This is a genomic window from Bacillus sp. LH1, from assembly GCF_057924895.1.
On record NZ_CM175007.1, the window covers coordinates 2,186,417 to 2,417,102 of the forward strand.

At 33.6% G+C, this 230,686-nt stretch carries 227 protein-coding genes, 6 pseudogenes, 1 riboswitch and 2 other annotated features (2 of these 236 cut by a window edge); of the genes and pseudogenes, 182 read left to right on the plus strand and 51 right to left on the minus strand.

The genetic code is table 11. The features are described 5' to 3' along the window. Window positions 1–466, plus strand: partial view of an FMN-dependent NADH-azoreductase gene (locus ACX9TM_RS11490; RefSeq protein ID WP_000170025.1) — the 3' portion only. Its footprint begins 170 nt before the window's first position; only the last 466 of its 636 coding nucleotides appear in the window; its start codon lies beyond the left edge, outside the window; the stop codon is at window positions 464–466. 110 nt (window positions 467–576) lie between these two features. Continuing rightward, a complete protein-coding gene (locus ACX9TM_RS11495) occupies window positions 577–1,296 on the plus strand; it encodes a lysophospholipid acyltransferase family protein (RefSeq protein WP_000616577.1) in 720 nt (239 codons plus the stop codon). A 41-nt stretch (window positions 1,297–1,337) separates the two neighbouring features. On the opposite strand, the gene trhA is transcribed toward ACX9TM_RS11495, so the two are convergent. After that, window positions 1,338–1,994 (minus strand): PAQR family membrane homeostasis protein TrhA, encoded by a 657-nt coding sequence (trhA, locus tag ACX9TM_RS11500; protein WP_000136889.1) that lies wholly within the window; start codon window positions 1,992–1,994, stop codon window positions 1,338–1,340. A 213-nt stretch (window positions 1,995–2,207) separates the two neighbouring features. On the opposite strand from trhA, the gene ACX9TM_RS11505 reads away from it, so the two are divergent. From ACX9TM_RS11505 to ACX9TM_RS11520, 4 genes are all read left to right on the plus strand, one after another. Then, entirely contained in the window at window positions 2,208–2,393 is a 186-nt protein-coding gene (locus ACX9TM_RS11505) for a twin-arginine translocase TatA/TatE family subunit (protein WP_000492443.1), read from the plus strand. A gap of 42 nt (window positions 2,394–2,435) precedes the next feature. Beyond that, entirely contained in the window at window positions 2,436–3,176 is a 741-nt protein-coding gene (gene tatC, locus ACX9TM_RS11510; protein WP_000431523.1) for a twin-arginine translocase subunit TatC, read from the plus strand. Window positions 3,177–3,505: 329 nt separating this feature from the next. Continuing rightward, the gene (locus tag ACX9TM_RS11515) at window positions 3,506–3,757 is read left to right on the plus strand and encodes a DUF2535 family protein (protein ID WP_000629012.1); all 252 of its coding nucleotides are present in this window, start codon (window positions 3,506–3,508) and stop codon (window positions 3,755–3,757) included. 154 nt (window positions 3,758–3,911) lie between these two features. Further along, the gene (locus tag ACX9TM_RS11520) at window positions 3,912–4,754 is read left to right on the plus strand and encodes a DegV family protein (protein ID WP_001169470.1); all 843 of its coding nucleotides are present in this window, start codon (window positions 3,912–3,914) and stop codon (window positions 4,752–4,754) included. 329 nt (window positions 4,755–5,083) lie between these two features. On the opposite strand, the gene ACX9TM_RS11525 is transcribed toward ACX9TM_RS11520, so the two are convergent. Next, window positions 5,084–6,058 carry an MBL fold metallo-hydrolase gene (locus ACX9TM_RS11525; protein WP_001129632.1) on the minus strand — a complete coding sequence of 325 codons (975 nt, stop codon included), beginning with the start codon at window positions 6,056–6,058 and terminating at the stop codon, window positions 5,084–5,086. A gap of 335 nt (window positions 6,059–6,393) precedes the next feature. Here ACX9TM_RS11525 and ACX9TM_RS11530 point away from each other — a divergent pair, with 335 nt between their 5' ends. Beyond that, complete coding sequence (locus tag ACX9TM_RS11530; RefSeq protein WP_000833331.1) at window positions 6,394–6,981, plus strand: SCO family protein; 588 nt, start codon at window positions 6,394–6,396, stop codon at window positions 6,979–6,981. Window positions 6,982–7,015: 34 nt separating this feature from the next. Here ACX9TM_RS11530 and ACX9TM_RS11535 read toward each other — a convergent pair whose 3' ends face one another. Continuing rightward, the gene (locus ACX9TM_RS11535) at window positions 7,016–7,480 is read right to left on the minus strand and encodes an Hsp20/alpha crystallin family protein (protein WP_001288085.1); all 465 of its coding nucleotides are present in this window, start codon (window positions 7,478–7,480) and stop codon (window positions 7,016–7,018) included. A 217-nt stretch (window positions 7,481–7,697) separates the two neighbouring features. On the opposite strand from ACX9TM_RS11535, the gene asnB reads away from it, so the two are divergent. The 17 genes from asnB to adhP all read left to right on the plus strand — a co-directional run bounded on the left by asnB (window position 7,698) and on the right by adhP (window position 23,520). Beyond that, window positions 7,698–9,599, plus strand: a complete 1,902-nt coding sequence (asnB, locus tag ACX9TM_RS11540) for an asparagine synthase (glutamine-hydrolyzing) (RefSeq protein ID WP_000333816.1) — start codon at window positions 7,698–7,700, stop codon at window positions 9,597–9,599. A gap of 93 nt (window positions 9,600–9,692) precedes the next feature. Beyond that, window positions 9,693–10,052 (plus strand): GNAT family N-acetyltransferase, encoded by a 360-nt coding sequence (locus ACX9TM_RS11545; RefSeq protein WP_000627520.1) that lies wholly within the window; start codon window positions 9,693–9,695, stop codon window positions 10,050–10,052. Between the two features lie 51 nt (window positions 10,053–10,103). Then, a complete protein-coding gene (locus ACX9TM_RS11550; protein WP_000200456.1) occupies window positions 10,104–10,433 on the plus strand; it encodes a hypothetical protein in 330 nt (109 codons plus the stop codon). A gap of 102 nt (window positions 10,434–10,535) precedes the next feature. Continuing rightward, entirely contained in the window at window positions 10,536–11,522 is a 987-nt protein-coding gene (locus ACX9TM_RS11555; RefSeq protein ID WP_000779891.1) for an N-acetylmuramoyl-L-alanine amidase, read from the plus strand. A gap of 238 nt (window positions 11,523–11,760) precedes the next feature. Further along, window positions 11,761–12,723 carry an ABC transporter substrate-binding protein gene (locus ACX9TM_RS11560; protein ID WP_000581989.1) on the plus strand — a complete coding sequence of 321 codons (963 nt, stop codon included), beginning with the start codon at window positions 11,761–11,763 and terminating at the stop codon, window positions 12,721–12,723. 126 nt (window positions 12,724–12,849) lie between these two features. Continuing rightward, entirely contained in the window at window positions 12,850–13,725 is an 876-nt protein-coding gene (gene dat / locus ACX9TM_RS11565) for a D-amino-acid transaminase (protein ID WP_000648386.1), read from the plus strand. A gap of 98 nt (window positions 13,726–13,823) precedes the next feature. Continuing rightward, window positions 13,824–14,471: a nitroreductase family protein gene (locus ACX9TM_RS11570; protein WP_001105288.1), complete on the plus strand. Its 648-nt coding sequence runs from the start codon at window positions 13,824–13,826 to the stop codon at window positions 14,469–14,471. Between the two features lie 258 nt (window positions 14,472–14,729). After that, window positions 14,730–15,218 carry a putative periplasmic lipoprotein gene (locus ACX9TM_RS11575; protein WP_000713496.1) on the plus strand — a complete coding sequence of 163 codons (489 nt, stop codon included), beginning with the start codon at window positions 14,730–14,732 and terminating at the stop codon, window positions 15,216–15,218. 125 nt (window positions 15,219–15,343) lie between these two features. Then, window positions 15,344–15,538, plus strand: coding sequence for a hypothetical protein (locus ACX9TM_RS11580; RefSeq protein ID WP_011110070.1), 195 nt, complete (start codon window positions 15,344–15,346; stop codon window positions 15,536–15,538). A gap of 114 nt (window positions 15,539–15,652) precedes the next feature. Next, the gene (locus tag ACX9TM_RS11585; RefSeq protein WP_000816763.1) at window positions 15,653–16,201 is read left to right on the plus strand and encodes a cysteine hydrolase family protein; all 549 of its coding nucleotides are present in this window, start codon (window positions 15,653–15,655) and stop codon (window positions 16,199–16,201) included. A gap of 336 nt (window positions 16,202–16,537) precedes the next feature. Further along, window positions 16,538–16,975 (plus strand): Hsp20/alpha crystallin family protein, encoded by a 438-nt coding sequence (locus tag ACX9TM_RS11590; RefSeq protein WP_001245055.1) that lies wholly within the window; start codon window positions 16,538–16,540, stop codon window positions 16,973–16,975. A 300-nt stretch (window positions 16,976–17,275) separates the two neighbouring features. Beyond that, window positions 17,276–18,169, plus strand: a complete 894-nt coding sequence (locus ACX9TM_RS11595) for a mechanosensitive ion channel family protein (RefSeq protein ID WP_000055427.1) — start codon at window positions 17,276–17,278, stop codon at window positions 18,167–18,169. 158 nt (window positions 18,170–18,327) lie between these two features. After that, window positions 18,328–19,446, plus strand: a complete 1,119-nt coding sequence (casK, locus tag ACX9TM_RS11600) for a two-component system sensor histidine kinase CasK (RefSeq protein ID WP_001008464.1) — start codon at window positions 18,328–18,330, stop codon at window positions 19,444–19,446. 14 nt (window positions 19,447–19,460) lie between these two features. Continuing rightward, a complete protein-coding gene (casR, locus tag ACX9TM_RS11605) occupies window positions 19,461–20,102 on the plus strand; it encodes a two-component system response regulator CasR (RefSeq protein ID WP_000694623.1) in 642 nt (213 codons plus the stop codon). A 204-nt stretch (window positions 20,103–20,306) separates the two neighbouring features. After that, on the plus strand, window positions 20,307–21,161 hold the full coding sequence (locus ACX9TM_RS11610; protein ID WP_001119646.1) for a MurR/RpiR family transcriptional regulator: 855 nt from the start codon (window positions 20,307–20,309) through the stop codon (window positions 21,159–21,161). 164 nt (window positions 21,162–21,325) lie between these two features. After that, the gene (locus tag ACX9TM_RS11615) at window positions 21,326–22,189 is read left to right on the plus strand and encodes a PhzF family phenazine biosynthesis protein (protein ID WP_000704350.1); all 864 of its coding nucleotides are present in this window, start codon (window positions 21,326–21,328) and stop codon (window positions 22,187–22,189) included. Window positions 22,190–22,482: 293 nt separating this feature from the next. Next, the gene (adhP, locus tag ACX9TM_RS11620) at window positions 22,483–23,520 is read left to right on the plus strand and encodes an alcohol dehydrogenase AdhP (RefSeq protein ID WP_000649120.1); all 1,038 of its coding nucleotides are present in this window, start codon (window positions 22,483–22,485) and stop codon (window positions 23,518–23,520) included. A 150-nt stretch (window positions 23,521–23,670) separates the two neighbouring features. On the opposite strand, the gene ACX9TM_RS11625 is transcribed toward adhP, so the two are convergent. Together ACX9TM_RS11625 and ACX9TM_RS11630 are read right to left on the minus strand one after the other, a co-directional pair. Then, window positions 23,671–24,690 carry an ABC transporter permease gene (locus ACX9TM_RS11625; RefSeq protein WP_000836565.1) on the minus strand — a complete coding sequence of 340 codons (1,020 nt, stop codon included), beginning with the start codon at window positions 24,688–24,690 and terminating at the stop codon, window positions 23,671–23,673. Further along, window positions 24,687–25,589, minus strand: a complete 903-nt coding sequence (locus ACX9TM_RS11630) for an ABC transporter permease subunit (protein ID WP_000932683.1) — start codon at window positions 25,587–25,589, stop codon at window positions 24,687–24,689. Before ACX9TM_RS11630 ends, ACX9TM_RS11625 begins: the two co-directional genes overlap by 4 nt. Before the next feature lie 560 nt (window positions 25,590–26,149). On the opposite strand from ACX9TM_RS11630, the gene gntK reads away from it, so the two are divergent. Genes gntK through gnd form a run of 3 tightly spaced genes read left to right on the plus strand, consistent with a single transcriptional unit; the run spans window position 26,150 to window position 29,967 of the window. Continuing rightward, a complete protein-coding gene (gene gntK, locus ACX9TM_RS11635) occupies window positions 26,150–27,688 on the plus strand; it encodes a gluconokinase (RefSeq protein WP_000450003.1) in 1,539 nt (512 codons plus the stop codon). A gap of 14 nt (window positions 27,689–27,702) precedes the next feature. Then, window positions 27,703–29,052, plus strand: coding sequence for a GntP family permease (locus ACX9TM_RS11640; RefSeq protein WP_000260208.1), 1,350 nt, complete (start codon window positions 27,703–27,705; stop codon window positions 29,050–29,052). 18 nt (window positions 29,053–29,070) lie between these two features. Then, window positions 29,071–29,967: a phosphogluconate dehydrogenase (NAD(+)-dependent, decarboxylating) gene (gene gnd / locus ACX9TM_RS11645; protein WP_000765995.1), complete on the plus strand. Its 897-nt coding sequence runs from the start codon at window positions 29,071–29,073 to the stop codon at window positions 29,965–29,967. A gap of 68 nt (window positions 29,968–30,035) precedes the next feature. On the opposite strand, the gene ACX9TM_RS11650 is transcribed toward gnd, so the two are convergent. Then, the gene (locus ACX9TM_RS11650) at window positions 30,036–30,713 is read right to left on the minus strand and encodes a DUF2711 domain-containing protein (RefSeq protein WP_000888158.1); all 678 of its coding nucleotides are present in this window, start codon (window positions 30,711–30,713) and stop codon (window positions 30,036–30,038) included. A 225-nt stretch (window positions 30,714–30,938) separates the two neighbouring features. On the opposite strand from ACX9TM_RS11650, the gene ACX9TM_RS11655 reads away from it, so the two are divergent. The 12 genes from ACX9TM_RS11655 to ACX9TM_RS11710 all read left to right on the plus strand — a co-directional run bounded on the left by ACX9TM_RS11655 (window position 30,939) and on the right by ACX9TM_RS11710 (window position 45,061). Beyond that, window positions 30,939–32,159 carry a glycosyltransferase gene (locus ACX9TM_RS11655; RefSeq protein ID WP_000526219.1) on the plus strand — a complete coding sequence of 407 codons (1,221 nt, stop codon included), beginning with the start codon at window positions 30,939–30,941 and terminating at the stop codon, window positions 32,157–32,159. 34 nt (window positions 32,160–32,193) lie between these two features. Then, the gene (locus ACX9TM_RS11660; RefSeq protein ID WP_000420428.1) at window positions 32,194–33,348 is read left to right on the plus strand and encodes a CgeB family protein; all 1,155 of its coding nucleotides are present in this window, start codon (window positions 32,194–32,196) and stop codon (window positions 33,346–33,348) included. A 144-nt stretch (window positions 33,349–33,492) separates the two neighbouring features. Continuing rightward, entirely contained in the window at window positions 33,493–34,029 is a 537-nt protein-coding gene (locus ACX9TM_RS11665; RefSeq protein WP_000780355.1) for an NADPH-dependent FMN reductase, read from the plus strand. A 1-nt stretch (window position 34,030) separates the two neighbouring features. Continuing rightward, window positions 34,031–35,260 (plus strand): MFS transporter, encoded by a 1,230-nt coding sequence (locus ACX9TM_RS11670; RefSeq protein ID WP_000097166.1) that lies wholly within the window; start codon window positions 34,031–34,033, stop codon window positions 35,258–35,260. 63 nt (window positions 35,261–35,323) lie between these two features. Further along, entirely contained in the window at window positions 35,324–35,881 is a 558-nt protein-coding gene (locus ACX9TM_RS11675; RefSeq protein WP_001045715.1) for a YdcF family protein, read from the plus strand. A 100-nt stretch (window positions 35,882–35,981) separates the two neighbouring features. Then, complete coding sequence (locus tag ACX9TM_RS11680; protein WP_000614089.1) at window positions 35,982–36,929, plus strand: ABC transporter ATP-binding protein; 948 nt, start codon at window positions 35,982–35,984, stop codon at window positions 36,927–36,929. 3 nt (window positions 36,930–36,932) lie between these two features. Continuing rightward, on the plus strand, window positions 36,933–38,444 hold the full coding sequence (locus ACX9TM_RS11685; RefSeq protein ID WP_000181014.1) for an ABC transporter permease/substrate-binding protein: 1,512 nt from the start codon (window positions 36,933–36,935) through the stop codon (window positions 38,442–38,444). Window positions 38,445–38,657: 213 nt separating this feature from the next. Beyond that, entirely contained in the window at window positions 38,658–40,085 is a 1,428-nt protein-coding gene (locus ACX9TM_RS11690; protein WP_000129444.1) for a basic amino acid/polyamine antiporter, read from the plus strand. A 77-nt stretch (window positions 40,086–40,162) separates the two neighbouring features. Then, window positions 40,163–40,423 (plus strand): hypothetical protein, encoded by a 261-nt coding sequence (locus ACX9TM_RS11695; protein ID WP_000391445.1) that lies wholly within the window; start codon window positions 40,163–40,165, stop codon window positions 40,421–40,423. A 105-nt stretch (window positions 40,424–40,528) separates the two neighbouring features. Beyond that, window positions 40,529–42,346, plus strand: coding sequence for a DUF8727 domain-containing protein (locus ACX9TM_RS11700; RefSeq protein ID WP_000766187.1), 1,818 nt, complete (start codon window positions 40,529–40,531; stop codon window positions 42,344–42,346). Then, complete coding sequence (locus tag ACX9TM_RS11705) at window positions 42,336–44,186, plus strand: hypothetical protein (RefSeq protein ID WP_001178729.1); 1,851 nt, start codon at window positions 42,336–42,338, stop codon at window positions 44,184–44,186. Before ACX9TM_RS11700 ends, ACX9TM_RS11705 begins: the two co-directional genes overlap by 11 nt. 278 nt (window positions 44,187–44,464) lie before the next feature. After that, complete coding sequence (locus ACX9TM_RS11710) at window positions 44,465–45,061, plus strand: hypothetical protein (protein WP_000487796.1); 597 nt, start codon at window positions 44,465–44,467, stop codon at window positions 45,059–45,061. A gap of 96 nt (window positions 45,062–45,157) precedes the next feature. Here the strand turns inward: ACX9TM_RS11710 and racA are convergent, their stop codons facing one another. Next, window positions 45,158–45,700: a chromosome-anchoring protein RacA gene (gene racA / locus ACX9TM_RS11715; RefSeq protein ID WP_000456023.1), complete on the minus strand. Its 543-nt coding sequence runs from the start codon at window positions 45,698–45,700 to the stop codon at window positions 45,158–45,160. 354 nt (window positions 45,701–46,054) lie between these two features. On the opposite strand from racA, the gene ACX9TM_RS11720 reads away from it, so the two are divergent. Together ACX9TM_RS11720 and ACX9TM_RS11725 are read left to right on the plus strand one after the other, a co-directional pair. After that, the gene (locus ACX9TM_RS11720; protein ID WP_000356252.1) at window positions 46,055–47,410 is read left to right on the plus strand and encodes a hemolysin family protein; all 1,356 of its coding nucleotides are present in this window, start codon (window positions 46,055–46,057) and stop codon (window positions 47,408–47,410) included. 132 nt (window positions 47,411–47,542) lie between these two features. Beyond that, a complete protein-coding gene (locus tag ACX9TM_RS11725) occupies window positions 47,543–48,967 on the plus strand; it encodes an aldehyde dehydrogenase family protein (protein WP_065382285.1) in 1,425 nt (474 codons plus the stop codon). A gap of 102 nt (window positions 48,968–49,069) precedes the next feature. On the opposite strand, the gene ACX9TM_RS11730 is transcribed toward ACX9TM_RS11725, so the two are convergent. Next, window positions 49,070–49,462 (minus strand): YueI family protein, encoded by a 393-nt coding sequence (locus tag ACX9TM_RS11730; RefSeq protein WP_000247558.1) that lies wholly within the window; start codon window positions 49,460–49,462, stop codon window positions 49,070–49,072. Window positions 49,463–49,698: 236 nt separating this feature from the next. On the opposite strand from ACX9TM_RS11730, the gene ACX9TM_RS11735 reads away from it, so the two are divergent. Next, window positions 49,699–50,832, plus strand: a complete 1,134-nt coding sequence (locus tag ACX9TM_RS11735; RefSeq protein WP_000425086.1) for a BA2291 family sporulation histidine kinase — start codon at window positions 49,699–49,701, stop codon at window positions 50,830–50,832. 33 nt (window positions 50,833–50,865) lie between these two features. On the opposite strand, the gene ACX9TM_RS11740 is transcribed toward ACX9TM_RS11735, so the two are convergent. Continuing rightward, complete coding sequence (locus tag ACX9TM_RS11740; protein WP_065382284.1) at window positions 50,866–51,615, minus strand: DUF4397 domain-containing protein; 750 nt, start codon at window positions 51,613–51,615, stop codon at window positions 50,866–50,868. Window positions 51,616–52,564: 949 nt separating this feature from the next. On the opposite strand from ACX9TM_RS11740, the gene ACX9TM_RS11745 reads away from it, so the two are divergent. The 10 genes from ACX9TM_RS11745 to ACX9TM_RS11790 all read left to right on the plus strand — a co-directional run bounded on the left by ACX9TM_RS11745 (window position 52,565) and on the right by ACX9TM_RS11790 (window position 62,049). Continuing rightward, the gene (locus tag ACX9TM_RS11745; RefSeq protein ID WP_001205882.1) at window positions 52,565–53,875 is read left to right on the plus strand and encodes an aspartate aminotransferase family protein; all 1,311 of its coding nucleotides are present in this window, start codon (window positions 52,565–52,567) and stop codon (window positions 53,873–53,875) included. After that, window positions 53,872–54,570: an acetate CoA-transferase subunit alpha gene (gene atoD / locus ACX9TM_RS11750; protein ID WP_000208102.1), complete on the plus strand. Its 699-nt coding sequence runs from the start codon at window positions 53,872–53,874 to the stop codon at window positions 54,568–54,570. The genes ACX9TM_RS11745 and atoD overlap by 4 nt, the downstream gene beginning before the upstream one ends. Further along, window positions 54,555–55,217: a CoA transferase subunit B gene (locus ACX9TM_RS11755; protein WP_000525293.1), complete on the plus strand. Its 663-nt coding sequence runs from the start codon at window positions 54,555–54,557 to the stop codon at window positions 55,215–55,217. The genes atoD and ACX9TM_RS11755 overlap by 16 nt, the downstream gene beginning before the upstream one ends. A gap of 15 nt (window positions 55,218–55,232) precedes the next feature. Further along, window positions 55,233–56,501 (plus strand): peptidase, encoded by a 1,269-nt coding sequence (locus ACX9TM_RS11760; protein WP_000436698.1) that lies wholly within the window; start codon window positions 55,233–55,235, stop codon window positions 56,499–56,501. Beyond that, complete coding sequence (gene ablB / locus ACX9TM_RS11765) at window positions 56,498–57,397, plus strand: putative beta-lysine N-acetyltransferase (protein WP_000878594.1); 900 nt, start codon at window positions 56,498–56,500, stop codon at window positions 57,395–57,397. Before ACX9TM_RS11760 ends, ablB begins: the two co-directional genes overlap by 4 nt. Before the next feature lie 164 nt (window positions 57,398–57,561). Continuing rightward, on the plus strand, window positions 57,562–58,947 hold the full coding sequence (rocR, locus tag ACX9TM_RS11770; protein ID WP_011110073.1) for an arginine utilization transcriptional regulator RocR: 1,386 nt from the start codon (window positions 57,562–57,564) through the stop codon (window positions 58,945–58,947). A gap of 210 nt (window positions 58,948–59,157) precedes the next feature. Then, window positions 59,158–60,579, plus strand: a complete 1,422-nt coding sequence (gene kamA / locus ACX9TM_RS11775) for a lysine 2,3-aminomutase (RefSeq protein ID WP_000902142.1) — start codon at window positions 59,158–59,160, stop codon at window positions 60,577–60,579. Then, window positions 60,576–60,848 (plus strand): YokU family protein, encoded by a 273-nt coding sequence (locus tag ACX9TM_RS11780; RefSeq protein ID WP_000995763.1) that lies wholly within the window; start codon window positions 60,576–60,578, stop codon window positions 60,846–60,848. Before kamA ends, ACX9TM_RS11780 begins: the two co-directional genes overlap by 4 nt. Before the next feature lie 72 nt (window positions 60,849–60,920). Next, the gene (locus ACX9TM_RS11785; protein ID WP_000750717.1) at window positions 60,921–61,136 is read left to right on the plus strand and encodes a YozE family protein; all 216 of its coding nucleotides are present in this window, start codon (window positions 60,921–60,923) and stop codon (window positions 61,134–61,136) included. A gap of 250 nt (window positions 61,137–61,386) precedes the next feature. Then, window positions 61,387–62,049 (plus strand): hypothetical protein, encoded by a 663-nt coding sequence (locus tag ACX9TM_RS11790; RefSeq protein WP_000101499.1) that lies wholly within the window; start codon window positions 61,387–61,389, stop codon window positions 62,047–62,049. Between the two features lie 4 nt (window positions 62,050–62,053). On the opposite strand, the gene ACX9TM_RS11795 is transcribed toward ACX9TM_RS11790, so the two are convergent. Beyond that, on the minus strand, window positions 62,054–62,209 hold the full coding sequence (locus ACX9TM_RS11795; protein WP_000431486.1) for a DUF3930 family protein: 156 nt from the start codon (window positions 62,207–62,209) through the stop codon (window positions 62,054–62,056). A 149-nt stretch (window positions 62,210–62,358) separates the two neighbouring features. Between ACX9TM_RS11795 and ACX9TM_RS11800 the strand changes: the two genes are divergently transcribed. From ACX9TM_RS11800 to ACX9TM_RS11820, 5 genes are all read left to right on the plus strand, one after another. Further along, complete coding sequence (locus ACX9TM_RS11800) at window positions 62,359–62,538, plus strand: YozD family protein (protein WP_000658451.1); 180 nt, start codon at window positions 62,359–62,361, stop codon at window positions 62,536–62,538. A 110-nt stretch (window positions 62,539–62,648) separates the two neighbouring features. Next, window positions 62,649–62,831 (plus strand): hypothetical protein, encoded by a 183-nt coding sequence (locus ACX9TM_RS11805; protein WP_000473371.1) that lies wholly within the window; start codon window positions 62,649–62,651, stop codon window positions 62,829–62,831. Further along, the gene (locus ACX9TM_RS11810; RefSeq protein WP_000872063.1) at window positions 62,831–63,652 is read left to right on the plus strand and encodes a serine/threonine protein kinase; all 822 of its coding nucleotides are present in this window, start codon (window positions 62,831–62,833) and stop codon (window positions 63,650–63,652) included. The genes ACX9TM_RS11805 and ACX9TM_RS11810 overlap by 1 nt, the downstream gene beginning before the upstream one ends. Then, a complete protein-coding gene (locus tag ACX9TM_RS11815; protein ID WP_000486625.1) occupies window positions 63,634–64,389 on the plus strand; it encodes a sporulation protein in 756 nt (251 codons plus the stop codon). Before ACX9TM_RS11810 ends, ACX9TM_RS11815 begins: the two co-directional genes overlap by 19 nt. Before the next feature lie 77 nt (window positions 64,390–64,466). After that, window positions 64,467–65,102 carry a phosphatase PAP2 family protein gene (locus tag ACX9TM_RS11820; protein ID WP_000833370.1) on the plus strand — a complete coding sequence of 212 codons (636 nt, stop codon included), beginning with the start codon at window positions 64,467–64,469 and terminating at the stop codon, window positions 65,100–65,102. On the opposite strand, the gene ACX9TM_RS11825 is transcribed toward ACX9TM_RS11820, so the two are convergent. The 3 genes from ACX9TM_RS11825 to ACX9TM_RS11835 form a co-directional block, all read right to left on the minus strand. Next, a complete protein-coding gene (locus ACX9TM_RS11825; RefSeq protein WP_000380385.1) occupies window positions 65,092–65,973 on the minus strand; it encodes a cation diffusion facilitator family transporter in 882 nt (293 codons plus the stop codon). The genes ACX9TM_RS11820 and ACX9TM_RS11825 overlap by 11 nt on opposite strands. Before the next feature lie 353 nt (window positions 65,974–66,326). Continuing rightward, complete coding sequence (locus tag ACX9TM_RS11830; protein WP_000658787.1) at window positions 66,327–66,641, minus strand: thioredoxin family protein; 315 nt, start codon at window positions 66,639–66,641, stop codon at window positions 66,327–66,329. Between the two features lie 265 nt (window positions 66,642–66,906). Further along, a complete protein-coding gene (locus tag ACX9TM_RS11835; RefSeq protein ID WP_000627261.1) occupies window positions 66,907–67,437 on the minus strand; it encodes a GNAT family N-acetyltransferase in 531 nt (176 codons plus the stop codon). Window positions 67,438–67,640: 203 nt separating this feature from the next. On the opposite strand from ACX9TM_RS11835, the pseudogene ACX9TM_RS11840 reads away from it, so the two are divergent. The 5 genes and pseudogenes from ACX9TM_RS11840 to ACX9TM_RS11860 all read left to right on the plus strand — a co-directional run. After that, window positions 67,641–67,751: pseudogene (locus ACX9TM_RS11840) on the plus strand (2TM domain-containing protein); the annotation flags it as partial. A 324-nt stretch (window positions 67,752–68,075) separates the two neighbouring features. Then, window positions 68,076–68,351 (plus strand): hypothetical protein, encoded by a 276-nt coding sequence (locus ACX9TM_RS11845; protein ID WP_000355695.1) that lies wholly within the window; start codon window positions 68,076–68,078, stop codon window positions 68,349–68,351. A gap of 144 nt (window positions 68,352–68,495) precedes the next feature. Beyond that, entirely contained in the window at window positions 68,496–68,747 is a 252-nt protein-coding gene (locus ACX9TM_RS11850) for a DUF3947 family protein (protein WP_000500098.1), read from the plus strand. A gap of 137 nt (window positions 68,748–68,884) precedes the next feature. Continuing rightward, on the plus strand, window positions 68,885–69,421 hold the full coding sequence (locus tag ACX9TM_RS11855; protein ID WP_002182716.1) for a C1q-like domain-containing protein: 537 nt from the start codon (window positions 68,885–68,887) through the stop codon (window positions 69,419–69,421). A gap of 153 nt (window positions 69,422–69,574) precedes the next feature. Then, on the plus strand, window positions 69,575–70,150 hold the full coding sequence (locus ACX9TM_RS11860) for a complement C1q domain-containing protein (RefSeq protein ID WP_000122943.1): 576 nt from the start codon (window positions 69,575–69,577) through the stop codon (window positions 70,148–70,150). Window positions 70,151–70,837: 687 nt separating this feature from the next. Here ACX9TM_RS11860 and ACX9TM_RS11865 read toward each other — a convergent pair. Beyond that, a complete protein-coding gene (locus ACX9TM_RS11865; protein WP_000412555.1) occupies window positions 70,838–71,032 on the minus strand; it encodes a hypothetical protein in 195 nt (64 codons plus the stop codon). Between the two features lie 265 nt (window positions 71,033–71,297). Between ACX9TM_RS11865 and ACX9TM_RS11870 the strand changes: the two genes are divergently transcribed. The 6 genes and pseudogenes from ACX9TM_RS11870 (at window position 71,298) to ACX9TM_RS11895 (ending at window position 76,352) form a co-directional block, all read left to right on the plus strand. Then, a complete protein-coding gene (locus ACX9TM_RS11870; RefSeq protein ID WP_000392281.1) occupies window positions 71,298–71,888 on the plus strand; it encodes a hypothetical protein in 591 nt (196 codons plus the stop codon). A gap of 478 nt (window positions 71,889–72,366) precedes the next feature. Then, window positions 72,367–73,365, plus strand: a pseudogene (locus ACX9TM_RS11875) (glycoside hydrolase family 25 protein). A 202-nt stretch (window positions 73,366–73,567) separates the two neighbouring features. Continuing rightward, a complete protein-coding gene (locus ACX9TM_RS11880; RefSeq protein ID WP_000727348.1) occupies window positions 73,568–74,419 on the plus strand; it encodes a peptidylprolyl isomerase PrsA in 852 nt (283 codons plus the stop codon). Between the two features lie 402 nt (window positions 74,420–74,821). After that, complete coding sequence (locus tag ACX9TM_RS11885; protein WP_000864275.1) at window positions 74,822–75,040, plus strand: hypothetical protein; 219 nt, start codon at window positions 74,822–74,824, stop codon at window positions 75,038–75,040. A gap of 249 nt (window positions 75,041–75,289) precedes the next feature. Continuing rightward, window positions 75,290–75,520, plus strand: a complete 231-nt coding sequence (locus ACX9TM_RS11890; protein ID WP_000050504.1) for a KH domain-containing protein — start codon at window positions 75,290–75,292, stop codon at window positions 75,518–75,520. 496 nt (window positions 75,521–76,016) lie between these two features. Next, window positions 76,017–76,352 carry a YolD-like family protein gene (locus ACX9TM_RS11895; RefSeq protein ID WP_002024004.1) on the plus strand — a complete coding sequence of 112 codons (336 nt, stop codon included), beginning with the start codon at window positions 76,017–76,019 and terminating at the stop codon, window positions 76,350–76,352. Window positions 76,353–76,561: 209 nt separating this feature from the next. Here ACX9TM_RS11895 and gerPF read toward each other — a convergent pair whose 3' ends face one another. After that, window positions 76,562–76,777, minus strand: coding sequence for a spore germination protein GerPF (gerPF, locus tag ACX9TM_RS11900; RefSeq protein WP_001141569.1), 216 nt, complete (start codon window positions 76,775–76,777; stop codon window positions 76,562–76,564). Window positions 76,778–76,983: 206 nt separating this feature from the next. Between gerPF and ACX9TM_RS11905 the strand changes: the two genes are divergently transcribed. The 5 genes from ACX9TM_RS11905 to ACX9TM_RS11925 all read left to right on the plus strand — a co-directional run bounded on the left by ACX9TM_RS11905 (window position 76,984) and on the right by ACX9TM_RS11925 (window position 79,554). Further along, window positions 76,984–77,319 (plus strand): hypothetical protein, encoded by a 336-nt coding sequence (locus ACX9TM_RS11905; protein WP_000651907.1) that lies wholly within the window; start codon window positions 76,984–76,986, stop codon window positions 77,317–77,319. A 44-nt stretch (window positions 77,320–77,363) separates the two neighbouring features. Then, window positions 77,364–77,564, plus strand: a complete 201-nt coding sequence (locus ACX9TM_RS11910) for a hypothetical protein (RefSeq protein WP_000915143.1) — start codon at window positions 77,364–77,366, stop codon at window positions 77,562–77,564. A gap of 142 nt (window positions 77,565–77,706) precedes the next feature. Continuing rightward, on the plus strand, window positions 77,707–78,414 hold the full coding sequence (locus tag ACX9TM_RS11915) for an SDR family oxidoreductase (RefSeq protein ID WP_000823061.1): 708 nt from the start codon (window positions 77,707–77,709) through the stop codon (window positions 78,412–78,414). 138 nt (window positions 78,415–78,552) lie between these two features. Next, window positions 78,553–79,227 (plus strand): DUF6944 family repetitive protein, encoded by a 675-nt coding sequence (locus ACX9TM_RS11920; protein ID WP_001070035.1) that lies wholly within the window; start codon window positions 78,553–78,555, stop codon window positions 79,225–79,227. Window positions 79,228–79,341: 114 nt separating this feature from the next. After that, window positions 79,342–79,554 (plus strand): YqaE/Pmp3 family membrane protein, encoded by a 213-nt coding sequence (locus ACX9TM_RS11925; RefSeq protein ID WP_000990233.1) that lies wholly within the window; start codon window positions 79,342–79,344, stop codon window positions 79,552–79,554. 67 nt (window positions 79,555–79,621) lie between these two features. Here the strand turns inward: ACX9TM_RS11925 and ACX9TM_RS11930 are convergent, their stop codons facing one another. Next, complete coding sequence (locus ACX9TM_RS11930; RefSeq protein WP_000977081.1) at window positions 79,622–79,831, minus strand: KTSC domain-containing protein; 210 nt, start codon at window positions 79,829–79,831, stop codon at window positions 79,622–79,624. 466 nt (window positions 79,832–80,297) lie between these two features. On the opposite strand from ACX9TM_RS11930, the gene ACX9TM_RS11935 reads away from it, so the two are divergent. Further along, window positions 80,298–82,790, plus strand: coding sequence for a PBP1A family penicillin-binding protein (locus ACX9TM_RS11935; protein WP_001293963.1), 2,493 nt, complete (start codon window positions 80,298–80,300; stop codon window positions 82,788–82,790). A 101-nt stretch (window positions 82,791–82,891) separates the two neighbouring features. Here the strand turns inward: ACX9TM_RS11935 and ACX9TM_RS11940 are convergent, their stop codons facing one another. Then, window positions 82,892–83,176 carry a hypothetical protein gene (locus ACX9TM_RS11940; protein ID WP_000270101.1) on the minus strand — a complete coding sequence of 95 codons (285 nt, stop codon included), beginning with the start codon at window positions 83,174–83,176 and terminating at the stop codon, window positions 82,892–82,894. Between the two features lie 235 nt (window positions 83,177–83,411). Here ACX9TM_RS11940 and ACX9TM_RS11945 point away from each other — a divergent pair, with 235 nt between their 5' ends. The 8 genes from ACX9TM_RS11945 to ACX9TM_RS11980 all read left to right on the plus strand — a co-directional run bounded on the left by ACX9TM_RS11945 (window position 83,412) and on the right by ACX9TM_RS11980 (window position 93,095). Next, window positions 83,412–84,557: an MFS transporter gene (locus tag ACX9TM_RS11945; protein ID WP_000440662.1), complete on the plus strand. Its 1,146-nt coding sequence runs from the start codon at window positions 83,412–83,414 to the stop codon at window positions 84,555–84,557. A gap of 15 nt (window positions 84,558–84,572) precedes the next feature. Next, window positions 84,573–84,863, plus strand: coding sequence for a HesB/YadR/YfhF family protein (locus ACX9TM_RS11950; RefSeq protein ID WP_001222842.1), 291 nt, complete (start codon window positions 84,573–84,575; stop codon window positions 84,861–84,863). Between the two features lie 395 nt (window positions 84,864–85,258). Next, window positions 85,259–86,380, plus strand: coding sequence for a citrate synthase (gene mmgD / locus ACX9TM_RS11955; protein WP_002041090.1), 1,122 nt, complete (start codon window positions 85,259–85,261; stop codon window positions 86,378–86,380). 98 nt (window positions 86,381–86,478) lie between these two features. After that, complete coding sequence (prpD, locus tag ACX9TM_RS11960) at window positions 86,479–87,915, plus strand: 2-methylcitrate dehydratase (RefSeq protein WP_072770356.1); 1,437 nt, start codon at window positions 86,479–86,481, stop codon at window positions 87,913–87,915. A 19-nt stretch (window positions 87,916–87,934) separates the two neighbouring features. After that, entirely contained in the window at window positions 87,935–88,843 is a 909-nt protein-coding gene (gene prpB / locus ACX9TM_RS11965; RefSeq protein ID WP_000312639.1) for a methylisocitrate lyase, read from the plus strand. Between the two features lie 152 nt (window positions 88,844–88,995). Next, entirely contained in the window at window positions 88,996–90,705 is a 1,710-nt protein-coding gene (locus tag ACX9TM_RS11970) for an acyl-CoA dehydrogenase FadE (protein ID WP_025687878.1), read from the plus strand. 16 nt (window positions 90,706–90,721) lie between these two features. Beyond that, window positions 90,722–91,612 carry an NAD(P)-dependent oxidoreductase gene (locus tag ACX9TM_RS11975; RefSeq protein WP_000719409.1) on the plus strand — a complete coding sequence of 297 codons (891 nt, stop codon included), beginning with the start codon at window positions 90,722–90,724 and terminating at the stop codon, window positions 91,610–91,612. A gap of 22 nt (window positions 91,613–91,634) precedes the next feature. Continuing rightward, window positions 91,635–93,095, plus strand: a complete 1,461-nt coding sequence (locus tag ACX9TM_RS11980) for a CoA-acylating methylmalonate-semialdehyde dehydrogenase (RefSeq protein ID WP_000633344.1) — start codon at window positions 91,635–91,637, stop codon at window positions 93,093–93,095. A 70-nt stretch (window positions 93,096–93,165) separates the two neighbouring features. On the opposite strand, the gene ACX9TM_RS11985 is transcribed toward ACX9TM_RS11980, so the two are convergent. Both ACX9TM_RS11985 and ACX9TM_RS11990 read right to left on the minus strand, forming a co-directional pair. Beyond that, window positions 93,166–93,798: a LysE family translocator gene (locus ACX9TM_RS11985; protein ID WP_000572360.1), complete on the minus strand. Its 633-nt coding sequence runs from the start codon at window positions 93,796–93,798 to the stop codon at window positions 93,166–93,168. Window positions 93,799–94,050: 252 nt separating this feature from the next. Beyond that, complete coding sequence (locus ACX9TM_RS11990; protein ID WP_000139777.1) at window positions 94,051–95,106, minus strand: enoyl-CoA hydratase/isomerase family protein; 1,056 nt, start codon at window positions 95,104–95,106, stop codon at window positions 94,051–94,053. Window positions 95,107–95,435: 329 nt separating this feature from the next. Between ACX9TM_RS11990 and ACX9TM_RS11995 the strand changes: the two genes are divergently transcribed. The 4 genes from ACX9TM_RS11995 to ACX9TM_RS12010 all read left to right on the plus strand — a co-directional run bounded on the left by ACX9TM_RS11995 (window position 95,436) and on the right by ACX9TM_RS12010 (window position 100,376). Continuing rightward, a complete protein-coding gene (locus tag ACX9TM_RS11995) occupies window positions 95,436–95,693 on the plus strand; it encodes a hypothetical protein (protein ID WP_001119404.1) in 258 nt (85 codons plus the stop codon). 184 nt (window positions 95,694–95,877) lie between these two features. Continuing rightward, complete coding sequence (locus ACX9TM_RS12000) at window positions 95,878–96,117, plus strand: DUF2584 family protein (protein WP_000667344.1); 240 nt, start codon at window positions 95,878–95,880, stop codon at window positions 96,115–96,117. A gap of 15 nt (window positions 96,118–96,132) precedes the next feature. After that, window positions 96,133–97,290, plus strand: a complete 1,158-nt coding sequence (locus tag ACX9TM_RS12005) for an exonuclease SbcCD subunit D (protein WP_000765153.1) — start codon at window positions 96,133–96,135, stop codon at window positions 97,288–97,290. After that, window positions 97,287–100,376, plus strand: a complete 3,090-nt coding sequence (locus ACX9TM_RS12010) for an AAA family ATPase (protein WP_001247465.1) — start codon at window positions 97,287–97,289, stop codon at window positions 100,374–100,376. The genes ACX9TM_RS12005 and ACX9TM_RS12010 overlap by 4 nt, the downstream gene beginning before the upstream one ends. 107 nt (window positions 100,377–100,483) lie before the next feature. Here ACX9TM_RS12010 and ACX9TM_RS12015 read toward each other — a convergent pair whose 3' ends face one another. Further along, a complete protein-coding gene (locus ACX9TM_RS12015) occupies window positions 100,484–100,657 on the minus strand; it encodes a hypothetical protein (protein ID WP_001141668.1) in 174 nt (57 codons plus the stop codon). Window positions 100,658–101,146: 489 nt separating this feature from the next. Here ACX9TM_RS12015 and ACX9TM_RS12020 point away from each other — a divergent pair, with 489 nt between their 5' ends. After that, window positions 101,147–101,446 carry an ArsR/SmtB family transcription factor gene (locus tag ACX9TM_RS12020; RefSeq protein WP_000214801.1) on the plus strand — a complete coding sequence of 100 codons (300 nt, stop codon included), beginning with the start codon at window positions 101,147–101,149 and terminating at the stop codon, window positions 101,444–101,446. Between the two features lie 58 nt (window positions 101,447–101,504). Here the strand turns inward: ACX9TM_RS12020 and ACX9TM_RS12025 are convergent, their stop codons facing one another. Then, window positions 101,505–101,690 (minus strand): YkvS family protein, encoded by a 186-nt coding sequence (locus ACX9TM_RS12025; RefSeq protein ID WP_000646793.1) that lies wholly within the window; start codon window positions 101,688–101,690, stop codon window positions 101,505–101,507. Between the two features lie 687 nt (window positions 101,691–102,377). Here ACX9TM_RS12025 and ACX9TM_RS12030 point away from each other — a divergent pair. The 11 genes from ACX9TM_RS12030 (at window position 102,378) to ACX9TM_RS12080 (ending at window position 119,650) form a co-directional block, all read left to right on the plus strand. Further along, complete coding sequence (locus ACX9TM_RS12030) at window positions 102,378–102,695, plus strand: hypothetical protein (protein ID WP_000627304.1); 318 nt, start codon at window positions 102,378–102,380, stop codon at window positions 102,693–102,695. Between the two features lie 350 nt (window positions 102,696–103,045). Further along, on the plus strand, window positions 103,046–104,248 hold the full coding sequence (locus ACX9TM_RS12035) for an L-lactate MFS transporter (RefSeq protein WP_065382448.1): 1,203 nt from the start codon (window positions 103,046–103,048) through the stop codon (window positions 104,246–104,248). Window positions 104,249–104,875: 627 nt separating this feature from the next. Next, the gene (dhbA, locus tag ACX9TM_RS12040) at window positions 104,876–105,661 is read left to right on the plus strand and encodes a 2,3-dihydro-2,3-dihydroxybenzoate dehydrogenase (protein ID WP_001048437.1); all 786 of its coding nucleotides are present in this window, start codon (window positions 104,876–104,878) and stop codon (window positions 105,659–105,661) included. 25 nt (window positions 105,662–105,686) lie between these two features. Next, on the plus strand, window positions 105,687–106,886 hold the full coding sequence (dhbC, locus tag ACX9TM_RS12045) for an isochorismate synthase DhbC (protein ID WP_001002067.1): 1,200 nt from the start codon (window positions 105,687–105,689) through the stop codon (window positions 106,884–106,886). Window positions 106,887–106,898: 12 nt separating this feature from the next. Next, window positions 106,899–108,515: a (2,3-dihydroxybenzoyl)adenylate synthase gene (locus ACX9TM_RS12050; protein WP_000960113.1), complete on the plus strand. Its 1,617-nt coding sequence runs from the start codon at window positions 106,899–106,901 to the stop codon at window positions 108,513–108,515. 24 nt (window positions 108,516–108,539) lie between these two features. Further along, complete coding sequence (locus tag ACX9TM_RS12055) at window positions 108,540–109,433, plus strand: isochorismatase family protein (RefSeq protein WP_001007255.1); 894 nt, start codon at window positions 108,540–108,542, stop codon at window positions 109,431–109,433. Between the two features lie 33 nt (window positions 109,434–109,466). Then, entirely contained in the window at window positions 109,467–116,624 is a 7,158-nt protein-coding gene (locus ACX9TM_RS12060; RefSeq protein ID WP_072770062.1) for an amino acid adenylation domain-containing protein, read from the plus strand. Beyond that, a complete protein-coding gene (locus ACX9TM_RS12065; RefSeq protein ID WP_000184055.1) occupies window positions 116,621–116,845 on the plus strand; it encodes an MbtH family protein in 225 nt (74 codons plus the stop codon). The genes ACX9TM_RS12060 and ACX9TM_RS12065 overlap by 4 nt, the downstream gene beginning before the upstream one ends. Next, window positions 116,845–118,275 (plus strand): MDR family MFS transporter, encoded by a 1,431-nt coding sequence (locus ACX9TM_RS12070; RefSeq protein WP_072770063.1) that lies wholly within the window; start codon window positions 116,845–116,847, stop codon window positions 118,273–118,275. Before ACX9TM_RS12065 ends, ACX9TM_RS12070 begins: the two co-directional genes overlap by 1 nt. Window positions 118,276–118,332: 57 nt before the next feature. Next, the gene (gene sfp, locus ACX9TM_RS12075; protein ID WP_000573004.1) at window positions 118,333–119,082 is read left to right on the plus strand and encodes a 4'-phosphopantetheinyl transferase Sfp; all 750 of its coding nucleotides are present in this window, start codon (window positions 118,333–118,335) and stop codon (window positions 119,080–119,082) included. 25 nt (window positions 119,083–119,107) lie between these two features. After that, entirely contained in the window at window positions 119,108–119,650 is a 543-nt protein-coding gene (locus tag ACX9TM_RS12080) for a hypothetical protein (protein ID WP_000959125.1), read from the plus strand. Window positions 119,651–119,688: 38 nt separating this feature from the next. On the opposite strand, the gene ACX9TM_RS12085 is transcribed toward ACX9TM_RS12080, so the two are convergent. Then, window positions 119,689–119,961, minus strand: a complete 273-nt coding sequence (locus ACX9TM_RS12085; RefSeq protein WP_001043905.1) for an HU family DNA-binding protein — start codon at window positions 119,959–119,961, stop codon at window positions 119,689–119,691. 204 nt (window positions 119,962–120,165) lie between these two features. On the opposite strand from ACX9TM_RS12085, the gene ACX9TM_RS12090 reads away from it, so the two are divergent. After that, on the plus strand, window positions 120,166–120,933 hold the full coding sequence (locus tag ACX9TM_RS12090) for a DUF3891 family protein (RefSeq protein WP_063219981.1): 768 nt from the start codon (window positions 120,166–120,168) through the stop codon (window positions 120,931–120,933). Window positions 120,934–120,947: 14 nt separating this feature from the next. Beyond that, a complete protein-coding gene (locus tag ACX9TM_RS12095; RefSeq protein WP_000656267.1) occupies window positions 120,948–121,472 on the plus strand; it encodes a DinB family protein in 525 nt (174 codons plus the stop codon). A 91-nt stretch (window positions 121,473–121,563) separates the two neighbouring features. Here ACX9TM_RS12095 and ACX9TM_RS12100 read toward each other — a convergent pair whose 3' ends face one another. From ACX9TM_RS12100 to ACX9TM_RS12110, 3 genes are all read right to left on the minus strand, one after another. After that, window positions 121,564–122,757 (minus strand): S8 family peptidase, encoded by a 1,194-nt coding sequence (locus tag ACX9TM_RS12100; protein WP_000790938.1) that lies wholly within the window; start codon window positions 122,755–122,757, stop codon window positions 121,564–121,566. A 232-nt stretch (window positions 122,758–122,989) separates the two neighbouring features. After that, on the minus strand, window positions 122,990–124,357 hold the full coding sequence (locus ACX9TM_RS12105) for an alanine/glycine:cation symporter family protein (RefSeq protein ID WP_000451037.1): 1,368 nt from the start codon (window positions 124,355–124,357) through the stop codon (window positions 122,990–122,992). Window positions 124,358–124,463: 106 nt separating this feature from the next. Then, window positions 124,464–124,584: riboswitch (glycine riboswitch) on the minus strand. A 208-nt stretch (window positions 124,585–124,792) separates the two neighbouring features. After that, entirely contained in the window at window positions 124,793–125,368 is a 576-nt protein-coding gene (locus ACX9TM_RS12110; RefSeq protein ID WP_001170889.1) for a hypothetical protein, read from the minus strand. 132 nt (window positions 125,369–125,500) lie between these two features. Between ACX9TM_RS12110 and ACX9TM_RS12115 the strand changes: the two genes are divergently transcribed. The 6 genes from ACX9TM_RS12115 (at window position 125,501) to ACX9TM_RS12140 (ending at window position 133,229) form a co-directional block, all read left to right on the plus strand. Further along, window positions 125,501–125,845, plus strand: coding sequence for a hypothetical protein (locus ACX9TM_RS12115; protein ID WP_139245339.1), 345 nt, complete (start codon window positions 125,501–125,503; stop codon window positions 125,843–125,845). Between the two features lie 391 nt (window positions 125,846–126,236). Continuing rightward, window positions 126,237–126,857, plus strand: a complete 621-nt coding sequence (locus ACX9TM_RS12120) for a YdbC family protein (protein ID WP_000925180.1) — start codon at window positions 126,237–126,239, stop codon at window positions 126,855–126,857. Window positions 126,858–127,042: 185 nt separating this feature from the next. Next, a complete protein-coding gene (gene rluF / locus ACX9TM_RS12125) occupies window positions 127,043–127,750 on the plus strand; it encodes a 23S rRNA pseudouridine(2604) synthase RluF (RefSeq protein WP_001222171.1) in 708 nt (235 codons plus the stop codon). Between the two features lie 121 nt (window positions 127,751–127,871). Continuing rightward, window positions 127,872–128,095 (plus strand) — a binding site (T-box leader). 36 nt (window positions 128,096–128,131) lie between these two features. Continuing rightward, window positions 128,132–128,353 (plus strand) — a binding site (T-box leader). Between the two features lie 44 nt (window positions 128,354–128,397). Beyond that, on the plus strand, window positions 128,398–130,320 hold the full coding sequence (gene thrS / locus ACX9TM_RS12130) for a threonine--tRNA ligase (RefSeq protein ID WP_072770353.1): 1,923 nt from the start codon (window positions 128,398–128,400) through the stop codon (window positions 130,318–130,320). 249 nt (window positions 130,321–130,569) lie between these two features. Further along, window positions 130,570–131,337, plus strand: a complete 768-nt coding sequence (locus tag ACX9TM_RS12135; protein WP_000106426.1) for an ABC transporter ATP-binding protein — start codon at window positions 130,570–130,572, stop codon at window positions 131,335–131,337. Window positions 131,338–131,348: 11 nt separating this feature from the next. Beyond that, complete coding sequence (locus ACX9TM_RS12140) at window positions 131,349–133,229, plus strand: FtsX-like permease family protein (protein ID WP_072770352.1); 1,881 nt, start codon at window positions 131,349–131,351, stop codon at window positions 133,227–133,229. Window positions 133,230–133,619: 390 nt separating this feature from the next. Here the strand turns inward: ACX9TM_RS12140 and ACX9TM_RS12145 are convergent, their stop codons facing one another. Beyond that, window positions 133,620–134,357, minus strand: a complete 738-nt coding sequence (locus ACX9TM_RS12145; protein WP_065382123.1) for a ZIP family metal transporter — start codon at window positions 134,355–134,357, stop codon at window positions 133,620–133,622. A gap of 154 nt (window positions 134,358–134,511) precedes the next feature. Here ACX9TM_RS12145 and ACX9TM_RS12150 point away from each other — a divergent pair, with 154 nt between their 5' ends. Further along, complete coding sequence (locus ACX9TM_RS12150) at window positions 134,512–135,378, plus strand: MBL fold metallo-hydrolase (RefSeq protein ID WP_065382124.1); 867 nt, start codon at window positions 134,512–134,514, stop codon at window positions 135,376–135,378. Between the two features lie 164 nt (window positions 135,379–135,542). Here the strand turns inward: ACX9TM_RS12150 and ACX9TM_RS12155 are convergent, their stop codons facing one another. Then, window positions 135,543–136,496: a nucleoside hydrolase gene (locus ACX9TM_RS12155; protein ID WP_139245340.1), complete on the minus strand. Its 954-nt coding sequence runs from the start codon at window positions 136,494–136,496 to the stop codon at window positions 135,543–135,545. Window positions 136,497–136,517: 21 nt separating this feature from the next. Beyond that, a complete protein-coding gene (locus tag ACX9TM_RS12160; protein WP_001005241.1) occupies window positions 136,518–137,120 on the minus strand; it encodes a DUF2441 domain-containing protein in 603 nt (200 codons plus the stop codon). Between the two features lie 203 nt (window positions 137,121–137,323). Between ACX9TM_RS12160 and ACX9TM_RS12165 the strand changes: the two genes are divergently transcribed. The 7 genes from ACX9TM_RS12165 (at window position 137,324) to ACX9TM_RS12195 (ending at window position 142,382) form a co-directional block, all read left to right on the plus strand. Beyond that, window positions 137,324–137,809 (plus strand): DUF2798 domain-containing protein, encoded by a 486-nt coding sequence (locus tag ACX9TM_RS12165; protein WP_001143427.1) that lies wholly within the window; start codon window positions 137,324–137,326, stop codon window positions 137,807–137,809. A gap of 180 nt (window positions 137,810–137,989) precedes the next feature. Then, window positions 137,990–138,415, plus strand: coding sequence for a DMT family transporter (locus ACX9TM_RS12170; RefSeq protein ID WP_000676261.1), 426 nt, complete (start codon window positions 137,990–137,992; stop codon window positions 138,413–138,415). 19 nt (window positions 138,416–138,434) lie between these two features. Beyond that, complete coding sequence (locus tag ACX9TM_RS12175; RefSeq protein WP_000431609.1) at window positions 138,435–139,130, plus strand: Crp/Fnr family transcriptional regulator; 696 nt, start codon at window positions 138,435–138,437, stop codon at window positions 139,128–139,130. 16 nt (window positions 139,131–139,146) lie between these two features. Next, on the plus strand, window positions 139,147–139,617 hold the full coding sequence (locus ACX9TM_RS12180) for a DMT family transporter (protein WP_000579028.1): 471 nt from the start codon (window positions 139,147–139,149) through the stop codon (window positions 139,615–139,617). 81 nt (window positions 139,618–139,698) lie between these two features. Continuing rightward, the gene (locus tag ACX9TM_RS12185; protein ID WP_065382125.1) at window positions 139,699–140,619 is read left to right on the plus strand and encodes an alpha/beta fold hydrolase; all 921 of its coding nucleotides are present in this window, start codon (window positions 139,699–139,701) and stop codon (window positions 140,617–140,619) included. Window positions 140,620–141,203: 584 nt separating this feature from the next. After that, complete coding sequence (locus tag ACX9TM_RS12190; protein ID WP_000431735.1) at window positions 141,204–141,611, plus strand: GNAT family N-acetyltransferase; 408 nt, start codon at window positions 141,204–141,206, stop codon at window positions 141,609–141,611. A gap of 117 nt (window positions 141,612–141,728) precedes the next feature. After that, window positions 141,729–142,382 (plus strand): MBL fold metallo-hydrolase, encoded by a 654-nt coding sequence (locus ACX9TM_RS12195; protein WP_000401480.1) that lies wholly within the window; start codon window positions 141,729–141,731, stop codon window positions 142,380–142,382. Between the two features lie 97 nt (window positions 142,383–142,479). Here the strand turns inward: ACX9TM_RS12195 and ACX9TM_RS12200 are convergent, their stop codons facing one another. Next, a complete protein-coding gene (locus ACX9TM_RS12200; protein WP_000436013.1) occupies window positions 142,480–143,103 on the minus strand; it encodes a TetR/AcrR family transcriptional regulator in 624 nt (207 codons plus the stop codon). 121 nt (window positions 143,104–143,224) lie between these two features. Between ACX9TM_RS12200 and ACX9TM_RS12205 the strand changes: the two genes are divergently transcribed. After that, a complete protein-coding gene (locus ACX9TM_RS12205; protein WP_065382126.1) occupies window positions 143,225–145,456 on the plus strand; it encodes an MMPL family transporter in 2,232 nt (743 codons plus the stop codon). Window positions 145,457–145,503: 47 nt separating this feature from the next. Here ACX9TM_RS12205 and ACX9TM_RS12210 read toward each other — a convergent pair whose 3' ends face one another. Beyond that, window positions 145,504–145,686 carry a DUF4021 domain-containing protein gene (locus tag ACX9TM_RS12210; protein ID WP_001060657.1) on the minus strand — a complete coding sequence of 61 codons (183 nt, stop codon included), beginning with the start codon at window positions 145,684–145,686 and terminating at the stop codon, window positions 145,504–145,506. 74 nt (window positions 145,687–145,760) lie between these two features. Between ACX9TM_RS12210 and ACX9TM_RS12215 the strand changes: the two are divergent. The 3 genes and pseudogenes from ACX9TM_RS12215 to ACX9TM_RS12225 all read left to right on the plus strand — a co-directional run. Beyond that, window positions 145,761–145,949: pseudogene (locus ACX9TM_RS12215) on the plus strand (GNAT family N-acetyltransferase); the annotation flags it as partial. Between the two features lie 37 nt (window positions 145,950–145,986). Next, window positions 145,987–146,931: a GNAT family N-acetyltransferase gene (locus ACX9TM_RS12220; protein WP_065382127.1), complete on the plus strand. Its 945-nt coding sequence runs from the start codon at window positions 145,987–145,989 to the stop codon at window positions 146,929–146,931. A 160-nt stretch (window positions 146,932–147,091) separates the two neighbouring features. Beyond that, on the plus strand, window positions 147,092–147,604 hold the full coding sequence (locus ACX9TM_RS12225; RefSeq protein ID WP_000512619.1) for a GNAT family N-acetyltransferase: 513 nt from the start codon (window positions 147,092–147,094) through the stop codon (window positions 147,602–147,604). Window positions 147,605–147,626: 22 nt separating this feature from the next. Here the strand turns inward: ACX9TM_RS12225 and ACX9TM_RS12230 are convergent, their stop codons facing one another. Beyond that, window positions 147,627–148,514, minus strand: a complete 888-nt coding sequence (locus ACX9TM_RS12230) for a DMT family transporter (protein ID WP_000841810.1) — start codon at window positions 148,512–148,514, stop codon at window positions 147,627–147,629. A 170-nt stretch (window positions 148,515–148,684) separates the two neighbouring features. Here ACX9TM_RS12230 and ACX9TM_RS12235 point away from each other — a divergent pair, with 170 nt between their 5' ends. The 4 genes from ACX9TM_RS12235 (at window position 148,685) to ACX9TM_RS12250 (ending at window position 152,112) form a co-directional block, all read left to right on the plus strand. Next, a complete protein-coding gene (locus tag ACX9TM_RS12235) occupies window positions 148,685–149,245 on the plus strand; it encodes a helix-turn-helix domain-containing protein (RefSeq protein ID WP_000581031.1) in 561 nt (186 codons plus the stop codon). A gap of 33 nt (window positions 149,246–149,278) precedes the next feature. Beyond that, window positions 149,279–150,223 (plus strand): hypothetical protein, encoded by a 945-nt coding sequence (locus ACX9TM_RS12240; RefSeq protein ID WP_000415694.1) that lies wholly within the window; start codon window positions 149,279–149,281, stop codon window positions 150,221–150,223. A 170-nt stretch (window positions 150,224–150,393) separates the two neighbouring features. Further along, window positions 150,394–150,543 carry an aspartyl-phosphate phosphatase Spo0E family protein gene (locus ACX9TM_RS12245; RefSeq protein WP_000417698.1) on the plus strand — a complete coding sequence of 50 codons (150 nt, stop codon included), beginning with the start codon at window positions 150,394–150,396 and terminating at the stop codon, window positions 150,541–150,543. 177 nt (window positions 150,544–150,720) lie between these two features. After that, window positions 150,721–152,112 carry a protoporphyrinogen oxidase gene (locus ACX9TM_RS12250; RefSeq protein WP_000860352.1) on the plus strand — a complete coding sequence of 464 codons (1,392 nt, stop codon included), beginning with the start codon at window positions 150,721–150,723 and terminating at the stop codon, window positions 152,110–152,112. 55 nt (window positions 152,113–152,167) lie between these two features. Here ACX9TM_RS12250 and ACX9TM_RS12255 read toward each other — a convergent pair whose 3' ends face one another. Beyond that, complete coding sequence (locus ACX9TM_RS12255) at window positions 152,168–152,716, minus strand: hypothetical protein (protein ID WP_072770359.1); 549 nt, start codon at window positions 152,714–152,716, stop codon at window positions 152,168–152,170. A 308-nt stretch (window positions 152,717–153,024) separates the two neighbouring features. On the opposite strand from ACX9TM_RS12255, the gene ACX9TM_RS12260 reads away from it, so the two are divergent. Next, on the plus strand, window positions 153,025–153,576 hold the full coding sequence (locus ACX9TM_RS12260; RefSeq protein WP_000885397.1) for a GNAT family N-acetyltransferase: 552 nt from the start codon (window positions 153,025–153,027) through the stop codon (window positions 153,574–153,576). Window positions 153,577–153,619: 43 nt separating this feature from the next. Here the strand turns inward: ACX9TM_RS12260 and ACX9TM_RS12265 are convergent, their stop codons facing one another. Continuing rightward, window positions 153,620–153,805 carry a cold-shock protein gene (locus ACX9TM_RS12265; RefSeq protein ID WP_000286203.1) on the minus strand — a complete coding sequence of 62 codons (186 nt, stop codon included), beginning with the start codon at window positions 153,803–153,805 and terminating at the stop codon, window positions 153,620–153,622. Between the two features lie 86 nt (window positions 153,806–153,891). After that, window positions 153,892–154,095: a cold-shock protein CspD gene (cspD, locus tag ACX9TM_RS12270; RefSeq protein WP_000176366.1), complete on the minus strand. Its 204-nt coding sequence runs from the start codon at window positions 154,093–154,095 to the stop codon at window positions 153,892–153,894. A gap of 383 nt (window positions 154,096–154,478) precedes the next feature. On the opposite strand from cspD, the gene ACX9TM_RS12275 reads away from it, so the two are divergent. From ACX9TM_RS12275 to ACX9TM_RS12285, 3 genes are all read left to right on the plus strand, one after another. Then, window positions 154,479–155,375, plus strand: a complete 897-nt coding sequence (locus ACX9TM_RS12275; protein ID WP_065382412.1) for a CPBP family intramembrane glutamic endopeptidase — start codon at window positions 154,479–154,481, stop codon at window positions 155,373–155,375. Further along, window positions 155,375–156,034 (plus strand): chloramphenicol acetyltransferase, encoded by a 660-nt coding sequence (locus ACX9TM_RS12280; RefSeq protein WP_139256980.1) that lies wholly within the window; start codon window positions 155,375–155,377, stop codon window positions 156,032–156,034. The genes ACX9TM_RS12275 and ACX9TM_RS12280 overlap by 1 nt, the downstream gene beginning before the upstream one ends. A gap of 258 nt (window positions 156,035–156,292) precedes the next feature. Continuing rightward, window positions 156,293–156,898: a PRK06770 family protein gene (locus ACX9TM_RS12285; RefSeq protein WP_000846982.1), complete on the plus strand. Its 606-nt coding sequence runs from the start codon at window positions 156,293–156,295 to the stop codon at window positions 156,896–156,898. A gap of 70 nt (window positions 156,899–156,968) precedes the next feature. Here the strand turns inward: ACX9TM_RS12285 and ACX9TM_RS12290 are convergent, their stop codons facing one another. Continuing rightward, window positions 156,969–157,835 carry a LysR family transcriptional regulator gene (locus ACX9TM_RS12290; protein ID WP_000425899.1) on the minus strand — a complete coding sequence of 289 codons (867 nt, stop codon included), beginning with the start codon at window positions 157,833–157,835 and terminating at the stop codon, window positions 156,969–156,971. Window positions 157,836–157,964: 129 nt separating this feature from the next. Here ACX9TM_RS12290 and ACX9TM_RS12295 point away from each other — a divergent pair, with 129 nt between their 5' ends. Continuing rightward, on the plus strand, window positions 157,965–159,008 hold the full coding sequence (locus tag ACX9TM_RS12295; RefSeq protein ID WP_063220084.1) for an aspartate-semialdehyde dehydrogenase: 1,044 nt from the start codon (window positions 157,965–157,967) through the stop codon (window positions 159,006–159,008). A 78-nt stretch (window positions 159,009–159,086) separates the two neighbouring features. Here ACX9TM_RS12295 and ACX9TM_RS12300 read toward each other — a convergent pair whose 3' ends face one another. Further along, window positions 159,087–159,518 (minus strand): hypothetical protein, encoded by a 432-nt coding sequence (locus ACX9TM_RS12300; RefSeq protein WP_063220083.1) that lies wholly within the window; start codon window positions 159,516–159,518, stop codon window positions 159,087–159,089. Window positions 159,519–159,804: 286 nt separating this feature from the next. Here ACX9TM_RS12300 and ACX9TM_RS12305 point away from each other — a divergent pair, with 286 nt between their 5' ends. Both ACX9TM_RS12305 and ACX9TM_RS12310 read left to right on the plus strand, forming a co-directional pair. After that, window positions 159,805–160,929 carry a C45 family autoproteolytic acyltransferase/hydrolase gene (locus tag ACX9TM_RS12305; RefSeq protein ID WP_000285233.1) on the plus strand — a complete coding sequence of 375 codons (1,125 nt, stop codon included), beginning with the start codon at window positions 159,805–159,807 and terminating at the stop codon, window positions 160,927–160,929. Window positions 160,930–160,980: 51 nt separating this feature from the next. Further along, a pseudogene (locus ACX9TM_RS12310) lies at window positions 160,981–161,243 on the plus strand (hypothetical protein). A gap of 96 nt (window positions 161,244–161,339) precedes the next feature. Here ACX9TM_RS12310 and ACX9TM_RS12315 read toward each other — a convergent pair. After that, window positions 161,340–162,242: a LysR family transcriptional regulator gene (locus ACX9TM_RS12315; RefSeq protein ID WP_000612238.1), complete on the minus strand. Its 903-nt coding sequence runs from the start codon at window positions 162,240–162,242 to the stop codon at window positions 161,340–161,342. A 156-nt stretch (window positions 162,243–162,398) separates the two neighbouring features. On the opposite strand from ACX9TM_RS12315, the gene ACX9TM_RS12320 reads away from it, so the two are divergent. The 5 genes from ACX9TM_RS12320 (at window position 162,399) to ACX9TM_RS12340 (ending at window position 168,629) form a co-directional block, all read left to right on the plus strand. Beyond that, a complete protein-coding gene (locus ACX9TM_RS12320) occupies window positions 162,399–163,088 on the plus strand; it encodes an MOSC domain-containing protein (RefSeq protein WP_001262990.1) in 690 nt (229 codons plus the stop codon). A 258-nt stretch (window positions 163,089–163,346) separates the two neighbouring features. After that, window positions 163,347–164,234: a GNAT family N-acetyltransferase gene (locus ACX9TM_RS12325; RefSeq protein ID WP_000528673.1), complete on the plus strand. Its 888-nt coding sequence runs from the start codon at window positions 163,347–163,349 to the stop codon at window positions 164,232–164,234. A gap of 33 nt (window positions 164,235–164,267) precedes the next feature. After that, window positions 164,268–164,864, plus strand: coding sequence for a DUF1349 domain-containing protein (locus tag ACX9TM_RS12330; RefSeq protein WP_063220082.1), 597 nt, complete (start codon window positions 164,268–164,270; stop codon window positions 164,862–164,864). A gap of 221 nt (window positions 164,865–165,085) precedes the next feature. Next, entirely contained in the window at window positions 165,086–166,840 is a 1,755-nt protein-coding gene (locus ACX9TM_RS12335) for an ABC transporter ATP-binding protein (RefSeq protein WP_063220081.1), read from the plus strand. Next, window positions 166,833–168,629 carry an ABC transporter ATP-binding protein gene (locus ACX9TM_RS12340; RefSeq protein WP_063220080.1) on the plus strand — a complete coding sequence of 599 codons (1,797 nt, stop codon included), beginning with the start codon at window positions 166,833–166,835 and terminating at the stop codon, window positions 168,627–168,629. Before ACX9TM_RS12335 ends, ACX9TM_RS12340 begins: the two co-directional genes overlap by 8 nt. A 667-nt stretch (window positions 168,630–169,296) precedes the next feature. On the opposite strand, the gene exsF is transcribed toward ACX9TM_RS12340, so the two are convergent. From exsF to ACX9TM_RS12360, 4 genes are all read right to left on the minus strand, one after another. Continuing rightward, a complete protein-coding gene (gene exsF, locus ACX9TM_RS12345; RefSeq protein WP_001257871.1) occupies window positions 169,297–169,800 on the minus strand; it encodes an exosporium protein ExsF in 504 nt (167 codons plus the stop codon). 393 nt (window positions 169,801–170,193) lie between these two features. Further along, a complete protein-coding gene (locus ACX9TM_RS12350) occupies window positions 170,194–170,478 on the minus strand; it encodes a DUF4183 domain-containing protein (RefSeq protein WP_001123247.1) in 285 nt (94 codons plus the stop codon). 242 nt (window positions 170,479–170,720) lie between these two features. Further along, the gene (locus tag ACX9TM_RS12355; protein WP_000774114.1) at window positions 170,721–170,993 is read right to left on the minus strand and encodes a hypothetical protein; all 273 of its coding nucleotides are present in this window, start codon (window positions 170,991–170,993) and stop codon (window positions 170,721–170,723) included. Window positions 170,994–171,331: 338 nt separating this feature from the next. Then, on the minus strand, window positions 171,332–171,916 hold the full coding sequence (locus ACX9TM_RS12360; protein ID WP_065382539.1) for a LysE family transporter: 585 nt from the start codon (window positions 171,914–171,916) through the stop codon (window positions 171,332–171,334). A gap of 55 nt (window positions 171,917–171,971) precedes the next feature. Between ACX9TM_RS12360 and ACX9TM_RS12365 the strand changes: the two genes are divergently transcribed. Beyond that, window positions 171,972–172,586 (plus strand): helix-turn-helix domain-containing protein, encoded by a 615-nt coding sequence (locus ACX9TM_RS12365; protein ID WP_113732221.1) that lies wholly within the window; start codon window positions 171,972–171,974, stop codon window positions 172,584–172,586. Window positions 172,587–172,944: 358 nt separating this feature from the next. On the opposite strand, the gene ACX9TM_RS12370 is transcribed toward ACX9TM_RS12365, so the two are convergent. Continuing rightward, window positions 172,945–173,523 (minus strand): BclA C-terminal domain-containing protein, encoded by a 579-nt coding sequence (locus ACX9TM_RS12370; protein WP_069461625.1) that lies wholly within the window; start codon window positions 173,521–173,523, stop codon window positions 172,945–172,947. Between the two features lie 216 nt (window positions 173,524–173,739). Here ACX9TM_RS12370 and ACX9TM_RS12375 point away from each other — a divergent pair, with 216 nt between their 5' ends. Together ACX9TM_RS12375 and ACX9TM_RS12380 are read left to right on the plus strand one after the other, a co-directional pair. Further along, the gene (locus ACX9TM_RS12375; RefSeq protein WP_050279558.1) at window positions 173,740–174,759 is read left to right on the plus strand and encodes a DUF4183 domain-containing protein; all 1,020 of its coding nucleotides are present in this window, start codon (window positions 173,740–173,742) and stop codon (window positions 174,757–174,759) included. Between the two features lie 557 nt (window positions 174,760–175,316). Beyond that, window positions 175,317–176,621, plus strand: a complete 1,305-nt coding sequence (locus ACX9TM_RS12380) for an exosporium glycoprotein BclB-related protein (RefSeq protein ID WP_072770276.1) — start codon at window positions 175,317–175,319, stop codon at window positions 176,619–176,621. Window positions 176,622–177,183: 562 nt separating this feature from the next. Here the strand turns inward: ACX9TM_RS12380 and ACX9TM_RS12385 are convergent. Beyond that, entirely contained in the window at window positions 177,184–177,816 is a 633-nt protein-coding gene (locus ACX9TM_RS12385) for a cupin domain-containing protein (RefSeq protein WP_061457194.1), read from the minus strand. A 229-nt stretch (window positions 177,817–178,045) separates the two neighbouring features. On the opposite strand from ACX9TM_RS12385, the gene ACX9TM_RS12390 reads away from it, so the two are divergent. The 3 genes from ACX9TM_RS12390 to ACX9TM_RS12400 all read left to right on the plus strand — a co-directional run bounded on the left by ACX9TM_RS12390 (window position 178,046) and on the right by ACX9TM_RS12400 (window position 180,603). After that, window positions 178,046–178,351, plus strand: a complete 306-nt coding sequence (locus ACX9TM_RS12390; protein WP_063219921.1) for a luciferase domain-containing protein — start codon at window positions 178,046–178,048, stop codon at window positions 178,349–178,351. A gap of 94 nt (window positions 178,352–178,445) precedes the next feature. Continuing rightward, complete coding sequence (locus ACX9TM_RS12395) at window positions 178,446–179,756, plus strand: phytoene desaturase family protein (protein WP_063219922.1); 1,311 nt, start codon at window positions 178,446–178,448, stop codon at window positions 179,754–179,756. Continuing rightward, the gene (locus tag ACX9TM_RS12400; protein ID WP_000447162.1) at window positions 179,734–180,603 is read left to right on the plus strand and encodes a sigma-70 family RNA polymerase sigma factor; all 870 of its coding nucleotides are present in this window, start codon (window positions 179,734–179,736) and stop codon (window positions 180,601–180,603) included. Before ACX9TM_RS12395 ends, ACX9TM_RS12400 begins: the two co-directional genes overlap by 23 nt. Window positions 180,604–180,635: 32 nt before the next feature. Here the strand turns inward: ACX9TM_RS12400 and ACX9TM_RS12405 are convergent, their stop codons facing one another. Further along, window positions 180,636–180,794, minus strand: coding sequence for a hypothetical protein (locus tag ACX9TM_RS12405; protein WP_001100984.1), 159 nt, complete (start codon window positions 180,792–180,794; stop codon window positions 180,636–180,638). A 304-nt stretch (window positions 180,795–181,098) separates the two neighbouring features. Between ACX9TM_RS12405 and ACX9TM_RS12410 the strand changes: the two genes are divergently transcribed. The 4 genes from ACX9TM_RS12410 (at window position 181,099) to ACX9TM_RS12425 (ending at window position 185,296) form a co-directional block, all read left to right on the plus strand. After that, window positions 181,099–181,692, plus strand: coding sequence for an O-methyltransferase (locus ACX9TM_RS12410; RefSeq protein WP_002164547.1), 594 nt, complete (start codon window positions 181,099–181,101; stop codon window positions 181,690–181,692). A 314-nt stretch (window positions 181,693–182,006) separates the two neighbouring features. Then, window positions 182,007–183,119, plus strand: a complete 1,113-nt coding sequence (locus ACX9TM_RS12415) for a toxic anion resistance protein (protein ID WP_000137407.1) — start codon at window positions 182,007–182,009, stop codon at window positions 183,117–183,119. A gap of 24 nt (window positions 183,120–183,143) precedes the next feature. Next, entirely contained in the window at window positions 183,144–183,977 is an 834-nt protein-coding gene (locus ACX9TM_RS12420; protein ID WP_000008371.1) for a DUF3974 domain-containing protein, read from the plus strand. Between the two features lie 167 nt (window positions 183,978–184,144). Further along, window positions 184,145–185,296: a DUF6688 domain-containing protein gene (locus ACX9TM_RS12425; protein WP_000895914.1), complete on the plus strand. Its 1,152-nt coding sequence runs from the start codon at window positions 184,145–184,147 to the stop codon at window positions 185,294–185,296. A gap of 40 nt (window positions 185,297–185,336) precedes the next feature. Here the strand turns inward: ACX9TM_RS12425 and ACX9TM_RS12430 are convergent, their stop codons facing one another. Beyond that, entirely contained in the window at window positions 185,337–186,896 is a 1,560-nt protein-coding gene (locus tag ACX9TM_RS12430; protein ID WP_065212743.1) for a glycoside hydrolase family 10-like protein, read from the minus strand. 227 nt (window positions 186,897–187,123) lie between these two features. Between ACX9TM_RS12430 and ACX9TM_RS12435 the strand changes: the two genes are divergently transcribed. The 10 genes from ACX9TM_RS12435 to ACX9TM_RS12480 all read left to right on the plus strand — a co-directional run bounded on the left by ACX9TM_RS12435 (window position 187,124) and on the right by ACX9TM_RS12480 (window position 196,712). Continuing rightward, window positions 187,124–187,429: a PTS sugar transporter subunit IIB gene (locus ACX9TM_RS12435; RefSeq protein WP_000865907.1), complete on the plus strand. Its 306-nt coding sequence runs from the start codon at window positions 187,124–187,126 to the stop codon at window positions 187,427–187,429. An 11-nt stretch (window positions 187,430–187,440) separates the two neighbouring features. Further along, window positions 187,441–188,724, plus strand: coding sequence for a PTS sugar transporter subunit IIC (locus ACX9TM_RS12440; protein ID WP_001032277.1), 1,284 nt, complete (start codon window positions 187,441–187,443; stop codon window positions 188,722–188,724). A gap of 78 nt (window positions 188,725–188,802) precedes the next feature. Next, on the plus strand, window positions 188,803–189,069 hold the full coding sequence (locus ACX9TM_RS12445; protein ID WP_063219924.1) for a hypothetical protein: 267 nt from the start codon (window positions 188,803–188,805) through the stop codon (window positions 189,067–189,069). A gap of 22 nt (window positions 189,070–189,091) precedes the next feature. Next, the gene (gene anmK, locus ACX9TM_RS12450) at window positions 189,092–190,264 is read left to right on the plus strand and encodes an anhydro-N-acetylmuramic acid kinase AnmK (protein WP_063219925.1); all 1,173 of its coding nucleotides are present in this window, start codon (window positions 189,092–189,094) and stop codon (window positions 190,262–190,264) included. Next, window positions 190,261–191,154: a BadF/BadG/BcrA/BcrD ATPase family protein gene (locus tag ACX9TM_RS12455; RefSeq protein ID WP_000876588.1), complete on the plus strand. Its 894-nt coding sequence runs from the start codon at window positions 190,261–190,263 to the stop codon at window positions 191,152–191,154. The genes anmK and ACX9TM_RS12455 overlap by 4 nt, the downstream gene beginning before the upstream one ends. Window positions 191,155–191,291: 137 nt before the next feature. After that, the gene (plsY, locus tag ACX9TM_RS12460; protein WP_000610870.1) at window positions 191,292–191,840 is read left to right on the plus strand and encodes a glycerol-3-phosphate 1-O-acyltransferase PlsY; all 549 of its coding nucleotides are present in this window, start codon (window positions 191,292–191,294) and stop codon (window positions 191,838–191,840) included. Window positions 191,841–191,910: 70 nt separating this feature from the next. Then, complete coding sequence (locus ACX9TM_RS12465) at window positions 191,911–193,494, plus strand: aminotransferase class V-fold PLP-dependent enzyme (protein ID WP_063219927.1); 1,584 nt, start codon at window positions 191,911–191,913, stop codon at window positions 193,492–193,494. Between the two features lie 74 nt (window positions 193,495–193,568). Next, window positions 193,569–194,570 (plus strand): bifunctional threonine ammonia-lyase/L-serine ammonia-lyase TdcB, encoded by a 1,002-nt coding sequence (tdcB, locus tag ACX9TM_RS12470; RefSeq protein ID WP_000632959.1) that lies wholly within the window; start codon window positions 193,569–193,571, stop codon window positions 194,568–194,570. A 231-nt stretch (window positions 194,571–194,801) separates the two neighbouring features. Then, entirely contained in the window at window positions 194,802–195,272 is a 471-nt protein-coding gene (locus ACX9TM_RS12475; RefSeq protein WP_001030904.1) for a MarR family transcriptional regulator, read from the plus strand. Between the two features lie 204 nt (window positions 195,273–195,476). Continuing rightward, window positions 195,477–196,712 carry an MFS transporter gene (locus tag ACX9TM_RS12480; RefSeq protein WP_063219928.1) on the plus strand — a complete coding sequence of 412 codons (1,236 nt, stop codon included), beginning with the start codon at window positions 195,477–195,479 and terminating at the stop codon, window positions 196,710–196,712. Between the two features lie 221 nt (window positions 196,713–196,933). Here the strand turns inward: ACX9TM_RS12480 and ACX9TM_RS12485 are convergent, their stop codons facing one another. After that, window positions 196,934–197,263, minus strand: coding sequence for a YkvA family protein (locus tag ACX9TM_RS12485; protein ID WP_025688168.1), 330 nt, complete (start codon window positions 197,261–197,263; stop codon window positions 196,934–196,936). A 604-nt stretch (window positions 197,264–197,867) separates the two neighbouring features. Between ACX9TM_RS12485 and ACX9TM_RS12490 the strand changes: the two genes are divergently transcribed. The 4 genes from ACX9TM_RS12490 to ACX9TM_RS12505 all read left to right on the plus strand — a co-directional run bounded on the left by ACX9TM_RS12490 (window position 197,868) and on the right by ACX9TM_RS12505 (window position 200,866). Continuing rightward, window positions 197,868–198,128, plus strand: a complete 261-nt coding sequence (locus tag ACX9TM_RS12490; protein WP_000513517.1) for a hypothetical protein — start codon at window positions 197,868–197,870, stop codon at window positions 198,126–198,128. 172 nt (window positions 198,129–198,300) lie between these two features. Continuing rightward, on the plus strand, window positions 198,301–198,987 hold the full coding sequence (locus ACX9TM_RS12495) for an MBL fold metallo-hydrolase (protein ID WP_065382183.1): 687 nt from the start codon (window positions 198,301–198,303) through the stop codon (window positions 198,985–198,987). 159 nt (window positions 198,988–199,146) lie between these two features. Further along, window positions 199,147–199,416 (plus strand): hypothetical protein, encoded by a 270-nt coding sequence (locus ACX9TM_RS12500; RefSeq protein WP_000535037.1) that lies wholly within the window; start codon window positions 199,147–199,149, stop codon window positions 199,414–199,416. Window positions 199,417–199,489: 73 nt separating this feature from the next. Next, entirely contained in the window at window positions 199,490–200,866 is a 1,377-nt protein-coding gene (locus ACX9TM_RS12505) for a DEAD/DEAH box helicase (RefSeq protein WP_065212736.1), read from the plus strand. A gap of 1,309 nt (window positions 200,867–202,175) precedes the next feature. On the opposite strand, the gene ACX9TM_RS12510 is transcribed toward ACX9TM_RS12505, so the two are convergent. Next, complete coding sequence (locus ACX9TM_RS12510) at window positions 202,176–202,388, minus strand: hypothetical protein (protein ID WP_000033157.1); 213 nt, start codon at window positions 202,386–202,388, stop codon at window positions 202,176–202,178. Window positions 202,389–202,729: 341 nt separating this feature from the next. Here ACX9TM_RS12510 and ACX9TM_RS12515 point away from each other — a divergent pair, with 341 nt between their 5' ends. Next, the gene (locus tag ACX9TM_RS12515) at window positions 202,730–203,365 is read left to right on the plus strand and encodes a TetR/AcrR family transcriptional regulator (protein ID WP_001223581.1); all 636 of its coding nucleotides are present in this window, start codon (window positions 202,730–202,732) and stop codon (window positions 203,363–203,365) included. Window positions 203,366–203,429: 64 nt separating this feature from the next. Next, the gene (locus tag ACX9TM_RS12520; protein ID WP_001111720.1) at window positions 203,430–204,674 is read left to right on the plus strand and encodes an MFS transporter; all 1,245 of its coding nucleotides are present in this window, start codon (window positions 203,430–203,432) and stop codon (window positions 204,672–204,674) included. Window positions 204,675–204,692: 18 nt separating this feature from the next. Here the strand turns inward: ACX9TM_RS12520 and ACX9TM_RS12525 are convergent, their stop codons facing one another. Beyond that, entirely contained in the window at window positions 204,693–205,166 is a 474-nt protein-coding gene (locus tag ACX9TM_RS12525; RefSeq protein WP_000342724.1) for a CDI toxin immunity protein, read from the minus strand. Window positions 205,167–205,657: 491 nt separating this feature from the next. Here ACX9TM_RS12525 and ACX9TM_RS12530 point away from each other — a divergent pair. The 4 genes and pseudogenes from ACX9TM_RS12530 to ACX9TM_RS12545 all read left to right on the plus strand — a co-directional run. After that, window positions 205,658–205,798, plus strand: a pseudogene (locus ACX9TM_RS12530) (ABC transporter ATP-binding protein); the annotation flags it as partial. A 99-nt stretch (window positions 205,799–205,897) separates the two neighbouring features. Next, entirely contained in the window at window positions 205,898–206,608 is a 711-nt protein-coding gene (locus ACX9TM_RS12535) for a class I SAM-dependent methyltransferase (RefSeq protein ID WP_025688183.1), read from the plus strand. A gap of 117 nt (window positions 206,609–206,725) precedes the next feature. Then, window positions 206,726–207,133, plus strand: coding sequence for a VOC family protein (locus ACX9TM_RS12540; protein ID WP_000072495.1), 408 nt, complete (start codon window positions 206,726–206,728; stop codon window positions 207,131–207,133). A 420-nt stretch (window positions 207,134–207,553) separates the two neighbouring features. After that, entirely contained in the window at window positions 207,554–208,249 is a 696-nt protein-coding gene (locus ACX9TM_RS12545) for a class I SAM-dependent methyltransferase (protein ID WP_224742171.1), read from the plus strand. Between the two features lie 157 nt (window positions 208,250–208,406). Here ACX9TM_RS12545 and ACX9TM_RS12550 read toward each other — a convergent pair whose 3' ends face one another. After that, complete coding sequence (locus tag ACX9TM_RS12550; RefSeq protein WP_139256968.1) at window positions 208,407–210,083, minus strand: alpha-keto acid decarboxylase family protein; 1,677 nt, start codon at window positions 210,081–210,083, stop codon at window positions 208,407–208,409. A gap of 116 nt (window positions 210,084–210,199) precedes the next feature. Between ACX9TM_RS12550 and ACX9TM_RS12555 the strand changes: the two genes are divergently transcribed. The 5 genes from ACX9TM_RS12555 to spoIISB all read left to right on the plus strand — a co-directional run bounded on the left by ACX9TM_RS12555 (window position 210,200) and on the right by spoIISB (window position 213,052). Continuing rightward, window positions 210,200–210,682 carry a MarR family winged helix-turn-helix transcriptional regulator gene (locus ACX9TM_RS12555; RefSeq protein WP_072770281.1) on the plus strand — a complete coding sequence of 161 codons (483 nt, stop codon included), beginning with the start codon at window positions 210,200–210,202 and terminating at the stop codon, window positions 210,680–210,682. A 166-nt stretch (window positions 210,683–210,848) separates the two neighbouring features. Next, window positions 210,849–211,586 (plus strand): 2,3-diphosphoglycerate-dependent phosphoglycerate mutase, encoded by a 738-nt coding sequence (gene gpmA, locus ACX9TM_RS12560; protein WP_000594152.1) that lies wholly within the window; start codon window positions 210,849–210,851, stop codon window positions 211,584–211,586. A gap of 238 nt (window positions 211,587–211,824) precedes the next feature. After that, on the plus strand, window positions 211,825–212,562 hold the full coding sequence (locus ACX9TM_RS12565; RefSeq protein WP_000624975.1) for a type II toxin-antitoxin system SpoIISA family toxin: 738 nt from the start codon (window positions 211,825–211,827) through the stop codon (window positions 212,560–212,562). A gap of 112 nt (window positions 212,563–212,674) precedes the next feature. After that, window positions 212,675–212,803, plus strand: a complete 129-nt coding sequence (locus ACX9TM_RS12570) for a hypothetical protein (protein WP_000237818.1) — start codon at window positions 212,675–212,677, stop codon at window positions 212,801–212,803. Window positions 212,804–212,875: 72 nt separating this feature from the next. Then, window positions 212,876–213,052: a stage II sporulation protein SB gene (gene spoIISB, locus ACX9TM_RS12575; RefSeq protein ID WP_065382523.1), complete on the plus strand. Its 177-nt coding sequence runs from the start codon at window positions 212,876–212,878 to the stop codon at window positions 213,050–213,052. Between the two features lie 19 nt (window positions 213,053–213,071). On the opposite strand, the gene ACX9TM_RS12580 is transcribed toward spoIISB, so the two are convergent. Further along, window positions 213,072–213,461, minus strand: a complete 390-nt coding sequence (locus tag ACX9TM_RS12580) for a YxeA family protein (RefSeq protein ID WP_000713862.1) — start codon at window positions 213,459–213,461, stop codon at window positions 213,072–213,074. A gap of 211 nt (window positions 213,462–213,672) precedes the next feature. Between ACX9TM_RS12580 and pepD the strand changes: the two genes are divergently transcribed. From pepD to ACX9TM_RS12595, 3 genes are all read left to right on the plus strand, one after another. Beyond that, a complete protein-coding gene (gene pepD, locus ACX9TM_RS12585; protein WP_065382524.1) occupies window positions 213,673–215,142 on the plus strand; it encodes a beta-Ala-His dipeptidase in 1,470 nt (489 codons plus the stop codon). A gap of 245 nt (window positions 215,143–215,387) precedes the next feature. Beyond that, window positions 215,388–216,197 (plus strand): C39 family peptidase, encoded by an 810-nt coding sequence (locus ACX9TM_RS12590; protein ID WP_065382626.1) that lies wholly within the window; start codon window positions 215,388–215,390, stop codon window positions 216,195–216,197. A 25-nt stretch (window positions 216,198–216,222) separates the two neighbouring features. Next, window positions 216,223–216,825, plus strand: a complete 603-nt coding sequence (locus ACX9TM_RS12595; protein WP_065382625.1) for a hypothetical protein — start codon at window positions 216,223–216,225, stop codon at window positions 216,823–216,825. A 242-nt stretch (window positions 216,826–217,067) separates the two neighbouring features. Here the strand turns inward: ACX9TM_RS12595 and ACX9TM_RS12600 are convergent, their stop codons facing one another. Continuing rightward, window positions 217,068–217,319, minus strand: a complete 252-nt coding sequence (locus ACX9TM_RS12600; RefSeq protein ID WP_000827560.1) for a response regulator transcription factor — start codon at window positions 217,317–217,319, stop codon at window positions 217,068–217,070. A gap of 374 nt (window positions 217,320–217,693) precedes the next feature. Between ACX9TM_RS12600 and ACX9TM_RS12605 the strand changes: the two genes are divergently transcribed. The 10 genes and pseudogenes from ACX9TM_RS12605 to ACX9TM_RS12650 form a co-directional block, all read left to right on the plus strand. Further along, the gene (locus tag ACX9TM_RS12605) at window positions 217,694–218,572 is read left to right on the plus strand and encodes a helix-turn-helix domain-containing protein (RefSeq protein WP_000397979.1); all 879 of its coding nucleotides are present in this window, start codon (window positions 217,694–217,696) and stop codon (window positions 218,570–218,572) included. 139 nt (window positions 218,573–218,711) lie between these two features. After that, complete coding sequence (locus tag ACX9TM_RS12610; RefSeq protein ID WP_000842216.1) at window positions 218,712–218,990, plus strand: AbrB/MazE/SpoVT family DNA-binding domain-containing protein; 279 nt, start codon at window positions 218,712–218,714, stop codon at window positions 218,988–218,990. Between the two features lie 615 nt (window positions 218,991–219,605). Further along, a complete protein-coding gene (locus ACX9TM_RS12615) occupies window positions 219,606–220,856 on the plus strand; it encodes a hypothetical protein (protein WP_001032376.1) in 1,251 nt (416 codons plus the stop codon). A gap of 67 nt (window positions 220,857–220,923) precedes the next feature. Continuing rightward, window positions 220,924–221,682, plus strand: coding sequence for a TSUP family transporter (locus ACX9TM_RS12620; RefSeq protein WP_000347993.1), 759 nt, complete (start codon window positions 220,924–220,926; stop codon window positions 221,680–221,682). Window positions 221,683–221,935: 253 nt separating this feature from the next. Beyond that, window positions 221,936–222,595, plus strand: a complete 660-nt coding sequence (locus tag ACX9TM_RS12625) for a CatB-related O-acetyltransferase (protein ID WP_000876937.1) — start codon at window positions 221,936–221,938, stop codon at window positions 222,593–222,595. A gap of 329 nt (window positions 222,596–222,924) precedes the next feature. Beyond that, window positions 222,925–224,238, plus strand: coding sequence for a D-alanyl-D-alanine carboxypeptidase family protein (locus ACX9TM_RS12630; protein ID WP_065382283.1), 1,314 nt, complete (start codon window positions 222,925–222,927; stop codon window positions 224,236–224,238). A gap of 92 nt (window positions 224,239–224,330) precedes the next feature. Next, window positions 224,331–224,456: pseudogene (locus ACX9TM_RS12635) on the plus strand (acyltransferase family protein); the annotation flags it as partial. 167 nt (window positions 224,457–224,623) lie between these two features. Beyond that, window positions 224,624–225,214, plus strand: coding sequence for an SGNH/GDSL hydrolase family protein (locus tag ACX9TM_RS12640; protein ID WP_065382282.1), 591 nt, complete (start codon window positions 224,624–224,626; stop codon window positions 225,212–225,214). A 1,058-nt stretch (window positions 225,215–226,272) separates the two neighbouring features. After that, the gene (locus tag ACX9TM_RS12645; RefSeq protein WP_000858621.1) at window positions 226,273–227,526 is read left to right on the plus strand and encodes an MFS transporter; all 1,254 of its coding nucleotides are present in this window, start codon (window positions 226,273–226,275) and stop codon (window positions 227,524–227,526) included. Between the two features lie 13 nt (window positions 227,527–227,539). Next, window positions 227,540–230,686 carry the 5' portion of a non-ribosomal peptide synthetase gene (locus tag ACX9TM_RS12650; protein ID WP_072770283.1) on the plus strand. Its footprint extends 1,410 nt past the window's final position, so the window shows 3,147 of its 4,557 coding nt (coding positions 1–3,147); the start codon lies at window positions 227,540–227,542; its stop codon lies beyond the right edge, outside the window.

Consider the following 230,686-nt stretch of genomic DNA (forward strand, 5'->3'; position numbering starts at 1 on the left):
TGCTGCTTGGGGTAAATTTGCAGCAGGTGAAGGCTTTGAAGCTTTAACTGAAGTTCAACAACAAAAAGTAGCAGCAATGAACACAAACTTAGAAACATTTATGAATGCAGATCGTTATGTATTCGTAACTCCAATGTGGAACTTTAGCTATCCACCAGTAGTAAAAGCATACTTAGATAACGTAGCAATCGCAGGTAAAACATTCAAATATACTGAAAATGGTCCAGTCGGCTTATTAGAAGGTAAAAAAGCGCTTCACATTCAAGCAACAGGTGGCGTATATTCTGAAGGAGCATACGCAGCTGTAGACTTCGGTCGCAATCACTTAAAGACTGTATTAGGATTTGTCGGTGTAAATGATACTGAATATATTGCAGTTGAAGGTATGAATGCAAACCCTGAAAAAGCACAAGAAATTAAAGAAGCAGCAATTGCTAATGCTCGTGAATTAGCAAAACGTTTCTAATATAGAATGCTTAAAAAGTCCGAACACTTGCTGTTTGGACTTTTTTTCTTCTTTTTCCTTCGTTTGTCTAGTATAATGAAGGTCGGAATGATAATAGGTGGGGGTTCTGTATGATTCAAACGTTTTTTAAAATCTTTTATTTAATTTTAATCGTAATTGCGATTACACCGAGAATGTGGCGTCTTAAAAGACAAGTAAATACGATGGCGCCAAAAGAAAAAGACAATGCTGTGTATAAAACGACAAATTGGTTTGGTAAGAAAATGGTACGTGTAGCTGGAGGGGCAGTAGAAGTGAAAGGACTTGAAAATGTTCCGAAAGACAAGCCAGTACTAGTTGTAAGTAATCACCAAAGTAATATGGATATCCCTGTTTTACTAGGTTACTTAAATAAACCAATTGGATTCGTTTCAAAAGCAGAGATTAAAAAGTTCCCAGTTGTACCAACTTGGATGGAACTGATGAATTGTGTATTTATGGATCGTAGCGATCGTCGTCAATCTCTTCAAGCGATTAAAGATGGAATTGAACTATTAAAGAATGGACATTCTATCGTAATTTTCCCTGAAGGAACGAGAAGTAAGGGTGGCGAAGTTGGAGAGTTTAAGGCTGGTAGTTTTCATCTGGCAGTAAAGTCAGGTGTAGCAATTTTACCTGTAACATTAGATGGTACATATAAGATGTTTGAAGCGAATGGAAATCGTATGAAGCCAGCTCATGCAACAGTAACAATTTCTAAGCCGATTACACCTGAAGATTATGCGAATATGGATATTAAAGAATTAACGAAGCATACACAGGAAGTTATTGCCTCACAATTACATAAGTAATAAAAAAGGATTCAGCTTATCGTAAGCTGAATCCTTTTTTATTATGCTGTAGGTAAGACATAAAAGAGTACACAGAAGAACATCATCGCACTACCACCTAAAACGAACAGGTGCCATATGGCATGGTTGAAAGGTAGCTTTTCCCAAAGGAAGAATATAGCTCCAACAGAATATAAAATTCCACCTGCTAAAAGTAGTGAAAAACCATGTCCAGTTAGATTTTCATAAAGTGGTTTAATAGCAACGATTATGAGCCATCCCATAATGATGTAACATAAAGTTGAAGCCTTTATAAAGCGACGTACAAAGAAAATTTTGAAGACGATACCTCCGATTGCTAGTGTCCATATTATAGCAAGCAACGTCCATCCTAATGGGCCACGAAGTGTAATAAGTAGAAAAGGAGTATACGTGCCAGCAATCAATAAGTAAATGGCTGAATGATCTAAAATAGTAAATATTTTTTCTACTTTAGGATGATGAATGCTATGTAGCAATGTTGAAAACAAGTACAGTAAGAACATACTTACACCATAAACAGTAAATGCAACTACGGCTGATGCGGTACCGTGCTTAGAAGCATGAATAATCAATATGATTAAGGCAGGGATGCTTAAAATGGCACCGATACCATGTGTAATTGCATTTGCAATTTCTTCTTTTACAAATTGGGTCATTCGTGTCATTTTTTCAGTCATAATGCAAATCCTTTCTACTATCATAAAATAATATGTCATTTCCCTTACCATATCATACACAAGAGCAATAGAAAATGAAATTTGTATAATTGATTATATTTTTGAATTTTTTTGACAAAAGACAATGGATTTGTTGACGTTTTCAAACTTTTTTGACAAAATAAAATTATGTAATAGTAGGACAAGGAAACTACTAATAAAGGGGATGGGGAAATGTTTTCAAATATTGGCTTTCCAGGGTTAATTTTAATTTTAGTAGCAGTACTCATTTTATTTGGACCTAAAAAATTGCCGGAAATCGGGAAGGCTTTAGGGGAAACGTTAAAAGAGTTTAAAAAATCAACGAAAGAATTGACAGATGACGCATTTCAAGAAAAGGAAAAGAAAGAAAAAATGTAGTGTATTTTCCTTGTAATGGATAAATAAAGTGTGGTGAACGAGATGGAAAATCGGGAAATGAGCGTAGTAGAACATATTGTTGAGCTTCGAAAAAGAGTAATATATACGGTGTTATCCTTTGTACTATTTTTAATTATTGGATTTACTTTTACAAAGGATATTTATTTTTGGCTTGTAAAAGATTTACCAATGAAATTAACTGTTCTCGGTCCAAGTGATGTATTGTGGATTTTTTTCTCGATTGCTACAGTATTTGCTATCGTTTGTACAATTCCTTTTGCTGCTATACAAATTTGGTTATTTGTAAAACCGGGTTTACATCCAAATGAACAAAAGATGACAATAATGTATATACCGGTATTGTCTATATTATTTATTGCAGGTTTATGTTTTGGATATTTCATTGTAATGCCGTTTCTATTTCACTTTTTAACTACGATAGGTAATGAAATGTTTAATACGATGTTTACGACAGAAAAGTATTTTCATTTTGTACTTAATTTAACAGTTCCATTTGCTGTGATTTTTGAATTGCCAGTCGTTGTAATGTTTTTAACTAGTATTGGAATACTTACGGCGGAATTTTTAATAAAAATAAGAAGGTATGCTTACGTAGCATTAATTATCATTGCATCTTGTATATCACCGCCAGACTTTTTATCTCATAGTTTAGTTGCAGTGCCGCTTATTTGTATTTATGAAGTAAGTATTGCGTTATCAAAGGTTGTTAGTAAGAGGAAAAAGAAAAGAGAAGAAATGCAGTCGAAAAGTGCCTCGTTATAAAGGCACTTTTTTATTTATTTGTTATACTATAGCTATAAACGTATACAATATATAGAAGAAAAAAATTATAGAATCTCCAAAATTTAGACAAACTTTGCGCTTTTATAAGCTTATACTAAATGTATTAAACAATTGATGGATAATGAGATTCCCGTCTCAGAGATATTTAGGGCGGGAAGGTGAATTAGGTGGAGATGAATAGAGTATAAATCTTCTAGCCATAAGGACTACAGAAATCATATAAGTCTGATTTTACTCCACTTTAAACAACGTGTTACAGCGCAAAGTAGAGGAAGTTCAAAAATCCAATGAAAAAGAGGATTGATATTGTGATTACGAAAAGTTTTTATTTCACTCATTCAACAGGGGATTGCATTAAAATATTCGAAATCCCTGTCCTACAGGCACAGCATCCATTATCGTTTCTAATTCAGTCTCGTCTTCAATTATTTATTGCAAAAATTCAAAAACAAAAACACCCAAGATTTTCGTATTCTTTCCGTGAATATTTACAAAATTGTTTGAAGTGGAATGATTATTTAAATGTATATAAAACAAATACCCTTGAAAAAAATGCATGATACGAAGTACGGACAGGGTTAGTAAACTCTGTCTTTTTCATTTTAGATATGAAAATATAATTAATTTGATGAAATTTCGTTCCAAATTGTTGAAAGCAATGGGAATACTAGTATAATAACAAGGAGAGCGTATTGGAAAGGGAAGAAGTATAGTATGCAAAAAATTAAAATTGTAACAGATTCAACGGCAGATTTATCACAAGACGTAATCGAAAAGTATGACATTCATGTTTTACCATTATCAATCTCTGTAAATGGACAAACATATTTAGATCGCGTTGATTTACAACCTGACGAATTTATTGAAGAAATGATTAAATCAGAGGAATTACCAAAAACATCACAACCAGCTATGGGTACATTTGTAGAAATGTATGACAAGCTAGGGGAAGATGGAAGCGAAGTCCTTTCTATCCATATGACAAGTGGAATGAGCGGTACTGTAGCAACTGCAAATAGCGCTGCATCAATGACTGATACAAAAGTAACAGTTGTTGATTCTCAATTTATTACACATGCTTTAGCATATCAAGTAATTGAAGCTGCAAAAATGGCAAATGACGGACGCTCACTAGAAGAAATTTTAAAACGTGTAGATGAAGTAAGAAAGAATACTCGTTTATATGTAGTAGTGGATACATTAGAAAACTTAGTGAAGGGTGGACGTATCGGTAAAGGAAAAGCGTTTATCGGTTCTCTACTTAATATAAAGCCAATTGCTAGTCTTGAAGACGGTGTTTATAATCCTGTAACGAAAGTTCGTAGCCAAGGCCAAATTGTAAAAACATTAGCTAAGTTATTTGAGCAAGATACGGCTGGAAAAGTCGTAAAAGCTGTTGCAATTCCGCATGCGAAAGCAATTCCTTTAGCTGAAAGTATGAAAGCGGCGGTTGAAAAAGTAAGTGGATTTGCTCAATCAGAAATTTTCTATACAACGCCTATTATTAGTACTCATACAGGTCCGGGCGCAATCGGATTTATGTATTTAGCAGAGTAATAAAAAAGCTACTTGAAAATATATTTCAAGTAGCTTTTTTATGTAAATAGAAAGTAAGAAATAAGAAGAGCTACACAGGCACTACCGCTAATGATATAGCGAGTCTGTAAATATTCATTCATAGAAAACACCCTTTATCCCGCTATTTGTGGACAGTAAAACTCTCTACCTCAAATTTAGCTGGAGCAAAGAGGTTAGGTAGCGGGCTGCCCGTAAAAGCTTGATTGGTGAAGGCAAATAATCAGTGGGGATGAAGAAAACCCACTAATTAAAGTTTCACTATAGGATTTTCTATATTATATGTTGGATATAGAAAATCAGTCATTACGTTACACATGTAAAGTTTCAATTTTTTCTTTTATTTGCTTATTATTTGTTGCGTTACTATAAATAAAAGTTTGACCTAAAAAGAGTACATGCAGTTGTTCCCACGGTAACATGCGCAAATTCCAATTATTTCGAAGTCTAGTTATTGCTTCACGAGGTGTTTCATCGGCGAGTGCAAAAGCTCCGTAATGCATTGGTATAAAATGCGTAGCGTTTAAATCTAAATAAGCTTGCACGGCCTCTTCAGGTGAAACATGAGATACTTTCATAAACCATTCTGGTTCATAAGCGCCAATGGGCATAAGAGCAATATCAATTAAAAAGCGTTCACCAATTTCTTTGAAACCTTGGAAATAGCCACTGTCACCACAAAAATATATGGTTTCCATAGTCGTTTCATTATCAATAATCCATCCACCCCAGTGAGACGTATTCATATCAAATAAGAATCTTCTCGTCCAGTGCTGAGAGGGTACGAAGTGAAAAGAAACTTCGTTAATTATCGTACTTTCCCACCATTTATACTCTTCTACATGTTTAAATTTCTTACGAGTAAATAATTTTTTTAATCCAATAGGTACAAGATATAGAACATCATCATTCAACTGACGAAGAGTTGAAAAATCTAAATGATCATAATGACCATGTGAAATAAGGACAATATCAATTTTAGGTAGTGCTTCTATAGAGAGTCCAGGTTCTGTAAGTCTTGGAACTAGCTTTAATTTATTAGCCCATACTGGATCTGTTAATATATTAAGTCCATTCGTTTGGATAAGAAAAGTGGAATGCCCAATCCATGTGATAGTCGTTTTTTCAACATTACTTTGCAAAAATGCACTTTGTTTAACGGGTGATTGTTCTACTAAGAAAGAAAAATCTTTTTTGTTTTGCTTTCGTTCTTTACGCCAGCGTAAAAAAGAGCGAATTGATTTTTTTGTACTAACATTATCCATATTTTCATAGCGCTTTGCCATGAACATCACCTCATTTAAAATCGTTGTATTTGTATTGTACCGAAATGTTGTTAAGGAATACAGTGTAAAACATGGATTAATGTTTAAGGAATTGTTAAAAAATAGGGAGAGGTATTTACAAAAGTAACAATAAAATTAGTTTTATCACTTTTATTTAGAGAAATAATAGTAAAAAAATATATTTTGTCTAGTAATTCGCTTGAAATAAAAAAGTAACATACGTAAATTCGTACGATTTCGTGAACAAATGTAGTAAACAATTTTCTCGTAGTGTTAACTTTTGTTATTATAAACATAACCTATTTAAATTTAGGATAGAGAAAAGAGGTTTATAAATGAAGCGTTATCAAAAAATAATTGGTCTTATGGTTGTATTTTGTCTCTTTGTACTTGCTGGATGTAGTGAATCAGGTTCAAAGCTTCGTAAACCATTAAATTGGGATTTAGAAACCTTCCAATTTACAAATCAAGATGGAAAGAAATTTGGTACAAAAGATTTAAAAGGGAAAGTTTGGGTTGCAGATTTTATGTTCACAAATTGTCAGACAGTTTGTCCACCAATGACTGCAAATATGGCCAAGCTTCAAAAGATGGCAAAAGAAGAGAAATTAGACGTTCAGTTTGTTTCATTTAGTGTAGATCCAGACCTTGATAAGCCAGAAAATCTGAAAGCTTTTATTCAAAAGTTTACAGAGGATACTAGTAACTGGAATTTATTAACGGGGTATTCGTTAGAAGATATTACAAAGTTTTCAAAAGATAATTTCCAATCACTTGTAGATAAGCCGGAGAACGGTCAGGTCATGCATGGTACATCATTTTATTTAATTGATCAAAACGGAAAAGTAATGAAAAAGTATAGTGGCATTAGTAATACGCCATACGAAGACATTATACGTGATATGAAGCGATTAGTGGGTTAAAAATAAGGGTGCATAGCACCCTTATTTTTTTGCATTAGTCTATCGATAAAATGTCATGTTGCTGGGGAAGTTTCGGCGCCCGAATTTCTAATACGCCGTTTTGATAAGAAGCTTTTGCCGCTTTTTTATTAATTGAATACGGCAATTTAATCAATCTTGATGCTTCTGAAATGGAACGTTCTCGGCGATAATAGTTATGGGATGTTTGTTCTTCTTCCTCTTCAAGTATCTCTTCTTTTACAGAGACTTTTAAGTATTCACTTTGTATTTCAATTTGGATTTGTTCTTTTTGTATACCTGGTAGTTCAGCTGTAACAACGAGTTCTTCACCAACTTCATATAAATCTACAGGGAATGTTAATAAACGGTTTCCTTTTTGGAAAAAATGATTTAAATCAGCGATTACATTGCGAAGAGGTGTTTGCTCGAAGAAATCATCAATTTGCTTTAAGTAATTACGAACCGGTGGGCGAGAAGAATCTTTTTTTTCTTCACTCATGGTATTCCCTCCTAGAAATCAATTTGCAATATCATATGACAAAAGCGGAGAAAGGTGAGTGCCTAGTTTTCATGTTTTCATAAAAAATTGTTAAAAATGTGAAATGGAGTGATTTTTTTATAGTTTTTGGTCGCCATATTCAGTTGATTATGCTAGTATAAATAGGGTTGATATAGTAGTATAGAGACAGAATGAAAACTGAAAGAGGGTAAGAAGTATGTGTGGTTTTGTAGGATGTTTATGTGAAAACCCTAGAGAGTTTTCAGAAACAGAAAAACATCAATTTGAAAATATGAACACGATGATTTTCCACCGTGGTCCAGATGACGAAGGATATTTTCGTGATGAACATGTACAATTTGGCTTCCGCCGTTTAAGCATCATTGACTTAGAGGCAGGACATCAGCCGCTAACTTATGAAAATGATCGATATGTAATTATTTTTAATGGTGAAATTTACAACTATGTAGAATTACGTGAAATGTTACTTGAAAAAGGTGCAACGTTTGCAACGCAATCTGATACAGAAGTTATCATTGCATTGTATGCACATATGAAAGAAAAATGTGTAGATTACCTTCGTGGTATGTTTGCATTTATGATTTGGGATCGTGAAGAAAAGAAACTTTTCGGTGCACGTGATCACTTCGGTATTAAACCTTTATACATCGCACAACAAGGTGATACTACATTCTTCGCATCTGAGAAGAAAAGTATTATGCATGTGATGGAAGATAAAGGCGTTAATCCAACGTCACTACAACATTACTTTACGTACCAATATGGTCCAGAGCCAGAAACTTTAACAATTGATGTTAATAAAATCGAGCCTGGTCATTATTTCGTAAAAGAAATCGGTAAAGAGATGGAAATCCATCGCTACTGGAAACCTTATTTCAACGCTTCAAGTGCAACGAAAGAGGAGCATATCCAAGCAATTCGTGATGTGTTATATGATTCAGTAAAAGTGCATATGCGTAGTGATGTACCAGTAGGTTCATTCTTATCTGGTGGTATCGATTCATCTATCATCGCTTCTATCGCAAGAGAAATGAATCCAAATCTTTTAACATTCTCTGTTGGTTTTGAGCAACGTGGTTTCAGTGAAGTTGATGTTGCGAAAGAAACTGCTGAGAAATTAGGCGTTAAAAACCATAACGTATTCATTTCAGCGAAAGAATTTATGGATGAGTTCCCAAAAATCATTTGGCATATGGATGATCCTTTAGCTGATCCAGCAGCTGTACCATTGTACTTCGTTGCGAAAGAAGCACGTAAACATGTAACAGTTGTTCTTTCTGGTGAAGGCGCAGACGAGCTATTTGGTGGTTATAACATTTACCGTGAGCCAAACTCACTAAAAATGTTCTCTTACATCCCTAGTCCAGGTAAGAGCGTTCTAAAAGCATTAAGTGGTGCTCTTAAAGAAGGATTTAAAGGTAAGAGCTTCCTAGAGCGTGGATGTACACCAATTGAAGAGCGTTACTATGGAAATGCTAAAATCTTCCGTGAAGAAGAAAAAGCTGAATTAATGAAGTATTACAATGAAAGTGTTAACTATATGGATATCACGAAACCATTGTATAACGAGATTAAAGATTATGATGATGTAAGTAAAATGCAGTACATTGACATGTTCACATGGTTACGCGGTGACATTTTATTAAAAGCTGATAAAATGACAATGGCAAACTCATTAGAACTTCGTGTACCGTTCTTAGATAAAGAAGTATTCGATGTTGCATCTAAAATTCCAACTGAATTTAAGATTGCTAACGGAACTACGAAAGCCATTTTACGTGAAGCAGCACGCGGAATCGTTCCAGATCACGTATTAGATCGTAAAAAACTTGGATTCCCAGTACCAATTCGTCACTGGTTAAAAGACGAAATGCATGATTGGGCTATAAATATTATAAACGAAAGTAAGACAGAGCATTTAATCGACAAACAGTATGTATTAAACTTACTGGAAGCACATTGTGCAGATAAAGGCGATTATAGCCGTAAAATTTGGACTGTACTTGCGTTTATGGTATGGCACCAAATTTATGTTGAGCATAAATACGATACGAATAAGTTCCATGAAGAAACAAAACGTGCGTATAGCTTAGTTTAATTAGAAAAACCTTAAGATCGCATACGGTCTTAAGGTTTTTTTCATAAATAGGAAGTATTATTGATACAATAATAGTAAAAGGATGGACAACATATGATTACGTTTGAGAAAGTTACTGTAGAAAATGAAAGCGTTGTTAAAGAAATGTTTAAATCGCATAGTTTAGGTGAGAAAAAGGTACAGTACTGTGTGAAAGTTGATGATACATATATTGGTGTAATAGATTATAGTGTACAAGAGGAACGGGCTGTTTTATCACAGCTAATTATTCATTTTGATTACCAAGGTTACGGTTATGGTACAAATACGTATTTTACATTTGAAGAAATGATGAAACAAAGAAATGTGAAAGAAATAAAAGTGTTAAAAGAGAAATTAACAGAAAAGGCGAAGTCTTTCATAGAGAGTTTTGGTTTTACTTCAGAAGATGAAGAGTACGTAAAGAAAATATAACGATGATTATTTATGCGATACAATAAATATAAGGCAGGTGGATGTATGACGATGACTTCTGGTCTTGTATTAATTGGAGGGTGCTTTATAGTAGCAGAATTATGTCATATAATCATTCGGAAAAGAATGATTAAGAAAAAAAAGCCGTATGAATTACAATACGTCCCTGTCTTTTTCATTATGTTTTGTATGCTTAGTACATTACAAAATCTAATAAACTTTCCACCACTTGTAAATGTTTTTTTAAAGTTCGGTTTACTTTATAGTGGTGTTGGAATAGTACTTTTATTTATTTTATTTTGCATACGTTATGTTCACTATCAATCGTATATATTTATTTTAAATTGGTTAAAGCAAGATGATAGAAACCGCCTTACATAAGGCGGTTTTTTTATTTGCAATTGTAACAGAATTTGTACATTTCACATAAAATAGGACGAGTAGAAATGCAAACATATTACAAGAAAGGGGCGGGGCAATAAAATGAAACTTGTTATAGACGCAGGGCACGGTGGATATGATTCTGGTGCTGTTGGTAATGGTTTAGTAGAAAAAAACTTAACACTTCAAATTGCTAGACGCGTTCGAGACATTTTAACGGTAAATTACCCAATTACAATTAAAATGACACGTGATAGTGATGTGTTTATTTCTTTATCTGAACGTGCTAATATTGCTAATGCTTTCAGTGCGGATTATTTTATTTCATTTCATATTAATAGCGGCGGGGGTACAGGTTTTGAAAGTTATATTTATAATGCGTTATCCAATAGCAGCACTGCATATGCAAAGCAACAAAAAATGCATACAGCTGTCAATCCTGTATTAACAAAATATGGTCTTCGTGATCGAGGAGCAAAAAAAGAAAATTATGCGGTATTAAGAGAAACCGCAATGGATGCAATTTTAACTGAGACTGCTTTTATTGATACAGCTTTTGATGCAAATTTATTAAAAAATCCACAATTTATTGAAGATCTAAGTCAAGCGTATGCAAATGGAATAGCAGCTATTTTTGGAGTAGCTCCAAATCCACAACCTCCTAACCCACAACCGGTACCTCAAACGAAGGGAATCGCTTATGTTCTTGGGAAAAATGTAAATTTAAGAAATGGTCCATCAACTTCTTCCTCAGTTATTCGTCAATTAAATTCTCCAGAATCTTACGTTGTATATCAAGAAAGTAACGGATGGCTAGATTTGGGGAATGGACAATGGGTGTATAATGATTCTTCTTACATTAATTTTGTAAAGACAAGCAATAGTGATGGAAGCCCGATTGGGGTTGCATATATACAAGGGATGAATGTAAATTTAAGAAGTGGTCCATCAACTACATCTGCAGTTATCCGCCAATTAAATTCTCCAGAATCTTATTTAGTATATATAAATGAAAATGGTTGGTTAAACCTTGGTGGAAATCAGTGGGTATATAATGACCCAGCGTATATTAAGTATACTCAATATTAGGAATTGAAATGATAGTGCAATATGGATGCGTATCCTTGTTATGTATAACAAGGATACGCATTTTAATAACAACATTTTTTTCATACTTATGCACTATGTTTTAAAAAGAAACATTAGCAAAGCGGATAGAATCTAAATAGTATATATTAAAAAAGTTTTCTGATATACATTGACAATGTATGTAAGATACATTAATCTTTAAATGTTAATGATAATCGATTTCATCTAGGGAGGACATATGATACATACTAAAAAACTAATTATGTTCTGCATTATGATACTCATGGTTGTAATTGCAGGATGTAGTAAAGAAGAGAAAAAAGAAAATAATATATCAGCGAAAGCAAAAGATTCATATACGGTAAAGCATGCAATGGGTGAAACGACAGTAAATGGTACACCTAAAAAAGTTGTTGTTTTAACAAATGAAGGCGCAGAGGCTCTCCTAGCTGTGGGCGTAACGCCAGTGGGGACTACGAAACCACGTGCTGGTGATGAATGGTATCCTCATTTAGCGAAAGAGTTAAAAAACACGGAAGTTGTAGGAACTGAACGTGATATTAATTTAGAGGCTGTAATGAAGCTTAAGCCAGATTTAATTATCGGAAATAAAATGCGTCATGAAAAAATATATGATCAGCTAAAAGAAATCGCACCAACTGTTTATGCAGAAACATTACGCGGTGATTGGAAAGAAAACTTTACACTTTATACAAAAGCTGTAAATAAAGAAAAAGAAGGGCAAAAAGCTCTTGATGATTATAAAAAACGCATTGAAGGAATGAAAGAGAAGTTAGGCGATAAATTGAATTCTAAAGTTTCTATTATTCGTTTCGTGCCAGGTGATGTTCGTATTTATCAAAAAAACTCATTCTCGGGCGTTGTTTTAAATGATATTGGATTTAAACGACCACCATTACAAGATAAAGATGATTTTGCGATAAAAGGAATTACAAAAGAGCAGATTCCAAATATGGACGGAGACTACTTATTCTATTTCACTTCTGATAAAGATGCAGATAAGAATAATGAAGGAAATTCGTTAGCGAAGGAATGGACAGAAGATCCACTCTTTAAGCAACTACAGGCTTCTAAAAATAATAAAGTATTCCAAGTGGATGAGGTAATCTGGAATACAGCAGGCGGTATTAAAGCTGCGAACCTTATGTTAGATGATATTGAAAAATATTTCCTTAAATAAATGATAAAATACATCACTTTTACGAAGTGATGTATTTTTAGTTTGTGAAAATACAGAAAATTCCTTCTTTAAGGGTGTCATAAGTTGTACAATAAAATCAATCATGTGATAAAGGAGTGGGGAAGAATGAAAGCTACTCATAAAGATTGGATCTTGTTTAATGGGAGAATGATTAATACGAAAGAAGAACAGCCGATGGTAGCATTAGAAGAGAGAGGCTTCCAATTTGGTGATGGGATTTATGAAGTATTTAGACTATACGATGGCAAGCCTCATTTATTAGATTTACATTTGGAACGATTCTTTAACTCTATGGCAGAAATAAAACTAATTCCACCATTTACGAAGGAAGAATTAGTAGAAGAGTTATATCAAATGATTGAAAAAAATCAATTTCAAGAAGATGGGAATGTATATTTACAAATATCAAGAGGTGCACAACAGCGCAATCATGTATATGAATCAGATTTACAACCGACATATTTTGCAAATCTTGTTTCGTTCCCAAGACCAGTTGCTTCAATGGAGGCAGGGATTAAGGTGACAGTAGAAGAGGACATCAGGTGGAAGTTTTGCCATATAAAATCTTTAAATTTGCTTCCTAATATCATGATCAAAAACAAAATAAATGAACAAGGGTATCAAGAAGCAATATTAGTACGAGATGGTATTGTGACTGAAGGGTGTCATTCCAATTTCTTTATCGTGAAGAATAATAAGTTGATTACACATCCAGCGGATCATTTCATTTTACATGGTATTACACGTCACTATGTAATTACATTAGCGAAAGAGTTACATATCGATGTAGAGGAACGAGAGTTTTCATTACAAGAAGTATATGACGCTGAGGAGTGCTTCTTTACAGCGACGCCACTTGAAATATTCCCAGTCGTTCAAATTGGTGATGAACAGTTCGGGGCTGGTGAAAGAGGACCAATTACGAAAAAACTACAAGCTGCATACGAAGAGAGTATTCGTTTGTTTAAAGTGACAAATTAATCATGAAGAAAAAAGCTGGTATTCTTCCGGCTTTTTTTCATGATATAATTCAAGCATAGGACAAGTTTTGAAAACGCTGTAAAAAGGGGATTTAATATATGAATTATGAAGATTTTAAAGAAGTAATTCACGGAAGACGAAGTGTTAGAAAGTTTACAGATCAAGAAGTATCTACTAATGATATAAAAGAAATAATTGATTGTGCTCGTTACGCACCAAGTGATACGAATTCACAAACGTGGGAATTCTTAGTTATCATGAATCGAGAGAAGATTAAAGAAATTGAACAAATGACGTGGGATGCATTACATAAACTTGCGGCAAAAGCAGCAGAAAATGGAGAAGAGAAAGCAGGGAAATTACTTACACGTTCTTTCGGACCATATGCAACAGCTTTCTCGGAGGCACCAGTATTAATCGTATGTTTGGCAACACCATATGAATCAAAGTTCCGTGAAAAGATATTTGATCCAATTGCTTTTGTTCCAAATTCAGTTTGGGAGGAAGAAGGCATTAAGAGTAGCTGTTTAGCGGCACAAAACTTAATGTTAGCTGCACATGCAAAGGGACTTGGTACTTGTCCAATGACAGGGCCAGTATTGCTAGCTCAAGATGAACTGCGCCAATATTTACAAGTTGAGCCTGAAAAACAAATAAATATGGTTATTTCACTCGGATTTCCGAAAGATAAACCGAAGAAACTTCCAAGAAAAGAAGTAGATGAGATTACAACGTTTGTTTTTTAATTGCTGTATAGAAAAGACATTGAATTAAAAATGTCTTTTTATTTTTGAGGGTATGTAATTCATATGTTGGGCTAAAATGATAGATAAGAGGAAATTACTATTTATTTCATAAAAAAAATTAATGTTCTATTAAGGAAAGTATGATACATTAATCGTGAGCAAGATTCTATTTGTTCATGAAAGTGTTGAAAGTAGGCTCAAAATTTAAAAGTTATTTTTGTATAATAAATTATAATGAAGTTACAGGGGGGATGAATTTTGAAAAAATTCATAATCACTGGATTGTCTGTATTGTTATTAGTTGGTTGCGGTGCTCCACAGGAAAAAGAGGACGCGCAATCAAAACAGGAAGAACAAGTTGTAAACGCAAGTGATGAGAATATGGTTGTATTTCCTGAAGGAGCAATGTCAATTGGAGAAGGGAAAGTAAAAGTTATTACTCCAGATGGTACTTCTGAAAACGGCAATATACCGACTGTATTCATCAAAAAGGATACATTAATTCAGCAAGTTGAATTAGAACTTTCTAATTTTCAAAGTGATAAAGAAACATTCGTATTTGTAGATCAAATGTATACAGATAAACATCAAGTAACTAGTACAACGCAGACAACAGTGCAGTTAAAAGAAAAAACGCTGGAAACAGGTAGTCATACAATTACTGCAGTTCAGTATGAAAACAATGACCCGAAAGGAAAGGTTATTAGTTTTAATCAAGCAACATTTGAGACAAAACCTGCGTCTTAATAAGAATAAAAAGTACATTACTCAAAAAGTAGTGTGCTTTTTTGTTTGGACTAAAGTGGGCAAGAGTGAATAACTTATTTCATTTTCTAATACGATTAAATAGGAAGTAATCACTTGTTACTACTATGACAGAGAAAGAGGTTGAATACGTGAATCGGTGTATTCGTATCATTTTGATTAGCCTAATGATGGCAATAATTTGGTTTACGATACAAGAGTTTATGCAAATAACGCTCAATTATCAAATTCATGACTTGTTAATAGGAGCTATTTGTTTTACCATTGTTTATCTATTATATGATAAACTCGGACTAAGGTAAGTTTCAGAAGAAAAATGTAGGTATTTCATTTGAAATGTCGAATAGTACATACGATGTCGTAATAACAAATTTTCTATTGTTTACTGTGAAACAGAAGAAGGAGAGATAGTGGTTATGAAACGAGCTCTTATTAATATTGATTATACATATGATTTTGTAGCGGAAAAGGGTGCTTTAACTTGCGGGAAACCAGGACAGGAAATTGAGAAGGAAATTGTACATATAACGAAGCAATATATTGAAAATGGAGATTACGTTGTCTTTGCTATTGATAAACATGAAGAAAATGATGTATATCATCCAGAATCAAAGTTATTCCCACCTCATAATATAGCTGGTACAAGTGGAAGAGATTTGTTTGGTGAATTACAAGATGTGTACGAAACATATAAAAATGCAGAGAATGTATATTATATGGACAAAACGCGATACAGTGCGTTTGCTGGAACGGATTTAGAGATGAAGCTAAGAGAAAGAGGAATAGAAGAAGTTCATCTTGTAGGTGTTTGTACTGATATTTGTGTTCTTCATACAGCAGTAGATGCTTATAATAAAGGGTTTAAAATTGTTGTTTATGAAAAGGCGGTTGCATCTTTTAATGCACAAGGGCATGAATATGCACTTGGACATTTTAAGTCATGCTTACATGCAGAAGTGAAGTGAAAAAAGAGGCCTTTAAAAAAGGTCTCTTTTATTTGTCCATGTTCATTGAAAACAGCTACAGCAGAGTGGTCTTGATCCGACAACTTTTCTAAGTTCTTCAATATATCCCATTGTATGTAACCTCCGTAAGAAAAAATAAGAGCAAATAAACTATTCGTTATTATGTAAATATATTCCTCTTTATAAGGGGAGAGATGACATATAACTTATTTGTTTTATTTGGTAAAATATACATCAAAAAAGGTCAAACAAAAACTTTGACCTTTTTTGACCAAATGTTATAATAAAGGCAGAAAGAGATAATCTTTCATTCATAAATAATAAGGAGGAAAAAATATGCGTAATTTATTTCCAGAGATAACAAAACGTCAAAATGGCATTTTTGATTTTGGGCCTTCTTTATTAGAAGGGATGACAGATGCTTTCTTTAAGCCACTGAACATGGATACTTTTAAAGTAGATGTTCATGAGCAATCTGGTAAATATACTGTGAAAGCAGATTTACCAGGTTTTCAAAAAGAAAACATTCAAGTTGATTTTGAACAAGATATATTAACGATCCAAGCAACGAATCATAATGAAGTAGACGAAAAAAATGAGAATGGCACATATATTCGTAAAGAACGTTCTATAGGTTCTGTAACTCGACGCTTTAATTTTAAACAAGTTGAGGAAGAAAATGTTAAAGCAAATTATAAAGATGGCGTACTGACAATTGAATTGCCAAAATTGAAAGAAGAAAAAAGTAGTAAGACAACAATTAATATTGAATAAAAGAGCTGATAAATTCAGCTCTTTTTTTACGTAGTTAATGAATAAATGAGTTGAAATCGTAATGAGATGAATAAAGTTTTAACGTATAAAAAATTTTCACGATTCGCTCCCCCTTAGGTTATTAAAAAGGGTATATTTAAAGGGAAAGGAAAAAGAACACCTAGACATACTGTTTAAGGTGAATTAGTAATAGAGTCAAAATACATAGTAAGGATAGTGGCATTTTAGATTAGGATAATAGATTTTTCTGGAACAAACTTAGGCGATTATGAATTTTTTAATTAGTAAGGAAGTGGTTAAATGAGCTTATTAACGTATACTGAAGAATTTTTTAATTATGTAAGAGAGTTTTTACTTTTAAGATTTTTACTATTTGCTTTAGTTTTAATCATTATTTCTTTTGTAATAAACCGTATTATTGATTGGTTTTTTAGGAAATCAAGCTTTTTTGATGAAGAGGTAGAGCAGACGATTCAAAGTGTAATTCGATCTATTTTTAGATATATCATTATCATCAGTCTTATCATATATTTAATTAGCCAATTTGTAGATATAAAAAGTATTATTGCAGGTGCAGGGATAGCTGGAGTTGTCATCGGTTTTGCTGCACAACAGATGCTAAAAGATGTTATATTAGGCTTTGCAAGATTAGCGGACAAAGAGTTTCGGGTTGGTGATTTTGTAACTTTTAACGGAACAAATTCAGGAACTATTGAAGAGATTAGTATTCGTTTTATGCAAATTCGTGAATGGTCAGGAAAACTACTTACCATCCCGCACGGAGAGATTAGAACGATACAAAATTTTAATAAAGGATGGATGCGTGTAATTGAACGCATCACGGTAAGTTATCAGGAAGATCCAACAAGAGTGAAGGAATTGTTAGAAGAAGTATGTGTTATATGCAATGAAGAATTGAATCAAACTCTTTATAGAGTAGAGGATGAGGCTGTTGAACCATTTAAATACGTCGGTGTTACAGACTTAAATCCTAACTTGAAATATGTTGGCTATGAATTTTGTATTACAGGTTTAATAAAGCCAGAAGATTATTTTGAAACTTCTAGACAAGTAAGATTTGAATTAATGTCTATGTTCCATAAGAATCAAGTGCAAATGCCAGCAGCGAATATGGTTGTTACTACTGAAGGTTTACAGCATATCCATGGTGGACAATCTTTATCGGACAGCTAAAGTAGAATCGTTTGTTAACAAAAATTCTGCTTCCAACATTGGATAGAATAACAATAATAAAATGATTGATATAAAGAAAGGGCTGAAGGAATTCGGTTCTTTTTTTATTTATAGAATTTAGAAATTTCTTAATGTTATAATTGTAGTTGGTGATGAGAATGAACTTTGAAGAAAAAGAGATGCGTCGTTTAGAAGCATTAAAAGAAATTGCTGAATTATTAAATGAAGCAACAAACTTACAGGATATGTTAGAAAAAGTGTTGCATACATTGTTACAAGTAATGAATTTACAAACAGGGTGGATATTCTTTATTGATGAAAGTGGAAAGCACAGCATGCTTGTAGACGAAAATTTACCAGAGGCTCTTACGTGGCAAAAGAAGAAGCCGATGTGTGAAGGAAACTGTTGGTGTGTAGAACGTTTTGTGAATGGGAGATTGGAAAAAGCGACTAATATTATTGAATGTAAGCGAATAGAAGATGCAATTGAATGTAATTGGGGAGAGACAGAAGATGTTACACATCATGCGACAATTCCGCTTAGGTCTGGATCAGAAAAATTTGGTCTACTAAATGTGGCTGCACCTCATAAGACTCATTTTTCTGAGGAAGAGTTAGCGTTATTAGAATCAATTGCATTTCAAATTGGAACGACAATACAACGTATTCAATTAGTTGAGAAAGAACGTAAATATGTAGTGGTAGCGGAAAGAAATCGACTTGCACGTGATTTACATGATTCAGTAAAACAATTGTTATTTTCTATTATGCTAACAGCGAAAGGTACTCTGAATATGACGCAAGATAGAGAATTGCAAGAGATGTTAAGTTATATTGGGGAATTATCACAAGAAGCATTACAAGAGATGAGGCTATTAATTTGGCAATTAAGACCTGAAGGATTGGAGAAAGGATTAGCAGAAGCAATTCAAAATTACGGGAAGTTATTAGGAGTTCAAGTGGAAGTTCGAATTGATGGGATGGTTTCAATTGGGGATGAAATAGAAGAAGTTTTATGGCGTATTAGCCAAGAGGCGCTACATAATTGTAAAAAGCATGCTTCGTGTGAAAAGGTACATATTCTTTTGAAAATAGAAAATAACCAGTTACATTTTTACATAGAAGACAATGGAATAGGATTTATACAAGAACAAGTAAGGGAATCAGCACTTGGCCTGAAAAGTATGAAGGAACGTATTCAGTTAATGAAGGGGTCGTTTCAAATTATAACAGAGTTGAAAAAGGGTACAAAAATAGAAATTCAATTGCCGATTTGAAGGGGAGAATAAGGTTGAAGATTAAACTGCTACTAGTTGAGGACCATCATATCGTTCGAAGAGGACTTGTATTCTTTTTGAAAACGAGAGAAGAATTTGAAATTATTGGGGAAGCGGAAAATGGCGAAGAGGCATTACATTTCATGCAAAAAGAAAGACCAGATGTCGTACTAATGGATGTATCGATGCCGAAAATGGATGGAATTGAGGCAACAAAACGTCTAAAGCAATATGATGAGACAATAAAGGTACTTATATTAAGTAGTTTTTCAGAGCAAGATTATGTTATACCAGCACTTGAAGCTGGAGCAGATGGTTATCAATTAAAAGAAGTACAACCTGAGCAACTTGTCGCTTCTATTATTGCAGTACATCAAGGAAATGCGAATTTTCACCCGAAAGTAACACCTGCATTAATGGGGCGTTCTGCAGTAAAGAAGGAAGTAGAAAATCCTTTTTCAATGTTAACGAAAAGAGAGCAAGAGGTACTTCGCGAAATTGCGAAAGGAAGAAGCAACAAGGAGATTGCAGCAGAACTTCATATTACAGAACAAACTGTGAAAACACACGTTTCAAACGTTTTAGCTAAATTGGAAGTGGATGATCGTACGCAAGCCGCATTATACGCAGTGAAACATGGAGAGAATTATTCATAAGCATGAATAATTCTGTTATATCGTATGACAGAATACATAGGAGCAATTAAAATTTATAGTAATCCCTAATATAGGTTTTTCTTCTTTCGATAATTAGGTACAATAAAGTGAAACTCTAATCAGTGGGGGACCATCCCCACTGATGATTAGTTTAACTAATCGGTTTTTACAGGATAAAGCTACGATGGAAGGGGAGGATATGCTATGCCTGGTACAAGAAGTGGGATTGGAAAGATTCAGGCTTCGTTAAATGGTTTATCACCGAAATTGCGAAGTATTGCCGAACATATTTTGAAACATCCACAAGATGTTGTACATAAATCTATTACAGAATTAGCTGAAGTTACGAATAGTTCCGAAGCTACGATATTCCGCTTATGTAAAAACCTTGGTTTGCAAGGTTTTCAAGATTTAAAGATTACATTAGCTCGTGAAATTGTACATACACCGATGCAAAATATTCATGAAGAGGTATCAGCAGAAGATAGTATGGTAACTGTTGCTAAAAAAGTTTTTCATTCGCATATTACAGGACTGCAAGATACTTTACATTTGCTTAATGAAACGGCACTTGAGCAGGCTGTACGAGCCTTACAAGAAGCAAGTCGAATTGAGTTTTATGGAAATGGTGGCTCTGGTATTATTGCAATGGATGCGTATCATAAGTTTATGAGAACGGGTATTTCTTGTATCGCTCATACTGATTCGCATTTTCAAATTATGGGAGCAGGTTTACTCTCAGAAAATTCAGTTGTTATTGGTATTTCTCATTCTGGTAGCAATAAAGGATTACTTGAAGCGTTAGAAGTAGCGAAAGCAAGAGGAGCCAAAATTATTGCGATTACGAGCTATAAGAAATCAGCATTAAGTCAACTTGCTGATATAACGTTATATACATCAACACGTGAGACTGAATTCCGCACAGAAGCAAGTTCATCACGATTAGCACAGTTAAGCTTATTAGATACTTTGTATGTAGGGTTGTCGTTGCAGCGACAAGAGGAAACTCTAAAAAATTTACAAAGTATACGTGAAACGATTTCGATGAAGCGAATATAAAAAAAGCTCTTCAAATGAAGAGCTTTCAGACTGTAGACAAACTATTTTTGGAGAGTTCAAATGCTAAAAATAGTTTGTTTCTTATTTTAGGGATAATTTATCCAATGGAATTTATATGTAGTGCTTTCTATACTATAATTTACTATAAGTGAGGAAGATGTCTTATGAAAATATCTGTTTATGTTGCAAGTGCATTTAGCAAGGAGCATAAAGGCGGAAATAAAGCAGGAGTGGTATTTATTGAGAATACAAATACATTGACCACTACTCAAAAAATCGAAATAGCCAAACAACTGGGTTATGCGGAAACCGCATTTATATCAGAATCTGAAATTGCTGATTATAAATTTGAGTATTTTACTCCAAAAGAAGAAGTTGATTTATGTGGTCATGCCACAATTGGCTCTTTCGCGATACTGATGTATTTAAATAAACTTTTCAGGAATCGCTATACGATTGAAACGAACAGCGGTGTTCTTACTATCACTATAAAAGATGACATCATATTCATGGAACAAAATAAACCGAGATTCTATGATGTTGTATCTCCAAACGAGTTCATCGACTGTTTTGATAGTAAAGATATAGACAATAAATACCCAATTCAAATTGTCTCCACTGGCTTAAAAGATATTTTAATTCCTATAAAAAGCGAAATACAATTACATGCACTGCAACCTAATTTTGAAAAAATTAAAGAAATCAGCAAGTATTATAATGTTGTCGGGATGCATTTATATACTTTTAATGACAATCGAATTATATGCAGAAATTTTGCTCCACTATACGACATTAATGAAGAAGCAGCGACTGGAACTTCAAACGGTGCATTAGCTTGCTATCTTTATGAACAGCACTATTTGCAAAAAGAAGTCTATGTATTTGAACAAGGTTATTCTTTACACTCGCCTTCCGAAATATTAGTTAAATTAGCAACCAATAGCAAGAATAAAATAGAAAAAGTTTATGTTGGTGGCAAAGGCTATTACTGTGAAACTAAGTGTTTAAATATAGAAAATATTGAGTGAAGAGCTTTTTTATCGATGAGAAGTTTGTTACTTTATTTTCTTTTAGAAATGTATGACTTACTTATAGTCAGTGATAAACTCTCATTTTTAAAAATTTAAAATAAAGACCGATTTATGTAATAATTCAAATATTGTTCATAATTTCACAAATTGTTTATGAAGTGTCATGTTATGATGAAGATGTAATGATGATTGAACACTTAAATTTGGTACAATAACTAGCCAAAGTAGTGAAGAAAGTAGTTGTGAGATAAACTCATTAAAATGCTAAAACACTAAAGGGGAGATCACATATGAAAGCAGTAGTGGTTAATAAAAACAGCAAAGCAAACATCGAAGTGATTGAAAAAGAATTACGTCCGTTACACTCAGGTGAAGCGTTAGTAGATGTAGAGTATTGTGGAGTTTGCCACACTGATTTACACGTTGCGAATCATGATTTTGGTAACACTGATGGCCGTATTCTTGGTCATGAGGGTGTAGGTATTGTTACGAAAATAGCTGATGATGTTACTTCACTAAAGATAGGTGACCGTGTAAGTATTGCATGGATGTTCCAATCTTGTGGACGTTGTGAATATTGCGTAACTGGTAGAGAAACATTTTGCCGTGAAGTTAAAAACGCTGGTTATTCAGTGGATGGTGGTATGGCTGAACAATGTATCGTTACAGCTGATTATGCGGTAAAAGTACCAGAAGGATTAGATCCTGCTCAAGCATCATCAATTACTTGTGCTGGTGTAACTACATATAAAGCTATTAAAGTATCAGATATTAAACCTAGTCAACCTATTGTAATCTATGGCTGCGGTGGATTAGGTAACTTAGCTATCCAATATGCTAAAAATGTATTTGGTGCAAAGGTAATCGCAGTAGACATTAATGACGATAAATTAGCCTTAGCGAAAGAAGTTGGTGCTGATATGACTATCAATCCAATTTCTCAAGGTCCTGCTGATAAAATTGTGCAAGAGAAGTTTGGTGGCGCTTATGCTGCGGTAGTAACAGCAGTCTCTAAAGTAGCCTTTAACTCAGCAGTTGATGCAGTACGTGCTTGCGGTAAAGTAGTTGCAGTAGGGCTACCAGTAGAAACAATGGACTTAAACATCCCACGACTTGTACTGGATGGAATTGAAGTAGTTGGTTCTCTAGTTGGTACTCGTAAAGATTTGGAAGAGGCGTTTATGTTTGGGGCAGAAGGAAAAGTAGTGCCGGTTGTTCAAACTTGTTCGCTAGATAAAGTACAAAATGTATTCGAAGAAATGGAACAAGGTAGAATTCAAGGGCGTATGGTAATTGATTTTAAAAAACATAATTGTGATTGCAAATAATTCACTTTAAATATAAAAAACATGAGTCTAGCAAAGGACATGTAAAAAAGTTAGACAGCATAAGAAGATGATCCCTGTATTTAATAGGGATCATCTTCTTTATTTTCTACTAATATCGATGCCAATTAATACTTCATTAATGAGAAATGATTAAAGGTTTACTTTATTTGCAAACGAAAAGGAATCTTTATGTTTAACAAATTTTTTATGATCTGGAACGTTTTGAATTGCTACAATTTGCGAATCTCTTGCTTTCAGTGCATCTTGAATCCCGATGGTCATAAGCTTAATAAATAGAATCGTAATAAAGAATGAAGCGAGAGTATAAAAAATAATCCACCATGAAAGATTCATTTCATTACGATTTAATCCAATAAGACCTGCCCAATCATTAGATAGAGAAACAGGTTTGAGCACTCCGTCATAGAGTTCACGCATTTGTATGCCGCCAATTACAATGTTAAGCAACGCTAAATGGATAACGAGTATGAGTGTTTGGACGATATGTTCCATAAATAATACAAATAAGCGGTCAAGTAATAAGACTCGTAAGTGTTTTTTTATAATATGAAAACGACTAGCCCCCAGTAATTGTGAACTTAAGATGTAATCTTGTTTCATAAATTCATCAACCTCTGAGGATATGTATAAAGAAAGTGTAGGCAGAGCGACGAAAATAAGTACGAGTACTTGATAAAACGTAAATGAAATATTTGGATCTACCCCATCAGCATTTGATGTGATTATAATATTAACGGGCGTGATGAGTATGAATGCGATAAATAGAGTTGGAATGTAATAAAAAACTTCTGAGCATGACTGGAAAAATCTCTTGAGTTTTGGAGCAAATAAACTTAAGAGGATTCCTATACATGTTCCGCATAAAATTCGAAAGAAGCTAATTGCCATGGCTAATAAAATAGTGAATTTTGCTCCTTCTACAATTTGTAAGAAAACAGACTCTCCAAAACGATCAGATCCAAAAGGTGGAATTAACGATGGCGGAAAGGGGGCCTTTCCAAGTAATTCGTTATTGTCATTGTAAAGTAACTGAGGAGGTTTTGGGATGTTATCTTTAAAGAACCAACTATAAATAAAACTAGCTGAAATAAGTATGAATAGATAAGTAAAGCCGATTAAAAAGCGTTTTGATTTCCAAATAGATTTCATAATGATACTCCTTTCAATTGCTTTTTCCATCTATTCATCATGAATGAGACTATTTGGAAAATAGCATAAAATGGTAAAATAATCATAACAAGTATGATAAATGCAGCTGGAGGTGAAACAAACGCCTTATTAAATAAAAATTGAATAATGCCTTCCATATTAAAAACAAATTCTAAAATGAATAAATTAGAAAGTAAGAAAACAAAAATCGTTTTTAAATGGTGGAAGAAGTGGATAGATATATTTTTGAATAAATGAATGCATAGTATATAACTTGATGAAAGGCCTTTTCCATATGCAACCTCTACGTAATGTTTTCCTTGCTCTTCTTTTATGTATAACACCATCATCCGAAACATTTGTAATGTAGGTAAGACAGCTAATGATAAAATAGGGAGTAAATAAGCTCGATTTTCATTAAAGGAAATAATAGTGACAGGAGATTCCCCAAATTTCTGAAGTACCCATATGAAAAATATTTGCAAACAGATCATCATCATCATATCAGGGACAGCTTCTAATATGAACACAATTCGGTTTATCCATTTTTTTATATAATCTTTTGCTAAAAAATAAAAAAATGCCATGCTAGATGATAAAAAGAGAGCAAGAAAAAAGGCTAAAAATAATATAGTAAATGAATATAGGTAAGGTTCTAAAACAGTTGGAAATAATGGTGTTTTTTTGAAATGGCCAAACTTCGGGTCTGATCCTATAATCACTAATGATTCAGGGGAAAAAACTTGTTTTAACATAGTAACGGTCTGATTAAAAAAATAAATTGGTTGAAAGGTAAATCCTTGTTGAGTGATAAATAAATAAGGTAAATTTAATAATAGTAAGAGTGATAAAAGAATTGATGAAAGCTTAATTGTGAATTGAGATATTTTATTTAACATTAAATCCCTCCGACATCTTTTTACAACATTATACAATAAATTTCGTGTTATTGTTTTTATTTTTCTGAAAAATAAAAATACTTTTCGGTTTTATAGTATGCAAGATATATTTACAAGATAAAAAAGTGATAGTAGGGGGCCACGCTCTATGTTTATCAAGATAAAAGACTAGTGAACCTAAAACAATAAATATGAGTAAAATGCACAGAATTCTCATTCTGCGGTTAGTTACTTTTCTTGGCTTGATGGTGATGTTACGTGACCGCTAAAAATGAATATTGCTTTTCAACTTTTTCTTCAAGCAAATAAGTAGAACGTATGGAGGATTATGTATGTGTTGTTAATGAGAGGAAAGAGTGTATTGCGTAACGAATATAACGTAATTTTACCGCATGGAAAAGCTAAATTTAGTATATAAGTGAAATGGAATGAGGGGATTTATTTTTGGTATGAAAAAAATTTTCTTTTTATAACTTGATAAATGAAAAAATATTTTATATACTAATTCATGTAAACGGTTTACTAAATCGTATTTTGCTAGTAATGAAGGGAAGATTCGCATGGAAACAAGGGGGAGAGTAATCGGGATTGATATCGGTACCACAAGTACAAAAACGGTTGTGTTCACAGAAAAAGGAAAAGTCATTGCATCACATGCAATCGATTACCCAATTATTCAACCGAATGTAGGATGGGCTGAGCAAGATCCTGATGTAATATGTGCCGCTGTATACAAAAGTGTAAGCGTTGCCATTGAAAAAGGTAATGTATTACCAGAAGATATTTCTTCAATCGGTATTAGTACAGCTATGCACGCATTAATTGCAGTAGATGAAAATGGTGCGCCATTAACGCGTTCTATCATTTGGGCAGATAATCGAAGTACGAAGCAATCAGAAAAATTATTACAACAAATGAATGGGCATGAAATTTATAGACGTACAGGTACACCGATTCATCCGATGTCACCACTTTCTAAATTGTTATGGATGAAAGAAGAGGAACCAGAGTTATATACAAGTGCCTATAAATTCATTTCCATTAAAGAGTATGTGATTTACCAATTATTTTCACGCTACGTAGTTGATTATTCGATTGCTTCTGCTACAGGGTTATTTAATTTAGAAACATTAAACTGGGATGAAGATGTTTTAACTATGTTACATATGTCATCAGAAAAATTATCAACCCCTGTACCAACTACATATATTTTATCAGGTATGAAGCCAGAGTTAGCACAGAAGATGGGGATAAGTGCAGAAACACCAATTGTCATCGGAGCAAGTGATGGGGTTCTTGCAAATGTAGGAGTTGGTGCGATATCACCGGGTGCGGCTGCAATTACGATTGGAACGAGTGGTGCGGTTCGAACAATCTCATCAAATATAAATACAGATGAGAAAGGGAGAACGTTTTGTTACGCATTAACAGATGAGCACTGGGTAATCGGTGGTCCAACGAATAACGGCGGAATATTACTGAGATGGTTACGTGATGAATTTGGTAGTCCAGAGCAAGAAGTAGCAAGAAAGCTCGGCATTGATCCTTATGATTTATTAATTAAATATGCAGAAAGCGTACCAGCTGGAGCGGATGGGCTATTGTTCTTACCTTTCTTATCTGGAGAACGCGCACCTTACTGGAATGCAAATGCTCGTGGTACATTCTTTGGAATCAATCTTCAACATAAGCGAGAACATTTTATACGTGCAGTGATGGAAGGTGTTTGTATGAGTGTATATTCAGTAGCACTCGCAATCAGGGATTGTACAGGGCCACTTACTGAAATACGAGTTTCAGGAGGGTTTGCAAAATCTGCATTTTGGAGACAAATGTTGTCCGATATGATGGGAAAAGAATTGCTTGTACCTGAAAGTCATGAAGCATCTGCGCTTGGGGCAGCGGCAGTTGCTTTATATGCTGTAGGAAAAATTGATTCTCTTGAAGAGGTAAAGGATTGGATTGATATTGTCCATCACCATGTACCGAATAAAGAAAATACGGCTATATATTTAGAAATGTTTTATATGTATGAACGACTTTACAATCGCTTGAAAGAAGAATTTGATTGTATAGCTGCTTTCCAACGTAAACAATAGGGGGATTGGGAGAAATGGTAGTTGGGATCGTACTAGCGGCAGTTGTCATACTACTTTTACTTATTACGGTAGTAAAATGGCATCCATTTGTCGCATTAATTTTAACAGCAATTGGTGTAGGATTAGCAATGGGAATGCCTTTAATTGGAACTTCACCAAAAGATCCAGGGATTATTGATTCTATTAAACTAGGGCTTGGTAATACATTAGGGTTTTTAGCAATAGTTTTAGCACTAGGAACGATGCTTGGAAAAATGATGGCCGAATCTGGTGGTGCTGAACGTATCGCTAACACATTAATTAATCGTTTTGGGAAGAAACGAGTTCACTGGGCGATGATGTTCGTTGCATTTTTAGTAGGGATTCCGGTATTTTTCCAAGTTGGATTTGTACTATTAATTCCGTTAGTATTTACAATTGCGTTAGAAACTGGGGTATCACTTATTACAATTGGTATTCCGCTAGTAGCAGGACTGTCAGTCGTACACGGACTTGTTCCACCGCATCCAGCGGCAATGGCGGCAGTTGGTATTTTTAAAGCAGATGTGGGGAAGACAATTTTATATGCGTTAATTGTCGGACTTCCAACTGCAATTATTTCAGGTCCACTTTACGGGAAATGGATTGGTGCTCGTATACATAAGGAAGTACCATTAGATATAGCGGAGCAATTTGTTGAAAAAGATAATAAAAAAGAGCTTCCTAGCTTTTGGAATACATTGTTTACAATTTTACTTCCAGTATTTCTTATGCTTGGTGCATCAATAGCAGAAGTTGCATTAAATAAAACGAGTCAACTAGCACAAGTATTACACTTTATTGGAGATCCGATTGTGGCTTTATTAATTGCAACCATTTACTCTTTCTTTAGTCTTGGATATGCAAAAGGTTTCTCAAAAGATAAAGTGTTACAATTTACAAATGATTGCCTTGGACCTATTGCAAACATATTGTTAGTGATTGGTGCAGGCGGCGCATTTAATAAAGTATTATTAGATTCTGGAATTGGAACGACAATTGCAGATATGGCGAAAGAATCACATATTTCACCGATATTATTAGGGTGGGGAATTGCGGCACTAATCCGAATTGCAACTGGATCGGCAACTGTTTCTATGATGACAGCAGCTGGTATTGTTGCGCCGATTGCAGCAAGCACACCAGGTGTAAATGTTGAATTATTAGCACTTGCAACTGGTGCAGGGTCATTAATTTTATCACACGTGAATGATTCAGGATTTTGGATGATTAAAGAGTATTTCGGAATGACTGTGAAAGAAACATTATTAACATGGACTGCAATGGAGACTATATTATCTGTAGTAGCACTTGGGCTAATTTCGATATTAAATATATTTGTATAGAATAGGAGATTGATTAATATGAAACTAGGTTTAATTGGATTAGGAAAAATGGGATTTCCATTAGCTGAACACTTATATGAAGACAAGCATGAAGTAGTTGTATACGATGTAAATAAAGAGCTTGTTGAAAAGGCAGGAAAACTAGGAATTACTGCACGTCATACATTAAAAGAAATGATTGCTGAACTAGAAGCTCCTCGTACAATTTGGGTAATGGTGCCTGCAGGAGAAGTTGTAGAGTCAGTACTAAAAGATGTATATCCATTATTAGATGAAGGTGATATCGTTATTGAAGGCGGAAATTCATTCTATAAAGATACGTTACGCCGTGCTGAAGAAGCAAAAAGCTTCGGATTACATTATGTAGATATCGGTACATCAGGCGGTGTAGAAGGAGCTAGATACGGTGCTTGCTTAATGGTTGGTGGAGAAAAAGAAATTTACGACCAATTAGAACCTTTATTTAAAGATTTAGCAGTAGAAAATGGCTATTCTTATGCTGGCCGTGTTGGTAGTGGTCATTTCTTGAAAATGGTTCATAACGGTATTGAGTACGGCATGATGCAAGCAATCGCTGAAGGATTTGAAGTACTAGATAAGAGTGACTTTGATTTCAATTATGAAGATGTTGCAAAAGTATGGGCTAACGGATCAGTTATCCGTGGTTGGTTAATGGACTTAACTGAAAAAGCATTTGCAGAAGATCCGAAACTAGATGGCATTAAAGGTGTAATGAACTCTTCAGGAGAAGGAAAATGGACTGTTGAAACTGCACTTGAACTTCAAGCTGCAGCACCAGTTATCGCTATGTCATTATTTATGCGCTATCGTTCTCAGGAAGATGATACATTCCATGGAAAAGTAGTTTCAGCATTACGTAATCAGTTCGGTGGACATGAAGTTGTGAAAAAATAAGGATGTTTTTAAAAAGAAACTTGTGTATAAGCGCAAGTTTCTTTTTTATAGTTTAAGAAATTACTAATTTAAAAATACCAATCAATCATCGTTTTTTTGTCACAAATGATAGCTTCGACGTTCATTGAATGAACAATATATTCTATATTTTCTTCTTTAGCTAATAATAAGGTTGTAAAGGAATCGTATATACTCATAAACGCATACTCATTATCTTCGCCAGTAATAATTAACTCATTATTGCTAATGTCCCAAATATCTAATGGAGTAGTATTATTTACCTGTAATAATCCGTTTGTATCAAGAATTGGTTCAGAGAAATATAGATTTTTTGCACCTTTAGAACCGAGGAGTTTAAGTAATTTGTGTAATAAAAATATAGACGTATAATCTTCTGTTGGATAATAAAGATCTTTTTTTAAGTTTGAATGTAGCTTTTCAGCTAAATCCTCTCTTTTATATTCTTCTGAAAGGGCACTAATGGAAGTCAACATGGCCATTGCTAGGTCTGCGTATGAATGTAATCCACTACAAGACATCATTTCCTTCCAAGAAACGGATTTCCCATTATAAATGATTTCTTCAGCGCTAGGATAGATGTGCTCATATGGTCTTTTTCTCACAGACTTTTCCCATTCTAAAGGCATTTGGATAAAAGGATATAGCAATATAGCTGCAGATTTAAAGTTTCTTGGTAGTTGTTCTAAAATTGGTGATTTGTCATCTAGCCAAATGTAATCCAACAAAATATAACCTCCTCTTAGACTTTGAAATGTACGGATTCCCGTATTATGTTTTTTGTATTGATTGTATCAAATATAAAGCGAAGCATGAAATATGTCCCAACATAAAAGTAAGAATAAATAAAATGAAGTTTTCATAAATAGTAAAAGGGTGCTTATGTCATCAGTATAGCTAAGAAATGTTGTTACATATGAGAAGAGCGTGTTAATAAAATATGAGGTGGTTAAATGGGAAATGAGCAAGTGAAGTCTGTAAAGGAAGAAAAAAAGTTATGTCTTTGTATGATCGTTAAAAATGAGTCTAGAATTATGGAAAGATGTTTAAATGCAACAAAATCAATTGTAGACTTTGTTTCTATTTGTGATACTGGATCGACGGATAATACGCCTGAAATTATTGAAAATTGGTGTAAGGAAAATGAGATACCTGGGACGGTTCATCATGAGCCGTTTAAAAACTTTGGTTATAACAGAAGCTTAGCTGTTTCGTTAGCGCAAAAAACATACCCAGAAGCAGATTATTTATTAATATTAGATGCGGATATGATTTTAGAGGTTGATCCGAATTTCGATAAAACGAGCTTAACGGAAGATCATTATCTTACATTACAATATGATGTTCATATTAAATATTGGCTTACACGTCTTTTAAAAGCTTCTTTACCATGGAAATCTGTCGGTGTTACTCATGAGTATTGGGATATAGATCGTTCAAAAGTTGGAGCGAATTACAATACGAGGGTAGCTCGGTTAGAGACTCTTGTCGTGAATGATCCCGGAGATGGCGGGAGCAAAGCTGATAAATTTGAAAGAGATGAGAGGTTGTTGTTACAGGGAATAAACGACCCAGAAACAACGCCAGATTTGCATATAAGATATTTATTTTATTTAGCTCAGACTTATTTTCATTTAAGTCAATTTGAGAATTCAATTAAATGGTATAAAAAACGTGTGGAAGCAGGAGGATGGGTTGAAGAGGTATTCTATTCGTTATTGCGAATAGGATTTTGTTATGAGCAGTTAGCAAATCGTTCAGCAAATAAACAAAATGAAGTGACAGATGCTGATGAAAAAGAAACTGTTAAAGGGCAAGAAGAGCAATATTTAGCGTTAGCTGTTTTTTATTTTCAAAAAGCTTGGGAATATAGACCAACCCGGGCTGAACCATTATACCAACTTGCAAGGTTGTATCGATTACGATCTCAAAACAATATTGCTTTGATGTATGCTCTGCAAGGGAAGGAAATTCCTTTTCCAAAGGATGATCTACTATTTGTAGATTATCATGTGTATGATTACTTATTTGACTATGAAATTTCTATTAGTGCTTTCTATATACCTCATAAAAAACATTTAGGGGCGGTGTCGCAAAAGTATTTGGAATCGATAAAAGAAAAGATTCCATTTCATATAGCAAATATAGTAGAGAATAATGCGAAATTTTATTAAATACATTTTCGATTAAAGGAGTAGTGGAGTAATCATGGAATTAATACGATGGGCGATTGAACTAGGAGAATCGGTGCATGGAAATACGTATGAAGAATTGATGCCACTACTAGACTATTATTATGATCGTGATCATTTAAAAGCGTATTGTATCGCAAATCTTCTTTTAAACATGGATGTATTAGATGAGGACCGGGAAAGAATCGAATTAAGAAGATGCATCGCTGCTTATTATGCTGGATTATATAAAGTAGCAAGAAAACATGCAAATGAGTTGGTACTTAAACATCCGGATGTAGATCTATATAAAAATAATTTAAGATTAATGGAAGTTTATTTGAATAAAGAATATGATTATTGTCTTTTTATATGCCCAAAGACATACGGTAGTTTCATAGATATTGCGCGAGCTTTAAAGTGGAGGTTGGAGCAGGAGGGAAATACAGTAATTATATCAGAAACAATACTGGAAAATGTAAAGAATACAGTTGTTTTTGGAGCACATACATATGCATATAACCCGAACCTTCTTCCGAAAGATGCAATTGTTTATAATTTAGAACAGCTATACGAAGGAAGTCCATATGCGCACCCCCTTTATTTAATATTATTAAAAGATAGAGTGATTTGGGATTATAGTAAACAAAATATAGAATGGCTTAAACAAAAAGGGGTAGGAAAAGAAATAAAACATGTAGAAATGAACTATGCTCCAACTTTGGAAATAAAAAAAGATGCGTTTGAAGATGAAATTATTGAAGATATTGATATTCTGTTTATAGGTGCTCTTAATCCGAGGCGACAAGCTATTTTTGATCATCTAAAAGCGATTGCCCCGAATTTAAATATAGTTTTTAAAAATAATGCGTGGGGAATTGTTAGAAATGAATTGATTGCTAGAGCTAAAATTATATTAAATATTCATTTTTATTTATCAGGAATTCTTGAAACACCTCGCGTGTCTTATGCAGTCGCAAATAAGAAATTTATTATTTCCGAAAATAGTAATCCAGAAGATGAGGTAGAGTGGCCAGGAATTGTGTTTACTCCGTACGAAAAAATAATTGAAAACGTAATGAAATATATAGAATTACCAGAAGAACGGAAAAGATTAGCGGAAAAAGCATATAATCATTTTGAAGCAAATGAAAGTTTAGGTACATTGAGCATGAGAGATGAAACAAAGTAATTGTACAAAACTCATACGAAAGTATGAGTTCTTTTTTGTTTATCATACTATTTTATGAAACAAGTTAACTCTTTATATTGTGTTTTGTATAGAAATTTCTGATAATATATAAGTAGAACTTGAAAACAAAGGGGAGAAATAATCATGAAACTAGTCGTTATTAACGGTACACCAAGAAAATTTGGTCGAACTCGTGTGGTGGCAAAATATATTGCGGATCAATTTGAAGGGGAATTATATGATTTAGCAATTGAGGAGTTACCTTTATACAATGGAGAAGAGTCACAACGTGATTTAGAGGCAGTAAAAAAATTAAAAACGTTAGTGAAAGCTGCGGATGGGGTTGTATTATGTACACCAGAATATCATAATGCGATGAGCGGTGCGCTGAAAAACTCTTTAGATTACTTAAGTAGTAGTGAATTTATTCATAAACCAGTTGCATTGTTAGCGGTTGCTGGTGGCGGTAAAGGTGGAATAAATGCATTAAACAGCATGCGAACGGTCGCTAGAGGTGTTTATGCAAATGCAATTCCAAAACAAGTTGTGCTTGATGGATTACATGTGCAAGATGGTGAACTTGGAGAAGATGCAAAACCATTAATTCATGATGTAGTTAAAGAATTAAAAGCATATATGAGCGTATATAAAGAGGTGAAAAAACAACTAGGAGTGGAATGATATGTCCTCACTTTATCATGATTCTCGCTTGTATTACATTCTAGGAGCCAATAGTCTATCTGCTATTGGTTCCGGAATTGTTATGATAACGATTCCTTGGCTGTTAATTAAAGAGAGTGGAGGAGAGACAACATTTGGTTATGTTTCTATCATTGCAACCCTCATTATGTTTTTATTAACACCATTCATTGGGCAAAGTATTGATCGTTTTTCAAGAAAATCTTTATTGCTATGTAACGAAGGAATCGGAATAGCCGTAATCGGAATAATGGTTATATGGGGATTTGCTGGGCAACCTTATCATTCTATTCACTATATTCTTATTTATATAGCCGGATCATTCTACTATTTATTGTTTTATCCTACAATATTTGCGTTCAACCAAGAGATATTTCAAGCAGAACATTATAAAAGTTTAAGTGGAACGATGGAAATACAAGGACAGTTAACACAAGTTATTTCTGGAGCGGCTGCGAGCTTCTTAATTGAAATTGTATCTTTGAAGTGGATTTTGTTAGTAGACATGTTAACTTTTGCTGGAGCATTTTTTCTTTTCTTATGTATACCGTACGTAAAGAAAAAAGAAGTGAAAAGAAAAATAACATTTAAGAAGCAATTGTTTGAAGGAATTCACTTTATGAAAAAACGTCCTAAGCTCTTTTGGTTCTTACTGGCCACTTATATGCCGTTTATAGGTGTTATGATGGCAAATTATTTAATACCAGTTTATATTTCGGATATACTTAAAGCCAATGCCTCTGTATACGCAATAGAGGGCACGATGTACGGTGTCGGAGCGGTTGTTGCAGGAATCTGTATTCCACTCATAATGAAATATGTAAAAACAGAAGTTTCAATCGTTATGACGATGTTCATTTATGTAATTTCAATTACCGCAATGATTATTGAACCTTCCGTAATTTTCTTATATGGACTTGCAGTTTTTCATGCAGTTGGAAATGCGGGTACAAGAGTGGCGAGAAATGTATTGATGATGGAGGAAATTCCAAACGAAGTAATGGGACGTGTAGACAGCTTATTTCGCCTAATTGGTACTGGAATACGAATTGTATTATTAATGCTGTTTACAGCGGGTGTATCTAAAGCCGGAGTAATGCTTCCGTTTTACGTATTAAGCTGCATATTGATCTTCTCATTAGGAATCGCTATTTATTATGTACTATCACAACGTAAAGTAGCGGCGAATGTTTCTAATAAATCAATCGTTTAAAAAACACTTCTGCCGCCCTTTCTTTTTCTGTATAATAAAAAGAAAGGGAGTGCAAACTTATTTATGAACAAATGGATCTTTCTTATCATTTTATTATTACCGCCACTATACATCATTTATATGACGTTTAGAATGAACAAAGTTGCTCGTGAAAAGTTGAGCTATCACTCTCCGTACGTTCTTATACTGGGTGCAAAGTTATTTGGAGATAGACCGTCTTTATCTCTTCAAAATCGTTTGGATGTAGCGGTGGAGTATTTATTTTCCCATCCTGAAGCGAAAGTAATTGTTTCAGGTGGTCAAGGAGAAGATGAAGATATACCGGAAGCTCACAGCATGAGAAACTATTTAATGGTACACGGTATAGATGAGAGTCGTATTTTAATAGAAGATCAATCTACAAATACGTATGAAAACTTAAAGTTTAGTATGGATTTATATAATGTGAAACATGCAGTAGTTGTAAGTAATACGTATCATTTATATCGAACGAAAATAATTGCAAAGCGTTTAGGCATGAAGATGGAGGCACTAGCTGCTGAAACACCAATTCGTTCTAAGAGAAAAATGTATGTTCGCGAATATGCTGCTATTATGAAAACAATATTGTTCGACCGTTAGAGCTCAAATGTGAGCTCTTTTTTAATTTAAAAGCGTATCATTTGAAATGAATGCCATATTCCATCAAAATAAAGGAAACAACATTAAAGGAGTTGTATTTGTGATTCAATTTAATCATGTGTCAAAATCGTATGAAGATGGCACGAAAGCAGTGGATTCATTGCATTTAGAAATTAAAAAGGGAGAATTTTTTGTTCTCATCGGTCCGAGTGGATGCGGTAAAACAACGACAATGAAGATGATTAATCGTTTAATCGAAACGACTGAAGGATCGCTTTTAATCGATGGAAAAGATATTCAACAATATAATATAAATGAATTACGTTGGGATATAGGATACGTGTTGCAACAGATTGCTTTGTTTCCTCATATGACAATTGCTGAAAATATTGCAATTGTTCCTGAAATGAGGCAATGGAGCAAAAAAGAAATTAAAGCACGCGTCGATGAATTGTTACATATGGTTGGATTAGATCCGGGTATTTATCGAAATCGTATGCCTCATGAATTGTCAGGAGGACAAAAACAACGTGTCGGTGTCGTGCGAGCATTAGCTGCAAACCCGAAAATCGTTCTTATGGATGAACCATTTAGTGCGTTAGATCCATTAAGTAGGGAACAGCTTCAGAAGGATATTGTACAGTTGCAAAAAAAGATTCAAAAAACAATCGTATTTGTAACACATGATATGCAAGAAGCATTATCACTTGGAGATCGCATTTGTATTATGAAAGAAGGAAAAGTTGTTCAACTAGATACACCAGAAGGAATTATACATAATCCGAAAAATGAATTTGTAGAGGAGTTTATTGGAAATCGCGGACGAACTTGGTATCAGGGGAAAAGTATAGCAGATGTATTGCCGCTTGATCAAAGTGTGCAATTAGAAGGGCAGGCGCTATCATTACATTCTTCTTTACAAGAAGCGTTAGTTCGTGTGCGTGATGAGGAGGTCGTTCCAGTTGAAAAAAACGGTCAATATATTGGAGCGTTAACAAGTCGTCATATTGTCAATTACATTGTTGAACAAATGAAGGAAAGAGGCTAAACAGTGACTAATTTTATACAAACGTTCCAAGAACGAAAAATAGAATTACTAACTGCATTAAGTGAGCATTTACAAATATCGCTTATTTCATTATTTTTTGCAGTAATTATAGCGGTGCCACTTGGCATCTTATTAACAAGAAAAGAACGAATGGCTGAATTTATAATAGGAACTTCTGCAGTAATGCAGACAGTGCCATCACTTGCATTACTCGGACTATTAATTCCATTAGTAGGAATCGGAAAACTTCCAGCGATTATCGCATTAGTTGTGTATGCACTATTACCTATTTTACGAAATACATATACAGGAATAAGGGAATTAGATGAATCTCTAATAGAAGCCGCGAAAGCTATGGGGATGAATAGTTGGAGAAGATTGTGGAAGGTAGAACTTCCTCTTGCATTGCCTATCATTATGGCCGGTATTCGTACAGCGATGGTATTAATTGTTGGAACGGCTACATTAGCAGCTCTCATTGGTGCTGGTGGGCTCGGTAAGCTTATACTATTAGGTATAGATCGAAATGATCATGCACTTATCATTTTAGGGGCCGTACCAGCCGCGTTACTCGCTTTATTCTTTGATATAGTACTTCGCATACTTGAACGACCGAAACGCTCTTCTAAGCGTGTTATATTGACGATATGTATTGTTTGTATAATGATTGCTTCTCCATTTCTTTGGAGTACAGAAAAGAAAGATATTGTTATTGCGGGCAAACTTGGATCAGAACCTGAAATTTTAATTCAAATGTATAAGCAGCTTATTGAACAAGATACAGATTTACACGTACAATTAAAACCAGGTCTTGGAAAAACAGCATTTGTATTTGAAGCGTTGAAATCAGGGGAAGTAGATATATATCCAGAATTTTCAGGAACAGCTTTATCTACTTTCGTGAAAGAAGAACCAAAGAGTACAAATCGTGATGAAGTATATGAGCAGGCTCGCATTGGAATGGAAAAGAAATATAATATGATTATGTTGAAGCCAATGGAGTATAACAATACATATGCACTAGCTATGCCGAAAAAAATAGCAGATCAAAAGAATATAAATACAATTTCTGATTTAGGGAATGTTGCACAGGAAGCCAAAGTAGGATTTACATTGGAATTTGCTGATCGTGAAGATGGTTATAAAGGAATGCAAAAATTATATAACTATAAGTTCTCGAATGTTAAAACGATGGAGCCGAAGCTGCGTTATAGCGCAATTGAATCTGGAGATGTTAACGTAATTGATGCATATTCAACAGATAGTGAATTGGAGCAATACGGACTGAAAGTGCTGAAAGATGATAAAGGGTTATTCCCACCTTATCAAGGAGCACCATTATTAAGAAAAGAAACGTTACAGAAATATCCCGAACTTGAAAAGGTATTAAATAAATTATCTGGAAAGATTACAGATGAAGAAATGCGAAAAATGAATTATGAAGTTAACGTAAATGGTAAAAGTAGTGAAGAAGTCGCAAAACAATTTTTACAAAAAGAGAAGTTACTTCGTTAAATTTACAAGAAATATACAAATTTATATGTTTGAAATGACCGTTCATTACAAAATGAGCGGTTTTTTTGTGCATACTTATACATTTTTTCAAAAAAGTATTCCATTTTTGCTCATTTTCTTTTAGAATAAGTAATGTTTTCCTGAAAAAATATAAGAGAAACGTCTATTAGAGAAAAAGGTGACTTTAATAGTTGAACGAACATAACACCTAGAATGACAGATGGGGTGGTACAAATAGAAAAGAAGTTAGGATTTTTTCCATTAATCGCATTAGTAGTTGGAACAATGGTTGGTGGCGGTGTTTTTAGTTTACCGCATGATTTAGCAGTAGGAGCAAACAGTGGTGCAATAATAATTGGCTGGTGTATTACAGCGATGGGAATGATTCCACTTGCGCTCGTATATCAAACGTTAGCAAGACAAAAACCGGAACTTGAAGGTGGAATTTATAGTTATGCACGTGCTGGTTTCGGTGAATATATTGGATTTAATAGTGCTTGGGGATATTGGCTAGCAGGAATCTTAGGTAATGTCGCAACAATTATGTTACTGTTTAGTACATTAGGTTATTTCTTTCCAATTTTCAAAGGAGGAAATAATGTTGCGTCTATCGTTGGGGCATCACTTTTATTATGGACACTTCATTTTTTAATTTTATTTGGAATCCGTGAAGCTTCTATTATGAATGTGATCGCAACAATAGGGAAGTTAGTTCCAATCGTTTTATTTATTGTTGTAATGGTAACAGCCTTTCGCTGGGACACATTTACACATGATTTTTGGGGAGAAGGAACGATCTCACTTTCCGCTATACTTGGTCAAGTGAAAAATACAATGCTTGTAACACTTTGGGTTTTCATTGGAGTTGAAGGAGCGGTTGTATTATCTGGAAGAGCGAAGAATAGTCGAGATGTTGGTAAGGCAACAGTATTGGGACTTATTTTAGTAATGTCCATTTATATTTTAATTTCTGTCCTGTCAATGGGAGCTATGACAAGAGGCGAACTTTCTGTGTTAGAAACTCCGTCCATGGGACATGTATTAGAGCACGTTGTTGGTCCATGGGGTGCAGTTGCGATTAACATCGGATTAGTTGCTTCACTTGTCGGTACATTAATTGGCTGGTTTTTACTTGTTTCTGAAATTTCTCATGTAGCAGGAAAAGATGGCGTATTTCCGAAAGTCTTTACGAAAACAAATAAGAAGCAAACACCGCACATGGCATTATGGATTTCAAATGGTGTTGCCCAAATTATATTTATCATCGTTTTGTTTTCGGAATCAACATATCAAATTATGTATTTCATTGCATCAACATCAATTTTATTACCATATTTATTATCAGCGTTATTCCAATTTAAATTAGTCATTACAAACGAACTAAAAGACGCTAAATTAAAAAATGGAGCGTTAGCTTTAATTGCTTCTATTTACTCTGTATGGCTTCTTTATGCAGCTGGTTTAAAGAATTTACTACTCGTTTCAATTGTGTATGGAATTGGAATTATTGTTTACACGTTTGCAAGAAAAGAACAAGGGAACCGTTGCTTTGTAGGTGCAGAGAAGTATGTGATGTGGGCAATTATTGTTGCGGCTATCACATCAATATATATGTTATTAACTGGAAATATAAAAATGTAAAAAGTCCTTTTCATTTAAAGGGCTTTTTTCTTTGTTTAGAGAATATTTACTACATAAGATATTCAGGAGGGATGAGAATGGAAGAAAAAGAACAGTTGTCTAGAATAATTGATTTAGCTAGTGAGTTAAGGAAAGTATTAGTGCAAGAATCTTTTTTTAATCATCATCCTGAACTAAGAGGAGTCATTGAAAATTTAGCAAGTTCTGTTGAAAATTTGGCGGAATTACAAATAAGTAAAGATGAAAACGCTGAAGATCGATTACGTTACGTACTTGCGAAAATGAAAATTGCTCATAATGCAATTTTACAAGAGAAAAAAGCATTTCCTTCTCATTAATATAAGTTTTTATTTTGAACCTGGCGGATAACGTCAGGTTTTTTATTTCTAGTTTTTCGTTTCTTTCATACACTAAGAATAGTATGAAAAAAGAAGGTGACTAAGGTGAAATTACATAAAGCTCTTCAGCCAAGTTTTATAAAACGAATGTACTATATGAGATTTTTAGGGAAATTTACAAAAGCTGAGAAAGAGAAGAGTGGAGAGAATTTCTTTGTACACTGCTTATCGCCAATACCATTCACTTTACAGGAACAATTTACAAATGAACCATATGTATTTGAAGGGTTATGTAGCAATAAAAAGAATGAAAAAATCTTTTCGGAATTAAAGAAGAGGAAATTAGAAAAGCAATTAGTAATGTTTCGTCTTTATTATGAAAGAGGAAATGTATACGTGGAGTTAATATGTACAGAAGAACCGAAAGAAATAGCAAGCAGCTATAAAATGATTCCGGCACCTAAAGTTACAAATCATAAAAAAAGAGAATCTTTAGAGCGAAAACTTAGCAACGGTTATTTATCATTTCTTATGCCAAAATTTCCGAAAGACTTTGAGCCTCCCGAATTATTGTGGCACGATGGAAGACTGTACGGAAACATATCCCTAAAGTCATCAATTAGCTCAATCGCCTATTTTGAACAGAAACGTGAATGTAAATATATAAACTGCAGTGACTGGACGAAGTATGTAGAAATAGCGGTAGAAGATCAATTATATTTTGTAAGTGATTATGTATATGAGCAATTAAAAAAACGAATGCATGAAGAAGGTAAGCTAGTTGAAGTAGAGGATATAAAAATACAAAAAGATGAATGGGAATGGGATGAGCGTGAATCGTCCTTTTTACAGTATGTACAAAGTATGGTGCATAATAAAGGGTTATATTTGGATGAAACGGATATTTATAATTTCCATATAAGTGTAAAAACAAATATGTTAACGATTCTTGGTGGTATACCGGGCGTTGGGAAATCACGTTTTGTGCAAACTTATGCAGAAGCATTAGGGTTACAGTATGGGGAAGAGTTGGTTTGGATTCCAATTTCGCCATCGTATCAAGAACCACATGATTTACTTGGTTACCTTCATCCAAATGGTACTTTTATTGAATCTGAAGCGAAGTTAGTTAGGACGTTAATGAAGGCGAAAGAAAATCCAAATCAACTGTATATAATCGTTTTTGATGAAATGAACATGTCTCATATTGAGCATTGGTTTACTCCGTTTCTATCTGTTCTTGAACTTGAAACAAAAAATCGTATTTTAAACTTGTATGAGGGTGTACAGGACATAGAGAATTCAATTCCATCAACAATTGAAATTGGAGAAAATATTATATTTGTAGGTACTGTAAATTTTGATGAAACAACGAAAGAGCTCTCTGATCGATTATTAGACCGAACGAACCTAATAACGTTACAGAAAATTCCGTTTTGTGAGATGGGCATGGAACAGGGGAAAGTCGTATTACATCCACCTTTGAAAGTAACGGCTGGAGAATTTCGGATAAATTGGATGAGAAATAAAGCGATGATTGAAGTGTTTTCTGAAGAAGAATTAGAGCTATTAGATAAGTTGCATGTCGTATTGTCATCACATGACGCGTCTAAGGGAATTTCTTTCCGATGTGCAAATGCAATTGCGACTTATTTGCAAAACATACCGTTTCAAAATAACCATACCTATATGATTAGTAGAGAAGAGGGGTTTGATTTACAAATAAAGCAGCGTGTATTGACGAAAATCAGAGGGACCGAAATGATGGTTGGGCCTTTACTTTCTGAAGAAGCAAAAAGGGGGGCGACCTTAGTACCTCTTTTGCAATCTACACTTGCAAACAGAGTATCTACATTTGAACACTCTTTAGCATATATACGAGAAAAACGTAGAGAACTGGAGTTGTATGGATATGCAAAATGAAGGGCGTTATGAAACAAAAATCGTTGATACGAATGAAACGCTCCCTTTTGTATTAAAGTTAATCATTGGAAATGAGGGGAAAGGAGATTATATTTTATTAAATCGTCTTTGTACATCTACTACAGCATTAGTTCAATGTATTTATAAAGTACAAGAATTAAAACCAATAAGATTGCAGTACAATTATGAAATCCCAATGAATATTACTTTTATATGGAATAAAGTATATGAGGGACAGAAAAATATAAAAGAGGCTCAATATGAAATAAATGAAAAAAAACAAAGAGTATTAATATATGAACACGGGAAAACAGAATTCTTTTATCCATGGCGCTGTGGTCTATACCATTTTGAAGTGCGTATAGAAGATACAACGTATTATGGCGCATTTCAAATCGTACCGAAAAACTTTTTTGATGATCAATTTGAAATGATTCAAGACTATGTGAAGTCAATTTTAAATGAGTTGATTTTGGATAGAGGTTACTATAAAAAAACCTTCTCTGCACTTAGCGATATTGAGGATTCTTCTTATTTAGTGTTACTTAGAAAGTTACCGCAAAAAATGAAAATGATAAAGCAAATCTTTAAGAAAATAGAATCAAGCTCAAAATTTATAAATGAATATAAATGGGAAGGAAAAGAGCGAAAGCCAACAAGAAAAGGAACTATAGTGGCAGAACGAAAACCTTATGCCAAACATTATAATCGTAAGTTTATGGAACAAAAAAATAGTAAGGAAAATGCATTTCTTAAATATAAAGCGATGCAATTTTATCATTATTTAATTGAAGCTAAAAGTTTTTTACGTCAAACAATTGAAATATTAGAAAGAGAAAAAAAGAAAAAATCAGAAGAGTTTCAAGCTGTAAAAACGATTATACAAACAATTGAGCGTAATGGATCAGTAACCGATAGAGAGAAGCAAAAATATAAAAATATACATTTACTAAAAGAAGCCGATTTACGAAAGAGCTCAATGAAAATACAAGAATATAAAATATTGGCGCATATTGTGCATGAAAATGTACAATACTTTCAAATGTTAATGCACTCTTCATTTTGGAGGGAAGTTACTGAAACAAGTAACATGAACTTACATGATTTACCGATACCACATCAACAATTACTACATCATTTAGAAGTACTCCCGCAATATACGGATCAATCTCCATCATTATTATTTGTTTATAAGCCAACGTTTTTAGTGTATGAATATTACGCTTTTTTTATCGTTATTTCACTTTTAGAGCAAATTGGTTTTGAGGCTAGAAACTCCATCCGTGAACAAATACAAGAACATTTTTATGTAGATGGATTACAAGATGGAACGACAGTAGTTTTAGAACGAGATGATATAAAGGTGCATGTCGCATTTAATGACTTAATTGAAACACATCCTCTTATTGCATTAAGTAAAGGTAGTAATTTTTACAATGGTGAGGATACGAAGAAGCCAGATATTCGCTTAGACTGTTATGTAAAAGAAGATGGGAAATACGTATATAAATCTTCTATTATTATTGAAGTGAAGTATAGTCCAATGTACAATATTTTTCAGCACGTCGGAAATACGAAAGCAACTGAGCAAATGTATAAGTACTGGTCTATAAAGTATGTAGAAGAACAGGATGGAAAGCGAGTCTATTATCGAAGGTCAATTTATGAAGTCATTTGTGTATATCCAGGAAGCCATATGCATAGTAAAAAAATTGAGTCTGGATGCGGTGTTTTCTTGCAGTTATATCCATATAAGACGAAACAAGGGGAAGAGAAATTAGCTGGAAAACATGGGATGGTACAAATTTTTGAAAAATGGCTAAAAAGCATTAAGAAGTAAAAGAAATCCTTTTTCATAAAGGATTTCTTTAGATTAAGAAGAATTATATGCTGTATGGAAAGAAACGTAGTGTAATTTAGATTTGAAAAGTGCTACAAATGTGTTATTAAAAGGAATGTGAGCGCGGGATAAAAGTCGATTAAATTGGAATCTAATTCATTTTGCAGAATATAATAAGTCATAAATATTTTTAGTTGCATACGAAGATTTGTTCTTATATGATAGATAGTGAAAGCGTTATCAAAAAAACAGAGCGGCGATGGGAAAGGCGGTTAAATATGTTCCAGCGTGTTCAAACAAAGGAAGAACATTTTGGGTTCGAGCAACTATGGGGAGATTTTTGTGAAGAAAGAAACTTAATGTTCGTAGAACGTAATTTAAATCCATCACGATTTTTATTAATAGAAGATGAACATCCTATTGGTACAGTAGAATGTATTAAGTATACGGTACCTGAACAATCGAATTCTGAGTTTTTCTATCCGTTTTCTAAAAATGATTTAGTAAAAGATTTGAAGAATGTATATGAAATAGGCAAGTTAAGTATTTCGAAAACGTCTCGTGGAAGAGGACATTTCAAAAGGCTAACAGCTATTTTATTTATACATGCGTTAGAAACAAAAGCTGAATGGTACATTGCAGCAGTAACAAAAAGAATGTATATGTATTTACTTACACTTGGTTTTCCAATTGAACCAATAGATAATCCTTTTCAGTTTCATGATACTTTACAAGGTGTACCAGTAAGAATTCATGCTCGAAAAGGGGTTACGCATTTGTATTCTTTAAAAGAATTTCGTGATGTGATTCAAGGGAATGCTCATGCACAGGCATTAATTACAGAATACAGTAAAAATATTATGTTAACGAAATAAAGCGAAGTGAATATGTATAATAAAGAGAATAATATTTGTATAGGATATAACTCTTCATTAAAAAAGACCCTTATTATTTTAATAAGGGTCTAAAAATTATAATCCAAATATACTAAAAATCATTTTGCGGCGCTTCGGTTTCTTTTCTCGTTCATATGTTGGTTTTGAATCCGGAGTAATATAAATGGGTTCTTCTTTCGTTAGGGCAGCTTCTAACTTTTGAATTCGCTCTAACATTTCCTCCATTTCACGACGGTGTTGTAAAAGTTGGTACGTGACGACATCATTTGCCTTATCTTGCATTTGTTCTTCCATTCGATCAAGTCTTCTCGTAATAGTGTTTAATTGATTAGCTAATTGCTCAAAATCATTCGATGATATGTTTTGAACAATTGTATTAACTTGAGTTTTTAATTCCTCAACTTCATTTGAGGAAGCCTTTTGAGTAGATTGAGAATTTTGAGATTGCTCTATTTGAAATCGATGGTGTTCTAACATTTGATCGACATCCTCTTGTGTGAAAATAAAGTGGCCATATTTGTTTTTCTCTATCGTAAGATTTAATTGTTGCGCGATCCGGACAACAGCCTTTGGGCTAACACCTAATTTCTTTGCGATAAATGGTGTTTTATATTCCAAAATAATCCCCCCTATATATATCCTGTTGAATGATTTCGAGCTATGAAGTAAGTTCCCTTCTAGTGCGACAAAAGAAGTGTGGAATCGGCAAAGAAAGTGTTTTTTCACGAAATTGAGTTGAGGAGAATAGTTCTTTTAAATAAAAATGTCTTATCGTAACATTTAGAATAATTTGACGAGTGTAAATGAATTAGATTATCATAATGATAAATATCTTTTTTATGTATGCATATAATATATAAAAAGGTGGTTGCTAATGTAGAATTTTGTTAGAGTATTAGAATGCTTACTTCACTTGAATAAAATTAAGTAGGAGGTGGCTTCCTTGCTTACAAAGTAAGTAAGGAAAAGTATTTGGACATATATAGTATAAGTATAGTGATTGTTTTAATTGCCTTAACGGCATTTTTCGTTGCAGCAGAATTTGCAATTGTTAAAGTGAGAAGTTCACGAATTGACTATTTAATTGCAGAAGGAAATAATCGTGCAACATCGGTCAAAACAGTCATTACAAACTTAGACGAATATTTATCTGCTTGTCAGTTAGGAATTACTGTTACAGCTTTAGGAATTGGGTGGTTTGGTAAACCTGCGTTAAAGCAAATGTTTGACACGCTTTTTGCAAATTGGAATATCTCTACTCAACTAGCAGACATTTTTGCTGTAACTTTAGTATTTTTGTTAATTACTTTTTTACATGTTGTAATAGGGGAATTGGCCCCAAAAACATTTGCAATTCAAAAATCTGAACAAGTGAGTTTGCTTGTTTCTAAGCCGTTAATTTTCTTTTATCGTATTGCATTCCCGTTCATTTGGCTATTAAATGGTTCAGCTCGAATCATTACGAAGCTGCTAGGGCTGAAACCGCCGAAGGGGCATGATGAGGTTCATTCAGAAGAAGAATTACGGTTGTTAGTTTCAGAAAGTTATAAAAATGGTGAGATTAATCAATCTGAATATAAATATGTGAATAAAATTTTTGAATTTGATGATCGGATTGCAAAAGAAATAATGGTACCTCGAACTGAAATGAATATTATAAGTAAAGAGATGCCTGCTGAAGAAGCTTTGCAAAAAATGTCTCGCGAAAAATATACAAGGTATCCAGTTGTTGATGGCGACAAAGACCACGTAATAGGTTTTGTGAATTTTAAAGATATTTTTACTGAATTTGTACAACATAAAGCTGTTAATAAGAAGACAGTAGAGCAATATATGAGACCAATTATTTTAGTTATCGATTCTATTCCCATTCATGATTTGTTTTTAAAAATGCAAAAAGAAAGAACACATATTGCTATATTGATAGATGAATATGGTGGGACATCTGGACTTGTTACTGTTGAAGATATTTTGGAAGAAATTGTTGGAGATATTCAGGATGAGTTTGATACGGATGAGCAGCCAGAAATTCAAAAGGTTAGTGAAACGAAGACGATACTAGAGGGAAAAGTACTTGTTAGTGAAGTGAATACGTTATTTGGTTTAGGGATTGATGATGATGGTGTTGATACAATCGGTGGTTGGATTTTAACGAAGAATATAGAGATTGCTGAAGAGGATTCCATTGAAATTGAAAATTATAAGTTTTGTGTGAAAGAATTAGATGGACATTATATAAAAAGATTAGAAGTTACAAAGATAGTAGAATCGATTGTTATTTTAGAAGATGAAAAACAAATTTCGTTACAAGAGCAAATTAGCTCGTAAACTCTGCTATATAGCAGAGTTTTTTTGAGCATAATGTTTTTTGAGGGATAGGGGCTATGATACAATGACATAAGTTGAACCTTTCACTAGGTGAAGTATTGTTGTATACATATATTTGGAAGGAGAAGAAGTATGAAAAAGCATTTATATATAAACGGAAGTTGGAAATCTGTAAACACGTATAAACCATTATACGCACCATATTCTGAAGAAACATTAGCGGAAATTGCACAAGGAACGGAAGAAGATGTAAAAGAGGCTGTTACTGCTGCAAAAAATGCAATGACAAAAATGAATAAATTATCTGCATATGATCGTGCGACTATTTTAGAGAAAGTTGCACAAAAAATGGATGAAAGAAGAGAAGAATTTGCAGAGATTATTGCAAAAGAAGCTGCAAAACCAATACGTGCTGCAAGGGGAGAAGTAGATCGTACTGTTCAAACGTACAAATTTGCAGCTGAAGAAGCGAAGCGTATATATGGTGAGACATTGCCATTAGACGCCGCACCTGGTGCAGATGGGCGTATTGCATATACAATCCGAAAGCCGATTGGGGTTATAGGGGCTATTACACCATTTAATTTCCCATTAAATTTAGTAGCGCATAAAGTTGGACCAGCAATCGCTGCCGGAAATACAGTTGTATTAAAGCCAGCTGATCAAACGCCATTATCATCTTATGCATTAGTTGAGTTATTTGAAGAGGCAGGATTGCCAAATGGAGCTTTAAATATCATTTCTGGCCCTGGCCCCACGGTTGGTGAGGCAATCGTCAAAAATGATTACGTTGCTTCTATTACTTTTACCGGAAGTCCAAAAGTTGGAATCGGAATAAAACAAAAGGCTGGGCTAAAACGAGTTACGTTAGAACTAGGCTCAAATGCTGCTGTTATTATTGATGAAGATGTAGAGTTAACAGATGAAATAATTGAACGTGTAAAATGGGGAGCATTTGTTAATAATGGGCAAGTTTGTATTTCAGTACAACGTGTTTTTGTACATGAAACGAAAATACATGAATTTCTCTCAAAGCTAAAGAAAGCGATGGAATCAGTTGTTGTTGGTGATCCATTGCTTGAGGAAACGGATGTATCAGCTTTAATTTCAAAAAAAGATGTAGAGCGAATTGATATGTGGGTTCAAGAAGCAATTAAGGAAGGAGCAACTGTTTTATGTGGTGGTAAGAAGCAGGATGCAAGAATTTTTGAACCGACTGTATTAACAAATGTTCCAGATCATGTATCTGTGCAGTGCCAAGAAGTATTCGGTCCACTCATGACAGTAAATACATTTAAAGAATTTGATGAAGCGATTGAGCAAGTAAATAATTCGCGTTACGGCTTACAGGCAGGAGTATTTACAAATAATTTATTTAAAGCAATGCGTGCAATTGATGAGTTAGAGGTTGGTGGTGTCATGATTAATGATATTCCAACGTTCAGAGTAGATCATATGCCTTATGGTGGTGTGAAAGAAAGTGGCACGGGACGCGAAGGAATTAAATATGCAATAGAAGAAATGACAGAAATGAAATTAGTATGTATTAAAAAATAAAGTGGAAAAACTTAAAACTTGCACTAAAAAACGAGTAGGAAATGTTTACGATTCCATACTCGTTTTTTACGCTTCTAGTAACTATTTAATTAAGTGTAACTTTTACTTCATTTCTTGTTTGAAAATAGTATCTTCTACATAAATTTGTTCTTTATCTATAGCAGTAGCATGAGTTAATACTAAACCGATTGGTGTTTTTGTATCTTTATTTTGAACAATTGTAAAAGGAACATTTTTTTCGTTTGCTAATTTAATGTATTTTGATAAATGTGGGTAAGCAATGCCACCATTTAGGAGGAGTTGTAATGATTGAGAAGAGCGCATGCTACCCGCCACTTCAGAGTATACATTACTTTGCATTACTTGACCGATTGTTAAAGCGATTTCCACACGCTCACGTAATGTAGTTAAATACATATTACGTTCTTCTGGTTTGTTTTGCTTTTGGCCGTAAATGCCTTCTTGGAGATAATCTTCCACATTTTTATTTACCATATTTTTCACACCTTTCATTTTCTATTGTACGCAAGAATTAAAAATGATGCAAAAAAAAGTCGTTTTGACTACGGAAATAATGAAAATATGTGAAGGAAAAAGGGGATTTGTATACAATTAGTTAAATAAGAAAGAAAAAATAATTTTATCAACAGAAATTAACAAAATGTGACAAAAATCTATTAACGAATCGTATTTTTTGTGTTAATATTCAAAATATAAAGGGTATTCGTCGTATGGAAATGGAGGGAATGGAGGTTTTTCCAATCGATAAGGATATTAAAGAAATATTTTGTTCACACTTGAAAAACAATAGGCACCAATTCGTAGAGAACTGGAAAAACAAAATGATAATTTCCGAAAAAGATCCATTTAAACTAGAAGTAGTTCAAAATGGAGAGGATTTACTAGAGTTAATTATCGAACTTACTATGGAAGATAAAGATATAAATTATCTTCAACCGTTATGTGAGAAAATTGCTATTGAACGTGCTGGAGCAGATGCGAATATTGGAGATTTTGTTTATAACGCAAACGTGGGAAGAAATGAACTTTTCGAAGCGATGTGTGAATTAGATGTTAGCGCTCGTGAATTGAAACCAATTATGGCAAAAATACATACTTGTTTTGACAAATTAATTTATTATACCGTTTTAAAATACTCGGAAATTATATCGAAGAATTTAGAGGAAAAACAGCAATATATTAACGAAACACATAAAGAAAGGCTGACGATTTTAGGGCAAATGTCAGCTAGTTTTGTACATGAATTTCGTAATCCGCTTACTTCCATTATGGGGTTTGTTAAATTATTAAAGGCGGATCATCCGAGTTTATCGTATTTAGATATTATTTCGCATGAATTAGATCAATTAAATTTTCGTATTTCGCAATTTTTACTCGTATCGAAAAAAGAAATGTGGAATGAATCGGAACGGTTTTGGCTTAATGACTTGTTTCAAGACATTATACAATTCTTATATCCGAGTTTGGTCAATGCGAATGTTTTGATTGAAAAGAATTTACCGTATCCAATTCCGCTTGTTGGTTATCGGAGTGAAGTGAGACAAGTATTTTTAAACATATTAATGAATTCAATTGATGCTCTTGAATCAATGAAAGAAGAACGAAAAATTATCATTGATGTATTTGAAGAAGATCAAGCTATTCGAATTGTGATAAAAAATAATGGACCAATGATTCCAGCTGAAAATGTAGAAACGATTTTTGAACCATTTGTAACTACTAAAAAGTTAGGAACTGGTATTGGATTATTTGTATGTAAACAAATTGTGGAAAAACATAATGGATCCATTATGTGTCGATCAGATAACGATTGGACAGAATTTCAAATTGCATTTCAAAAATAAACAGTCTACACCAAATGAATGGTGTAGACTGTTTTAATTTGTGAGTATAACGGCTTCTAATTTAGGATCTTTAGTTGAATAACCTACTATTGAAATTGTATAAATAACATTTGGTTCAACATTGAATTTTGGCATAGTCAATAAAACGTTTTTATTATCTGCGAGTGAAATTTCAATATCTGCTGTACCAGGGCTAACTTGCAAAAAATCTGTTATTTGTTTAAAGAGTACATTTTCAAATAAATGATCCCCATCTTTTAAATCTACGTTTACAACAGGGGTATCTGGAGAGAAATGTGCAAACCGTATTTTGGCTTGACCAGCTGGTAAATGTGTATTATCAAGTATAGGCTGTAATTGTAGGTGATTATCACTATTTATTGCAGCAAGAGTATAAGTATGATTTCCCATTATTGGTACCAACGCTGAAAAGATTGGAGTTTCATTTCCGACAGGAACAATATCTATACGGTATTTACCTTGCACTAATGATAAATAAGGGCTGAATTGCTTAAATGAAATATTTTTAATAACCTTTTGTCCGTTTACTAAAATGTCAACCGCTGGTATATTTGGATTGGCATGAAAAATTCTTATATGTGACGGTAAAGCAGCTTCTTGTGAGTCTCTTGTTTCATACGCCTGTACAAGTTTTGATAGTGCATCGTAATATTTCATATATAATTCTATATATTTTTTAGGATTACGAAACTGATAGTAACGTGCGAGTTGTTCGTATTGTGTAACTTCTTGTCCATATTTTTCGATTTCAGATTGAGACATGAACATTCCTCCTTTGTCATCATTAAAACTATATGCGAAGCAAGAAAGCGGTTATGCAAAAAAAATGATTTTATAAAGGGAAAATTAAAAATTGACAACAAATATGTTTTCATAAAGAGGTGCTGGTGCTTACGAGAATTTCGCAGAGTAAAGCAGTACATATGACTGTACGAAAGTAAAATAAATGCCAAATTGAAAGTGCATTTCAATTAACATATTGAATACATGTCCAAAAATCGCTAGAAAACTAGGGATTTTTTTAATTATAGGCAAATACACATACAAAGTGATAATTGTCCTACATAAATTATAAAGGAAAGATACTTTGAATCTGAGGAAAGGAGTGCCACTTCGGGATAGGGATATCCCGATAGTAATTGTGAATGAAGTTATGAAAAGGTTTTGTGTTATAGGCTGTAGGATGAATTTGTAAACTTCATTTTTCTATTTATTTTAGCAATTGACAGTATTAACCCATAAGAGAGCGTCATGACGAACTGATTAGTGTGGTTAATCGGTTCTTTTTTTATAGTTTAAAACTGAAAAGTTTACATAATGAATAGGAATCTGAATTGATTAGTAAGGTGGGTGTCGAAATTTGTTTTAAAATATGCAATTTAAAGTAGGATAATAGGAAGGAGTTTAACGGGAGTTCCGTCGAAGTGTACAGAATGTCGGCATTTAAGGACAGTTGGCATTATGCTATAAAAACATTTGGTGATGTAGTCATTTCATATAAAAAGGAGGGTTATTTGGGCGTATAGAAAAGGGTTGGTCTTCGGTTTTTTAGTTCTGAATTTTCTGTTTTATAAAAATTTTTAAGCACTCATTTGTATATTTTATAATAGTTTTTTGATAAATTCACTGCTTTTGCAGAGGATTCTTTTTTATGAAAGAAACGTCAATTTTCTTCATATATATATACAAATTGGAGAAATGGGGGAGCGCTATGCGCGATTACTTAATTAAACCACTTGTTGGTCAGCCGTATCCAATGATTTCACATGGAAAAGGTGTTTATTTGTATGATCAAAATGGCAATAAATATTTTGATGGTTCGTCAGGAGCAATTACGGCAGGTATTGGGCATGGCGTAAAGGAGATTGCAGACGTTATTAAAAAGCAAGCTGAGGAGATTGCTTTCGTTTATAGATCACAGTTTACGAGTGAACCAGCTGAAAAATTAGCGAAGAAGTTAAGTGATTTAAGTGTAGGAGATTTGAACTGGAGTTTTTTTGTAAATAGTGGCACGGAAGCGAATGAAACAGCTATGAAAATTGCAATTCAGCATTTTCAAGAGCGAGGTATTCAAGGGAAACATAAAATTTTATCAAGATGGATGAGTTATCACGGTATTACGATGGGTGCTTTATCGATGTCTGGGCATCCACTACGTAGACAACGTTTCGTATCTATTTTGGAAGATTATCCGACTATACCAGCTCCATATTGTTTCAGATGTCCTGTTCAAAAAGTATATCCAACTTGTCAGCTGGCATGTGCGACTGAACTAGAAAGATCAATTGAAAGAATTGGTGCAGAGCATATTGCTGCTTTTATTGCTGAGCCGATTATCGGAGCAGCTGGAGGCGCGGTTGTTCCGCCGAAAGACTATTATAAAGTCATTAAAGAGATTTGCGACCATTACGATATTTTATTTATTGCGGATGAAGTAATGACTGGGCTTGGTCGTACTGGAGCATGGTTTGCGATGGAGCATTGGGGCGTAGAGCCGGATATTATGACACTTGGTAAAGGGTTAGGAGCGGGATATACACCGATGGCAGCGACAGTTGTAAGTGATCGTGTTATGGAACCAATATTACGTGGATCACGTTCAGTAATGAGCGGTCATACGTTAAGTGCAAATCCATTGTCTGCAGCAACGGCTTTAGCTGTTATTGAATATATGGAGAAACATAATCTTCCTGAAAAAACAGCAGAAAAGGGAGAGTATTTAATAAAAGGCTTACAGAAAGTTCAGCAACAATCGACAATCATTGCTGATGTGCGCGGAAAAGGGTTGCTAATCGGGGTAGAATTGCAACCGTTTACAAAAGCGTCAGAGCTTATTTCAGTTGCAGCTAAAAATGGTCTGCTGTTATACCAAGCAGTTTCAGGGCAAGCAGGAAAAGAAGATAGTGCACTGCTTGTAGCACCGCCAATGACAACTACATATTCCGAGTTAGATGAATTACTTTCAATTTTCTCTAAAAGTGTGGAAGAGATGATGCAAAAAGGAGGGCATAGTATCGCATGACAACTATTACAAATACATTCGGTAAATTAAAAGAAATTGAGGAAGTAATTTCTTTGTTCCATGATGATATGACATTGATGTTTGGGGGATTTGGAGGGATTGGATCCCCTCCATCTTTAATACAGGCAATTTTAGAAAAAGGCGTTACAAATTTAAATTTAATTGGAAATGACACTGGATTTCCTGATGTAGGTATCGGTCGTCTTGTTACAAATGAAAGAGTTAAATCAATAATTACTTCTCACATTGGCTCCAATCCAAATGCAGGAAGGCAATTAAACGAGGGAAGGTTACAAATTGAGTTTTCTCCGCAGGGAACATTAGCAGAGCGTATTCGCGCTGGTGGCGTTGGTCTTGGTGGTGTTTTAGTTGATGTTGGTGTTGATACGATTGTGGAAGAGGGAAAACGAACAGTTGAAATGAATGGTAAGACCTACTTAGTTGAAACAGCATTAACTGCTGAAGTTTCAATTGTATATGCGAAAAAGGCAGATCCGTTTGGTAACCTTGTATTTGACAAAAGTGCACGAAATATGAATCCCCATGTAGCTATGGCTGGGGATATAACAATTGTAGAAGCAGAAGAAATAGTCCCGCTTGGAAGTTTAGATCCAGAGGAAATTGTCGTTCCAGGTGTTTTCGTAAATTATATTGTACCGTCGGAAGGAGTGAACTGGAAATGGGTATGGGCGTAGAAGTGAGGGATAAGATTGCTAGGCGTGCGGCGAAAGAAATACAAAATGGTATGATTGTAAATTTAGGTATTGGCATACCATCGCTTGTACCAAATCATTTGCCTGAAGATATAAATGTTATGTTTCATGCGGAAAATGGAATCGTCGGCATGGGACCAACGCCAAGTAAAGGGAATGAAGATGAAAATTTGTGTAATGCAGCAGGTTTACCAACTTCTCTTATAACAGGAGCGAGTTATTTCGATAGCTGCACAGCGTTTGGGATGATTCGAAAAGGTTTGCTAGACATAACGATTCTTGGTTCATTACAAGTAAGTGAAAATGGTGATTTAGCAAACTGGATTGTACCTGGAAAACGTGTTCCAGGTATTGGTGGAGCAATGGATTTAGCACAAAAAGCGAAGCGGGTCGTTGTTGTGATGAATCATGTTGATAAGTACGGAAATGCAAAAATTGTTTCAGAGTGTACATTGCCATTAACTTCAAAGAAATGTGTAGATTTAATTATTACTGATATGGCAGTCATGGAGGTAACTCCGAGTGGACTTATATTACAAGAATTAATGAGCCCATACACAGTAGAAGATGTAAAACGACATACAGAAGCTGATTTTCAAATTAGTTCTAACTTACTAGTAATTGAATGAAGGGAGATGTAATATATGGAGCAATTAAAAAAGCAAGTTTGTGATTATATTGAGAGCCATGAAGAGGAAAGTGTGAAATTTTTAAAACGATTAATTCAAGAAAAGAGCGTATCTGGTGATGAAAGCGGTGCGCAGGCAATTGTGATTGAAAAATTACGTGAATTAGGTTTAGAGCTCGATATATGGGAGCCTTCTTTTTCTAAAATGAAAGATCATCCTTATTTTGTATCACCCCGTACAAGTTTTTCAGATAGCCCAAATATTGTAGCAACTTTAAAAGGAAGTGGCGACGGGAAATCTATGATATTGAATGGGCATATTGATGTAGTTCCAGAAGGGGATGTGAATCAGTGGGAACATCATCCTTATAGCGGTGAGAAAATCGGAAATCGTATATATGGCCGTGGAACGACGGATATGAAGGGCGGAAATGTCGCACTTATGCTTGCGATGGAAGCGATTATTGAATCTAACATTGAATTAAAAGGAGACATCTATTTTCAAAGTGTAATAGAAGAGGAAAGTGGCGGAGCAGGGACATTAGCAACTATATTACGAGGATATAAGGCAGATGGTGTCATTATTCCGGAGCCTACTAATATGAAGTTTTTCCCGAAACAACAAGGTTCCATGTGGTTTCGTCTACGTGTAAAAGGGAAAGCTGCACACGGTGGAACGCGCTATGAAGGGGTTAGTGCAATTGAAAAAAGTATGTTTGTTATAGAACATGTAAGAAAGCTAGAGGAGAAAAGAAATAGTCGAATTACAGATCCGTTATTTAAAGAAATTCCGATTCCAATTCCAATTAACATTGGGAAAATTGAAGGAGGGAGTTGGCCAAGTTCTGTTCCCGATGAATTAATTTTAGAAGGAAGATGCGGTGTTGCGCCGAATGAGACTATAGAGGCGGCAAAAGAAGAGTTTGAGAATTGGATTGCTGAATTAAATGATGTGGACAATTGGTTTGTTGAAAATCCAGTAGAAGTAGAATGGTTTGGAGCGAGATGGGTTCCTGGTGAACTAGAAGAGAATCATGAACTCATTACGACACTTCATCACAACTTTGTTGAAATCGAAGGGAACGAACCAATTATTGAAGCATCTCCGTGGGGGACTGATGGAGGTTTATTTACACAAATTGCAAACGTACCAACAATAGTATTTGGTCCAGGAGAGACGAAAGTAGCACACTATCCAAACGAATATATAGAAGTTGATAAAATGATAGCTGCCGCAAAAATTATTGCATGTACATTACTAGATTGGTGTGAGGTGAAAAAATGAAATACTATGAATCTTTTAGAGAACAGACGAATTGTTATACAGTAGAAGGTGTTTTAGATTATTTTAATAAGCGTATTCGGGTAGATCACTATACAGGAAATGTTGAAAGTATTATACAGACAATTGACGAACTAGCAGAGAAACATTCTTTCACTAAATGTATTATTAAAGGAAAGGGAGAGCATGTTTCAACATGGCTCTCTTTCGGTTTTTTGTTGGAAGCAACGATACCTCATTATTTTCAAGGACACGATGCATACTTTTTTGTGAAATATAATAATGATGAAAGACGAAATAGTATGCATTGGATTGAGGAAGATACTATATTAAGCGGTGTAAAAGGAAAAGAAATAAAAGAAAAAGTAGTTCCAGAGAAATTTTTGCTGAGAAAAGCGACTGAAGAAGATGCAGAAGAATTAGCAACTGTATTCGGAAAAGTATTTGAAGTGTATCCGACACCTTTAAATGAAGCGAGTTATGTATTACAGACGATGAAAGAAGACGATACAATTTACTACGTGTATGAATTTGAGGGGAAAATTATTAGTACAGCATCTGCAGAAATGAACATAAAGGAAGGGAATGCAGAATTAACGAATTGTGCTACTTTACCTGAATACCGTAAACATGGATTTATGAAAAGTTTACTAATTAAATTAGAGGAAGAACTTCAAGAAAGATCTATTTTCTGCTCCTATACAATTGCTCGATCGCTTTCTTTCGGAATGAATGCTGCCTTTCATCAATTAGGCTATACGTATACAGGAAGACTGGCGAATAATTGCTACATTTTCGATAAGTTGGAAGATATGAATATATGGGTGAAAGATCTTTCTAGCTATTCGAAAGCAGTAAAACTTCCGCCTCAAAATTTGGCTGTAAAGCAAAACAGTTAGGTGGAGCTGGGTGTTTGAAAAAGCCGTACTAATTAGAGTTTCGAGTTATCTAATGAAAATATAAAATTGATTAAAATTATAGAACGGAATCGTCATGCTTACAATCGCACATAGGTGTGCCGAAAATTCGGCATGTAATTGCTGGATTTTCGGCAAAAGGGGGGATGACATTGCTAGCAGTTTCGACACAAGAAGTCATTGAAGCGATTTTGGGCAGTATTGATGAGGCTATACACGCTGTAGATGAAAATGGAATTACAATATTTTATAATTCTGTAGCTGCAAAACACGATGGATCGAAGATTGAAAAAGTGTTAGGGAAACATCTGTTAGAAGCGTTCCCGTCTTTATCAAGGGAAACGAGTACATTGATGAAAGTACTAGATACAAAAAAACCTATCGTACATCAGGTACAACATTATCAAAATTTAAATGGTGAAGATGTTTGTACAGTAAATACGACGTTACCTATTTTTATAGATGGGAATATTGCTGGGGCTGTTGAAATTGCAAAGGATTACTCTACAATTCAAAAGCTTACTGACACAATTGTTGACTTACAGTCGAAAATAAAGCGATCATCTAGAAAAAAAGTGATTAAAAAGCACGCTGCATTTGAGACGATAGTGACAAATGATACGCGGTTTAAACAGACGAAAGAGTTAGCACAAAAAGTAGCACCAACAGACGCGAATGTTTTAATATATGGTGAAACAGGAACAGGAAAAGAACTGTTCGTACAAGCAATTCATGAAGCTTCTAAAAGAAAAAACAAGCCATTTATTGCACAAAACTGTGCAGCTTTACCAGAGTCGCTATTAGAAAGTTTATTGTTTGGAACGACAAAAGGAAGCTATACGGGAGCGATTGAAAGAGCTGGGCTATTTGAACTTGTTGATGGTGGGACATTATTTTTAGATGAACTAAATTCAATGCCTCTTGATTTGCAGGCAAAAATGTTACGAGTGTTAGAAGATGGAGTCATTAGAAGAATTGGTGATAATAAGACGAGAAAAGTAGATGTTCGTGTTATTACCGCGATGAACCAGCCTCCAGAAATATGTTTACGAGAGAATAAAATTCGCACTGATTTATATTATCGCTTAAACGTATTTTCATTATATATCCCACCGCTTCGTGAAAGAACTGAGGATGTACTATTATTAGCATCTTATTTTTTGAAAGAATATAATAAAAGTTATAAAAAAGGTGTACTTCAAATTGATGAGGAAGCGAAAGATAGACTGCAAGCTTATCAGTGGCCTGGAAATGTACGGGAGTTAAAACATACGATTGAACATGCTGTTATTATTGCAGAAGGGAATACATTAACAGCCAATTGTTTACCACGTACATTTCGGAAAGAGAAGTTTTCGAAGAAGAAGGGTATAATGCCACTTAGAGAAGCACTTCATCAAACAGAAAAAGAATTAATAGATCAAGCGTTGATTGAAACGGAAGGGAATATATTACAAGCCGCAAAAATGTTGGGTATCCCTCGTCAAACGCTTCAATATAAACTGAGCAAGTACGACAAAACCGCCGAATAATCGGCGGTTTTTGTGTGTTTGCACGAATAAAAGAGCGTTTACATATATAAAAAGTAATGAATATGATGTTAAGTATTGATTTCATACAACGCTTAAAAATATTTTTTCGCTTATGTAATAGGGTTCTCCGCACATTTACTTATCAACAATGTAAAGTTGGCATAACTATTGCTTATATAAAGGATGAGCGTATAAAAAGGGGGAATAGCAATGTTACATGATGTATACAAACCAAATCGTCACTGGAAGGATATCGAATTATGGAAAGATGTTACTGAAGAGCAATGGAATGATTGGGTTTGGCAATTAACGAATACGATCAAAACGTTAGATGACTTAAGAAAAGTGATTAACTTAACACCTGAAGAAGAAGAGGGCGTTAAAATTTCAACGAAAACGATCCCGTTAAATATTACACCGTACTATGCTTGGCTAATGAATCCTGATGATCCACGCTGTCCGATTCGGATGCAATCAGTACCGATTTCGGAAGAGTTATATAAAACAAAATATGATTTAGAAGACCCACTTCACGAAGACGAAGATTCACCAGTTCCAGGGCTAACACATCGCTATCCAGACCGTGTACTATTCTTAGTAACAAATCAATGTTCTATGTATTGTCGTTACTGTACACGTCGTCGTTTTAGTGGACAAATTGGAATGGGTGTACCGAAGAAACAATTAGATGATGCAATTGCTTATATTCGTGAAACGCCACAAGTACGAGATGTATTAATCTCCGGTGGTGACGGACTTCTAATTAACGATAAAATTTTAGAATATGTATTAAAAAATTTACGAGAGATTCCGCATGTTGAGATTATTCGTATCGGAACGAGAGCACCAGTAGTATTCCCACAACGTATTACAGAAAACTTATGTAACATTATTAAAAAATACCATCCAGTATGGTTAAATACACATTTCAATACATCTATTGAAATTACTGAAGAATCGAAAAAGGCATGTGAAATGTTAGCGAATGCTGGTGTTCCAGTCGGAAACCAAGCAGTAATTTTAGCTGGTATTAACGACAGCGTTCCAATTATGAAAAAACTTATGCATGACTTAGTAAAAATCCGTGTACGTCCATACTACATTTATCAATGTGACTTATCTGAAGGTATCGGTCACTTCCGTGCACCAGTATCTAAAGGTCTTGAAATTATTGAAGGTTTACGTGGACACACATCTGGTTATGCTGTTCCGACATTCGTTGTTGATGCGCCAGGTGGAGGCGGTAAAATTGCACTTCAGCCAAACTATTTAATCTCACAAAGTGCAGATAAAGTTGTACTTCGTAACTTTGAAGGTGTTATTACGACGTATCCAGAGCCAGAGAGCTATATTCCAGGAAGAGCGGAAGGATACTTTAAAGAGATTTATCCGAACTACGAAGAAAAACGTTCAGATGTTGGTATCGCAGGTCTTATGAGCGATAAGAAATTTAACCTCGTTCCAGACGACTTACAGCGTATGAACCGTCGTAAAGACTACGAAGATAATGATACTCATGCATCTTTAAAAGATAAACGTGATAAGCGCGATCAATTAAAAGATAAAAAATATCAAGCACAAATGGCTAAGTTAGAAGAAAACGACAAAAAAACTGAGGGTGATGCAGTATGAATTGTATGTGGTGTGACAGTACAGAAGCGAAAGAAAGCTTGAATACTGTATATTGGGAATTACCAGATGGTACGAAAGCCATTGAAATCCAAGAGACACCATGTATTTCTTGTTCCTCGTGCGGGATGGACTATCAATCAGACCATACAGTAAAAGAAATTGAAGATCAATTATTCTTAATTTACACGAAAGATTTACCAAAACAACTAACATATGAAGAATTAATGGGAAGACCGCGTCTATTAAAAAGAAATTATTTCGACTTTTAACCAGCTTTTATGCTGGTTTTTTTCTTTTTTGCCTTGTATAATGTACCCAAGTTAGAAAGGTAGGGAATATTTTTGAAAAAGACATTTTACCATTATATGATGAAGCATCGTGCAGCTTTATTTAGAAATGAAATTTCAGATTTAGCAGAGGCGATGTATGATGATTTAAGTTTTCCGAAGCAATCTGAAGACTATGATGAAATTAGTTCATACTTAGAGTTGAGCGGAATGCTAGAAAGTATGTCTATATTTGATGAAGCCTGGGATTTATACATACAAGATAGATAAAAACTATTTGAAAACATACAGAATACATTACTTTATTTAAAGTGAAGTATTCTGTATGTTTTTTTATTATGAAATTTGTTGATTTAAAGCTAGTCTAGTTACTAGCTTTTGTTTGAGTGTAATGTAAATTTTATAAGATTATATTTTTTATTGAAAAAATTTATGAATATAAGCTTCTGTGATAAGCGTTTTTATGTAGGTTGCATATACTGATATCAAAATCACGACGTCAAAAAAAGGAGAGATAGAGATGGCAAGAAAAAAACAACCTAAATACAACGTAGGGGACATAGTCGTGATTACGCTATATGGAACCGTTGGGAAAATCACAAATATGAAGGTTTTAGATGGAGTTTATGTATACGAAGTCAATAATCACGATGGATTTTACGTAGAGCAAACATTGCAGCACGTTACAGAGCAAGATATGAAAAAGGGCGATACGGAGTGGATTGAATTAAATTATAATTTCACGTTTGGTGATCTTGTGCAAGTAACTGGATATGATAAAGATGTTTTCCGTATTGTTGGTTTTCGTACAGAAGTATGGAGATATAAGAATGACGCATGGGAAGATACAATTTATGAATTGTCACGGATTACGGATGGTGAATGGTTAGAAGCGGATGAATCAGATTTAACGTTACTCGCCAATGCTCAAACGGCAAATGCAATTTTGAAGAAAATGAAACAAGATAAAGCAGGTATGAATAAATTAGATTTAGGAAAGTTAAAGTCAATTAACAACTCGAAAAAAGTGAGTGTTAAGACGAATCGTCAAGAAATCATTGATGGATTACTTGATATTTATAACGATTATCAATTATTGTTCGATACATTTAAAGATGAAGAATATAAAATTGTAATGGATGTTGTTCATAATTATTTAGTTAAATTGACAGAGAAAAAATAGTTAACTAGAAAGAGAGAATAAATTGAACAACAACATATGCAGTATAAGGTATGCCTACAACTATTAAAAAAATAAAAAGCCACTTTATAAGAGAGTCTGCCCATTGATCTTCATGCATGAACTCTTCTTTTGTTTGTCCTACTTCATATTGATTTTCCATTATTATTTCCCCCTTTGAATAGCTTGTACTACAATCGTATGCATCTCGTCCAAAGCTTATGACCTATAAAAAAATAAAATCTATTTTTCTAATCTCATATACATAATTTTGAGATTTTTTCATAAAACAGAAATAAAGGAGTGATGCTCATGAAGGAAATTGAAGTCGTGATTGATACGGAAGAGATTGCGGAGTTTTTTTATGAGCAACTAATTGAAAGAGGGTACGTCCCAAAACGAGAAGAAATTGAAGATCTCGCAGATATTACATTTGAGTATTTATTAGAGAAATGCATGATTGATGAAGTTTTTGATGAAGAGGATGAATGAAAGTAACGACGGGCATAACTCGTCGTTTTTTACTCTTTACAAACCTGTCACAAATATAGTCAATAATTATTGGTATAATGAGAAGGAAATTTTACTCAAGAGGTGAAGGAATGTTCAAAAAAATTATTGATTCTTTATTAGGAAAGAAAAAATATCGTTCGTATTCAAGTAGTGATTATCGTCGTAGAGGGCGCTCGTATTCAAGTAGCGATTATAAACGACGTTCATCTGGTTATGGACATCAACATTATAAAAGAAAACGTAAAAGCCGTAGCTTCTTTTCAAGTAGCTGATGAAATGGCGTCGTGTACTAGCATTATTTGATAGACCACTGCGAAAAAATACAATTGTTGCAGAGCGTTATAAAATTGAATCAGTAATTGGAATGGGCAGTTATGGGGTTACATATGTCGTTAATGATTTACAAATAAATAGATATAAAGTCTTAAAACAATTAAGACAAAGTAAACAAAGATATGAGTCTGGTAGAAAATCATTTGAACAAGAGAAAATGATTTTACAAACATTAAATCATCATGCAATTCCTAGTCTATATGATCATTTCCTATGGGAGAAAAAGAGCTTCTTTGTGATGGAGTACATGCCTGGTAAAAATTTTGAAGATTATATTTTCATAGATGGGTATGTATATACAGAACGCGAAGTTTTTGAGATTTTATATGAAATATTAGAAATTGTATCGGTGTTTCATAGTGAAGGCATTATTCATCGAGATTTACGCATTCCAAACATACTAATGAAAGAAAATCAAATTAGTATTATCGATTTTGGATTAGCTAAATGGAAAGGTGAAGATGATGAGCGAGCTACAACTTACGAAGGTGAACAAGCTTTGATGCGAGAAGTTCACTTTCGTAGCGACTTTTATGCGCTCGGTCATTTCTCATTATTTTTATTATATGCAGGATATGAATCTAATGAAAAACAGGAAAAACCATGGTACGAAGAATTAACTTTGGAACATTATAATCGTGAAATGCTTATGCGAATGTTACAAATAAAAACGCCGTACTATGAGAATGTACAAGATTTAAAACAAGATGTAGCTTCTGCTTTAGAAAGGATGGAGACTCCATGTTTCAAAAGTTTTTAGCAAGCGTTGGTATTGGAAGTGCAAAGGTAGATACTGTTCTTGAAAAAGATGAGTATATTGTTGGGGAAGAAATAGTTGGAAAGGTTCATATAACTGGAGGTTCAGTTAGCCAACAAATTGAAAGCATTTACTTAACATTATCGACGTCGTATGTACGAGAAGTGGATGATAAAAAAGTAACAGCAACATATGATTTAGAGCGAGTACGCTTAACAGAACCGTTTTCTGTAGAACCGAATGAAAAAGTTGAAATTCCATTTTCTTTTCCAATGCCAATTGAAGCACCACTTACACTTGGTATGAAAACGGTTTGGATTCATACAGGTCTTGATATTAAACGTAGTATAGACCCAAGTGACCGCGACTATGTTCAAGTGTTACCTAATGCATTATTAAGTAGTGTTTTAGATAGTGTAAATGAATTAGGGTTTAAAGCACGTCATATAGAATGTGAAGAATTACCGCATCGATTACGTAAGCAAGTTCCATTCGCACAAGAATTTGAGTTTATTCCGGTTTCTGGAGAGCATTATGGGAAATTAGATGAATTAGAATTATTAATCTTGCCACGTGCATACGACCGACTAGAAATTATTATGGAAGTAGATAGAAAATCACGTGGATTAGCTGGTTTATTCGCTGAGGCGCTTGATCTTGATGAGAAGGTGATTCGTTTTACCGTAACAAGAGAAGATATCCCTGAGATGAAGCAAAAAATTAATAATTATATTTTTTAATAAACTATGCATAAAAAAGAAATGGAGAGGAAAACTAAAACAACCGCTCCATTTTTTTGCATAGTGAGGTTATGTATGTGAAACGATATCGACATTTATACTTGCTAAGTTTTACGTTACTCATTTGTTTTGTCGTATTATCACTTTCGTATCATACCGCTTGTATTGAGAACTTTGACAATATAGTCGCACATTTTATTCAAAGCTTTCGAAACGATTATTTGACGACCTATTTTACTTGGGTGTCTTTTATCGGTTCCAAAAGAATATATTTTCCATTACTCATTATTCTTGTAATGTATTTTCTCGTTAGAAAAAAGTTGCTTAGTGCGTTACTTCTAACAATTAATTACTACGGATCTCGTTATTTAAACAGTATGCTTAAACTATGGTACGAACGAGCAAGACCTGATGTTACGCAGCTTGTTACTGCAACTGGATATAGTTTTCCGAGCGGTCATACGATGAATGCTACTGCTTTTTTAGGATTTATTGCATACGTCACAATTACTGAAGAGCGTATTTCGTTGCATAAAAAATTGTTAATTATTCTTATAGCAAGCTTTGTTGTATTATCTATTTCAGTTAGCCGAATATATCTTGGCGTGCACTATCCATCTGACATATTAGCAGGATGGGCAGCTGGCGGTAGCTGGCTCGTTTTATGTGTTATATTCCATAAAACGTTCATAAAAAAAGAACCTATGTCATAATAGGTTCTTTTTTCATTGGCTCAACATGAATGTGTGCATGGTAAATTCCAAATTTTTTGCGCAGCATAGCTTCGATGTTGTCGGTAATACAGTGACTTTCTCCAACATCCATGCGAGCATCTACTTCAATTGTAATATCAACGTACGTTTGATTCCCATACATACGTGCTCGAATATCTACAATGTTTTCCACACCGCCAATATGCTCAATAGCATCAGCGTATTCTTCCATTTTATCAGGATCAATTCCATCTGTTAGCATATGAGAAGATTCTACGAAAATCTCCCATGCAGTTTTACAAATAATAAGACCGACAATTAAAGCGGCAATAGGGTCTAAAATAGGCATTTGGAACTGAGAACCGACAATACCTACTACGGTACCAATACTTACGAGTGCATCTGATAAATTATCCTTTGCAGCGGCTTCTAATGATTTACTTTTTGTTCGTGCTGCAATTTTTTTCGTATACAAATACACGCAGTACATAACGACAGCAGAAAATAAAGCAACCCATGCAGCGAGTACATTAGGCGCTGCTTGTTTCGGATTTAAGAAAGATTGAATGGCACTAATAACAACTTCTAATCCGACTGTTGCCATAATGAAGGACGCAACAAGTGATGCGATTTGTTCGGCACGCGAATGCCCATACGGATGATCTGGGTCACGAGGTTTACGAGATATTTTTAGACCAATTAATATCGCTAAAGAAGCACCGATATCCGTTAAGTTATTTAAACCGTCAGCGCGTAATGCGCTAGAGAGGGTAATATAACTGATGATGATTTTCATAGAGGATAAAAATATGTAGGCCATAATGCTGACAATAGCACCTTTATCAGCTTCTTTATGAGAAAGAGTATCCATTTTAATCACTCACCTTTCTTTAAAGGAATTTCTTTCTATAAATAGAGTATCAAACGAAAGTCGTGTGGGTCTATACAAACATTGTTGACGTTTTATAGCTTTTTAAGAAGGGGATAACAAAGTTTCGTAAAGGAAAAATATGTTGAAAAGTACAAAGTCAAGGTGTGAACCTAATTGGAGTTTATTTACTAAAGAGATAGGAGGGTAGATGGATGAGGAAACGAATACTTTTCTTACTACGTATTATTCTTATCATGACAAGGTGTAATTCATTAAACGATGAAAAACTTCAAAAGATAATTGTGAAAATAGATGAAAACCCTCTGAAAAATATTTTCCAGAGGGCTTTCATTTTAGTATGCTTCTAAAAACTCAGTAACTTGCTCTTCTGTTTTTGCATTAGCACTATGTAAGTGGCCTAGCTTCTCACCGTTTTGGTATACAAGTAAACTTGGAATACCCATTACTTGATACTCTTCAGCGATACTTGGAAACTCATCTTTATTGATAGAGTACCATTCAAATTTATTGAACTCTTCCATTACATCTCCGATAAAGTTGTCCATACGTACGCAATCTGGGCACCATGTAGTAAAGAACTTAACAACTACAGGCTCCTCGCTTGCGATGATGTCTTTGAATTCTTGTTCTGTTTTAATTTCTTTCATAAGTAAAACTCCTTTCAATATCACACGAATTTATATGCAAAATTCGTATTTGCAAACATGTTGCAAACTTATTATTTGTTTTTTAGTTTTGTAGTTCGTTCACACTTATAAAATTATATGTAACATGACTGCGCTACTAAGTGTGAAAATAATGGAACCTCACTTTTCTTTATAAGCTTTTTCCAGGATTGTGTCAAACTTTTGAATTTTATACAGAAATTAAAGAAGCCCACACTTTGATTGAGTATGGGCAGAGTGACTAAAATTAATCGCTTATTAATTTCGAATAGATATTTAAATCGATAAGCTTTCCAGCTGATTTTTCGCTCTTTCTCAGAGTACCTTCAAAAGTAAAGTTTAATTTTTCTAATACTTTTATAGAATTTACATTTGCAGGTTCAACTTTTGCTTCAACACGATTTAGTTTTAGATGTGTAAAAGCATAATCTAATAAAGAGGATATTGCTTCAGGTGCATATCCTTTACCCCAAAATGTTTTTGAAATATCATAGCCAATCTCAGTCTTTGAGTTTTCAAAATCTAAGGAATTATAGCCACATGAACCGATAATATGATTAGATTCTTTTTCAATAATAGTAAAACGTATAGCTTTATTATTTTGAGCGAGTTCGTTAAGGAATTGAATCATATCTTTTGCCTGGTTCTCATCAGTGAAATTACTTATATTCATGAATTTAGTAACATCAGGATCAGACCATATTTTAAACATACTTAGTGAATCAGATGCTTTCATTTTCCTTAAATATAATCTCTGTGAGTGTAGTTCTGTAATCAATACTTTTACCTCCGTTATGTTGTAATGATAGGTAGATTAAAAATATTGATATCTGCGCATAAGTCAGTCCCTTCTAGATTAATTAACTTTTATTATACAAGAAAATTACTACATTGAACAAAGGCGTTAATTGGAGCTAACGAAATGACAAACTCATCAATTGAATATTGCGTTCAGTGTGATTAAGAAAGTGGTGTATAAAGATGGGACGAGATGAGAGTTACTTCCAAACTAAAAAAAGAGTAGATAATTTAAAAACATTTTACATTCATTTAACCATCTACATACTAGTCAATCTGATGCTTTTTTTACTTTTTAAGTAGTGAATTAGCTATTTTTTATTTTAATTACAAAAATTGAATAAGGTTAGAAATTATATGGTTGTAATGGGAATTGAGGGATATGAATAAAAAAATTTTATCCCGCTATTTGTCGGGCAGTAAATACCCCCACCTCAAAGTTCAGCGGAAGCAAAGAAGTTAGGTGGGGTCGGGCTGCCAGTAAAAGCCCGATTGGTGAGAGCTGATTAAAGTTTCACTTTATTAGGGATTCGCCTTAAACATTTATTACAGTCAAGAATATTTATAATAATATGAACTAAAAAAGGTCCAATTTTTGTAATGTTGGAGGGGATTATTGTGGACATAACTCAAAGCGTATCAAGAATAGTGGTTAATGGGAAAGACCTTTCTTTCACTTCAGTTCAAACCTCTGCATGGAATCATGGACCTGTAAATGATTTAATCGTTACGACGAATCAGAGAGTGAATGAGCTTTATCAATTCATGTGGTCGCAAGTACCGGTTACGATTTCGGTATATTTCCTTCAAGGAGCGGATTTACTTAGGTTCGTTAGGGTTGCGGGAATTAATGAGCGTGTAACAGGAGAATATGTATATCATTTCATTTGGTGATAAGAAGGAGTCAAAGTAGTCTAGCAGCTACTTTTTTATTTTGTCATTTGAATATAAGCGAGCGGACTAGCTTTATAGTACCCACTGAAATAAAGAATCATAATATAATTTGTAATAAATTATACGGGAAGGGAGCTGAAAATCATGTTTTATTCATATTTTAATTCTGAAACTGGTATGCGACCAGCGTATGGTACATCTATAACGTATAGTGGAGCACAAAGTACAGTCCAAGCTATTCAACAAGCATTGCAAATGCAACAACAATTGCAAATGCAGCAGCAAGGTGTACAACCGTATTATTCATCCGTAGAGTATTTTTACCCAGTACATCAAGTTACACCGTACGGAAGTTCTTTTCTGACTATTCCATATGGGACTGTATACAACTTATAACTAGTAAGGAATGAAGTGGTGTATATAAATAAGGGTGCAGGTTAATAGCGCCCTTATGAATAATAAAAATAGCTAGTCCAAACCTTATAAATCAATCTTACATAATATATAGTAATAAGTTTGAAAGGGGAATCAGTATGTCTTGTTATTACTACTGTAAGTATTGTAAGGAGTATAAAAATAAGCATCATGATTGTTGTAAGAACACTAGTAAGTGTCATGATAACAAGGACAATCTTGTTAGAGCATCGGCATTTAGAGCTAGAAATACTGTGAATCAAAATGTTCCTGCTAATACTTTTGTGAAAGTGTTATTTCAAAATGAACAATTTGATTTAGCGAATGAGTATAATCCAGCAACATCTATTTTTATGCCGAAGACTAAAGGTGTATATTCTATTATTGGAACGATTGGTTTCTTTCCAAACGATCCAACTTTAAATTATAGAGCGCGTGTAGAAATTCGTGTGAATGGAAACGCAGCGATAGCTATAGATAATGACTTTTTTGGTCCAATAAGTTTTGGAAATGTCGTAAGTGTTTCGACGATTGTTCAATTGAATGCAGGGGATGAAGTTGAGATTTATGCACAAAGTAGTATAGATGGAGTTTTAAGTCCTTTAGAAGATGGTGCACATTTTGAAGCAGCAAGATTTCCTTCTCCAATTAAATAAAGTCATTAAACAATGAGTTTGCAGAAGCTTAAAGGTAAACCCTCACCGAAATGGTGAGGGTTTTTTAATCTATTAAAAATAGTAACAGGTCGTCCAAGCTATTCTAATCTATATAGCATACTATGTAAAAATAAGTGTAAAGGGGGACTCACTATGTCTTATTATTACTGTAAGTATTGTAAAGATTACAAAAAGGAAAGTCATGATTGTTATAGGAAAAGTAGTAAATGTGATAGGAAGTATGTAAAGGTGAAGTGTTGTGATGATAAGAAAGAGGAGCTTGTAAGGGCATCGGCATTTAGAGCTGTGAATACAGTTAATCAACCTGTTCTAGCAAATACTCCTGTTAAAGTATTATTTCAAAATGAACAATTTGATCTAGCGAATGAATATAATCCAGTAACGTCGATTTTTACTCCGAAAACTAGAGGGGTATATAGTGTATTAGGAAATATAACATTTTCTCCAAATGATTTTAATGTAAATTACAGAGCTAGAGTAGAAATTCGTGTAAATGGCAATCCGGCAATAGCGATAGATAATGATTTCTTTGGAACAGGAGTATTTTTTAATAATGATGTTTCCGTAACTACTATTCTTCAATTAGAAGCAGGAGATTTAGTTGAAGTTTTTGCAGAAAGTAGTATTGCTGGCGTAATTGTACAAAATGTTAATGGTGTAAATACGGTTCACTTTGAAGCGGCAAGATTTCCTTCTCCAACTAAATAAAACTGATTATTAAATGTTTTTTAGTAGGTTTAGTTAATCCCCTTACCAAATGGTGGGGGATTATTATTGTTTTTCTAAAATATATAAGTAAATAGGTAAAGCGTAGTTTAATTTGTAGGGGCTTCAACCTTCTTCAGATAATAAACAGAATAATAAGTAACATGTTTGTAAAAACGCATTGTTAGTAAGTTTACTAGTTTTCTTATAGAACAAGAAAGACGGAATACATAAAAGATCGTATCATTATGTTTTTTCTTTACCATATAGAAATTATATATTGAACATAGATTTGTGTAGGGAATGCTAATACACTGAAAAGAATAGCATAAAGGCGATTACACTATATAAAAACAAAATCAATCCTAAGATGAGTAGTATTGGATGCAACTTGAACATATTTGACCTCCTTGAGTATATAAAGAATTTTAATATATTGTTGGTCAATTTAGAAGGGGGACGGTTACATAAAAAAAGAGCATACATAAAAAGTACGCTCCAAAGAAAGATAGGTTTTATGAGTGGATAATCTCCATACGATAATATATGTTCTTTTCATAAAAACGTGTAAAAAATCAATGAATTATCAATGGAATATCATAACATGAGTAATTTTAGTCTAGGAATGCAGTTATTTTCTTTCTCGGTTATTTTAGGTAATAAAGTTGTGAAAATCGTGCATTATGCGGACTAACAACGGGATAGCGATCGTACTTCCGTTACATATTTCTTAAAGTCTGGGTATTGCGTGATAGTTTGACATTTAGGGGTGCATAGTTGATTAATTATAGACACATTTGTAATTACTTCGTTACAAGGACCGAAAAATGTAATTTTTAGCTTTGAATTTGGTGGGATTTTGAACACGATAGGTTTTTTTTCCATGAAATCAGCTCCTAATATTGAGTATTATAATTTAATGGATATAGAGTCGTATTAGTATAATATGAAATTTCAGTGGATTTGCTTATAATAAAGAATTTTATAGTAGTAAAAGTGCTTAAAGATGTAAAGGGGAAATTGAGAATGGAAAATAAAATGTTTAATTAATATAATCAATAAATACGCAAATGGTTAATATAACTAATGCATTTTTTTGTTTGTTACATATTATGTTAGTAAGAATGGTATAAGGGGGTAGTATAAAATAGTGGAAGAAAATGTACAAGCTCAGCTTTCGCCACCGTGGATCACATATTTTAATGAATTAAAAAATTCAATAGGTGCTGATCCAACTGTTACAGTTGGGCCGCTTATTCCTGTTGGTGGTAATTATATTATTTTAGTGCATGCGTTAAGCAACGAAAAAGCGAGAGCATTAGCAACGCTTTTAAAATCTTTTGTACAATTTGGGAATGTAAGTGTGACAGTTATTGTAACGAATAATGAGAATGAAATTGTAAATCCATTTCCTTGTCCACTAGATGCATTTGAAATAGCTCATTTATTTCAAGTAGCACTAGAAAATAATCCTTATTTTGAACAAGTTGTGGTACAGCCTCAGTTCCCTGGCGGACCGAATGTTGTTTTTCCGGTTTTCGCTGCGGAAGTCATTCAGTTTTTCAATGACGATATTTCTAACTTATGTCAAACGTTTACAGGTGTTGCTGCCAATGTGTTTCGTGATGTAATGAATGATGAGGTTTGTGGTATCCCAATTCTATTTTCCACAAGTTGTGTTATGAGCAGTGAAAACTCACAATTACAAAATACAGATTTAGCACCAAAGTTGTTTTATTAAACTGTAAAAAGACATTTTCAGTAATAGAAAATGTCTTTTTTATGCACCAATAGTGTTCAGGTTGGAAAATTGCAATTTAATAGGAGTAAACTTCAATTAATTAAAATTTTTCTAAATCTCAAATTTCATGTAGAGGTAGTAATTTTGACTTAAGAATATATAGAAAATGAGGGATGAAATTTTTTAGTTGAAAGGAAATCGATACTGAAAGTTATAATTTAATAATACAGGAGATTTTTTTTAATATCTGTAAAAATGATTGATAGGACGAGATTACATAATAAATGAATAGTAGGGTATATTTCGAATGTTTTATGTGGCATACATGTTAAAGTTGATAGAAATATTTCTGAAAGAGAATATATTTTGAAAAACAGTAAAGATTCTTTTTATTTATATTATAGATAGCTAGTTTTAGAGAGAGGAGGCTTACAATAAAACAAGCTATGAATAAGACATTCAAAAGGAGCTGGAATGTATGGGGTATATTGTAGATATTTCAAAATGGAATGGAACTATTAATTGGGATATTGCAGCATCTCAGCTAGATTTAGTGATTGCTAGAGTTCAAGATGGCTCTAATACGGTGGATTTTATGTATCAAAATTATGTTAGTGAAATGAAAAAGCATAGTATCCCATTCGGTAATTATGCTTTTTGCCGTTTTATATCTATTGCTGATGCAAAGAAAGAGGCACAAGATTTTTGGAATCGTGGTGATCAATCAGCTAAGTTTTGGGTGGCGGACGTAGAAGTTCAAACGATGGCAGATATGCAAGGCGGGACACAGGCATTTATTGATGAATTACGCCGTTTAGGTGCGGAAAAAGTAGGATTATACGTAGGGCATCACACGTATTTATCATTTGGAGCATGTAATATTGAAGCTGATTTTGTATGGATCCCTCGTTATGGAGGGAATAAGCCAGCATATCCATGCGATATGTGGCAATATACGGATTCAGGGAATGTTCCTGGGATTGGGAAATGTGATCTGAATCGATTAGTAGGAAATAAGTCACTTTCTTGGTTTATAGATTCCAACAAAGCAAATCAATCTAACATAGTGTATACACAGCAACCGAATGGCATTGGTATTGCAGTTTCGAAATATCCTGATGGATACGGAATAAATTTATATGAAACTCCCATGACCCCTCAATTTACAGGTGCACTCACTTAGAAAATTCCATATTTAATCTTAACAGGTTATTGGGGAGGCGGTGAGCAAGATATGATTTGTTTAGAGAACGATAAGCAGTGGGCATATTTAAAACATTTTAATGTGAAATGGTTTTATGCAACTTCGAAATATCCTGTCGGTTACGGAGTAAATTATTATGAAGAGCCTGAATGTATGAATTATAAAGGGAATATAGATGGATCGACATCTTTTCGAGTGTGGGGTAGAGTGGGAAATGCGGTAGATATCGGGCAGAATAGTTGGATACCTGAAAAACATGTAATTATTAAGTAACTATAGCGGCAGTATTGTTTTTAAGGAGTATGTAAAGAGTCTTCTTACTATACATAATAGTAAGAAGACTCTTTACGTTTAAAAATGAAAATACATGATACATAGTCTACTCATATGAAATGAATTACATGTAGAAAACACACTGTTTTCACAATGACTGTGTATAGTTAATTTGCATAATGATAAAAGTGAGGTATTTGAATTGAAAAAGAAAAAAATATTTATTGGAACAATTATTTCATGCGTGATGCTAGCATTATCTGCATGTGGTTCCTCAGACAACGTAGTAACATCAAAAGTAGGGAATGTTACAGAGAAAGAATTAAGTAAAGAATTACGACAACAATATGGAGAAAGTACTTTATATCAAATGATGTTAAGTAAGGCATTGTTAGATAAATATAAAGTTTCAGATGAGGAAGCAAAAAAGAAAGTAGAAGAAGCAAAAGATAAAATGGGTGAGAACTTTAAATCGACTTTAGAACAACTTGGATTGAAAAACGAAGATGAATTAAAAGAAAAAATGAAGCCAGAAATTGCATTTGAGAAAGCGATTAAAGCAACAGTTACAGATAAAGATGTGAAAAATAACTATAAACCAGAAATGAAAGTAAGTCACATTTTAGTGAAAGATGAAAAAACGGCTAAAGAAATAAAGGAGAAAGTAAATAATGGTGAAGATTTTGCTGCCTTAGCAAAACAGTATTCAGAGGATACTGGTTCAAAGGAACAGGGCGGGGAAATATCTGGTTTTGCTCCTGGGCAAACAGTGAAAGAATTTGAGGAAGCTGCGTATAAATTAGATGCAGGCCAAGTAAGTGATCCGGTTAAAACAACTTACGGTTACCATATTATTAAAGTGACGGATAAAAAAGAATTGAAGCCATTTGATGAAGTAAAGGATAAAATTCGTAAAGATATAGAACAACAAAGACTACAAGATACGACAGGTAAATGGAAACAACAAGTAGTCAATGATTTATTGAAAGATGCTGATATTAAAGTGAATAATAAAGAATTTAAAGATACATTTAAATTTCTAGAAAAGAAATAATGACTGTAATCATAATTAGAAAAGGGAACTCATATAGAGTTCCCTTTTCTAATTAGTGTGTGAGTTATAAATAGATAGTAAGACAATACAATATTACATTTAAATATTAAGAATTACAATGGGAAATTATGGTTTATAATTATTTCAACGAAAGTGGATATTCTACGGTTTTCATTATGCAAGTTTATTACATATATTTACTCTTTAATAATGAATATCGAACATAATTTAAAAAATAATACATATAATGTTTTTGAATAAATATTTAACATGGATAATTAGTAAAAAGCTGAGCATTCGATTGGAAAGGATGTTCTTTTTGTTGTGAAAATTTTAGGATAAAGAATGAATCGTTTTAAACGCATCATTTACCACATCAATAAATTAAGGTGGGGAGAATATATGAAAGTAATCTTTCAAGGAGAGGGCGGAGCGAAAATTTTTGAGTCATATGATGAAAATATAAGTGATTTATTAGTTATATTAAAAGAAACGAAAGGGATTAAAATTGGGATGGTTGAGTATAAAGTGTTAAAGTACGAACTTAATTATTTTCGTCATCCGAAAAAAGCGGATACAGAGAGAGAGTTACATATAATAGTACAACCTAAGTATATGTAATAAAATATAATAATAAAAATCACTGATTCAGTTTTGTAAAGTTCCATAGAGTATGTAAGAAAAGAGAGTGTTGTAAATGCTCTCTTTTCTTATGCTTTGTGAGTTCGTTCATCATAGTATATGTTTTCAGTTATAGATGGTTAATAAACGATAAAAATTTAAAACTTTTTCGTTTAGGCAGGGATTTTATATTTGAGTAAATAAATATACTATGAAGTATTTTTTATACGAATATTGGAGGAGTATAAAATGAGTTTAGCAAGTTACATAGGCTGTAATGTAGAAATTCCGTTAACGGATCCAGATTCTAATGATGTAATTGTTTTTGGACCGTGTTTTTCAGATGAAAGTATGCTTGAAATTGTACAAGATTATCAATTCCAAACAAATTACACATATGAGGTTTCAACTAATTGGGGAATTGAACTTGTCGAGTGGCAAAATGTAAAGGAAAAAAAGAAGCGAAAGAAAAACTTTTAACTTTATGCAAGATTATGGAAAGTTATTTGGAAGATGGAGACTATTTCGAATTATTTAGTTGTTGGGTTGGTGATGAAGATAAGGAACGAGTAGGGGAATTGAACTTAAAAATAAATCATTTTAATATAGATGAATTATGTATTCCAGAAAGAACATTAGTTAGGATAGAAAAATAAGCTTTGAATATTTTTTAGAAAAAGGCGATTTCACTTTGTGTGAGGTCGCCTTTTAGTTTTTATATGCATTTTATATAAGAAATGAAAAGTTTATTTGATAAAGGAAAAAATATGGAGATAAATAAAATTATGTTTTTTGTTAAGAAATAATAAGTATAGCTCTTCTCAAAGGAACGTAAGTTCGTGTATAATAAGAACGAATGTTCTTTTGAGAGGTAACCTAATTATAGTTTAGAAGTAAATTCGAGTTTAGTAAGTATTAAAAATAACTAAGGGATAGCATGAATAAATAAATGTATAAATGATCAAGGAGATAAAAAATGAACGATGTAAAGATACAAAAAGAAGAAAGAGAGTGGGTTCCGTTTACAGTAATGTCCGAACAACTTTTAAATATGAGAAAGATTATTGGAGAGAAATTAAAAGTACAAAAACCGCTTTTAACAAATGAAGCAAAAGAGAGGATTTCTGATAAATTATTAACGTCATTACTGTCTGAGAAAGAAATATTGGTAACATATTTTGAAGATGGTTACATATTAACAAGCTACATGACTGTTGTACATATCAATCCGGTAAAACAAATTGTAATTTGTACAGACGCCTTTTATAAAACTTACGTATTTAACGCTATGGATATTATTGAAATAATGTAAAAGAAGCTGAATATTTAAATGGCAGCTTTTTTTATTTCTGATTTATGAGACAAATAATATAAGAAAAAGCAGCTAGCTTTGTGCTAGCTGCTGAGCCCCAGGGAAAGGGAGAAAAAGATAGGGTACTCCAAAATCGATAAGAGCTGTCAAACAGCCTGATTATAGTATAGACAAATTAAAATTTTCTATACAAAAAGTTGAACATAAGATTAGGCTGTACCCACTTGGTTTTGATCTGCAAGGTCAGAATCAAATGTATTGGTCGCGCTAACACCGCTAAAAGTATTAACAACAAAACCAACGTTTGATGCGCCGGAACCATTATAAGCTTTCGTATTTTCTTTCGGAGAAACGTTGTAGAAATCACCTAAGTTAAATGATCCATTACTATTTTGTACAACTAAATTTCCTACAACTGATGGCATAATTTTCACCTGCTTTATAAAAAGTTGTTAACATTACTATATGGAGTTATAGTCCAGATGGTTCATATAATAAAAATTGTGGAATAGTAAAACGTTTGGAGCATGGATTTCAATAAAAGTGTGTTAAAATTAATATAATAAAGTTGAGTAATTTTTTTAAAAATTTGTATAATTGATATATATGAAAATAAAGGAGGCAAAATGTAATGAAAGATATTATGAAAAAAGTTGATTTAACAGATGCCAAATCAAGTAATCTTGTTGCACTAATTTATAGTAATGAAGTTATATTAGTTGAAGACGCATTTTGTCCAAATGAAATAAAATTAAAGTTTAATGAAATTGCAATTTTATCTGCAATTAAAACAGCTCATATTGCGAAAGTGTCTATTAGGAAAGAACTTGAAGCGCTTTTTCATGATACGGGTGTTATATTAGTGAAACAAAATGTTGATTATGGTAGTAGCCAATCTATTACCATGCATTTTGAGCAATTTAAAAAGTTGCAAGATGAGATTGAACATTTAAATAAAAGTATGTAATAAAGCAGCTAAATAAAGGTTCTATCATAAAGGTGGAATGTGTTGTGTTGAAAAAGTGGTTTAAAAATTATTTGGGTGAATCGCATTGTAAACATAAATATATTTTTATTAAGATGCAGGATAATGAGGATTTTAAAAAAGGTACATTAGGTGTAGTTTATATTTACCAGTGTGAGAAATGTGGAAAAGAGAAGTTGAAATATAAAAACAATAATGAAATAAACAATGAATTTTTAGATATATAGCAAAAAGTAACCATGATGGTTACTTTTTTTGTTTATGTATACAATATCAAAACCATTACTAAAGTATGAGTTGAGTTAATACTATAGTAAATCGCTGAATAAAAATGAAGAGAGTAAGATATAGGGAAGGAGGATGAGAGAAATGAAGCGAAAAGAAATTAGTAAATCTGTAATTATTACAGGCGTGACACAAGGGTTAGGGCGTGCGATGGTTGATCGATTTCATGAATTAGGGTGGAACATATATGGTTGTGGACGTTCAAAAGATAAAATTGAAGAACTAAAAAAACAGTACAGTAAAATACATGATTTCCAAGTAATTGATGTTTCAGATTCTCAGCAAGTTAACAATTGGGCAAATTATATACTTAATACACATACAGCTCCCGATATGATAATAAATAATGCATCGATTGTAAATCAAAATGCACAACTTTGGAAAATTACGGCTCAAGAATTCGAAAATGTAATGAATGTAAACGTGAATGGTGTAGTAAATGTAATAAGAGCATTTGTTCCAGCGATGGTAGCTAGGAAAGAAGGAATTATCATTAATATGAGTTCTAGTTGGGGGAGAGAAGGTGAGGCTGAGCTTGCGCCATATTGTGCCTCGAAATTTGCTATTGAAGGTATCACTAAATCTATGGCCCTGGAATTACCCCATGGCATGGCTGTACTTGCTTTAGATCCTGGAGGGAGTATTAGTACTCCAATGCTGAAGTCATGTGCGCCACAATATATAAATGAATCGCCTACACCTGAAACTTGGTCACATAAAGCAATTGAATATATATTGAATATAACAATAGATAAAAATGGAGATTCATTGACATGCCCAGCATGCATATAAAAAGCACCTTTAAGGTGCTTTTATATTAGTAGCACATTATATCATTCACAAAATTACATCTAAAAAATAAAATAAAAGATTAAGGGTGAGATTTGTTTGTTTTGAAAGCTTTAGAAAATATTTAAATAGGTGATAAAAATGAATCCAAGCAGTTTAAAAGTGACAGGGGCATGGTTTCAAGTGGGAGGGAACCTTACAGCTGCTATTGGAACGACAAGAGGATTTATTGGAGAAGAGAAAGTTGAATCGGATCTTGTTATTGTAGGAAGCTCATTACAAGCCCTCGGATATATATTACAAATCATTGCGAGCAATTATGATGATGGGGAAGAAAAAAGAGAAAATCAAAATATAGACTTAGAGAATCAAAGTAAATTACTTGATCAAATAGGAATTGAGTTATTAGCATTAGGCAATATATCAAATGTAATAGGAACATATTTTAATATAAATGAACATTTGAAAGAAAATGATTATCTTATCATTACAGGGAACAGTTTACAATCAATCGGTGCTTTTTTAGGAGTAGAAGCAGCTTTGTTGGATATAAATGTATTACAGAAAATTATTATACTGGGTAACTCCATGCAAAGTTTAGGGGCTGGATTACAAGCGTATCAAGGTGTTTCAAATGTATTGAAAGATGAGAGAGAAAATGAAGATAGTATTTTTGATAAGAAGGATGAGAGAATCATTGCACTCATTGGTATTTGGATACAAGCGATAGGAACGTTAATTTCTGCAATTGGAGTAACTGCAATAGAGGAAGAAAATAGGCTAGAAAACAATAAAAAGTCTGAAATACTTATTTAAATAGAAGGAGATACATTGATTTTAGAGGTAGGTTAAGATTAAAATGGTAGTAGGTTTTTTTGCGTATATTTTGAAAAGTGATATATAAAATACAAAATAAGGAGTTTTCAAGGGATGATGTATTTATTAGCAATTCTTCTTCCACCTGTTGCTGTATTATTTTGTGGAAAACCAATTCAGGCAATCATAAATTTCATATTAACATTAATATTTTGGGTTCCAGGAGTTATACATGCAATTCTTGTAGTGCATGATAAAAAAGCTGATCGGCGTTTGAAAAAACAAATTCAAGCATATGATGAAATTAATAAGAGGAATCGAAGATAATTCATCTGCAAAATGTTTTTAAAAGAAAGGAGGATTAACCTCCTTTCTTTTTTAGTGGGTGTTAAGTTTAGATTTTTGTGTGGCGGAAAGAATTTTTAATGTAAGTATTATGATAATAACTTTTAGATTGTGCATGTAATAGGCCAGTATAAATACTTTCTGGTACATTAAAGAAATCGTACATACCATTCTTTAATTGGATTCGCAAAATCATAGAAAAAGGATTATAACCAACAGCAACTATATTTTTTGAAATTACGGGAGATAGCTTCATCATTACGCAACTCCTCACTTTTTATTTTTAATACTTTTTTGTAGATGTTGAGGTTGTGATGTTGAAATCCTTATAATTTAAGAGGTATTATACTTATATGCAATATATTAAATGTTTGTTATACGTAATTATAAGGAAGTTCACACGAAGTACATATCGTTGTGCTATTTTTATTTCACCTTTGATTTATAAATAAGAAAATATTGACCATTTGAAAAAAAGGTATATTATTTATACGAGGTATTAAAAATTCACTTTTTACATTCTATGCTTCAAGGGGCAGCGTTATTAGGAAAAATAGAAGTGAAAATAGTTTGTATAAGAAGTATTCTAAAATTTATAATCTGTGAATTGGGAAAATATTGAATGCTCCAGGTCAATATACTTTCTTAATCAAATTTATTTTAGAAAGTGACCTCAATATTTTTAAGTAAATCAACGGGAGAATTGAAAGGCAGGAGAAAGTAACATGTCAGAAAATTATCGTTCTCGAGAGGAACGACGACAAGTTAAAAAGAAAAAACAACCAGCTTCTAAAACACAAAAGCCAAAAGGTAAAACATCATTCTTTCGCAAGTTTTTAATTACTTGTTTATTACTTGGTATTGTTGGTTTAGTGGCAGGGGTTGCTACCTTTTTCGTAATGATTAAGGATGCACCAAAACTTGAGAAAGCAAAACTTGTTAATCCGTTATCCTCAAAAATTTATGATAAAAACGGGGATTTGGTATATGAATATGGAAAAGAAAAAAGGACGAATGTTACGTATGAGCAAATACCTAAATTAGTAGAAAATGCATTTTTAGCGACAGAAGATTCACGTTTTTATGAGCATAGCGGAGTAGATTTTAAAGGTACTGCCCGTGCTGTTCTAGTAAGTCTTAAAGGGGATTATGGTTCTCAAGGTGGAAGTACGATAACACAGCAAGTTATAAAAAACTACTTCTTATCAATGGACAAAACACCAAAGCGTAAGGCGCAAGAAATATATTTAGCTTATAAGCTAGAACAACAGTATTCAAAACATGAAATATTAGAGATGTACTTAAATAAAATTAACTTAGGAAACCGTTCATATGGGATCGCAACAGCAGCACAAAACTACTATGGTAAAGAATTGAAGGACTTAACATTACCAGAAGTTGCGATGCTTGCAGGTTTACCGAAAGCACCGAATAACTATGATCCAACGAAAAAAGAAAATGTTCAAAAAGCAACAGAAAGAAGAAATGTTGTTCTAAGTTTAATGAACCGACATGGATATATAACAAAACAGGAAATGGAAGAAGCATCAAAAGTTGACGTAGAAAAGGGGCTTAAGCCTGCAGCTCAACTACAAACAATGCCATACCCTGCATTTATGGATGCAGTTGTGAAAGAAGTAGAAAAAGAATTACCAGATGCTAATATCGGTTCTGACGGTTTAGAAATTTATACAACGTTAGATCCGAAAGCACAGAAACTTGCAGATAATATTTTAAATAATAATATCATTGATTATCCGAACGATAAATTCCAAGGTGCATTCACATTTATGGATACGAAAACAGGAGAAGTTCGTGCTATAGGTAGTGGCCGTGGAGAAAATAAAGCTGTATTTAAAGGGCATAATATGGCAATTGAATTAGATCGTGCAGCTGGTTCAACGATGAAGCCGATTTTCGACTACGCTCCTGCAATTGAATATTTAAAATGGGCTACGTACCATCAAATTGATGACTCTCCATTTAAGTATTCAACGGGACAAGAAGTACGAAATGCAGATAGAAGTCATATGGGTCCAATTACAATGCGTGAAGCATTAAAAATGTCGCGTAATATTCCTGCAATTAAAACTGCAAAAGAAGTAGGGATTAGTAAATCGAAAGAATTCTCTGAGAAACTAGGTATTACATTTAATACAGCACCGACAGAATCGACAGCGATTGGTACAAATGAAGTATCGCCAACTGAAATAGCGGGTGCTTATGCGGCATTTGGTAATGAAGGTAAATATACGAAACCGCATTTTGTTAAGAAAGTCGTTTATCCAGACGGTAAGTCACAAAGTTTTGGACAAAAACCAAAACAAGTTATGACAGATTCTACAGCATACATGATTACTGATATGCTTCGTTCTGTAGTTACATCAGGTACTGGTACATCGGCAAATGTAGGCTCTTTAGATGTAGCTGGTAAAACGGGTACGACAAACTATTCATCAAAGCAATTAGCTCAATATAAAATTCCAGAAAGTGCAACTCGTGATAGTTGGTTCGCTGGATATACACCGCAATATACGATGGCAGTATGGACTGGGTATATGAAAGATGGTAAAGACGAGTATATTAGTAGTAAAAATACGAAAATTGCACAGTTGATCTTTAAAGAAATGATGAGCGAAATGGCTACAGATAAATCACGCTTTAAAATGCCAAGTAGTGTTATTCAAGAAGGTAGTGAGCTACGTATAAAAGGTGAAAAACGTGATTCATCGCCAAATACTAGCGTACCGGATACAACGGAGCAACCAAAACAAGATCAACAGCAAAAAACTGAAGAAGAGAAAAAGCAAGAAGAATTAAAGAAACAAGAAGAACTGAAAAAACAAGAAGAACAAAAGAAACAAGAGGAACTTAAGAAGCAAGAAGAACAAAAGAAACTAGAAGAGCAAAAGAAACAAGAAGAACAAAATAATGGAAATGGCCAAGGAACGACACCTCCAGCAAATAACGGAGGAGGTCAAGGAAATACGACACCTCCAGCAAATAACGGAGGAGGTCAAGGAAATACGACACCTCCAGCAAATAATGGAGGAGGTCAAGGAAATACGACACCTCCAGCAAATAATGGAGGAGGTCAAGGAAATACGACACCTCCAGCAAATAACGGAGGAGGTCAAGGAAATACAACTCCACCAGCGACCACACAACCAGAGACTGGCGGTAATGCAGGAGAGACCCCTGCTAATAATGGGCAATAAGAAAAATTTATAAAAAATATTAAAAAGCACTTAAGATTTGTGAAAATTACAATCTTAAGTGCTTTTTTCGTTTAAATGTAGTCGCTATGAAATGATGTGTTTTAAATGTTAAACGTACCATAAAAATTTTGAAAATAAATTGATGGGAAATGATAAAAGACTTGAGCCTGAGGTAGTGGAGCGTGGCTAGGATGATAAAAGGTAGTGCTACTTGGATGGGCACCATGATGCCAAAATGAAGGGGTAGCTTGACCTGGTGATTGGTATTGTTGCCAAATTGCTGGAAGTTCAATGCCGACATCGGAACTTGCTGTATGAACGGCGGGGGCATGTATTTCGGGTATCGAAGGAACCGCGACAGTTACTCTTGATGATAATACCCACATAAAATAATCACTCCTAAGTTGTGATAATAAATTAGTATATTCTTTTCACACGTATAAAGGTACATATATAGGACTTTCGTTTAAAATATGCGTACAAAGTCTTAAGACTAATGTAAGCTGATGGTGGACTATTTAATATGAAAAGATACGTCTATTTGCGGAGGGAAAAGAGATAAAAAAAATATACAATGAGGGTGTTAATCGTAATATTTTACGAGTGTATGGAGGTATTTTTATGGAACGATTATGGACGAAATCATTTATTCAAATGACTTTCGCAATGTTATTTTTATTTACAGGATTTTATTTACTTGTTCCAACGCTCCCGCTCTTTATTAAAGAGATAGGTGGCAATGAATCGCAAGTTGGACTTATGATGGGGATGTTTACAATAGCTGCTGTTGTAATACGACCGATTATTGGAGGAATGTTAGATCAATATGGTAGAAGATCCTTTATTATTTTCGGACTCATCTTTTTTGGCTTAACGATGTATTCCTATAATATAGCATCGACTATTGTCCTTTTAGCTGTTTTACGTGTTATTCACGGAGTAACATGGGCTGTTTCTACAACAGCTGTTGGAACAGCAATAACGGATATTATTCCAGATTCACGCCGCGGTGAAGGTATGGGTTGGTACGGGATGGCGATGACAATTGCAATGGCGATCGGACCTATGATTGGATTATGGGTTGTGCAAAATTATTCATTTGATGGTCTATTTTTATTAGCGACGTTGTTATCTTTTATGGCAGTCGTATTATCATTAATAACGAAGATCCCATTTACGCCACAAAAAGAAAAAGGGAAAATTCAGCTATTTGAGAAATCCGTATTAACAATCACGATTGTAGTATTCTTTTTATCGTTTGCATATGGAGGAATAACAACCTTTTTACCGTTATTTGCATCATCAATTCATGTAAACCCGGGAACTTTCTTTCTTGTATATGCAATTGCATTAACAATTGTAAGACCAATTTCAGGGAAACTATTAGATAAGTATGGAGAAGTATTCATTATACTTCCAGCATTATGTATTACTATTTTAGCTATAGTTGTTTTAACTATTTCAAATGGTTTGATAGGTGTAATTATCGCAGCAACATTATACGGTATTGGATTTGGTTCAGCGCAGCCAGCTTTGCAAGCGGCAATGCTTACAATTGTCGATCCGAGTAAAAGAGGAGTTGCAAATGCTTCATTTTTTACAGCGTTTGATTTAGGAATCGGGTTAGGTGCTATTTTACTTGGAGTTGTTTCACAAATGTTTGGTTATCGTATTTTATTTTCAGGGAGTGCAATTTCAGCATTGATAGCCTTAATTATTTTCGTCTTCTTTGTAAAACAACGATTAGGAAAAAAAGAGTTTGCGTAAACTGGAGGAATAAAGATGAGAATTTCAATTGATCGTAAAGCTCTGCAATGGTTCCAGGAAGAATTACGTATAAAGCACGGTGAATCTGTACGTTTTACTGTAAGGTACGGAGGGGATAGTTCAATTCAGCCCGGATATTCTTTAGGGGTTGTTGCTGAGAAACCCGATGGCGAAATAGTGTCAGTTGAGAAGGAAGGTATTATATTTTTTGTAGATTCTGATGATCTTTGGTATTTTCAAAACTATGATTTATTTGTAAGTTATCATGAGGAAATGGAAGAAATTCAATTTAATTATGTAAAATAATAACTTTATTAAAAATGAATAAGTTTTATATAAAAATTATATTTAAGAGATAGTGAAATAAATATCATATAGTAACGAGCTGTATTTATGTACAGCTCGTTTTTTCTATTTCTCAAATAAAATTAGAATAATTGTATATTTGGCGGTGTTATATGAAAAATCTTTATATCTTGTTTTTGAAAATACGCAAAGAAGTCTATCCTTTCTTTATAAAATATAAGAATTATTTTCAAAAAATTGTATTGTTACAGTAAGAAAAGTGTAGGAAACTTATCATTATAAAATAAATTGAAATCTTCTAAAAACTCTGATACATTGAAATAGAAATGTAGTTTCACAATATTGTAAAGGCTTACAGTTATGTGCACGAAGATCTATTAGGATTGGAGGAAATAATGATGAAAGCTGAAGAGAAATTTTCCCCGGGATTAGATGGTATAGTGGCAGCGGAGACGAAAATCTCGTTTCTTGACACAGTAAAAGGTGAAATTGTAATTCAAGGGTATGACTTAATCGAACTCTCAAAAACAAAAGAGTATTTAGACATTGTGCACCTTTTATTGGAGGAACACCTACCGAATGAAGATGAAAAAGTAACACTTGAAAAGAAATTAAAAGAAGAATATGCAGTACCAGAAGGTGTATTCAACGTACTAAAGGCATTGCCTAAAGAGACGCATCCCATGGATGGATTACGTACAGGTGTGTCAGCGTTAGCTGGTTACGATAATGATATCGAAAACCGCTCGTTAGAAGTGAATAAAAGCCGAGGGTACAAGCTGTTAAGTAAAGTGCCAAACATTGTAGCGAATAGCTATCATATTTTAAATAATGAGGAGCCAATTGAACCTCTTAAAGAATTATCTTATAGTGCGAATTTCTTCTATATGTTAACTGGTAAAAAACCAACTGAACTTGAGGAAAAGATCTTTGATCGTTCCCTTGTTTTATATAGTGAGCATGAAATGCCAAACTCTACATTTACAGCTCGCGTTATTGCATCAACACAATCAGATTTATACGGTGCTTTAACAGGTGCAGTTGCATCTTTAAAAGGAAGTTTACATGGCGGTGCAAATGAAGCGGTTATGTACATGCTTTTAGAAGCTGGTAATGTTGAGAAATTTGAAGAGTTATTACAGAAGAAACTATATAACAAAGAAAAAATTATGGGCTTTGGACACCGTGTTTATATGAAGAAGATGGATCCAAGAGCACTTATGATGAAGGAAGCTTTAAAACAGTTATGTGATGTAAAAGGTGATTATACACTATATGAAATGTGTGAAGCTGGAGAAAAGATTATGGAAAAAGAAAAAGGAATTTATCCAAATCTTGATTATTATGCAGCTCCAGTATATTGGATGCTAGGTATTCCAATTCAACTTTACACACCAATCTTCTTTAGCTCTAGAACAGTGGGGTTATGTGCGCACGTTATTGAGCAACATGCAAATAATCGTTTGTTCCGTCCACGTGTAAATTATATTGGCGAGCGACATGTACTTAGTAAATAAGAACAACTGGGGAGTTGTTAGCGCCGCCCGCCAGATGGGTGTTTGACCGACACCCATCATTAATAATAACGAATTTTCGACAGAAAGGGAAGAATAGCATGATTAAAACAAATGAAATTAAGCAAAAAGATGCATTATTAGAAGAGATTACCGATTATGTATTAAATAAAGAGGTTACTAGTGCAGAAGCATTCAGTACAGCTCGTTACGTATTACTTGATACACTTGGATGTGGAATTTTAGCACTGCAATATCCAGAATGTACGAAATTACTAGGACCAGTTGTGCCAGGAACAATCGTGCCAAATGGTACACGTGTACCAGGTACGTCTTATGTACTAGATCCAGTAAAAGGTGCATTTAATATCGGATGTATGATCCGTTGGTTAGACTATAACGATACTTGGCTTGCAGCAGAGTGGGGACATCCATCTGATAACCTAGGCGGAATTTTAGCAGTTGCAGATTATATTAGCCGTGTTCGTATTTCAGAAGGAAAAGAAGCTTTAAAAGTACGTGAAGTATTAGAAATGATGATTAAAGCACATGAAATTCAAGGCGTGCTTGCTTTAGAAAACAGCTTAAACAGAGTTGGTCTTGACCATGTATTATATGTAAAAGTAGCAACAACTGCAGTAGTTGCGAAAATGCTTGGCGGAACACGTGAAGAAATCTTTAATGCATTATCACATGCGTGGATTGATAATTCTAGTCTTCGTACATATCGTCATGCTCCAAATACGGGCTCACGTAAATCATGGGCTGCAGGTGACGCAACGAGCCGCGGTGTTCATCTTGCAATGACTGCTCTAAAAGGTGAAATGGGTTATCCAACAGCATTATCTGCGCCAGGATGGGGATTCCAAGATGTATTATTCAATAAACAAGAATTAAAATTAGCAAGACCACTAGAGTCATATGTAATGGAAAATGTATTATTTAAAGTGTCATATCCAGCAGAATTCCATGCACAAACGGCTGCAGAATGTGCAGTGAAGTTGCATCCGGAAATTAAAGAGAGATTAGATGAAATTGACCGTATTACAATTACAACTCATGAATCAGCAATTCGTATTATTGATAAAGAAGGTCCATTAAATAACCCAGCTGATCGTGATCATTGCTTACAATACATTACGGCAATTGGTTTATTAAAAGGAGATATCGTTGCAGACGATTATGAAGATGCAGTAGCAAACGATCCACGTGTAGATGAATTACGTAATAAGATGGTTGTTGTTGAAAACAAACAGTACAGTTTAGATTACCTTGACCCGAACAAGCGCTCAATCGCCAACGCTGTTCAAGTTCACTTTAAAGATGGCACAGTAACAGAAAATGTGGAATGTGAATATCCGCTTGGTCACCGCTTCCGTAGAGACGAAGCAATTCCAAAAGTTGTTCAAAAATTCACTGCAAATATGTCAGGTCATTATTCTAGTAAGCAACAAGAACAAATTCATGAAGTTTGTTTAAATGAAGAAAAACTAGAAAATATGAATGTAAACGAATTTGTAGATCTATTCTTAATTTAATAATAGGGGGGAATTTAGAATGGCTTGGGTTGTGAAAAAACAGTCAACACAAGAGGAGCTTGCGAATCGATTCCGAGCTTTAGTAGAAGCAAATGAAATTTTGCAAATTCCAGGTGCTCATGATGCAATGGCAGCTCTTGTTGCGAAAAATACAGGTTTTTCAGCTCTTTATTTATCAGGAGCTGCTTATACTGCAAGTAAAGGTTTACCAGATTTAGGTATCGTGACGTCTACTGAAGTGGCTGAGAGAGCAAGAGATTTAGTAAGAGCTACAGACTTACCTGTTCTTGTTGACATTGATACAGGATTTGGTGGTGTACTAAATGTGGCGAGAACAGCTGTAGAAATGGTGGAAGCGAAAGTAGCAGCTGTCCAAATTGAAGATCAGCAATTACCAAAAAAATGTGGACATTTAAATGGTAAGAAACTTGTTACTACAGAAGAATTGGTTCAAAAAATTAAAGCGATTAAAGAAGTTGCACCGAGCTTATACATTGTAGCACGTACTGATGCTCGTGGCGTTGAAGGATTAGATGAAGCAATTGAAAGAGCAAATGCATATGTAAAAGCAGGTGCAGACGCAATTTTCCCTGAAGCGCTTCAATCAGAGGAAGAATTCCGTCTATTTAATAGTAAGGTAAATGCACCTTTGCTTGCGAATATGACTGAATTCGGAAAAACTCCATATTATAGTGCAGAGGAATTTGCGAATATGGGTTTCCAAATGGTTATTTATCCTGTAACTTCACTTCGCGTTGCAGCGAAAGCGTATGAAAATGTGTTTGCTTTAATTAAAGAAACAGGTTCTCAAAAAGATGCACTTTCTAATATGCAAACGAGAAGTGAATTATACGAAACAATTTCATATCATGACTTTGAAGAGTTAGATACTGGTATTGCAAAAACAGTATTATCAGAAGATCAATAGATAAAGCAGCGAAGGCGATGAAAATACATCTTTGGCAAAATAAAATGCTTGATGTGAAAAATCATCGCCTTCTATTTTCAAAAAAGATATTCCACTCATCGTAGACGAGCATAAGCAAAAAGCTATGAAAGCCGAATGATAGGGGGATACATATGGAGAAAACGAAGTTACCATGGGATGAATTCTTTTCACTTAATAAAGATATAAATCATACTTACTTTACACCAGAAGATTTTTCAGGTGATGAAGATTTAATCGCAAAAACGACAGAACAATTCGTTAAACAAGAAATTGTTCCACAAATGGAGAATATTGAACAACATAACTATAAAGTTTCTCGTCAATTATTTGAGAAAGCTGGGGAACTTGGATTATTAGGCATTGAGGTACCAGAAGATTATGGCGGGTTCGAGTTAGGAAAGGCTGTCTCAGGTCTTGTAGCAGAGAAAATGGGTTACGCTGGTGCGTTTAGCGTTTCTTTTAATATACATGCTGGTGTTGGTACATTGCCTTACATATATTATGGAACGAAAGAGCAAAAAGAAAAATATTTACCGAAAATCGCATCGGGAGAATGGATTGGGGCTTATGCTTTAACAGAGCCAAATGCTGGTTCGGATGCATTAAGTGCAAAAACAAGCGCCGTATTGAATGAAGAGGGAACAGCTTGGAAGTTAAATGGTGAGAAGCAATGGATTACAAATGCTCATATGGCAGATGTATACGTTGTTTTTGCGAAGACAAATAAAGGAATGACAGCGTTTATTGTCGAAAGAACATGTGAAGGTGTATCTATTGGATTAGAAGAAAAGAAAATGGGGATTAAAGGTTCTTCAACAGCGACTCTTATTTTAGAAGATGTTGTCATCCCTGCTGAAAATGTTTTAGGGGAAGTTGGGAAAGGGCATCACGTAGCCCTTAATATTCTTAACTTTGCTAGACTTAAACTTGCTTTTGGAAATATTGGAACAGCAAAACAAGCAATTGGTTTGTCGGTTCAATATGGAAAAGAGCGAAAACAGTTCCAAACGGAATTAGTAGACTTTACGATGATTCAAGAGAAAATTGCAAATATGATCATTGCTACATATGGAGCCGAAAGTGCAGCTTATCGTACGGCAGGTGTAATCGATGAAGCAATTCATGAGAGCGATGAAGATCTTATGAAGAAAATGTCCCAATTTGCAATTGAATGTGCACTGAATAAAGTAAATGCTTCTGAAACACTTGCTTATATCGTAGATGAAGCTGTACAAATTCATGGTGGTTACGGTTATATGCAAGAGTATGAGGTAGAACGATTATATCGTGATGCTAGAATTAGTCGTATTTTTGAAGGAACGAACGAAATTAATAGATTAACAGTTGCCAAAATGTTAATGAAGCAAATCGAACAATTAGAAGATACTGAAGTAGAAAGTGATGTAGCAAATGTAGAAAGAAACCATCGTTACATTTTATTAGCGAAAAAATTGTTGAAACAATCTTTGAAAACGCTCTCTAAAACTCCAGGTCTAAAAATTGACCAAGAACAAGAATATTCACGTGTAATTTCAAATATGTTGACGGACGTGTACGTCATGGAATCAGCGTTTTTACGTACGAGAAAAGCGGTAAGTAAAAATGGTGAGGAAAAAGAATGTACGAAGCAATTAATAACGGATGTTATTTGTGAAGAAGGATACCGTAAAGTAGAAGAAGCGGCGATTTCTGTACTTTCAGCGGCTGTCACAGAAGAACAAGATAGACATGTGATTTTAGCTGAAATCCGTCAATTATTAGTGCCTTTATACACGAACGTATTTACGAAGAAGAGAGAAATTGCGAAAGCTATTATAAATCGCGGGAAATATATTGTGTAAATAGGAGGAAAGCGATATGAAAAAGATTGGTTTTATCGGTTTAGGTAACATGGGCCTTCCAATGTCAAAAAATCTAGTTAAATCAGGTTACACAGTATATGGCGTGGACTTAAATAAAGAGGCGGAAGCGTCCTTTGAAAAAGAAGGCGGAATTATCGGTCTATCAATCTCAAAACTAGCAGAAACATGTGATGTAGTTTTTACAAGTTTACCTTCACCTCGCGCTGTTGAAGCGGTATATTTTGGAGCAGAAGGATTATTTGAAAATGGTCACTCGAATGTAGTTTTCATTGATACAAGTACGGTATCGCCGCAGTTAAACAAACAGTTAGAGGAAGCTGCAAAGGAAAAGAAAGTAGACTTTTTAGCAGCACCTGTGAGCGGTGGTGTAATAGGAGCCGAAAACCGTACATTAACGTTTATGGTTGGTGGATCAAAAGACGTATATGAGAAAACGGAATCTATCATGGGCGTACTAGGTGCGAACATTTTCCACGTTAGTGAGCAGATTGATAGTGGTACAACTGTTAAGTTAATTAATAACTTATTAATTGGTTTTTATACAGCTGGTGTGAGTGAAGCTTTAACATTAGCGAAAAAGAATAATATGGATTTAGATAAAATGTTTGATATTTTAAATGTAAGTTACGGTCAAAGTAGAATTTATGAACGTAATTATAAAAGTTTTATAGCACCTGAAAACTACGAGCCAGGATTTACTGTGAACTTGTTGAAGAAAGATTTAGGATTTGCAGTTGACTTAGCTAAGGAAAGCGAACTCCATTTACCGGTAAGCGAAATGTTATTAAACGTATATGACGAAGCGAGTCAAGCTGGATATGGTGAAAACGATATGGCTGCTTTATATAAGAAAGTTAGCGAGCAATTAATTTCTAATCAAAAATAAATTATACAAAGGAGAGAATACAATGATTACAACTGAAATTAAACGAGTAAAAAATCACATTAACGGTGAGTGGGTTGAATCGACAGGTACGGAAGTAGAAGCAGTTCCAAATCCAGCGACTGGAAAAATTATCGCTTACGTTCCACTATCTCCAAAAGAAGATGTTGAAAAAGCTGTTGAAGCGGCAAAAGCAGCATTCGAAACATGGTCTAAAGTACCAGTTCCAAATCGTTCAAGAAATTTATATAAATATTTACAGCTATTACAAGAAAACAAAGATGAGCTTGCAAAAATCATTACGCTAGAAAATGGTAAGACGCTAACGGATGCAACAGGTGAAGTACAGCGTGGTATTGAAGCGGTAGAACTTGCAACATCTACGCCAAATTTAATGATGGGTCAAGCACTTCCGAATATCGCTAGCGGAATTGATGGATCGATTTGGCGCTACCCAATCGGAGTTGTTGCTGGTATTACACCGTTTAACTTCCCGATGATGATTCCGTTATGGATGTTCCCACTTGCAATTGCTTGCGGTAATACATTCGTATTAAAAACATCTGAAAGAACGCCACTTTTAGCGGAGCGACTTGTAGAATTATTCTATGAAGCAGGTTTCCCAAAAGGCGTATTAAATTTAGTGCAAGGCGGAAAAGATGTTGTAAATAGCATTTTAGAAAATAAAGATATTCAGGCTGTTTCGTTCGTTGGCTCTGAGCCGGTAGCTCGTTACGTATATGAAACAGGTACGAAACACGGAAAACGTGTACAAGCATTAGCAGGTGCGAAAAACCATGCGATTGTAATGCCAGATTGCAATCTTGAGAAAACAGTACAAGGTGTAATTGGATCTGCATTTGCAAGTAGTGGAGAGCGCTGCATGGCATGCTCAGTAGTAGCAGTAGTGGATGAAATTGCTGATGAATTTATTGATGTATTAGTAGCAGAAACGAAAAAATTAAAAGTAGGCGATGGCTTTAACGAAGATAACTATGTTGGACCATTAATCCGTGAATCTCATAAAGAGCGCGTTTTAGGCTATATTAATAGCGGTGTAGCAGATGGGGCAACTTTATTAGTAGATGGCCGTAAAATTAATGAAGAAGTTGGAGAAGGTTACTTTGTAGGTGCGACAATCTTTGATGGCGTGAATCAAGAAATGAAAATTTGGCAAGATGAAATTTTTGCTCCAGTATTAAGTATTGTACGTGTTAAAGATTTAGAAGAAGGTATTAAACTAACAAATCAATCTAAATTTGCAAATGGTGCGGTTATTTATACGTCAAATGGTAAACATGCACAAACATTCCGTGATAATATCGATGCTGGTATGATTGGTGTAAACGTAAACGTTCCAGCACCAATGGCATTCTTCGCATTTGCAGGAAATAAAGCTTCATTCTTTGGTGATTTAGGTACAAATGGTACAGATGGCGTTCAATTCTATACACGTAAAAAAGTTGTAACTGAGCGCTGGTTTTAATATAGAGTAAACAACCAAATCAGTTATTAGATGAAAACCATCACTATTAATAGTGGTGGTTTTCGTCTTGTTAATTATTTTTTTCAAAAGCTAGTTTAATACCAAATCCAATTAGGACGACTCCTGTTAGCCCTTGAATATAACGTTGCGTCTTCGGTTTTTTCATAAAAGCACTAATTTTATCAATTAAAAATATATAAAATGCAAACCAAATGACTGTTAAAACGAGGTAAGTAAGACCCATTACAAGAAGTTGAATAAATGTATTATGATTTGGATTTAAAAATTGTGGTAAAAAAGTTAAAAAGAAGACTGCTACTTTAGGATTTAATAAATTTGTAAGAAATCCTTGGCGAAAGCAAGAAGTATGTTCGTTTTCATTATTCAAAGATAGATCATTTGTATCTAAGTTTTCTTTGTTTCTTACTGCTAAAAGGGCTTTAATACCGATATATATTAAATAGAGAGCCCCAACGTACTTGAAAATAGAAAATAAAAGAGCTGACTTTACAATAAGTGCAGAAAGACCAATTACAGCAGCTAAAGTATGAATTAATAGTGCAATACATGTACCAAACACTGTTTTCACTCCACCGACTTTACCAGCAACCAATGTATTTTTCGTAGCCATTGCTGTATCTGGACCAGGTAAAATGATAAGGCAAATAGACATAATGATGAAAAGAAGATAATTTTCTATCATAGCCGCCCCTCCTTTTTATTTTTAGAATATTTGATTAAAATCAGTGTAGCACAAAAATGGATTTAATAAAATTAAATTTTATTAAAAATAATTAAATAAAAAAGGCTATATAGTAGCTGTAATTACACTACTATATAGCCTCGATTTTATACCGCTATTTGCGGGTAGTAAGATTTTCACCGCACAAGATTTAGCTGAAGCAAAGAAGTTAGGTGGGGGATGAACAAAATATCCCCTCATGACAATTTCATTTTATGCATTAAGTAAGTTAAAGAAACGATTCACATCTTCTTCTGAAACGTCACTTAACTGTTTATATTTATAATTCGGATTTTGATCTTTATCAACGACAACGGAGCGTACTCCTTCGAAGAAATCTTCATGTCTCATGAAGTTTTTAGCAAGTATAAGGTCCGTAGCGAAACATTCTTCAACGGATTTATCTTGTCCATCAATAAACTGTTTTAATGTTACTTTTAGTGAAATAGGGGATTTTGATAACAGTGTTTCTTTCGTTTTTAGAGCAAAGGAACTTTCATCTTTCTCCAATGAATGGATGATTTCTTCAATTGTATCGAAAGCAAAATGTGAATTGATTACTTCTAATGAAGGAGCGAGCTCGCTTTCTAAGTTTGGAGCAGTTGCAAATGTACGAATAACTTCTTTTAAATTAGTATGTACATCATCTTCTTTATGCCAATTTACACTTTCAAGTTCAGTAAGAAACTCTGGTAATGAATCAGATGTCATAAAGTAATCTGCAGCATTAATAAATAATACGTCAGAAGCTTTTAAAATAGATGCTGTTAAAGCAACGAATCGTCCTGTATATCCAGGCGCTTTATTTAAGAAATATGCAGCTCCGACGTCTGGGAAGAAGCCGATATTCATCTCTGGCATTGCCCATTTCGTACGCTCAGTTACAATGCGATACTTCGCACCATTTGTAAGACCGACACCACCGCCCATTACAATTCCATCTAAACAAGCAATAATCGGTTTTGTATATTGATAAATATATGTATCAATTTCATACTCTTCTTCAAAAAAACGTTCTGCATGTTGCAATGCCACTTCATTGGAACGCGCTTCATAAAGAGTTTTAATGTCGCCACCTGCACAAAAACCTTTTGTGCCAGCTCCTTTTAACACGATAAGTGCAATACGCTCATCGTGTTCCCACTCTTTAAGTTTTTGTCCGATAGGTTGTAACATGTCATAAGATAAAGAATTAAGTGCTTTTGGACGGTTTAAAGTAATTGTCGCAACGCCGTTTTCACTAACAGAAAATAAAACTTGTTCAGTCATAATGCATCCTCCCTTACATATCTTCTTATTCTTAATTCTTGATATGTACTGAAATGTCCTTTATAAATTTTGTCAAAAGTTGACGGTAAATATTAATTTGGTCACTGCATATTTTGACGAGTTATCTTTGCAGGATTTCAGAGACTGAGGGGGAATATTACAACATTACTGTAAGTGTAATTATTTGAAGTTATAATGATAAAAGCGCTATTATATAGGTGTGAAATGTTCATTATCAATTCTAAAAGTGTGTTTGAAGAAAAAATAAATCGTACAATTGTAATAAAAAATTTTACATTGAATTAGAAATAGAGAAAGGAGAAATCGGAATGCCAGGACCTTTACTATTGTCGGTTATTATTTTGTCTTTTTTAATGATAGGAATAACGCAGTATTTTCATCATACAGATACGACAGAAGAAGTGAAGGATAAAGTACGTCTCGTATTTCCGATTTTTATAATATCTATTTCATTCTGTATTTTATTAAATAAAGATGGCTACATTGTCGCAGTGTTCTCATTTTTCGTCGCAATCGTCTTAATTACCGTTTTATATTATGTAATGAAAGACTTTATACAAAAATAAAGATGTCACAATAGGCATTTTTATTTTGGGGGAAATGTAAAATTTCACATACCGTATTTTATATAAAATACATAAAGCATATAACAATAGAAAAGTGTGTACTTTGCTGTGTATGTACTTGTCAATCTTGCATAGCCACTATACTATTAAAATGTAGAGATTATAAAAAGGGGTTGTATCTATCATGAAATTTGAGATGCACACAAAAATTATTTCAAATGAAAAAGAAGTAAGATTACATATTGAAGAAAATATATTTCAATTAATATTGGATGGTTATCACTTATTTACAATTCAAGAAATATTGCCTTTATATAAATCAAATGAAGAAAGAATTGGAAGTGCAACGATATTGAAACTAGAGTGGGAGAACGGAAAAACTACAATAAACTATCAACTCGTTTCACTAAAATCAGTAAATTAAAAGGAGTAGAAAAATATGAAGTTATTTCATACAGCGGATTGGCATTTAGGAAAGCTTGTTCATGGCGTGTATATGACTGAAGACCAAAAGATTGTATTAGATCAGTTTGTACAGGCTGTTGAAGAAGAAAAACCAGATGCTGTAATTATTGCAGGGGATTTATATGACCGAGCAATTCCACCTACAGAAGCAGTAGACTTATTAAATGATGTGCTGCAAAAAATAGTTATTGATTTACAAACACCAGTTATTGCAGTAGCTGGTAATCATGATAGTCCGGATCGTATCCATTTTGGAAGTAGTTTAATGAAAAAACAAGGATTACATATTGTAGGTCAATTTCAATTCCCGTACGAACCTGTTGTACTAAATGATGAATATGGAGAGGTTCACTTCCATCTAATACCGTATGCAGACCCAAGCATAGTGAGGCACGTGTTGAAAAATGAAGACGTACGTTCTCATGATGATGCGATGCGCATTTTTATGAATGAGCTCTCTGAAACGATGGATAAAGAAGCTAGACATGTATTTGTTGGACATGCATTTGTAACTTCTTCAGGAGAAGCGGAGGAGAATACAAGTGATGCAGAACGACCACTTTCAATTGGTGGTGCTGAATATGTAAATAGTCATTATTTTGATAAGTTTCATTACACAGCGCTTGGACATTTACATCAAGCGCATTTCGTACGTAATGAGACGATTCGATATTCAGGTTCACCACTTGCCTATTCAATTTCTGAAGAGAAACATAAAAAAGGTTATTACATTGTAGAACTGAATGAAACTGGTGAAGTAGCAATTGAAAAAAGGTTACTTTCACCACGTCGTAAAATGCGAACAGTAGAAGCGAAAATAGATGAATTATTACAGCACCCAGTAAGTGAAGATTACGTATTTGTAAAATTATTAGACGAAAACCCTGTCTTACAGCCAATGGAGAAAATACGATCTGTATATCCAAATGCAATGCACGTTGAAAGAGCGATGCAAAGGCGAGAACTCACAGATACAAATGAAGTAACGGTTTCAAGACATAAAACGGATGATTTATCTCTTTTAAAGGCTTTCTATAAAGAAATGAAAGGGTTAGATTTATCAGAAGAGAAAGAACGCCTATTTATAGATGTATTACAAACAGTGCAAGAACGGGAAGGTGAACGAGGATGAGACCGATTCAGCTTATTATGACAGCATTCGGGCCATATAAACAGAAAGAAGTAATCGATTTTGAAGATCTTGGAGAACATCGTATTTTCGCTATTTCTGGGAATACGGGAGCTGGAAAAACAACGATTTTTGATGCGATTTGTTATGTGTTATATGGTGAGGCTAGTGGAGAAGAACGTAGTGATACGAGCATGCTTCGAAGTCAATTTGCTGATGATAATGTTTATACAAGTGTTGAATTAACCTTTCAGTTAAAAGGGAAACGCTATGAAATAAAACGACAACTTGGACATAAAAAACAAGGGAATAAGACCATTACAGGACATGCAGTAGAATTATATGAAGTTATTGATGGAGAAAACGTTCCAGCCGTCGATCGTTTTCATGTAACAGACGTAAACAAAAAAGTGGAAGATTTAATTGGGTTAAGTAAACATCAATTTAGCCAAATTGTTATGTTACCCCAAGGGGAATTCCGAAAACTATTAACATCTGAGACGGAAAACAAAGAAGAGATTTTACGTCGTATTTTTAAAACGGATCGTTATAAATTAATGCGTGAGTTACTTGATCAAAAGAGAAAACAATGGAAAGATGTCTTGCAAGAAAAACAAAAAGAGAGAGAGCTCTATTTCCGTAATGTTTTTAAATTACCAATCCGTGATGGAGCATTATTAGAGACATTAGTGGCACAAGAACATGTAAATACGCATCAAGTAGTAGAAGCGTTAGAACAAGAAACAACCGTGTATAAGGCAGAGGTTGAGCAATTACAAGTAGAACAAGATGTTCAAACGAAGCAATTAAAGGATGCAGAAACACGTTTTCATGCAGCAAAATCTGTAAATGAGAAATTTATAGATTTACAACAAAAGAATGAGAAATATAACACTTTACAAGAGAACCGTGCAGCAATTGAAAGGAAAGAAAAATCCTTTAAACGTGCGGAACAAGCAAAGCGCTTATTACCATTTGAACAATGGTATGAAGAAGCGATGGAAAATGAGCAGAAAGCTGAAAGTTTGTTAAAACAGATAAGCGTCAAACAAGAACAGATAATGAATAGCTTTGAACTTGCTCAGGAGAAGTATGAAGTAGTAAAGAATAAAGAAGCTGAGCGAGAAGAGGCTAAAAAACTTGTTCAAAGATTAGAAGAGTTACAAGCGATTATTGAATCATTAGCTGAGAGAAAGCTGAATTTACAAAATACCGAAATCCAAATAGGGAAATTAAAAGAAAGTATGCAAAAGTTAGATCAACAACTAGAAGAGCATACAAACAAAAAACAGAGAATGTCTGATGAATTGCAGCAATTAGAACAAGCACTTGAGCAATATGTAGCTAAAGTAGAAGAACTAACGAATATGCGAGAAGATGCAAAAGTTTTAAAGCAAGCATATGATGTTTGGCAAGAAAAACAAAAATTCGAGCAAGAAAAAGAAGCGGCAAATAATAAAATGCAAGTGGCAGTTCGTGCATATGAAAACATGGAGCGCCGCTGGTTAAGTGAACAAGCTGGTATATTAGCTCTTCATTTACATGACGGTGAATCTTGTCCGGTATGTGGTAGTACGAATCATCCGCAAAAAGCTACAGAACAAAGTAATGCGATCGATGAAAAAGAGTTAAACGATTTAAGAGATAAGAAGAACATTGCTGAAAAATTACATGTGCAAGTAGAGGAGAAATGGAATTTCTATCGACTACAATATGAACAAGTGATAGAAGAAGTTGTGAAGCGCGGCTACAACTCGGAAAAATTAGCTGAAACATATAGTGCACTTGTTCAAAAAGGAAAACAATTAGCTGCAGACGTTAATACGTTAAAAGCAAGTGAAGAAACACGTAAGCAGATTGCTGCGAACATGAAAAGCGTAGAAGAAAAAATAGAAGAACTTCAGAAACAAAAACGAGAAGTGGAAACAATGCAGCACCGTACAGAAATGGAGTGTATGCAACTTCGTACGTCATATGAACATGATAAACGAAATATTCCAGAAAACTTACAAACAGTACAAGCTTGGAAAGCACAGTTTGACCAAGCTATGCAGGAACTTAGGTTAATGGAGGACGAATGGAAGAAAGTGCAGGAAGCGTATCAGCATTGGCAAAATGAAAATATACGTATTCAAGCAGAACAAAAAGGTGCTTCTAATCAATTTGAAAGTGCAAAATTAAAGAAAGAAGAGACTTTCGCACGCTTTATGAAAGAGCTAGAACAAAGCGGGTTTACAGACGAATTCACGTATAAAGAAGCCAAATTAAGCGATCACGAGATGGAAATGTTACAAAAAGAAATTCAAGGTTATTATTCATCGCTTGAAGTGCTTGCAAAACAAATTGAAGAGTTACAAGCTGAATTAAAAGATAAAGAGTATATGGATATTACAGCGTTAGGTGAACACATAACAGAATTACAAATTAATCTCGATATCATTAAAGAAAAACGTCAACGTGCGCAAAATGCGGTAACATATATTTCTGATTTACATGAAAACATTAGACGTATTGATGAGCAAATTCATGAGGAAGAAAAAGCTTTCCAAGAACTTGTTGACTTATATGAAGTAATGAAAGGTGATAACGAGAGCCGTATATCATTTGAACGTTACATCTTAATTGAGTATTTAGAACAAATTGTTCAAATTGCAAACGAACGATTACGTAAATTATCAAACGGGCAATTTTATTTAAAACGAAGTGAACGAGTTGAAAAGAGAAATCGTCAAAGTGGATTAGGCTTAGATGTGTACGATGCATATACTGGCCAAACACGCGATGTAAAAACACTATCCGGCGGAGAGAAATTTAATGCATCACTTTGCCTAGCGCTAGGAATGGCAGATGTCATTCAAGCATATGAAGGTGGTATTTCCATCGAAACGATGTTCATCGATGAAGGGTTCGGTTCATTAGATGAAGAATCATTAACGAAAGCAGTAGACGCCTTAATTGACTTACAAAAATCAGGTCGATTTATCGGTGTCATTTCACACGTACAAGAGCTGAAAAACGCAATGCCGGCTGTATTAGAAGTAACGAAGCAGAAGGATGGGTGTAGTCAGACGCGGTTTGTGGTGAAGTAAGCTTAAAAAATGGAGTAGGGAATCTACCGATACTTTTAGTGTCATATGTATGAATAATAAAACGTCGTCTCTTCATATTGGAGGCGACGTTTTATTTTATAAAATATCTATGAATTATCTGTAGAAGGCGGCGTATTCTCCAAACGATTATAAGCTTTAAAAGCTGAAATTGCTGAGATAACCCCGCCTACTAAAAATAAAGTCGATCCTCCAACTAAGATGATACGACTGACATATGTTTCCCGTGCTTCTTCGACTTCTTCTTGTAACGCTGTAGGCATATGAATCCTCCTTTATAAAAGTTGTTTTATCTCGCTATTTGCCGTGCAGTAAGACCCACATCTAAAAATTCAGGGGAAGCAAAGAATTTAGGTGGGGCCCTGCTGCCCGTAAAAGCCCGATTGGTGAGGGCTGATAATCAGTGGGGGATGAACAAAAGCCCCACTGATTAAAGTTTCACTTTATAAATAGTATATACAAACGCCTAAAATGTGTTAAAATAACTGATGATTTTACGCAGTGAGTAATTAGATGAGTAGGATGCGAGTGGCTAAGTAAATCTTCATCACAAATTTATGTGAACTTCACATAGAGCACATATTAACATTGTATTATGTATATGTACCAAATAAATAAATAAAGTGAATGTAAGTTCTGTTTTCAAAAATTTAAAATCCTTTTATTTCTATATGAAAGTTTTAATCAAGGGTTTTAAAAAATTTGGAAATAGATCTTATGAATATGGAATTCATATAAAAGGGGAATGTCTTATGACAACATATACGAGTGAAATGAGAAAAACTTTAGTTTCAGAAGAAGATGTAGATATTTTAAAAATTATGGCGCATCCAATCAGACTGCAAATTGTAAATGAATTAAGTACGAGAAAAACTTGTAATGTAACACAATTAACAGAGTTACTGAATATTCCGCAATCTACTGTTTCACAACATTTATCAAAAATGAAGGGTAAAGTGTTACGAGCAGAGAGAAGAGGTTTAGAAATTTATTATCATATTAACAATTTAAAAGCGAGTAAGATTGTTAATGTTTTAGGGTATATAAACTAGTGAAATATTTTTATATAAAATAGCCCCTGCTGTTGAGCAGGGGCTATTTTGTGTTGTTTTATGTATTTGTATTTAAAACTTTATAGTTTTTATGATTTACAATTGTTCGATCAAATTCAAAAGTACCACCGCTTACATTTGTAATTTCAACTAAGACTGATTCAGTATAAAGTTTTAATACAGATCCTGTAATCTTTAAATTATTTCGTTGAAAAAGTATAGTATCCCCTACGTTTGCTTTCATAGTACCTCCTCATTAAAGACAGAAATATTTTTTTATTATATATATTAAACCACGGATAGATATATTAGTGAATATTTAGTTTTATTTATTGGGAAAAAATTTGTTCTCTAATAGAAAAGTATAAAGTACTCTTATGTTAAAAGTTATATTTTATTTAAGTTTATCCCGCTATTTGCTGGGCAGTAAGACCCCCACCTCAAAATTCAGTGGAAGCAAAGAAGTTAGGTGGGGGCCCTGCTGCCCATAAAAGCCCGATTGGTGAGGGTTGATTAAAGTTTCACTTTATTATAAGCAAAGTAAATTGTTTTCAGCATTAGCGAAACAATATTTCTATGTAAATACTGCAGAGAAACAAATTATTCAAAAAACAGACACTATGTAGCACAAAACGTAAAGTAGATAAGTAAAGTTTTTTTCAGGAGTATAAGAAAAATATACGTTTATTAATAAGATCTCTAATTGGTAAAATTCCAATTAAAAACATAGAAAAACTTTAATATAAAAAGGTAATCAATTACAAATGAAGAAGTAATATATACGAAAGGAGAGATTTATATGAATAAAGGGAAAAAACAAGTTAGTCAACTTAGTTTTCTGGTGAATTTTATGAACGACAAGGGGAGTCTTGTGAAAATTTAATAGTATTATAGTATCCCCTTGTGAAAAAATGGTTGGGGGAATATATAAATGATAACAGAAATGAATATTAAAGTAGTTTGTGAAGAATCGTTTTCAAAAAGAGAAATAAAAATTTTAGAGACGTTTCTTTCAACTTTATCGGGGCATTCTAATGCTCTCGTTACAAAAGAAGGGATGTTTTTAAACCCATTAAGTAAAGAGAAGAGTGTGATTTATTATCATAACTTTGTATTTGTAAAATCACTTACAGAACAAATGTGTGCAGAATTAAAAGAAGTTTTAACAAGACGTATTAAAAATGCTTTCATTATGATGGAATTTGTAGAGCCAATTGTTACATTTGAAGAAACAATTATAAACGTATAAAAAAAGTCAGGCTTATGAATTGACCTAATAAAACCGTCTCTTTAATAAATAGTAAAGAGACGGTTTTATTGTTTCACTTTTTAAAAAAGGGTTCAAAAACAAATGTAAATCGAGCTTATACAAAAACTACTTATTAAATAACTGTTACGTATTTAATAAGTAGTTTTTGTATTTCATCCTTCGTTTTTTGTAACTGATTCTACGTTTTTGACGCTCTGTCTTGTAAGTGCTTACATGAACGAAAACATCTTATACAATGAAGGTGTCAAATCAAAAGAGGTGACCAAAATGAACATAAAAAAAGTAAATTTAGCGAATAGCATTGAAATAGAAAGAGGAGGCGGAAAGGTATGAAAAAATCAACTGTTAATCCATGGTTTGTTGTCCTTGGCACAGTTATAGTACAAATGGGGCTTGGGACGATATATACATGGAGTTTATTCAATCAGCCTTTAGTTAGTAAATACGGTTGGAGTCTTAACGCTGTTGCGATAACTTTCTCAATTACTAGTCTTTCTTTAGCATTTTCAACTTTATTTGCGAGTAAATTGCAAGAAAAATGGGGACTTCGTAAACTTATTATGATAGCTGGATTAGCATTAGGACTAGGGTTAATACTTAGTTCACAAGCTTCTTCATTAATATTGCTTTATGTACTAGCAGGAGTTGTTGTAGGTTATGCAGATGGTACAGCATATATCACGTCACTATCAAATTTAATAAAGTGGTTTCCAGAGCGTAAAGGTTTAATTGCTGGTATTTCTGTCTCTGCATATGGTTCAGGTAGCTTAATCTTTAAATACGTTAACGCACAGTTGATTGAATCAGTTGGTGTATCGCAAGCATTTATATACTGGGGTTTAATTGTTACAGCTATGATTGTAATTGGTGCTTGTTTAATCCATCAAGCTGCAGATCAAGGAGCAGTTCATGAAACAAAAACTAAGGAATACACAACGAAAGAAATGTTAGGCACAAAACAAGTATACTTATTATTTATCATGTTATTTACATCATGTATGAGTGGCTTATACTTAATTGGTATGGTAAAAGACATTGGTGTTCAACTTGTAGGACTTAGCGTAGCAACAGCAGCTAATGCGGTGGCTATGGTTGCAATCTTCAATACATTAGGTCGTATCATTTTAGGACCGTTATCGGATAAAATTGGGCGTTTAAAAATCGTTACTGGTACTTTTGTTGTTATGGCGAGTTCAGTCTTAGTTCTAAGTTTTGTAGATTTAAATTATGGTATTTACTTCGTATGTGTAGCAAGTGTAGCGTTTTGCTTTGGTGGAAATATCACTATTTTCCCAGCTATTGTTGGTGATTTCTTCGGTATGAAAAACCATAGTAAGAACTACGGAATTGTGTATCAAGGATTTGGATTTGGGGCGCTTGCAGGTTCCTTTATCGGTGCACTTCTAGGTGGATTCAAACCAACGTTCATGGTGATCGGTGTATTATGTGTCGTGTCATTCATTATCGCAATTTTAATTCAAGCACCTAAACAGAAAAAGGAACAAGAAGAAGAGTATCGCAGCGTAGCATAAGTATACAAATCTTCTATAACACTATGATTACGAAAAAGCATCCTATTCTATTAATTAGGATGCTTTTTTATGAGTTATTTTAACAAGGTTAAATTACTTTTGTGATTTTTATAGATGTAAAAGTGAGTGGAATACCCATTTGGAATATAATAAATTGATACATCATATTCGAAATATATATTAAATCTTAAATGATAAAGAAGACATTCATTAGTATTTGTAAGATATATTTTCAGAAAAATATTGAGAAAATATATACTTGAGTTTTTCATAAAGCATTGTAAATGAACGTATCTCTAGTTTATCTTCTTCAATTTTAAAAAGAGGAGTTTGAATTTTATTTATAATATAAGTACATTTAATGCGTTTAGATATGATTTTATTAAGAAGCATTAAAATACTTTATCTGAAAAATAAAAAAAGATTGACAAGTTTATTGAGAAACATTATCATTTCGGTGTAAGATAGTAAATGAAAAACATTATCAATAAAATGGATTTTAAAGTAATGCGCACTTGACCAATTAGTTTAGTAAGTGTATTATTTTTTACAACATGATTGATAATGAAAATCAATATCATTTATGTTACTTAATGAAATTAATGTTTATGTGAAAGGATAGAGAAAATGAACTTAGGGGAATTTGATGGGCAAACAGTTTTAGTAACAGGTGCAGCACAAGGCATAGGCAGTGTTGTTGCCAAAATGTTTTTAGAAAGAGGAGCCACAGTTATTGCGGTTGATCAAAATGAAGAGGGGTTAAATGTACTCTTAAATCAAAATGAATTAAATAAAACACGTATGAAAACGTTTCGTTTAGATGTGAGTAATAGCGCTGCTGTTGAAGACATGGTAAATCATATTGCAAATGAAATAGCGCCAATAGATATTTTAATAAATGTTGCAGGGGTTTTACGTATGGGACCAATTCATTCGTTAAGTGATGAAGATTGGAATAAAACATTCTCTGTAAATACTACAGGGGTTTTCAATATGTCCCGAGCGGTAAGTAAAAATATGATGTTAAGAAAATCAGGGGCAATTGTTACAGTCGGTTCAAATGCGGCAAATACGCCGAGAATGGAGATGGCTGCGTATGCTGCGTCAAAGGCTGCAACGACGATGTTTATGAAATGTTTAGGACTAGAGCTTGCGGCATACAATATACGCTGCAACTTAGTTTCTCCAGGTTCTACTGAAACTGAGATGCAAAGATTACTATGGGCTGATGAGAATGGAGCTAAAAATATAATTGCTGGTTCTCAAAATACATATAGACTCGGAATTCCATTACAAAAAATTGCACAACCTTCAGAAGTTGCTGAAGCCGTGTTATTTTTAGCCTCAGATAGAGCAAGTCATATTACAATGCACAATTTATGTGTCGATGGCGGTGCTACGTTAGGAGTTTAATCAAAATTCAGGAGGTTATTATATTATGAATGAACATATAGCTGTAAAGGAATTGTCAGAAAAACTTTTAGAAGATTATAAGACTGAATCTTCATTCTTTTTTGCTTCACCAACTCGAACGATATTAGCAGAAGGAGAGTTTACTACAGTAAAGCATCGTGAAATTGAAAATTTCCCAGAGCTTGTGCAAGCGACATTAAGTAATGCGAAACAAGCTGGAAATCCAAATCCTATCGTTGTGGGTGCTTTGCCATTCGATCGTAGAAAAGAAGTGCAACTTATCGTACCAGAATATAGTAGGATTTCTGAGCGTTTACAATTGGATACAACAAATCAGCTTGAAACAAATGAGAACGTAACATTTGAAATGACGCCAATGCCAGACCCTGAAGTTTATATGAATGGTGTGAAGCAAGGAATTAAAAAAATACAGGACGGTGATTTAAAGAAAATCGTTCTATCTAGATCGTTAGATGTTAAATCTTCGGAAAAGATTGATAAGCAAAAACTTCTGCGAGAATTAGCAGAGCATAATAAGCATGGTTATACATTTGCTGTGAATTTACCGAAAGATGAAAAAGAGAACAGTAAGACGCTAATTGGAGCAAGTCCTGAATTGCTTGTTTCACGTAATGGTATGCAAGTTATTTCTAATCCGTTAGCTGGTTCAAGGCCACGTAGTGAGGACCTAGTAGAAGATAAAAGAAGAGCAGAGGAATTACTTTCTTCTCCAAAAGATTTACATGAACATGCGGTAGTAGTTGAAGCGGTTGCCGCTGCACTTCGTCCGTATTGTCATACATTACATGTCCCAGAAAAGCCATCAGTTATTCATAGTGAAGCGATGTGGCATTTGTCTACAGAAGTGAAAGGTGAACTTAAGGATCCAAATACTTCTTCTTTACAATTAGCAATTGCCCTTCATCCTACGCCAGCAGTTTGCGGAACTCCGATGGAAAAAGCAAGAGAGGCTATACAGCATATTGAGCCATTTGACCGCGAGTTCTTTACAGGAATGCTAGGATGGAGCGATTTAAATGGAGATGGAGAATGGATTGTTACAATTCGTTGTGCTGAAGTACAAGAAAATACACTTCGTTTATATGCAGGAGCTGGAGTTGTTGCTGAGTCAAAACCAGAAGATGAGTTAGCAGAAACATCGGCTAAGTTCCAAACAATGTTAAAAGCTTTAGGGTTAAGAGATAGTTCACTTAATGAAAAATAGGGGGAAGAAAGAATGCTAGTAGGTTATACAGAATGGCCAAAAGAATTTGCCGATCATTATCGAGAAGAAGGATGTTGGCTTGGTGAAACATTTGGAGGAGTGTTAAGAGAGCGGGCTGAGAAATATGGAGATCGAATCGCGGTTGTAAGTGGTAAGAAGCATATGACATATAGTGAACTTGATAAAAATGCCGATCGTTTAGCAGCAGGTTTACTGAATTTAGGAATAAAGAAAGGGGACAGAGTTGTAATCCAGTTACCTAACATTATCGAGTTTTTCGAAATATGTTTTGCACTATTTCGAATTGGAGCGCTTCCTGTCTTTGCACTACCTTCACATCGAAGCAGTGAAATTAGTTATTTTTGTGAGTTTGGCGAGGCGAGCGCTTACGTTATTTCAGATAAGGCTCTCGGTTTTGATTATCGAAAACTAGCAAGAGAAGTGAAAGAGAAAGTGCCAACTTTACAACGTGTAATTGTAGTGGGGGAAGAAGAAGAGTTTGTGAACATAAATGATCTGTATATGGATCCCGTCTCATTACCAGAAGTTCAGCCAAGTGATGTTGCATTTCTCCAATTATCAGGAGGGACAACAGGTCTTTCTAAATTAATTCCTAGAACACATGATGACTATATTTATAGTTTACGTGTAAGCGCTGAAATTTGTAATTTGAATGCAGAAAGCGTCTATATGGCAGTTCTTCCAGTAGCACACAATTACCCAATGAGTTCTCCAGGGACATTTGGAACTTTCTATGCGGGTGGAAAAGTGGTATTGGCAACTGGTGGTAGTCCAGATGAGGCATTTGCTCTTATTGAAAAAGAAAAAGTTACAATTACAGCGCTCGTTCCGCCATTAGCAATGATTTGGCTTGATGCTGCATCTTCTCGTAATACCGATTTATCGAGCCTAGAGGTTATTCAAGTAGGTGGTGCTAAGTTTAGCGCTGAGGTTGCAAGACGTATACGCCCTACATTTGGATGTACGTTACAGCAAGTATTCGGTATGGCGGAAGGATTAGTGAACTATACAAGATTAGACGATCCGGAAGAAATTATTATTCATACACAAGGTAGACCAATGTCTGCACTCGATGAAGTACGAGTTGTTGATGAAAATGACAACGATGTACAACCTGGCGAAGTAGGTAGTTTATTAACAAGAGGTCCATATACAATTCGTGGTTACTATAAAGCTGAAGAGCATAATGCACGATCATTTACAAAGGATGGGTTTTATCGCACAGGTGATCTTGTAAAAGTAAATGAACAAGGATACATCATTGTAGAAGGAAGAGATAAAGATCAAATTAACCGTGGTGGTGAGAAAGTTGCTGCGGAAGAAGTTGAAAATCATTTATTAGCACACGATGCGGTTCATGACGTAGCAATTGTATCTATGCCTGACGATTATTTAGGTGAACGCACCTGTGCTTTTGTTATAGCTCGCGAACAAGTTCCGGCAGTAAGTGAATTAAAAATGTTTTTAAGAGAACGTGGTATCGCGGCTTATAAAATTCCAGATCGAATTGAATTTATTGAATCATTCCCGCAAACAGGAGTCGGAAAAGTCAGCAAAAAAGAACTACGTAAAGTCATTGCTGAAAAACTAATTATAGTAAAACAATAATAAAAACCGGAAGGAAGTGATTAGATGGCTATCCCATCTATTTCAGTATATAAAATGCCAATTGAATCAGAACTACCAAAAAATAAAGTGAATTGGACACCAGATCCAAAACGTGCAGTACTTTTAATTCATGACATGCAAGAATATTTTCTTGATGCATATAGCGATAAAGAATCACCAAAAGTAGAACTTATTTCAAATATTAAAATGATAAGAGAAAAATGTAAGGAACTTGGTATACCAGTTGTTTATACAGCACAACCTGGTGGGCAAACGTTAGAACAACGAGGTTTATTACAAGACTTTTGGGGTGACGGTATTCCTGCTGGACCAGATAAAAAGAAAATTGTTGATGAACTTACTCCTGATGAAGATGATATATTCCTAACAAAATGGAGATATAGTGCATTTAAAAAGACAAATCTATTAGAAATTTTAAATGAACAAGGAAGAGATCAACTCATTATTTGCGGTATTTATGCGCATATTGGCTGTCTTTTAACAGCTTGTGAAGCATTTATGGATGGTATAGAGCCGTTCTTTGTAGCAGATGCAGTTGCTGATTTTTCACTAGAGCATCATAAACAAGCATTGGAGTATGCATCTAATAGATGTGCAGTAACGACATCAACAAACCTACTGTTAAAAGCTTTACAAAGTGTAAAAGGTGATGAGAGTGAAGGAATCACTATACAGGAAGTGCATGAACTAGTTGCACAACTACTTCGTGAGCCAGTAGAGAGTATTGATATTGATGAGGACTTATTAAATAGAGGGCTTGATTCGGTCAGAATTATGAGTTTAGTAGAGAAATGGCGTCGTGAAGGGAAAGAAATCACTTTTGCAGATTTAGCAGAACGTCCAACTGTTGCAGGTTGGTACAGTTTACTATCTTCACAAACAGCACAGGTGCTGTAACAAATAGACTACATAATAAAGGGGTAGTAAAGAATGCCTAACAGTCAAAAGATTCGTCATTCGTTATCATCTGCGCAGTCTGGTATGTGGTTTGCGCAACAATTAGATCCGCTTAATCCGATATATAATACTGGGGAATATGTAGAAATAAATGGAAATATTCATCAAGACATTTTTGAATTAGCTGTACGTAAAGTTGTAATGGAAGCAGAGGCAATTCACGTTCGCTTCGAAGAGGATGAAATTGGCCCATGGCAAGTTGTTGAAGAATCACAGTTTCATATGCATTTTATTGACGTTCGTAAAGAAGAAAACCCTGAAGAAGCTGCTAAAGTATGGATGAAAAATGATTTATCTATACCAGTCAATTTGAAAAAAGATATATTATTTACTGAAGCACTTATTCAAGTTGAAAATAATCGTTTCTTTTGGTATCAGCGCATCCATCACATTGTGATGGATGGCTATGGATTTTCACTTCTTAGCCAAAAGGTAGCGAATGAGTATACATCACTTATAGAAGAAACAAACAAGAGTCAAAAGCCATTTGGTTCTCTTGCGAAAGTCGTGCAAGAAGATATTGAGTATCGTGAGTCAAAACAATTTCAGGAAAATCGTACTTTTTGGTTAGAAAAGTTTGCAGATGCCCCAGAAGTTGTAAGTTTGGCAGAACGAGCACCGAGAACATCAAATGGATTTTCACGAGAAACAGCTTATTTATCTAGTTCTAGCACGAAAACTTTACTAGAAGATATCAATATTTCGTTAACAAGTTGGCCGGAATTCATTGTCGCTGTAACAAGTATTTATATGCATAAATTAACAGGTGAAAATGATATTGTTTTAGGTTTACCGATGATGGGACGTCTAGGTTCTGTATCTATTCATACACCAAGTATGGTAATGAATTTAGTTCCACTTCGTATTACAGTAACTCCAAATATAACTCTTGCGGAATTATTGCAGCAAGTTTCTAAAGAAATTCGAGATGTACGTCACCATCATAAATACCGTCATGAGGAATTAAGAAGAGACTTAAAGTTACTAGGTGAAAATCAAAGGTTGTTTGGACCGTTAGTGAATGTTATGCCTTTTGATTACGGGCTTAATTTTGCTGGAAATCGTGGTATTACACATAACTTATCAGCAGGACCTGTAGATGATTTATCGATAAATGTATATAAACGTTTTGATCAAAATGAGCTAATGATTCATTTTGATGCGAATCCCGAAGTATATAATGGCGCAGAGCTAGCATTGCATAAAGAAAGATTTATGAATCTATTTGAATTAGTAATAAATAATTATGAGAAAAACGAGTCGATTGGAAAAATAAACATTACTCTGCCTGAAGAAAATCATAAAGTTTTATTGGAATGGAATGAAACGAAGGAAGATGATGAGTTAATTAGTCTACCTATATCATTTGAAAAACAAGTGCAAAAAAATCCCAATAAACTAGCGATTACTTGTGACGGTGTAAACCTTACGTATAAAGAGCTAAATGAACGAGCGAATGAACTAGCACATTATTTAGTAGAAGAAGGAATACGACCAAATCAGTTTGTAGCTTTAGTATTCCCTAGATCAATAGAAATGGTAGTTAGTATGCTAGCAGTCGTAAAGGCTGGTGCAGCGTATTTACCAATAGATCCAGAATACCCAGCAGAAAGAGTTAATTATATAGTAAATGATGCAAAACCAGTTTGTATCATAACACATTCATCTGTTTCATCTAAGTTAGTTATAGAAAATGATATGAAAAAAATTGTATTAGATGATGAAGAAACGAAAATAGCGTTACATACATATTCTCGTATGAATATAGCATGTAAGAATGATGTATCACTTTTAAACCCAGCCTATACAATATATACTTCAGGCTCAACAGGAAACCCAAAAGGTGTAATTGTTCCTATGAGAGGTTTAAGTAACTTTTTAATGGCTATGCAACAAAAGTTTTCATTAAATGAAAATGATCATTTATTAGCAGTTACAACGTTTGCGTTTGATATTTCTGCTCTAGAAATTTATTTACCTCTTATTAGTGGTGCAAGTTTAACAATTGCGCAAAAAGAAGACATACAAGAGCCATCAGCATTAACGACACTTTTACAAGAAGAAAGAGTGACCGTTATGCAGGCTACACCGACGCTTTGGCAGGCGTTAGTAACTGATTATCCAGAAAAGCTACAAGGGCTAAACATACTAGTTGGTGGTGAAGCTCTTCCAGCGCATTTAGCAAATAAATTAAAAGAATTAGGTTGCTCAATAACTAATTTATATGGACCAACTGAAACGACGATTTGGTCTACTTTCATGAACATTGATGAAGGTGAAAAGGGTATACCTCCTATCGGAAAGCCAATTTGCAACACAGAAGTGTATGTATTGGATGCAGGGTTACAACCAGTTCCACCTGGAGTTATTGGGGAATTATATATTGCAGGGGAAGGACTTGCAAGCGGATATTTAGGAAAACCTGAGTTAACAGCTGAACGGTTTGTTGCAAATCCTTATGGAGAATCAGGGAAGCGCATGTACCGTACAGGAGATCTTGTGAAATGGCGTAGTGATGGTGCGTTAGAGTACATTAGTCGCGCAGATCATCAAATTAAAATTCGTGGATTCCGAATTGAATTAGCTGAAATTGAAACGGTATTACAACGACATGAAAATATTCAACAAGCGGTAGTAATGGTACGAGAAGATCGTCCAAATGATAAACGCATCATTGCGTATATCGTTGCAGAAGAAAAGGAACCGATTAATCTTTCAGAAATTCGTTCTTATGTTTCAGAAAGTTTAGCGAATTATATGATACCATCGGCATTTGTTGTGCTAGAAGAATTACCATTAACGCCAAATGGTAAGGTTGACAGAAAGAAATTACCTGCTCCTGATTTTAATGGAATGAACAATGAGAGGGTTGCTAGAAATCCGAAAGAAGAAATATTATGTGATTTATTTGCAGAAGTACTTGGTGTTTCTCGAATTAGCATTGATGATAATTTCTTTGAAATGGGTGGACATTCACTTCTCGCATCTCGTTTAATGGCAAGAATTCGTGAAACGTTAAGTGTGGAATTAGGAATTGGGAAACTATTTGAATCACCAACTGTTGCCGAACTGGCGCAACAATTAAACCATGCAAAAAGTGCAAGACCAGCTATTCAGAAAGCAAGTAGGTCAAATGAAATTCCACTTTCATTTGCACAGCGCAGGTTATGGTTCTTAAATTGTTTAGAAGGTCCAAGTCCTACTTATAATATTCCGCTAGTCATTCGTATGAATGGAATATTGAATCGGGAAGCATTACAAGGTGCTTTTTATGATGTAGTTGAGAAACATGAAACACTTAGAACAATTTTCCCTAACGTATTAGGTAGTTCCTATCAGAAAATTTTAGATATGGAAAACTTAAATCTAGAAATGGTAATAACTAATACATGTAAAGATGAATTAGAAAGTGTACTTTCAGAGGCGGTAAGATATAGCTTTAACCTCGATTTTGAGCCGGCAGTTCGTTTGCAACTTTTTACAATGAGTGAAAACGAACATGTATTATTAATTCTATTACATCATATTGTAGGTGATGGCTGGTCATTACAGCCGTTAACGAGAGATTTTACAGCGGCGTATAAAGCGCGATGTCAAGGTGACAGAGTTCAGCTGGAGACACTACCAGTTCAATACGCAGATTATGCACTTTGGCAACAGCAATTGCTAGGTGATGAAACGACACAAGAGAGTCTTATTTCAACACAATTAGATTTTTGGAAAGAAGAACTTAAAGGTTTACCAGACCAAATGGAGTTACCTACAGATTTCCAGCGTCCAATTGAGACGAGTTACCGCGGGGAAACAATTCATTTTCATATAGATGAAGGTATGCATAGTAGGTTAGTAGAGCTTGCACGTAAAAATGGAGTTAGTTTGTTTATGGTATTGCAAGCAGGGCTTAGTGCACTATTTACAAGATTAGGTGCAGGCACTGATATACCAATTGGAAGTCCGATTGCTGGAAGAAATGATGATGTACTTTCAGATATTGTTGGTTTATTTGTAAATACATTAGTGTTACGTACAAATACTTCAGGAGATCCAAGTTTTAAAGAATTATTAAATAGAGTGAAGCAGGTAAATCTTGCAGCTTATGAAAATCAAGATGTTCCATTTGAAAGGCTTGTTGAAGTATTAAATCCAGTACGTACTCGAAACAGCCATCCGTTGTTTCAAGTTATGTTAGCTTTTCAAAATACACCAGAAGCAACGTTTCATGTACCAGATTTAGAAGCGAGCCTTGAAATTCAAAGCGTTGGTTCTGCAAAATTTGATTTAACATTTGAAATTAGTGAGAGTAACGGGGTTGATGGTACTCCGAACGGTTTACATGGATTACTAGAGTTTAGTACCGATTTATATAAACGTGAAACGGTTCAAAAACTAATAGAACGATTCATTTTGTTATTAGATGATGCAACTACAAATCCAGATCAATCCATTGGCAGATTAGAAATATTAACTTTAGCAGAGAAAAATACAGTGTTAGAAAAGTGGAATGGTGGTTTTCAAATTGCACCAGAAATGACATTGCCACAATTGTTTGAAAAGCAGGCTCATATAAATCCAAATTCTATTGCTGTTGTCTTTGAAGATAAGAAATTAACTTATGAAGAGTTAAATAGAAAAGCAAATAAAATAGCTCGATTCCTAATAGCAAAAGGGATTGGTCCTGATCAACTCGTTGCTTTAGCGATGCCAAGATCATTAAACATGGTTGTAAGCTTATTAGCTGTTCTTAAAGCTGGTGCTGGATACCTTCCGTTAGATCCAGATTACCCAGCAGACCGTATTTCATTTATGCTACACGATGCGAAACCATCATGTGTTTTAACGAATTCAGAAGTGGAAATTGAATGTAATGAGGCACTAAAAGTTTTAGTTGATGATGTGAAAGTAATAGCAGAGGTTGAGAAATATAGTGAAGACAATATTGATGAAGTGGAACGAATTAAGCCATTATCTCCATCACATATTGCTTACGTTATTTATACGTCAGGGTCAACGGGCAGACCGAAAGGCGTTATGATACCTCATCAAAATGTAGTGAGACTTTTAGGAGCAACTGATCATTGGTTCCAGTTTGACGGAAACGATGTTTGGACGATGTTCCATTCATATGCTTTTGATTTCTCGGTTTGGGAAATTTGGGGACCTTTATTATACGGAGGGCGTTTAGTTGTAGTCCCACATACTGTAAGTCGCTCGCCGAAAGAATTTTTACAGCTTCTTGTTAAAGAAAAGGTTACGGTTTTAAACCAAACTCCATCAGCGTTCTACCAATTGATGCAAGCAGATCGTGAAAATGAAGAGATTGGCCAAAAATTATCTTTACGATATGTTGTTTTTGGAGGGGAAGCACTTGAGCTAAGTCGCTTAGAAGATTGGTATAGTCGACATCCTCATAACGCACCAAAGCTTATTAATATGTATGGTATTACAGAGACGACAGTACATGTTAGTTATATTGAATTAGATGAAACTATCGTCTCTTTACGGGCAAATAGTTTAATTGGGTGCAGTATACCTGACCTTAAAGTGTATGTGTTAGACAACTATTTACAACCAGTCCCACCTGGAGTAGTTGGAGAAATGTATGTTGCAGGTGCAGGACTTGCGCGTGGATATTTAGGAAGAGCAGGATTAACGGCTGAACGCTTTATCGCAGATCCATTTGGCAAGCCAGGTACAAGAATGTATCGTACAGGAGACTTAGCTCGCTGGCGTAATGATGGGACGCTAGATTATATAGGACGTGCAGATCATCAAATCAAAATTCGTGGATTCCGAATTGAATTAGGAGAAATAGAAGCAGTCATAATGAAGCACCCTAAAGCTGAGCAAGTAGCCGTTATTGTACGTGAAGATCAACCAGGGGATAAACGGTTAGTTTCTTATATCGTTGCATCAAATAATGAAGCAATTGATACGAATGAAATGCGTCAGTTTGCTAGTGGTAGTTTACCAGATTATATGGTTCCATACGCTTTTGTAGTAGTAAATGAGTTACCTTTAACTCCAAACGGTAAATTAGATAGAAAGGCATTGCCAGCTCCAGTATTTATCGCATCATCTTCTAGTCGTGGTCCAAGAACACCGCAAGAAGAAATGTTATGTGACTTGTTTACAGAAGTGCTAAGTGTACCTCAAATTGGAATTGATGACGGATTCTTTGATCTTGGTGGTCATTCACTCCTTGCAGTACAGCTTATGAGCCGCATGAAAGAGGCGCTTGGAGTGGAACTAAACATTGGTACTTTATTTGCAGCACCAACTGTTGCAGGGTTAGCTGAAAGACTTGAGATGGGGAATGGTCAAAGTGCACTTGATGTGTTGCTTCCATTACGAGCAAGCGGGGATCAATTACCACTATTTTGTGTACATCCAGCAGGTGGATTAAGTTGGTGCTATGCAGGACTTATGAAATCTTTAGGAACAGATTATCCAATTTATGGTGTGCAAGCACGTGGTATTGCTAAAAATGAAGAACTTCCAAAAAGTTTAGAGGAGATGGCGGCGGATTACTTGAAACACGTTCGTGAAGTACAGCCTCATGGACCATATCGTTTATTAGGTTGGTCGCTTGGAGGAAATGTTGTGCATGCAATGGCGGCGCAATTACAAAATGAAGGGGAAGAAGTAGAATTACTCGTTATGCTTGACTCTTATCCTGGACACTTCTTACCGAATACGGAAGCGCCTACTGAAGAGGAAGCGTTAATCGCATTACTTGCTTTAGGCGGATATGACCCAGATAACATGGATGGTAAACCACTTACAATGGAAAGTGCAGTTGAAATCCTTCGTAAAGATGGAAGTGCATTAGCAAGTCTTGAAGAAGAGACTATATTGAACTTGAAAGAAACATATGTAAATTCAGTAGGGTTGTTAGGGAAATATGTACCGAAAGTTTATAACGGAGATATCCTGTTCTTTAGATCTACTGTTATACCAGACTGGTTTGATCCTATTTCTCCAAATACGTGGCTAAATTATTTAGACGGGCAAATTGTGCAGCACGATATTGATTGTAGACATAAAGATTTATGTCAGCCAGGTCCGCTTACGGAAATTGGACAAGTATTAGCGAAATATTTGCAGAATAAGAAAGGGGTAAGTAGAGTATGACGAATCCATTTGAAAATGATAATTACACATATAAAGTATTAATAAATGAGGAGGGCCAGTATTCTCTCTGGCCTGCTTTTCTCGATGTACCTATTGGCTGGAATATCGTATATGAAGAAGCTAGTAGGCAGAGCTGCTTAGAATATGTTGAATATAACTGGAAAGATTTGAATCCAAAAAGTAATCAAGTTCGCGAAAAAACATTAGCAGGAAAACGATAATGAAAGAAAAACTAAATCCAAAAGTAGTTGTAAGTATCGTTTATATAACTGCGATGTTTATGGCTGCGATGGACGCAACGATTGTAAATGTAGCACTGCAAACGATAAGTAGAGAACTACAAGTACCTGCATCTGCAATGGGGACGGTTAATGTTGGGTATTTAGTTAGTTTAGCTGTTTTCCTTCCGATTTCTGGTTGGTTAGGAGATCGATTTGGTACGAAAAGAGTGTTTTTAATTGCTCTTTTCGTATTTACAATTGCCTCTGCTTTATGCGGAAGGGCTAACGATATTACTTCATTGAATATTTTCCGTATTATTCAAGGTGCTGGTGGAGGGCTTTTAACACCAGTTGGAATGGCAATGTTATTTCGAACATTTTCACCAGAGGAAAGACCGAAGATTTCTCGGTTCATTATACTTCCAATTGCTGTAGCACCAGCAATTGGTCCTATCATCGGTGGTTTCTTTGTAGATCAAATGTCTTGGCGTTGGGCATTTTATATTAATCTACCGTTTGGAATCGTTGCATTGCTATTTGGACTTCTATTTTTAGCAGAGCATGTTGAAAAATCAGCTGGTCGCTTTGATTCGCTCGGCTTTATTTTATCAGCACCAGGATTTGCGATGCTCATATATGCGCTCAGCCAGGGACCATCAAAAGGGTGGATTTCTCCAGAAATTATGAGTACTGGGATAGCTGGGGGTGTATTCATTACATTGTTTATAATCGTAGAACTGAAAGTAAAGCAACCGATGTTAGATTTACGTTTATTAAAAGAACCAGTGTTTAGAAAGATGAGTCTTATATCATTATTTTCATCAGCTGGTTTACTAGGAATGTTATTTGTTTTTCCACTTATGTATCAAAATGTGATAGGAGTTTCCGCGCTGGAATCAGGACTTACGACATTTCCAGAGGCGATTGGATTAATGATTTCTTCACAAATTGTGCCATGGTCATATAAAAAATTAGGAGCGCGAAAGGTAATTTCTATTGGATTAATTTGTACCGTGGTTATCTTTGTTTTATTAAGTTTTGTAAATCACGATACGAATCCGTGGCAAATCCGCGCATTATTGTTTGGTATCGGTATTTTCTTAGGTCAATCTGTCGGTGCGGTTCAATTTTCTGCCTTTAACAATATCACGCCGCCTTCTATGGGGAGAGCTACTACTATATTCAATGTGCAAAATCGATTAGGTTCAGCAATAGGAGTAGCTGTTTTAGCTAGTATACTAGCTGGTTTTGGAAGTAATAACGCTCAATCCGATTTTTTACCATATCAAGCAGCATTAATTGGATCAGCAATATTTTTGCTCATAGCACTACTATTTTCTTTACGTATTTCCGATAAAGAGGTAATGTCAAAGAAGAAAGAAAAAACATTATCTGTATCAGAAAAAGAGAAAGTACTTGTCAATGAATAACAATATACGCATGCTTTCTTATGAAAATTGATATTCGTTGAATAAAGGAGAGTTTACATGATAGAAAGTAAAGTTGTAGATTCTATTCCAACTTTGAATGAGAATGATTGTCAAATATGGTGGGCAAGAATTTCGGATTTACAATCATGGCATTACAATTTACTAAATGATATAGAGCGAGAGAAAGCAAATTCGTATCATCATTCGGCAGATCGAGCTCGTTTTATAATAGGTTGCGTAATAAGTAGATTAGTTCTCGGTAAGATACTTTCTATGTCACCAGTCCAAGTACCAATTGATCGAATGTGCTCAGTATGTAAAGTGCAGCATGGAAGACCACAATTACCAGAAGGTATGCCGCAATTATCCGTTTCGCATTCAGGTGAGTGGGTTGTCGTTGCTTTTACAAAATCTGCACCTGTTGGCATAGATGTAGAACAAATGAATCCAAATGTAGATGTTATGAAAATGGCAGAAGGTGTATTAACAGACATTGAAATAGCGCAAGTTATGAAACTGCCAAATGAACAGAAAATAGAAGGATTTTTAACATATTGGACTCGAAAAGAAGCGGTGCTGAAAGCGACAGGTGAAGGACTAATGATTCCGCCAGTACATATTACAGTATCAGCTCCAAATGATCCTCCAAACTTGTTGGTTTTTAAGGATAGACAAGAGTTATTAAATAATACAATGATGGAAGATGTAAAGCCTAGTTTAGATTATAGGGCCTCTGTTGCAATATTCAGTAAGGAAGTAACTGAAATTACGCAATTAGATGCGGCAGCACTTTTAAATCTTAAATAAAAAAATTATAGAAGAGGTGTTCCTCATGTTAGTAGCGGAAAATAGAAAGAATGAATTCACTTATAACGTACAAGCAATTAAAAATATTTTATTTTCTGGAGATACATCATCCATTCATGCTTTAGAAAAGCTTTTAAATGATACAGTTCAGTTTGATGTTCTTGAACAAGAGGCACTTGGTAGACAGTACATTCCGAAAGAAGCAAAGAATTTCTTTGATAAAGATGGAACATTTCTTTACCGTGTATCTAATGTTAGTTATAAAGGCAAGGTGTTATCTGAAAATCTAATTTTTGCAGACACTTCGTTTTTACCGGACGCAATAAAGAGTGAATTAGAGAGTGGAAATATTCCTGTTGAAAAGCTTATAGAAAAGATGGAAGTAAGAAGAAATGTATTATATGAAGGATATCAGCCATCTGGAAATATTATCGAATTGTTTGATGGATGTTCTGTTACAGCGAATGTGTATCCAACTAGAAAGTATCAAATTGTAAGTAAATGCAAATGTGTATTTTATATTTGTGAAGTGTATCATGCAGAGAATATAAAGCAATTGCTTAAATAAAAACAAGAAACCAGCCTATAAAATGGCTGGTTTCTTGTTTATTTAACAGCTTCTTTTAATTCTTTACCTGCTTTAAATGCAGGAACTTTACCAGCGGCGATTTGAATTTCTTCGCCAGTTTGCGGATTACGTCCTGTACGAGCAGATCTTTCGCGCACTTCAAAAGTTCCAAAACCGATTAGTTGAACTTTATCTCCAGATTGTAATGCATTAGCAATTGTGTCAAATACGGATTGTACAGCTGCAGAAGCGTCCTTTTGAGAAATATCAGCTGATTGAGCTACGTTTTTAATTAATTCTGTTTTGTTCATGTTTTCACCTCATAAAAAAATTTTTGGAATGAATGTTTTAGTATAATAGATAGTAAAGATAAAGCTATCACTATGATTAGATAGAATACTATATAATTATGTTAATTTCGTTGCAAGAGACTGAATCCCTTCTATTATTTAGGGATTAATTAAGAATCGATGCATATAAAAAGCTTTAGTATGAGGATGAGGGGGAGTATATGAATGATTTTTCGTGAAAAAAATGAGAAGGAAAGTATATTAATTCGTCAACATGACCATGGTTTTTTAGCTGGAGAGATTGCAAAACATATAAAAGAAGACTTTTTTGAAAGTAAAACATATTTAAAAGAAACAGTTGATGCAATATATGAGCATGACAGAGGATGGATAGAGCTTGATAAAGTACCAATTTTGAATGATGCTAAAAATATTCCATATACATTTATGGATTGTCCAAGCCCATTACGTTTTGTTTTTTATACGATTGGTTTGAATGAAATTGAAAATTCTAATCCATACGGGGCATTGCTTTGTAGTAAACATTTTTTATCATTTCCACTAAACGAGGAAGATGAAGAGATGATGTCATTTTATAAACATGAATTAGAACGACAAAAAAGAATCTTGAAAACGTTAACAAAAGAACAGTTTGCGATGTTCGATAAACATTATAAATTATTAAAGTTTTGTGATGAACTTTCTTTATACGTATGTATGAATAAGCCTGGTGTCAAAAAGAAAGATGAAATTGATTTATTTAAAGATGGTTTTGAAGGAACAGAAATGTTTAATAGTGAAGAGGAGAAACTTATTCAAGCTGAATGGGTGGACGAGGAAACAATTCGGATTACACCATTTCCATTTCAAACGGAATTTTATACGTATGTAAAATATAAAACGATAAATAAGCATGAAATGAAAGAAAAAGGGATTGCAAAGGTTGATAGAGAATCAGAAATGAAGAAACAAACCATTCGTTTCATACAATAAGGAGGTAATATAAATTGAAAGATTATATATTAAAACAGTGTGATTATCATGCTTGGGCCAATACAAGATTATTCAATCGATTAAAAGAGTTACCAAACTATGAGACGATTTTTAATGAGCAGATACAGAGTGTATTTCCATCCATTAAGGATACTTTTGTGCATATTTATATTACAGATCAAGTGTGGTTACATATATTGCATGGTAAAAGTATGAATGAAGCAATACAAGACCGAGAAGATTTACGAAAACAAATTGAAACTAAATCGTTACATGAATTAGAAAAAATGTTTGAAAACATGGCAAATCAATATAAAGATTTTTTAATTACAATACAAGATGTGAATGCTGTATTTGTTATTGAGAATCCATATGTAGGGAAATTAGAAACTTCGATTTTAGAATTAGTGCAACATGTCGTAAATCATGGTACATATCATAGAGGAAATATAACAGCGATGATCCGTCAACTTGGTCATTCGTCGACAATGATGGATTTTGTACTGTATTTACATATGGTTAAAAAGCAGGGAGAGTAATATAGTTTGTAAGAAGGAGAGGCTTTAATTATAGAAGTCTCTCCTTCTATTTTATTCCGCATTCATGGTAGATCGACTGATTAAAGTTTTCTTAAGAAGCTTTATTTTCTTGTAATTGCTTAGCATATTGTACAGCCTTATATGCATTGACTCTACCGTTTTTCCAGTACGTACCTGTACCACTAATTTTATCAGAAGTTGACTCAATAATTTGGCGAATTTGTGTATTACTATATCCTTGATTTGCTAAAAGAGCAGCGACTCCTGCAACATGAGGTGTTGCCATAGATGTACCACTTAATGATTGATACGTGCTTCCTTTATATGTTGAATATATATTTGAACCTGGTGCTGCAACATCTACCCAGCTACCATAAGTAGAGAATGAAGATTTTCTATCTGATTGATCTGTAGAACCAACTGCAATTACTTCGCTGTAATAAGCAGGGTAATTAGCTTTTGTATTTCCAGCATTTCCAGCAGCTGCAACTATAACAGAGCCTTTATTCCATGCATATTGAACGGCTTGTTGTAATGCAGTACCACCATTTGGAGCTCCTAAACTTAAACTAATTACTTTTGCACCCGAATCAGCAGCTTCTCGAATACCTTGCGCTACAGCATCAAGAGTACCACTTCCTTGATTATCTAATACGCGGACAGCATAAATTGAAGTTTGTGGGGCAACACCAGCAATTCCGACGCTGTTATTCGTAAGTGCTCCAGTAATTCCAGCGCAATGTGTACCATGACCATTACCATCATCAGATGTATTGTCGTTATCAACATAATCATGCCCGTAAATTACTTTCGAAGCCAGATCAGGGTGTGAGCCTTGAACTCCTGTATCAATAATAGCTACTTTTACACCAGGATCACTTCGTTGGCTATCCCAAGCTTGTGGAGCTTGAATCTTTTGTAATCCATATTGATTATTAAAATATGGGTCGTTTGGAGTCCAAAAGGCGTGAACGTAATAATTTGGTTCTGCATATTCCACATCTGGATTATTTTTATAACTCTTTATTTTTTCTTTTACAGTACCTTTTGAAAATTGTACGACTTCAAAACCTAACTTATCATCTTTAGATAAGACATTAGCTCCGACAGATTTATGAAAAGATTGCACATTACTTAAAGATGCATTTTGTTTGAACTTAACGATTAATTGGTTAGGAACGTAATCAGTAGATGATGTTTCAGCACTTGAAGTATTCGTGTTAAAGAAGAAACCACCAATAATAAATGATAAAACAGATAGGAAAACAATGATTTTGTTTTTCAAAAGATTTTTCCTCCCTTTTCTTGGATGAGTTTTTCAGCGACACTTTAATGTCGCATTCCTTTTCAACTATATAGTTAGACCATACGATTTATGACATTTATGTGAAAAACTTTTGAAGGAATAAAAAGGAGTAAATATTGATATAAATATATTTTTAATGATAGTAATTAAGTAAAAGAGGGGATGAAAAAAGGAATGCTCATCATGTATGAGTCATTCCTTTTTTCATAGATTAACTTGCCTGTTTTTTATTATTTTCTTTCAATTTCTCTGCTTGTAAAAAGCGATTCGTTTCAGCAACAACAATACTACTTAATCCAATCAAACCAATCAAGTTTGGAATTGCCATAAGTCCATTTGCAATATCAGCAAATGTCCATACGATTCCTAGCTTTAAATTAGCACCAATTGCAATCATGAAAATAAAGATTGCTTTATAATATTTAACTGCACTTTCTCCGAATAAATAAGCTACACATTTTTCTCCATAATACGACCAGCCTAAAATAGTAGAGTAGGCAAATAAAATAATTGCGATACCGAGAATCATACTACCAGCAGTACCGAATACAGATTGGAATGCAAGTGTTGTAGCTTCAACACCAGTTTTACCTGATTTCCAAGCGCCTGTAGTAATTAATACTAGTCCTGTAATTGTACATACAATAAACGTATCTAGAAAAGTACCAGTCATTGAAACTAAAGCTTGCTTTGCAGGCGAATCGGTTTTTGCCGCCGCCGCCGCAATTGGTGCACTCCCTAAACCAGCTTCGTTCGCAAATACACCACGCGCCATTCCGATTTGGATAGCTGATGCAACTGTTGCCCCAATAAAACCACCAGCAGCTGCTGTACCATTAAATGCACCAGAAAAAATAAGTGAAAATGCTTCTGGAATTTGGTCGTAGTGATAGAAAATAATTATAAGACCAGCAATTATATAAAAGAAAGCTTTAATAGGAACGACATATCCCGTCACTTTCCCGATTTTTTTTACACCGCCTAAAATAACAATTGCGATTAAAAATGACATTACTATACCAGTTAAAGCAGGAGGGAAAGAGAAATTAATTCGCATTGCCTCTGCAACTGAGTTAGATTGCACCATATTACCAATACCGAAAGAAGCAGTTGTACCAAATATAGCGAATAATATAGCAAGCCATTTCTTACCTAAACCACGCTCTAAATAATACATTGGTCCACCTGAATATTCACCATTTTCATTACTAACACGGTATTTCACTGCAAGTATTGCCTCTGCATACTTTGTTGCCATACCGAATAAAGCGGTAATCCACATCCAAAATATTGCACCAGGACCACCAATTGTAACCGCTGTTGCAACACCGGCTATATTACCCATACCAATCGTTGCGGCCATAGCTGTCATGAGTGCTTGGAAGTGACTAATATCTCCAGAAGAAGAAGTATCTTCTGATTTTTTAAACGCTAGTTTGTGAGCGTATAATAGTTTACTAAACTGTAAACCTTTCAAACGCACTGTGAGAATGATACCTGTTCCAACGAGTAGCAACAAAGTTGGTAATCCCCACACGTATTGATTTAGTTGTTCTAATACTTTACTTACTGTCTCCATCTTTATTCTCCTTTTTTAGAAAAAATAAAAACCACTTCAAGTAAATGAAATGGTCTCTGGAGAAACAAGGGATAGAAAAATAAACCGATACAATCGGCTTTTTCTTTCGCTTGTCTCTGTCCTTTTACCTGAGAGATTATCCGCTAAAGTAGCGGATTTGCTCCTTCGGTGCTCGTTTTCCTCCGCGCTCTATGAAAGCGAGAGGGAGTCTCTCCAGAGATTCGTCCCCATGCAGTTCTACTTGTAACCAAGACCTGAGAGTTTCAAAGCTGGTATAACAACTTTTTGCCCCGTCGGTAGATCAATAGACCTTCTCCTGAATGGTTCATCCGAATTATAAAATTTATAAACACATTGATTGTAAATCAATAAAAATATTATAGACATACAAATTGTGAATTGCAATCATTTTTTATTTTAAAATAGTAAATAGTTTTATTTTTTTGTAAGTCCTAATTTATCTTCAACTTCATTTAAAGTAGATAAAGCGATGACAATATGTTGATCCGCAAGTCCTAAAGCTTGTTTTGTTTTTTCAATAGTTTCATTGGTTGGAGTAGAGTTATTTGCTCCGTCTATAATCAAATTTGCTGCATTTTTCATGAAATTTGATGCGGATTTAAACTGAGTTGTGAATTGAAGTAGTTGTTTTTGTATATCTATATCTGTTATGTTTTCTTCAATTTTAAGCGTGTCTATTTCGTTCATAATTGTTTCGTACTGTTTGGAAACAGCACTCATTGTAACTAATAGTTTATTTCGATCTACTGAATCTCCATTCGTGTTAATCTCTTCCCAGGCAGGTAACCAATCTTTTTCGATGATGTCATTATAATGAGTAGTCAATTCATGAATTTTAGGTTGTAATTTCGTTTTGAAAGTTTTTGTCTCCGCTGTTTCTACAGTTGCTTTTTCGTTGTTATTTTTAACATTAGTAACATAGAAAATCGTACCGAAAATGATGAAAATAGAAATAACAACTGTCCATTTAGTAAAAAGTAATTTCTGCAATATGTAACGCCTCCAAAATTTAAAAACTTATAATTATAATATATAACAATAATGTTGTTTAAAGTAGAGAAAATAGGTTAGAAATAATTTAAATTATGTCTTTTCTATACACGAATAATTAAATTTAGTAAAATGATGAAAGCTATATGCGAGAAAAGAGGGTTTTTAGTGAAAATGAATAGAAGAAAACTGGTTTTAAGTATTTCAATGGCTATGTTATTAGTTGGTTTATTTGCACTCATATATGTAGACAAAGAATCTAAAATTAAAGATTTTCCAGTGCCAATGTCAGCAATCCATATTAACGATGATAATGAAGAGGACTATCAATATATAAGTGTAATGCCTATTACAAAAGCAAATGGATGGGAGAACTTAGGGGAAAACGGGCATACTGTTAGTTTTAAAAAAGGGGAGCGGAAGGTAACTGTATTACATTATCCAGGAGAAATTACGTATTATTTATTTGAAAAATAATTGATGATAAGAGAGATAGGGAGTAGATGATAATGTAGGATTGTTTACTTTCTATCTTTTTCGGATTTTAATTCTGAATTGTTTGAATTAAAAATATTATGCATATAGAATAAAATAGTATATTTTATTGAATGATATAAATAGCGATACATAATTATATTATGTAAACTATAACTGGGATAAGAAAACAAAGTAAGAGATTTTAATTTTTATATTTTAGATGTATTTTTACACGGTAAGTATTCTCGTAATCAACTTACAACATTTACGGAGGGCATCAAATTTTGATTAAGTAATGGAGCTGATAACAAAAAAATTAATGTTTGTGTATATGGAAAAATAGAAAGTATGGCGAGTGGGAAATGGATCGAATCATAAGGGGGAATTAAAAATGTTACTAAAAACAATCTACTGTAAGGTGGAAGAAGAGAAAAAGAAATTGTTTTCAAATGCGCAAGAAAAATGGAGTGATATACGGCATCTAGATGGTTTTCATGGACAATTTGGTGGATGGTATGAAGATGAGGCATGTGTATTTACTTTATGGGAAGATAGAAGTACATATCAATCATTTATGAATGGTGCTCACGATACAATTTATGTAAATAGTAATCAAGAGGATACGTTTCTTTCGTGTGAAATTGAATTATTTCAAACGTTGTATGATATAACTGATACGCATTTGAAAGACGTTGTTACAGAAGGATCATTCGTAAGAGTTGCTATATGTGATGTAAAGGTGGAAAAGGAAAAGTATTTTTTACAGAAGCAAGAAACAATTTGGAATAAAGGAATGGAAAAAGCAAAAGGAATGTTAGGTGGAGTAGTTGGGAAGTCTTTAAAAAATGAAAATCGTTACATAGTGTTAACGTATTGGAAAGATGAACAGACGCATCAACATTATGTGGAAGAGATTTTCCCAGATTTATATAAATTAGCTAATATTCATGAAGATATAGAAGAGATAAAAGGAAAACAAGCTGTATGTAAGGAAGAATGGCTTGTATATTAAACGCTGAAAAAGTGTATAAATGAATGTATAATAAAGATATTTTCTTATAAACAAGTAATTAATAGAAGACGTTATATACCCTTTCATGTTAATATATTTAAGTTATAATAGGAGGCTTACCCTTTTGTATTGTACGGTAGAAGCAGTGTGAGCTTGAAATTTTTTTAGAAAAGGATGTGCCTAATTTGCGTATCAATAAATTTATTAGTGAAGCTGGAAAAGCGTCTCGACGTGGAGCGGATAAACTAATTAATGAGAGAAGAGTAATTATTAACGGTAAGGTTGCAAAAATTGGTGACCAAGTGAACCCAGGTGATGATGTACGAGTAAATGGAGAGCAGCTTCGAATTGCTCGAGATCACGTATATATCGCTTTAAATAAACCAGTAGGTATTACATGTACGAGTGAAAAATCAGTAAAAGGTAATATTATCGATTTAGTGAACCATCCTTTACGAATTAGTCACATTGGACGTCTTGATAAAGACTCAGACGGTTTAATTTTGTTAACGAATGATGGTGATATTGTTAATGAAATTTTACGTGCTGAAAACAAACATGAGAAAGAATATATCGTTTCAGTAGATAAGCCAATTACACCTGATTTCTTAGAGAAAATGGCAGCGGGTGTTAAAATTTTAGGAACAAAAACGCTTCCTTGTGAGGTTACACAGTTATCAAAATATGAGTTCCAAATTATTTTAACACAAGGGCTAAATCGTCAAATTCGCCGTATGTGTGAAGCTTTAGGTTATCAAGTATACACGTTAAAACGTACGAGAATTATGAATATTGAATTGAATAATTTACCGGTTGGGCAGTGGAGAGATTTAACAAAGAAAGAGAAAAGACGTCTATTTGCAGACTTAAATTACGAACCACAAGATTGGTAAAATTGTGAAGTGAAACCAAAAAAATTTGGTTTCACTTTTTTAATTAAATAAATAATTTTTTTAAACACTTGCAAAAATAAAATGAATAAGATATATTAAATAACAATAAATGGATGTTTTACAAAAAGCAAAGAAAAGGACACGAGTTATTTTACCCGGTTATACAGAGAAGGAAGGAAAGCTGAGAACTTCCTAACGCAGAAAAATAACTTACCACCTTAGAGCTGCACTAGGGAAATTAAGTATCTAGTGCCGTGTATGCGACGTTATCGCAAAAGAAGCCATTATGTTTTTTGTGATGGGAATCTGGGTGGAACCACGGATATAAGCATATTCGTCCCTATATTTAGGGATGAATATGCTTTTTTGCATTAAATTTCATAATAAGCGAAGAAAAGGACACGAGTTATTTTACCCGGTTATACAGAGAAGGAAGGAAAGCTGAGAACTTCCTAACGCAGAAAAATAACTTACCACCTTAGAGCTGCACTGGGGAAATTAAGTATCTAGTGCCGTATAAACGACGTTACCGTAAAAGAAGCCATTGCATTTTGTGATGGGAATCTGGGTGGAACCACGGGTAAAAGCACGCTCGTCCCTATGTTAGGGATGAGTGTGCTTTTTATTATGAAATGGAGAGATGAAAAATGAAAGAACAAATGATTGAAATTAAATTTCCAGATGGTAGCGTGAAAGAATTTGTAAAAGGAATTACTTTAGAAGAAATTGCGGGATCCATTAGCAGTAGTTTGAAAAAGAAAGCAGTCGCGGGGAAAGTGAATGATGGGTTATATGATTTACGCCGAAATATTGAAGAAAATGCGGAAGTAGAAATCATTACTATAGATTCAAATGAAGGTGTAGAAATTACAAGACACTCTGCGGCACATATTTTAGCGCAAGCTGTAAAAAGAATGTATGGTGATATAAATCTTGGGGTGGGGCCTGTTATTGAAAATGGATTTTATTATGATATGGATCTTCCAAGTAGTGTAAACGTAGAAGAATTACGAAAAATCGAAAAAGAAATGAAAAAGATTATAAATGAAAATATAAAGATAGAACGAGTTGAGGTTTCTCGAGAAGAAGCAGCAAAACTGTTTCAAGAAATGAACGATCGCTTGAAATTAGAACTTTTAGAAGCAATTCCTAGTGGGGAAAGTGTAACACTATATAAACAAGGTGAATTTGTAGATTTATGTAGAGGGCCACATTTACCATTTACAGGTTATTTGAAAGCATTTCAATTAACTCACGTTTCCGGTGCATATTGGCGAGGTGATAGTAATAACCAAGTGCTTCAGCGCATATATGGTGTTGCATTCTCTTCTCAAAAAGAATTAGAAGAGTATTTACATTTCGTTGAAGAAGCAGCAAAAAGAAATCATCGTAAGTTAGGCAGTGAGCTTGAGTTATTTATGTTTTCTGAAGAGGCTCCGGGAATGCCGTTTTATTTACCGAAAGGACAAATGATTCGTAACGAATTGGAAGCATTTTTAAGAGAAATTCAAAAAGAGTACAATTATCAAGAAGTACGCACTCCGTTCATGATGAACCAAGAAGTATGGGAGAGATCAGGGCACTGGGGACATTATAAAGATAATATGTATTTCTCTGAAGTAGATAATAAAAGTTTTGCATTAAAACCGATGAACTGCCCAGGGCACATGCTTATGTTTAAAAATAAATTGCATTCTTATCGTGAATTACCGATTCGTATGTGTGAATTTGGTCAAGTACATCGCCATGAATTTAGTGGTGCCTTAAACGGATTATTAAGAGTACGTACTTTCTGCCAAGATGATGCACATTTATTTGTAACTCCAAAACAAATTGAAGATGAAATTAAATCAGTAATGGCGCAAATTGATTACGTATATAAAACTTTTGGATTCGAATATGAAGTAGAGCTTTCTACTCGTCCAGAAGACTCAATGGGTGATGATAAATTATGGGAGCAAGCAGAAGCAGCATTAGAAAATGTATTACAATCGCTAAATTATAAATATAGACTAAATGAAGGTGACGGTGCATTTTACGGGCCGAAAATTGATTTTCATATTAAAGATGCTTTAAATAGAAGTCACCAGTGCGGAACAATCCAGCTTGATTTCCAAATGCCAGAGAAATTTGATTTAAATTATATAGATGAAAATAATGAAAAGAAAAGACCAGTTGTTATTCACAGGGCAGTTTTAGGGTCATTAGATCGCTTCTTAGCAATATTAATTGAGCACTTTGGAGGTGCGTTCCCGGCATGGGTGGCACCAGTTCAAGTGAAAGTAATTCCAGTTTCAAATGCAGTACATGAACAATATGCCAATGAGATTGCACTTAAATTAGCACAAGCTGGAGTTCGTGTTGAACAAGATGCACGAGATGAAAAATTAGGATATAAAATAAGAGAAGCACAAATGCAAAAAGTGCCGTATGTTCTTGTTATTGGAGATAAGGAAATGGAAAACGGAGCTGTAAATGTACGTAAATATGGGGAAGAGAAGTCAGAAGTTATTGCACTAGATGTATTTGTGGCAACTATTGAAGAAGAAATAAAGAATAGAAAATATTGATTGTAAAGAAAACACACTATTAGAAATTAGTGTGTTTTCTTTTTTATCTTACAAAAATGTAAGGTAAATGTAAGCGAAATCGAGGGAACGAGTTGTAGAAAAATGAGAATATGAAGTAGGAAATAGGTTCATGTTACAGGTGTAACTCTTATTGAATGAATAATTAAAAAAATCTTAAGGATTTACATGACAAAATAATAAGAAATATGTGAGAAATTAATTTTATACAAAAGGGATGGAGTGAAAGAGATGTCAACAAATGTAGTTACTGTAGAAAGTGTAGAAAAAACGTATGGAAAAAGAAATGAGAATCAGTCAAAAGCATTAAGGGGTGTATCGTTAAGTATTAAAGAAGGAGAATTTGTCGGGATTATGGGTCCTTCTGGGTCTGGAAAAACGACTTTACTTAATGTGATAAGTACACTTGACCAAGCGACAGGTGGTAGTGTGACGATAGCTGGTACAAATATTACTTCTATGAAGGGCAATGCGTTATCTGATTTTCGCTCTCAAAAATTAGGTTTCATTTTTCAAGATTTTAATCTACTAGAAAACTTATCAATTTATGAAAATATAGCTTTACCACTTTCTCTGCAAGGCGTACCATCAAGTGAGATTACTGGAAAGGTAAATGACGTTGCGAAGAAATTAGGAATTACTGAAATTTTAACAAAATATCCAACTGCTGTTTCTGGTGGACAAAAGCAAAGAACAGCGGCGGCAAGAGCTTTAGTACATAATCCAGCAATTGTATTAGCAGATGAACCGACAGGTGCGCTTGATAGTAAAAACGCAAAAAGTTTATTAGAAGCAATGCAAGATTTACATGAAAATCACAATGTAAGTATTTTGATGGTTACACATGATGCATTTAGTGCAAGTTATTGTGAGCGTATTTTATTTATTCAAGATGGTCTTCTTTATAAAGAATTAAATCGTCAAGGCACTAGAGAGAATTTCTATCAAGACATTTTAGGTGTGCTCGCTCATATGGGCTCAGCTGCTGAGTCTAAGTAGGGGGCGAAACTATGTTATTTAAATTATCACGTCATAGTATGAAAAAAATGTTAAAAGATTATATGGTTTTACTTATTGGCCTCGTTATTAGTATTAGTATTTTCTATATGTTCCAAACGATGGCGATGAATAGCGAATTTACGAAAGATAATAGCCTAATTAGTAGTATTAGACTCGTCTTTTGGGTAGGTGCAATACTATTATCTTTCATTACTGTATTTTATATTATATATGCCAACTCTTTCTTACTCACGTTAAGAAGAAAAGAACTCGGTATGTACATGATGCTTGGTGCAAAAAAGAAAAAAGTAGCACAGTTATTATTTATTGAAACATTCGGTATGGGTATTGTCAGTATTATTATCGGTATTTTAGTAGGGATGTTACTTGCAAGTGTAGCAGGAAATTTTTTAATGAATGGAATGGAAATTTCAGCAAAAGGTAGTTATGCATCTGTATACACACCAGCAATTTTAGTTACAGCTATTTTCTTCTTAATACTATTTTTCATTACTGGCTTAATGAACAGTGTCCGATTGTTACGTAAAACTGAACTAGAGTTAATTCGTGAAGATGAAACACTAGATGAAGTGAAGAAAAGTAAAACTCGCATTATTATAATGACAGTACTTGGTGTATTACTAGTAAGTATAGGGTACTATTTTATGATCAATGTAAAAATATATGCTGAATTAGGTTTTATTATAGCAACCATCGTTACAACACTTGGAACATATTTTACCTTTAGTTCATTACTCCCATTTTTTGTGATGAAAATTAAGGGGAATAAAAAACGAAATGAAACTGGTCTAAATAGTTTTACATATGCACAGCTACGCTTTCGAGTAAATAGTTTATCGAGAGTATTAGGTACTGTAGCGATGTTAATTGCATTAGGCGCAGGTGCGATGACGGCAGGTATGGCTTTCCAAAAAAATGTAGGTATTATGACAGACTTTTCTCGTGTATATGATGTTGTAATTCATGATCCGAATGATCAAGACAAAGCTGCCTTAAAAGAAATGGAAATTGTTGAAGAAAGCAAGTACAAATATAAAGTAGATGGAGAAGCCGTTTATTATTTACGTAACGACTTAACTGCGAAACCACCACTTGTTTCAGACCATTTTGATACAAAAACGTTAAAAGAGCCTGTTCGTAAACGTGTGACTGAACCTTTAACAGAACCTGTATATTCAGCTTTAGAGGCTCCTGAATTAGCAAAATTCCCTCGTATGCCAAAGGATTGGGAAGACGCAGTTGTAAGAGAGATACAAATTACGCATAATCAATTTAACGGAAAACCAGTAAGAATTGCAGACGAAGAGCATTATAAAGGAATTCAAGGAACAGAACACACTGTAACATTAGCAAAAGTAGATGATATGAAAAAATATAAACCGTTATTAATCGAAATAGACAAGAGACAAAAAGCACAAATTGAAAAAGCAACAGGTGAAAAGGTAGACTTATTTACGAAAATGACAATTTATCAGTTTATGAACAGCTTCATGAGCGGAACAATGTTTATGGGATTTTTCCTCGGAATTGCCTTTTTAGCAATGATGGCAAGTTCCCTTATGTTCAAGATATTAACAGGTGCTTCTCGCGACATACGCCGTTATGAAATGTTACGAAAAATTGGTGTGAGACGCAGTATGCTAACGAAAAGTATATATAAAGAAATTTCATATTTATTTATCTTCCCAGCAATCATTGGCATTTCTCACGTTTTAGTAGGGCTTAACTTATTCAGCTTTATATTAGTTGACCCGTTTGTAAAAGTGTGGGTGCCAATTGGGATATTCTTAATCATTTATTTCATCTATTACTGGATAACTGTTCAACTTTATAAAGGTATGGTAATGCCGAAAGAAGAGGTAGCTAAATAGTTTATCCCGCTATTTGCCGGGCAATAAGACTCCACCTCAAAATTCAGCGGAAGCAAAGAAGTTAGGTGGGGCCCTGCTGCCCGTAAAAGCCCGAATGATTAAAGTTTCACTTTATGAAAAGAGTCCTTGTTTTGAAAATAGAGACTCTTTTTTATGTTTTTTACAAATAACGAAAATATTAGATGATGGTCAAAAAATATAATATAACTTCTAATAAATGACTAAAATAATAATGTTTTGTCGAGAGAAACGATACGAAGTATGAAAGAAATACTACAGTTATTTCAAAACAAAGTATATGCATGTTTTTTCTAGGGAGCTATAGAGAAATAGAAAGAATAAAAAAGATAGCTGAAGACAAATTGTTTTCAGCTATCTTTTTTGTTTAATTTAGTGATGTCCAGCTAGTAGAGTAAATGCTATTATTAGGAGAAAACCACTAGTTGCCCATATTAGAAATGTAAGGAAAGAGAGCTGTTTCTTAGCTTTCCAAAGCATTTCATGAATTGTGACATAGCCAAGTGAACCGATAGCACTTCCCATAATGAGTCCTTGCAGGTGAAGAGCTTTTCCTTCCATCAAAATGCCAAAAACTGTGCCAGTACCGAGAATAAGAGAAAGTAATAAAGTTGTTAATAAAAAGGAAACATATTTATGCTTTGTAAAGAGAAAGGGGATAATTAATGCTAAGCCTTCAGGAATATGGTGAACGACGATTGCTATTAAAAAGGGAATGGCAGAGTCATTATGATTTATAAAAGCTGTACCTAACGCAAATCCACTAGGTATATTATGAATAAATATAGCGAAAGAGAGAAAAAGGAAGGTTTGCCATGCTTGTTGCTCTTTTTTATGTATCATTGGATGGTGACAATAGTTATCTAATAAGCTCATAACTAAAATACCGATGGCTATACCAAGTATAGGCCCAATCATTTCGTAGCTTGAAAATGTTTCAGGAATAATTTCAAGGGATAAAAGCCCAAGTAAAATTCCGCCACATAATGCGTATAAACGATGCATCTTTTCTTCAATGAGTTGGCGTGTTGCTACTCCAACAGCACCGCCTAATAGTAATCCACCAAATGAAAAAAACGTAACAATCATTGGAATCCATAATCGTTCCATAGTATCACACTCCGATTCTTCCACTTATTTTTAGCTTACGAAAAGGAAAGTTAGAATAGTCCAAGTAATTGTGTTTGAGTATAGAGAAAAAAGTAGTGATTCGTTATAATCTATATATTAAACTTAAGTGAGGAAATGAAAAGGGGAATTGGTTATGCAACAAATTAAAAAAATAGGAAACTCATTTTGGTATATGACACCTGTTTCTGAAACAGATAGACCTATCTTAGGAATGGTCGTTGGACAAGAAAAAACGTTAATGATTGATGCAGGGAATTCAGAAGAACATGCACAATTATTTTTAGAAATGTTAAAAGAACAAAATGTATCGAATCCAGATTTCGTAGCACTAACCCATTGGCATTGGGATCATATTTTTGGATTGCCTGTACTACAAGATGCATTGTCTATTGCACATTCTGAAACGAAAAAAGAGATGCGTACACTTGTTTCTTATGAATGGACAGATGAAGCTTTGGACGCACGCGTAAAAGAGGGTACTGAAATTGCATTTTGTGCGGATTGCATAAAAAAAGAGTTTGAAGAAAAAGCGAGAAATATTAACATTATTCCTCCGACCTTAACGTTCCAGAATCAAATTGAATTAGATCTTGGTGAAGTGACATGCGTGTTAAAACATGTGGGCGGAGATCATGCACATGATTCAGTTGTTATGTACATAAAAGAAGAAAAGATATTGTTTTTAGGGGACTGTATATATGCAGATATTTTTTCCTCGAAGTGGAACTATACGACGAAAAGAACGTTTGCGTTAATAGATGAATTAGAAAAATTTGATGCTGAGACATATATTCTTTCTCATGGAGAAGCGATAAATCGAGAGGAGTTTTTACAAGAGATTCGTATGTTAAAAACAGTAGGAACTTATACAGAAGCTCATAAGGGCGATGAAGAGAAGATAAAGGCAGCGTACAAACAAGAACTAGATAGAGAATTAAATGAAGATGAGTTAGAAACAATAACGTATTTTGTCAATGGTTATGAAATGAATAATCTGTAAGACACTACATTAATCAAATATAATTAAATTGCACAAAAAGAGTATTGAAATTTAATTCAATACTCTTTTCAATAGTTAAATATGTAGTTTCAACTAAATTCTAAATATAGGGGTTCATCGTCTGAAGTGATTTTATTCTATTTATTTTTCGTATAGATAGTGGTTCAAGTAGAAGCTTTCTTTGCTAATTCAGTAATATATTCAAAGAATACATCACGTTTTACATCATAAACGACATTTACAGGTCGTCCATCAGCAGTTTCCTCTGTACGTCCTTGGCTTGGTCCGTATGTATGAACAATACTATTAATTGTTTCAGTTTTTGCAAGGTTAGTGTTTCCGACAAGCGCGGTAGTTAGTACATCCCATAAATAGTAGGTAGAGTTCGTTGAGAAGTGAACGAGAGGGGGAACCATTGCATAGCATTGACCAAGGAAATCCATACCAATATACTTTCGTTCTTTTGCCCATTGTTCACGTATGTTTATAGTTAACGGAACTTGGTTTGTACTTTCTAGTGTCACTAAGTCGATTTTAATTTTTGCATCCCATACACGAGCCACTGCTTCAGGGTCCCAAAACGAATTCCACTCAGCTGTTCCATCATGCTCTGGTTCATGTACATTGCCTGCTGTAAGAAATGTACCACCCATCCAAACGAGACGTTCAATTTTATCTTCTATGATGGGAGTTTCATATAATGCACGAGCAAGGTCAGTTAGGGGTCCCGTAAATAATAAAGTTGTTTTTCCTTCCGTTTGTAGAAGCGTTTCTATTAAGTGATGATGTGCAGACTTTGCTGCTACAGGTGTTATAACTTTTCCAGCCTCATTTAAAATTGGTAAAGCATCTACATAAAATGCATGCATCCGCCAGTCTTTTGGAAATGGATTTTTCGCACGGGAATTTGATGCGGCTACTTTAATATATTCTTTGCTGAAGCGATCAATAATTTTGCGACTTGCAGATATTGCTGGTTCCAAATAGCAATCAGCAGGGATAACTGAAACACCTGTAAGTTTGACATTATCCATCTGAAGTAATAAAAATAGTGAAATTAAATCATCTACACCACCATCATGATTGAAGTACACTTTTTTCATCATTGTAATCTCCATCCTATTTGATTTAGTTAGAAATTAAACATGAATTGAGGAAAAGTCATCAATAATTTCGACTACTTCAATTTCGCCATTAATGAGTAGCTCAGGGAGTTCGTTATTCACATTTCCTTTCCAATATTCTCTAGCTTGTTCCATTTTTTGAGAAAAAGGAATAGCATCTTCTTTCGGTAAAAGATTCCCGTCACCTTCAAAAGAACTTCCGATTACTCGTAGTTTAACAATCTGCAAAACTTCTCGATTGTAAGAATCAAATAATGCTTTCCATTTTAAAGCATCTTCATAGCTTTTAGCAGCATATAAACAAGACAATCTTGATGGATAATCAGGATATTCTTGCAGCCTAACCATTTCCATAATCGTTTCTCTAATGGCTCTAATTGTTTGATCCATGTAATTCATAACTACTGTAGCATTTTCATTCTTTATATGTAATTCTTCATTTGTATAATGTTCTTTTAAAATTTGTATAGAATCTTCACCACTAGAATTTAAATGTTTTCTTTCAAAAAAGAAGTGGAATAGCGTATTAGTTTGATTTTTATTAAATTGAATGCTTTGTCCGATCTTCATTTTTTTCCTTGTTACGATATGATATACGAAAAATCCTTGTTCATTCATGGTTCTCCTCCTAGTAGTAATGTTTAAATGTAGTAATTCAACATTGAAATATATAAAACCTTTATAAGTAAAAGTGAGAATTTGAGTTGAAAGTAAAGAAAATATATGAAAACGTTTTAAATTTGTTCACAAAATGTTCACTTACGAAGAGGTTTCCAATATCGATATAATGACAAAGACTCAAAGAGAAAGGATGATGAATTTTGCCAACAACAAGAAAGGAAAACCTCCAATTTGGTATGATGATGTGCCTTGGGATGGTTATCGTAATGACGTTTTACAATTTACTAACGAATGGATCAGGAGGGCCAATTCATATTAAGGAGATCGCATTAGAACTACTAATTGGATTTATTATTGCGCTATTAATTGAAATATGTATCGTTGGACCTAGTGCGAAAAAAATTGTATTCATGTTGCCATTTGATAAATCGAAAAAAGTAAATATTATTATTGCGATGGCGACAGCTATGGTTATTGGAATGGTTTTCTTCATGTCGTTTTATGGAATGGCAATGATGTATTTTCATAATGGATTACATGGTGAATCTTTTGTTTCAATGTATTTCTCGATTTTTATTAAAAACTTCATTATGGCGTATCCATTACAATTAATTATTATGGGGCCGCTTGTGCGTTTCTTATTTGGAAAGTTTGTTTTGAAGAATAAACCTATTAATGTAGCGTAATTATAATTATTAAAATTATATATAATAATAAAAAGATAAAAATACATCTCAATTATTTTGAGGTGTGTTTTTTTATGGTCATTCGCAGTTATTTTCATACTGATGTGACATTTGTCCTTTTGTTTATATAGGATTATAGCTTTTAATTAAGTCAGAAATAAAGGATGAGGAGATGATTTTTTGAAAGGTATTCTATTTGCTGTTTTTGCGGGGATATTTATAACACTTCAAGGAACCTTTAATGCGAAACTTAGTTCACATATCGGTATATGGTCGACGAGTATTATAACCCATTTAATTGGATTCATTATTGCAACAACTGTATTTTTGTTAAAGAAAGAAGAGAAAGTAACAGATTTAAAGAGTGTGAAAAAAGTATATTTAGCAGCGGGTGCATTTGGTGGATTCATTATTTGCGCAGAAACTATGGCGATATATTCACTAGGAGTTACATTGACAGCTGGCACACTAATGGTTGCTCAATTGTTAACGGCAACAGTTATTGAAATGAAAGGACTGTTTCATATAAAAAAGATACAGATGGAGAGATATCATATTGTGGGAACAATAGTAATGATTATAGGTATTGTTGTATTTAATATGTAAATGAAAGGAGGAAATGAATATGGAGAATAGATCAAGTTTAATTACGCATTATTTGAAAATCAATAAAACGCTCGAGGTTTTTTCAGAAATAGATACAGCATATTTTCAATTAAATCACTTTGAAAAAGGCGAGCTTATTTGCAATATAGATGACGAAATGGATCGTTTATATTTTGTTGTTAAAGGGAAAGTAAAAGTTTATACGATTACACCTGAAGGGAAGAAATTAATTCTTCGCTTTATCAATCCATTGGCCATTGTTGGTGATATTGAACTAATTCAAAATAGCAAAGCACATAATGTCGTTGAGGCTTGTTCAGATGTTGTAGCAATCTCTATTTCTAATACGGTTATTAGAAACAAGTTATTACATGATCCTATATTTATGAAGTTCTTGCTTGAAAACATTGCCAACACGTTAAAAATATCGACTCGTTTTACTGCTCTTAATTTACTTTATCCTGTAGAAGTACGTGTAGCTAGTTATTTGCTTTCAATTTCAACAGATAGTAACGGGAATATGTATAAAGGGGATTTGGATGCAACTTCAGTAACGAGTATTGCAGATTTTATAGGGGTAAGTTATAGGCACGTAATTCGGGTATTACAAAGATTTTATAATGAAAAACTAATTGAAAAGAGTAATGGAGTTATTGTAATTAAAGATTTTTCTAGAATGAAGGAAGTCGCTAAAGATAATATATATGAGCAATGAAAGGGAGAGGAAGATTTTGATTGGATTTAGTTTAGCTATATTAGCAGGAATATTAATTAGCGTACAATCTGTTTTTAATGCAAAAGTAAATGAAAATGTAGGACAGTGGTTAACAACTACATGTGTCCTTGGAATAGGTCTCATTAGTTCTATTCTATTTTATATCATTACAGAAAACAGTATTAGCATTAAAGTGTATACTGCAAATTATTTGTTTTATGTAAGTGGACTGTTTGGCATCGGGTTAATTATTTGTATAATGGGTGCAATAAAGAGTTTAGGTCCAGCATATACGGTGCTAATTAGTCTTATTACTCAATTGGTCGTTGCGTTATGCATTGATACATTCGGATTATTTGGAATGGAGAGTGTTCCATTACAAGTAAATAAGTTAGTTGGTATAGGCTTATTAATTGTGGGAGTAGGAATTTTTAAAAATCTATTTTTGAATAAGAAAGCTATTCTTATAAATGAGGATAGTGTCTAAAGAATATAAAGGGAAAAAGTGTAAATGGTCAGAACTTATATATTTAGATAGTAATAAGTGAGCGATGAGGAGAGAAGATAAATGAATCAGTTAATGTTGCAAGATGGTATACACTATTTGAAAATCAATGGGATTATGCATTGGTGTAAAGTTGCAGGGACAGCTCATAATACAGTCCCTCTTATTATAGTACATGGTGGTCCAGGTGGTAATCATTATGTATTCGAAAGAACGCTTGGTTTGAAGTTAGAAGGAAATATGACTGTAGTTTATTACGAACAAAGAGGTTGCGGACGAAGTGAGGCACCACAAGATGACGGTGAGTACTCAATCAATACTCTAGTCGAAGATTTAGAGGAATTAAGAAAGCAATTACATGTAGAGAAGATAAATTTGTTAGGCTACTCTTTTGGTGGACAACTTTGTTTAGAGTATGCTTTGAAATATTCGAAAAATGTTGAACGAATGGTATTACAAGCACCATCGTTAGATGATTTTAATGATATGTATACTGTGCAGATAGAAGGTTTTCTACAAGTAACGAAAGGGGAAATGAAAGAACAAATATTGAAAATAAGTAAGTCGAAAATTGCGCTAAAAGAAAAATATAATCAAGTTTGGAGTATAGTTGATACAGAAAATGTAGATCGACTATTGTTTAAAAATGAAGAATTTGCAAAGCTAAATCGGAGTCTTTGGGAGGAAAGTCAGTTAAGTAATACAGGGAAGATGAGCAAAGTTATTTTTGGAACAAAAGCATCTTTACCGCTTATTGAGCGTATTAAAGGTTTAGAAATTGATACGTGTGTCATAGTTGGAGCGCATGACTATAACACGGGTGTAGGAATGAGTTATAGAATAACGAGACAATTGAAAAATGGTAAACTTGTTATATTTGAAAATAGTGGACATTTCCCAGATATCGAGGAGATGGATAAAGTCTGTGAAACGATTATTGAGTTTTTGGAACAAAAGGGGGATATTAAGGTCGAACCGAATTAATAGAGTTGAATTGGCTATTGGGATATTAAATCATGTAATATGCTAATTGTTTACTTGTAATTGAGGAAGAATCAATTAGTGTATTTGGAAAATAAGTAAAAAAGATCTCGTAAGGTGGAGGTCTTTTTTACTTATTATTTAATATTTTGAACTTATATGAACTGAAGTAGAAGAGTATGATAAGCACTTTCAGGGAACGAGAATATAACCGAAAATAAAATATTACTAAACATATATAACTAATGAATACAATGTCTTTTTCAGTTATTAAGTTGTAAATCATTTTATGATAAAATCTTTTACATAATTTAATAAAGGGGTAGTATTCAATGGGTTATTTCTCAAATGGTTTATTAGTTTTGTTTGTGCTAATCGTATGCAGTTGTATATTTTTTGGTTAATAATATAATGAGAGTCTTATATAAAAGAAGTTATCTTAAGTGAGGTAACTTCTTTTTATTTTATATTGAGAAGGAATTCTATCTTTCTTATTGAAGTTTGTTCTAGTTATTTTTACATCGATCAGATTTGTGTAAAGGGAATTTTATGAAATATAAACAAGCCAGAGAATAGGGAGTATTTACATGGAAAATAGTATACGCTACACAAGTGAACATCCTACAGATTTTAATGGATTATTATCCTTATACGAATCTTTAGGATGGAATTCTCTTAAATTAACGGTTAACGAGTTAGAACGAATGTGTAAGCAAAGTTGGTATGCAATTTATGTTTTTGATGATAAGAGGTTAGTAGGGATGGGGCGTGTCATATCAGATGGAGTCATAACAGGCATTATTTGTGGAGTTGGTGTATTGCCAAAATATCAGTCTAGTGGCATCGGAAAAGAAATAGTGAAACGATTAATCCAACACTGTGAACAAAACAAGGTTATTCCACAACTTATGTGTGTAGAAAAATTGCAATCTTACTATGAATCTATAGGGTTTGAAGCATTCTCTATTGGGATGACAAAACATATTATAAGATAGAGGTGCTTTATCCCGCTATTTGCCGAGTAGTAAAAGCCCCACGGATTAAAGTTTCACTTTATATTTTCAGTTTACTCGTACATATTTTCAAACTTCAACATAAAGGAGAATGGCTGTATGGAGATTGCTAAAGGGATAGAAATGTTACAACTTGAATTTCAAGAATTTGTTATTCATCCAATTCTTTTATGGGATGATGAAATGGCAGTATTAATAGATACGGGTTTCCCAGGACAAATTGAAGATATACAAGTAGAGATGGAAAAGGTTGGGGTATCATTTGATAAGTTAAAAGTCGTGATTTTGACGCATCAGGATATTGATCATATAGGTAGTCTTCCGGAGTTGTTGCAGCGCTGTCGAAGTAATATTAAAGTTTATGCGCACGAACTAGATAAGCCATATATCGAGGGGGATTTACCTTTATTGAAGGAAGGAAATGTAGAGAACCGACCAAAAGGAAAAGTGAGTGATACTATGATTGACGGGCAAGAACTTCCGTATTGCGGTGGAATACTAATTCTTCATACTCCAGGGCATACCCCGGGTCATATTAGTTTATATTTGAAACAAAGTAAAATTCTTGTTGCAGGAGACTCTATGTATAGTGTGAATGGGATGTTAGGAGGAATTCACGCCCCAACAACTATAAATATTAAGGAAGCACAGCAGTCTTTGAAGAAGTATTTAAATCTAGATATTGAATCTGTAGTTTGTTACCATGGGGGATTAAGTAAGGGGAATATAAAGATTCAACTTCAAAATTTATAAAAGTCGAAGATAATAATTTTTAGATAATGGATGCTAAATTATAAAAAAACATGTTTGAAAAAAATTCAAACATGCTTTTTTATTAAAGGAAATCTGTTTAATATGAATGACCTAATCCGTTCCAATAAAAAGAAACGATTTCTTGTGCTAATTCATCTATATTTGCAAGAATAGGATTGTGATTTTCATCTTTAAAATTCCCAATAGATAATAAAGATACGAAAGCATGAGCCGCAAATTTAGCGTTTCCTTTCGGAATTTCTCCGATGTGCATAGCATTATCGAGTGCTTTTTCTAGTACTTCATACATATTATCTTCAGCATTTTTTAATTGTTTCAATTGTTCTTCAGATAACGACAGTTTTGCATCTTTCATAAAATTTTTCATATCAATATCCATCGTTGCGTGTAAGTAAACTTTAGCGAAGTCTAATAATCTTTCTTCTAAAGTTTTGTTTGTAGAGAGTATTTGAGACATATTCTCACGTATACGTACCATCATTTCGATCATAGTAGCGGTAAATAAATCGGCTTTTGTTGAATAGTAATAGTAGACAGTTGCTTTCGTAACACCACAAACTTTTGCGACCTCATCCATAGAAACGACTTGATAATTTTGTGTAAGAAATAAGCGGGTTGCTACTTCTAAAATGTTTTCTTTTGTAGATTTTGTATTTTTATTTTGACGCGGCCTTCCGAGAGGACGTTGTTTTTGTTCCAAATACATTCGCTCCTGACATTTATGATTGAGATAATTATAACATAATTTTCAATCATTCTTGATTAATTAACCGACCAGTATATATAATTAATAATGGAGGAAAAAAGGAAGGTGGGTTTTTATGAAAAAGCACCCGTTACATATGTTAGGGAGGCTTGTAGCAGGGAGAAATACGCAATGGATCACTTTATCGGTATGGATTCTTATTACATTATTACTTTCATTTACGTTACCACAAGTAAATAGTACGAAAGAACCGAACCCGAAAAATTTACCCGAAACAGCTATGTCGCAGCAAGCGGAAGCACTTATGAAAAAAGAGTTTCCGAATAATGCAGGGAATCCTTTATTAGTAGTATGGTATAGAGATGGTGGATTACAGTCACAGGATTATAAACTCATACAAGATGTCTATAAAGAGTTAAAATCTAGTCCTTTAAAAGAACAATCAACGTTACCACCATTTGATACAATTCCAGAGCAAGTATTATCAAAAAGTGCGTCAAAAGATGGTACATCATTTGTTACACCGGTATTTTTTAATAAATCTGCTGGTACGGATATATTAAAAGGAAATCTTGAAGAGTTTAGAAAAATAGTGAATAGTAAGGTGGATGAAGATCCATTTAAACAAAAAATAAGTGAATCTGGTTTACATGTTCGATTATCAGGACCTGTAGGTATTCAAACGGATGCAGTTAGTTTATTTAGTCAAGCAGATGTGAAATTGTTAGTGGCTACTGTACTACTAGTGTTAGTTTTGTTAATTTTACTGTATCGTTCACCAATTTTAGCGATTTTACCTATACTTGTTGTTGGCTTTGCATACGGTATTATTAGTCCTACACTCGGTTTTTTAGCTGATCACGGATGGATTAAAGTAGATGCCCAAGCGATATCAATTATGACAGTATTATTGTTTGGCGCTGGAACGGACTATTGTCTATTTTTAATTTCGAGATATAGAGAGTACTTGTTAGAAGAAGAAAGTAAATATAAAGCATTGCAACTTGCGATTAAAGCATCTGGCGGTGCAATAATAATGAGTGCGTTAACTGTTGTACTTGGATTAGGAACATTACTACTTGCTCATTATGGTGCCTTTCATCGATTTGCAGTACCATTTAGTGTTGCTGTATTTATAATGGGAATCGCGGCTTTAACGATTTTACCAGCACTATTATTAATTTTCGGTAGAATTGCATTTTTCCCGTTTATACCGAGAACAAATTCAATGAATGAGGAGTTTGCAAGAAAGAAAAAGAGGGCTGTAAAAGTTAAAAAATCAAAAGGCTCCTTTAGTAAAAAACTTGGAGATATTGTAGTACGAAGACCATGGACAATAATTATGCTAACTGTATTTGTATTAGGCGGATTGGCTTCATTCGTACCACGTATTCAATACACATATGACTTATTAGAGTCGTTTCCAAAGGATATGCCTTCTCGTGAAGGGTTTACGTTAATTAGTGATCATTTCTCAGCTGGTGAACTAGCACCAATAAAAGTTGTTGTTGATACGAAAGGAAAAGAGCTTCCTATTAAACAAGAACTAGAGAAATTTTCTTTCGTAAATACAGTAAAAGAGCCAAAAGAGGGAAAAGAAAATAAGCAAATACAAATGTATGAAGTTTCTTTAGCGGAAAATCCATACTCAATTGAAGCGTTAGATCAAATTCCTAAATTGAAAAGCAGTGTAGAAAAAGTATTAAAAGATGCTGGGATTAGTAATGCTGAAGAGCAATTGTGGATTGGTGGAGAAACAGCTTCATTATATGATACAAAGCAAATTACTGAACGTGATGAATCAGTAATTATTCCAGTAATGATTAGCATTATCGCTTTACTATTACTTGTCTATTTACAATCGGTTGTTGCAATGGTTTATTTAATTGTAACTGTTGTCTTATCATTCTTCTCAGCGTTAGGAGCAGGATGGATATTACTTCATTACGGTATGGGAGCGCCGGCCATTCAAGGTGCGATACCGTTGTACGCATTCGTATTTTTAGTTGCTTTAGGTGAAGATTATAATATCTTTATGGTTTCAGAAATATGGAAAAACAGAAAGACACAAAATCACTTGGATGCAGTAAAAAATGGTGTAATACAAACAGGTAGTGTTATTACATCGGCAGGTTTAATTTTAGCAGGAACTTTTGCAGTGTTAGGTACACTTCCAATTCAAGTATTAGTTCAATTTGGTATTGTAACTGCAATTGGCGTATTACTAGATACATTTATCGTAAGACCGTTACTTGTACCCGCAATTACAGTTGTGTTAGGCCGATTTGCTTTTTGGCCAGGTAAACTTTCAAGAAAGAGTGAAGAAATACAAAAGGTGGATGCATAGTTAAAAAAGCCAAGGATATTTTCCTTGGCTTTTTTCAATGTAGTTAATTAATTTTTTGAAGTTAAATCATCAGCTGCAGCGTGATCAGCATCTTCAATTGTTGTTTCGGGCATTCCGTATAAGCCGTTCATTGCTTGTTCTTCGATAGTAAGATTTGCAGTATTATTATTTTGAATAGATGTAGTGTTTTCAGTAACATTTTCTTTTTTATTCATATTTTTGTTATTCATGTATGTATCCTCCAAATTTCATTTGATTTATCTATAGTATGTGGATGGATTTCCAGAAATATGTGAATTGATTCTTACATAATGAATTACTAGAAGGGATTCCAAATAGAACGAGTGTTTTAACAACACAAATAAACAATGAAAAAGCACGTTCGTTATATGAAAGATTAGATTGGGTAAATGTATTAGAACCATTTCATTCAAGTAAAAATGATGTTCCATATGTAATAATGGGAAAAGCATTAAAAACAAAAGTGAATTGATAATTATGCCATTCACAAAAATGGTTGGTTTGTAATAATGAAGGGGAAAACGAAAATGACGAAAATATCTATAGAAAAAGCTACAATTTTAGATGCTGAGAAATTAACAGAAATAATGAAAAGAACATTTGATGCAGAAGCAAAACAATGGCTATACGGCCAAGATGATGTCATTGATTATAACATTCAACCGCCAGGATATTCTTCAGTTGAAATGATGGAATATTCCATTGAAGAATTGGATTCTTTCAAAGTTGTAATGGATAAAGAAATAATCGGAGGGATAATAGTTACGATTTCTGGTAAGTCGTACGGTCGAATTGATCGTATTTTTGTAGATCCTGTTTATCAAGGAAAAGGAATTGGATCACATGTTATGAAATTAATAGAAAAGGAATATCCGAACATAAAGATTTGGGATCTCGAAACACCTAGTAGACAAATTAACAATCATCACTTTTATAAAAAGATGGGTTACCAAATGATTTTTGAATCGGAAGATGAGTATTGTTACGTGAAAAGAATAAAAACAAGCTCAAACAAAGCCAGTGTAGTTACAAATAAAGATATGAAAAATAGTCAATACGAAAACTGTAATTTAGCAAATACAGAGTATTATCAAGTGAATTTAAAAAACAGTTCATTTGTTGGTAGCAATATAATGAATATGAATATGAGTAATTGTAATGTAAGTCAATCCAAGTTTAGAAATATAAATTTTAGAAGGTCATCATATGCAGATTTAAATCTTTCTGGCAGTAAATTTAATTTGGTGACTTTAGGTGGAGTGCAATTTAAAAATACAAGTCTCGGAGATGAGAAGGAACCTATTGTATTCGATAAATGTGATTTGGAATGTAGCACTATAAGTAATAGTAATCTGAAAAATATTGAAATAGAAAATTGTGATATAGTCGGCATGAAACTAAATGGTATTTTGATTGAAAATTTGCTTGATTTATATAACAAGGTGAAAAGTTAACCAAATCCATATCATATATCTTTATAATCTTTTTGGAAATTAAGTATTATATCGAAATAATTATGTAAAAATGACATAAAGAAATCCGGGCGAGAAGGTCATTCGTGAACGTTTCTAGAATACACACAAATATATTGTTATTTATATGGAGGAGAGAAAGATGGGAATCAACGTTAGAGCAGTAGAAATACAAGATGCTAGAGCAATTCATCGTATATGTATACAGGATGATGTTTTACCGTATATGGTTTTCTTACCTAGCATGCGTGTAGAGGCTATGGAAAATAGAATTCGAAATTTAGCACCAAATCAATTTGAATTTGTTGCAGAATATGATGGAGAAGTTGTTGGGTTTGTAGGTTTAACACAAAGTCCGGGCCGAAGATCTCATTCAGGCGATTTATTCATTGGGGTAGACAGTGAATATCATAATAAAGGAATTGGGAGAGCACTTCTTACGAAGATGCTTGATTTGGCTGATAATTGGTTAATGTTAGAGAGAGTAGAACTAGGTGTGTTAGAAACGAATCCAAAAGCAAAAGCTTTATATGAAAAATTTGGATTTGTAGAAGAGGGAGTAAAGATAGGGAATTTGAAAGCTCATGGAAAGTTTATTAATGAAATTATGATGAGTCGTTTTAGACCGAATGGTTTAATTGTACATAATGAATAGTTAAAAGCATGACAGTATACTGTCATGCTTTTTTATTAGAACTTGGCTGCAATAAAAATAATACTAAACCAATAAAAATAACGGTAATTCCTAGTCCTTGTTGTAAAGAAATGGTCTCATGTAATATAAAGTACGCTAGTATACAAGTGCCAATTGTTTCACCTAAAATACTCATTGAAATTACAGTAGCACTCATCCATTTTAATAACCAATTAAAAATGGTTTGTCCTAAAATTGTAGCAATGAAAGCTAATCCAATAAAGCACAACCAAGTTTGTGTAGAGTAATGGATGAAAGATTCTTGTTGCGTGAAAGCAAATATGCCAAGAAAGCCAGCACTACTTCCATAACTAATTACTGAATAGGGTATAAGTGACAAATCTTTACGAACGTGTTGGCTAATGAAAAAATAAGCAGTAATGATACCGGCAGCAATAAATGCTAAAATATCTCCATATAAAGCTTCTCCACTAATTTGGAAATCTTGCCAGCCAATGATGATACTACCTGAAATAGCGATGAGGCAACCAATAACCGCTCCTTTCGTAAATCTTTCCTTAAATAAAAAATAACCACCAATCATTGAGAACAAAGGTTGTAACGTTACGATAACTGTAGAGCTTGCTACAGAAGTATATTGTAATGATTCAAACCATAGTACATAATGTGCAGCTAAAAATAGCCCAGATATGAATCCGAATGTCCATTGTTTTTTCGTTAAAGTTTTTAGCTCATTTCGACTATTTTTATTAAATAGTAATAACGGTAACAGGATCAGTGTGGCAAAGAATAATCGGTAAAAAGCAATGATTGTCGCAGGAGCATCTGCCAATTTTACAAAAATAGCTGAAGTTGATAAGGCGAATACACCAAAAAATAAGATGAAATATGAAAGAATAGGTGATTTCAAAGTTTGTCCCTCCTATAGAGTGTTTATTATAATAAACTTAATACGATATAATGTACAAAGGTAAGTATATAAGTCCCGGAGATAATAGGAAAGGATTATTTGCCTTTGTTTAGTATGTCAGCACAAAGACAATGAAATATGCATTATGATGGATGAAAGGAAGTTTTACTATGATACATGATAGGCTTGGACAAACAGTATTAAGTTATCGTAAGAAAAATAATATGACAATTCGTGAATTCGCTGATTATGCAGGAATTAGTACATCACTAATTAGCCAAATTGAAAGAGGACATGCTAATCCTTCTTTAAATGTTTTGGAGTTAATTGCAAAAGCATTAAATGTACCGCTGTTTACACTTTTTATTAACGATATCGATACAGATTCGCTCATTTCTAAGAAAAAAGATCGAAAAAAAGTATATCGGGAAAACAATGATCACATTGTATATGATGTATTAACACCTGATTTTATGAAAGCACGTATTGAAATGTTAATGATGGATTTAAATAAACGAGCAAACACAACAGAAAGCCATTATTCCCATGAAGATAAGGAAGAGATTGCTGTTATTATGAAAGGGGAAGTGTATGTGGAATTGGAGGGAAAAGAATATTTTTTAGAAGAAGGCGATGTTGTACGTATTCCACCGAATGTGAAGCATCGATTTTTGAATAAAAGTGATGAATCGAATCACATTTTATTTGTACTGACACCATCTTTAGGATGAAAATATAGTGATTTTTAATAGGGGAGAAAGAAAATGGAAAAAAGTATTTTGAAAGGCGGTCTTTCAATTATTTCTCAATGTAAAAAAGAAACAAATGATATTTGGCATGCACATTTTGGAGCAGCTGCAATTGCTAGTTATTTTTTTATGAAAGATAATAATATTGATGAAGAAACAGCTCGTAATATGTATTCGCAAACAAGGATGATGCTGAACAAGAAAAAAATTGGTGAGATGATTGATGATAAAAAAGAAATAGATTTTAAAATTGCGGAAAATATGATTATAAAATCTTTAGAACAAACGATTGATGAGCTTCATTGGGTGGGGCATAACGTCATTTATGCGTCATTAAGTTTATTAGCTATGAAAGAGCTACAAAAATGGGGTGATAATCAAGCAATTGAAGGGATTACTACTCTTATTTTATCATTTCGAAAAACAATTCCAGGTAGATCGTGGATTGGTTATACGACGAAAGAAGTAAAACAATTAAGTTTTGAAGAGGAGATACAAAGTGAATTGAGTAATCCAACACAAGTATCTCAGTTCATTTTAAATGAGTTATCGAAATTTAATAGTATTTATCGAGCGGAATCACATCATGATTTAATTGGGCATTTGCTTACATACTCCCACGCAATTAATATAATGTACGATTTAGGACATATAGATATATTTCAACGAGGGATACGTCCGCTGTTAAAACTAGTATACGTACTAAGAGCTAGCCAAAAGCTCAAGCTGAATACGGAAATAACTTTACACTCACCTATAGATCGATTACCTTTAATTCAATCTAAACGTGCAAATATTTTACCAACTGAAAATATATTTTGGATAAAAGACTATAGTGAATTCGATTGGGATTTTGGTCATGTATTTAAATTCTCATATAGTTATTTTAATCATATACAGAGAGCTCCAAATTATAAAGATATCACATTAGAAAAATTCCGTTATGTTATTCATTCTTAATGAACGTTAATGATCTGTAAAAGGATGTTTAATCTAGTTTCTTTTTTTGTTAGTAGTATATTATTTTTTCAAATATGTAAGATTTTACATGCGTATTTTACTTTTACTAATTATGTAAGTAGGCTATACTGAAATACATACATTTTATTTTTGGAGAGATGTAAAACGACATGGAACTAGCGAAATTGGAAAAAGTAATTGAAATAAAAAAAGAAGAACTTTTATATTTAGTATCGGATTATGGAATTCAACATGAAAAAGTATTGGCATTGAGTCAAGAACTAGACAAATTAATCAATTACTTTATGTTTTTAAAATAAAGAGAACTATGACGGGGTTTGTAAATGTTATAGTTCTTTTTTATTAGGTAATTTGAAAATATATTAAAATATATTGTCTAATTTCTTACAGAATGCGCAACTTGCTAGTCGAATATAAGGACTTTTGGTTATAATAAAAAGGAATTATTAATTGTATCGGTTAGGAGCGCAGCACATATGAAAACAGTTGTTGTTATCGGTGGAGGTATAACGGGACTTTCTACTATGTTTTATTTAGAAAAATTAAAAAAGGATTATAATATCGATTTAAATTTAATTCTTATTGAGAAAGAAGAGTATTTAGGTGGTAAAATCCATAGTGTGGAAGAAAAGGATTTCATTATGGAGTCAGGAGCGGATTCAATCGTTGCTCGTAATGAACACGTTATGCCACTTGTAAAAGATTTAAATTTAGAAAATGAAATGGTATATAATGAAACGGGTATTTCTTACATATATTCTGAAAACATGTTACATCCGATTCCTTCTGATACTATATTTGGGATACCGATGAGCGCCCAGTCGTTGTTTAGCAGTACGCTAGTCTCAACGAAGGGGAAAATCGTAGCTTTAAAAGATTTCATAACGAAAAATAAAGAGTTTACGAAAGATACATCACTTGCTTTATTTTTAGAAAGCTTTTTAGGGAAAGAGTTAGTGGAAAGACAAATTGCTCCTGTGCTTTCAGGTGTATATTCTGGTAAATTGAATGAGCTTACAATGGCATCTACATTACCGTATTTACTGGATTATAAAAATAAGTATGGAAGTATTATTAAAGGTTTTGAAGAGAATAAAAAACAATTTCAATCAGCAGGAAATAAAAAATTCGTATCATTTAAAGGTGGACTATCTACGATAATTAATCGCTTAGAAGAAGTGCTGACTGAAACTGTCGTAAAAAAAGGTGCTATAACGACGGCTGTAAGTAAACAAAAAGATCGATATGAGATTTCTTTTGCAAATCATGAAACAATACAAGCTGATTATGTTGTTTTAGCAGCTCCACATGATATTGCACAAACTTTATTACAGTCTAATGAGTTAAATGAGCAGTTTAATACATTTAAAAACTCATCTCTTATAAGTATTTATTTAGGATTTGACATACTAGATGAACAACTACCAGCTGATGGTACGGGGTTTATTGTAACGGAAAACAGTGATTTACATTGTGATGCTTGTACATGGACAAGTCGAAAGTGGAAACATACATCGGGTAAACAAAAATTATTAGTTAGAATGTTTTATAAGAGTACCAATCCGGTATATGAAACAATCAAGAATTACAGTGAAGAAGAATTAGTACGAGTCGCTTTATATGATATTGAAAAGAGTCTCGGAATTAAAGGTGAACCAGAAGTAGTTGAAGTTACAAATTGGAAAGATTTAATGCCGAAATATCATTTAGAACATAATCAAGCGGTTCAAGCATTACAAGAAAAAATGACGAATCTTTATCCAAATGTATATTTAGCTGGTGCCTCATATTATGGTGTTGGAATTGGTGCGTGTATTGGAAATGGAAAGAATATAGCCAATGAAATAATGGATACATTAAATAAATAATACTGTAGAATAAATAAAAACTGTCCCTTCAGCAAAATGGAGGAACAGTTTTTATTTATTTTATTTGAATGGAAATTGTATTGTTTTTTGCATTGTTTTCTTTTATTGTTAATATTATTTCTCCAGACTCTTTAAATGAATACGGTGATAGTTGATAAATATCTTTTATATCAAGTTTTTCTTGTAATTTATTTACCGGTATTGATACGATATTTGGCTTCCATGTTTCTTGTTTTCCTGAAGGATATTCTATAAGTATTACCGGATTTTTTAACTTTATTGTTTTCCAAGAGACGAAATATAGTTGTACTTCTGTATCTTTTTTTAATAATTCTTCGGAGAAATAACCGAATTCGCCTACATTACCGAAAACAGTATAGTTTTGATTTTTTAATTTAATATCTAAATAACTAGGTTGATATGTTACTGCATGATAAGTCCCATATGAAAGTGAGAGTATGGCAGCGATTAAAATACCGATTGAAAATGTCTTAAAGCTATTGCCTTTAAAGCTAGTCATCATGAATGAGTTTGGTGTGAATTTTTTTGCGAATAAAAAAATAAGTAATATGAGTAAGAGGGGTAAGCCGATGAATATATACATAGATTTTTACACCTCCATAGCGTAAAATGGATTAACTATATTTTACCATAAATGTATGGGTTAGGGTGGTTATTTAGAAGGAAAAAATGAAGGAACAAATTCTTTACAGTTCTTGATAATTTAAAATTTGATTTATGGAAATTATAGCGTGATGTTTGAGTCGCAATCAGAAGGTATCCAATTCGTGTATATAGAATAAAGAGGGAATGCGCCATTAGAAATGTTTGACTTATGGAACAATAAGGACTTTACTAATTATACATATTTTTTCTGATATAATGAATGAGTAGAGAGAAAGGAGTGATCCTATGGCATTTCCTATATTAGAAACAGAACGCTTACGTTTAGTTGAAATAGAACAATCTTATTGTCAAAAAATATATGAAATCTTTTCATTGGATGAAGTGACGTGTTATTACGGTATGAATTCTTTTACGGAGTTTGGACAAGCTTCACGTATGATCGAATCTTTTTCAAAAAATTACTTTGAGAAAAAGGCAATACGATGGGGAATTGTGTTAAAAGAAACGAACGTTTTAATAGGAACAATTGGACTAAACAATTTACAATTATGGAGTAAACGATCTGAGATTGGATATGATCTGCATCCTCGTTATTGGGGAAATGGTTACGCTTCGGAAGCAGCTCGAGAAATTATTGATTATGGATTTAAAGATTTAGGTTTGTTTAGAATTGGAGCTATTACATATCCTGAAAATGATACTTCTTGTAGAATGTTATCTAAAATTGGCTTCCAAAAGGAAGGTCTATTGCGTGGATATATTCATCAAGGAAATAAGCAACACGATGCATTATTGTATTCTATAGTACGAACTGATATTGAGAACATAAATTTATAATAAAAAAAACCTCTTAATTAAAAGAGGTTTTTTTTATTATAAATTAACCTAATTTAGGTAATAAACGTTCTCCGCTTTTCATGCTACTTTTACATAAAGGGCATTTAGGCTCTTCTTCAAATGAAAAGTTCTTTCTCATCCATCCTAAACAATCCTCTGATTCACATTCCCAAACAGGGGTTTGTTCTGGTGGTACTTCTGCTACATCGTTCTTTCGATTGCGATACATGTAACCACTCCTTTTATGTAAAAAATTTTAGTTATATATTAAAAAGGTTGTTAACCTTGCTGGTAACAACCTTTTTATTGTTTGAATTATAGCTTTACAACGTTTTTAGCTTGAGGTCCGCGGTTACCTTCTTCAACTTCGAAACTAACTTCTTGACCTTCGTCAAGAGACTTGAAGCCGTCGCCAGTGATAGCTGAGAAGTGAACGAATACATCGTTACCGTCTGCAACTTCGATGAAACCGAAACCTTTTTCGCTGTTAAACCATTTTACTTTACCTGTTAATGTCATGGTAATGCCTCCTAAAAGTAGAAAAATTACAATATGATCGGCCTTATTTGAATGAAAATAAAAGTTCACATATTATCAAAAACCCATAAGGAGTACAAAATGTCCCTGATTGATACTTGATAATATGCAAAGAAAATATAGTGTTAAATTGACCTTAATTACTATCTTACAACAAATGGTTGGAAATAGCAAGTGCTGGTAATACCACTGAGTAATCTGGGTGATAATAGTAAAGGCACAAAGGCACCTCTTTTATTTATATATTATTCCTAATTTGGATTTATTCCAAACAAAAATCATTTATATGAAAAAATAAGTTTAAATAAAAGGCTAAATATTATTTTAATATTGCTGATGAGTACCATAATTAGGAGGATAAAATATTGCAAAATAAACAATTTAAAATAATTGAAGCAGCAAAAGAAGGAAGAAGAAAAGTTCATCCTGTTTTTGCTGTCATACTCGCGATTATATTTTTAACTTTAGGTGAATTATTTATGTTGTTTATGCTGATTTTACCGAAAGCAGAAACAACTTTTATGAAGGCGATTTATAGCGACATTGAGATGATATTAATGTTTGGCGGCGCAATATTTTTTGTGTTTTTATGGATTAGATTTGTAGAGAAAAGATCATTTTCATCCATTGGTTTTTGGAGAAATCAATGGATAAGAAAATATTTGAGAGGTACATTAATAGGATTTGTTTTCATTTCAATACCAGTCATGCTACTTTTATTAACTGGAAATGTACAACTACAAATGCAACACATTACACCAACCGCTATACTTGGAATTGTGGGATCTTTAGTTGCTTTTTTAATACAAGGTGCAACAGAAGAAATTGTTGTTCGGGGTTGGTTATTTCCAGTTCTTTCTGTTAGAAGCCGTATATGGATCGGTATTGTTGTAACTTCATTTTTATTTGGTTTTCTTCATTTACTAAATCCAGGTATTACAATTCTTTCAATATCGAATATAATATTAGTTGGTGTGTTTGCAGCTTTTTACGTTTTGAAAGATAGTAGTCTTTGGGGGATATGCGCATGGCATTCCATTTGGAATTGGGCACAATATAACGTATTTGGTTTTGCGGTTAGTGGAATGACAATGTATTCTACACCACTTTTTAAACCTGTAACAACTGGATCGGAATTCCTTCATGGAGGCTCGTTCGGAATTGAAGGTAGTATCATTACAACAATCATGCTCACTATCGCTTCAATTGTTTTATGGAGAAAGTTATGGGGAAGAAAAGCGAAACAACGAAATTTTAGTTAATGAAAGCGGGGGAAACTATGGGGATAATAGCATTTGAGGGAGCAAGCGCTGTTGGTAAAAGTACCACGTGCTGTGAATTAGAAAAGAATTATGGTGCTTATATAATACCTGAAGTGAATTCTTTATTTGAAAGGCCAAAAAATGAACATAGAACATGGTATTTTGAAAAACAAGTTGAGCGCTGGAATATAGCTGTTCAGAAGTCAGAGCAATATGAATTAGTAATACTCGATGGGGATATATATCAACCACTTAGTTATAATTGGTGCTTTCATTTTGATATATTTAATCAGCCATTATCTTTAATAGAAAATTTTTATAAAGAAAAGATGATAAATAGGGAAATTGGTTTTCCGGATCAATATTTTTATTTATATACGAACGATGAAGAACTTAGAAAGCGGAAAGTATCTGATGAGACGAAAAGAAGAAGAAACTTTGAAAAACATTTACATATATCAAAATCGTTTCAGCGTTATTATGAAAATTTAAATACTGTTACAGATGGGTATTGTAAATTAATTGAGGCGAAAAGTGTAAGAAATAATGAATTAGAAATAGTGAGAAACTCAAAAAATTTGAATGTGTGTGAAGAAAGACGCTTTGATGTTTCGAGGTTAGATGCTATTACGAAGTGGTTAAAAGAAAATCGTGCATAAAGTAAAAACAACGAGTGTTGTAGAACGCGCTCGTTGTTTTTTTTGTTTCTTTATAAATATAAAGGAAAAATTTGTAGAATATTTTCATTATTTAACAGAATAATCTTTCAATTTTAAAGAAAAAGAAATACAATATGAGGAAGTATATATAAATAATATGATAGGGGATGCGATGCGATATTTTGAATGAAGTAACAGTTTTTATATAAGAAATAATTAGGTAGTCAGAACAGAGATATTTGGGAGGAAACAAGCGAGATGAAAACATTTTTGAAAATAATAGGTGTTATAGCTGGTATGGCGGTAATCGGAGTAGGTTTAACATATGGTATGCTGCATTATTTAAATAATAGTAAACCAGCTGCGAAAAAGGCATCACCAGCTGCTCCAGCAGTAGAAGTATTAGCTGATAGTAACGTAAAAGCAGAAGATGCAAAGCTTTTAGAAAATGGCAATTATTCATTGCCAAATAGTGGTTTTAATAAAAATTTTAAATGGACAGATGAGAACATACAGACAGCATTACATGAAATGGCACATCAAAAAGCGAAAGCTGATCAAAAGTGGGGCTATATTTTTATTACACAAGAGCGGATTGAAAGCTTAATTGATATTGTAAAGAGTAATGATCTTGTGCAGGGAAGTACATATGTAGAAATTTTAGAACGATGGAAACAAGGAAAATATGAAAAGGTTGATGGGGATCACAATAAGATTTGGAAATTACAAAGTGGGAATTTAGGAGAAGGAAAAGGAGTAATGTCGGAAGCTGAGCAAAAAGAATTAATTAATCAAGTGTTTATGAACAAAGGTACATATTCAGGTAGTAAATTAATTGCAGGTGGCGGACAGACTAATAAATAATATACTAATTAATGTAAGAGAGTAATTGCTTATTAGGCAATTACTCTTTTTAAATGTACTTCTTAATATCTTAATCTCGTTCAAGTAAGGAAAGAAACGACTGTAACACCGGGGAAATCCATCTGGATTTATGATAGATTACATGACTTTGAATAACTGTTGGAGTTTCGATAGGCTGAAAACATAGTTGTTCTTTTTGACAACTTTCCTGTACAACGATATAAGGAAGAATTGAAATGCCTAACTCACACATGACGGATTGTTTAATGACTTCAACATTGGAAGTTTCAAATGTTTTAGCTGGAATATTTCCGCTTTGACGTAAAAAACGATCTACCATTGTCCTATAGCCGCAGCTTTGTTCTGTAAAAATGAACTGGGTTTCCTGTAATAACTGGAATGGATTTGTATGTGCAGCGGAATAAGCTGGTAAAATCCATCCAAATGTTTCATTACTAAAAGTACGCGTAATAAAATCATTATGTTCTATACTTTCTCCAATTATGAAGACAACGTCTGTTTCTCCTTCACGTAATTTTTGTAATGCTTGTTCATTTGTGTTCGTTTCAAGTACGATATTTACTTTCGGATTTTTCTGTTTGTAAGTACGTAATAATTGTGGTAATCGGTATACCGCTAATGATTCATTAGATGTAATACTTAATGTACCTTCTAAATAATCTGTATTTTGGGGGATTTCTTGCGCTTTTTCATATATTGAAAGTAATTCTAATGCATAAGGATGAAATTGATGACCGGCTTTTGTAAGTAGCACTTTTTTCCCTAACCGATCGAAAAGAGGGATATGTAAATCGTTCTCTAAAGCTTTCATATGTGCTGTAACAGTAGATTGCGCATAACCTAGCGCGTGCGCAGCTTTAGAAAAATTACCATACTTCACAATGGCGCAAAATGTTTTAACATGTCTCATTTCCATAAGCGATCCCTCTTTTATTATCATGATTTGTGAATGATTATATCATGTATTTTAATTTTCCAAATGATTAAATTCTGTATAAAATGAAATTGTAGAAATATTCATTCAGGTGATATTGGAGGAGAAAAGATGATCAAAAAGGGCTATCATGTAGCTGTTGTTGGGGCTACAGGTGCGGTAGGGCAAAAAATTATTGAACTGTTAGAGAATGAAATGAAGTTTAATATAGTTGAAGTTACATTGCTTTCGTCAAAACGATCCGCTGGTAAGAAAGTAAGATTCAAAGGACGAGAGATAATTATACAAGAGGCAAAAACAACTAGTTTTGAAGGTGTAGATATTGCCTTTTTTAGCGCTGGGGGAGAAGTATCTAGACAATTTGTAACTCATGCAGTTTCTAGTGGTGCGATTGTAATTGATAACACAAGTGAGTACCGAATGGCGCAAGATGTACCGCTCGTTGTTCCGGAAGTGAATGCGCACACTTTAAAACAGCATAAAGGTATCATTGCAGTTCCAAATTGTTCAGCATTACAGATGGTAACAGCACTTCAGCCGATTCGAAAATCATTCGGTTTAGAAAGAATTATCGTTTCAACATATCAAGCTGTATCGGGTTCTGGCATTCATGCGATTCATGAATTACAAGAGCAGGCTAAGTCTATGCTTGCTGGTGAAGAAGTGAAAAGTAATATATTACCGGCGAAAAAAGATAAAAAACATTACCCAATAGCGTTTAATGTACTGCCTCAAGTAGATATATTTACAGACAATGATTTTACTTTTGAAGAAGTAAAAATGATTCAAGAAACGAAGAAAATATTAGAAGATGAAAACCTGAAAATGGCAGCTACTTGTGTACGTGTTCCAGTTGTATCAGGGCATTCAGAATCGGTTTATATAGAACTGGAAAAAGAAGCAACCGTTGCGGAAATTAAGGAAGTATTAATGGGTGCACCAGGTGTTATTTTGCAGGATAACCCTAGTGAACAGCTGTATCCAATGCCATTATATGCAGAAGGGAAAATAGATACATTTGTCGGAAGAATACGTAAAGATCCTGATACGCCAAACGGATTCCACCTCTGGATTGTTTCCGATAACCTATTAAAAGGTGCGGCTTGGAATTCAGTTCAAATCGCAGAGACTTTAGTGGAAAAGGGGATACTTTAATATAGTTTAAAAAACTGGGAAATCGTTAATGATTTCCCAGTTTTTATTTCATAATTGTTTTCTTTATTTCGGCCGACTTTAATTAAAATTAGTCGTTATTGAATTTTTATAAATGTCTACTTTATGTGCAGTGAAGCGTAAGGTTTTGGATTCTGCATGAATTGTAAGGTTAATAATAATCGATAACGGCATTTCGACCGTTTTCACAATATCTTCTATAGCAATATACTCATTTTCTGTTTCGTTATAATAAACAACAGAACGGATTACTGCCTCGTTACCTTCAATATCAATTTCACACATCATAGGGAATTTTTCACCATTATGTAAGAATAGTTCGCCTAGTACGATTGAACCGTTTAACTCCTCTGTAAAATTAGTAGTTGTTGCTGGTTTTACCCATGTTTCGTCATGTTCTTCATTTTCCTCTTCATCTATTGCCCATTCCCATATGGGGTTTTGTTTTAGGTCTTCAATAGTTAATTTATCAATTGGTTTGCAACTACTCATACATAAATTCTCCTTTTATTTTGATAAATAAGTTTTTTGATTTCATGAATTAGATGATTGCTTATAAGTGGGTTTAACAAAGTATTTTGCTCATTTGATATCCAAACTACTTTATTTTGAAATAAAGCTATTACAGCAATATTAACAAAACTTTAATTGTCTAGTAAATAATTATTAGTGGAGATATTAAAATGGGATGGTGTTAAAGAAAGATAGTAAAAAACATCAAGGATGAATGAAATCCATTTGGTACGATATGGATATATCCAATGTGAGGGGGAGTTTGATGTATCAAGTAAAGGGGTATTTTTCATCATTAAAAGGAAGTTATTATGAGATTGGAAAGCAACAAGGGGAATTCGTGAAACAAAATCCGTATCTCATCCCGCAATTTATACACGAAGAAAATGTAATATCTAATAACCATTGGACAGAATCGAGAAATATACTAAACAAACATTGTCCAGGCATAAATGAAGAAATTGAGGGGTTTTGTGAAGTGTTAAAAATTCCTTCAAAAAATATGATGTATTACTATCAAACACTATTGAAAGCAGGTTGTAGTCATTGTGCAGTATTACCTAAAAAGACCGATTTAGAGCACACATATGTATTAAGGAATTATGATTTGTCACCAGTAATAGATGATATGCGTTTTTGTTCAACTCATGTTGAAGGTGCGTATGCACATAGTGGCTTTTCTACTCAATATTTTGGCCGAACGGAAGGGGTTAACGAGCATGGATTAGCTGTTACATTTTCAGCATGTGGTCAACCAGTAGGAAATATTGCAGGTTTAAGAAAGCCAATGGTGAGTGGTTTACAATGTTTTGCGGTAATTCGATTGTTGTTGGAGAAATGTAAAAATGTGCAGGAAGCTAAGTTACTAATAGAAGAAATACCAATTGCTAGTAATATTAATTTAATAATAGCTGATCCTTTAAATGCAGCATATATTGAAATATTGGACGGTCATAAATCCACAATAACGATTGATGATGAAAAACAAGCTTTTATTGTATCAACAAACCATGCAGTTAGTTCATCAATTCAGAAATTAAATAATAGGAAATTAGAACAATCAACAAAGAGATATTACCTTTTACATGAGCATTTAAATAGATGTGAACAAGTAAGCATAGAGTCTTTAAAAAAGTTAGTAGAAGAAGAATATCCTGCTGGACTTACTGTGCATAACTATGAAGAATGGTTTGGAACTTTACATTCTGTATTATTCGATTTACATGATCGTACAATGAAGATTTGTTTCGGATCACCACTTTTAAACGACTGGTATTCATTGAAAGTTGGAGGAAGTATGCCGTTTTCTGAGGTGAACGTGAACTTTAAAAATAAAACTTATACTGACTTTTGGAAGGAAGATAAGAATGAATTGATACCTAAAAGATAAATGGGATAAGATGGTGATGTAAAGAGTGCATTTATACTGGAGGGATTACAAATGCTAAAAGTTATGTTACCATTTGTTCTTATCTTTTTTCTTATTATTGCGATGTATATTGCTTATCAAAAGAGAAAAAGTCTGGGATAAAAGGATTGAAAAGTGCGGTAACTTCTATTTGCTTCTTTTCACTTGCAATCTTAAATATGTTTGCATATTGGTTTCATTTTGGCGGTGCTTTTACTTGGTTATTTTCAATTGTATTATTGCTAGTTGGTGCATATTTTACTAAATATATTCCAATATCTAAAAAGGTACATTAAAGTTTATAAGAGTTAAATATAATGTTTACTTTGTTTTGAAAAGAGATTATTCTACTAAATTGTTGTGAAACGGTTTCATAGGATAATCTCTTTTGTTTAGTTTTGGAAAGAACGTACTGTGATTTTTAGTTGCTCAATAAATTCTCGAGTTGCAGCACACATATATTTATCTTTTCTATAAATTAGCCCTATTTCAATTATTGGAGTAGGGTTTTCTATTTTAATAGCTTGAATGTTTTTATTTTGTAAAAAGTCTATATATGGTTTGGGTAACACTGTAATTCCCATTCCTTTGGAAACCATTTGGATTAAAGATTCCATCGTACTAATTTCTAAAATTGGCCTTGGTTTAAAGTTTAACTTTTGACAATGAGATGTAATTAGTTCGGTTAAAAAGAAATTTTTAGGTAAAAGAATTAAAGGGTAGTTCTGTAATTCAGCAATAGATACATGATTACGTTCAGCTAATCGATGACCAGTGGGCACGACCAATGTAAGATCGCTTTTGTATAGAGGGATGGAGATAATCTCTTTATCTTGCACCGGGAGAAATGTAATTCCAATATCTAGTTCGTTTTGTAATAATTTTTCACGAATATCTCCTGTACGAAGCCCTAATACAGAAAGCTCTATATTAGGATATAAATTGTTAAAATTTAAAATAGCTGGTGGTAGTAAATAATTTACGACGGTTAACAAAGCCCCTATTGTTAAGGAACCTTGCTGTAATCCGTTTAGGTCTTGAATAGCTGAACGAGCTTGTTCGACTTCATGAAAAATGGTTTTACTATGTGATAATAAAATCTTCCCTGCTTCAGTTAATGATATTTTTTTACCAATTCGATCGAAAAGTGGCATTCCTACTTCATGCTCTAATGCACGTATTTGTTGACTTAGTGAAGGCTGTGAAATATTTAATTTTTCAGCCGCTTTTGTGAAATGTAATTCTTTTGAAACAGCTAAAAAGTATTCAAGTTGTCGTAATTCGATTGGAATCACCTCAAGTATAATGATAGGTTATACCTATCATTATTATATAAATAATTGAATTGAACAATGATTTTAGAGGTTTTATAATCATCTTTATGTAACAGAGAGGGTTGTAAAAATTAATCGAGAGAAAATACATGTAACACCTTTAAAGGAGGAAATAGAATGGCTAATGAATATCAATTATTATCTTTAAATATAGGATTACCAAAAGAGGTTACATACGGCGGAAAAGTAATTCATACAGGCATAAATAAGAAACAAGTAAAGGAACCGGTATATTTATCCTTTGTAAAATTTAATGGGGATGGACAAGCTGACTTAGTTCATCATGGAGGAGTAGATAAAGCAGTTTGTGTTTATACTGGTGATCACTATCCATATTGGGAAAAAGAATTGAATCAAGATTTTGTATATGGGGCTTTCGGAGAAAATATAACAGTTAGTGGTATGCGCGAAGAGGATGTTTGTATTGGTGATACGTTTGAGCTAGGACAGGCAATCGTACAGGTAACACAACCAAGGCAACCTTGTTTTAAATTAGCAAAAAAATATAATATTCCAAAGTTACCACTATATTTTCAAGAAACAGGATATACAGGATTTTATTTTCGTGTATTAAAAGAAGGATGGGTATCATCAGTCGATACCTTAAAAAAACTACAGTCTGATCCAAAAGGTGTTTCAGTAGCGTTTGCTAATCGTATCATGCATAAGGAAAAACAAAATATTGAAGGGGTAAAAAGGATATTAGAAGTAAATGCACTTTCATGTAGTTGGAGAAAGTCTTTTGAAAAGCGTATAAGTGGAGAAGAAATTAATACGAAGGAAAGACTTGAAGGAATAAAAGACTAAAAATATTTTATTATAAATAGTGTATTTCTATTAGTAAAAGCTAATTAGAAAGCGCTATTTTTGTATAATAAACTAATTAATATCCAGAAATCTTAATATCGTTTTATTCGACTTATTTTCAAATAGTCAAAACATAAAATTAATTAGACTTTTTTTTTATGTTTTGTGATAGTATATTGATTGGTAAGACCTCTATTTTTAAGAGTAGGTCATATAAGTATATCTAATTTAATGGAATTTAACATTTGGAGGTACAACATGGGGAATGTTGAAAAATTGGCAAGTCTTCTAATAGAAGAACCGAAAAGAGAGCAGTTATTTCCTTTATTTGAAGAAGTGTTTGGAATTACAACTCAAACATTGAATGATTTTTCGGATAAAGGATATTGGGATGATACATATAAAGCTTTATCATTTTTACAAGAAGATAAAGTGATTGCAAATGTTGCGGCATTTTCACTCCCATTATTAATTAATGGTGAAAAAATAAATGCAGCGGGTATTCAATCAGTAATGACACACCCTAATTTTCGTAGACAAGGGTTAATGACACAATTAATGGGTAAAATGATAGAAGAAATCGATAAGAAATGTGAATGTGCATTATTGTTTACGGAAAACCCTGAACTATATACAGCATTTGGATTTAAAGTTGTGCAGGAATATTTGATGACTATACCATATGATAAAAATATTAATAATAACGATTCACTACTTAAAAAGTTAGATTACTATAATATAGAGAATAGACAGTTAATACATGAAACTATTGATAGTAGCCAAAGACTTTCAAATAGTTTTTCAACTTTAAACTTCCATCCTTCATTTTATTTGAATATGTATGATTCGGAATGGAATGAGAAATTGTATTATTCAGAGAAACTAGATGCTCTAATCGTTTATGAAGTAGAAAATGAAAAGTTGAAATTATTTGGAGTATTTGCGCCAGTACTTCCGGTTTTAGATGAATTATGTGGAGAAATCAATGAAAGGTTTACGGAAATCGAATTTTATTTTTCTCCGGATCAATTAGGGGTTGAGGATGTACAGTTTACAGAAGTACAGTCTAGCAAGTATTTAATGGTTCGAAGTGATAAAGAGTTAGATTTTAAAGGTTATAAATTCCCAGTATTAGCGGAGTTTTAAATGTCTATATAAATGCTTTATTATGGAGGAGCTATGAATATATCGTATATACCAGAACATATTGAGCAACTCACTATAATGAATGTACCTGAATACTATAAAATTAATGATAATCATGCGTTTATTGTCCGTTCGAAAGCAGAAACTGATTTTTGGCTTAAAACACATTATGGTTTTGAAGTAATGAATGGTCATGTATTTTATAATGAGATGATGACAGACTTTCAAGCTGAAGTTCAGTTACGTATGAATCCAAATTCAAAATTCGATCAAGCAGGTCTTTTTGTTATGATTTCGGAGAACTGTTGGCTAAAAACATCTTTAGAATATATCCCTGAAGGGCCATCTCACTTAGGTGCTGTCGTAACGAATAATGGATATTCTGACTGGTCAACGCAAGATTATCCAACTGAAGCAGCTAAGCAACAACTTCGTTTTCGAATTATTCGAAAAAGCGGTGATTATACAATATATGTGAAAAAGGGCTATCAATGGGAACAAATAAGAATCGCTCATTTAATGGAGGATATAGGGAAGGAGCCTGTTAAAATAGGTTTTTACACGTGTAGTCCTTCTAAAAATAAGGGATTTGAGACTGAGTTTTTACATTTTACAATTGAAGAAATATAGATGAAAAACCGTATTCTTTTCATTAAGAATGCGGTTTTTGTATTTATATAATATAAAGCACATTTATTGACTAGAAAGTCATTAATACTTATCATTTAATAATGTTAAATATTAATTTACATAATATAATAGAAGTAATAAAGAAATTACAAAATATATAGCTTAAATAAGGAAGGGTATGAATTATTCAGTGGTAATTTCATGGGAAAAGGAGATTATGTATGAAATCATTTCGTAAGTTATTACAGTATTTAAAACCATACATGTTCTTCGCTATTATTGGGCCGCTATTTATGGTACTTGAGGTTGCGATGGACTTAATTCAACCGACTATTATGCAACATATCATTGATGTTGGGATTGCAAATCGGGATTTAAATTATGTAATAAAAATGGGGCTTCTTATGATAGGAGCAGCAGCACTCGGTTTAGTTGGAGGGCTTGGGTGTATGATGTATTCTACAAAAGCAGCTGTTAATTTCGCTACAGACATACGAAAAGATGTGTTTGCGAAAATAGAAACATTTTCTAGTATTAATCGGGACTCATTTGGAACAGGTAAATTATTAACGATCGTGACAAATGATATCACTTCCATTCAATCGGCAATGACGATGACATTACGTGTTCTCGTTCGTGGTCCACTGTTATTTATCGGAAGTATAATTATTGTTTTTGTAACAGCGCGAGAGTTATTTCCAATATTACTTGTAGTTGTTCCGATTTTATTACTTGCGATTATTTTAATTGCAAGTAAAGCAAGTGGTACATTTAAAAAGGTGCAAGAGGCATTAGACAAAGTGAATACAAAGCTACAAGAAAATTTATCTGGTGTGCGTGTTATAAAAGCGTATGTAAGACAAAAATACGAAATCGCTCAATTTGGAAATGTAAATACAAATTTAACGAAGATAAATATTCGAGCTGTGCAACTTATTTCTTTAATGATGCCAATCATTATGCTAGTTGTAAGTGGCGGGATTGTCGCAACATTATGGATTGGTGGAGAAAAAGTATTCGATGGAACGCTTCAAGTAGGAGCGATTTTGGCATTTATTAATTACTTGAATATCATTTTAATGTCACTTATGTCGATTAGCATGGTATTTATTCAAATTGCGCGAGCTTTTCCATCTGCGGATCGTGTACAGCAAGTGTTAAATACCGAGGTTGATATTATAAGCGAAGCGAATGCGATCGAACCTGAGAAAATTGAAGGAAATATCGAATTTAAAAATGTTAGTTATAGCTATACGAAAAATAATGAATACGTTTTAAAAGATATTTCGTTTAGCATACAAAAAGGTGAAAAAGTAGGGATTATTGGATCAACTGGAAGTGGTAAATCTACCTTAGCGAAACTGTTACCACGTCTATATGATGTGGATCATGGTGAAATATGTATAGATGGAATAGATGTTAAAAAATATGATTTGCAAAAACTCCGTGCTTCAATAGGGTTTGTACCTCAGAAGGCGTTGTTGTTCTCAGGCAGTATAGAAGAAAATTTACGTTATGGTAAAGAAGATGCAACACATGACGAGCTGGAAGTAGCAGCTGCATCAGCTTGTGCGACTGAGTTTATCAATAAGCTCGAAGAATCTTATCAATATAATTTAACACAAGGCGCGACAAATCTATCAGGTGGACAAAAACAACGTGTATCAATTGCAAGGGCACTTGTGAGAAAGCCACCGATTCTCATATTAGATGATTCTACATCAGCAGTTGATGCAAAATCAGAGGCTACTATTCAAATAGCTTTAAAAACAAAATATAAAGGCACAACAACTTTATTAATTGCGTCTAAAATTTCTTCCATAATGGATGCGGATAAAATACTTGTATTAGATAATGGTGAATTAGTTGGCAATGGTACACATGAACAATTGTTAGAACAAAGTGAGGTTTATCAGGAAATTTATCTTTCCCAAGGTGGTAATTTAGATAAAGAAGGTGGGGAAGAACATGCGTAATTTTCAAGGGCAATTTGCTAATAAAGGTGGACGAAACACCCCAAAGATGGGAAAAGCTAAAAATGCTCAAGGAACTGTAATGCGGGTATGGAACTATATGGGCTATCAAAAAGCTGCTCTTATGTTTGTTATATTTCTAGTCGTTGTTACTACATTACTTGGATTATTAGGTCCCTATTTTATGGGAGTCATTATAGATCAATATATTGTACCGAAAGATTTAAGTGGTACAGCAAGAATGTGTATGTTACTTATCGCGATTTATGGTGTAACTGTACTTTTAACATGGTTACAAACGTTTGTCATGATTAACGTTGCATTAAAAACAATTCAAAAAATACGACAAGATATTTTTGAGAAAATCCAAACGCTTTCTTTACGGTTCTTTGATGTGCGTTCTCAAGGTGATTTAATGAGCCGTGTGACAAATGATATAGATAATTTGAATCAAGCCTTGACACAAAGCGTTGTACAAATTATTTCATCAGCATTAACTTTTATAGGTGTAACGATTGCAATGTTCGCCTTAAATTGGATTTTAGCAATTGTAACTTTAATTACAGTACCTATTATGTTTTACGTTACAAAAAAACTAGTTGCATATAGTGGTAAAAACTTTGCGAAGCGTCAAAAAGATTTAGGTGAATTAAATGGATTTATTGAGGAAGCAATTACAGGTGCGGATGTTACAACGTTGTACGGAAAAGAAAAAGAAACTGTACAAAATTTCAATAAAATTAATGAACAGCTAAGAGTTTCAGCTACGAAGGCTGATACATTTTCAGCTTTTATTTTTCCAAGTATGAACTTTATTAATAATTTAGGTATGGGCCTTGTCATTGGGACTGGATCAGTTATGGTCTTAAACGGAATGACAACAGTAGGAGTTATTGCGGCTTTTATTAATTATTCTCGTCAATTCTCAAGACCGCTAAGTCAATTTGCGACTTTAATGAATACAATTCAAGCGGCAGTTGCTGGTGGAGAACGTGTTTTTGAAATTATGGATGAGGTACCAGAAATTCAAAATAAAAAAGACGCATTCGTTGTACAAAATTTACAAGGGCATGTTGCACTTGAGAATGTTTCATTTGGCTACGCAGAAAATAAAACGATTTTAAAAGAAGTGAGTCTTAAAGCGCAGCCAGGAGAGACAATTGCTTTAGTTGGTCCGACTGGATCAGGGAAAACAACAATCATTAATTTGTTAACTCGCTTTTACGATATACAGCAAGGACAAATTCATATTGATGGAAAAGATATAAAAGATTATGATATTAATTCTTTACGAAGTAAAATAGGAGTAGTTTTACAGGATACGTATTTATTTGCTGGTTCGATTATGGATAATATCCGTTATGGACGCTTAGATGCTACTGATGAAGAAGTTATCACTGCAGCTAAGGCAGCATCTGCACATTCTTTTATTAAGCATTTGCCAAATCAATATGAAACAGAAATTACTTCAGAAGGATCGAATTTAAGTCAAGGACAAAAACAACTTCTAGCGATTGCACGAGCAATTTTAGCAGATGCAGATATATTAATTCTCGATGAAGCGACATCAAATATTGATACAAGAACAGAATTACAAATACAAGCAGGACTAAATAATTTAATGAGGGGTCGCACAAGTTTTGTGATCGCTCATCGACTTAAAACAATTGAAAAAGCAGATCAAATTCTTGTTATAAAAGATGGAAATATTTTAGAAAGAGGGAATCATGAATCTCTCATGGAAGATAGAGGGTTTTATTTTGATTTGTATACGAGTCAGTTTAAAATATAGTAAAAGCATTGATATGTTGCGGTTTCTCTTGAGAGGAGAAACCGCATTTTTTATATTTGCAAATATTACTATCCAAATGGTCTTTCACTACATATTTTAACAGCATCCACCTGCATTCCAGGCAAAACATGTGAATAGCGATTTAATGTTATGAACATATCTTTATAACTGAAGTGTTCACTTACAGTCTTTGGATGTATACCTTGTTTCAAAAGTAGCGTAGCATGTGTATAATAACGTAAATCATAAAATCGAACTTTAAAAATCGGAGTTTAAATAAAAAGAGCGCTGTTAAAAGCGCTCTGAGACAAACCATACATTTAGAGAGGAATCAAGATAATATATGGATATTGTGTGAGGATGTTGTAGGTTTTAATTAAAAATAAAGCACACATATAAGTGTGCTTTTATGAACGCTTTAGATTTGTATGACTATATAGTCATACAATAAAATATGCTTGTTTAATATAAATGTGTGTCAAATCTATAAAAAGATATTGTGTATAAGGAACAATAAATATTAATTAGCTAAGTCTTTTGTTTTTATCCTGCTATTTGCCGGACAGTAAGACCCCCACCTTAAAATTTAGCGGAAGCAAAGAAGTTAGGTGGGGGCTGGATTGCCCATAAAAGCCCATTGGTGAGGGCTGATTAAAGTTTCACTTTATTAACGAATTTGCACAACTGTTAACGCTGCAGAACGAATATCTACTGTACCTATTACTTCAACGGGGACAATTTGAATTAAATCACCAGGGTTTAAGTTAATTAGAATGACCCCACTTGATACATCGACTTCACCAGTTCCGATAATATTAGAACGGACTGCGGATCCGGATCCTGCAATAATATTAGTCGATGAATTTAATGTCAAGAAAAAGCGAGCTGCTTCCGGGGCTAATGGGACGTTATCAAGGCTAATCGTTAATGTATAGCTAATTTGATAAATACCAGCTACCTGAATTTTAATACCAGTTCCAGTACTAATTGTATCATTAATTACAGGGACAGTAATGTTAGGATTTGGGCCTGTACTAGGTAATAGTAGTGGTGTAAATAATGTTGCAAATTGAGGTGAAGTAGCATTGAAGGCAAAACCTAGGGCAGGTAGTGAACTAGGTGCTTGTGCTTCACAATTAAAATTAGCGAATTTACGAATGGATGAGCGCATATTTTCACTCCTTTCTTGTATTTAGATTTCGTGAGTATTAACTTCACATTTTGGACAAGCATAATACAATATATGAAAATTTATAGTAGATAGTGCACAAGCATTACTATTACGGATAAAGCTATGAATAATAATAAATACTATATGGAAAAAGCAGTTAGCTAATTTAACTAACTGCTTAGTCGGTTCTCCAAGAGCAAATAGGCGAAAAATTATTGCGCTATATAAAAGATCGCTATAGATAAGTGCTCTTTTTGAGAGTGAGTATAAAATTCTATCATTCTATCATTCTATCTAGTATGTGCACTGTATTATGTAGTTGCTACTAAAATTGATGTGAATTTTTAAAATTAGAGGTTTCTTTCAATGAAACCTCTAAAAAGACAACTAAATTTACGTTATAGTAAATTCAATTGCGATAGGAGTGCCTCCATCTAGGACTGCTCCTCCTACAATAGTAGCAGCTGTAGTAGTCACACCAGTAATAGTATCACCTGTTTGAATAACACCATTAATATAAAGTGTTAAAAAGGCATAAGAAGCAGGGAATGTTGTTACAGCACCAGTGTCATCAGTGAAGTCTGTGTTAGCAAAAGTTAAATCTGCACCAGCAGCAGTTCCTGTTGCGGCCGTACTTACAAATCGTCTTCCGGCTATAAAAGGTTTAACGATAGGCATTTATATTCACCCCTTTTTGAGAATTAACTTAGACAAGTTTTTTGAAAGTTTTGTCCTGTATCGTATATTATGCTGTGCTTCTACTAAGAGATACGGCTTGTATACTAGTAAATAAGTATAATTATTATGCGTTTTATAAGTTAGGTTCTTATAAGTAATTAAGTGGTTAAGGGTGGATTTTGTATATGGTATGTTTATGTTAAAAAAGAGAGCTCTTTTAGAAAGAGCTCTTAATCAAATTATTATTTTAGTGTTGGAGGGAAACTGGCGGCCTCAGTGACAGATGGTAGAAATAATTTACGTGGTATTGTAATAAATTCAAGCGCAATTTGCTTTGGATAAAAAAGTATTTGAGTTAAATCTAGAGCATGTATTAATAGTATCATGAAGCTTGTAAGAATGATAAAACTACCCCAAAAGAAACTTTTTGAAGTGTTGCGAAAATCTTTTATTAAAGAAAAGAATGAAAAAAATGCGGTAACAATGAGAATAAAAAATTTATACTTATCAGCCATTGTGATCCTCCTAAAGAACAGTAATTTATATTATACCGTATTTTTTCTCTATAATTATAAAAAGATTTTTAAATGCCTATGTTGTAGACGTATTGTTTTCATTTTGCATACAATCATATAATAGTAAATCGAATAATATTGAAGAGATTTATTAAGCTAGCGTCACACAACAAAATTAATATTATATAGTGAGAAACATTTTAGTTTATTTCGTAGTCCCAATCCATAAATTAGAACTACGAAATAGATTACTAATAAAAACATTTTAAGATGATTATAATAATGATGTGGTGTATACAGAAAAGAGGATGAAAAAAGCATCCAGAATGAGTTAATAGCTAGTGGATAACGATTGAAACGGCACTGAAAACTAATAAAACAGCCATAATGATGTTGAATAATTGGTTATGTTTTACTAGTAATTTTTGGAATATTGAACCAAATAAACTCCAACTAAATGTACTCAGTAAACCGACTATACCTAGAAATAATGAGAGAAGTAGAAAACTTGAATATGAATTGTAGTAGGGGAGTATAAAAGTAGAGACTACTGTGAGTCCGAATAATATTCCTTTTGGATTAACAAATTGAATGAAAATACCCACTGTAAATAAGTTTTTATTATTTTTTTCATTGTGATCTGCACGGCCTTTACTAGTAATTATTTTAAAGGCTAAATATAGCATATACGCGACACCTAAAATTTTTAAAGGAATTTCAATTATAGGGATAATATTAATTAATACAATATTAAAGAAACTGCATAAAGAAGTGAGGATGAAAAAACCGAATGCTACTCCAAAGCAAAAGTTTATGCTTCTCTTTAATCCATGTTGATTTGCGTATGTCATAGCTAAGAAATTGTTGGGACCAGGTGTGAGGCTACTTATAAATACAAATAACAAAAAAGAAAATATAGGCATTTCAAAACCCCCTATTTTTTGTGTGTTATAATGACCGAAAAGAACAATATAACGTGTGCTTTTTATTATACATAACGGTCGTTATATTGTATACAGTGTAGGAGTGTTTTTTATGGAAGAAATTCAACTTATTCTGGCAAAAAATTTAAAATCAATACGTGAAAAAGAAAAATTAAGTTTAGAAAAGGTCTCTCAATTAACAGGTGTAAGTAAAACAATGATTGGACAGATAGAAAGAGGAGATTCAAGCCCGACACTAACAACAATATGGAAAATTGCTAATGGTTTGAAAGTATCATTTACCTCTTTAATTAATAATCCACAGCCTGATACGAAAGTAGTTTTACGAAATGATGTTCAAGTATTGTCTGAAGACAATGGGAGATATAAGGTGTATCCCTCATTTCCTTTCCAAGATAATAGGAATTTTGAAATCTATATGGTTGAAATTGATACAGAAGGGAAATTAAGTTCAGAAGCGCATAAAGAAGGAACAGAAGAGTTTATAACGGTATTTGAAGGGAAATTGACAATTGACATAAACGATTGTCAATATACGTTAAATAATGGAGACTCAATTCGCTTTAAGGCGGATAGACCGCATACTTATACTAATTCAGGAAGAACATTAACGCGGTTAAGTATGACTATTTATTATCCAGCTTTATAAGCTGGCAATAATATAAAGAGTAAAAGGTATTGTTAAAACCATCTATAAGAGATGGTTTTATTTTTTGAATATAAAAAAAGACACTCAATAGAGTGTCAATATAGTATTGCTCTCGCGTATAGGATTGGAGATGTTCCTCAAATACATATTGAGATGGTCTGTAAAAAAGAAACAATCTTCATCTTTAATGTAACATCGACATGGGGGAAGTGTAAATTGATAATATATATACGGAAAATTTAGTATAGATGTTTTCTACTATGGATATAGTACAATTTATTTTTATTACGTCATCACTCTCGTAATATTTACCAATGGAGTATTTAGGTTGTTTATTATAAAAAGAATGAATCATTTTTTAATCAATTCGTATAATTGTAAGAGAGGCACCTGTTGATCCACCTCCAACTAAATTCACGACAGATAATATACCAAATAATTGTAGTGAAATTGTATTACCAGCATTTAAATTAGTAATTAAATTATTACTATAATTTGAAGTTGATAAAGCGGGAGAAAAAATAGAGCCAGAAATTGGCGTAGAAGCGTTTAATAGTAGTCTAGTTCCAGCAAGTAGAGCGGTTGTCGTATTAACTTGATAGGTTAAATGATATCTTCCAGTTACAGGAATTGTAAATATGTCATTTGAAGCGTTGACTGTAAAATTACCGAGACTTTGGTTATTTGAAAGTGGAATGTTTGTTCCTCCTAATACGACTGAAACAGGGCCACCTGATGTATTATTAGCGAACATAGAGTTTGTTGTAACGATTGAACCAGTACTCCCGGTAGGCCCAGTACTCCCGGTAGGCCCAGTACTCCCGGTAGGCCCAGTACTCCCGGTAGGCCCAGTAAGCCTGTAAGGGAAAATAATGTCAAGGGCCATTGACATTATTTCTTTTTTTCTAATTTCATTATTATCTTGAATATAAATCACCTCATCTTTTTAAATAAGAATGTAATAGATTTAGTACTTTTTAAATAGAATGATTAATTTATTATATTAATTAAAGCGGTTATAGCAACGGTAAAATGTTTAATATATGTAATAATTCTTTGGGAAGAAAAAAGAGAATAGTTATAAAGTTATTCTTTAATAATAGGGTCATAATGATGTGTATGAATTAAAAAACATGTGGAATGAGGTATTAAATTGAAACGCAATGACAATTTACCATTGAATAAGGGGATGATAGGCCCAGAAAATATTGGACCTACATTTCCGATTCTTCCACCAATTTATATTCCAACCGGAGCAACAGGCCCAACTGGAGAAACGGGCCCAACCGGAGCAACAGGTCCAACTGGAGAAACGGGCCCAACCGGAGCAACAGGCCCAACCGGAATAACGGGCCCGACCGGAGCAACAGGTCCAACTGGAGAAACGGGCCCGACTGGAATAACGGGCCCAACCGGAGAAACCGGGCTAACCGGAGAAACGGGACCAATTGGAATAACGGGCCCAACCGGAGCAACGGGCCCGACCGGAGCAACAGGTCCAACTGGAGAAACGGGCCCAACCGGAGCAACAGGCCCAACCGGAATAACGGGCCCGACCGGAGCAACAGGCCCGACCGGAGCAACAGGTCCAACTGGAGAAACGGGCCCGACTGGAATAACGGGCCCAACCGGAGAAACGGGGCTAACCGGAGCAACAGGCCCGACCGGAGCAACAGGTCCAACTGGAGAAACGGGCCCGACTGGAATAACAGGACTAACCGGAGAAACGGGGCCGACTGGAATAACAGGTCCGACCGGAGCAACAGGTCCAACTGGAGTAACAGGCCCGACTGGAATAACGGGCCCAACCGGAGAAACGGGCCCGACCGGAGCAACAGGTCCAACTGGAGTAACAGGCCCGACTGGAATAACGGGCCCAACCGGAGCAACAGGTCCTACTGGGGGCATTGGTCCTATAACCACAACCAATTTGTTATATTACACTTTTGCAGATGGAGAGAAACTTATATATACAGATGCTGACGGGATACCTCAATATGGTACAACGAATATTTTGTCTCCTAGTGAAGTTTCTTATATTAATTTGTTTGTTAACGGAATACTGCAACCACAACCATTATATGAAGTGAGTGCTGGTAAATTAACTTTATTGGATACGCAACCACCATCGCAAGGATCTTCAATTATATTACAATTTATCATTATTAATTAAAAGGACAGTTCCTTAATGAAAAGGAATCTGTCCTTTTCGTTTTATATTTGAATAGTTAAAATTAAGTGAGGGTACATTCAATTTCTAGCTGTTATAAATGGTTGAATGATAGGAATTTTAACTTCAATCCTTTTCATAGTGTATTGGAATAAAATATAAAATGAATTTTTCAATATAGTATATGAGAGTTCTCTATAATACAAACGGCTTCATGTTTAAAAAAGAGAACACAATCTTAGTAAAGAAATAAGGTATATTTATATGAAAAAAATGGCACTGTTAATTGTTGAGTATATTCAAATTAATATGTGTATTTAAACCTAAGAGATAAACGTGGAAAAATAAAATAAACTCTTAAGTTTAGGTATTTAATCTAAGCAGTCAATTATTAAAAACATATAATTAATATGTGAGTCATGAACATAATTAAATAGCGTTTTCAAGTTTAATTATATTTCATGTTTCCTATTTTAAGTAAATATATAACATATTTTTTACAACTTTATGATCCTTATAATAGGAAAAACTCAAATATAAAACAAGTAAGGAGGACATAAATGACAAACAATAATTGTTTCGGTCATAACCACTGCAATAATCCGATTGTTTTCACTCCAGATTGCTGTAACAATCCACAAACAGTTCCAATTACTAGTGAGCAATTAGGTAGATTAATTACTTTACTAAACTCTTTAATAGCGGCTATTGCAGCGTTTTTTGCAAATCCAAGTGATGCAAACAGATTAGCTTTACTCAATTTGTTTACTCAACTATTGAACTTACTAAATGAATTAGCACCTTCTCCAGAAGGGAATTTCTTAAAACAATTAATTCAAAGTATTATTAATTTACTACAATCTCCTAACCCAGATCTAAGTCAATTACTTTCTTTATTACAACAATTCTACAGTGCTCTTGCACCATTCTTCTTCTCTTTAATTATTGACCCTGCAAGCTTACAACTTTTATTAAACTTATTAACTCAATTAATTGGTGCTACTCCAGGAGGCGGCCCAACAGGTCCAACAGGTCCAACAGGTCCAGGAGGCGGAGCAACAGGAGCAACAGGAGCAACTGGTGCAACAGGAGCAACTGGTGCAACAGGTCCAACAGGAGCAGGAGTAACAGGAGCAACAGGAGCAACAGGAGTAACAGGAGCAACAGGCTTAACAGGAGCAACAGGTCCAACAGGAGCAGGAGCAACAGGCCCAACAGGAGCAACAGGCTTAACAGGAGCAACAGGTTTAACAGGAGCAACAGGCCCAACAGGAGCAACAGGAGCAACAGGTCCAACAGGAGCAACAGGTCCAACAGGGGCAACAGGTTTAACTGGTGCAACAGGCTTAACAGGAGCAACTGGTGCAACTGGTGGCGGAGCTATTATTCCGTTTGCTTCAGGTACAACACCAGCAGCATTAGTAAATGCGTTAGTAGCTAATACAGGAACTCTTCTTGGATTTGGATTTAGTCAGCCTGGTATAGCATTAACGGGTGGAACAAGTATCACATTGGCATTAGGTGTAGGTGATTATGCATTTGTAGCACCGCGCGATGGTGTTATTACGTCATTGGCAGGTTTCTTTAGTGCAACAGCTGCATTAGCTCCATTATCACCTGTTCAAGTGCAAATACAAATATTAACTGCACCTGCAGCAAGCAATACGTTTACAGTACAAGGCGCACCTCTATTATTAACACCAGCATTTGCTTTAATAGCAATTGGTTCTACAGCATCAGGAATCATACCTGAAGCTATTCCAGTAGCGGCTGGGGACAAAATACTGTTATATGTTTCATTAACAGCAGCAAGTCCAATAGCTGCAGTTGCTGGATTTGTAAGTGCAGGTATTAATATCGTTTAATTTGTTACATTTAGTAGGAAATTAAACAGGGGTTTGTATATAGTCCTTCCTAATAAATTTAGGAAGGACTATATTTTTTTGGAAAATAAGTAATAAATCAATTGAACAATTACTCTTTGTTAAGTTCGTATAAAAAAGTATAATTTACCCTTTCTCATTTAAGGAATAAGTTATGTAACTTTAAAAATTTTCGATCAGAAAAAAAGATGAATTCTTTAAAAAAAGAATTCATCCATAAAATAAACTATTTATTTTTATTGCAGTTACATCCTTTTTTCTTTACATAGCCTTGCTCGGCTAAGTCTCTTTGCGATTGGGAATTGGAAGATTGAGAATTGGAAGATTGAGAGGATGCTGAAGAGCTACTATTTTTATTATAAGAGTAGTTTTTTCGATAGTTATAATTACTCATAGTACTATCACCTCCAATTTAATATATAAATATTATATGTATGTACACTATCAATTGTTACTATTTTTAATAGGAAGAGAAGATACAATAAAAAAATCTCCTTGGTATTTTCCTAGGAGATAAATGATGATTCTTTTGAAAATTCACAAATTAATAGCCCCAGTAAAGAGGAAAGTAATAAGAATCTTGGTGATGCGGATTCTGTTGTTGAGCGAGGGGCTGGGTTGGATAATTTTTCGTTTCACGGTTTTGATTGCAGTTTGCCGGAGGACCAATTACAGTAGTTGATTGAATAGGGGAAACCGCTTGTTTCCATTGTTGTTCATTGAGGCAGTAAGTATGGGCCATCATATGAGCTGGAGTTAATCTTAAAATGTCAGAACCGAAAATAACTTCTGGAGTTGGAGCGTTGAAAATAGCTAATAAATGAGTATTATCTGCTGTAGCAATTTCATAATGCCACCACGCTTGTGGAATGTTGGCAACTTGCCCGGGTTTTATCGGTAAGTTTAATATTTGATTCGTAAATGGATTAAGTAAAGAAACAACAGCAGACCCTGAAATACAATAAACTAGTTCAGCTGCATTTTGATGAATATGTGGTTCTACAACATTTCCTGTACTTAAATAAATATCTAATAAAGAAGTATTTTCTAAAGTATTTAATTGTTTAATACCAAGTACATTTATATAATTTTGGGCATCTTTCCGAAAAAAATTACTTTTATTTACATCATAAGTAAAATTGGTTGAGGGGGAGGTATAGTCGATGTTGGCAGTCAATTGTATTACCCGCCTTTCTATAGGTAAGTTAGGTTGCAAAATTAGGATATGTGTCTAGTCTTTGTTTTGTGCTGTTATCGGTAGCTTAATAAATTCACTTATTCCATAAAGAATAAGGTGTTAAGACCAAACTATATTCGTATTCCCATTCATACTTTGGATTGATGGAAAAAAGTAATGAAAATGTTAATTTAAAATTACATCAATCATTTATAAGGAGTGAATGTTCATGTCATTTAGTGAAATGATTAGAAATGAAGTACTCAGCTGGGCGGGTGTTTCTGAAAAACCGCATCGATTTGGTGGTATTGAAATAAATTATGGCAAGAAAGAACTTGGCCATCTTCATGGTGATAAATTAGTTGATTTACCATTTCCGAAGTTAAAGCGAGATGAATTAGTGAAGCAAGGCTTGGTAAAACCACATCACGTATTACCTGAATCAGGATGGATCAGTTATTATTTAAAGAGTGAAGAGGATATTCCATTTGCAATTGAGTTATTTCGTATGCAATATGACCGAATTAAAAAGTAATGAAATATAGTAGGGTAATAAAAATTTATTTTTATGTCACATCCCTCCTTAATTGTTCGTCTTGTATGTAGAACGATTAAGGAGGGATTTTATTATGAAGAAATTTGATGTAGCAATTGTTGGCGGTGGGCTTGCTGGATTAACAGCATCTATATATTTAGCGAAAGCTGGAAAGAAAGTGATTGTATTAGAAAAATCCAGTCAATTCGGTGGCCGAGGGATGACTATAAATAAAAATGGAATCTGCATGAATCTTGGTGCACATGCTTTATATAGAGGCGGGGCAGCGTTTATAACTTTTAATGAGCTCGGTTTGAATCTTCCAGGTGGAATACCATCTACAAAAGCACATGGAATATGGAAAGGGGATATATTCACCATCCCAACAGATTTTCGCTCAATTTTATCAACACCACTACTTTCTTGGTCTGCAAAAGTACAATTCTCACGTCTTATGATTCGTTTAGGAAATTTAGATGTAGGAGAAGTTCCGAAAATGAGTCTAACTACATGGGCAGAAAATGAAATAAAAGATCCAATGGTTCGCAATATATTTTATGCGCTATGCCGGACAACAACATATACGTTTGCTCCTACAATACAATTAGCATCATCTGTACTAAAGCAAATACAGCTTTCTATAAAAGAAGGAGTGCTTTATGTAGATGGTGGTTGGGAGACGATAATAACAAAATTAAGAGCTATAGCAAATGATATCGGGGTGCAGTTTTTGGCTAAAAAGCATGTTGTGGAAATTGAGCATTCCGAAGGTAAACAAAGAATACATTGTGTTGATGATGAGGTTTTTGAAGTAGGTACAGTCATCGTGACGACTCCGCCGAAAGAGGCTTGTAAAATAATAAAAGGTGCAGAAGGAACAAGTTTGCATAAATGGAGTGAACAATCGGTACCGGTTACTGTTGGTGCATTAGATATTGGCTTGAGACAATTACCCAATCCTACACATCAATTTGTATTAGGATTAGATCAACCTATATTTTTCACAAATCAATCGAGAGCAGCTAAATTAAGTGAAGACGGATCAATTGCAGTGAGTCTAATTAAGTACCATAATCCTGTGCTAGAGATGAATCATATTCATGAAGATAAAGAACAGTTGGAAAGTACGATGGAGTTGTTACACTCAAATTGGAAAAGAGAAGTTGTTGCACAGCAATATTTACCGAAAATAACAGTAGTACATGATTTTCCTCATATTGACCGTGTTGAAAAGCCGGGTCCTAATATACCTGAAATGCCAGGTGTTTATGTTGCAGGAGATTGGGCAGGGCATGATGAAATATTAGCTGATGCTGCGGTAGCAAGCGGGAAACGTGCAGCGTTACACATTTTAAAGCAATATGAAAGTGGGGCAGTTCATCATGGAAACGGAGCAGTTATATGAAGCGTATCAACCATTATTATTTTCGTTATCATACAGAATCCTTGGGAGTGTTATGGATGCTGAGGATATCGTTCAGGATGTATTTATCTCGCTAAATAATATAGAAGATCCACAATCTATAGAAAATATGAAAGCATATTTATGTAAGATGGCGACAAATCGTTCAATTGATAAATTACGATCGGCAGCGCATAAACGTAACGTGTATGTAGGGATGTGGTTACCAGAGCCACTTGTAGAAGAGAGTGATGAGCCATCAAAGTCATTTATAATGAAAGAATCCCTTTCCACCGCATATTTATTACTTTTACAACAACTATCTGAGGTAGAAAGGATTGTTTTCATATTAAGAGAGGTTTTCAGTTATGAATACGAAGAAATAGCTTCAATTGTTGATAAGAGTAGTGTGAACTGCAGGAAGATCTTTCAACGTGCACGAAAAAGCATGTTGGAGAAACCGAAGCAATCAAAATTAAGCACGGAGAAAATGGCTTCTTATGTTGAAAAGTTTGTAGCATCATTACAGTGTGGGGATACGGAAGGTATGTTGGAAGTATTAAAAACAGATGCTATACTCAAAGCTGATGGTGGCGGTAAAGTTACGACTGCGATCAATCCAATTTATTCTGCAGATCGAATTATACGTTTGTTCTTTGGGATTGCACAACGATTGACAGAAGAGTACACTGTTGATTTCAAAATGGTAAATGGTATACCAGGAGTTATAGTTACAATAAATAATAAAGTAACATATGTTCTTTCGTTTGCATTTGAGGATGAGAAGATTTCAAATATTTATATGATGGTTAATCCTGAAAAACTTATGCATTTGAATGTAAAAATATAAAAAAGCGCATTTCTTCAGAAATGCGTTTTTTATTATTTTTCTAACATTTCAAGAGGTACATCTTTTTCGCCAGCTACCTCAAATTTAATTTCCCCGTCTTCTTCATAAATACGTGTAATAATCGGTATAGTAATCATTAATTTTTTATGCTGCTTTCGTTTTCGAGCAGCATCTAAGCTAATCACGTTCATTTGTAAGCATCCTTTCTTCTGGAAATATATAAACAAAGAAAATGCGTCCGAAAAGGGCGCTTAATTGAATTTGAAATACCGATTCATTTAAATGGGGTTTATATAATTTAATAACTGCAATTTTTATATGAAATAATATGAATGGAATAATTGCACGTAGAAATTAACTTTACCAAAAAACGAAACAATATGCTATAAAAAATTATAAATCTTTGTCATATAACAGGAAAAAGGTTTTTGTTTCGCATATAATAAAAAGTAGACGGGCAGCAAGAGCTTTTTCATCATATTGCTTGGAAAGGCGATGAAAAGAATGGATACAGTAGATTCATTATTATTACAACTTGAACAATATGGAGAAGAGCATGATCGAAATAAAAAAACAAGGGAAGAAAAATTACGGAATGTTTCTCGTGAGATGGGGCAATTTTTATCAATTTTAGTAAAAGGGTGTAATGCAAAAAATATCTTAGAAATTGGAACTTCTAATGGTTATTCTACATTGTGGTTGGCTAATGCGGTAGAAGAAACAAATGGAAATGTAACAACTGTAGAGCTTTCTTCAGAACGAGTTGGAGAGGCACTTATCAATTTTGAAAAGGCAAACCTGTTACAAAGAATTGATATTCATAATCAAGAAGCAGGGGCATTTTTAGATTCCCAATTAGATCATTCATTTGATTTTATTTTCCTAGATTCAGAGCGCACGCAATACATGTGGTGGTTTGAGCATATAAAACGTATGTTACAACCAAAAGGTTTTCTTGTTGTTGATAATGCAACTTCTCATGCAAGTGAATTAGATGAGTTTATAAAAATGATTGAAGAAGATGATACGTTTGAAACAGTGTTATTAGCGTTTCAAAAGGGAGCATTTGTAGCTCGCAAAAATAAATAGAAGTGAGTGTAATAGAATTATCACATTGAAAACGGGTGAATGTCAAAAGATTGAGTGTAGCACGATTAAAAGAACGTAAATTATTTAGGAAATATATGAAGAATCCGCCTTCAGCATGTAGTTCTCTAGGTCTTAAGTCTGAGGAAAATTATGTTGATTACAGGTATACTTATAGTAAGAAACAGGGAATGACTGCATAAACAGACATTTCTAAAAAAATCGATTTCAAGCAATCAGAATGTGTATGAAATACGATATAATTGATGAAATATAGTGCATATAAATTCGCACATATAAATAAAGGAGCGATTTTGTTGACTGAACTCGAGAAAAAAGAACCTGTATCCATTGTGAAAGATAATAATGTAGAAGTAGTGGTTGATACAGTTATAAAAGATGAAGAATTAGAGGAACTAAATAAAGAAGCTGATCTTTATGTACAAAAGTTAAATAGCGAGCAAAATACAGATTTATCAAAAGTATTATCTCAGCTAGGAGATTTAGGGGATAAAGAGCAACAAGCAGCAGGACAAACGTTATCAGCTTTAAAACGCCCTGTAACAGCGATGATGAATGGGAAAAATGAAGAAATTCCAAATACATTGTTAGAATTACGAAAAGTGGTATCAGAGCTTGATCCCAATTCACTTAAAGCAAGTGGTATGAAGAAAATAATGTTTAAAGTATTCAAGAAAAATCCACTTGAAACATACGTGCATAAATATCAATCTATAGATAAACAAATCGAGGAAATTATTAGATCCCTTCTAATTGGCCGTGATAACTTACAAGAGGATACAGTTGGTCTTGAAATGTTAAAAGAACAATCGCACGATAAAATTCATGCGCTTGATAAACAAGTATACTTAGGGAAAAAGCTTGCTGGCATGCTTGAAGCTGAGAAACAAAATCCAGAGCGTCAAAGGGATATTCCGTTAATTAACGATGCATTAGAAAAGATACTTGTACGTACACGTAATATGCAGCAAGCGAAAAGTGTATTATTACAATCTATAGCTTCTGTAGACATCATTAAGAAAAATAATGAAAAATTAACAGAGGCAATACGTAATGCGATTACGATGACACAAAACGTTGTAACAGTTTCAGCTGCTATTCAGCTTGCATTAACGAATCAACGGAAAACAATTGATGCCGTAAATGCGACGAATGAAGCAATTGAATCGATGGTATTAAGTAATTCTCAAGCGTTAAAACAAAATACAGAAGAAACGACGAAATTGCTTGAAAACCCTGCTATTAGCATGGATAAATTACGTGAATCATTCCAAAATGTGTTCGCTGCAATTGAAGCATCTGAAAAATCGTCAGAACGTATTATTGAGTCAAGCAAGAAGTTCGTTATTGAACTAGACACATTTAATGATGAGATGAAGCAGAAACTCATTCAGCGTCCAAGGAAATAACGGATTATTAGAGGAGGTGAACAAATGAGTTTCATTCAAACAGTACTATTACTACTCGGTACATTGCTTTTAATAGCATTTACTGTCGTTGTTTTAGTCGTATACTTCGGGCGGAAACTGTATTTTTCATGGACGAAGCCATATAAAAGAGCGCAAGATTCTTTAGATAAGATATCAAACAAATCAATACCGTTTCTACAAGAATTTACACAACATCCACTGTTTTATCGCTGGATTCGCACCGAAGGAAAGAAAGAACAAAATACATTAAATACTCTATTTTGTGCATCAGGTCAACGTACGAGAGAGCAAGTCTTCTCGATGTTACCGAAAGAAAAGCAGAAAAAAGTGCATGTAATGGCAAAAACTACGAAAAAGCTTACGAATGAAGATATTGATGTGGCTGCGATGAAAGTGAAAGATTTCTTAAGACAAGAAGCGCAGCAAACTGTAAAACCGACAGACTTATCATTTTACAAATTGTATTTTTATGACCGTTATCCAGACGCATTAAATACAATTCAAGCGTATAAACGCTCAATAAATCCTTCATTACAAAGAACGGTTGATGATATTACAATTTCAGTATTAAATGCACTTCCGTACTATCAAGAGCAACGCATGTTTGAACAACAACATAAACTTGAAACGTTCTTAATGAAAGATTTAACGGCCATGTTATCGTTGGTAGTACAATTACCACCTTCACAAAGACCAGAGAAGGAAGAAGAATTGAAAATCTACTTGGAAAATTTCCAAAAAGAAATGGAAGTAGTAGAGCGAGATATTCGCGACTCAATTGATCACGATTTAAATGTGAAGATGAGAGCAGCGACTGAGAAATTTAAGAATAAATAGAAGAGATCGCCTAAAAGTTGAATGTTTCAGCTTTTAGGCGTTTTTTTTGTAAATTGAGAGTGTTTAATCTTTTGTAAAATTGTATATGCAAACGTAAATAAATGGTAAAATATAGAGTGGTTTTTTGTACTTTGTGTAAATAATTATTATAAAAGGGGTATGGTATTGTGTTATTTGAGTTAGTCATCCTATTTGTAATTTTATTTTTATTTCTGGGCTATCCCATTAGTAAAGCTTGGGATAGTTTCCAATCGAAGAAGGAAAATTCCTCAAGTATACTAAAGTTCGAGCCACAGGAAATATTATCAATATGTTTGAGTTATTTTATATTTGGTTTAGGCATTATGTGGAATGCAAATGATGTAAGAGGAGGAATACCATTACATAAATTTGAAAAGAACGGAATGATGTCTGATCAATATGCTTCTTTAGCACATGACCACATTGCTATAGTAGTTCTCTTAGTTATTTTAGGTGCGGTTTCGTATTGGAGATTAACGAAAGGCCTAACAAAACTTTCACCAATATTTTATATTTTTTATAGTACTTTAATGATAGTAAACATTGTATATACATTCATCTATATTACCCATACAGGCTTTGCCTTTTATACGGAACTCGGAGGATTGAGATACATTCCAGTCTTTTGTATTCAAGTTGGGATGCTTGCATTTAGTCTATTATTCATAGCTAAATTAAGAAATACATTAGATTATTTCATACAATCTCAGAATGAGAAAGATTATACGCAGAGCAACAGAATTATATTATTGCTGTATCGTATTTCTTTTGGATATCAAAAAATGGCTACAGTCTGGATGATAAGTTTATTTCCTGTCTTGTTAATTATTCAATTCATTTTAATACTGTTTGGCCAAAAACCAGATAGTTTTATAAGAGTGTTTATGGAAACAAGTAGTTTTAATTATTCTAAGATTCCTGCCCCAAGTCCTCAAATTGTCTCCGGGGATGGGCATTATTTATGTACAGTTTCTGTGAAAGGCCATAAAAACATCGTTAAGCCATTACGAGCAGGAATTAGGCATGGGGAAAGAATTACAGTTAATCGACAGTTATTAATTGCGAACGCTTTTGAAAATGTAATTGAGGAGCGGGTACCAAAATGTCATAAAGTTATTCGTAATTTTTATGATAAATACGGTTATCCGATTAGTAAACATATTAATACGAAATGGTCGGCTGATTTTGTTTATATTTTAATGAAGCCACTAGAATGGTTCTTCTTATTTGTACTTTACACAGTAGATAAAAACCCTGAGAATAGAATTCATATTCAATATAGTGAACTACGAAAATAAAAGTAAGAGCCCGCATTCAAAAAAATGGGGGCTCTTACTTTTATTTTGCTTGAATAGTAGATTTACTAGAAGCCACACTTTCATTATGCAATCGATCAACTGCAGTTACGACATAGGTATACGTTTCTCCGGAAATAGCGGTTTTATCTACATAAATTTCTCCAAGCTTTGTTTTTCTTACAGTAGTAAGTAAATTTTTGGGATTTTGTATATCCACTTCATTTTTCCCATTCACGCGGTAAATAGCGTAATAAGCAGAATCATTATCTCTATTGTCAATGATACCAATTGCAATACCTTCATCTCTTGGAATGGCGCCTTTTAAAGTCGGTTGTTTTGGTGGATCATGATCAAGCCAAGGCATAGGCGGGATTAATGCAGGATGTTTATATATGTTTTTTGAAAGGCTATCTTTAACTCCGAGTGGATTGTTATTAATATCTTTTAAGCTAAAATGCATACTACCTTTTATATCAGGATATAGCCGGTTTAATGCAATTTGTTTTGGATATTCTTCTGGATCAGACCAAGCAGGGACGGAGTTATTATTAATTTTATAGGCCGCTTGACCGATGTATAGGTGAAGCGGTTTGTTATTTGTTTCTTTAACCCACCAATCTACTAATATGTCATATGCAGCTGGGGTGAAACCTATATTCCAATATATTTGCGGTGTAATGTAGTCAATATATCCTTTTTGTATCCACTCACGTGTGTCAGCATAAAGGTCATCATAGTTTCTTTGGCCTGCGGTTGTGTTAGAGCCAGTGGGATCGTCAGCTATATTTCGCCATACGCCGAACGGACTAATGCCAAACTTTACATATGATTTTTCTTGTTTTATAGCAGTATTTAAATCTTTTACAAGTTCATTTACATTGTTACGTCGCCAATCTTCTATATTTGTAAATCTACCATTATTATATGTTTCGTACGTTTTCTGATCTGGAAATTCTTCACCGGCTACTTTATATGGGTAAAAATAATCATCCATATGCAGCGCATCAATATCGTAATTTTGTACGATTTCTAAAGCGCCTTCTGTTATAAATTTTTTCACTTCCGGAATACCGGGATTGTAATATAACTTTCCGCCATAAGTGACAACCCAATCGGGATGTTGCCTTGCAGGGTGATTATTTGATAATCGATTTATATCGGTGTGATTCATCGTTATTCGGTATGGGTTAATCCAAGCGTGGAATTCTATATTTCTTTTATGAGTTTCTTCAATCATAAATGCGAGCGGGTCATAACCAGGATCTTTTCCTTGTGTTCCTGTAATGTATTCAGACCAAGGACCGTAATTTGAAGGATAGAAAGCATCAGCGGTTGGTTTAATTTGTACAACAACTGCATTCATACCAGTGCTTTTTACATCGTCTAATAATCTTATAAATTCTTGCTTCTGTTTTTCAATAGGTAAGCCAGTTTTTGAGGGCCAATCAATATTCAGAACTGATGCGATCCATACAGCACGTAATTCATGTTTTTTGTACGTAGTATTTACTTCAGCATAAGTAAAGTGAGGGGGAATGAAAGAGAAAGGGATGAACAAGATAACGATACAACATATCATTAATAAACGTTTAACGATCATTTATACGCCTCCCTATCATATGATTATTTAAAATAATATATGAGGCGAGGTTGACTTTGCAATAGAGAAAATTGCATATTGAAACATTAATTTAATAGGAAAAATATTTTTAATGAAATTTACTTTCGTTATAACTAAATTCATTTACTACTTCATATGCTTGTTAGTAAAGTGAAACTTCCTTTCATTTGAAGGGTAATAAATTATAAGTATAGGAGGATTAATAAATGAAAGTTTTGTTCGTCTGTTCTGGAGGAATGTCCAGTGCAATTGTTGTAAACGCTTTAAAAAAAGAAGCGGAGAAAAATGGTGTGAACATGGAAGTGCATGCAATTGGAACGAATGAGGTAGAGGAAGAAGTAAAGAATGGCTGGGATGTCGTAATGGTAGCACCTCAAATAAGACACCGATTTGACTCTGTAAAAAAATTTGCAGAGGAGGAATCTATTCCGTGTGGCATCATACCGCCGCAAGCATACACACCGCTTGGCGGCCCGACTTTATTAAAAACTGTAAATGAATTAATCAGTTAGGGGGAAACGTTATGAATAAGTTTGTCACGTTTCTTGATAAAAACTTATCTGGACCGATGGCAAGGCTTTCTGAGCAGAGACATTTACAAGCAATCCGTGATGGAGTTATTTCGGCGTTACCATTTATTATAGTAGGAAGCTTCTTTTTAATAGTAGCATTTCCACCACTGCCGAAAGATAGTTTTATATCAGTTTGGGCATTAAAGAATCAAACAAGTATATTGATACCATATCGTTTAACCATGTTTATTATGTCCTTATATATCGCATTTGGAATAGGATATAATTTAGCGAAAAGTTATAAATTAGATGCTTTATCAGGAGCACAGCTCGCGGTATGTTCACTACTTTTAACATTAACGCCTGAGTTAATTGATAAAAAAGGATTCATGCTTCCGATGACAAATCTCGGAGGTCATGGATTATTTGTGACGATGATTGTTTCTATTTTATCCGTAGAGATTTTAAGGTTTTGTAAGAAGAAAAATGTAATGATTAAAATGCCAGAACAAGTACCGCCATCTGTATCGCGTTCATTTGAAGCACTTATACCTGCAGCATTCGTTATTATTATAATGAGTCTAGTAACTGTCGTTTTTAGCATTGATTTACACCATGTTGTTGATAAATTAGCAGCACCATTAGTAAAAGCTGGGGATAGTTACTTCGGTGTAATGATTCCAGTGTTTTTAATTACGTTTTTTTGGTCATTCGGAATCCATGGTGTGTCGGTTGTTGGAACTGTTGCTCGGCCATTATGGGAAGTATACCTAGGGAAAAATGGTGAAGCAGTTGCTAGTGGAGCAGATCAGTTGCCATTTATTTCACCAGAGCCGTTATATCAATGGTTTATATGGATTGGCGGTTCTGGTGCGACGTTAGGGCTTGTATTAGCTATGATTATATTTGGTCGATCGAAATATTCGAAAGCATTATCAAGAACTTGTATTGTTCCAGGTATTTTTAATATTAATGAACCAGTCATATTCGGATTACCGATTGTACTAAATCCAATTTTAATTATCCCATTTATCATTACACCACTTGTAACAGCAACTGTTGCATATTCAGCAACTGCGATGGGATTTGTAACACCAACGCATATTATGCCGCCATGGACACTACCTGCTCCAATTGGTGCATATTTAGCAACAGGTGGAGATTGGCGTGCGATTGTATTAGTTTTTATAAATATAGCAATATCGTTCCTTATTTATTTACCATTCTTTAAAATGTACGACAAAAATATGCTTGAAATTGAAAAAAATGGTGACGGGGAATCTGTTAATCCTTAATCTGCACGCTGTTATTTTGAGTGATAGACTTTTTGTCTATCACTTCTTTCACATTAAAACTAGAAAGGGGGAAATAGAATGAATATAAAATTTAGTTATAAAGGCGTATTTTTATTATTATTTGGAGTGATTTGTGCAAATTTACTTTTTGTCCCTTTATTAGGCATGCTAAATCTATCACAAATGCATAGTATCTGGCTTGTTACAAGTATTGCGGCAAGCGTTTCGCTTACGGTAGTTGTTTCTTTCATTGATGGATCGTTTGCATCGAAAGCTCAGTTGTTTTTTAGATTTATATTGTTTTCGATTGGTTGTACGTTCGTTACTTACATGATTGTTTTTTAGTAAATAGGAGGTCATGCACGTTATGTATGTTGCAGGGGTAATGTCTGGTACTTCATTAGATGGAATAGATGTAGCGCTCGTTCATATAGAAGGAAGTGGTGTAGATTCTAAAATCCAACTCATCCATTTTACTACTGTTCCATTTTGTAATGATATGAAAAATGAGATCCAACAAGCGTTATCAATTGAAACTTCGAATGTCCAACTTATATGTAGTTTAAATTTTAAACTTGGTTTATGCTTCGCCAATGCTGTAAAGGAAGTTTGTAAAGAGGCCAATTTTCCTTTGAGACAATTAGATTTAATAGGCTCTCACGGACAAACGATTTATCATCAGCCAAAGCAAGAAGGGAATATTATTTCTTCAACATTGCAAATTGGGGAACCAGCAGTAATAGCATATGAAACGAACACGACGGTTATCTCGAATTTCCGAACGATGGACATGGCGGCAGGGGGACAAGGTGCACCACTTGTACCATATTCAGAGATTATTTTATATCGGCATCAAACTAAAAATAGACTACTACAAAATATTGGTGGGATTAGTAATGTTACAGTGGTTCCAAGTAAACGAAGTAAAGAGAGTGTTATTGCTTTCGATACTGGACCAGGCAACATGGTAATCGATGAAGTATGTCAAAGATTATTTCATGTACCATATGATCAAAATGGTTGGATTGCAAAGCAGGGGGTAGTTGTAGATGAAATTTTAACATACTGTATGAACCATCCATTTTTGAATATGAAACCACCAAAATCAACAGGTAGAGAACAGTTTGGAGAAGCGTTTGTGACTGAATTATTGAATCGATTTAAAAAGCATAGTAAAGAAAATATATTGGCAACTGTCACGATGTTTACAGCATGTTCAATTGTTCATCATTATAAGGCGTTTATTTTGCCGTATTATGAAATTGATGAGGTGATTTTAGGTGGTGGTGGAAGTTATAATAATACACTTGTTGAAATGTTACGGAATGGATTAAGAGAAGAGAAATGTAGCATATGTATACAAGAAGATATTGGTCATTCTTCAGCAGCGAAAGAAGCAATTGCATTTGCTATTTTAGCAAACGAAACGTATCATCGTAATCCGAGTAATGTGCCGAGCGCAACAGGTGCTAAGAATTCCGTAATTTTAGGGAATATAACATTCCCTCCATACGCAGATGAAAATGAGGCGAACATATGAAGTATATGATTGGAGTAGATGGCGGGGGAACGAAGACCGAGGCAATTGCATTTGATAAAGACGGAAATGAACTTGTAAGAGCTACCAGTGGTTTTGGAAACATATTAATAGATTTTGAAGAAGCTCTTGTGCATATTATGGAAGCAATTAATCAATGCCAGAAGAGTTTAATAAATGGGCATTGTGTTTGTGTTTGTTTAGGATTAGCTGGTATAAGCGGAGCGAATACAAATGAATTAACATTACGTTTAAAAAAGAAATACGGAACAAAAATTGAAATTTTTAATGATGCAATGATCGCACATGCAGCTGCTTTAAAAGGTAAGGATGGAATATTAACTATAGGTGGTACAGGTGCAATTTGTATAGGAAAAAAAGGAGAAGTATATCAGTATAGCGGTGGATGGGGACATATTTTAGGAGATGAGGGGAGCGGATATTGGATTGCATTACAAGCTTTAAAGAAAATGGCAATTCAGTTCGATCAAGGAATCAGTCTTTGTCCATTGAGTTTGAATATTCAAAGGCAGTTTCAACTTTTGACACCGTCTCATATAAAAAGCTTAGTATATACTTCTTCTAAAGATAAAATTGCAGCAATCGCCCCATTAGTTATTCAGGAAGCGAGAGATGGCAATGATGATGCGCATGAAATTATGATGCAAGCTGGAAAGGAATTAGCAAGGATTACAGTAAATGTTTATAACAAGTTGAACTTTAAGCACTCAACGCCAATTGCAGTAAGTGGCAGTATATTGCGTTTAGTTCCTGAAATATTTGCTGTATTTAAGAAATGGTGTGAAGAAAGTATGAAAGAAATTACATTCGTATCACAAGCAGAAATGGCAGTGAAAGGAACATATTATTTAATGAGGGATATATATTTTTAAAAATAGGTATGAGAATTTTTGTATGATTTGTAAAAATATGATGTTAAAATGTATAAAGGGATGTATGTTAAAAACGTACAATATACGTAGTAATTGAATATTGTATATGTATTCCCATGTAGAAAGTGAATGATTACATGATTAATAGTATGCAGTTTTTATATTTGGTGGCTTCTTATTTAATTGGAAACATATTGACCGCTTATATAGTAACAAAATTGAGACATAACGTTGATATTAGGGATGAAGGAAGCGGAAATCCTGGCGCAAGAAATATGGGGCGCGTATATGGAAAAGGGTATTTCATCGCTACATTTTTAGGGGATGCAATTAAAGGGGCAATCGTTGTTGCTGTAGCAAAATACCTTTTTGAAGATCCTACATTCGTAATGTTAACATTATTGGCCGTTATTATTGGACATATTTATCCAGTTTTATTTAAAGGCAAGGGCGGTAAAGGTATTTCAACATTTATAGGAGGACTAATCGCATTTGATTATTTGATAGCGCTTACCCTCTTAGGCATTTTTATTGTATTTTATTTAATATTTAAAGGGTTTACGAAGCCAGGACTAATTACGATTGCTTGTTTACCAATTTGTATGATTCTTTATTCTTATTCTATTGTTACCACTATATTAAGTGGAATAATTATTGTACTCATTCTATATGTAAATCGAGAATAAAATGAATGTTTAATAAGTGGGGATAATCTCCACTTATCATTTTTTATTAAATAGATAAAGGAGATAAGGCATGGGGTTAATTTATAAAGTTGCTGATCAAGATTGGGAATTTGAAAGTATACATAAATTGAATTATAAAACTTTTGTAGAAGAGATACCACAACATGAAGAAACGAAAGAACGGTTTCGTATAGATCGGTTTCATAAAGAAAATACATATTTAATTTGTTTAGATGAGGATAGATTAGTAGGTATGGTCGCAGTGCGGGGAAAACGACCATTCTCGTTAGATTATAAAATTTCAAATTTAGATATTTATTTGCAAGAGCATGGAGAAAAAGTGTATGAAATTCGTTTACTTTCAGTAGAACGTGAATATAGAAATGGAAGAGCGTTGTTAGGATTAATTCGTTTTCTACATCGTTATTTGCTTCTAAATGGATATGAATTAGCACTCATTTCTGCAACAACACGTGAACTAGCTTTATATGAGCAAATGGGATTCAAATCTTTCCATACGTTAGTTGGTACAGAAGAAGCAGCCTTCCAGCCAATGTATGTTACCCCTGCTATGTTTGAAGAGTCGAGTGTTGGGGGGATTATGACGAAAGAATATACGTTTTTACCTGGTCCAGTAGATATTGAAGAGAACGTTCGAAAGGCATTTTCTACGCGACCTATTTCCCATCGCTCTAAGTCATTTCAAGTGATGATGGACAATGTGAAAAAACGGTTACTTCACATGACAAAAGCAAAACATGTACAGCTTATGTTAGGAACAGGGACGTTAGCAAATGATGCGATTGCTTTACAGTTACGTTCTTTAAAAGGGAAAGGACTAGTATTAACAAATGGGGAATTTGGTAATAGATTAGTTGGACATGCAAAACGAGCACGGTTACATTTTGATACGTATAAAAAGGAAATGGGAGATCCATTTATTTATACCGAATTAGAAGAAATTATGACAACTGGAAATTATGAATGGATTTGGTTTGTTCATCATGAAACATCTACTGGAATGTTAAACGATTTAAACGAGCTAAATACTCTTTGTAACGAGAATCAAATGAAACTGTGTGTAGATTGCATAAGCTCAATTGGAGCGATACCATTAGACTTGAAGGATGTGTATTTTGCAAGTGGTGTTAGCGGTAAAGCGATTAAATCATATACAGGAATTTCTTTCGTTTTTCATAACCACATTGTAAAAATAAACGAGGCTGTGCCGGCCTATATGGACATTGGCATGTATGAAGAAAATGAAAGTATTCCATACTCACAATCATGGAATTTAATTTATGCATTGCAAGAAGCGTTGAAGAGATTTGAAGATGAAAAGACATTTGTAAAAATTAAAGAGACATATGATTATGTTGAAGAAGTTATTACTGATATGGGTTTAAAGCTTGTTTCACCTAAAGAACATGCCGCGCCAATTATACTTACTATTGTATTGAGCGAAGATTATTCTTCTAAAGTAGTAGGCGATACATTAGCATTACAAGGATACATCGTTCATTATGAGTCATCTTATTTACAAAAGAATAATTGGATCCAAATTGCATGTTTAAATCATTATAAAGAACGCGATATGAAGAGGATGTTAAATTGTTTGCAAATGTGTTTATTTCAGAGTGGGGTACATATATAAAGACTTTTTCTTTTCGTATAAAGGAGCTACGACTTACGAAAACTTAGGAATAGAACATTGGAAGAGGTGTCAGTATGATAACTAGAAAACTACCATTACATATAGACGATATTAAAAAAGCTCACAAAATTCTAGATAGAAATGCTCGTAAAACGCCATTAGTAAAATCTTTTTACTTAACTAGTAAAACGGGTGGAGAAATTCATTTGAAGTTAGAAAATATGCAATTAACGGGTTCTTTTAAATTTCGTGGCGCATTTAATAAAATGTCGCGGCTCACGGATCAAGAAAAAGAAAGAGGTGTAATTGCATGTTCAGCAGGTAATCATGCACAAGGAGTTGCATTATCTGCTCATTTACTCGGTATTAAGAGTAAAATTGTTATGCCAATTTCTGCACCTCAGGCAAAAGTTGAAGCAACAAAAGGATATGGATCTGAAGTGATTTTACATGGTGAAACCTTTGATGATGCAAAGGTAAAATGTGAAGAAATTATAAGGGAAACAGGTGAAACATACTTACATCCATATGATGATGTAGAGGTAATGGCTGGTCAAGGTACAATTGGATTAGACATTCTTGATGATATGTGGGATGTAGATACTGTCATTGTACCAATAGGTGGAGGCGGAATTATTTCTGGTATTTCTGTAGCATTGAAATCTTTTAATCCATCCATTAATATAATTGGTGTCCAAGCAGATAATGTTCATGGAATGAAGGCATCTTACGATAAAGGAGCAATCGTAGAACACTATGAGGCGCCTACTATTGCAGATGGTTGCGCAGTTAAAATACCAGGTGAATTAACATTTGAAATTGTAAAAGAATTAGTAGATGATATTGTAACTGTATCAGAAAAAGAGCTGGAAGTAGCGATGAAAGATTTATTACAACGTGGGAAAGCTGTTGTAGAAGGTGCAGGTGCATTAGCAACTGCTGCACTTCTTGCAGGAAAAGTTGATAGTTATATAAAAGGGAAAAAAGTAGTGGCTGTTATATCTGGTGGGAACGTGGACTTACAGCGCATATCAAGTGTATGTGAGCACTTTTTTGTCGCTAATGAAGTGAAATAGTTTTATGAAAGAAGAGCTAAGAGAAATGATTTTAGCTCTTACTTTTTGTCTACCGTTTACTGTAAGTAGAAATAAACTTGCAAAATTTGCTGTTTAAAAATTATTTTATTTAAGCGCCTATTTTTACACATATCTTTAATGTTATAATAATTATTTCAATATTGTCGAAACGTAAGCAGAAATTTAATATAATAGTTTTAATGTGCTAATGAGCGGTGAGGAGGGCAGGGCATGAATAAAGAAGAACAGGTCATGAACGGTTTCAGGGAATTATATAATAAGCTGGTTTGGCTTAATAAAGATAAGATGGAAGAGGGTCTTAAAGGTTTTAAGTCTTCTGAAGTCCACTGCATTGAATATATTGAAAACAATGCAGATTCTAACGTGACACAACTCGCAGAGGCTTTTTATGTGACTCGCGGTGCTATAAGTAGAATGACTAAGAAGCTCATACAAAAAGGCCTTGTTGAAAGCTACCAAAAGTCAGAAAATAAGAAAGAAATTTATTTTAGGCTTACCGAACAAGGGAAAGAAATTTATAAAATCCATGAAAATTTGCATAAAGAGTTTCAAGAGCGAGATAAAGCTGTATTTGAACAAGTGACTGAAGAAGAATTCAACAGTATAATTAGCTTTGTGGAAAAGTATAGTAGACATTTGGATGCAGAAATAAAGAAACAAGGTATACATATTAAATCGTAATATATTTTAATAATAAAGTGAAACTTTAATCAGTGGGGGCTTCATCTCCACTGATTATCAGCCCTCACCAATCGGGCTTTTACGGGCAGCCTTACTCTAATGAGAATAGGCTGCTTTTTTATTATTTTATTTTTGTTGACTAATCAACAAAATAGAGTTATTATTTTGTTGACAAAGCAACAAAATTTTTAGGAGAGAAGTTAAATGTCTATATTTAGATCGAAAAATGAAAGGGGAACTGAAAAAAGCATAGATAAACATGCTTTACTATTCGGACTTATTTCTGTATTTCTTTGTGGTATAGGTTTCAGTATCATCATGCCTGTAGTCCCATTCTTAGTACAGCCATATACAAGTAATCCGGAAGAACAAGCATTGGTTGTTACACTACTAACTTCCGTATATGCGGCCTGCGTGTTTTTAGCTGCACCAGTACTCGGAGCTTTAAGCGATAAGTATGGCCGTCGTCCATTACTTTTAATATGCTTATTTGGTTCTGCAATTGGGTACTTAGTTTTTGGAATAGGAGGAGCTTTATGGGTACTATTTGCTGGACGCATAATAGAAGGAATAACAGGCGGGAGCATAAGTACTATCTTCGCATATTTTGCAGACATCATTCCAAAAGAACAGAGAACGAAATATTTTGGATGGGTGAGTGCAGTTGTAGGTGCGGGAACTATCATTGGCCCAACCATTGGGGGGATACTTGCCAAGTTTGGTGATACTGTACCTATATATTTTGGTGCAATCATAACGTTAATAAATGTTGTATATGGGATCAAATATATGCCTGAGAGCCTTGAAAAAAATAATAGGTTGAAAGAGATTACGTTTGTAAGGTTAAATCCTTTTGTACAGCTAGCAAACATACTTTCCATGAAAAATTTAAAGTGGTTACTTGTCTCAGCGTTTTTACTTTGGATACCTAACGGATCTTTACAAGCAATTTTCACGCAATTTACAATGGATACTTTCAGTTGGAAACCTGTATTAATCGGACTTATGTTTTCAATTTTGGGCTTTCAAGACATTGTTTCACAAAGTTTTATCATGCCAAAGCTTTTGATCAAGCTTAGTGATAAACAAATAGCAATTCTTGGGATGGTTTCGGAGATTATAGGATACAGTTTTATTGCGGCATCAGCTTTGTTTTCACTCTATCCACTACTTATCGCTGGGATGCTGATGTATGGTTTTGGGGATTCAATTTTCGGACCTTCATTCAACGGGATGCTTTCAAAGTCTGTCAGTTCTAGTGAACAAGGAAGGATTCAAGGTGGAAGCCAATCTATTCAAGCTTTAGCAAGAATGATTGGTCCTATTCTTGGAGGACAAATCTATGTATCACTTGGTCATGCCGCACCTGCTTTTATGGGTATGATTCTTATAGTAGCGGCAATAGCAGTTTTATATAAGGGAACGCATGAAACTGTATAACAGATAGATATAAGAATAAATAAAAGGGAGTCAGAACTTAGGAACAAGTGCTGATTCCCTATTTGTTTACGGTTTGAGAGCTAAGAGAAAAGTTTTTGTTTAGGAATTTATTCTGCTATGCTCTCATGGTGAAGGGTAATATTCAGTGAGGTGGAACTATCATTAATTACAGTTAGCTTTATTTGAAAGTAAAAAGGTAGGTAAATGACTAGATAGTTTCATTATGCTTGTGCTGAAGTAAATAATGACTCCATCTTTACTTTGCTCTTCTCTCGAATTTCAGCATCTACGTGTCTCATCACGTATTTATGCGCTACAGCGATTGCTAAAACATCATCTAATAAGCCGATCCCAATAATAGCAGCTATATCTGGAATGAAATCAATTGTTAATACGTAATAAGATAAAGCGGCTAATATTATGAATTTCGCTTTATTAGGTAATTCTTTCTTTTTCATTGTATAGAATAAAATAATACTTTCATATACGCTGGATTTACCGAGGTTTACAGAGCTTTTTTTGAACTTTTTCCAAAGTGTCTGTTTCTCCATATAAACACTCCTTTTACAAAAACATAGATTTTTTAAAAGGATGGACAAAGAAGTGAGAGATTAATCAATTTTATTGTTTTTCTTAATTATATATTTCCATAAAAATAGGGGAATACCTGTTCAAAATATTATAATGTGGATTATTTTGAACAGTGTTCCGTTACATAGTATGTGTTCGTTCCAAGTAAAGGTACTACGCAGGTAACGTTTGGTGGTAATACGTATTAAAGTTCATTTTCTACATTAATCTCTGCATTCGTACAATATTGAATTACTTCTAAATAATCTAAGGGTGCATTTATTGATGAGAACTTTTGTAATTCTTAAATAGCCTCTTTACTCGCTGGTGATTCATAGGCTTCTAATGTAATTCTGGTATTAATTGCAAGATTAGCCACTTCATCTAGCATTTCAGGTGTTACTTTGGTTCGAACCATTTTTCCTCTCTTTTCTCCCATTTTCTTAAAAGTTGTCGCTTCGGTGATGGCTTTTTTATTTTCTCAAATGAAGCCGATGAGTTTGAGTTTTAGAATTTTATCGTGGTATTATTTATGTAACAAGGGGATGTTGTAAGAAAAAATACAATTTGAGGGGGAAAATGAAGATGGGAATTTATAACTATGAAGCGAAAGAGGATTTGCAAGTAGGAGAAGTTTGTTTAGAACGAGATATTTATGAAATTATAAATTTTTATAAGAAAGGGTCAATAGTTTTATGTGATTCAGTATCTCGTTTCAGTGCGAATTCAGACAGAATGTTTAAAGTGATAAATAGGATAGAAACATATATGCATAAAAATGAAGACTATACATATCAGGTTTCGGATAGACCCAATTTGATTTATGTAGTTGAGCAGGTAAGATAAGGAAGTATCCATAACGGGTGCTTTTTTCTTTGTTATATAGAAATTACACATTAAACGTGAATTCTAACAAAATGGATATTTGGATTCAAATTATTTGTGATATGTACAGTAAAATGTATGTGTATGATTTAGTTATTATTATGCATTTTATAAGCGGTATGGGGGAAGAAAAATGAAAATAATAGAACTACCAATTGAATTCGAATTTAACGGGCAAAAACAATGTATTTATCCAAGTTTAATTATAGTACATAATGAATTAACGTTAGTTGATACAGGATATCCAAGTTTTTTACCTTTAATTGAAAATGCAATATTAAAACATGGATATGAGATGAAAAACTTAAAGAATATAATTATTACCCATTATGATGACGATCATATAGGGGCTGTATATGATTTTAAAGTGAAATATCCAAATATTAATGTTATTGCTAGTGAAATTGAATCTAACTATATTAATGGTGATATAAAATCAGAGAGGTTAGTTCAAGCTGAAGAAATGTTAGAACGTATGCCCAATGAAGAAAAAGAATTTGGCAAATGGTTTATACAACAGTTAAAAAATATAAAACATATTTCCGTCGATGAAAAAGTACATGATGGTCAAATGATTTTGAATAATGAATGTCAAGTAGTGGCAACGCCAGGACATACTTCGGGGCATATTTCATTATATTTTCCGAATTTAGACTGTGTAATTACGGGAGATGCGGCTGTTCAAGAGAATCGTGAGTTAGTAATAGCTAATCCGAATTTTTGTTTGGATATAGAAAAAGCGAAACAGTCTTTAAATAGGATTAAAAGTTTTAAAGCAGCACAGTATTATTGCTATCATGGAGGAAAGCTTACTGTATAAATTAATGAAAACCGGTCTTTCCTAAATCGAAAAGATCGGTTTTTTAGTTCATATATTTTGCGATTTCAACCAAATCAGTAACATTATATTTCGGTAAAATTGAAATATATACGTAAAGAAGAATATATATAATTTGAGCAAGGGTATAGGGGGGAGAAAATGGGTTCGTTATTTGATGTAATAGCAGATATCATTTTATTTTATCCTCGAAATGACATGAAATTGAAACACCATATCGCAAAATTAAGTGAATTAGAGTGGTTTCGAAATCTACATGAAGATCCGAAGTATACAAGTTTAATTTGGAGTAATAGAAAAATTAAGAAGTTCATTTTGTCTTCTACTAACATGGAAACATTAATAAAATCTGAGAAAAAGCAAAAAGAATTTGTTCATCTAGTACAGGATGAATATAAAAAAAGAAGATAAGAATTTTTTTATTTTTCATATTTGGCGAAACAAATGGTACAATGAAAGCTAATGTGAAAAATAAGGAAAAGAAGTGGTCTATTTGAAAAACTTTTTAGAATTAGGAATTAGTGAAACTTTTAATCATACATTACGTGAAAATGGAATTACAGAAGCAACACCAATTCAAGAGAAGGCAATTCCAGTTATTCTGTCAGGTAAAGATATTATTGGGCAGGCGAAAACAGGAACGGGTAAAACGTTAGCATTCGTGTTACCGATTTTAGAAAAAATCGATCCAGAGTCTAGTGATGTTCAGGCTTTAATTGTTGCACCAACAAGGGAACTAGCTCTGCAAATTACAACTGAAATTAAAAAAATGCTTGTTCAAAGAGAAGATATTAATGTACTAGCGATTTATGGTGGGCAAGATGTAGCACAACAATTGAGAAAATTAAAAGGTAATACACATATTGTTGTTGCAACACCAGGACGATTATTAGATCATATACGACGTGAAACAATTGATTTAAGTAATCTTTCAACGATTGTACTAGATGAAGCGGATCAAATGCTTTATTTTGGTTTCTTATATGATATTGAAGACATTTTAGATGAGACACCAGGTAGTAAACAAACGATGTTATTCTCAGCAACGATGCCAAAAGATATTAAAAAATTGGCGAAGCGTTATATGGATGAACCGCAAATGATTCAAGTACAAAGTGAAGAAGTAACGGTTGATACAATTGAGCAGCGTGTCATTGAGACGACAGACCGTGCAAAGCCAGATGCACTTCGTTTTGTTATGGATCGTGATCAGCCATTTTTAGCTGTTATTTTCTGTCGTACAAAGGTTAGAGCAAGTAAGCTTTATGATAATTTAAAAGGACTAGGTTATAATTGTGCTGAACTTCATGGTGATATACCTCAAGCGAAACGTGAAAGAGTTATGAAGAGTTTCCGCGAAGCTAAAATTCAGTACTTAATCGCAACGGATGTAGCAGCTCGTGGACTTGATGTAGATGGTGTAACGCACGTATTTAACTATGATATCCCTGAAGATGTAGAAAGTTACATTCATCGCATTGGCCGAACAGGACGTGCAGGTGGATCAGGTCTTGCAATTACGTTCGTTGCAGCGAAAGATGAAAAACATTTAGAAGAAATTGAAAAAACGCTTGGTGCACCAATACAAAGAGAAATAATCGAACAACCGAAGATAAAACGTGTAGATGAAAATGGAAAACCGGTACCAAAGCCGGCTCCGAAGAAATCAGGTCAAAATCGTCAAAGAGATAGCCGCGAAGGTTCAAGAAGTGATTCAAGACGTGATTCGAGAAATAGCTCAAGAAGTGATTCAAGAAATAGTTCGAGAAATAGTTCTAGAAATGAAAATAACCGATCATTTAATAAGCCAAGTAATAAAAAAGGTAGTACAAAGCAAGGTCAGCAAAGACGTGGTCGTTAAATGGTTATAATTGTAAAAGAGTCGCAAAATATTGTGGCTCTTTTTTTTGTTTGAATACAACAAGGATGATGGCAAGAGAAAATTTCATTCACCGTATTTGAAATTTATAAAGGGAATTTTATAGTTCAAAACCAGTAGAGCAAGGGTATTACTGTCATTCAGCAGAACACTTTGGTTAAAAGAAAAGGTATTGAAGCGAGCGAGTATTTTCATTATACATTCCGCAATTATCGAAATAGAACAAGAGAAGTTTATGAAGGATTAAACTCGTATTGGTGTACGATCGTTGGAAACTGGAAAACTAATTTGTTAGTTTTTATCGATGAGGAACTCGAGAAGCACCACTGCCATCCTTATGGGGAAATTGCTTACGACGACGATGAAGGTAATGTAGTGATAATATGCGAAATAAGAAAAAAGGACTAGCAGTCGTACCTGCCGTCCTTTAATAGGAGAAAAAGTAATCTTGTTTAGAACTACGCATAAACAGAAAATCTGCTTGTAATTAGTTTTACCCTAAATATACGTGTCTATACAAAAAAGGGATAAGTAAAAAATACTTATCCCCGGAAGGGAAATCCCAAGTACCAAAATGGCTCGTATTGGTCTGCAGGTTCAAAAGTAGTATATGTAAAACGAAAAATCTCATACAAAAAGCAGACAACGATTTTGGTTGTCTGCCAGTGAGTTCAATGAGTTAGCTAATTGTGATAATTTGCATCCCCATTGCGAGAAGAGTGAAGCTGCTAGTTCAAACAGCTTGTTGGTATTATTTTCGATTTCTTAAAAAATATACATCAAAAGAAAGAGGTATTAGCCATGGACACGGCAGCTTGAAAGTAGTATGTATTTTTATTTGAAAAATATTCAAGGGGTGAAGAAACATGGAATGTTTAATAAAGGTGTTTGTTTTATTAATCAGTTAATTAATAAAACAAAATAGTTATTTGGGAGAAAGGGAAAATGAATATGAGATGAATTGAAGCTGTTGAAAAATTACTTGAAGTGATGAAAGAATGCTTTTGGAACGGAACATCTTTAAAGGGTGAAGCTAATGATTTTAATATTGTATCTTGGCTGATTGAAGAAGCGACGCGTAAAACAAAATAAAAATTTCATTTTGTAGCAAAGGGGAATAGATATGTGTACTTATTGGGGAAAAGTAGATAAAGAGTTCTTTAAGAGGCAAGAACCGGAACAAAATAAAAGAGCAGCTAGCAAAAGCTAACTGCTCAATACAAGGAGATACAGAGAAGACTACTTTAAATGAATGTTGGCATACAGCCTACATACAGTATTGACCGAATATTTATTTTAAATTCAATTTATTTAAAGTAAATATTCCAACAGATAAAATGGTTGCGCCTGCTACAGAACCTAACCAGTCTCTCCAGCCTAATGTATTTAAAGATGCATCTGTTAAATCCGTAATTAAGAAGATAGCAAACATTAATACACCAAATGCTAAGCATCCCCAAAATGTTTGCAAATATTTAATCATTTTCTTTCGGAACTTGCTCATATAAATCACCCTTATTAATAATTATATTTTTATAAATAAATTATCGCATGTGCAAAAATTAAAAGTACAAAATATGCAATATTACATATTGGAACTCAACAAAATACTCCATTGATAAGTACATAGATCGAACGAAGGCATCGTTCTTTTCCTAAAATGAAAGGTGACAATAAGAAACATGAGATACGTTTTAAACAAGTTGAGCGGACGTTAAAAAATAAAAATTTATAAAGGAAATAGAAAGTATGGTGTTGTATATGTACGATAATAGGAAACTTTTTGCAAACTAAACATATAATTTTAATAGACCGACAGTCGGTCTGGTGGGAAGGAGAACTTGAATGCGAATTGTAAAGGAGTATGAGGAGCGTAGAAAGGAAATTTTAGAAACAGCTGAGCGTTTGTTTCTTACGAAAGGTTATACGAAAACAACCGTGAATGATATTTTAAAAGAAATTGGTATAGCAAAGGGGACGTTTTATCATTATTTTAAGTCGAAGGAGGAAGTAATGGATGAAATCATTATGAGGATTATTAAAGAGGATGTCACTAAGGCGAAAAGGATTGTCTCCAATCCCGATATCCCCGTTTTAGATAAGTTATTTAAAATTTTAATGGAACAATCACCAAAATCAGGAGATGTCAAAGAAAAAATGATTGAACAATTCCATCAACCAAATAATGCAGAAATGCATCAGAAAAGTTTAGTGCAATCCATTATACATTTATCTCCTGTATTAACGGAAGTTTTAGAGCAAGGAATAGAAGAAGGCATATTTTATACTCCATACCCACAAGAAACAATTGAATTATTACTCTCTTCAGCACAAGTCATATTTGATGATGGTTTATTTCAGTGGAAACCGGAAGAAATGATGAGAAGAGCTAAGGCGTATATTAAAATGATGGAAGTATCTGTTGGAGCGAAAGAAGGGTCCTTTGATTATATGATCGAGGTTTTAATGAAACAGAAATAGCTTTTTTCTGTTTGGGTGTTATAGACCGGCAGTCGGTCTAGACTAAATGAAGGATGTGATGAGGATGCCAGCAAGTATTCAATCTTCCTTGAAAGATTTTCACTTAATGGTAAGTGGTCAAATTATTACTATTTTAGGTTCAACACTATTACGTTTTGCTCTCTCACTATATGTGCTAGATATAACAGGGCGTGCAGATATATTCGCAGGGTTATATGCGGTAACGAGTATTCCGTTTCTGCTAGCACCTCTTGGCGGAGCAATAGCAGATCGTTTCAACCGCCGTAATGTAATGGTCATTTTTGATTTTATAAACGCTGCTATTGTATTAAGTTTTATAGTTTTGTTATTAACTGAATCGGTATCTATTTTATTGATTGGAACAATTATGTTTTTACTAGCAGTCATTAGTGCAATGTACGCACCAGTTGTAATGGCGAGTATTCCGCAATTAGTTCCAGAGAAAAAGTTAGAACAAGCAAACGGTATCGTAAATGGTGTGCAAGCATTATCTAATATAGTTGCACCTGTACTAGGAGGAATATTATACGGCATAATTGGTTTGAAAATGCTCGTAATAACAAGTTGTCTTGCTTTCTTTTTATCTGCGATTTTAGAAATGTTTATTACAATACCATTTATAAAAAGAATACAGGAAGGCCATATCGTACCGACAATTGTAAAAGATATGAAAGAAGGTTTTCTTTATGTTTTAAAGCAACCTTTTATTTTGAAGGCTATGTTACTTGCAGCTTTACTAAACTTAATTTTGACACCGTTATTTGTTGTTGGGGGACCTATTATGTTACGAGTGACTATGCAGAGTAGCGATACGATGTATGGAATTGGAATGGGATTAATTGATTTTGCAACCATATTAGGGGCATTGTCAATCGGTTTCTTTGCTAAAAAGTTACAGATGAAAACATTATATAATTGGATGCTTATCATAGCTTTATTAGTAATGCCAGTGGCACTATCAGTTACACCGTTTATTCTTAATTTAGGATACTATCCACCATTTATCCTCTTTATACTTTCTTCTCTTCTAATCGCAATGATTATGACAATTGTATCCATCTATGTGATTACTGTAGTCCAAAAGAAAACACCAAATGAAAATCTAGGAAAAGTGATGGCAATTATAACAGCGGTATCTCAATGTATGGCACCAATTGGGCAAGTCGTATATGGTTTTATGTTTGAAGGATTCAGTACGAAAATTTATTTACCTATATTTGCTATTAGTTTCATAATGATATTAATAGCTATAGTGACGAAGAAAATATTAAGAAATGAAGGGAACTAGCTTCATATGATTAGAGTATTAGCGAAACCCAATCCTAATCAATTCTTTATCATTTATTTCAATTACGAATCTATATTCTTTGTCTAATATCCAGTAATAAAAACTGACTGCATCAACGTCAACTAGTGATTGGAATACTTTATCAAGATTTGTACTTACTACAGGGATTTCATAGTTATCCCATATTATAAAAATCTGTTCGTCAAAATCTAGTTGGTTTGCTCTAATAAGGGAAATTAGTTGTTCTTTGTTCGAAGCTATGAATTGGTTATCTATCTGTTCCCAATCTATTCTTCCCGAGACAGTTATAGGAAATGAATTCATTAAAATAATAGCAATCTGCTGGCTTTTTTCTTGGGAGAAAATGAGAGTTTCGTTTCCTAGGGATTCAAGGCATTCACTAAACAAAGGGTTTGTGTCATTGTTGTTTTTGGTTTTCAGTGCTCTTAACTTTTGTCGCAATTTCCATTGTCTTGACGATCTATCATCCATTTTTAACATTCCTTATACAATTATTTAATAATGAGTATAGCATATAAGGGAAGTCTTTATGAAAAGGAACTTTTTAAATATAAATTAAATAAAAGCGTTATTTGAAAAAAAGCCTTTTAAGGAAAGATAAGAGGCCATCAAAAAATATAACAACATGAAAATTTTATATTATGTATATACAATTTAAAGAGTTAGTGGAAATAATAAAATGTATAAAATTCTTATAAAAAAGCCCTAGGATTAGGGGATCTAGGGCTTCCTCTGTTGGTATATCTCACACGACATTATAAAAAGAAAAGAACTTAATGAAGGTAACACATGAATGTTTCGTAAATGTATCAAAAAAGTGAACAAAAGCGTTATTTTATTAGAAAAGTATGATTGTATGAAATAACATGTATGAAAGAAGAGACGTTAGCAAAAATATCCCTTAACGAAATCGGCTTTATTTTTCAGCAAAGTAACCTTCTTAAGTGACTCATGTTGTATAGGTAGCAGAGAAAACAGAAAGAGTTCTTTTTATGGAGGACGGAGAAGTTGTTAGTGAAATACAACTAGGCAAGTTTAGGAATGATGATTTAAAAGCGCGAGAAGAGAAATTGTTAAAATGGTTAGCTGTACTCGGATTTTAAAGACAAAAACTCCTATTGAATATAGGAGTTTTTTCTTTGTTTGAAAGTTCGAAAAGATATATAATAATTTTCTGACTATTAATTTATGGAGGGGTATTAATGAAAACTGAAACGTTACACACACAAGAAGACATTTTAAAAATGCTTGATTCATTATTAAGACCTGCAGAACCATTTTGGAATGATTTTTATGAGAATAGAGAAAAGGATGTTCCGTTTTTTGAAAATGTTCCAGATGAGAATCTAGTTTCGTATATACAAAAAGAGAGAGTTTCAAAAGGGAAGGTATTAGAACTTGGATGTGGTCCAGGTAGAAATGCCATTTATTTAGCGACTCAAGGATTTGATGTAACAGCAGTGGATTTATCTGTAGAAGGCATTAATTGGGCTAAAGAAAGGGCATTGGCAAAAGGGGTAGCAATTCATTTTATTTGTGATTCAATTTTTAATTTAGAGGTTCAAAACGAATTTGATTTTGTATACGATTCGGGCTGTTTGCATCACATTCCACCGCATAGAAGAATAAATTATGTGGATTTAATTAAAAACTCATTAAAATCGGGTGGTTATTTCGGATTAACATGTTTTGCGGCAGGCGATTTAGATGAGCGAAATGGATCGGAAATAACAGATTGGGATGTATATAGAGGATGGAGTCTACAAGGTGGTCTTGCATACTCGGAAGAAAAGTTAAGAGAGATATTTAAAGAATTTGAGGTAATTGAGATTAGAAGGATGAAACAAATGAAACAACCGAAAGAAATGTTTGGAGAATCATTTCTTTGGACAGCATTATTTAAGAAGAAATAATAAAGTAGATAATTGACAAACTCATCGTTTTTATAGACAATACACTTATAGGAATGTACGTTCGGTTTTTTGCCGACTTATGTTTTACATAAATATATAACAAGGGGCTGTCTCCATATGAGTAACACAAATCAAAAAATTACTACGTTTTTAATGTTTGAAGGCAAAGCTGAGGAAGCAATGAATTTTTATACGTCGCTATTTGATCAATCGGAAATTGTAAGTATTTCTCGCTACGATGAAAATGGACCTGGTAAAGAGGGAACTGTAATTCATGCAACTTTTACGCTAAATGGCCAAGAGTTTATGTGTATTGATAGTTATGTAAATCATAATTTTACATTCACTCCAGCTATGTCTCTTTATGTAACTTGTGAGACAGAAGAAGAAATTGAAACGGTCTTTCATAAACTAGCGCAGGATGGAGCAATTCTCATGCCTTTAGGTTCTTATCCATTTAGTAAAAAGTTTGGCTGGTTAAATGATAAGTATGGTGTATCTTGGCAGTTAACTCTTGCTGAATAAAAAAGAAAAAGCGTAGCTTATTTGTTTAATGGATTTAGTTAAAAGCTTGAAAAATGAAATAACATAAAAAAGCGTTCCAACTGTCAACAGATTTGGAATGCTTTTTTTATGTGGAAGTGAGTTGTTTAAAACTTACCAATTCTACGATTAGTTTAAATGAATGGAATAGATGTGTATTTTTTGTCTTTTCAGAATTTTTTAGTGGTTACTTGCGTTTATCTGTTAATATAAATATAGACAACTATGTATGAACCATCAGGCAGGTTAATAGAAAAAGGAAAGCATTAAGCTTACACATTGAATGCAACTAGATCGTTAGGAGGACTAATCGCAATGGATACTACAAAACAAAACAGTAATGCATGAGATAAGAAGGTTGAAGAAGGTTCTAGATACACGCAGCCTGTAAGTAGCGAGGTTATTGAGAAAAGCAAATCAGGTGAATGGGAGATTACAGTCACTACGGAAAAATCAGTTCCTAGAAAGTGGTTTCCAAAGTCATTAGATGGATTAAAGATACTTTGCTTAGCATCAGGTGGCGGACAACAAGCACCTGTTCTAGCTGCTGCTGGAGCAGATGTAACAGTTACTGATATATCTAAGAAGCAATTGGAACAAGATGAAAAGGTAGCAAAACGGGATGGTTTGACTTTGAAAACAGTACAAGGAGATATGTCAGACCTTGGTGATTTTGAGGATGAATATTTTGATATTGTTATAAATCCTGTTTCTAATTTGTTTGTAAAAGACGTTCATCTTGTATGGAATGAAGTTTCTAGGGTTTTAAAGAATAAGGGTATTCTTATTGCTGGATTTACAAATCCGTTACTATGGATTTTTGATGATAACCAAGAGCAAAAAGGTATTCTTGATGTTAAACATTCAATTCCTTCATCAACATTGGATTATTTACCAGAGGATGAAGTTCAAGATTACATCGATTCAAATCAAACAATAGAATATGCGCATACTTTAGAAGACCAAATCCAAGGCCAAATTGAAGCTGGTTTTGCTATAACAGGTTTTTATGAGGATGATTTTGGTGGAACAAGGATATTAGATAAGCATATTAAAACATTTATTGCGACAAAAGCTATAAAGTTAAAGATGGATTAAGAATTTTTGCTTGTCGCACGGGGCGTTAGTCGAAAAACGCTCTTAAAATAGAAAAGGATGGTGCTTTCCATCCTTTTCCTTATGTATTTTGATTGTCGAAACTATTCTCAAAACAAGTTTTACACTACCAATTGTATAATTAGGTTATGCTTTTATATTAAGAATTTTGCTGACCAAATCTTTTCCCGAGTTTAGCTAACAATTCAGGTTGATCGCTTTGGCTCATTATAACTTCAATAAAGATAAGTTGATTCTTATTAAAAGTTATATTTGTTAAGACTTCTGCTAATTCTGATTCATTTTCTACTTTAAATGTTAGACTTTTTTCTTCTGCCCCAAATACCATTGATAGTTTATTGTAATCCCACATTTGTATATCATTATAAGGTTGGTTTTGGCCGTGAATGGCACGTTCAACAGTGTATCCGTTGTTATTGATTAAAAATATAATTGGTTTTAAATTTTGACGTAATATAGTTGATAACTCTTGGGCAGTTACTTGGAAAGAACCATCACCAATAATTAAAATGTTGCGCCGTGATAAAGTGGCGAGCTGTGTACCAAGTAGAGCGGGCAGTGTATATCCGATAGATCCCCATAACGGTTGTCCTACATATGCAGTGTTATTAGGTAGAGGGATAGCAGCACTACCAAAGAAAGGTGTTCCTTGCTCTACAATTAATACGTCGTTTTCTTGTAAGAAATGGTACATTTGCTGCCAAAAACGTTTTTGTGTGACCAGTTGTGCTTTTGGAATGAACTCTTCAGTAAAAGGTGAGGATTCTAAAATAAATGGCTTAACGTCAAGGGTATCTTTATTACGATGCTCAATTGAATCACTTAAATGTTGTAAAACATCCTGCATTACAACTGGACCGTATTTTTTATCTATAATTTTCACAGCGTAGGGATGGATTTCTATAACTTGTTCTTTTGTAAAACCTTGTGTGAAGCCGCCTGTAATAGTATCAGTTAACTTCACACCAATACTAATAATACAATCAGATTCATCAATTCTTTTTCTCAAGTACGGAGAACTTACATCACCAGTATAAATCCCTATAAATTGAGGGTGTTTTTCTGGGAATATTCCTTTTCCCATACTTAACGTCGCGATGGGAAACCCAGTTTTTTCTACAAATTGATGTAAATTTTCTTTAGCGTGAAATCGATCTACTTCAAAATCAGCTAAAATTACAGGTTTTTTGGCGTTATTTATTATTGAAGTGGCATGTAGTAGCATTTTATCCAACGCTTCTTTATTACTTAAAATCGGTTTATATAAAATTGGTTCTGTAGGTTTATTAATTGGTTTATTATATACATCAATCGGCAAATTAATATGAACCGGGCGTTTTTCATTCCAACATGCGCGTAAAACACGGTCAATTTCCTCAGCAGCATGCTCAGATGTTACATTTGTTTGTGCCACAGTGATTTCTCGATACATATTGGAAAAGTGATCGAACTTTCCATCGCCTAACGTATGATGAACGATTGCTCCATTTTCCATTACTTTTGTTGGTGGCGTACCTGTAATTTTTATAACTGGCACGTTTTCCGCATATGAGCCAGCAATACCGTTAATAGCACTTAATTCTCCAACACCGAAAGTAGTAATAAGAGCAGCGATTCCTTTTATGCGAGCGTACCCATCTGCTGCATATGCAGCATTTAATTCATTACAATTTCCAATCCACTTTAAATTTTCATGTGCTACTACATCATCTAAAAAGGCAAGATTATAATCACCAGGAACCCCAAATATATGTTCAATTCCTAATTCGTGTAGTCTATCCAATAAATATGCACTTATAGTATATTGTTTTTTCAAATGAATCATCTCCTAATTATGCAATGAATGTTTCAATAGACTAAATAAGTTCTAATGCGTTGATTAAAATATTCATTACTAGATTGTGGTATAATTTACATACAGGGGGAAAGTAGATGACACAACATAAAGAAGAACAGATGAATGAGGCATTAGCATTATTTTATTTTGCATATAAAACATTTACTGAAAAGCCAGATGAAATTATAAAAGAATATGGCATTCAACGAGTACATCATCGAATTTTATTTTTTATTGCACGTTTTCCAGGGATAAGTGTAAATGAGTTACTATCACTATTAGAAATAAGTAAGCAAGCTCTCCACGGACCGCTACGTCAACTTGTGGAAAAGGGCTTAATTGAGAGTAATGAAGCTATGCATGATCGACGTGTAAAACAGTTGTCTTTAACAGAAAAAGGTGCAGATTTAGAGAAAAAACTGAGTGATGTACAAAGACAACAAATGGGTGCTATTTTTTCAAAATTTGGTGAATCATGTGAGGACAATTGGCACCAAGTTATGAATGAAATGGCAAATAGCCGATCAGGTTTTGATGCTTGGATATCGAAACGTGAAATACCAGTCAATCAAAAATAATGAAAAAACTTCTGTTTTTATCGTTTGAAAAAGAACAAATTTTATCCATACATTTGGCAACTATGATTTGGTCATAGAGTGAATGGATAAAAAGATACATTACTAGATACTTTATACGTGTACGCAATGGAACAATAAAATTCACATTTCCGAAAGGGGAATTATAATGATAAAACTTGTACTTATTCGTCACGGACAAAGCTTATGGAATCTTGAAAATCGCTTTACTGGATGGACAGATGTTGATCTATCAGAGAATGGATTAAGTGAAGCGAGAGAAGCAGGAGCAATATTAAAGAAAAACGGATATACTTTTGATGTGGCTTATACATCAGTATTAAAACGCGCAATTCGGACGTTATGGATTGTACTTCATGAGATGGATCTTACTTGGGTTCCAATACATAAATCTTGGAAGCTAAATGAAAGACATTATGGTGCATTGCAAGGGCTGAATAAAGATGAAACTGCACAAAAATATGGTGAGGAGCAAGTTCATATTTGGAGAAGAAGTGTTGATGTAAGACCACCGGCTCTTACTGAAGACGATCCTCGATATGAAGCGACCGATCCAAGATATAAAACACTCAAAAAAGGTGAATTTCCATTAACTGAATGTTTAGAGGATACGGAGAAGAGAGTACTTGCTTATTGGCATTCAGAAATTGCGCCGACATTAAAAAGTGGTAATAAAGTAATTATTTCATCACACGGTAACACAATTCGCTCGCTAGTAAAATATTTAGACAACCTTTCAAGTGATGGTGTAGTTTCATTAAATATTCCCACTAGCATTCCGCTTGTTTATGAATTAGACGAAAACTTACGTCCGATTCGTCATTATTATTTAAGTATGGATGGAGAAGTACCTGAAGGGGAAATTCCGAAACATATTTCTTTTTAATACGAAAATTTGAAATGAATGCTTGTCTACATATACAATATAGACTCATGGTAAAGTGAAATTTTAATCAGTGGGGGTCTTATTTCCCACAAATAACAGGATAAAAGACGTGGTACTTTCTAATATATATGCGATGTAGCTAATTTTAGAAGCTTGTCCACGTCTTTTGTCATAAAGAAAGCAGCTTGCGCATGTAATGATATCGTGAGTAGTTTTTGAATGGAGGGTGATGTGATTAATGATCTCTAACATTCGAATTGGCTTATTTGTTTTAGCGATTGTCTTTGTAGTCCTTGTTTTCTTTTATTGGAAAAATGAGGAGTTGTACGAGGAGAAAAAGCAACGTATTAGAAAGACTTGGTATGGTTTGTTTATCATATCTGTCACTGTGTATTTCATGATAAAAGGAATTGATTTAACCCTCTGGAAAAATCTTTTAATGTTTACTGCAATGGCTATTTTTGTTGATATTGCGTTCATTTTAACACCTAATATTTCTGAAATATGGGGTGCGAAATTTAGCGATATTGGCAAGACAGTTCAATCAATAAAACGATCATTAATTGCATCTAAAGCGAGAGGAGAAATATACACGACAATTATTCAAAATGTTAATCCAGCAGTATTCGGTACGATGGAATGGCATACGGAAGAGGAATATACAAAGAGCTTAAATGCATTTTTAGATTCATATGGGGAAAAGATTGGCGCGAAAATTGTTGTTTTTGAAGCCGCGAAGGAATTAAATACAAACTTTCGTGGTATTCGCTCGCAATTTAGTATTATCGTTCCGTTAGAACATATCGAGCAATTGAATGAGCAGAAAGCGGTGCAAGTAGAAAATGTCGGGATTATACCAGCAAAAATAGTAAGTGATGTTTTCATTGTTATTGATGGAAAGAAAAATAACCTGCAAGATCGGGATTTTGAAAATGTATATAATTTAACAATACATCATAGTTATTTTAGTAAATAAGGACAGAATCTTTTTCTGTCCTTTTCTTCTATACATAAATTAAAAACAAAATCCGACAAAGTTGAATAAAATTGGACAATCATTCCTACACTAGCAGGTAGAGGTGATTGTAGTGGTAAAAGATTATGACAATGATTTTTTTAAAGAAGATAATGAAGATACAACAGATTTCTCTTTAATAAAAGGGGATACGTTGCAGCAAGTAGAAGAATTAGAAGAAGAATTAAAAAGAAAATCATAAGTGTACACTCTTTCTACATTTGCTATATAATATAAATAAAAGGTTGTATCTTTTTGAAAAGGGGGAGAAGAGATGGCTGAAGTCAATGCACAAAAGTCTTCGTTTTTTAAAGAAAAAAAAGAAGAATCAAATACAGATTTCTCTCTTGTGAAAGGTGCATTAACGGAGAATATAAATCGGTTAGAGAAACTGATGAATAATAGTAGTTCAAAATATATACAGGTGAAAAGAACAAAAGAAAATGCATAGAGCATTTTCTTTTGTTTTTTTATTTAATAGTAAACTTATCTTTTACTTTTTCAGGTAAATCTGCTTTCTGAATCTCTTCATAGGACTTTACTTCAATTGATGATATTTCATTTTTGCTATTATCATCTTGATCTACATAAAGGCGTAAAAACGCGTCTTCATTTAATTTATGGGCGTTTTCTTTTTTTGTACTTCTAAATGTAATTTGTTTTTTAACACCATCTTCATCATATGCGGGCAGCGTATAGTTTCGTAAGTTTCTACCATCTACCTTTTCAATAGTTCCTTCGCCTTTTATTTGCATGTAATATACATCTTTACCAATTCTATTTAGTGACGCTCTCTCACAGCCAATAGTAAAACTAAAAAATAATAAACATAGTGTAATAATTGCTAAAAACTTTTTCATTTTCTTTATCTCCTTTAATGTGTTTCTTTAAAAAGTATACGATTATTATTAAATGAGAAAAATCGATATAGATTACAACGCCCTTACAATATTGTAATATTGTTGTACATAAAATGAACAATAAAAGTTAAAAGAAAGGTAAAATAATGAATCATGGTATAATGATATGAGACTTACATATTATTTTGTCATTTGGAGAGGAGCTTGAAAAATGTATTCTACTTTAGAACAATTAACAAAGCACCCTGTATTTTATCATTTTGCAGAAATTTCAAAGATTCCTAGAGGATCAGGTAATGAAAAGGAAATTAGTGATTATTTAGTGGGCTTTGCAAAAGAGCGTAACTTAGAAGTCATTCAAGATGAAGCATTAAATGTCATTATTAAAAAAGAAGCAACAACTGGTTATGAAAATGTACCAGCTATTATTATTCAAGGTCATATGGATATGGTTTGCGAAAAAAATCAAGCAACAGTACATGATTTTGAAAAAGATCCAATTGAATTACGAATCATTGGGGACATGTTATATGCAAATCAAACAACTTTAGGTGCTGATAATGGTATTGCAGTTGCGTATGCATTAGCTTTATTAGATTCGAAAGAAATTCCGCATCCAGCACTTGAAGTCGTTATCACTACTGAAGAAGAAACGACAATGGGCGGGGCTTTTGCTATTGATCCAAATCATTTTGAAGGAAAGATATTTATAAATATTGATTCTGAAGAAGATCATAAATTACTTGTAAGTAGTGCAGGTGGTGCGAAAGCTGTTGAAACAATTCCCGTAATTTGGGATGAAACGCCAGCGAATATGGATGCATACCGTCTATATGTTGGTGGTCTAAAAGGCGGACATTCTGGTATGGAAATTGATAAACAACGCGGTAATGCGAACAAAGTATTAGGACGAGTATTACGTGATTTATCGGCACATACGGAGTTTAACATAAGTGAAGTTCACGGCGGATTAAAAACGAATGCAATTCCGCGTGAAAGTGTAGCTACACTTTTAATTCGTACAGAAGATGTAGGACAAGTAGAAGAAAAACTAGAATCATGGACACGTGTATTACAAGAAGAAATGCGTGCTGTTGATCCAGATGTTCATGTTACACTGACAAAATTGGATGAAACAGTTGAAAAAGTATTTGCTAAAGAGACACAAAAGCAGCTTATTTCATCATTATTCTTAATTCCAAATGGCATTCAAAGCATGAGCATGGATATTAAAGGTCTTGTAGAAAGCTCAACGAATTTAGGTGTTATTGAAACGTTGCGAGATGAAATTAAATTACGTAACGAAGTGCGAAGTTCTGTAAGTAGTTTAAAACAACATGTTGCAGAAGAAATCAAATATATTGCTGAATTAGTTGGTGCTACATTTGAAATAGAGTCAGAGTATCCAGAATGGCCATACAATCCAAACTCACAAATTCGTAATTTATTTGAAAAAGTACATCAAGAAAAATACAATAAAGAAATTGAAATCTTCGCTGTACATGCGGGGATTGAGTGTAGCGCATTCGTTCAAAAGATGCCTGAATTAGATGCAATTTCATTCGGACCAGACATTTTCAACGTCCACACTCCAGATGAACATATCAGTATCTCTTCTGTAGTGAATAACTGGGGATTCTTCATTGATGTAATGAAGGGTACGAAAGAATTAGCTAAGTAATAACGACGAAATAAAAAGGAGCCTATAAAAATTTATAGGCTCCTTTTTTGTATTGGAATTTATTCCGCTATTTGCCGGGCAGCCCGATTGGTTTAACTAATAATCAGTGGGTGATGCATAAAACCACTACTGATTAAAGTTTCACTTTATGAGAAGTCATTTTTCGTTAGTATGTAATATTAAGCTTGAACAATTAATAAGGATGAATTGTTGATGTTTTTTAGTACTGATGAAGGGGTGGAGAAATGAAGGGAAGAAATCATTTTATTGTTTGTATGTTTTTATTGTTTTTCACATTTAGTTTTATTGGTGTTCAGAAAATAATAGCAGAAGAAGTTGAATTTTCAGGAACAACAGCTCCATTGAATGTAAATGTTAGAGAGGCAAAAAGTTTAAATGCAAATATTGTAGATGTGATTCCCGGAAATACAAAAGTATCTTTTAAAGGATGGGAGTATGGTGAAGCGGTTAAAGATTATTGGACAGGAAATTTAGATAATCGTTGGTTTTATTATTTTAAAGATGGAAAAAAAGTATATGTAACGTCAGCGTATATTAATGGAAATCCCCCAAGTACAACAACAGACCGTAAATTATCTGTACCTAACATATTACAAGAAAGATCAAATTGGTGTTGGGCAGGCACTTCGGTTTCAGTTTTAAATTATTTTGGGAAAACTCCTTCACAAGATCAGTACGTTGGGTATGTTAAGGGTGGATCATATAATAATCCTGCAACTTCACGTGAAATACAATATGGATTATCGGGATATGGTGTTAGCTCAGCTATAAGTTCTGGAGCAAAATCTTATGATTGGTTCAAAAGTCAAATTAATAGTAATCAGCCGATGATTGCACTCATTATGTGGCAAAATGGAGCTAACATCGGACACTTTCTAGTACTTGATGGATTTTATAAAGGGACAAATGGAACAGATTATATAACATACATGGACCCTTGGTATGGTGATCATTATAATCATAATTTCAGTACGTTCCATAACAATAATAATTTTTGGTGGAGTGAAACTGTTTATAATATCCATGCAAACTAATAATATTAAAAGCGGGGGTTCATAAATGGGAAAACTACTTAAGCTTGTGATACTGTGCATGTGCTTAATGACTGTTATTATTTTCGCTAGTAAAATTAGTTATGCATCAAAAAATAAAAGTGAATCAGTACAATCGATCGCATTAAAAGATTATCAATATAGTAAGGGAAGTTCTTCTGAAAATTTAAGTTTTGAAAAAATAACAACATCTCCATTTTCGTTACCAATCTATGAAACAATTCCAGCACAGCAAATTTTAAATAGCTCTGAATTTAAGAATTTACTATTACCAACAAATGAAAAGCTGTGGTTTATTATGAAGGGTGAGCAGCCAGAAGGAATGATTGTTGCGAATGATACTGAACCGATTCGAACGGGCGGAGAAAATAGAAGTAAAGATTTATATGGATTATATACAGCAATAAAGAATAATACAAATGAAACAAAAGATATTAGTTATTTCGAATTTGAAGGGCAAGGAATATTGGTAGTAAATCAAAATAATGATCAAGAAATATACCTTAGTAAAGGTGCCGCTGCCATATTAAAACTTCCTGCTGGTCAAAAAGTATTGAGCAGTGAAGTATTACAGAAAATGAAAGAGAGAATTGTAACTGGTTTTGAATAGTGTAATGTCTGATTCTTTTTTGTGTTTATATAAGGTTGAATAGGGAACAGGATCAATGGTAGCATTAGGGCATCTTTACTGTTTGAAACCTAATAGTGTATATAAAAAGGTTAGAGAAGTTAATTCTCTAACCTTTTTATATTAATGTATGAAATTTAAAAAGTGATGGAGTAAACCAAATAATAAAAGTTTGTCTGCTCTTCTATTCTTATTTGCAATTTAAACTCGTTATATTCCGCTATCTATTGTACAACCTTTTTACATAGCTGAATTTTTTTATTTGAAAATAAGGGTGCATCTATAAAACCATAATGATAAACTAAAATACCTAATTCCACTCTAGAATTAATATGCCATTTTTCTTTAATATGATTAATTATCGTTGAAATTCTTCGAGGGGTAACATATATTTTTTTGGAAATTTCTGCATCTGTATATCCTTTTGCTACATAAATAGCTACTTCTAACTCTCTTTCGGTCAACATTCTTTTCATAAAATACGCTCCTTCGAAATTATTTATATAAAAATCAAAAGAAACTATTAAAAGAAATAAAGGTGAAAAATCATATTTATTTTAATCAGGCTATTTGCGGATAGTAAGACTCCCACCTCAAAATTTAGATGTGGCAAAGAAGTCGAACTCCCTGTAAAAGCCTGCCTGGAGTGGACTAATAATCAGTGGGGGGATAAAACTCCCATTAATTATTAGTGAACCATATTTTAATAATTTCTCGTATTGTAATACAAGTTTGTAAAAGAAACTATAAATCCATATAATTAGTAATTGTAACTATATTAATTTTACATTACATTAAAAGTTGGGAAATATTCTTATACTCATAAAGTGTTACATTTGAGGGAGGAAAGATGGAATTCTACAATCTTGGTATTATTATTAAAGAACTTAGAAAGAAAAAAAACATGTCACAATCTGAATTATGTCATGGAATATGTTCACAAAGTCAAATTAGTAAGATAGAAAAAGGTATTATTTATCCATCTAGCATATTGTTGTATCAATTATCTGAAAGACTTGGTATTGATCCAAATTATATATTCGCACTAACCAAAAATAAAAAAATAAAATATATTGAAAATGTAAAATGTGTAATGAGAGATTGTGTGAAACAAAAACAATATAATGAGCTTTACGAAATAGTAAAAAAAGAGAAAGATGAGAATAATTTTCAATCAAAAGAAGATAAACAATTTCTATTATGGCATGAAGCGATTGCTATATATTATGTAAATGGAGCAACAAGTAATGCCTTTGACATTTTAAATAGAGCACTAAAACAAACCTTAAGTAGTAGTAACTTTTTATCAGAAAAAGAAATAAGCATAATGAATTCAATTGCTATAATACATGCAGAAAATGAAGAGTATGAGAAAAGTATAAATATATTAAAACAAAGTTTAATTAATTTTAATAAGATAGAATTTCCTAGAGAAAAAGAAATCAAATTAAGACTCATTCATACGTTAACAAAATGTTTACACCTTGCAAATCAATATGAAGAAGCAATAAAGTATAGTGAAATAGGTATAAAATTAGCGATAAATATGAATACTTTATACTTATTAGGTGAATTATTTTTTGAAAAAGGTGCAATTTTATTGAAAGTTCAGCACTCTAATGAAGTTGGTTTAACAGACATAAAAAAAGCATTATTTATATTTGAACTAACTGAAAGAAAACAATATATAAAAATGATCAAGGAAAAATATATTAAAAATCAAGAATAAACAAGAAAGAATTCTAACATAAACTATTCCTAATTGTTATTTTTTCTAAAAAAAGTACTGTAATACGAACTATTCCTAATTGTTGTTTATTGCTAAAATAAATACCGTAATATTAGATAAATATAAAGGGTGGCATTTTATGAAATCAAGAGGAATTACTCGTAAAGCAGATAGCATGGGGCGTATTGTTATTCCAATGGAAATAAGACGGAGTTTAGGAATTGTAGAAAAAGATTCTCTTGAAATGTTTATAGAAGAGGACCAGATTATTTTACGAAAATATCAATCTCCAAGAGCTTGTGCACTTACAGGGGATATTTCAGACAGCAATATTTCGTTAGCGAATGGGAAGATTATTGTAAGTCCAAACGGGATGGAACTGTTAATAAAGAAGTTACAGCAATATCTTTTAAAATAAAGTGAAACTTTAATCAGGGGGAGTTTTGTTCATCCCCACTGATTATCAGACCTCACCAATCTTGCTTTTATGGGCAGCCCGAACCCCCACCTAACTTCTTTGCTTCCGCTGTATTTTAAGGTAGGGGTCTTACTGCCCGGCAAATAGCGGGGTAAAAGGTAAGTAAGAACTTTAAAATAGAATATACTTGAAAAAAATTCCTCTATCAATTTAGGGGTTTTTTTATTGTTATCAATAAAATTGAGGGGCCGTAGTTCGTTCAATGGAATACGAATTACTTCATAAATAGTCTGACTATTTTTTATAAAAAAACTATTCATTTACATTTTTTGGTTTCGTGTTATATTTTTAATGTTAACATAGTTGTATTGAAAATTCTGATTTTAAAATTAGGAAAACTTTAGAAAATGAAAGAGATTTTTAAATTAAATTTACCAATTCAATAGAGGTTCGTCGGGGAAATGTACCTAAGAAGAAATCTCTTATAATCCACGTTTTTTATTTGTAAATCGGTAGTTCTAATAGCTCTGACGAAAAGCGAAGGAGCAAAAAAGAAATGGATAGTTTGTTTAATAGAAGATAGGGTATAAAAAATAAAACAACGGAGGTTTTATAATGAATAAAGGAATACTGCAGATTACAGAAATTGAAGAAGTTAGCATTCCTAATGTATTGAAGGATAAAATGAAGAATCTGATAGAAAATGAATTGAAAACTCATAATCCTTATACTTGTGATCAAGAAATAGCAGCATATTTTTCAAAAGAGTGGCTTAATTGTTTGATTGACTATTCAAAGAAAAATCCGAATTCAGATATGAAAAACCTACTACATATAATAAAAATAGCGAATTGTGGCGGAAACGTACCACCTACTCTTATTAAAAATACTCCATGTGATCCTATGGAAACACTATTACCTGGGGAAAATCGCAGAGGTTTTAATTATGGCGAAGACGAACACGATAGAATGAAAAAATATTTTTATGCAGAATGGGTCACATGGCTTTTTGCCACACTTTTTAATTATGATGCTTTAATTCACCCATCCGAACATGCAGGGAAAAATAGATTTCATCTTATTTCACCTTTAAACAACGATGAAGTTTTGCGAAATGTCGGTGCAAGCACCGGTGGCGGGAACTTTTATCAACATAACGATGCCACAGTGTATACAGATATGAAAGACCAATCAGATATTGAAGCAAGATTGAAAACATTCAATACGAATTTAGAAATTGTATCAAATAGACTTAATAAATCCGTGGAACGAATAGTGTCTGAAATTACTTGTGGAAAATTTACTAGAGTTGATGCTCTTTTATTAAAAGGAGTGTTAAATTTAAAAACTCAAACTCATATTGGAACGCCAAAATTACTGCAAAAGCATCTTGAAGAAAATCACTTCAGTAAAGATGACATATTGGCGATAAGTAAAATGCCTATTGCTCATATCGCAGGAATGGCGGATGGTGAAATATCGGGATTTGTAGGGGAAATAAACCAAATCATATTTTTGGATGATAATGGTGATATTATTGCAACTTGTTTGAATGGAGCGGAAAATAGATTAATTTATGTGGGAGAAAGTGAAGAAGAAAAATTGAAATTTGACATGTTTTTAGAACTCTTACGAACAACGCCTACTTATAAGGTTCCACTTACATCTGAAGATTTATTACTTATACCAAATTCATACTATGGTAAACAAACAAATGTAACTCATGGTAGGGAAAGGTTATCTGAGGAAGAATATAAAATCCCGATTGGAAATAATAAATATGGAAGAAGAATTGTTTGCAGACAATACGTTTCCAGTCGATTACGTGATCAAAAAGAAAGTTACTTTACAGATTTAATTAACTAGTTTAAAGAGAGGAGGGACGATGGGGAGGTTTGGGTTATAATAGCTCAAGCCTCCCCATATTCTTTGTATGGATTTTACTATTGAATTACTTATACTACTATTTTTAGTAGCTGTATTAGCAGGATGGATAGATACGATTGCTGGGGGCGGTGGTATGATAACTATCCCGATAATGTTATTAGTAGGTATGTCTCCTTCTGTAGCGATAGCGACTAATAAACTACAAGGGAGTAGCGGAACTCTCATGGCAACAGTGTTTTTTATTAAGAAGAAAGAAATTAATCTTAAAGAAATGCGTTTGTCCATCTTAATGACCTTTTTGGGATCCGTTTTCGGTGGATGGCTTGTTTTACAGATACGAGCAGAATATTTAATCATGATATTACCTTTTTTACTTATTATTATTGGTCTTTATTTTCTATTATCTCCAAATATAGCAAACGAAGATCGACCGAGAAAAATAAGTATGTTGTTGTTTGCGTTAACAGTGGCTCCATTCCTTGGATTTTATGATGGTTTCTTCGGCCCAGGAACAGGTAGTTTAATTGCTTTAGCGTTCATTCTTTTATGTGGATATAGTGCTACGAGAGCAACTGCAAATGCTAAAATCTTGAATTTTACAAGTAATTTCGCTGCTTTGTTATATTTTATTATTTTTGGCCAAATCGATTGGACAATTGGGTTGATTATGATGCTTGGTCAAATTATAGGATCGTATATTGGAGCGAAGATGGTGCTTACAAAAGGGACGTCATTAATACGACCAATAGTGGTTATTGTTTGCTTTGTCATGGCAATTAAAATTTTTTTACAAAATATAAACTAAATGTAATCAATATATTATCTGGATCAAAGTTAGAGTGTTTTCATGTTCTTATTGCAGTATTACGCTGTTTAAGATGTGTTCAAAATTACACAATTTGACTAGTGTAATATATTGCGTTATGCTTTTTTATAGTATAAAAGAAAGGCTTGAAGATAATGATTCGTCGTTTGAGAAAGCTAAAAAATGTAGCAGTCGTAGTAAGCTTCTAAGTAAATAGCAAAATATATAATACTTAGAAGCGAGGAATAAAGTTATGAAGTATCCATTATTTAATCATTGGTCAGAAACAAAGTATATAAAAGATATAGTAACAAATCCACTCATTGAAGTAGGAGAGTACTCCTATTATTCAGGCTATTATAGCCATCAAAATTTTGAAGATGGCTGTGTAAGGTATTTGTGGGGAGATGCTAAGTCTCAAGCACTTTTCAATCCAATTGAACAGATGGGATGGCATCTTGATAAACTCATTATTGGGAATTATGTTTGCATTGCAAGTGGGGTAGTCATTTTAATGGGTGGTAATCATAATCATCACTCAGAATGGATTACAGTATATCCATTCGCTGAGCAAATCAAACAATCATATGAACCAAAGGGCGATACAGTCATTCAAAGTGATGCTTGGATTGGAATGAATGCTATAATAATGCCTGGCGTTACTATTGGTGAAGGGGCAATTGTTGCTGCAGGATCTGTCGTAAGTAAAGATGTTCCGCCGTATACAATAGTTGGTGGAAATCCTGCTAAGGAAATAAAGAAACGATTCACTGATATAGAGATAAATATGTTAATGGAAATGCGTTGGTTTGATTGGGATAGGAAATTGATTGAGAAGGCAATTCCGCTGTTATCTAGTCCATCCATCGAACCATTATTTGCTTTTTATAAAAATGAAGTGAAAAATAAATAAATCAGTTAGAAAAACTACATCCAGTATAGGGTGTAGTTTTTTATTTTTTGTAAATGTGGAACAAATGTATTATTTAGATTGTCTATTAACTGTAATCCTAAAAAATATGAAAGTGTGAATCATTTTGAAAAATATAAGGGGATTAAAAATAAGGATATGTGTGGGAATACAAAGTATTAGCGCACCTAAAAGTGTCGGATGAGGTGGTCTATATGAAAGCGATTCTAACGTTTTATATGTATATACAATTTGAGAACACTGTCTATTTTTTGCGGGATTATGTTAGAATAACGCTTTTTTTGAGTACAAAGAAATTGGAGGTAACAGAAGTGAAAGGTATGTTTTGCAAGAGAGTTATTGCAATAGTAACAGTGCTTACAATATTTTGTAGCATGGTCGTTACAATTGGAAAAGCAGCAGCGGAAACAGATCCTGCTATAGACGTTGAAGCAGGATCAGCAATTTTAATAGAAGCAAATTCCGGGAAAATTTTATATGAAAAAAATGCAGATGAATCATTGGCAATTGCTAGTATGACAAAAATGATGAGCGAATACTTAGTTCATGAAGCGGTGGATAAAGGAAAACTTAAATGGGATCAAAAAGTTAAAATCTCTGAATATGCACATAAGATTTCGCAAGATCGTTCACTATCAAATGTTCCATTAGAAAATGGTGGCTCTTATACGGTAAAAGAGTTATATGAGGCAATGGCAATTTACTCTGCAAATGGTGCAACAATTGCTTTAGTTGAACAAATTGCTGGTAAAGAGGTCAATTTTGTAAAAATGATGAACGATAAGTCAAAAGAGTTTGGTATGAAAGATTATAAGTTTGTAAACTCTACTGGCTTAACAAATCAAGATTTAAAAGGATATCATCTAGAAGGGACAACTCTAGAAGAGAAAAATAAAATGTCTGCAAGGGATTGTGCAATTTTAGCACAACGTCTTATTCAAGATTTCCCCCAAATATTAAATACAGCAAAAATTCCTAAAAAAACATTCCAAGAGGGTGGTAAATATCCAATTGATATGGCGAACTTTAACTGGATGTTAAAAGGCTTAATTAAGCAATATGAAGGTGTAGATGGTTTGAAAACAGGAACTACTCCAGAAGCGGGAGATTGTTTCACTGGTACAGTAGAAAGAAATGGTATGCGACTAATTTCTGTAGTGATAAAAGCAAAATCTCATACGGCACGTTTTGATGAAACAAAGAAATTATACGATTATGGATTTGCGAATTTTGAAGTGAAGAATGTCTACGGAAAAGATTCAGTAATAAAAGGACATGAAACAGTTCGAGTGGCAAATGCAAAAGAAAAAGATGTAGTAGTTCAAACGAAGCAAGCTGTTGCACTTCCAATGCCGAAGGGCAATAAAGACATTTATAAAAAAGAATTTAAAGTATCCAATATGGAACAAGGAGCGCCTATTAAAGAGGGGGGAACTATTAGTAAAATGATTATCTCTCCTAAAGATAATACAGATTCTGGTTTCTTATCAGGTAAATCATTACAAATAGACCTTGTAACAAAATCTGATGTCGAACAAGCAAATTGGCTTACACGTTTTATACGTAAAACAGGATCTTTTTTTAGTGGTATGTGGGATCGTTCGATTGATATAGTAAAAAGCTAATTTTATAGGATACAACTAAATATTAGTTTGAAACAAAAGATTTCAAAGTACTATAGATTCTTATGTGGATAGCTTGGAATGTCAGGGTGTAATTTTTTCTTCTTACTTTGTGCATTGCAATGACACTACTTTTTTCTATAGTTTCATATCATTTAATCGAAAAGAAATGTATCAACTGGGCGAAACAAAGAACAACAAATTTTTTGAAAAAAGTATAATTCCTAGATAGATTTTATTTCTTTAGTAAATATATGAATATGACCGATTCTGAATGTAAATATAGTAAAGTGGAATATAATTGAAATCGAAAACCACTTAGAAATAACAATTACGGTGTGAGCTATTGTATAGTATAGATATGGTTAATAATAAAGGGGGAATACATATGTGGAAGCGATTTGTAGCAATTGGCGATAGTTTTACAGAGGGGATAGGGGATGAAGTTGAGGGAATTGCATTAAAAAGCTGGGTAGATCATTTTGTTCAACTGTGTGAAAACGATATAGAATATGCCAATTTTGCAAAGCGTGGGTTAGTAACTGAAGAAATTCGCTTGCAGCAATTGGAAAAGGCGTTAACTTTTAATCCAGATTTGGTTAGTCTCATTGCAGGGGCAAACGATGTTTTAAAAGGACGTTGGAATCATGATGCATATAAGAACGATATGGAATTTATGATAGATACATTAAGTAAAGCAGGGGCTGATATTATTATAGCAAACCTTCCAGATTTTACAGTTAGGCTTCCTTTTGTTTCTGAAAAAAAACAAGTAATAAAAGAACAATTATTAGAGGCAAATGAAGTTATACATTCACTGAGCAGAGAGTATAAGCTTCATCATGTTGATTTTTGGAATCATCATTTAGTTAATGACAATACGCTTTGGTCTAAGGATTTAATTCATCCAAACTCAAAAGGATATGTAAAAGTTGCTGAATTAATTTTTAGTAGTTTGCCTGTACAGAAGACAAAATAATAGTTTGCAATGTAACGAATATGATATTAATTGTATGAAGCTATGTTTTTTAGTAAATAGAAAGAACTAAACATTTAGCAAACAAAGCGTTTCTACGATATATTTCTACAGTAGTGCACAAATACAGAATCACAAAGAAAGATCACTTATGGAAATAGGTGGTCTTTAAATGTTTTTATAACTAAATTAGTATATACTGTATTACTAACAGTTTCGTACTACATAAAAATTAAGTTCTCTTATAGAAAAACTGATTTTATATTATCTTAAAATATAATAAAACGTTCAAAACATATTTTGGGTATGTATCCTAATTGTGAATGATGTGTAATTTTTTGAAGTATAAATATCCAATAAATAAAATAGGTAGTAGGTGCAGAAGTATTAATACTATATTATTCAATTCTTGTTATGAGTACATTAGTGATTGGTAATATTATATTTTTATTATCAACTTTAGTTATTGGGATTAATTTGCATAGAAAATATGTAGGATAAGAAAAAAATATACTTTATTGTATATTTTTTTTGTTTAGTAGGATTTACGGTCTCTTTAAACTATTATGTTAATAAAATTAAAAAACTTAATTCTTGATACCCTTATGGTTAAAGCTATCTATAAAATGAAAATATAAATAAATAATAGTTTGTTATGATTTGTGGATTTGGTTTTTTATCCGAATTTTCTGATTCAAATATTTCAACTTTATGAATATAGTAGGTGAAATATTTGTGTGATAGTATTTGAGATAGAAAAAAGCCAACTTTAAAAAGGATGTGAATTGAATGTGTAAACGACTGTAAAGGGTTATATTAAGGCAACGTTTAGCTGTTATTAGTGTAAGGTAAAGATATATTTTGTAACAGTTGATATAAAAATGAAGAAATAGGTACGCTTTCGTTTGTCTGACTATTTTAAATATATGAAAAATAAGACCGGTTTGAGTTTTGGCGAAGTTAAATTCTAGGTGAGATGTCAATAATGATTAATTAGGTTTAATAAAGAGGTACCTTATACGCAAAAGCGTTTATATTAGTAACCTAAGGAGCTTGCTTTTATGAAAACTACTGATTCAAAAGGCCTATTAGGAAATAGGGTTTATTTACAAGTTTTCTCTGCCTATTCATTGCTTATGCTTGGTGTTTTTATTGATATGTTAGCGATTATGACTATAGTTGGGTTTGAATGGGAAGTAGATCCTACTATGATTGGATTGATTCCTGTTGCATATGCACTTCCTGGAATTATTTTTGGCTCATGGGCAGGTGTTATTGCAGATCGTTTTAGAAAAATTCCAATTATGATGTTCTGTAATCTAATGGTTGGTCTAATAACAATTGCTCTTTTATTTGTACAAGATATCCACTGGCTCTTAGTGGCATTAATGATTCGTTCCATTTTTATTGTTTTCTATTATCCTGCACAGCAAACACTAACAAGACAGATTGTATCCCCGGACTTGCTTACTAAAGCAGTAAGTATCAACGGAATAGTAGAGCAGGGTACAAAGATAGTAGGCCCCCTTATAGGGGGCATGTTGTTGAGCTGGTTTCAACCAGAGTTCTGCCTCATTATAAGAGCTATAAGTTGTTTATTAGCTACCTTAGTTCTCATACCCACAATAAAATTTAAAGAAACTATATCGAAAGAATTTGTTGAACAGCAAAAACAAAGTACTTGGACCGCTTGGGTACAAGGGTGGGGTTATGTGTTATCTAATCGGATAATATTATCAACCATGATTTTCGTTACAATAGCCATGGCGGTATTACAATTAGTAGACTCACAATTCCCAACTTTATTTAAGAGCTTATTCCCACATGATAAAAGTAAAATGGGATATATCATTTCTATTATTGGTCTTGGCGGAATACTTGGTGCATTACTAACTCAGAAATTAAAACAATTTCAATATGGCTGGGTAGTATGTGGAGGTATGGTTTTAATGGGAATTGGTTTTGGGGGGATTGGTTTGATAACGCCCGGTACGGTCTTCGTTTTAGCTTATTTAATTAGTTTTATCGCTGGTATCGGAAGTGGGCTGATGCTTGTATCTAATCAAGTCATTTTACAAATAGAATCCGATCAAGATCAAGTAGGAAGAGTATTTGGTATACAAAGCAGTTTAACAAACGCAGTTCTAATTATTTCTCCTGCTATGAGTGGTCCATTAGTGCATTTGTTTGGAGTAACTCAACTCTATGTTTATGGAGGGATTGGGCTTGTTATTATTGGAGTAATTGGAGTTTCACTGCAGAAATATTTATGGGCTAAACATAAACACGAACCTATAAGAGCAAATAATTTTTGAAGGGAAGATTTTTATGACCAATGAGGAATGCTATCCATTAAGCCATCCGCAGCGAAGAATATGGTATACAGAAGTCGTTCATTCTGATAAAGGAATATGTAATTTAAGATTTTTATTTAAACTTCATCGAAAAATGAATTATTCAAAATTAAACCAAGTTGTGAATCGCGTTATCAGTGAAAATGACGGTCTGTGCATTAGGTTAAAAGAAAATGGGCATCAGGAACCGAAACAATATTTTACTAAACATGAAGAACAAGAATTTGAGTTTTTTGATTTCAGTAATGTGGAGAATACAAATTTGCTTGAGGAATGGATTGAGCAGAAAACAAAAGAAACGTTTACATTATTTAATTCAAATTTATACTATTTCGCTTTAATAAAATTAAACGATAATGAATGTGCAGTCTTTGGAAATGTTCATCATATTATTATGGATGGTTTATCAATTCAAATATTTACTGAGCAGATTGCAAAATATTATTATGACATGCATAACGAGAATGAGGAAGGCGAAATTAAAAATTCATATGTTCAATTTCTGACCAACGAACAAACATACTTGAATAGTAGTCGCTTTCAAAAAGATCAAAAATTTTGGTTAGAGGAATTTAAAACACTGCCATCTGTGACTGGATTGAAGCCTTATAATACGTACCAAGTTAGTACAAAAGCATCACGTGAGACGTTTATATTAACGGAACATTTGAAGAGAAAGATAGAAAAATTTTCTGAAGATTACAAAAATAGTTTATATACTCTTTTTGTTGCTGCTTTTTCGTTGTCCATGTATCGGTGGACCTCATCGCTTGATATTGGTTTAGGAATGGCTTACGGCAACCGTATGACTAAAATGGAACGAAAATTGATTGGAATGATGGTGAGTACAGTTCCTTTAAGAATGGATATTGATCCAGAAGAAGAAGTACTTTCATTTATTAGTAGAGTGTCCAGAAAACAAAGTAAATCATTAAGACACCAGAAATATCCATTTGATTTGTTATTAAAGCAGATTAATAAAGAGAATAACAGTAATGTGAGACTTTTCGGAACTACGATTGATTATAGGGATCGTGATGAAAGTGGTGACTCACTATGGATTCCAAACCGTGAAGAAGTACAAGATTTTGCAGTTCATATTGAAAATCTAATTGATATAGACTCTTTACATGTACATATTGATTATCGTGAGGAGCTATTTTCTAAGGAAGAGATAGAACGATTCTTTAACGTTATGCTAGTGATACTGGAAAAAATTTTTGAAAACCCAAAGCAGAAGGTGGCTGAAATAGAAATCATTTCTGAGGAAGATAAAAGAAAAAGTTTAGTTGAGTTCAACAATCCTAAACTGGATGTCCCACCTCAAGTAACTATTCATGAAATGTTCGAACGGCAAGCGATGATTTATCCAAATGCTATTGCAGTTACGTATGAAAAAGAAAAAATTACTTATAAGGAGCTTAATGAACGTGCAAACCAGTTAGCTCATTATCTGCAGAAAAAGGGAGTAGGACCTGATACTTTAGTTGGACTGTGCGTTGAACGTTCCCTCGAAATGATTGTAGGTATTTTAGGAATTTTGAAGGCTGGTGGGGCTTATGTTCCACTTGATCCAACATATCCAGAGCAGCGACTTCAATATATTTTAGAAGATGCTAGCATTCAGTTATTCGTAACGCAAGAAAGTTTAAAAGAATTGAACTGGTTACCAGAAAATGTTGAGTCGATTTGCCTGGATTGTGATCAAGATGAGATTGGGAAAGAAAGTAAGACTTTGCCGGTTTCTAGTGTCGGTCCCCAAAATCTGGCATATGTGATCTATACTTCGGGATCAACAGGAAATCCAAAAGGTGTTATGATAGAGCATCACAATGTTATACGGTTATTTAAATCGACGGATTGTTTGTATCAGTTTAATGAAAAAGATACTTGGACGCTTTTTCATTCGTATGCATTTGATTTCTCAGTATGGGAAATTTGGGGAGCGTTATTATATGGTGGAAAATTAGTTGTTGTTCCGTACTGGATTAGTCGATCACCTAAGGATTTTTATCAAGTATTGGTGGAGGAAGAAGTCACAGTTCTAAATCAGACACCTTCCGCATTCCGCCAATTAATACGAGTGTGTGAACAAGAAGATAAGAATAAAAATTTGCAGCTGCGTTACGTGATATTTGGCGGAGAAGCGTTAGAACCTATTGGCTTGTTACCGTGGTTTCAAAGGTATGGGGAGAAAAAACCACAGTTAATTAATATGTATGGAATTACAGAAACTACAGTTCATGTTACATATTATCCAATTACTCTAGATGATGTGCAGCATGCTTCAAGAAGTAATATTGGAAAGCGGATTCCCGATTTAGAAGTGTATATACTAGACGCTTATCAACAACCTGTTCCTATAGGTGTTGATGGTGAACTTTATATTGGTGGAGCAGGATTGGCACGTGGATATTTAAATAGACCTGAATTAACAGCAGAGCGTTTTATATCTCATCCATTTAGTAGTAATCCGAAAGCAAGATTATACCGGACAGGAGACTTAGCTAGATATTTGCCAGATGGGAATCTAGATTATCGTGGAAGAATTGATCATCAGGTTAAAATACGTGGTTTCAGAATTGAGATTGGGGAAATTGAGTCTACTTTACATACATATGCATCTGTAACAGAGGCAGTTGTAATTGTAAGAGAAGATCAGCCGGGCGATAAAAGATTAGTAGCATATGTTGTAGGAGATGGAAATGTAGATGCGTGGAGAGAGTATCTTAAAGCGAAACTACCAAGTTATATGGTTCCTTCGGGATTTGTGGCGATGGAAGCTATTCCACTTACAGCTAACGGTAAAGTTGATCGTGAGGCCTTACCTATGCCAGAGGAAAAGCAGATTAATAGTGAATGTGTTGGCCCTCGGAATAGTAACGAACAGATACTGACTACCATTTGGAAGCGAGTATTAGGTGTTAAAAAGGTGGGAATCTATGATAATTTCTTTGAAATTGGTGGCGACTCGATTCTCAGTATTCAAATCATATCTCAAGCAAGTCAAGTGGGGTTAAAACTTACTCCAAAGCAAATGTTTGAATGCCCAACTATCGCTGAGCTGGCACAAGTGGCTATAGAAACGCAGGGAGTACAAGCGGAGCAGGGAATTGTGATA

Excerpts from the sequence above, each read along its gene's own strand:
- ACX9TM_RS11495 (WP_000616577.1), top strand. The coding sequence starts at position 577 with ATGATTCAAACGTTTTTTAAAATCTTTTATTTAATTTTAATCGTAATT.
- trhA (WP_000136889.1), bottom strand. The coding sequence starts at position 1,994 with ATGACTGAAAAAATGACACGAATGACCCAATTTGTAAAAGAAGAAATT.
- ACX9TM_RS11505 (WP_000492443.1), top strand. The coding sequence starts at position 2,208 with ATGTTTTCAAATATTGGCTTTCCAGGGTTAATTTTAATTTTAGTAGCA.
- tatC (WP_000431523.1), top strand. The coding sequence starts at position 2,436 with ATGGAAAATCGGGAAATGAGCGTAGTAGAACATATTGTTGAGCTTCGA.
- ACX9TM_RS11520 (WP_001169470.1), top strand. The coding sequence starts at position 3,912 with ATGCAAAAAATTAAAATTGTAACAGATTCAACGGCAGATTTATCACAA.
- ACX9TM_RS11525 (WP_001129632.1), bottom strand. The coding sequence starts at position 6,058 with ATGGCAAAGCGCTATGAAAATATGGATAATGTTAGTACAAAAAAATCA.
- ACX9TM_RS11530 (WP_000833331.1), top strand. The coding sequence starts at position 6,394 with ATGAAGCGTTATCAAAAAATAATTGGTCTTATGGTTGTATTTTGTCTC.
- ACX9TM_RS11535 (WP_001288085.1), bottom strand. The coding sequence starts at position 7,480 with ATGAGTGAAGAAAAAAAAGATTCTTCTCGCCCACCGGTTCGTAATTAC.
- asnB (WP_000333816.1), top strand. The coding sequence starts at position 7,698 with ATGTGTGGTTTTGTAGGATGTTTATGTGAAAACCCTAGAGAGTTTTCA.
- ACX9TM_RS11545 (WP_000627520.1), top strand. The coding sequence starts at position 9,693 with ATGATTACGTTTGAGAAAGTTACTGTAGAAAATGAAAGCGTTGTTAAA.
- ACX9TM_RS11550 (WP_000200456.1), top strand. The coding sequence starts at position 10,104 with ATGACTTCTGGTCTTGTATTAATTGGAGGGTGCTTTATAGTAGCAGAA.
- ACX9TM_RS11555 (WP_000779891.1), top strand. The coding sequence starts at position 10,536 with ATGAAACTTGTTATAGACGCAGGGCACGGTGGATATGATTCTGGTGCT.
- ACX9TM_RS11560 (WP_000581989.1), top strand. The coding sequence starts at position 11,761 with ATGATACATACTAAAAAACTAATTATGTTCTGCATTATGATACTCATG.
- dat (WP_000648386.1), top strand. The coding sequence starts at position 12,850 with ATGAAAGCTACTCATAAAGATTGGATCTTGTTTAATGGGAGAATGATT.
- ACX9TM_RS11570 (WP_001105288.1), top strand. The coding sequence starts at position 13,824 with ATGAATTATGAAGATTTTAAAGAAGTAATTCACGGAAGACGAAGTGTT.
- ACX9TM_RS11580 (WP_011110070.1), top strand. The coding sequence starts at position 15,344 with ATGACAGAGAAAGAGGTTGAATACGTGAATCGGTGTATTCGTATCATT.
- ACX9TM_RS11585 (WP_000816763.1), top strand. The coding sequence starts at position 15,653 with ATGAAACGAGCTCTTATTAATATTGATTATACATATGATTTTGTAGCG.
- ACX9TM_RS11590 (WP_001245055.1), top strand. The coding sequence starts at position 16,538 with ATGCGTAATTTATTTCCAGAGATAACAAAACGTCAAAATGGCATTTTT.
- ACX9TM_RS11595 (WP_000055427.1), top strand. The coding sequence starts at position 17,276 with ATGAGCTTATTAACGTATACTGAAGAATTTTTTAATTATGTAAGAGAG.
- casK (WP_001008464.1), top strand. The coding sequence starts at position 18,328 with ATGAACTTTGAAGAAAAAGAGATGCGTCGTTTAGAAGCATTAAAAGAA.
- ACX9TM_RS11610 (WP_001119646.1), top strand. The coding sequence starts at position 20,307 with ATGCCTGGTACAAGAAGTGGGATTGGAAAGATTCAGGCTTCGTTAAAT.
- ACX9TM_RS11615 (WP_000704350.1), top strand. The coding sequence starts at position 21,326 with ATGAAAATATCTGTTTATGTTGCAAGTGCATTTAGCAAGGAGCATAAA.
- adhP (WP_000649120.1), top strand. The coding sequence starts at position 22,483 with ATGAAAGCAGTAGTGGTTAATAAAAACAGCAAAGCAAACATCGAAGTG.
- ACX9TM_RS11625 (WP_000836565.1), bottom strand. The coding sequence starts at position 24,690 with ATGAAATCTATTTGGAAATCAAAACGCTTTTTAATCGGCTTTACTTAT.
- ACX9TM_RS11630 (WP_000932683.1), bottom strand. The coding sequence starts at position 25,589 with ATGTTAAATAAAATATCTCAATTCACAATTAAGCTTTCATCAATTCTT.
- gntK (WP_000450003.1), top strand. The coding sequence starts at position 26,150 with ATGGAAACAAGGGGGAGAGTAATCGGGATTGATATCGGTACCACAAGT.
- ACX9TM_RS11640 (WP_000260208.1), top strand. The coding sequence starts at position 27,703 with ATGGTAGTTGGGATCGTACTAGCGGCAGTTGTCATACTACTTTTACTT.
- gnd (WP_000765995.1), top strand. The coding sequence starts at position 29,071 with ATGAAACTAGGTTTAATTGGATTAGGAAAAATGGGATTTCCATTAGCT.
- ACX9TM_RS11655 (WP_000526219.1), top strand. The coding sequence starts at position 30,939 with ATGGGAAATGAGCAAGTGAAGTCTGTAAAGGAAGAAAAAAAGTTATGT.
- ACX9TM_RS11660 (WP_000420428.1), top strand. The coding sequence starts at position 32,194 with ATGGAATTAATACGATGGGCGATTGAACTAGGAGAATCGGTGCATGGA.
- ACX9TM_RS11665 (WP_000780355.1), top strand. The coding sequence starts at position 33,493 with ATGAAACTAGTCGTTATTAACGGTACACCAAGAAAATTTGGTCGAACT.
- ACX9TM_RS11670 (WP_000097166.1), top strand. The coding sequence starts at position 34,031 with ATGTCCTCACTTTATCATGATTCTCGCTTGTATTACATTCTAGGAGCC.
- ACX9TM_RS11675 (WP_001045715.1), top strand. The coding sequence starts at position 35,324 with ATGAACAAATGGATCTTTCTTATCATTTTATTATTACCGCCACTATAC.
- ACX9TM_RS11690 (WP_000129444.1), top strand. The coding sequence starts at position 38,658 with ATGACAGATGGGGTGGTACAAATAGAAAAGAAGTTAGGATTTTTTCCA.
- ACX9TM_RS11695 (WP_000391445.1), top strand. The coding sequence starts at position 40,163 with ATGGAAGAAAAAGAACAGTTGTCTAGAATAATTGATTTAGCTAGTGAG.
- ACX9TM_RS11705 (WP_001178729.1), top strand. The coding sequence starts at position 42,336 with ATGCAAAATGAAGGGCGTTATGAAACAAAAATCGTTGATACGAATGAA.
- ACX9TM_RS11710 (WP_000487796.1), top strand. The coding sequence starts at position 44,465 with ATGTTCCAGCGTGTTCAAACAAAGGAAGAACATTTTGGGTTCGAGCAA.
- ACX9TM_RS11725 (WP_065382285.1), top strand. The coding sequence starts at position 47,543 with ATGAAAAAGCATTTATATATAAACGGAAGTTGGAAATCTGTAAACACG.
- ACX9TM_RS11730 (WP_000247558.1), bottom strand. The coding sequence starts at position 49,462 with ATGGTAAATAAAAATGTGGAAGATTATCTCCAAGAAGGCATTTACGGC.
- ACX9TM_RS11735 (WP_000425086.1), top strand. The coding sequence starts at position 49,699 with ATGGAAATGGAGGGAATGGAGGTTTTTCCAATCGATAAGGATATTAAA.
- ACX9TM_RS11740 (WP_065382284.1), bottom strand. The coding sequence starts at position 51,615 with ATGTCTCAATCTGAAATCGAAAAATATGGACAAGAAGTTACACAATAC.
- ACX9TM_RS11745 (WP_001205882.1), top strand. The coding sequence starts at position 52,565 with ATGCGCGATTACTTAATTAAACCACTTGTTGGTCAGCCGTATCCAATG.
- atoD (WP_000208102.1), top strand. The coding sequence starts at position 53,872 with ATGACAACTATTACAAATACATTCGGTAAATTAAAAGAAATTGAGGAA.
- ACX9TM_RS11755 (WP_000525293.1), top strand. The coding sequence starts at position 54,555 with ATGGGTATGGGCGTAGAAGTGAGGGATAAGATTGCTAGGCGTGCGGCG.
- ACX9TM_RS11760 (WP_000436698.1), top strand. The coding sequence starts at position 55,233 with ATGGAGCAATTAAAAAAGCAAGTTTGTGATTATATTGAGAGCCATGAA.
- ablB (WP_000878594.1), top strand. The coding sequence starts at position 56,498 with ATGAAATACTATGAATCTTTTAGAGAACAGACGAATTGTTATACAGTA.
- rocR (WP_011110073.1), top strand. The coding sequence starts at position 57,562 with ATGACATTGCTAGCAGTTTCGACACAAGAAGTCATTGAAGCGATTTTG.
- kamA (WP_000902142.1), top strand. The coding sequence starts at position 59,158 with ATGTTACATGATGTATACAAACCAAATCGTCACTGGAAGGATATCGAA.
- ACX9TM_RS11780 (WP_000995763.1), top strand. The coding sequence starts at position 60,576 with ATGAATTGTATGTGGTGTGACAGTACAGAAGCGAAAGAAAGCTTGAAT.
- ACX9TM_RS11790 (WP_000101499.1), top strand. The coding sequence starts at position 61,387 with ATGGCAAGAAAAAAACAACCTAAATACAACGTAGGGGACATAGTCGTG.
- ACX9TM_RS11795 (WP_000431486.1), bottom strand. The coding sequence starts at position 62,209 with ATGGAAAATCAATATGAAGTAGGACAAACAAAAGAAGAGTTCATGCAT.
- ACX9TM_RS11800 (WP_000658451.1), top strand. The coding sequence starts at position 62,359 with ATGAAGGAAATTGAAGTCGTGATTGATACGGAAGAGATTGCGGAGTTT.
- ACX9TM_RS11805 (WP_000473371.1), top strand. The coding sequence starts at position 62,649 with ATGTTCAAAAAAATTATTGATTCTTTATTAGGAAAGAAAAAATATCGT.
- ACX9TM_RS11810 (WP_000872063.1), top strand. The coding sequence starts at position 62,831 with ATGAAATGGCGTCGTGTACTAGCATTATTTGATAGACCACTGCGAAAA.
- ACX9TM_RS11815 (WP_000486625.1), top strand. The coding sequence starts at position 63,634 with ATGTTTCAAAAGTTTTTAGCAAGCGTTGGTATTGGAAGTGCAAAGGTA.
- ACX9TM_RS11825 (WP_000380385.1), bottom strand. The coding sequence starts at position 65,973 with ATGGATACTCTTTCTCATAAAGAAGCTGATAAAGGTGCTATTGTCAGC.
- ACX9TM_RS11830 (WP_000658787.1), bottom strand. The coding sequence starts at position 66,641 with ATGAAAGAAATTAAAACAGAACAAGAATTCAAAGACATCATCGCAAGC.
- ACX9TM_RS11850 (WP_000500098.1), top strand. The coding sequence starts at position 68,496 with ATGTTTTATTCATATTTTAATTCTGAAACTGGTATGCGACCAGCGTAT.
- ACX9TM_RS11855 (WP_002182716.1), top strand. The coding sequence starts at position 68,885 with ATGTCTTGTTATTACTACTGTAAGTATTGTAAGGAGTATAAAAATAAG.
- ACX9TM_RS11860 (WP_000122943.1), top strand. The coding sequence starts at position 69,575 with ATGTCTTATTATTACTGTAAGTATTGTAAAGATTACAAAAAGGAAAGT.
- ACX9TM_RS11865 (WP_000412555.1), bottom strand. The coding sequence starts at position 71,032 with ATGGAAAAAAAACCTATCGTGTTCAAAATCCCACCAAATTCAAAGCTA.
- ACX9TM_RS11885 (WP_000864275.1), top strand. The coding sequence starts at position 74,822 with ATGAAAGTAATCTTTCAAGGAGAGGGCGGAGCGAAAATTTTTGAGTCA.
- ACX9TM_RS11890 (WP_000050504.1), top strand. The coding sequence starts at position 75,290 with ATGAGTTTAGCAAGTTACATAGGCTGTAATGTAGAAATTCCGTTAACG.
- ACX9TM_RS11895 (WP_002024004.1), top strand. The coding sequence starts at position 76,017 with ATGAACGATGTAAAGATACAAAAAGAAGAAAGAGAGTGGGTTCCGTTT.
- gerPF (WP_001141569.1), bottom strand. The coding sequence starts at position 76,777 with ATGCCATCAGTTGTAGGAAATTTAGTTGTACAAAATAGTAATGGATCA.
- ACX9TM_RS11905 (WP_000651907.1), top strand. The coding sequence starts at position 76,984 with ATGAAAGATATTATGAAAAAAGTTGATTTAACAGATGCCAAATCAAGT.
- ACX9TM_RS11915 (WP_000823061.1), top strand. The coding sequence starts at position 77,707 with ATGAAGCGAAAAGAAATTAGTAAATCTGTAATTATTACAGGCGTGACA.
- ACX9TM_RS11920 (WP_001070035.1), top strand. The coding sequence starts at position 78,553 with ATGAATCCAAGCAGTTTAAAAGTGACAGGGGCATGGTTTCAAGTGGGA.
- ACX9TM_RS11925 (WP_000990233.1), top strand. The coding sequence starts at position 79,342 with ATGATGTATTTATTAGCAATTCTTCTTCCACCTGTTGCTGTATTATTT.
- ACX9TM_RS11930 (WP_000977081.1), bottom strand. The coding sequence starts at position 79,831 with ATGATGAAGCTATCTCCCGTAATTTCAAAAAATATAGTTGCTGTTGGT.
- ACX9TM_RS11935 (WP_001293963.1), top strand. The coding sequence starts at position 80,298 with ATGTCAGAAAATTATCGTTCTCGAGAGGAACGACGACAAGTTAAAAAG.
- ACX9TM_RS11940 (WP_000270101.1), bottom strand. The coding sequence starts at position 83,176 with ATGTGGGTATTATCATCAAGAGTAACTGTCGCGGTTCCTTCGATACCC.
- ACX9TM_RS11945 (WP_000440662.1), top strand. The coding sequence starts at position 83,412 with ATGGAACGATTATGGACGAAATCATTTATTCAAATGACTTTCGCAATG.
- ACX9TM_RS11950 (WP_001222842.1), top strand. The coding sequence starts at position 84,573 with ATGAGAATTTCAATTGATCGTAAAGCTCTGCAATGGTTCCAGGAAGAA.
- mmgD (WP_002041090.1), top strand. The coding sequence starts at position 85,259 with ATGATGAAAGCTGAAGAGAAATTTTCCCCGGGATTAGATGGTATAGTG.
- prpD (WP_072770356.1), top strand. The coding sequence starts at position 86,479 with ATGATTAAAACAAATGAAATTAAGCAAAAAGATGCATTATTAGAAGAG.
- prpB (WP_000312639.1), top strand. The coding sequence starts at position 87,935 with ATGGCTTGGGTTGTGAAAAAACAGTCAACACAAGAGGAGCTTGCGAAT.
- ACX9TM_RS11970 (WP_025687878.1), top strand. The coding sequence starts at position 88,996 with ATGGAGAAAACGAAGTTACCATGGGATGAATTCTTTTCACTTAATAAA.
- ACX9TM_RS11975 (WP_000719409.1), top strand. The coding sequence starts at position 90,722 with ATGAAAAAGATTGGTTTTATCGGTTTAGGTAACATGGGCCTTCCAATG.
- ACX9TM_RS11980 (WP_000633344.1), top strand. The coding sequence starts at position 91,635 with ATGATTACAACTGAAATTAAACGAGTAAAAAATCACATTAACGGTGAG.
- ACX9TM_RS11985 (WP_000572360.1), bottom strand. The coding sequence starts at position 93,798 with ATGATAGAAAATTATCTTCTTTTCATCATTATGTCTATTTGCCTTATC.
- ACX9TM_RS11990 (WP_000139777.1), bottom strand. The coding sequence starts at position 95,106 with ATGACTGAACAAGTTTTATTTTCTGTTAGTGAAAACGGCGTTGCGACA.
- ACX9TM_RS11995 (WP_001119404.1), top strand. The coding sequence starts at position 95,436 with ATGCCAGGACCTTTACTATTGTCGGTTATTATTTTGTCTTTTTTAATG.
- ACX9TM_RS12000 (WP_000667344.1), top strand. The coding sequence starts at position 95,878 with ATGAAATTTGAGATGCACACAAAAATTATTTCAAATGAAAAAGAAGTA.
- ACX9TM_RS12005 (WP_000765153.1), top strand. The coding sequence starts at position 96,133 with ATGAAGTTATTTCATACAGCGGATTGGCATTTAGGAAAGCTTGTTCAT.
- ACX9TM_RS12010 (WP_001247465.1), top strand. The coding sequence starts at position 97,287 with ATGAGACCGATTCAGCTTATTATGACAGCATTCGGGCCATATAAACAG.
- ACX9TM_RS12015 (WP_001141668.1), bottom strand. The coding sequence starts at position 100,657 with ATGCCTACAGCGTTACAAGAAGAAGTCGAAGAAGCACGGGAAACATAT.
- ACX9TM_RS12020 (WP_000214801.1), top strand. The coding sequence starts at position 101,147 with ATGACAACATATACGAGTGAAATGAGAAAAACTTTAGTTTCAGAAGAA.
- ACX9TM_RS12025 (WP_000646793.1), bottom strand. The coding sequence starts at position 101,690 with ATGAAAGCAAACGTAGGGGATACTATACTTTTTCAACGAAATAATTTA.
- ACX9TM_RS12030 (WP_000627304.1), top strand. The coding sequence starts at position 102,378 with ATGATAACAGAAATGAATATTAAAGTAGTTTGTGAAGAATCGTTTTCA.
- ACX9TM_RS12035 (WP_065382448.1), top strand. The coding sequence starts at position 103,046 with ATGAAAAAATCAACTGTTAATCCATGGTTTGTTGTCCTTGGCACAGTT.
- dhbA (WP_001048437.1), top strand. The coding sequence starts at position 104,876 with ATGAACTTAGGGGAATTTGATGGGCAAACAGTTTTAGTAACAGGTGCA.
- dhbC (WP_001002067.1), top strand. The coding sequence starts at position 105,687 with ATGAATGAACATATAGCTGTAAAGGAATTGTCAGAAAAACTTTTAGAA.
- ACX9TM_RS12050 (WP_000960113.1), top strand. The coding sequence starts at position 106,899 with ATGCTAGTAGGTTATACAGAATGGCCAAAAGAATTTGCCGATCATTAT.
- ACX9TM_RS12055 (WP_001007255.1), top strand. The coding sequence starts at position 108,540 with ATGGCTATCCCATCTATTTCAGTATATAAAATGCCAATTGAATCAGAA.
- ACX9TM_RS12060 (WP_072770062.1), top strand. The coding sequence starts at position 109,467 with ATGCCTAACAGTCAAAAGATTCGTCATTCGTTATCATCTGCGCAGTCT.
- ACX9TM_RS12065 (WP_000184055.1), top strand. The coding sequence starts at position 116,621 with ATGACGAATCCATTTGAAAATGATAATTACACATATAAAGTATTAATA.
- ACX9TM_RS12070 (WP_072770063.1), top strand. The coding sequence starts at position 116,845 with ATGAAAGAAAAACTAAATCCAAAAGTAGTTGTAAGTATCGTTTATATA.
- sfp (WP_000573004.1), top strand. The coding sequence starts at position 118,333 with ATGATAGAAAGTAAAGTTGTAGATTCTATTCCAACTTTGAATGAGAAT.
- ACX9TM_RS12080 (WP_000959125.1), top strand. The coding sequence starts at position 119,108 with ATGTTAGTAGCGGAAAATAGAAAGAATGAATTCACTTATAACGTACAA.
- ACX9TM_RS12085 (WP_001043905.1), bottom strand. The coding sequence starts at position 119,961 with ATGAACAAAACAGAATTAATTAAAAACGTAGCTCAATCAGCTGATATT.
- ACX9TM_RS12090 (WP_063219981.1), top strand. The coding sequence starts at position 120,166 with ATGATTTTTCGTGAAAAAAATGAGAAGGAAAGTATATTAATTCGTCAA.
- ACX9TM_RS12105 (WP_000451037.1), bottom strand. The coding sequence starts at position 124,357 with ATGGAGACAGTAAGTAAAGTATTAGAACAACTAAATCAATACGTGTGG.
- ACX9TM_RS12115 (WP_139245339.1), top strand. The coding sequence starts at position 125,501 with ATGATGAAAGCTATATGCGAGAAAAGAGGGTTTTTAGTGAAAATGAAT.
- ACX9TM_RS12120 (WP_000925180.1), top strand. The coding sequence starts at position 126,237 with ATGTTACTAAAAACAATCTACTGTAAGGTGGAAGAAGAGAAAAAGAAA.
- thrS (WP_072770353.1), top strand. The coding sequence starts at position 128,398 with ATGAAAGAACAAATGATTGAAATTAAATTTCCAGATGGTAGCGTGAAA.
- ACX9TM_RS12135 (WP_000106426.1), top strand. The coding sequence starts at position 130,570 with ATGTCAACAAATGTAGTTACTGTAGAAAGTGTAGAAAAAACGTATGGA.
- ACX9TM_RS12140 (WP_072770352.1), top strand. The coding sequence starts at position 131,349 with ATGTTATTTAAATTATCACGTCATAGTATGAAAAAAATGTTAAAAGAT.
- ACX9TM_RS12145 (WP_065382123.1), bottom strand. The coding sequence starts at position 134,357 with ATGGAACGATTATGGATTCCAATGATTGTTACGTTTTTTTCATTTGGT.
- ACX9TM_RS12150 (WP_065382124.1), top strand. The coding sequence starts at position 134,512 with ATGCAACAAATTAAAAAAATAGGAAACTCATTTTGGTATATGACACCT.
- ACX9TM_RS12155 (WP_139245340.1), bottom strand. The coding sequence starts at position 136,496 with ATGGAGATTACAATGATGAAAAAAGTGTACTTCAATCATGATGGTGGT.
- ACX9TM_RS12160 (WP_001005241.1), bottom strand. The coding sequence starts at position 137,120 with ATGAATGAACAAGGATTTTTCGTATATCATATCGTAACAAGGAAAAAA.
- ACX9TM_RS12175 (WP_000431609.1), top strand. The coding sequence starts at position 138,435 with ATGGAGAATAGATCAAGTTTAATTACGCATTATTTGAAAATCAATAAA.
- ACX9TM_RS12185 (WP_065382125.1), top strand. The coding sequence starts at position 139,699 with ATGAATCAGTTAATGTTGCAAGATGGTATACACTATTTGAAAATCAAT.
- ACX9TM_RS12190 (WP_000431735.1), top strand. The coding sequence starts at position 141,204 with ATGGAAAATAGTATACGCTACACAAGTGAACATCCTACAGATTTTAAT.
- ACX9TM_RS12195 (WP_000401480.1), top strand. The coding sequence starts at position 141,729 with ATGGAGATTGCTAAAGGGATAGAAATGTTACAACTTGAATTTCAAGAA.
- ACX9TM_RS12205 (WP_065382126.1), top strand. The coding sequence starts at position 143,225 with ATGAAAAAGCACCCGTTACATATGTTAGGGAGGCTTGTAGCAGGGAGA.
- ACX9TM_RS12210 (WP_001060657.1), bottom strand. The coding sequence starts at position 145,686 with ATGAATAACAAAAATATGAATAAAAAAGAAAATGTTACTGAAAACACT.
- ACX9TM_RS12220 (WP_065382127.1), top strand. The coding sequence starts at position 145,987 with ATGAAGGGGAAAACGAAAATGACGAAAATATCTATAGAAAAAGCTACA.
- ACX9TM_RS12225 (WP_000512619.1), top strand. The coding sequence starts at position 147,092 with ATGGGAATCAACGTTAGAGCAGTAGAAATACAAGATGCTAGAGCAATT.
- ACX9TM_RS12235 (WP_000581031.1), top strand. The coding sequence starts at position 148,685 with ATGATACATGATAGGCTTGGACAAACAGTATTAAGTTATCGTAAGAAA.
- ACX9TM_RS12240 (WP_000415694.1), top strand. The coding sequence starts at position 149,279 with ATGGAAAAAAGTATTTTGAAAGGCGGTCTTTCAATTATTTCTCAATGT.
- ACX9TM_RS12245 (WP_000417698.1), top strand. The coding sequence starts at position 150,394 with ATGGAACTAGCGAAATTGGAAAAAGTAATTGAAATAAAAAAAGAAGAA.
- ACX9TM_RS12250 (WP_000860352.1), top strand. The coding sequence starts at position 150,721 with ATGAAAACAGTTGTTGTTATCGGTGGAGGTATAACGGGACTTTCTACT.
- ACX9TM_RS12255 (WP_072770359.1), bottom strand. The coding sequence starts at position 152,716 with ATGTATATATTCATCGGCTTACCCCTCTTACTCATATTACTTATTTTT.
- ACX9TM_RS12260 (WP_000885397.1), top strand. The coding sequence starts at position 153,025 with ATGGCATTTCCTATATTAGAAACAGAACGCTTACGTTTAGTTGAAATA.
- ACX9TM_RS12265 (WP_000286203.1), bottom strand. The coding sequence starts at position 153,805 with ATGTATCGCAATCGAAAGAACGATGTAGCAGAAGTACCACCAGAACAA.
- cspD (WP_000176366.1), bottom strand. The coding sequence starts at position 154,095 with ATGACATTAACAGGTAAAGTAAAATGGTTTAACAGCGAAAAAGGTTTC.
- ACX9TM_RS12280 (WP_139256980.1), top strand. The coding sequence starts at position 155,375 with ATGAAAGCGGGGGAAACTATGGGGATAATAGCATTTGAGGGAGCAAGC.
- ACX9TM_RS12285 (WP_000846982.1), top strand. The coding sequence starts at position 156,293 with ATGAAAACATTTTTGAAAATAATAGGTGTTATAGCTGGTATGGCGGTA.
- ACX9TM_RS12290 (WP_000425899.1), bottom strand. The coding sequence starts at position 157,835 with ATGGAAATGAGACATGTTAAAACATTTTGCGCCATTGTGAAGTATGGT.
- ACX9TM_RS12295 (WP_063220084.1), top strand. The coding sequence starts at position 157,965 with ATGATCAAAAAGGGCTATCATGTAGCTGTTGTTGGGGCTACAGGTGCG.
- ACX9TM_RS12300 (WP_063220083.1), bottom strand. The coding sequence starts at position 159,518 with ATGAGTAGTTGCAAACCAATTGATAAATTAACTATTGAAGACCTAAAA.
- ACX9TM_RS12305 (WP_000285233.1), top strand. The coding sequence starts at position 159,805 with ATGTATCAAGTAAAGGGGTATTTTTCATCATTAAAAGGAAGTTATTAT.
- ACX9TM_RS12320 (WP_001262990.1), top strand. The coding sequence starts at position 162,399 with ATGGCTAATGAATATCAATTATTATCTTTAAATATAGGATTACCAAAA.
- ACX9TM_RS12325 (WP_000528673.1), top strand. The coding sequence starts at position 163,347 with ATGGGGAATGTTGAAAAATTGGCAAGTCTTCTAATAGAAGAACCGAAA.
- ACX9TM_RS12330 (WP_063220082.1), top strand. The coding sequence starts at position 164,268 with ATGAATATATCGTATATACCAGAACATATTGAGCAACTCACTATAATG.
- ACX9TM_RS12335 (WP_063220081.1), top strand. The coding sequence starts at position 165,086 with ATGAAATCATTTCGTAAGTTATTACAGTATTTAAAACCATACATGTTC.
- ACX9TM_RS12340 (WP_063220080.1), top strand. The coding sequence starts at position 166,833 with ATGCGTAATTTTCAAGGGCAATTTGCTAATAAAGGTGGACGAAACACC.
- exsF (WP_001257871.1), bottom strand. The coding sequence starts at position 169,800 with ATGCGCTCATCCATTCGTAAATTCGCTAATTTTAATTGTGAAGCACAA.
- ACX9TM_RS12350 (WP_001123247.1), bottom strand. The coding sequence starts at position 170,478 with ATGCCTATCGTTAAACCTTTTATAGCCGGAAGACGATTTGTAAGTACG.
- ACX9TM_RS12355 (WP_000774114.1), bottom strand. The coding sequence starts at position 170,993 with ATGGCTGATAAGTATAAATTTTTTATTCTCATTGTTACCGCATTTTTT.
- ACX9TM_RS12360 (WP_065382539.1), bottom strand. The coding sequence starts at position 171,916 with ATGCCTATATTTTCTTTTTTGTTATTTGTATTTATAAGTAGCCTCACA.
- ACX9TM_RS12380 (WP_072770276.1), top strand. The coding sequence starts at position 175,317 with ATGACAAACAATAATTGTTTCGGTCATAACCACTGCAATAATCCGATT.
- ACX9TM_RS12390 (WP_063219921.1), top strand. The coding sequence starts at position 178,046 with ATGTCATTTAGTGAAATGATTAGAAATGAAGTACTCAGCTGGGCGGGT.
- ACX9TM_RS12395 (WP_063219922.1), top strand. The coding sequence starts at position 178,446 with ATGAAGAAATTTGATGTAGCAATTGTTGGCGGTGGGCTTGCTGGATTA.
- ACX9TM_RS12400 (WP_000447162.1), top strand. The coding sequence starts at position 179,734 with ATGGAAACGGAGCAGTTATATGAAGCGTATCAACCATTATTATTTTCG.
- ACX9TM_RS12405 (WP_001100984.1), bottom strand. The coding sequence starts at position 180,794 with ATGAACGTGATTAGCTTAGATGCTGCTCGAAAACGAAAGCAGCATAAA.
- ACX9TM_RS12410 (WP_002164547.1), top strand. The coding sequence starts at position 181,099 with ATGAAAAGAATGGATACAGTAGATTCATTATTATTACAACTTGAACAA.
- ACX9TM_RS12420 (WP_000008371.1), top strand. The coding sequence starts at position 183,144 with ATGAGTTTCATTCAAACAGTACTATTACTACTCGGTACATTGCTTTTA.
- ACX9TM_RS12430 (WP_065212743.1), bottom strand. The coding sequence starts at position 186,896 with ATGATCGTTAAACGTTTATTAATGATATGTTGTATCGTTATCTTGTTC.
- ACX9TM_RS12435 (WP_000865907.1), top strand. The coding sequence starts at position 187,124 with ATGAAAGTTTTGTTCGTCTGTTCTGGAGGAATGTCCAGTGCAATTGTT.
- ACX9TM_RS12440 (WP_001032277.1), top strand. The coding sequence starts at position 187,441 with ATGAATAAGTTTGTCACGTTTCTTGATAAAAACTTATCTGGACCGATG.
- ACX9TM_RS12445 (WP_063219924.1), top strand. The coding sequence starts at position 188,803 with ATGAATATAAAATTTAGTTATAAAGGCGTATTTTTATTATTATTTGGA.
- anmK (WP_063219925.1), top strand. The coding sequence starts at position 189,092 with ATGTATGTTGCAGGGGTAATGTCTGGTACTTCATTAGATGGAATAGAT.
- ACX9TM_RS12455 (WP_000876588.1), top strand. The coding sequence starts at position 190,261 with ATGAAGTATATGATTGGAGTAGATGGCGGGGGAACGAAGACCGAGGCA.
- plsY (WP_000610870.1), top strand. The coding sequence starts at position 191,292 with ATGATTAATAGTATGCAGTTTTTATATTTGGTGGCTTCTTATTTAATT.
- ACX9TM_RS12465 (WP_063219927.1), top strand. The coding sequence starts at position 191,911 with ATGGGGTTAATTTATAAAGTTGCTGATCAAGATTGGGAATTTGAAAGT.
- tdcB (WP_000632959.1), top strand. The coding sequence starts at position 193,569 with ATGATAACTAGAAAACTACCATTACATATAGACGATATTAAAAAAGCT.
- ACX9TM_RS12475 (WP_001030904.1), top strand. The coding sequence starts at position 194,802 with ATGAATAAAGAAGAACAGGTCATGAACGGTTTCAGGGAATTATATAAT.
- ACX9TM_RS12480 (WP_063219928.1), top strand. The coding sequence starts at position 195,477 with ATGTCTATATTTAGATCGAAAAATGAAAGGGGAACTGAAAAAAGCATA.
- ACX9TM_RS12485 (WP_025688168.1), bottom strand. The coding sequence starts at position 197,263 with ATGGAGAAACAGACACTTTGGAAAAAGTTCAAAAAAAGCTCTGTAAAC.
- ACX9TM_RS12490 (WP_000513517.1), top strand. The coding sequence starts at position 197,868 with ATGGGAATTTATAACTATGAAGCGAAAGAGGATTTGCAAGTAGGAGAA.
- ACX9TM_RS12495 (WP_065382183.1), top strand. The coding sequence starts at position 198,301 with ATGAAAATAATAGAACTACCAATTGAATTCGAATTTAACGGGCAAAAA.
- ACX9TM_RS12500 (WP_000535037.1), top strand. The coding sequence starts at position 199,147 with ATGGGTTCGTTATTTGATGTAATAGCAGATATCATTTTATTTTATCCT.
- ACX9TM_RS12510 (WP_000033157.1), bottom strand. The coding sequence starts at position 202,388 with ATGAGCAAGTTCCGAAAGAAAATGATTAAATATTTGCAAACATTTTGG.
- ACX9TM_RS12515 (WP_001223581.1), top strand. The coding sequence starts at position 202,730 with ATGCGAATTGTAAAGGAGTATGAGGAGCGTAGAAAGGAAATTTTAGAA.
- ACX9TM_RS12520 (WP_001111720.1), top strand. The coding sequence starts at position 203,430 with ATGCCAGCAAGTATTCAATCTTCCTTGAAAGATTTTCACTTAATGGTA.
- ACX9TM_RS12525 (WP_000342724.1), bottom strand. The coding sequence starts at position 205,166 with ATGGATGATAGATCGTCAAGACAATGGAAATTGCGACAAAAGTTAAGA.
- ACX9TM_RS12535 (WP_025688183.1), top strand. The coding sequence starts at position 205,898 with ATGAAAACTGAAACGTTACACACACAAGAAGACATTTTAAAAATGCTT.
- ACX9TM_RS12540 (WP_000072495.1), top strand. The coding sequence starts at position 206,726 with ATGAGTAACACAAATCAAAAAATTACTACGTTTTTAATGTTTGAAGGC.
- ACX9TM_RS12555 (WP_072770281.1), top strand. The coding sequence starts at position 210,200 with ATGACACAACATAAAGAAGAACAGATGAATGAGGCATTAGCATTATTT.
- gpmA (WP_000594152.1), top strand. The coding sequence starts at position 210,849 with ATGATAAAACTTGTACTTATTCGTCACGGACAAAGCTTATGGAATCTT.
- ACX9TM_RS12565 (WP_000624975.1), top strand. The coding sequence starts at position 211,825 with ATGATCTCTAACATTCGAATTGGCTTATTTGTTTTAGCGATTGTCTTT.
- spoIISB (WP_065382523.1), top strand. The coding sequence starts at position 212,876 with ATGGCTGAAGTCAATGCACAAAAGTCTTCGTTTTTTAAAGAAAAAAAA.
- ACX9TM_RS12580 (WP_000713862.1), bottom strand. The coding sequence starts at position 213,461 with ATGAAAAAGTTTTTAGCAATTATTACACTATGTTTATTATTTTTTAGT.
- pepD (WP_065382524.1), top strand. The coding sequence starts at position 213,673 with ATGTATTCTACTTTAGAACAATTAACAAAGCACCCTGTATTTTATCAT.
- ACX9TM_RS12590 (WP_065382626.1), top strand. The coding sequence starts at position 215,388 with ATGAAGGGAAGAAATCATTTTATTGTTTGTATGTTTTTATTGTTTTTC.
- ACX9TM_RS12595 (WP_065382625.1), top strand. The coding sequence starts at position 216,223 with ATGGGAAAACTACTTAAGCTTGTGATACTGTGCATGTGCTTAATGACT.
- ACX9TM_RS12600 (WP_000827560.1), bottom strand. The coding sequence starts at position 217,319 with ATGAAAAGAATGTTGACCGAAAGAGAGTTAGAAGTAGCTATTTATGTA.
- ACX9TM_RS12605 (WP_000397979.1), top strand. The coding sequence starts at position 217,694 with ATGGAATTCTACAATCTTGGTATTATTATTAAAGAACTTAGAAAGAAA.
- ACX9TM_RS12610 (WP_000842216.1), top strand. The coding sequence starts at position 218,712 with ATGAAATCAAGAGGAATTACTCGTAAAGCAGATAGCATGGGGCGTATT.
- ACX9TM_RS12615 (WP_001032376.1), top strand. The coding sequence starts at position 219,606 with ATGAATAAAGGAATACTGCAGATTACAGAAATTGAAGAAGTTAGCATT.
- ACX9TM_RS12620 (WP_000347993.1), top strand. The coding sequence starts at position 220,924 with ATGGATTTTACTATTGAATTACTTATACTACTATTTTTAGTAGCTGTA.
- ACX9TM_RS12625 (WP_000876937.1), top strand. The coding sequence starts at position 221,936 with ATGAAGTATCCATTATTTAATCATTGGTCAGAAACAAAGTATATAAAA.
- ACX9TM_RS12640 (WP_065382282.1), top strand. The coding sequence starts at position 224,624 with ATGTGGAAGCGATTTGTAGCAATTGGCGATAGTTTTACAGAGGGGATA.
- ACX9TM_RS12645 (WP_000858621.1), top strand. The coding sequence starts at position 226,273 with ATGAAAACTACTGATTCAAAAGGCCTATTAGGAAATAGGGTTTATTTA.